Genomic DNA, 230,686 nt, shown 5'->3' on the forward strand with positions numbered 1-230,686 from the left:
TGAAGGCGTGGAACGGCTGGTCGAGGCCTGGTCCCAGATGCATGCCGAACAGGTGTACCGCTGTGATGCGCTGCATCTGGCGGGCAATGGCATCCGCTGGCTGGCCCAGTTGTCGATGGGCTGGGCGCTGCGGCGCTGGCGTCCGCGCTCGCTGCTGGACAACACGCCGCTCTCCACCCTGCTGCGAAACCTCGTGCCCATGCACCGTCTGCCGCTGATGCTGTCGCGCCGCTATCTGCACGCCGTCGGGGTGACGGCCTCCAGCTACAGCAACGGCCATCATGTGAGCTTCTATCAGAGCCGTGCGCCCATCACCCCGTGGGTGCGCATGCAGCGCATGGCCGCGCCTGCGGAGTTGGTACATGACCATCTGCTGGCTTCGTCCGCCATTCCATTCATTTTTCCGGCCACACGCCTCCAGCATGAAGGCCGGGGCGCCTGGTATGGGGACGGCTCCATGCGCCAGAGCGCCCCCCTCTCCCCGGCCATCCATCTGGGCGCCCAGCAGCTGCTGATCATCGGCGCCGGCCGCATGCATGAGCCCACGATCGGTGACATCGATGACGCGCGTTATCCCAGCCTGGCCCAGGTGGCCGGGCATGCGCTGTCCAGCATCTTCCTGGATGCCTTGGCGGTGGACATCGAACGGATGGAACGCATCAATCGCACCCTGGCCATGCTGACGCCCGAGATGCGCGAACAGCACTCCCTGCGCCCGGTCAATGCGCTGGTGATTGCCCCCAGCGAGCGGCTGGACTCCATTGCCGCCCGTCACATCGACGCCCTGCCCAAGGCGGTGCGGCTCTTGCTCAAGTCCGCCGGGGCACGCCAGGGCCATGCGGGCGGCGCGGCGCTGGCCAGCTACCTGCTGTTCGAGCCCGGCTACACCCAGGAACTGATGGACCTGGGCGAGCGCGATGCCCTGCAGCAAAAGGACAAGCTCCAGGCCTGGCTCCACCCGTCCGAGCTGGCGCAGGCACGGGACCGGCGCATGGCGTCAGGGCTGCCCGGCCCCGAAGGTATCAACGCGGCCATGCTTTGAAGCACCGCCTTCGCCTCAGTTCCCTGCACGGCAGCCGTTCCGAGGCCAGCACATGGCCGACACATGGCCGCCGAGGCCTGCGGCGTCCGCTGCCGGGCGAATCACATGCCGCGCTGCATTCAACGCGGTCGCCCGGTGTAGGGGTCGGCCGAGGCGTCGGTCATCTGGTAGCCACTCACCCCCATTTCCGACGACTGCCGCTCCACATGCATCTGGCCCTGGACCCACACTGCGTCCATTGAATGCAACGCCTTGTTGCCCCGCAACAGTTTCACCCAGATGATCTGATTGGCGGGCGGCGGCGGCATGTGGATGCACGCGCCGAAATAGGGCACCAGCAGAAACTCCTTCAACCCGTCCTTGTCGTTTTGCAGCGGGACCACATAGCCGGGAATGCGCACGGCGGCGCCGTCGAAGGTGTCGATCAGCGGGGCGTTGTCCAGGGCTTCGCGCAGCTCCAGCATCATCTGGCCCATGGCTGGACTGCTGTCACTCATCCGCCCCAGATTCATGCTGCGGAACTTCTTCATCGGGTCCCAGCCCATGGGCATCAGATTGGGCCAGGTGATGTCCCTGTAGGTTGCGGAGGGCCCTGCCTTGCTGCTGGCGCCGGATGGGCTGGCGCTGGCCGCGACCGTCGCCGGCAACGGCGGCGCCGCAGCGACCACGCCGATCAGCGTGCCGACCGCCAGGAGCCCCAGCAGCACCGGGCCGCGGGCAACGGCTTGTTGAATGGAAAAGGACCGCAGGCTCATGTCACACCTTGGGAGAAAGTCCGTCGCTCAGCGACAGGGCATAGGCCCGCAAGCCCGGCACCAGGCTGGCGAGCCAGCCACACACCACGATGGCCCCCATCAGGGCCAGTTCGGTGGCGCGGGGGGCCGCCAGCGCAACACTGATGCCAAAGCGCGCTTGCAGCCACGGACTGAACGCCGCCAGCAGCCCGCCGCACAGAACCGCCCCCAGCGCCACGCCAACCAGCGTCACCAGCATGCCCTCGGCGGCGAGCAGCAGGAAGATGTTGCCAGGGCTGGCACCAACCGCGCGCAGAATGGCCAGCTCCCGGCGCCGCTCGTTGAGACCGGCCAGGATGACGGCCACCAGCCCTCCGAGGCTGACCACCGCGACCAGGCCGGTCATCAGCAGCAGGCTGCGCTCGCCGATGGCCACCACGTCCCACAACTCGTCCAGAGCCACGCCCGGCAACACGGCCATCAGCGGTTCCTGGCGCAGGTTGGCAATCCGGCGCTGCACGGAAAACACCGCTGTGCGGCTCTTCAGCCCGACCAGGGCCGCAGTCACCTGTCGCGGTGTGAGGTCGTAACCGGCCAGCGCACCAACCGGCACCGACATCCCAGGGATCGGCGCCCCCGCAACCCAGTCCAGATGGAGGGCCTCCATGGCGGCCAGGCTGATGTGAACGGATCGGTCCACCGGCGTGCCGGTGCGCTGCAGGATGCCCACGACGTGGAAGGGCTTGTCCGCATGGTCGTTGGCGGCAATGGCACCGTCGCCGTGGCTCAACACCATCGAGTCTCCCAGCCGGTACCCGAGCGAGTCGGCCACTTCCGCGCCAATCACCGCACCAAAGAGGTCGGCTTGCGCCTGGGCGGGTGTGGCATCCAGCCGATCTTGAAAGGCCCGACCCTGTGCCAGATGCAAGGACTGGCGCTCCCCATAGTGAAAATGGCGGAAGTAATCGGTGCTGGTCGCCACCACAGGGAAGCCGCGATGCATGTCGCCCAGCGAGATCGGCACCACCCAATCCACGCCGGGCCATTGGGCGACCGTCTGGATGCTGTCCCAACTGACATTGTTGGTGGCCCCACCAATGCGAAACACCGAATACAGCAGCAACTGCACCGAGCCCGTGCGGGCCCCAACAATCAGATCGGTGCCGGAAATGGTCTGGGAGAAGTTCTGCCGCACGCTGTCGCGGAGCCGGGTCATGCCCAGCAGCAGCAGGGTGGACAGCGCAATGGACCCCACCACCAGGCCCAGCGCAAAACGTCGATTCCAGGCGCTGGCGGCCACCAGGGACACGGTCGATCGCATCACGCCCCCTGCGTCAGCTCGATCACGCGCGAAAACTGCGGTGCCAACCGTGCGTCATGGCTGACAAACAGCAAGGCGCTGCGCGCTTCGGCGCAGCTACTTTTCAACAGTGCCATGAAATCATCGCGATGCGCGTCATCCAGCGCCGAGGTCGGCTCATCGGCAATGACCAGCTCCGGGCTGCCAATGAGCGCACGGGCAGCGGCCACCCGCTGCTGCTGGCCGACGGACAGCTCATGCGCACGCCGATGCATCAGATCGCCCCGCAACCCCACACGCTCCAGCAACTCCTGTGCGCGGCGGCGCGGGTCCCGCGCGAGAGCGGCGCGCCGTTTGGAAAACACACACGGCAGCAGCACGTTGTCCAGCGCGGTGCGGTAGGGCAAAAGATTGAACTGCTGAAAGATGTAGCCCACATGGTCCGCCCGCATGCGGTCGCGCCGCGACGGTGTCAAGGCCGCCAGGTCGGTGCCCAGCAGACGGATCCAGCCTTGCTGAGGCACCAGCACACCGGCCACCAACGACAGCAACGTGCTCTTGCCCGAGCCACTGGCGCCACGCAGAAATACAGACTCTCCGGGGTTGATCTGCAATGCAGGCAGATTCACACAGTCCTGCCGGGCTTGAGGCCAGCGAAAGACGACCTGCTCAAGCGCCAGGATCGGATCGGCAGGGTTTGGTGTCATCGAGTGGCCGCTCATGACCATTCACCGTCCGGACATTCGGATCACCGAGTCGGGTCGGCGAAGCGTCTGATGGCCCTGCCCCGTCGCGACGGCCGTCTGCACCTCCACCCGCTGCAGGCGGACAAAGCTGGCAAACAAGGTGTGTGTGATGCTGGTCAATCGATCGGGTGCCGTGCATGTGAAGGTGTAGGAGGCATCCATGTCCATGTGCTCCTCGCTGGCCGCCGCTGCCGGCTGATCCAGCAAGGCGGACTCCAGGGTCGCATCCTTGAACGTGCATCCGGCGGCGACCAAGGGCTGGAACAGCCGGTCTCCCTGGCGCAATGTGCTCAGCATCTGGGCCACGGCTTGGCGCTGGGCGGCGGTCCGGGGTGGATGCTCGAAGCCCAGCACGTTGTCCAGCGGCGATTCCATCTGGATCACCAGGCTGGTGCCGTCCATGGCAACGTCAAGATGGAGCACGCCATGCTCATGGGCCCCACCATGCCCCTCAGCGGCCGGGGCCGCAATGGCGGCGATCAGTGCGGCCATTGCTGCCACCCGGCCAGCGAAGGGGGCGCGTGAGCGAGAGGTGCGAAAGATGCGAAAGAAGCGAGGGAGGCCAACGCTGCGAAGGGATTGAACAACAGAGGAAGAGGAAGAGGAAATGGAAGAAAAACGGTCGGGGTCCATGGGGCATCCTTTGGGGCTGGTCAAGCCTGGGAAGGAGACGTCTGGACGTCCCAGGCGGGCAGACGATCGGTGAATTCGCGCCAGCGGGGCGGCCCCTGGCGCGTTTCAGTGACATTGAGCAAGCAACGATTCAGCTCGGCCGTGATGGCCTCCCGGTCCAATCCCTGGCCAATGATCACCAATTGCTGCCCGCGGTCATGCAGGGGGACGCTCCAGCGGCCCACCGGGTCCAGCTGATGTGTCGTGCCGGCGCCGGACAGGCAGGCCAGCCACTCGGGACGGCTGGCCAGCCAGACATAGCCCTTGTAGCGGAGCACACCCGGCCAGGGCTCGCTCAGCAGTGCCGCCAGCCGTCCGGGATGAAAGGCGCGGTCCGCTTCGTACACAAAGCTGGAAATGCCGTACTCATCCGCCTCGGAATGAGGCTCCCCCTCCAGCGCCTGAATCCAGCGCGGCTGAGTCTCGGCCTGCTCCAGGCTGAAGCGGCCAGTGCCCAGCACCGCCTCCAGCGGCACCTGCCCCTGACGGGCTTCAAGGATGCGGGCGGCCGGATTCAGCGCATGAACCAGCGCCCGCGCCTGGGTCACCTGCTCCGGCGTGGCCACGTCAATCTTGCTGATGACCACCACATCGGCGAATTCAATCTGCTCCACCAGCAGTTCAACCAGGCGACGCGTGTCGCCTTCCCCGGCGCTCAGGCCCCGTTGCGCCAGGAAGTCTTCACTGTGGTAGTCCTTCAAGATATGCAGCGCATCCACCACGGTCACCAGGGTGTCCACATAGGCGATGTCCTTGAGCCCCTGGCCTTGTTCGTCCTCAAAGTCGAAGGTGGCTGCAATGGGCATGGGCTCGGAAATGCCAGTGGATTCAATCAGCAGGTAATCAAAGCGCCCTTCCCTGGCCAGGCGCCCCACCTCCTTCAGCAGATCCTCCCGCAAGGTGCAGCAGATGCAGCCGTTGCTCATTTCCACCATGGCCTCTTCCGTCCGCGACAGGCCCACACCGTGCCGATCCGCCTGGTCACGGACGATGTCGGCATCGATATTGATCTCACTCATGTCGTTCACGATCACGGCGACACGGAGGTCTTCTCGATTGCGCAGGATGTGGTTGAGCAAGGTGGTTTTGCCCGCGCCCAGAAAGCCGGACAACACGGTGGTGGGCAGGCGGCGCGGCGCCGGGCGGTGCTTGGGCAGGGATGCAGGGTGGGTCATCGGCGGTCTCAAGGAGCCTGAAAGCGTTGACATGCTACTGCGAATGCATTCGCAACAACAAGAGCATGACACAATCCGCAGCCGTGATCGGGTCCTCCAATCGCCCGCAGATCACTTGCCGATCACTCGCTGATCACCTGCCGATCACCTGCCCACACCCCGCCAGGCGCCCGTCTTTGACCCCATATGGAACGTTCCACCCGTCAGCGCACCGCCATCCGCAACGTCATCGAGGCTGCCGGACGCCCTTTGTCTCCACAGGAAGTGCTCGCCGCCGCCCAAGCGGACGTACCGGCCTTGTCGCTGGCCACGGTCTACCGCAACCTCAAGCAGTTGATGGAGGCGGGGGAAATTCAGTCGGTGGACCTGCCGGGTGAGAGCCCACGTTATGAGGGTGCCCACCATCACCACCACCACCACTTTCAATGCACCGGCTGCCAACGGGTGTTTGATGTACACAACTGCCCCGGCGACATGGCAGGGCTGGCACCCAAGGGCTTCAGCGTGGAGCGTCACGAACTGACGCTTTACGGGCGCTGTGATGAGTGCCAACCCGCCGCCACGGCGAAACACCAGAAAAGACCCCGGACCCCGGCCCGGCGCTAGGGCCTGTTAGCGCCACAACAAAGGGTCGCGAAGGCCCTAACCGCCCTAACCGCCCTGCTGCCCCCAGGACAAACCTGCAGAAGACGGCTCGCAAGGCACGGCTACCCACTCCCCAGGCGGGCTACTAGGGTAAGCCCTTAATGATGCCGCATGGGCGCCAGCGTTAACACCGCCGGTGACAGTTGCACCCCCCCCGAATCAGTTGAAGTCCTTGGTGAATCGCCAGGCGGCGGAGGCGGGAACAGGGTGTCGATCACTTATGATTTCAGCCACAAGGGAGATACTCTCCTAAACATCAGTTCAATATCAGGGGGCGCTATGGCAGCGTTGTGGAGACGAGGACAGTGGCGGTCCATGAGCCGCATGGCGACTGGCGTGCCGGACACATCGGCAACTGGGGGCCGTGCCATGCCCATGATCATGGCGCTGGAAGCCCGGCTGATGTTCGATGCCTCGGTCGCCGCCACCGCCGTGGCCGCCGATGTCGCTGTTCGGGACTCTAGCCACGACGCCGCCATCGATGCCCGCCCGTCCACCGTGGCGACCGCCTCTGCGACCGAATCCTCCGCAGACACCTCGTCGGCTCAGGCGTCCACCGCCACACGCCACGACATCGTTTTTGTCGACAACCACGTCAGCAACGCGCAGGAGATCATCCAGAACCTGCCCGCCGGCACCGAGGTGGTGATGCTGGACGCCAGCAAGGACGGATGGGCCCAGATGGCCACCTATCTCAACGGCCGGCATGACATCGACTCCATCTCCCTGATTTCCCACGGCGCCGACGGTGCCGTTCAGGCCGGTTCGGTCTGGCTGACCGCAGACACCCTGGCCAGCCATGCCGACCAGCTCAAGGCCATCGGCGCCGCCCTGTCGGAACAGGGCGACCTGCTGCTCTACGGCTGCAAGGTGGCCGAAGGCAGTGCCGGCCAGCAGTTGCTGAACCAGATTGCCACCCTCACCTCGGCGGATGTGGCCGGGTCCACTGACAACACTGGCGCCGCTGCACTCGGGGGCGACTGGACCCTGGAGCGCCATACCGGCGCCATCGAAGCCCCGAGCCTGGCTGGCGCTCTGGGCGCTTATGACGCCTTGCTGGCGGCCCCGACCTACGAGACCTTTGATGCGGTGACCCTGCCGGACGACGGCGGGATTCGCAGATACCTCCTGCCAGGCCAAGACTTGACCTCCAACGGCTGGACGCTGGGCATGCGCGATGTCAATGGCAATGCGGACGGAAACTCCCGGTTGGTTGTCACCAATCAGCAGGTCGACACCGTCCTGGCGGATAACGCCCAGGACAAGGCGCTCATCATGCAGGGCGACTACTCGACCTATGCGATCGTCTTGAAGTCCACCAGCGGTGACGAGTTCAACTTCCACTCCATCACGGTGGAGGACTTTGTCAGCGGTAATACGCAGTATCAGCTGGTGGGTTACCGGGATGGCGTTCAAGTCAGTGGCGCCACGCTGAACTTCAGCATGGCGTCCTACGGGACCACGGTGAACGGCCAGGTCGTGTCCGTGACAGGCACCGCCTGGCAATATGTGGATGAGGTGCGAATCGTCTACCAGAATGGGCAAGGAGGGGTGTCGGTCGCCCTCGACGACATCAACGTCTCGGCCGGCATTGCGCCCAATGCTGTCCCGGAGATTTCCAATCTCAGCGGAGATGGCATCACCTATGTGGAAGGAGCTGGCCCGGTCAAGCTCGACGCAAGCCAGAATGCCCTCGTCACAGATACCGACAGCACCGACTTCGACGGCGGCAACCTGACAGTGTCGATCATCACCAACAACGCGGTGATGCAAGACCAACTCACCATCGTCAACCAGGGCACCAACGCCGGCGAGATTGGTGTCTCGGGCAGCAATGTGACCTACGGCGGCATCACCATCGGCACCTTCTCGGGCGGCACCTTGGGCAACAGTCTGGTGATCACCTTCAACGCCAATGCGACGCCAGCCGCCGTTCAGGCGCTGGTGCGAGACATTGCCTTCAACAATATCTCCAACGACACGGTGACAGGCAACCGAACGGTGGAGTTCACGTTGAATGACGGCGATTCCGTCACCAGCAGTGCGTCCTCCAATGTCACGGTCAATGTGCAGACCGTCAACGACGCCCCCACACTGTCCGCATCCGGCAACTCCCCCACCTACACCGAGAACGGGGCTGCGGTGAGCCTGTTCAGTGGCACCTCGATCAGCACGATCGAAAGCAGCCAGAGTGTGAAGACGCTGACGATCAACGTCAGCAATGTGTCGGACGGTGCCAGTGAAGTGTTGAACATTGACGGCACCAATGTCGCTTTGTTCAATGGCAACAGCCTCACTACGTCCACGCTGGGCCTTTCGGTCACCGTGAGCGTCAGCGGCGGAGTGGCCACGGTGACCATGGACAAGACCTCCGGCATCAGCGCTGCCAATGCCCAGACTTTGGTCAATAACCTCAGCTATCGGGACACCAGCGATGCGCCCACCGCCGGGAATCGTGTGGTCACCCTGACCTCGGTGCGGGACACCGGCGGCGTGTCCAGCGGCGGATCCGACACCACCGTCCTGCTCATCAGTTCCACCGTGACCGTCGTTGCAGTGAACGATGCTCCCATTCTCACCACCTCCGGCGGCAGTGCCAGTTTCACTGCAGGCGACAACACCACCTCGACGCCCATCGCAGTGGATAGCGGACTGACGATTTCCGATGTGGACTCGACCACCCTGGCTTCAGCCACGGTGGCCATCACCGGCAACTTCCGCAGCGGCGAAGACCAACTCCTCTTCACCAACAACAACAGCACGCTGTATGGCAACATCAGCAGCAGCTACAACGCCGCCACCGGGGTGATGACGCTGTCCTCCGCCGGCAACACGGCCACCGTCGCCCAGTGGCAGGCGGCCCTGCGCTCGGTGCGCTATACCGATTCGGCGGTCACCCCGGACCCGTCCACCCGCACCATCAGCTTCGTGGTGAATGACGGCACCGACAACAGTGTGACGTCCACCCGTCTGGTGACCGTCTCCGCCACGGACCAGACCCCCATCATCAGCAACAGCGGTGGCAGCGGTCTGTTCACCGAAGGCCAGGGGCAGACCCAGGTGGATCCCGGGCTGACCGTGTCGGACCTGGACAACGCCACCCTCTCCTCCGCCACGGTGCAGATCACCGGCAACTTCCGCAGCGGCGAAGACCTGCTGCAATTCACCAACACCAGCAGTTCGGTCTACGGGAACATCCTTGGCAACTACGACTCCGCCACCGGGGTGATGACCTTGTCTTCTGCCGGCGGGACCGCCACCGTCGCCCAATGGCAAGCCGCGCTGCGCGACGTCACCTACAACAACCTCTCTGGCACCCCCGACACCAGCACCCGCACGGTGGCTTTCACCATCAGCGATGGGGTGAAGACCAGCGCTGCGGGGACGCGGACCCTGACGGTGGTGTCCGTGGACATTCCGCCGGTGTTGAGCACCTCCGGCGGCAGCGCCACCTTCACCGAAGGAAATCAGGTGGCGGGCACCCCAACGGTGGTGGATAGCGGTCTCACGCTGTCCGATGCCGACAGCCCCACCCTGGCCAGCGCCACGGTGGCCATCACCGGCAACTTCCAGGCCGGGGCGGACGTGCTGGCCTTCATCAACACAGGCTACGCGCAGTACGGCAACATCATCTCGAGCTACGACGCATCGACGGGTGTGCTGTCGCTCAGCTCGGCCGGCGCCACGGCCACGGCCGCGCAATGGCAGGCGGCCCTGCGTTCCGTCAGCTACAGGAACACGTCGGACACGCCGACCACCGCCGCGCGGACGGTCAGCTTCACCATCAGTGACGGCGGCGCCAGCAGCACCGCCGTCACCCGGGATGTGAACGTGGTGCCGGTGGACGACACCCCGGTCCTCTCCGGGGGCACTGACACGCCGGTATTCCAGGAACTCGACGGCCAGGCCGCCTCGCCCGTTGCCATCGCCCCAGGTCTCACCCTCACGGACAGCGACAGCCCGACGCTGGTGAGCGCTACGGTCGCCATCACCGGCAACCTGAACAGTACCGAGGACCTGCTGGCCTTCACCAATGCCGATGCCACGCAGTTCGGCAACATCAGCGCCAGCTACAACGCTTCGACCGGTGTGCTGACGCTGAGCTCGACCGGCGGCACCGCCACGGCCGCGCAATGGCAGGCGGCCCTGCGCTCCGTCACCTACAACAACAGCGCGGAAGCCCCCAACACCGCCAGCCGCACCGTGAGCATCACGGTGAATGACGGCAGCACCGACAGCAACACGGTCAGCCGCACGCTGACCGTGGTCAGCACCAACGACACACCGGTCAATCAGACCCCGGTGGCTGTGCAGCATGTCTTCCAGGACGGCAGCCTGGTCTTCGGCACGGCCCAGGGCAATGCCATCTCGATCAGCGACGCCGACGTCGGCACCGGCCTGGTGCAGGTCACCCTCACCGCCAGCAACGGCACCCTGAGCCTCTCCGGCACCAATGGTCTGAGCTTTGTGGTGGGCAGCGGGACCTCCGACGCCACGATGACCTTCGCCGGCAGCCTGGCCGACATCAATGCAGCGCTGCAGGGCCTGAGCTTTGCACCAACGGCCGGCTATCACGGGGCCGCCAGTCTGCAGATCACCACCGACGATCTGGGGAACAGCGGTGGGCCGGCACGCACCGACACCGATACGATCACGCTGAGCGTCGACCAGCAATTCCCGGTGATCACTGGCGTCAACACCGCCATTCCGGACGGTGGCTACAAGGTGGGTGATGTCATCACCACCACCATCACCTTCGACCAGGCGGTGATCGTGGATGCGTCTGGTGGCACCCCCAGCCTGCTGCTGGAAACCGGCGCAATCGACCGTCAGGCGGTGTATGTGTCCGGCTCCGGCTCCAACACGCTGACCTTCAGCTATGTGGTGCAGGCGGGCGACACCACGGCGCGGCTGGACTATGCCTCGTCGGCCGCCCTGGCCCTCAATGGCGGCAGCATCCGCAGTGCGACCCAGTTTGACGCGGTGCTGGGCCTGCCGACCCCGGGCGGTGGCGACTCGCTGGCCGCCCAGCATGCCATTCAGATCGACGGCGTGGCGCCCACCGTGACCGGTGTGCAGTTGCCGTCCGCTGGCACCTACGTGGCCGGCCAGACGCTGGACATCACCGTCAACTACAGTGAAGCCGTCACCGTGGCGGGCAACGGCGCGGCCCCACGCCTGGCCGTCACCCTGGATGACGGCCGCGTGGCTTATGCGGACTATGTTTCCGGCTCCGGCAGCAATGCGCTGGTGTTCCGCTTCACCGTGCAGGCGGGCCAGCAAGCCGCCAACGGTGTGACCCTGGCTGGCAGCGTGGATGCCAACGGTGCGGTGCTGCGTGATGCGGTGGGCAATGCAGCCTCCACCACCTTGACTGGCGTTGGTGCCACCAGCGGCATCCGTGTGGATGCCGTCACCCCGACCGTGTCGGCCATCACCCGCCTCGACGGCAGCGCCACCTCCGGCCAGCCGGTGCGCTACCAGGTCACGTTCTCGGAAAACGTGTCTGGCGTGGATGCGGCGGACTTCAGCCTGAGTACCACCGGCAACGCCAGCGCGGCGGTGCTGGGAGTCACGCAGGTGGACGCACGCACCTATGTGGTGGAAGTGGGCCAGATCACGGGGGCGGGTCAGGTCAGCCTGAACCTTGCAGCCGCCTCAACCGGCATTGCGGACACCGCGGGCAATGCGCTGGTGGCCAATGCCAATGGACCGGCCTATGCCGTGGCCCCGGTGGCCCCACCGCCCCTGCCAGCCGACCCTCCAGCCCCGGCGCCTGCGCCCACCGTGATTCCGGTGATCGCGCCCTATTCGCCTCCGGTCACCTTCGATGCCGGTCCATCGTTGCCGAGTGTGGAAGCGCCCCAGGCTTCGACCTTGACCGGCAGCGACACCAGTGCCTCCAACTCCCTGCCGGTGGCGCTCGGACTGAGCGTGCCCCTGCAGCCCAACGCACTGGAGCGGACGATCACCTCACCCGTCCCGGTGATGTCGGACAGCACCCCGCGTACCGACACCGCCGAGTCCGCATCTCGCAACCTGGCCGGTCTGACTGCCGCCAGAGGCTATACCGTCTCCGCCGGCGAGCCGATGCGGATTGCCCTGCCGATCGACACCCTGTCCAGCCTCGGCCGCGATGGCCCGGTCACGGTCGAGGTGCGACTGGCCAACGGACAGCCGCTGCCCGTGTGGCTGAAGTACGACCCCGTCACCAACACCCTGGTGGGACGCGCACCGGCCGGCATGACCCAGAAGCTGTCGATTGAGGTGACGGTACGTGATGCCAAGGGCCAGCGCGTCACGAATGTGGTGGATGTGGAGATCAAGGCCAATGCCGGCCCGCGCAGCGCAGCACCGGTGGAATCGCGCACGGCGGCGGTTGAGGCGACGCCGGCGCGCGAGGCACGGCTGGCCGATGCCGCACCGGCCACAACCGAACGCAACGCCAGCGAAGCCGGTGACGGGCAAGCCCCCGCCGGCCGTGCAGGCCTGGCCGCCCAATTCAACCGCCATGGCCATGCCGCCTGGCAAGCCGAGCGTCAGCAGTGGGAGCAATTCCTGGACGCCGCGCAACACACGACGGCTTGAAGCCGCGACCGTACTCAGAGGAGAAGCACAAGATGAAGATGGAAAAACTCCCCCGCCGTAGCTCACTGGCCCTGGCTGTGATGGCCGTCGTGGCTGTCGGATTGAGCGGCTGCGCCGTGGCACCGCAGGCCCTGACGGCGGAGGAACGGCAGAGCCTGATCCAGGCGGACCGCCAGATGCTGACCACCGAGCAAGAGCCCATCCAGGGCCCGATCTCGCTGGAGGAGGCGATGGCACGCGCCATCAAGTACAACCTCGACCATCGCGTCAAGCTGATGGAAGCCGCCGTGGCCCAGCGCCAGCTGGACCTCTCGCGCAGCGACCTGCTGCCCAAGCTGGCCCTGTCCGCCGGCTACAACTGGCGCGACAGCGAACTCGCGTCCTCCTCGCGCAGCGTGCTGAGCGGCCAGCAGTCCCTGGAACCTTCCACCTCCTCGGACCGTGAGCGCAATACCGCCGACCTGACCCTGAGCTGGAACGTGCTGGACTTCGGCGTCAGCTACTTTGGTGCCCGCCAGCAGGCAGACCGGGTGCTGGTGGCCGAGGAGCGCCGCCGCAAGGTGCTGCACCTGCTGATGCAGCAGACCGCACAGGCCTACTGGCAGGCGGCCGGTGCGCAGATGCTCGAAGGCAAGATCGATCCTGTACTGGAGATGTCCCGCCGTGCGCTGGAGGACTCGCGCAAGGTCGAAGTGGAAAAGCTCCGCTCACCGCTGGAAGCGCTGAACTATCAGCGCCAACTGCTGGACATCGTGCGTCAGCTGGAAGCCGTGCGGGACGAACTGGCCCAGGCCAAGCCGCGTCTGTCCGCCATCATGAATCTGGAGCCCGGCAAGAGCTTCACCGTGCAGATGCCGACGTCCATGCAGGCGCCCCGCATCACCCTGCCGGCCACCGGCATGGAAGAAGCGGCCCTGCTGCGTCGCCCGGAACTGGTTGAAGCCCAATACAACGAACGCATCGGCGTACTGGAAACCCGCAAGGCCCTGGCCCGTCTGATGCCTGGCCTGGAATTCAGCGTCGGTGGCCATTACGACAGCAACAGCTTCCTGGTGAACCGCCAGTGGGGCGATGCCGGGCTGCGAGTGAGCTGGAACCTGTTCAATGTGCTGAACGCGAGCAACATCCGTGGCATGGCCCAGGCGCAACTGGACCTGGTGCGCCAGCAACGCCTGGCCCTGAACATGGCCGTGCTGACCCAGGTGCATGTGGCCCGCCTGGACTACCAGGGCCGCCTGCGTCAGTTTGAACTGACCGAGCAGCTCAATGGTGTGGAGCAACGCATTCTGGGCTACACCCGCAATGCCGCCTCCGCCAACAGCCAGGGCAAGCTGGAAGAAATCCGTGCGTCGGCCTCCGCGATGATGTCCGAGCTGCGTCTGTACCAGACCTATGGTGCGCTGCAAGGCGCCTACAGCCAGTTGGTGGCCACGCTGGGTCTGGACCCGCTGCCGCAATCGGTGTCGGGCCATGACCTCAAGAGCCTCGGCGAAGCCGTGAAGGCTTCGGAACAGAACTGGACGAAGACCATGAATCCCGAGGGCGGCGCATGACGGTTCGCAGGGATGGCCAGGTCGGGCAGTTGGCCCTGGGCATCATTGTCACCAGCCTCATGGCGGTGACACAGCTACCCGTCCACGCACAGGCCGCGGCGCCCGCAGGCGCTGCGGCGGACAAAGAAGGTCGGATCCGCACCCAGCTCAATGCACGCAACTCAGTGACCATCGCCGCCGAGATTCCGGCGCGTGTGGCCACCTTGCGCCTGCGGGAAGGGGATGCCTTTCGCGCCGGCGACCTGCTGGTGGGGCTGGATTGCTCGCTGCATCTCAGCCAGCAGCGCAAGGCGGAAGCCGCCGTGGAGGCGGCCAGTGCCGTCGTGGCGTCCAACCAGCGGCTGGCTGAGCTCAATTCCATTGGCGCGCTGGAGGTCCAGCAGGGCCAGGCGCGGTTGAAGGAAGCGCAGGCCGAACTGGCGGGCAACCGCCTGCTGGTCAACCGCTGCAACATCACCGCACCGTTTGCCGGCCGCGTGGCCAAGCGCCATGTCGCCGCCCACCAGTTCGTCTCGCCCGGCAACCCGGTGCTGGACATCATCGACACCGGCCAGCTGGAGGTGCAGATGATCGTGCCGTCACGCTGGCTGGCGTGGCTGCGTCCGGGTGCCGCCTTCCAGGTGGATGTGGAGGAGCTGGGCAAACGGTACCCGGCCCGGGTGCAGCGCATGGGCGCGCAGATCGATCCGGTGAGCCAGACGGTCGCCGTGTTCGGTGTCATGGACGGGAACCAACCCGGGCTGCTGCCGGGCATGAGCGGCTGGGCCGTGTTCCCCGGTCATCCGTGAGGCCACAGGCATGACTGCGCCGGAGCGTTCGGCACCGCTGGTCAGCCTGCTGCAACTGCAGCGCCGGGCTCGCCAGGCCGCCACCCCGCAAGCCCTGGGCTTTGTGGCGGTGAATGAAACCCTGCAATTGGTGCCTTACAGGCAGGCGGCCTTGTGGACCGCCTCCGGGCTGGGCCAGGTCGCCGCCGTCTCCGGCCCGCCCTTGCCGGACCCTCAAGCGCCTTATGTCCAGTGGCTGGGGCAGTTGTTCCGCCATCTGATGCGCGAGCAGGCGCCGGCCGGCGAACTGCAGCCAGACACGCTCCCGGAGACGCTGTGCGCCGATTGGCGGGAGTGGCTGCCGGCCCATGTCTTGTGGTTGCCCCTGCCTGCCCACGACCGCCCCGCCGCTGCCGGCCTGCTGCTGGCGCGCGAGGCCCCATGGGCCGCCCATGAAGTGGGCCTATTGACTGAACTGGCCCATGCCTACGGCCATGCGCTTGATGCCTTGCAACCCCGTCGCCCCTGGCGCGAGGGGCTGGGCAGCTTCCTGCGCCGCGCCCGCACTCGCCGCTGGTTGGCCGTGGGGATGCTGGCGGTCTGCCTCTGCCCGGTGCGGCTGACCGCCCTGGCCCAGGCGGAGGTGGTCCCGTCCGAGCCCTTCATGGTGCGGGCGCCGCTGGATGGCGTGATCGACCGATTCGACGTGCGGCCCAATCAGGCCGTGCAAGCCGGCACGCCGCTCTTCAGCCTGGACACCACCGCCTTGCGGGCCCGCATGGAAGTGGCCCGCAAGGCGGTCGACACGGCGCAGGAGGAATACCGCCAATCCGCACAGGCGGCGGTGACCAATGACAAGACCCGCGCCGACCTGGTGCTGCGACGCGGCAAGGTCCAGGAAAAGACGGTGGAGCTGGACTACACCGCCGAACAACTGGCCCGCGTGCAGGTCAAGGCCGACCGTGCCGGCATTGCCGTGTTTGCCGACGCCAACGACTGGGTCGGCAAGGCGGTCACGCTCGGCGAGCGGGTGCTGCTGGTGGCGGACCCCGCACGGGTCGAACTGGTGGCCTGGATGCCGGCGGCCGACCGGCTGCCGGTGGCCCCTGGCGATACGCTGACGCTGCACCCCCAAGGCTCGCCGCTGCAGTCGTTTGAAGCCCAAGTGCTGACGGTGGCCTACCGCGCCGAACCCACGCGTGAAGGCTTCATGGCCTATCGCATCAAAGCTGCGTTCACACCCGGACAGACCCTGCCCCGCATCGGGCAGCTGGGCAGTGCCCGTGTGCATGGGGGGTGGGCGCCGCTGGCCTATGTGGCCCTGCGGCGGCCACTATCAACGGCGCGACAATGGCTGGGCTGGTGATGCTGCCGCCCCTGCGGGAGGATCTGGGCCTGCATCCGGGCCCGGATGCGCCGGACGGCTCCCCCACCTGGACCCTGCATGACCCGGCCAGCCACCGCTTCTTTTCCCTGAGCTGGCCCGCGTTCGAGTTGCTGTCACGCTGGCCGTTGCGCGACCCGACCCAATTGCTGGGCGCCGTAGCGCGCGAGACCACCCTGCAAGTGAGCGAGGACGACCTGCAATCGCTGCTGGACATGCTGCGCGCCAATCATCTGCTGGTGGCCAGCGATCCACGCCAGACCGATCAGCTCTCCGCCCATGCCGCCGCCACGCGGCTGTCGCCCGGCCAATGGCTGCTCAAGCATTACCTGTTTTTCCGCATCCCGGTGCTGCAACCGATGCGCTGGCTGCAACGCAGCAGCCGCTGGGTCCGCTGGGCGTTCCAGCCGACCTTCTGGATGGGTTGTCTGGCCTTGATGCTGCTGGGCCTGGTGATGGCGGGGCGCCGCTGGGATGAGTTCAGCCACACCCTCACCAGCTATGCGAGCTGGGAGGGCCTGCTCGCCATTGCGCTGGCCCTGACCGGTGCCAAGGTGCTGCATGAGCTGGGCCATGCCTTCACCGCCACACATTTCGGCTGCCGGGTGCCGACGATGGGTGTGGCTTTTCTGGTGATGTGGCCGGTGCTCTACACCGATACGAATGAAGCCTGGAAGCTCACCTCGCGCCGCCAGCGTCTCTGGGTGGGCGCGGCCGGCATGCTCAGCGAGTTGGCATTGGCCTCGGTGGCGCTGGTGGCCTGGAGCGTGCTGCCGGATACAGCGGCCTGGGCGCCGATCCGATCCGGGGCCTTTCTGCTGGCCACCACGACCTGGGTACTGACGATCGCGGTCAATGCCAGTCCGTTCATGCGCTTTGACGGCTATTTCCTGCTGGCCGATGCCATCAACATGCCCAACCTGCATGAACGTGCCTTTGCCCTGGGCCGCTGGTGGATGCGTGAAGCCTTGTTCGGCTGGGGGGACCCGCCGCCCGAGCGCTTCAGCCCTGCACGCCAGCGCGGCCTGATCGTGTTTGCCTTTGCGACCTGGCTGTATCGGCTGGTGCTGTTCTTTGGCATTGCCTTGCTGGTCTACCACGCCTTCTTCCGGGCGCTGGGACTGCTGCTGATGGCCGTGGAACTGGTGTGGTTCATTGCGCGGCCGGTGTGGCGCGAATGGAAAGCCTGGTGGCAGCAGCGCCAGCGCTGGCATTGGAACCGGGCCTCGCGCCGAACGCTGGCCGCGCTGCTGGCCCTGCTGGGGCTGCTGTGCTGGCCATGGGGCGGCTCGGTACGGGTGCCTGCTGTGCTTTCCCCCAGCGAGGTGCAGGTGGTGGCCGCCGCCTATGCCGCCCAGGTGCTTGGACCCGCGCCCCAGCAGGGGCAAGCCGTCAAGGCGGGTGAGCTGTTGCTTCAGCTGCGGTCACCGGAGTTGGAGATTCAGTGGCAGCAGGCGGTGGTGCAGGAACAGCAACTGCGCCTGCAACTGGAGCAGCAGCCCTTTGACGACCGGTTGCGGGAACTCGGGCCCGCCCTGCGCAAGCAATGGGAAGGTGCAATGGCTGAAGTTCAGGGTCTGACCGCCCAGAAGGAACGGCTGGCGGTGCGGGCGCCCTTCCCTGGCGTGGTCGTTGAGGTGTCGGACGATCTGCGCAATGGCACCTGGGTGGCCGCCGGTGAACGGCTGATCAGCCTGGCCGGCACCCAAGGCGCGAAGGTCGATGCGTATGCGGATGAGGCCGCGCTACAGGGGCTTGCCCCAGGCGCCGTGGGCACTTTTGTGCCGGCTGTGGCGGAGGAGCGGAGCGAGCGCTGTGAGCTCACCCGGATCGATCCGGTCCAACTGGCGGCTCTGGACGAACTGGCATTGGCCGACGTGCATGGTGGCCCCATCGCCGTCCAGCGGCTACAGGACGGACGTTATGCACCGCAGCGCCCCACTTTCCATTTGCGCCTGGACCGCTGCGAGCGGCAGGCCGCACCGCATCAGGAGATCCTGGGCACCGTGCATCTCTCGCAGGCGCATCACCATTCCTGGCTGGGCGACGGCCTGCGGTTCCTGGTGTCCTTGTGGCATCGGGAGGCGGTGCTGTGAGTGAAGCACATGGGGCCGTTGTTGAAGCCCGCCACGCAGTGGTGGGATGGGTTTCGACGGCGGGACCCGCCTGGCTTCAGGCCTTGAACAGCACCACCGCCGAGGCCAGCGCCTTCGTCTGACTGTTGAGGCTGTGCGCAGCTGCTGCCATGCGGCCGACCAGGACGGCATTCTGCTGTGAGTCTGCATCGGCACTGCCAACGTCATCGGTGACGCTAGCAATCTCCTGCGTCTGGCGCTGAGCCGCATCGCTGATGTCGGTGATGAGCGTGGCCAGCCGGTTGACCTGACCCACGATGTCCACAATGGCCAAACCGGCCGACGAAGCCAGCGCGCTGCCGTTGGAAACACTGGACACATTGGCATCAATCAGCGTCTTGATCTCCTTGGCCGCTTCCGCGCTGCGCTGCGCCAGCGTCCGCACCTCCGAAGCCACCACGGCAAAGCCCTTGCCATGGTTGCCGGCCCGGGCCGCTTCCACGGCGGCATTCAGCGCCAGCATGTTGGTTTGGAAGGCAATGGCTTCAATCAAGCCGACCATCTCGATCATTCGAGACGATTTGGTGGAGATATCTTCCATGGTGGACACCACCCGTGTGACCACCTCGCCGCCCCGCTGTGCAGCGGACTGGGCGGAGGTGGCCAACTGGGCAGCCTCCACCGCATGCTGCGATGTACCGCGGGCCGAGTCGGTGACCTGGCTCATGGAATTGGAGGTGTGGCGCAACTTGCTCACCTGGTTTTCAGTGCGGTCCGACAAATCCTGATTGCCAGCGGCAATCTGCGCGGCATCTTCGGCAATGGCCAGCGCGCTGGAGCGCACCTGTGTCACGATCTGGGCCAGGGAGCTTTGCATGCGCGACAGAGAGGCCACCACGCTGTGGGAGGGCGCATCCTTGACGGCGGCCTTGTGGCTGAGGTCGCCAGCAGCCAAGCGGTCGGCAATTTCGCGCAGCACGCCGGGGTCCACCCCCAGCGCGCCCAGCAGCCGGCGGAAAATGACGGCGGCCATTCCGATGGCGGCCGCCATAGCCATCAGCGCGAGCACCACGGTGGAAATGCGCTGCCTGCCGATGGTGGTGGTGGTCTCGCTCATCTGCTCACCGGTGGCAGCGGTGATGAACGAGGTGTAGGCGGAGGTGGCCTGGATGAGTTGCTTCAGCAGCGGGCGACATTCGGCGTTCATCCGGCTCACCGCCAGATCCCGTTTGCCACTGATCGCCAGCTCAACGATGCTGAGCGCGACCTTTCCATACTCGGCTTCCACCGCGTCCACCTTCTTGAAATGCTCTCGCTCAGCGGGCGAGATGGAAGGTGAATTCATGGCTTCACGCAGCCTGTCCATGCTTTGCTGTACACGGGCATGCGCGGCAACAACGGCATTGCGCTCCTCCTCCAGCCCGGCCGCGTCTTGCACCAGGATGAGGTTTCGGGCGGAGATGGCGCGAGCACTCGCCGCCGCGCGGATGTCCCGGCCCAGCATGGCACGCTTGAATTCGTCACCCACCAGGGATTGCAGCCGTTGCTCGGCGTTGCCCAATCCCTGCACGGCATACACAGTCACGATGAGAAGAAGCGTCAGTTGAAATGCAATCGATAACGACAGCAGTTGCCGCATCGACAGCCTTTGAATCCAAGCCATGGTCTCTCCTCGTCAAGCCGGCGTCTCATACATACGCGAATGGGTGGGGCGGCTCGGCGGGTCTCGCTGCGAAGCTGCGGTGGTACTGCCATCACCGGCGTGCAGGAGAGCCTTGTTGTCGGGTCCGCAGAGAAAAATATAGGCGCTTGGCCCTCGCAAATGCTTCAACTGATAAATACAACACCGACAAAACGATAGCCTTGAGAAAAACTGCGCGCTTGGATGCCACCTTCCGGACGGCAGATGGGTCAAAAGCCTGTGTATGCTTACAGTCCGAACCGCACCACCTGCCCCACCTGCCCCACCTGCCCAACCCAACGACTCACCATGATCGAACTGCTTGTGCTTGCCGCCTTGTGCACCGCTGCGTGGTGGTGGAGTTCGGTGGCGTTGTGGGTCGTGGCTGGCGTGTTTTTGCTGTGCTTCGGGCTCCGCCGCTTTCGCCACTTCGCCAACCAGGCCGTCCTCGCCACGGCGCAGCAGAGCGGCCATTGGCGCAAGGCCTGGCTGCATCATCAACAGACGTCGGGTGAATGGGAATGGCGCGTGGACGTGCAGGCCGAGCCACCGTTCAGCTTTGCTGCCCGGTCCACCGGGCACTTCCGCGATCGGCTGCCGCTGGAGGTCGAGGTGTGCGACCTCGGCGACCGTGTCTGGGCCCTGCGCCACGGCGCGGAGGCATTGTTGACCCGGCAGGTGTCCTGAGGCGAGGCGCCCCCCCTTGCTGCGGCACTGCGGCACTGCGGCTCGGTGGCTCGGTGGCTCGGTGGCTCGGTGGCTCGGTGGCTCGCCGACATCGTCAAGTCGCTGCGTCGCCGCGCCGTTGGGGTGTCTGTCACGCGGTAGCGTCGTATGGCCATAGTGCCATAGCCCCGTATCGCCATATCGCCATATCGCCGTTGCCCAGGGACGTGATGCTCCGTTCGTGCGGATGTTCAGATCTCGGCCACCACCCCAAGCGGCATCAGCACATGGAATACCGCCCCCCCACCGGGACGGTTTTCTGCATAGATACGGCCGCCCAACGCCGTCATGATCTTGCGGCAGATGGCCAAACCCAGGCCGGTGCCGCCGGCCCCGGTGCTGGTGGCGCTGGACTGCACAAAGGCTTCGAAGATGCGCTCCAGCTCCGGCTCGGGAATGCCCGGCCCACGGTCCATGATGGCCAGATGGGCATGGCCCTGCGCCTGCCGGATGGTTCTCACCGTGATCGCGGACCCTTCCGGCGAGAACCGGATGGCGTTGGCCAGCACATTCCGGATCACCTGCTGGAAGCGCAGCGGGTCCACCCGGGCCACCAGCGGCTCGGGTGCCTGGGACATGTCCAGCGCCAGACGTCGCGCCGTCATCAGCGGTTTGAGCTCGCGCAGCACGGCCGTGATGTGCGGCCGGATGTCGCAACGTTCCAGGCTGAAGGTGCCCACACCGCTTTCCAGCGCGGAGACGTCCAGCAGGTCATTCACCAGGTCCAGCATGCGGCGGCCGGAGTCGTGAATGTCCCCAAACATGGCGGAGAGCTTGGGGCAGGCTTGCTCACCACGTACCCGGCCCAGCTCTGAATAGCCGATGATGGATTGCAGGGGCGTCCGGAGTTCATGGCTCATGTTGGCGATGAACTCGGACTTGACCCGTGATGCTTCTTCGGCTGCTTCCTTGGCTTCCATCGTGGCCCGTTCGGCACGCCGGAATTCCGACACGTCGGTCAGAGTGAAGAGCACCCCGGCCGGGCCGCGGCCATCCCCGGGCACCACCACCTTGGACAGCACCACGTCGCGACAATCGTGATTGCGGTCGTAAAACTGGGTTTCATAACGCAGCAGGCTTTGGCCCTGGATGCCTTCCATCGGCACCCAGTCGGAGGTGGGCGGCTCCATGCCGCATTCCGGCAGATGCTTGTCCACCTCCTTGCCCACCACTTCTTCCCGCCGCCGCCCGGTGAAGTCTTCCCAGGCGCGGTTGACGGTGACATAGCAGCCCTCACGGTCCACCATGGAGGTGGGCTGCGGGCTGAGTTCAAGCAGAAGCGCCACCAGCTGCAGCTGATGTTGCAGCCGCGCTTCGGCCGCAAAACGCTCGGTGACGTCCACCGCCGACCCCGCAAAACCGTCGATCTGCTGGCCCGCCATCAGCGGCACCACCGCCAGCGAGAAGCGCCGATGCTCACCGGCACTGATCGGCACGGTGACCTCGGCATGGCGGACCCCCTCCTGCGCCGAGTGGGAAAAGAGCTTTTCCACGACCGCGCGGTCGGAGGGTGCGGCCAGGCTGGAGATCTTGCGGCCCAGCATGTTCTGGCTGGGCTCGCGCGTGATCAGGCTCCATCGCGCATTCACGAACACCAGCTCCCCCTGGGCATTGGTGCGGAAGATCAGTTCCTGGATGCTGCGCAGGACCAGCGCCATTTCCTGCTCGCTGGCGGACAGCCGGGCGTAGGCTTCATCCAGCACCGTCTGCGCCTGGGCCCGGGTGGAAAGCGCCCGCAAGGTGGCCACCATGCCGCCCAGGATGAGGAGCTCCATCACCAGCAGCGCCCCGGCATTCCACCAGAGGGATTCACGCCAGTCCGCCAGGAGGCGGCTGCGGTCCTGCTCCACCACCACCACCATCGGCCGCGAGCGCGAGACGCGATAGGTCAGCAGTTGCTCTCCTTCGCTGAAGCCGCGCCCCTGCCATTCGCCGATGGCCTGAGACGGCAGCGCTTCGCGGAAGAGGCGATGCGCCTGCTGCCAGCTGCCGGGTTTGAGCGGAAATTCGGTGGTGGCAGCCAGCAGCTGGCCCTGATAGCTGAACAGCGCCGCATGCCATTCCGGCTCGGCCACGCCCTGTTGGTAGTTGGCCAGGGCATCCGGATTGATCAAGGCCACCAGGAACAGCCGGCGGGTGCGCCATTCAAAGGGCAGCACCAGCGGCAGATAGGACACCTGATCGATACGCTGCGCGCGGCGCCCGTCCAGCAGGCCCCGGCCAGGCTGCAGATGCATCAGCGTGGCCTTGCCTTCGGCGGTCGGCAGCGGGCCCCATTCGGCCAGTCGCACCAGGCTGCCGGGCGGGTGGCCGGCGGAGCTGGCAATGATCTGCCCGCTTTCGCTCAGCAGTGCAGCTTCGCGCAGCGTGGGCTGGCCCAGCACGGTCTGACCCAGCATCTGCGACAGCCGGTCCGGGTCGATGGCCTGCTGGCTGCGAATGCCATCACCCACCGTGCTCAGCGCCAGCGCGGCCGCCTCGATGGTGAGCGTGGCATGGTCTTCCACCACGCGAGCCACCAGACGGCTGCGTTCCATCGCGGCATCCAGCGCCTCCGTGCGGCTCCGCCAGCCCAGAAAGCTCATGCCCACCAGGGCCGCCAACGCCAGTGCCGCACCCACCCAGCGCGCCAGTCGCAGCGGCGAGACGGAGGACAGGCGACCCGATGCCATGGTTCACCGCGCAACGATGTCGGTCAGGCCGTGGCGTCGCGCCGCCGCCGCCAGCCGTCCGTCGGCCTTGATGGCTGCCACGAAGCTGTTCACGCGGGCCAGCCAGGCGTCGTCCCCCGGGCGCACTGCATAGGCATACGGCAGGACATGAAAGGGCTTGGGCGGCGCAATCAGCCGCATCCAGTCGGCGTTCTCAAGCAGCCGGCGGCTGTAGGGATAGTCCGTCATGAATACATCCACCCGCCCGGCGGACAGCTCCGCCTCGCGGGTCTTGGGCGGACGGATGACGATCAGGCGGGCCTGCTTCAGCCGCTCCGTCATCACCGGCTCCATGAAGGTGCCGGCCTGCACCGCCACGGCCACGCCGGGCTGATCGATGTCTTCCCAGCGCCGCACCACCCGGCTGGAGCGGGTGGTGACGCCGTAGATGTCGCTCTGCAGATAGGGCGTGCTGAAGGCCAATCGTTCGCTGCGTTGCGGCGTCACACCGATGGCAAACATGGCGATATCGCATCGCACCTTGGTCACATCGTCGATCAAGGTGGAAAAGGTCGATTCCACATACCGTAAGGGGACACCGAGGTCCTTGGCCAACGCCGCCGACAGGTCGACATCGATGCCGGTGAGTTGGCCGGTGTAGGGATTGCGAAAGGTGATGCCGTAATAGTCCGGCCAGATGCAGACAGCCAGTTCGCCTTTGGCCTTGATGCGGGCCAGGGCCGGCATCTTGAGGGCATCGGCCGTGTCTGTATTCGTGCCCGTGCCCGTCGTCGGGGCGGCCGCAGTTGAGGTTGAGGTTGAGGTTGAGGTTGAGGTGGCGGTTTTGGACACCAGGGCTGGTGCGGAGGCATGCGCCGGTGTGGAAGTCGCCGTTGCAGGCGGTGTCGCCGCCCCTACGGTTGATGGCGCCGAAGCGGCGCAGAGCCCGATAACAAGACAGATCGTCGTGACAGACCCAAGCATTCCCATGGTGTCTCCCTGCGATTCAATGGCTGCCCAGCAGCTCGTCATGCGTCGGAGGTGCGGCATTGATGCGTTGCCGCAGCGCGAGCAGTTCCTCGAAATGCCGGGTGAAGATCTCCACCACACGCGGATCAAACGCCTGCCCACTCTCTGCCTGCAGCATGCCCAGCGCCACCTCGGGCGCGAATGCGGACCGGTAGCACCGGTCCATGGCCAGCGCATCGAAGAAATCGGCCACCGCCACAATGCGGGCGGAAATCGGAATCTCCTCCCCTTTCAGCCCGCGCGGATACCCCAGCCCATTCCACCTTTCATGGTGGCACAGCGCCACTTCGGCCGCCAGCACAAACAACGGGATGCTGGAGCGCCCCAGGATGTCCGCACCGATTTCCGGGTGACGGTTCATGATGACCCGTTCTGCCGCCGTCAGCGGGCCCCGCTTCTTCAGCACATCATCAGGAATACCGATCTTCCCGATGTCGTGCATGGGCGCTGCACTGCGCAGCATGCGCGAGAACTCGGCGCCTTCCCCCAGCAGCAGCGCGATCGCTTCAGCGAGATAACCAATGCGAAAGATGTGTACGCCGGTGTCGTCGTCTCTCAATTCAGCGGCGCGCGCCAGCCTGAGCAAGGCGTCGTGGTGGGCGCGCGTGACCTGCCGCAGCGCCTCATTGCGCTCGCGGTACATGATGCGCAGATCGTTGACGATGATCTCCATCTGAGCGAGGGCGTGATCGTCATACGAGTTGGTGTCCTGCAGGGTCCGTGCGTTCAAGATGCCCTCGCTCCGGCACGGCTCAGCTCCTGAATGAGCTGCAAGGGGCTGAAGGGCTTCACCAGATAGGCGCTGGCGCCGGCCTTCAGGCCTTCATCGGTGTCCTTGGCATGGCCCCGTGCGCTGAGAAACAGCACGGGAATCTCCTGCGTATGCGATTGCTGCCGGATGGTGCGGCACAGGGTGATGCCGTCCATGCCCGGCATCATCACGTCGATGAGGATGGCGTCCGGGGTCCAGCTGTCCAGTACGGCCAGGGCTTGCGGCCCATCGGCCGCCTCACGCACTTCGAAGTCCTCGAAATCCAGCGTCAGACGGATCAGGCGACGGATGTCCGCGTGGTCGTCCACAACAAGCACTTTTTTCATGATGGGCCTCTCTGAAACCGAAATGTACGCGCCGCGCCCCTTCAGAGTGATAGTTATGGCATCAACAAAACCAGCAAAAAGATAAAAACGCACAAAACGACGCAAAAGTCGTGCACGGGGATCACGCGCCCGGTCCCCGGAAATAGTTGGCATCACGAGATCCATCCTCGCTTCACCCGCGTACAAACAGGCAAGCTCCACAGGACCTTGCCGCGATGACCCACCCACTGTCTTCCCTTGCTGTTCAGATGGCCGAACGCGGTCTTCTGCCCGACATCGCACTGCGCGCCGGCATCCGGCAGCTGTTGCGACAGCGCCTGGATGAGTCACAGGCCCGGCATGCCGAGTCCGCCGCCCAGTTGACGGCGCAGTTCATTGCTTCGCTGCCACGCGCCGCCCTGGCGCTGGTGCCGGAAAAGGCCAACGAGCAGCACTACGAACTGCCCGCCCCCCTCTTCCTGAACATGCTGGGCCCACAGCTGAAGTACAGCTGCTGCTGGTGGCCCGACGGCGTGGAGACGCTGGAAGATGCGGAAGAAGCCGCCCTGCGGGAAACCGCCACCCGCGCTGGCCTGACGGATGGCCAGACCATCCTGGAGCTGGGGTGTGGTTGGGGCTCTTTGAGCTTGTGGATGGCCGCCCATTTCCCGCAGTCGCGGATCACGGCGGTGTCCAATTCCGCCTCCCAGCGGGCCTTCATTCTGGGCCGCGCCCAGGAGCGCGGCCTGAGCAACCTGCAGGTGATCACCAAGGACTTCAACCAGCTGGGCGACGACGGCCAGCTCGAGGGCCGCTTTGACCGGATCGTGTCGGTGGAGATGTTTGAGCACCTGCGCAACTGGCCGGAAGCCTTCCGCAAGGTGTCGCGCTGGTTGCGGGACGATGGCCGCTTCTTCATGCATGTGTTTGCCCATCGCGGCGCGCCCTACGCCTTTGAAGTGCGCGACGAAACCGACTGGATGAGCCAGTACTTCTTCTCCGGCGGCATGATGCCCAGCGACGACCTGGCCCTGCGCTGCCAAGGTGACCTGGCCCTGCTGCAGCATTGGCGCTGGGACGGCCGCCACTACGGACGCACGGCGGGCGCCTGGCTGGAATGCTTCGATGCCAACCGGCTGGCGGTGATGCCGGTGCTGGAATCGGTCTATGGCGCCGCCTCCGCACCGATGTGGTGGCAGCGATGGCGGTTGTTCCTGCTGTCGGTGCAGGAGTTGTTCAACTACGAGCAGGGCCAGCAGTGGTGGGTCAGCCACTACCTCTTCGCCCCGCGCCGCTGATCACACCAATCTCAGCCCTGATACCAAGGCCTCCATGGACGTTCTCACCGCCGTGCTTTCCCCCACCAACCTGCCGACCGCTGCCATCGGCGGGCTGTTGATCTGCGTGCTGATTGCACTGCCCACCTGGGGCGTGAGCCTGCCGCTGCGGGACGCCAGTGTGGCGGACCGGGTGTGGTCCGCCTTCATTGCTGCGCCGGCCGTCTGGTATGTCTGGCAATTGGGCAGCGACGCCCGCTCCGCATTCATGGTCGCCATCACCTTGCTGTGGGCGCTGCGGCTGGCACTGCACATCAGCATTCGCAACTGGGGCCATGGAGAAGACCGGCGTTATCAGGACATGCGTCAACGCAACCAACCCGGTTTTGCGCTCAAAAGTCTGTGGCTGGTCTTTTTGCTGCAGGCGGTGCTGGGGTGGCTGGTGAGCCTGCCCTTTCTGGCCGCAGCCGGTCCGGATCGCCCGGTGTGGGGCTTGCTGGATACCCTGGGGGCTGTCGTCGCCGCGGCCGGCGTACTGATGGAGAGCGTGGCAGACGCGCAATTGGCTCGTTTTCGCCGCGCCCCGCGCCAGGCTGACCGGGTGCTGGACACCGGCCTGTGGCGCTATTCCCGGCACCCCAACTACTTCGGTGAATGCTGTCTGTGGTGGGGGGTGGCGGTGATGGCGCTGTCGGCAGCGGGAGGGGCCGGCGTGTGGTGCCTGGTCTCGCCGGTGCTGATGACGGTGCTGCTGCTCAAGGTGTCCGGTGTCAGTCTGCTGGAGAAGGACATCGGCGAACGGCGGCCCGCCTACCGGGACTACGTCGCACGCACCAGCGCTTTTATTCCCTGGCCGCCCAAACGAAAAGGTGCGCAATGAGAGAGACCTTGATGCCTTTGCCACTGCATCGCAGTACCTTGTGCCGTGTGTCCGTGGCGGCGACCCTGGTGATCGGCAGTGGGCTGGCGGGTGGCCGCATGGCCCAGGCCCAGGCCCAGGCCCAGGCCCAGACGCAGACGCAGACCCAGACGCAGGCTCCAGCCGCAACACCGCCCTCGGCGGCGACGCCCTCCCCCCCGCCAACCCAGACCTGGAACTTCGACATCCGGCTCGATGGCAAGCCCATCGGCACCCACCGCTTCGAGGTGTCCGGCCCACCGGACACCCGCACCGTGACGAGCAATGCCCGCATGGATGTGAAGCTGCTGGGCCTGACGGTCTTCCGATACCGGCATCAGGTGGAGGAACGCTGGAAAGGCGACTGCCTGGATGCCCTGAAGAGCAGCACCGACGACGACGGCAAGCCCCAACGGGTGGATTGGCGTCGTGAAGCGGCTGGCAGTGCCGCCGGGACGGCTTCCCCCCCGTCGGACTGCATCATGAGTTATGCCTACTGGCATCCCGCGCTGGTGCAGCAACGCCGCCTGTTCAACCCGCAGACCGGCCAGATCGACGACGTGAAGGTCGAACGTCTGCCCGACGCCCCCATCCAGGTCTCTGGCCGCGAAGTGATGGGCGCCCGCTGGCAGCTCATCACCAAGCCGCCGACCGGCGACCCGCAGCGCCTGACCCTGTGGCTGGACCGCTCCGACCAGCGCTGGCTGGGTCTGGACGCACGGGTCCGCGGAGACCGGCTGCTGACCTACCGTTTGCCCTGACACCCCCAGGCGCTCGTCCACTCGCTGGTGCGGGTGCCCGGCGCCTTTGCCATTCCCGCCCCGCTTCCTTTCCAGGAGATCTCCGTGTCCCTTGCCCCCCATCCGCCCCATTCCCCCCATTCCTCCCATTCCTCCTTGCACACCTCGCCCACCGCGCCGCCGGCCCCAGGGTGGCGCTGGCCGCTGGCCTATGTGACGACCGCCGTGGTGTTCCTGGGCATGGACGCCGTCTGGCTGAGCCATGCCAGCCAGGCGCTGTATCAACCGGCCATCGGCCATCTGATGGCCACGTCGGTGGACTGGGTGGCAGCGGCGCTGTTTTATCCGCTCTACATCGCGGGCGTGGTGTTTTTCGGGGAAGCGCCCGCCCTGTTGCAGGGCCGCAGCCGGGTGGCGCTGTGGCGCGGTGCGCTGTTCGGGCTGATCGCCTACGGCACCTATGACCTGACCAACCAGGCCACCCTGAAGGACTGGCCGTGGTCGGTCACGATGATGGATCTGGTGTGGGGATCGTTCGCCAGCGGCGTCGCCGCCTGGGCCGGCACCGCCCTCACCCTGGCTACATGCCAACGAGCGAACCGAACCAGCGGGCGATAAACCCGTCGAAGTTCAACCGGCCATCCACGGCAGCGATGCAGATGCATTCGCTGCCGTCCTGCACCACCGGCTGGTGGTGTACGTCCCCGTCGGCCAGGTCAAAGTCACCCGGGCCGTACAAGGCCCGCCCGTCATGGAAGTGGCCGTAAATGACCTGGGTCAGCTCCGTGCCGCGATGGGTGTGCTGGGGCAGGTATTTGCCCGCGCCAATGCGCAGCAGGAACACATTGGCCTGCGGGGCATCCGGCACGGTGACACGGCTCCAGCGCATGCCCGGGCCGAGCCAGCGCCAGCGGGTGGCGCTGCAATGGGCCAGCGCCTTGGGCCACACCGCCCCCATCGGCAGCGGCGGTGGTGCCGCCACCCGGCGCACACCGGCGGAGTCGGCCCCCTCGGCCGCGTCCTGCGCATCGATACGGGCCAGGACACGCGCCAGGGCATCGTCGGCCATGGCCACCGGTGGCTGGTCTTCCAGCACCACGCCGCCCAGCGCTTCCAGCATGCTCACCCGCGCACGGCAACTGCTGCACAGCTCCAGATGGATCTGCGTCACCAGCGCAATGCCCACCGAGAGCGAGCCAGCGGCGTAAGCGAGCAGAAGATCGTCCGCCGGATGGTGGCGAATGTCGAGGGACGGTGCGGACCGTTCGATGGCAGTGATGGGGGCGGAAACAGTCATGGCAGACATTTCAGGCGTCCAGCAGTTTGCGCAGTTGCGCCACGGCCAGGCGAATGCGCGACTTCACAGTGCCCAGCGGCAGCCCAAGTTCTGCGGCAATACGGGCGTGAGGTTCGTCGTCGTAATAAGAAAGACGCAACACCTGGGCCTGCTCGGCAGGCAGCCGTCCCAGGGCATCGCGCACACGCCGGGACATGCGGTTGGCCTCGACATCGTCGGAAACCTCCCGCTGGTCGGCTTCCAGGCGGTCAAAATCAAAGTTCTCGTCGCCAGTGTCTTCCAGCCGATGCCGGCGGCTGGCATCGATCCGCAAGCGGCGGGCAATGGTGAAGATCCAGGTGGAAACAGCGGCCTGCGAAGCGTCGAACAACGCGGCCTTGCGCCAGACGGTGACCAAGGCCTCCTGGGCCAGGTCTTCCGCCGCCTGCTCACTGCTGCCGGTGCGGATGAGGTAGCTTTTGACCCGCGGGGCGAAGTGCTGGAACAGGCGCGCAAAGGCGTCCCGATCCCGAAGCTCCGCCACGCGGCGGGTGAGCATGGCCCAGTCGTCGCCAGCGGAAGCTCCGGAAGCTCCGGAAGATGCAGCATCGGGCGTTGCGGCAAGCGCAGGTGTTGCGGAAGTCGCCTCGCCGTGAAGAGAAACAATTTTCAAATGAGGGACGGCCGACGGGGGCGATGTTGGCAATGGGGGCTGGCGGGACAGCTGGGGTAAAGCCGTCACACCCGGCTCGGAAGCCGGGGGCTGTGCCAAAAAATCGCGTCGTACGGAACCCATGCGAGCTTGTACGCAGCGATTGGCATCCCGGATCATCGCTCATTGACGGCACCCCCACCATCGGGCGAGCATCGCCCCGACATATTGGCGTGACCGGCGATCCAAAGTGACGTTTCGCACGTACAAACACAAATTCTTCAGGACGAGACATGGACCGCCCCGACTTTCAAGCCCTTTCGCCGGACGCTGCCGGCCCCTCCGGTCGCCCGCTGCGCATCGCCGTGGTCGGCAGCGGGATTTCCGGGCTGTCCTGCGCCTGGTTGCTGTCGCAGCGCCATGAGGTGGAAGTGTTTGAAGCCGATGGCCGCATCGGCGGCCACAGCAACACGGTGGAGGCCCCCTGCGGCATCCGCCATGTGCCGGTGGACACCGGCTTCATCGTCTACAACGAACCCGCCTACCCCAATCTCACCGCCCTCTTCCAGCATCTGGGCGTACCCACCCGGGCCTCGGACATGTCCTTTGCCGTGAGCCTGGACAACGGCCGCCTGGAATATGCCGGCACCGACCTGAACGGCCTGTTTGCCCAACGCAGCAATCTGGTGCGCCCCCGATTCTGGGCCATGTTGCGGGAGCTGCTGCGCTTTTACCGGGAAGCCCCGGCCGATGTGGCTGCGTGCGGCGATCAGGCCCTGGACGACTACCTGGACCAGCGCGGCTACGGCCGGGCCTTTCGTGATGATCATCTCTACCCCATGGGCGCCGCCATCTGGTCGTCCAACGCGACGGACATCGGCCGTTACCCCATGGCGGCCTTTGTTCGGTTCTGCGAGAACCACGGCCTGCTGAAGGTGTCCGGCCGGCCGGTCTGGCGCACGGTGGACGGCGGCAGCCGCGAATATGTGCAACGCCTGGCCCAGCCGCTGGGGGACCGCATCCACCGCAACGAATCCGTGCTGGCGGTGCTGCGTGAAGCCGACGGCGTGCGGCTGCATACACGCAGCGGCGCGCTGACCCGCCTGTATGACCATGTGGTCATCGCCGCTCATGCCGACCAGGCCTTGCGGATGCTCCCGTCTCCGACGGATGACGAGCGCCGCTTGCTGGGCGCGCTGCCTTACTCCCGCAACCTGGCCGTGCTGCATCACGACCCGGCCTTGATGCCGCGTCGGCGCAAGGTGTGGTGCAGCTGGAACTACCTCGCTGGCAGCGGCAACACCGCAAGCAACGCGGCCAACGATGGGCCGCCGACGGTCACCTACTGGATGAACCGCCTGCAGCCCCACCTGCCCCAGGGGGAGCATGCCACCCCGCTGTTCGTGACCCTGAACCCGACCGTGGCGCCGCGGCCCGACCTGCTGGTCTCCACCGAGGTCTATGAGCATCCCCGCTTCGACGGTGCCGCCATCCAGGCGCAGCGCGAGCTGTGGAGCCTCCAGGGCCGGCACAACACCTGGTTCTGCGGGGCCTATTTCGGCTCCGGTTTCCATGAAGACGGGCTGCAGGCCGGATTGGCGGTGGCCGAAGCCCTGGGCGGCGTGCGCAGACCCTGGCAGGTGGCCAACGAGTCGTCCCGCATCCACCTGCCGCAGGTGGCCACCGCATGAGTCACCGGCAGGCCCCTTCATTCGACCCCAGCGCGTCGGCCCTCTACCGGGGCGTGGTGATGCACCAACGGCTGCGACCCATGCGGCACCAGCTGCGTTACCGGATCTTCACCCTGTGGCTGGACATGGATGAATTGCCCTCCTTGGAGCGGCGCCTGCGCTGGTTCTCCATCGGCCGGTTCAACCTCTTCAGTTTCCGCCCGTCCGATCACGGAGACGGCCAGGCCCCCACGGTCGCGGCGCTGCGGGCTCAGATGGACGCCCACCTGGCGGCTGCCGGTCTGCCGGTGGGCGGGCCGCTGCGGCTGCTCACCCTGCCCCGCCTGCTGGGTTATGCCTTCAATCCCTTGACCGTGTGGTTCTCACACGCGCCGAGCGGCGAGCTGCAGGCCATCATCTACGAGGTCAACAACACCTTCGGCCAGCGCCACAGCTATCTGGCCACGGTGGACGACCACCAGCGCGAGGCCGCGACGGTGCATCAGCGTTGCGACAAGCTGCTGTATGTCTCGCCGTTTCTCGGCATGGACTTGCACTACCGCTTTCGCATCGACCCGCCGGGCGAGCGCCTCTCGCTGGGCATTTCGGTTCACGACAATGCCGATGGCACCCCGGTGCTGAACGCGCGGCACGATGCGGAACGGGGGGTGCTGAGCGACCGTGCCCTGCTGGGGCTGTTCTTCTCCTACCCCTTGCTCACGCTCAAGGTCATTGTCGGCATCCACTGGGAGGCGTTGCGACTCTGGCTCAAGGGAGCGCGACTGCATGAACGAACCCGCGCGCCGGAAGCGCCGCTGACCGTCGTGCGGCCCGCTGCGCCTCTGCCCACCGATCTTCCCTGAACGGACCCCTCTCGTCCGTGAAGCACCGATTTCAATTCAAAGGAACGAAGCGCCATGCATAACAACAGCCGCACGCTCCCCCCAACGTCGTCCGTCAACGCCGGTACCGCCACGGTGTCTGTGGCCTCCAGCGCGTCTGCCACCGCTACGGCGATGGAGGCTTTGGCTACCCGCTCCACCCCCGCCGCCGCTGGCACAGGGAGGTCAGCACCCCATGCGCTGTTCCGACTGCCCGCCGTGCAGCGGGCGCTGGCCCGCATCCGCCATGGCCATCTGGACCTGACCCTGCCGGACGGCCGCACGATGGTGCTGGGGGCGCCCTGCCCGGCCCACGGGCTGCTCTGCATCTGCACCGGTGGCGCCCGCTGCTGCGCCTGTGCATGGAAGGCGACCTGGGCCTGGCCTTCTCTTTCCGCGATGGGGACTGGAGCACCCCGGACCTGACCGCGCTGCTGTCCTTCGGGCTGGCCAATGAGTCGGCGCTGAAGAGCCAGGGGCGCTCGCGTGGCCCGGCCCGCTGGCTGGGGCTGCTGCTGCACCGGGCCAATGCCAACACCCGCCGCCGCAGCCGCGACAACATCTCGGCGCATTACGACCTGGGCAACCGGTTCTACGAACAGTGGCTGGACCCCAGCATGCTGTACTCCAGCGCGCTGTACGGGCCCGGGGCGGCGCCGGGCATGTCCCTGGAGGCGGCCCAGCAGCAGCGGCTGGACCACATCGTCTCGCTGCTGGATGTGCGTGCGGGCCAGCGCGTGCTGGAGATTGGCTGTGGCTGGGGCACCCTGGCCGCCACCCTGGCCGCGCGCTGCGGCGCCGAGGTGGTCGGCCTGACCCTATCGACCGAACAACTGGCCTTTGCCCAGGAACGCGCACGCCAGTTCCAGGTGGCGGATCGCGTCGACCTGCGCCTGCAGGACTACCGCGATGTGGGCGACCGTTACGACCGCATCGTGTCCATTGAAATGATCGAAGCCGTGGGCGAAGCCTACTGGCCGGTCTACTTCCAGACGCTGCATGACCGGCTCCAGCCGGGGGGGGTGGCCGTGCTGCAGGCCATCACCATCAACGAGGCGCACTTCGAGGCGTATCGCGCCAGCCCGGACTTCATCCAGCGCTGCATCTTCCCGGGCGGCATGCTGCCCACGCCGGAACGCATGGCCGCCGAAGCCCAGCGCGTGGGGCTCACTTTCAAGACCGATGTGCGTTTTGGCCTCGACTATGCCCGCACCCTGGCGGAATGGCGCCACCGCTTCCTGGCGCAATGGCCCTCGATTGAAGCCTTGGGCTTCGACCTGCCCTTCAAGCGGATCTGGGAGTACTACCTCAGCTACTGCGAAGCGGGCTTCCTGGCCGGGCGGGTGGACGTGGGGCTTTACCGGCTGGAACGCCCGGCCTGACAGCACCCGAAGCATCGTCGCCTTCCGCGCACTTTGTCGCGCCCCCCCGATCCTGGGGACACGTTCCCCTGTGACGGAGGCGCCCCGGCGCCCTACCATCCGGAGGACGGGATGTCAGGGAGCAAGACGAACGACCGGGCCGATGAACAGGCTTGCAGCGTTCGCATCGTCTTCGGGCCGTGAGGCTACTGGGAGATCACCTTGGGGAATACCGCAAGTGTCGGCAGCTGGGGCGCGCGATTCAGCATCGCGCAGCAGTTCGTCCTGTTGGTGGCCATTGCGGCCGCCATTGTTCTGGGCCTCAGCGGCATCAGCCTGGTCCGTGTCAACACCCTGGGCGAGACGGTGGACCGTCTGGCCAATGAGCAGGTGGAACGACTGCAACTGGCGCAGCGTTGGCGCAGCAACATCGCCGTGAACTCCACCCGCGTGTTTGCGGTGATCATGTCCGATGGGGACGAGTTGCAGACCTACTTCAAGGACAGCATCGCCGCCACGACCAAGGACACGTCGCAGGTGCAGAAGCGTTATGTCGAACTGGAGAAAAGCCCGGAAGGCCTGGCCATCCTCGACGAACTGAACGACGCCCGCAAACCCTACCTGGAAGCCCGCGACAAGGCCCTGGCCTTGAAAAAGAGCGGCGACTTCGCCCAGGCCAAAACGCTCGCCCAGACCCGCTATGCACCGCTGATGGACAAGTACAACGCCATCGCGGACAAGATGGTGGCCTTCCAGGCGCGCCGGTCCGCCGACCAGGCCGACGAGGCGCTTGGCATGGTCAACAGCTATCGCTGGATCATCATCGTCTCGGGTGGGGCCGGCGTGCTGCTGCTGGCGTTCCTGGCCTGGCTGGTGGTGACGGGCATCCGGCGCTCGCTGGGCTTGGCCATGCGGGCGGTCACCGCCATCGGCGACGGCGACCTGTCGCAGGACATTCAGGTGGTGGGCCGTGGCGAGGTGGCCGACATGCTGAAAGCCACGCAGCACATGCAATCGTCGCTCTCCCGCATCGTCAGCTCGGTGCGCCAGGGCAGCGAGCAAATTGCCACCGGCTCCACCGAAATCGCCAACGGCAATGCCGATCTGAGCCAGCGCACCGAGGAGCAGGCGGCCAATCTTGAAGAAACCGCCGCCTCGATGGAGGAGCTCACCAGCACCGTGCGCAGCAACGCGGACACCGCGCAGGAAGCCGCCCGCCTGGCCACCGATGCGTCAGCGGCGGCCGCCCAGGGCGGCGTGGTGGTGGGGAATGTGGTGTCGACGATGGAGGAAATCGTCACGTCGTCGCGGCGCATCACCGACATCATCGGCGTGATCGACGGCATTGCCTTCCAGACCAACATCCTGGCGCTGAATGCAGCAGTGGAAGCCGCACGGGCCGGTGAGCAGGGCCGCGGGTTTGCTGTGGTGGCGGCGGAGGTGCGGACCCTGGCCCAGCGCTCCGCCGCAGCGGCCAAGGAAATCAAACTGCTGATCGACACCAGCTCGCAGAAGGTGGAAGCCGGCACACGGCTGGTGGACGAGGCTGGCCGCAGCATGACGGCCATCGTGTCGCAGGTGCAAAAGGTCAATGACCTGCTGGGCGAGATTTCCCATTCCACGTCCGAGCAGACGACCGGCATCAGCCAGGTCAGTGATGCGGTGGCGCAGCTGGATCAGGTCACCCAGCAGAATGCCGCGCTGGTGGAACAGAGCGCGGCTGCGGCCGACAGCCTGCGCCATCAGGCGGAACAGCTGGCGCAGACGGTGCGGGTGTTCAAGCTCCGGGGCTGACAGCGGGACGGTGACACAAGGCGCACCGCGCCACAGGCCTCCGGTTTACTCCCTGGCGCGCAGGTTCGACACCTCCGCCCCCTTCATTGCCAGGTGCTGGCTGGGCTCAAGGAGCTGTCCGCCGCCCTGGCACTTCCTCCTACATTTCCTCGGGCATGTCCTCCGGCATGTCCTCTTTCGCTGGGTCATCGCCCGTGTCACAGCAGGCATCACAAGGCGGCCTGCGAGGTGGGCGGCCAGGGGCTCTGCAGCGGCCTGAAGCGAAGCTCCAAGCAGTGACACGGGTTACCCCGGATGTCAGATTTGACAGTCCGATCGAGCCATCACATTCCCTACATTCGCGTTTTCGCATTCAACAACACCCATGTCTGCGCCGTCATCCGGCCAGCAAGTGGGGTGGTCGGCCTCTCCACCACAGCATTGGAGGCCGAATTTCTTCGGGAGATCCTCAACCATGATCTATCACGAACGAAAGAAGCGATATGAAGAAGGCATCCCTCCAGCGTTTCCTGCAGGCCAGCCTTGTGGCTGCAGCGGCCACCGCCGCCTGCCAAGTCCTGGCCGCGACTCGCGTCACCCTGGACGACACCGCGCCCGTCACCGTGCTCCAGCAGGCTGCCACGGCCAGCGGCCCCCAGGCCGCGGCCACGGCCCTGGGCCTGGCGGCCAATGACCTGCAGGCGGTCCGCAGCCAGGTCTATCCCAACGGCCGGGTCATCACCCGCCATCAGCAGTACTACCAAGGCGTGCCCATCTGGGGTGAAGCCGTGGTGGAGCACCGCGACCCTGGTGCCAGCGCCGCCCGCTTCTCGGGCAGCCTGGTCACCAACATCCAGCAGGACCTGAACACCATCCAGGCCAGCGTCACCCCAGCCAGCGCCCTGACGATTGCCAAAAGCACCGTCAATGCGACCCTGACCGAGAATGAGCAGGTCAAGCTCTACATCAAGCTGAATGACAGCAATGTGGCGCAGCTGTTCTACCTGGTGTCCTTTGTCCGTCACGACAGGAGCACCCCCAGCCGCCCGCACTTCATGATCGATGCCAATTCCGGCGCCGTGCTGCAGCGCTGGGAAGGCCTGAATCACCGGGATGCCACCGGCCCTGGCGGCAATGCCAAGACCGGCAAGTATGAATACGGTACGAACTATCCGGCGCTGCAGGTGACCGACACCTGCCAGATGAACACCAACAACAATGTGATCACCGTCAACCTCAATGGCGGCACAAGTGGCAGCACGCCCTTTCAGTTCACTTGCTCGCGCAATGAATACAAGCAGATCAACGGCGCGTATTCGCCGCTGAACGATGCTCACTTCTTCGGCAACGTGATCTTCAACATGTACCAGGATTGGTTCAGTCTGAGGCCGATTGCCAACACCCTCTACATGAAGGTGCATTACAGCTCCAACTACGAGAATGCCTTCTGGGACGGCACCTCCATGTACTTCGGGGACGGCGCCTCCACTTTCTACCCACTGGTCTCGCTGGATGTGTCGGCCCACGAGGTGAGCCACGGCTTCACCGAGCAGAACTCCGGCCTGGTGTATTCCGGCCAATCCGGCGGCATGAACGAAGCGTTTTCGGACATGGCCGGAGAGGCGGCCGAGTACTACGCCCGCAATGGGGTGAACGACTGGCTGGTGGGCAGCGAAATCTTCAAGAGCTCCGGCGCCCTGCGTTACTTCGCGGATCCGACCCGGGACGGCCGCTCGATTGCTGATGCCACCAAGTACACCAGCGGCCTGGATGTCCACTATTCCAGCGGCGTCTACAACAAGGCGTTCTACACGCTGGCCACCACGGCCGGCTGGAACACCCGCAAGGCGTTTGAGGTGATGGTGGACGCCAACCGGCTGTATTGGACGTCCAACAGCACCTTCAACCAGGGTGCCTGCGGCGTGGAAAAGGCGGCAACTGCTCGGGGCTACAACGCGGCGGACGTCACCAAGGCGTTTGCGGCAGTGAATGTGAGCTGCAGTGGCACCACCACCCCGACGACCACGGTGCTGACCAGTGGTGTGGCGGTGACCGGCATCTCGCTGGCCAAGAACGCCACCCGCCTGTTCAGCATTGCCGTGCCGGCCGGGCGGACCAGCCTGGTGGTGAAGCTCTCCGGCGGCACGGGCGATGGCGACATCTATGTGCGCCGTGGCTCCGCGCCGACCACCTCCACCTATGACGGCAAGTCGGACGGCAGCACCAATACCGAAAGCGTGACGCTGTCGGCCACCACGGCGGGCACCTACTACATCCTGCTGAATGCCTACTCCGCCGTGAGCGGGACATCGCTGGTGGCGACGTACTGAGCCTCTTCCCAGACGCAAGGACACCCTGACATCGTGGTGCCACGCGCCATGGCGCCCGGGTGAATCCAGGCGCTGAAACGAAACGGCCCGCGCGGACCCCCAGTCCGGCGGGCCGTTTTTTTGCAATCAACCCCTCGCGTCGAAACAGGTCACTGCGTCAGCCATGGCATCCAGCGGCAGCACCTCGTCCACAGCGCCGAGTTTGATCGCCTCCATGGGCATGCCGAACACCACGCAGCTCGCCTCGTCCTGAGCCAGGGTACGCACGCCCAGTTCATGCAGCTGCTTCATGCCGCGTGCGCCATCGTCTCCCATGCCGGTGAGCATGATGGCCAAGGCATCGCCGTTGGTGTGCTCACACAGGCTGCGAAACAGCACATCCACCGAAGGCTTGTGCCGATTCACCGGCGGACCATCCAGCACCACGGCAAAGTACTGGCCGCCCGCCTTGCGCAGCTTCATATGCTTGCCGCCGGGTGCAACGAGCACAATGCCGCGCTCCAGCCGGTCCCCGTCCCGCGCCTCGCGCACCTGCATCGCACACAGGCCGTCCAGGCGTTCGGCAAACATCGCGGTGAATCGCTCCGGCATGTGCTGCACGATGGCAATCCCCGGCGCATCGGCGGGCAGTGCCCGCAATATCTGCTCAATCGCCTGAGTGCCGCCGGTCGAGCTGCCGATGACGACGGGTTTGTTGACCGACAACGCATGCGGGCCGCGCATCGAGGGCGTACGGACGGGGAGCGTGGACAGGGGCCGCGGCTTTGGCATGCGCGGGCGTGAGAGGGCCGCGGCCTTCAGGGTGCTGATCAGTTCCCGGCGGGAATCCTCCAGAAACTGACGCAAGCCGAGTTTGGGCTTGGCAACGATGGCAACGGCACCGGCCGCCAGCGCGTCGAGGGCGATGCGGCTGCCCTCCGTGCTCAGCGATGAGCAGATCACGGTCGGGATCGGTGCCTCGGCCATCTGTTGGCGCAAGAACGTGAGCCCGTCCATGCCCGGCATTTCAATGTCCAACAGAAGGACGTCCGGACGTTTTTTTCGAATCAAGGGGGCGGCAATCAGTGGATTGGGCGCGGTGCCAGCGAGCTCGATGCCCGCATCCCCGTCCAGCATGGCCACCATGGCCTGCCGGACCACCGCCGAATCATCGATGACAAAAACGCTGCTCATGCTGGGGTCCTTCCCATTTGGGGCCATCACGGCCGACCCGGGTCTTTTCGAAAAGCTCCGGGCGCCAGCACGGTCAGCGGCGTGGCGCAGGCCACCCGACCTTCCGCCGTGCCAAGAAAGAACAGTCCTCCGGGACGCAGCCGTTCCAGCACACGATCCACCACAGCGCTTTTGGTTGGAGCGTCAAAGTAGATGAGCACGTTGCGTAGGAAGATCACATCGAAGCGGCCGATGTCACCGAGCGGCGCACACAGATTGAGCTGGCCAAATCGAACCTGTTGGCGCAGCGACTCGTGAATCTGAACCAGCCCTTCGCTCTCGCCCTCGCCGCGCAGGCAATAGCGCTTCAGCCGCTGCGGACTCACCTCCCTCAATCGGTCGGCCGGATAGATGCCTTGTACCGCGCTCTGCAGCACCCGCTCACTGATGTCGGTGCCGAGAATCGACCACTCGCTGGCGATGGTCCCATTGGATTGAAGATCGGCCAGCAGCATGGCCACGCTGTACGCCTCATCGCCGAACGAGGAGGCCGCACTCCACACCGCCAGGCGCTGCGGCCGGGTGCGTTGCAGTTCGGATTGAAGCAAGGCGAAATGGGCCGGCTCGCGGAAAAAGTAGGTCTCGTTGGTGGTGAGCAGGTCAACGGCCATCTGGAACTCGCCGCCGTCATCCGGGCTCTCCAGCAAGGCCGCGTAGTCCTCGAAGTCGCCCAGGCCCAGTTGCTGCAGGCGTCCCGCGAGCCTTGAGCTGATCAGCGGCTTCTTGCTCTCGGGAAAGGACAGGCCGACGGCATCGTGCATCAGTCCGGCGATGCGTCCAAAGCTGCGATCGCAGAGTTGCGGTTGGTTCATGGCGCGTCACTCAATCGGCCAATGCGTGCTGGCTGGCTTCACAAAGTTCCGCCATCTCGACAATGTCAAAGGCCCGCTCGGGGTCCAGCACCACCACAAAGCGTTCGCCCCGTTTCCCCATACCGGCGATGAAGTCACGCCGCGTGGCCCCGCCAAACTGCGGTGGCGGTTCGATCTGGGACGGCTCCAGGGAGATCACCTCACTGACGGCGTCCACCATCAGCCCGAGTTCGATGCGCTCGCCGTCTCGGACAGCATCAACGATGACGATGCAGGTTTTCTTGCCAATGTGGGCCGGTGCCCGCCCGAAGCGCGCCTTCAGATCAATGACGGGCACCACCGCGCCTCGCAGATTGATCACGCCCCGCACGAACGAAGGCATCAGCGGCACGGTGGTCACCGCGCCGTGCTGGATGATTTCGCGCACGGTGCGGATGTCGATGGCATAGGCCTCGCCGTCGACCGTGAAGCACAGGAACTGTTGCGTGGCATCGGCCATATCGCGATCGGAAACGCTCATGGGGTCCCCCCGGGCGAAATCAGAAGGGCCGGAAATTGCCGTGGGTGCCGGTGCCCTTCAGCGTTGGCTGCGGCGCGGTGTTGCGCATGCCACGCATGGGTGAATTCGGGGCGCGTCGTTCAACAAAGCCTGGAGGCATGCCGCGGGCTTGAGCTTGTGACTGTTGCCGACCGTTGTCACCCTCGAGATGGAAGAACGCCACCGACTGCTGGAGTTGAGCCGCCTGGCTGGACAACTCTTCCGACGTGGCGGCCAGTTCCTCCGAGGCCCCGGCATTTTGCTGTGTCGCCTTGCTGAGCTGGCCCATGGCGCCGCCAATCTGCGTCACCGAGCGGCTCTGCTCCTGGGAAGCTGCGGAGATCTCCTGCACAAGGTCACTGGTCTTCTGGATGCTTGGCACGATTTCATCCAGCAGCTTGCCTGCGCGCTCGGCCGTATTGACGCTGTTGCTGGCCAGATCGCCAATTTCCTTGGCGGCCTCCTGGCTGCGCTCTGCCAGCTTGCGCACCTCCGCGGCCACCACGGCAAAGCCCTTGCCATGTTCCCCGGCACGGGCCGCCTCGATGGCCGCGTTGAGGGCCAGCAGATTCGTCTGGTAGGCGATGTCGTCCACGATGCTGATCTTCTGGGCAATCTGCTTCATCGCCGTGACGGTCTGCGTGACCGCCACGCCACCATCGGTGGCTTCCTTGCTGGCCTTGGTGGCCATCGCGTCGGTAACACGGGCGTTGTCGCTGTTCTGCGTGATGCTGGCCGAGATCATGTCGATGGAAGACGTGGTCTCTTCCACCGATGCGGCCTGTTCACTGGCGGCCTGAGACAGGCTTTGCGCCGTGGCGCTCACCTGGCTGGCGGCACCGCTCAGCGCGTCCGCGGCGCTGCGCACTTCGTCGATGATGGAGCCCAGCTTGTCACACGTCCGATTGGCGTCATCCCGCACCTGACCAAACACACCCGAGTAGTCTCGGGTGATGCGTTGTGACAGGTCGCCCTCCGACAGGGCCGACATCACGCGGCTCACGTCTCCGAAGATCACGGTGGTGGTTTCCAGCAGCGTATTGACGCCCTCGCACAGACGCGCCACCAAACCGGACTTGCCGTCCATCGGAATGCGTTGCGACAGGTCGCCATTACGTGCCGCCCCGGCAGCGCGTTCGGCTTCCTCCACGGCCTGCTCCAGCGCACGGGCGGAGTTCACCTGCGCAGTGACATCCGTCGCAATCTTGACGATCTTCACCACACGATCCATCTCGTCCTTGACCGGTGCATAGACCGCCTGGATCCAGACCTCCTGCCCCGACTTGTGAATGCGCCGGAAGAGATCGTTCTGCGCCTGGCCCGCATTGAGGTCACGCCAGAACTGCGCGTACTCCGGTTTGGAGGTCAGCGCCGGGTCGCAGAACATGCGGTGATGACGGCCTTTGACCTCGTCCAGGCTGTAGCCCAAGGTGCGCAGGAAATTCTCATTGGCGTTCAGTACATGCCCGGTCAGATCGAACTCGATGTAGGCATAGCTGGCATCCACCGCAGCCAGGATGCCACGGGCATTCTGACGTTCAATTTCCTGCTCGGTGATGTCGTAACGCACCCCGAGGTATTTCATCGGCTTGCCGTTGTCGCCCAGGATCGGCGCGATGACCGCATCCACGTAGTAGGGCGTGCCGTCCTTGGCCCGGTTCTTCACCATGCCACGAAAGATGTCTCCGCGGCCAATGGTCGCCCACATCTGCTTGAACACCTCCTTGGGCATGTCTGGATGCCGGGTGGTGTTGTGCCCATGGCCGATCAGCTCATTGCGGCTGTATTTGGACACCTCCAGGAACTTCTCGTTGATGTTGAGAATGTCCCCTTTCTTGTCCGCCTCGGAGACGATGCTGGTGAGGTTCATGATGTCGGTGCGAACCTTGAGTTCGGTTTCGACTTCTCGCAAACGGGATTCGGCTTCGGCGCGGGCCGACTCCGCCTGATGGCGTGCCGACTCGGCGGCCTGGCATGCAGCTTCAGCGGCCTCCAGGGCCTTGCCGGCGACCAGTCGGGTGATCCAGGAGGTCTTGTTCATGGCGAATGTCCTTCTACTGAGAAATGGATGTGCGTCAATGCGCTTCAGACGGTGACGCGCTCTTGCGCGATGTCATTTCGCCGACCTCGGCCGGGCGAATCGGCCGCGAGTTGGCCCAGGGTGGGAACGTCGAAAATCAATGCGACCTCACCGTTGCCGAGAATGGAGGTGCCCGCCATGCCTCGCAGGCTGTGGAACAGACGCCCCAAGGGCTTGATGACGGTCTGGTGCTGCCCGAGCAAGACATCGACCAGCACACCGAAGCGGCAGTCGCCTGCTTCCACCACCACGATGCTGCCGCGCGAGACCGTCGGACCATCGATGGCATAGAGGGCTCGCAGGCTGACCACCGGCAGCACCTGCCCGCGCAATTCAACGACACCCCGGCCGCGGGCATCCAGCAGCGCGTCGCCCGCCCGCCCCTCGATGACCTCGACCACGGCATCCAGCGGAAAGATGAAGCGCGAGTGGCCCACCCCCACCAGGAAGCCGTCGATGATCGCCAGCGTCAGCGGCAGACGGATTTCGATGGTGGAGCCCTGCCCCTCCACACTCTTGAGCAGGACGCTGCCACGCAGGGCCTCGATGTTGCTGCGGACCACATCCATGCCCACGCCGCGCCCGCTGAGATTGGTCACGGTGTCGGCGGTGGAGAAGCCGGGTTCAAAGATGAGCCGGAGAATGGCGCTGTCCTCGGGGACCACGCCGGGTTCCAGCAAGCCGCGCGACCACGCACGCTCCAGCACCTTGCGGCGCTGGATGCCACGCCCATCGTCGGTGATGCGGATGACGATGCTTCCCGCCTCGTGATGGGCCGAGAGGATCAGCCGGCCCTGCGGCGGCTTGCCGGCAGCCGCTCGTTGGTCCGGTGTTTCCAGGCCATGGTCGAGGCCATTGCGGACCAGGTGCATGAGAGGATCTGCAATGCGTTCCACAACGCTTTTATCCAGTTCGGTGTCGCCGCCGAGGATGTCCAGTTGCACGGACTTGCCCAGATCCGAAGCCGTGTCACGCACCACCCGGCGGAATCTGGCGAAGGTTTCGCCGATTGGCACCATGCGCAACTGCAGAGTGCCATTGCGGATTTCTTCGATCAGGCGGCTGATCTGGCCATTGGCCTCCACCAGCTGGCGCTGCTGCGTCTGGCGTGCCAGCAGCTCGGCGCCGGCGCCAGCAATGACCAACTCCCCCAGCAGGTTGATGACGGCATCCAACCGGTGAGCCTGCACACGAATGAAGCGCTGATCTTCAGCACTGGCCGGACTGGCGGCCGATGCGGCAACGCTGCGGCGCTGTTCGTGGGACGGGCGCGGTGCTGTCTCGGCCGGTGTGCCAGGGAATGACGGGCATGGGGCCTCCGGGGGGCCCGCTGCGGCGTCGTCCTGGACACACGCCTGGAGCCCTGGGATCGGCACCTCGTGAATCTGCAGCTCGCAGTCGTCCAGCACAAAGCTGAATGCGCCCTCAATCTGCGACCGGCTCACCCCAGAGAGCATGCTGAACATGAAGGACAGATGACAGCTCTCCGGGTCGAGCGCCTCCAGCGTCGGCACGCCCGCCACGTGGCACATCGTGTGGGGAATGGTGCCAAGGCCGCCCACATAGTTCAGGACGGCAAGCGGATCCGAACCATTGCGGAACACCTCCCGGCCGAATGCGACCGACACATGCCAGAGCTGCAGCGGCGCGGTGCCGGCATCACCACGGTGACGTGGTTCGTTCTCGCTCATGGCGCTCGCACCGGCGGCCAACTGGAGTTCAGTGACGAGCAGGCCACGTTGAGCTTCCAGCGCTGCGTCGGCAGGTCTGCCGAGGGCTTCGGCGACCAGGGCGCGGATCTGGTCATTGCAGCGCAGCAGCAGCGTGCTCAGCGCCGGTGACAACACCACCTGCCCCTCGCGCAGACGCTGGAGCAAGGTTTCAACGTGGTGGGTAAAGGCGACGATGGCATCCAGACCGAACAACCCGGCGGAGCCCTTCACGGTGTGGGCACACCGGAACAGGGCGTTCAGCAGCTCGACGTCATCCGGCTGGTCTTCGAGCTGGAGCAGCAGGGCTTCCAGGTTCTCGATCTGCTCCTCGGCCTCGCTGATAAAGGCAGGCAAGGCTTCGGTGAGGAAGTCGGCGTCCGTGGTCATGGCGTCTCCTGACAAGGCAGGGGCTGGCGTTCATTCAGCCAGGTCGCCAGACCCAGCGCCGCGCACGCCTGTTGGAGGGGATGGCTGGGCTCGCCGATCTTCAGCATGCAGCCCCGCACGGTCAGACTGTGTTGCAGGGCCAGCAGCAACTGCACGCCGGCCGCATCCACCACATCGACCGGGCTGCCGTCCACGCACACATCACCGCCCGCCTCCGGCACCTGGCTCACCCAGGCCAGCCACTGCGGATGCAGCGAAGCGGCGGTGTAGATGCTCAATTCAGCAGGGAGGCGCAGCGTGTCCATGCAGGCTCCAGGTTCAGGGGAGGACCAGCTTGGACACGGCGTCCAGCAACTGGGGAGGGTTGAACGGCTTGACGATCCACGCCTTTGCACCTGCCTGGCGCCCTCGGTTCATGGCGTCCTGCTCCCCTTCAGTCGTCAACATCACGACCGGGATGAACCGATGCTGCGGATGCTGACGAACCTGCGTCACAAAGGTGATGCCGTCCATCTTGGGCATGTTGACGTCACACACGATCAGGTGGACTTTGGGTGCCTTGGCGAGCGCCTCCAGTGCGGCCACGCCATCACCGGCTTCAAGCACGTCGTAACCGGCGCGCGCCAGGGCCAGGCGCACCACGGTGCGCAGTGAACTCGAGTCGTCAACGATGAGAATGGTCTTGGCCATGGCGTCCTCAGAAAAATGTGGTCTCGGTGGTCTGCGCCGGAGGAGCCTGCACCGGGCCACCACGGCTCACCGCCCGTTGTTCCGCGGTGGTGTAGCCCTCCGACAGCAATTGGCTCCAGGCGGCCGGGTCCGGAGGGGTCCCCGTCACGGCGGATTGCTGCAAGGACACGCCCGCGCGCTGCATCGACTCACGCAATTGATCCAGGATCTGATGCACACGATCCTGGAACTGGAAGGACATCAGCAGCTGTTCCACCTGGGCCTTGACCCGTTCGCCCTGGGTGGTCTGCTCGACACTGCGCTGCTGGAGTTGGCCGATCGTGGCGTTCACCTGGGCCACCACGCGACTCACCGTTTCTTCGGACGCCTGAATGGCGTCGGTATCGCGCGATGCAGATTGGGCCGCCAGTTGCAGCGCCTGCTGCATGTGCTGATTGAACTCGCCGACCTGTGCGCCGATGCGCCGGCCGGTGTCGCCGGACTCGGCCGACAGCCGCCGGACCTCGCTGGCCACCACCGCAAAACCTCGCCCCGAAGGCCCCGCCCGCGCCGCTTCGATGGCTGCATTGATGGACAGGAGATTGGTGTGGCGCGCGATCTGGGAGACGTCCTCGGCCATGGTGTGAAGCCGCCCGGATGACTCACCGAGCGTGCGCACCGTCCCAAGAATTTCATTGCGCGACTGCACGAAACTGTTGAATTGGTCCAGCAGGCTGCGGAGTTGCGCGTCGCAGTCCGCCAAGGTGCCCAGCCGGTCCTGGTCGCCGGACGGGCTGCCAGGCTGGCCGACCAGGTTGTCCAACTGCTGGAGGATGTCGCTGAACGCGCCAAGCATCTCCTCGACAGCATCCCTCAGTTGAGTCTGGGCGGTGGCCACATGGGTGCCCCAGATGCGGGAGGCCTCTTCCAGACGGCTGGCAATGTCCTGGGACGCGTGGGGCGCTTGCGGTTCGCCCGACTGGATTCCACGACCTTGGACTCCCTGCCAGGCCAGTGCGGCCGCCGTGATGCCCCAGACGATCCATCCCGCCGTCAGGCCCCCGACCGCCAGGGCAACGCCGGCCAGCAGCCAGAGCCCAAGGCTCAGCAGCCCGCGTCGCCGGCGAGCCTGGCCGGCCGACGCGCCGGCTGGCAGCGCATCGGACGCGGCGGATGGAGGGGCAGAACCGTTCATCTTCAAAGTTCCCTGAAAGCCAGAAATTTCATTTTTATCAATCAACGACGTCCACAATTTGATACCCAACGTCTCATGGATATCAGTATTGACGAATTGACGCGCGTTTGACCGTCGATTTTTCATGCTCGATGCGTGAAGCCGCCACTTCTGAGGAGAAGTTGGCGACTCACGACCGCAGGGAGACACACCCCTGGTGCTAGCCTCCCGGCCCGGGGTGTTCGGCCTCGACGTCATCGCGAGGCTCGTCTCCAGGCCATCGGTAGGGCCTGGAACCGCACAAGGGCGGCGTCGGCGCTTAAAGGTCGCCGTGGTCCTCTTGGCTTCCCGGTTCCGCAGGCTCGCCCGCCGCCGAGGCCGCTTCGCCTGCGGGCACTGCCGCGTTGGGAGCTTGACCTGCGGCCCCCACTGGCGGCGCATCCGGTGCCACCCCGAAACCTGCTGCCCGCACTCGTTCGTCGATGCGTGGCTGCAGCTTGCGCGCGGCCTGCAGGTCTCGCTGGCTCGCGGCAGCGTCCTTGAGGGCCAGATTCGCCAGCCCCCGCCCATACAGCGCCCAGGCAAGGTCCGGCTTCAGCGCCACTGCGGCATCAAAGGCCTTGCGTGAGCGCTCCGCATCGCCCAAGCGCAGATAGGCCCAACCCAGGCTGTCGCGGGTCCCGGCGTCGGTCTTGTCACGCGAGACGGATTCCTTGCAGTCTTCCACCGCCAGCGGCAGGTCCACATTCATGCGGACGCGGGCCCAGCAGCGCTTGTTGAGTGCACGTGCGCTTTTGGTGTCGTTCTCGTGGGTCGGCATCCACAAGGCCCATTGCCTCAATGCGTCCGGCAGGCGGTTCAGCGCCATGAACTGATCCGCCAAGGTCAGACGCTGTTGAGCGGAGGGGGCCAATTGGGTGTCCAGCACCTGCATGTCGGCCAAGGCGTCCTCCGGGCGGCGCAGACTCAGGCGCACCGACGCGCGTTGCAGCCGGGCATCGGCCAGACCGGCGTCCAGGCGCAGCGCTTCATCCAGGTCGGCCATCGCTTCTTTGGCTTTCCTTTGGGCCCACAACACCTGTGCCCGGTCCAGATGGTAGGGGGCCACCTCCGGCGCCAGCGTGATGGCCCGGCTCAGATCCTGCAGGGCCCGCTCTGGGTCATGGTTGGCCGCAAAGGCATTGCCGCGACGGGCCAGCGCGTCCGCATTGTTCTCGTCGACCTGCTGCGGGCGGGCAGCATAGGTCTGATCAAAGCGGTTCGGGTCGCCGCCCTTCTGCCTGGCAAAGATCGGGCTGCCATTCCAGGTGGCAAAAATCTTCTGCTGCTGGCGCGACACATAAATGCGGTGGGCCAGGAAGTAGTCCAAGCCCAGCACCATGCCATCGCTGTCATCAGCATCGTTGATCTGCATCTTGCTGTGGCTGATCTTCTCGCCGCTCAGCTCGAAGGTATTGATCACCCCCACATAGGATTCGGCCTTGCCGCGACCGACGCCGCCGACATGGCCATCGGCCTGCAGCGAGTCCTTGGAGATGCCCGCAGACTTGGCCGCGTTCAGCGTCAACGCTGTTTCGGGCGCACCGGTATCCATCAGGGCGGTGGTGGCCTTGCCGTTGATGTTCACTTCCACCCGGACGGCGGTGTCCTTGCTGCCTCTGGCCCGCTCCAGCGGCGCGACGATCACCGGGGCATCGCCAGCCCAATAGGCCATGTTGGCCTTGGCACAGTCGCTGCTGGGCAAGGCCAGGCGGATGACGCCATGGGCCAGGTCGTATTCCGTGTCCGCCACGGACAGGATGTTGCGCCCCAGGATGCCCATGATGCCGGCGCCCAGTTCATTCCCGCCGACGATGAATTCCACCCGCTTCATTTCAGCGCCCCGCAGCCCGACGTGCTCCACGCGGGTGAGCTGGGCATCAATGGCGCCGGTATAGCCCTCAATGCTCATGCTGAACGGCAGATTGCGAAGTGGCAGTTGCAGTTGTGCAGCGGTGGATTCAGTCAGCATGCTGAAAAACGCACCGCTGTCCACCAGCACCGGCACTTCGGTGCCGTTCAGCACCAGCGTGGCCACCGGGCGCGAATGGATGATGCGCACCGGAATCTCCATGCTGCTGACGGTGCAGGCCGCCCAGGCGGGCGCAGATAACGCGCAAGCGCCCCCCAGCGCCCCACCCAACAGCTGATGAAACACCCGCTTCGCGACCCACGTCCTGACCGGGTCCCCTTCCGACGCCCTGCCCGAGATCGCACCCCGATGCGGACCTTGCTGGCCGGCCCTTCGCTCGATGCCGGTGTTTAATTGCGTGAATCCCTGTAACACCCCGTCCTCCCGTGACTGTGCCTGTTGCTTTTTGATTGGGGGCAGAATCATACCGTGCAGCAGCTCCCGGAGCCGGTCCCTGGCGGAGGCGCCGCCACGCACGTCTGGTTGCTTGATGAAACGGTCATGAAACGGCTGCCTGCGACAGTTCCCTTCTATTAGAGGACCGGGAGAGATCCACCTGAGCGCGTGAGCCACTCACCCCTTGGGGCGACATTGGACGGATCCAGTCATCAGGGATGGTTGTCATGCGGGTTCAGCTTCATCAATTTCGGCAATTACACGGCAGCATGGCCACGGTGACCTTCGAGTCGCCGCTGGGCTGGGGCACCGCGCAATGGGTCGGCCTTCGCCCTGAAGAAGGCGCCACCCGGCAAGTGGAGCTGGGCGTTCCGGGTGTGTTGACCTGGGGCTATGAAGTGGCCGGTACCCGGCATGAAGCATCGATCTTCGAGGAAGAAGGCCGGGTGTGCCTGGTGGGGCGGGTGCGCTGGAGCGGCGAAGACGGTGTGACCGCTGTGCAGGTGGGCAGCGACCTGGTTCTGATCCAGATCTCCAACGCCCCCAGCATCGTGCCAGCCCAGCTGATCATTCGCGCGCCGCGTCTGCAGCTGTTTGATGTGATTGCCTGTGCGGCCTGACGCGGTGGACGCACCTGACCTGCTGGCAACAACGGCGCCCCCGGGGCCGCGCCTGACACCGCGCCCGACACCAAGATAACCTCCTGCTTCCCCTAAGCAGACTTGCCCAGGCTCCGGCCTGGGTTTTTTTATATCTGCCCGGCCCCACCGCTGTGCAGGATTCCTGATTTTGATAGGCTGCCGCCTCGAACCCTCTCTTGGGCTTTTTCAGTCGCCGAGCACGGCGTCAAGGATTTGAGCGTGAGCACTGCCCCCAAGCGCCCCGGCGGCGACTGGCCTCTGGATGATGTTGTTGCCGGCCTGCGTGCCGCCCGCCAGGCCTGGCGCGATCACCATCGGCCCCATGAGCCGCGAGGCCGTGAGCTGCCGTCCACCGAGCTGCTGGATACCATCGTGCAGGGCTTGCGGGGGGTGCTGTTTCCGCTGCGACTGGGCCCGCCCACCTTGCGGCCGGAAGCGGAGGACTACTACATCGGCCACACCCTGGACACCCAGTTGCAGGCCCTGCGCCAGCAGGTGCTGCTGGAACTGAGTTCCGCCAATGGCGGCGCCTCGGAAGACCTGGCCGAACGCGCCGACCAGTTGACCGCCGACTTCGCCCGCGAGCTGCCGACGATTCGCCGTCTGCTGGACGCCGATGTGCTGGCCGCCTTCCAGGGCGACCCTGCGGCGCGCAGCGTGGATGAGGTGCTGCTGTGCTACCCCGGCATCACCGCCATGATCCACCACCGTCTGGCCCACCAGCTCTACACCCTGGGCGTGCCACTGCTGGCCCGCATCGTGGCCGAGCTGGCGCACAGCCGCACGGGGATCGACATCCACCCGGGCGCCACCATCGGCCCGGGCCTGTTCATCGACCACGGCACCGGCGTCGTGATTGGTGAAACCGCCGTGATCGGTGAACGCGTGCGGATCTATCAGGCGGTGACACTGGGCGCCCGCAGCTTCCCCACGGATGAACAGGGCCAGATCCGCAAAGGCGCACCGCGCCACCCGGTGGTGGAAGATGATGTGGTGATCTACGCCGGTGCCACCATCCTGGGCCGAATCACCCTGGGCAAGGGCGCCGTGATCGGTGGCAATGTCTGGCTGACCCGCAGTGTCGAACCGGGCAGCCATATCAGCCAGGCCAATTCGCAGAGTCAGGCGGCCGGGTTGGTCTGAGGCACACCCGGCGTTAGCACGCGCTCCAGCAGCTCCCGCACCGACGCGAGCTGTGACCCAAACGGCAACGCCCCCTTGCCGCGGAAGAACAGACCCTTGTCGACCTCCCCGCGCAGGGCAGCGGCCAGCCGTTGGTCAATGCAGAACTGCCCCCAGCCCTTGAGCCCGTCGCGCAGGCCGCATTGGGCCAGGCAGTCAAAGGCCATGGTGCAGTGCTTCTTCAGCTGCACCACCGACTGCAGCCGACTTTCCGCCCCCAGGTATTTGCGCAGCCAGGGGGTCATCACCGCACGGGCCGGCAGACCGGCCACGCTGGTGAATTCCACCAGGGCATCATCGGACGCCTCGGCCAGGACCCGCTTGAATTCGGGATGGGCATCACATTCATGGGTGGCCACAAACGGTGTGCCCATCTGAACGCCGTCCGCCCCGAGCGATTGAAGCCGCTGAATGTCTTCACACCGGCGAATGCCACCAGCCGCGATCAGGGGGACGCGGCCTTCCATGCCAGCGTCCCGGATCCATTGGCGGACGGCGGGAATGACCACCTCGAAGTCAAACCGCGCATCGCTGACATCGGCCACCTTGGCGGCGCCCAGATGGCCGCCGGCATGGCCGGGATGCTCGATGATGATGGCGTCCGGCACCCGCTTGCGGCGCTCCCATTTGCGCCACAGCAGCGACACGCCCCGGGCATCCGAGAGGATGGGCACCAGGGCGGTCTTGGGATGGTCACTGGCCAGGTCGGGCAGTTCCAGCGGGAGGCCGGCGCCGACCACCAGCGCATCAATGCCCTGCTCCAGCGCCGTGCGAACGGAGGCCGCGTAGTCGCTCACCGCGCGCATGATGTTCACCGCCAGCAAGCCGCTGTGTTTGCAGAGTTCCCGCGCGCGCTCAATCTCACGGGCCAAGGCCACCTGGTTGGCGGCCACGATGGCGTTCTTGCGGGTCTCCAGGTCGTTGCCGATGCGCTCGGGGCTGCAATCGGCCATCAGGTCCGGGTGGTGGCGGCGCAGGTCCACCGACGAGATGGTGCCCATGGCGCCCAGCGCGGCCACGCTGCCAGCCAGCCGATGGGCGGACACCCCCACGCCCATGCCCCCTTGAACAATGGGAAGCAGTTGGCGGCCAGCCAGCGACAAGGGCTGAAGCCCGGCCAGCTTGAGGCGGTCGAACAAGGACGAGGTGCTGGGCATGAAGCGGCCGATCAATCAGTCGTGAAACGACCCATCCTGCCAGTCATGCCTCCGCCTGTCCTTGCACAAAATCAAAGGCGGGAGCGGCGGCGCTCAGTAGTGAACCACTGAGCGGATCGACTTGCCTTCATGCATGAGGTCAAACGCCTCGTTGATGTCGGTCAGCGGCATGGTGTGGGTGACAAACGGCGCCAGCTGGATGTCGCCCCGCATGGCCTCTTCCACCATGCCCGGCAGCTGCGAGCGGCCCTTGACGCCGCCAAAGGCCGAGCCCTTCCAGGTGCGCCCGGTGACCAGTTGGAACGGACGGGTGGAGATTTCCTGCCCGGCCCCCGCCACACCGATGATGACCGACTGCCCCCAGCCGCGATGGGCGCATTCCAGCGCCGCGCGCATGACATTCACATTGCCGATGCATTCGAAGGAATGGTCCACGCCCCAGCCGGTCATCTCAACGATCACCTGCTGGATGGGTTTGTCGAAGTCTTTCGGGTTGACGCAGTCGGTGGCGCCAAACACACGGGCCAGGTCGAACTTGGTCGGATTGGTGTCGATGCCGATGATGCGGCCGGCCTGGGCCAGCTGGGCCCCCTGGATCACCGCCAGGCCGATGCCGCCCAGCCCGAACACGGCCACCGTGTCGCCCGGTTGCACCTTGGCCGTGTTCTTCACGGCACCGAGACCGGTGGTGACGCCGCATCCCAGCAGGCAGACCTGCTCCGGATTGGCATCCGGGTTGATCCTGGCCAGCGACACCTCGGCCACCACCGTGTACTCGCTGAATGTGGAGCAGCCCATGTAGTGATACAGCGGCTGGCCGTTGTAGGAGAAGCGGGTGGTGCCGTCCGGCATCACGCCCTTGCCCTGCGTGGCACGCACCGCCACACACAGATTGGTTTTGCCGGACTTGCAGAACAGGCATTCGCCGCATTCAGCGGTGTAGAGCGGAATGACATGGTCACCGGGCTTCACGCTGGTGACGCCCTCGCCCACTTCCACCACCACACCTGCGCCCTCATGGCCCAGCACAACCGGGAAGAGGCCTTCCGGATCATCTCCGCTCAGGGTGAAGGCGTCGGTATGGCAGACACCGGTATGGGTGATGCGCACCAGGACTTCGCCCTTTTTCGGCGGCGCCACATCGATTTCAACCACTTGCAGCGGCTTGCCAGCTTCAAACGCAACGGCGGCACGGGATTTCATGGGGAGGCCTTTCCAACTTTTCAAGCAGACGGGCGGCAGGTCGGCCCTGCCGCACCGGATTCCATCATTTGAGATAGGTGCGGACCAGCGTGGTCATGTCCTGGGCCAGCCGGGCATGGCGATCATCCGCCTCCGGCAGCGCCCCCAGTTCCTCGCGGATATGGGATTGCAGGATTTCCGACATCAGCCCGTTCACGGCGCCACGAATGGCCGCCAGTTGCACCAGGACCGGGCCACAGTCTTCCCCGGCTTCCAGGGCCCGCGCCAGCGCTTCGGTCTGGCCCTGGATGCGGCGCACCCGCAGGAGCGCCTTTCGCTTGTCTTCGGGAGCATGTGGCATGGCCGGGAGTCTATACCCCCAGGGGGTATACGCGAGGTTTTTTTTTGACCACATCCCCTCCAACGGGGACACCATCCGCCCCTCCACAAGGGCAGGCCTGCGGGCTTTGCCTTGCGGCGGTCGCAAGATGCTTCTAGGCTGGGACTCTTTGGCGCTTCTGGAGCAGTTCCGCATGGGGTCCAACACCTTTGATGCCATTGTGATCGGCGCCGGGCAGGCCGGGCCGCCCCTGGCGGAGCGCATGTCCCAGGCCGGCTGGCGGGTGGCGGTGATCGAACGCAGCCGCGTCGGAGGGACCTGCGTCAACACCGGCTGCATCCCCACCAAGGCGATGGTGGCCAGCGCCCACGCGGCGTGGGTGGTTCAGCAGGCGCATCGATGGGGCATCCGGGTGCCGGACGGTGCCGAGGTCGACCTGCCTGCCGTGCTGGCGCGCAAGGACCGGATCTCCGGGAAGTCGAGGCAGAGTGTGGAGCTGTGGTTGCGTGGCATGAAGCAGGTGGAACTGATCATGGGCCATGCGCAGTTTGAAGATCCGAACACCGTACGGGTCGGCGACCGCCGCCTGACGGCCGGGCGCATGTTCATCAACGTGGGTGGACGCCCCGCCCAGACGGGTGTGCAAGGACTGCAGGATGTGCCCTGGCTCACCAATGCCAGCATCATGCAGGTGGACCGCCTGCCCCGGCATCTGGTGGTGGTGGGCGGCAGCTACATCGGCTTGGAGTTTGCCCAGATGTTCCGACGCTTCGGCTCCGAAGTCACGGTGGTGCAGCGCGCCGCTCAACTGGTGCCGCGCGAAGATGCGGATGTGGCGCAGGCCCTGCAACGCCTGCTGGAGAACGAAGGCATCCAGATCCGCACCGGTGCGGAATGTGTGCGGCTGGCACCGGCCCGGGATGAGATTGCGGTGGAGGTGAACTGCACAGAAGGGGACCCGCGCCTGCATGGCAGCCACGTGCTGATTGCCACTGGGCGGCAGCCCAACACCCAGGATCTGGGCCTGGAGCGGGCCGGTGTGGTGCTGGATGAGCGCGGGTATGTCCAGGTCAATGACCAGCTGCAGTCGAACGTGCCCCACATCTGGGCCCTGGGCGACTGCAACGGCCGCGGGGCCTTCACCCACACGGCATGGAACGATTTCGAGGTGGTGGCGGCCAACCTGTTCGAGGCCGCCGGCCGCAGCGTGAAGGACCGGATGGTGACCTATGCGCTGTACACCGATCCGCCGCTGGCCCGCATCGGTCCGAGCGAGCAGGAGGTGCGCAAGAGCAGCCGCCCCGCCCTCATCGGCACGCGGCCGATGTCCCGGGTGGGCCGGGCGGTGGAGAAAGGCGAAGACACCGGCTTTATCAAGCTGATCGTGGATGCGCAGACCCAGGCGCTGGTCAGTGCCACCCTGCTGGGCGTTGATGGGGACGAAGCCATCCATTCATTGCTGGATGTGATGGCCGCCAAACGCCCCTACACCGACATCACGACCGGCGGCGTGCGGATCCATCCGACCGTGAGCGAACTGCTGCCCACCGTCCTGCAATCGCTCAAGCCGATGGCGACGGACGGGTGACGTCCGGCGCGACCGGGGCGACCGCGGCGGCCGGCGCGACCTGCGTCACGGCGCGAAGCCCCTCCAGCGCTGGCGCCACCACACTCATGTCAGCGCCTTCAGCAAACACGGCGTACGCCGGATACAGAAACTCCGGCGCGCCTCGGACCCGGTGCAGCCGGCCGCTATCCAGATACTTCTGCATCACCTGCAGACGGAAATAGGCGGTACCTCCCGCGGCCAGCACATATTCCCGCCCCAGCGGCCCCAGGCCCGCACTCACGCCTGCATTGACCAGATGCGGGAAGGCCAGCCCGTGCTGCGCCGCAAATTCCGGCCCCCAATCGACATAGACGTAATCTTCCGGATGCAGTGTGGCGGAGGCACGGGTGGTGACCAGCACCAGTTTCTCTTCCAGCAGCAGCTCGATGCGCAGCCCCGGCCGCAGTTGCGGTGCATAGACCACGGCCACATCCAGCGTGCCGGCCGCCACACGCTCGATCAAGTCATGGGACAGCCCGACCTCGGTTCGCAACGCGAGATGAGGCGCGGACGTGCGCATGCGCAGCAGCCAGTCCAGCAGCAGCGGATCCCAGAGGCTCAGCTCACAGCCGATGGTGATGACCGATTCACGGCCCGGCGGCAACGCCACGTGATGTCGGGCACGTTCCCACACCTGCACCAGCATCGACGCGTGCCGGGTGAACTGCTCGCCGGCATGGGTGAGCGTGGCCCCCGCCTTATTGCGCACAAAGAGCTTGGCGTCCAAGTGCTCTTCCAGCGTCCGGACCCGGGCGCTGACCGCCGTTTGGGTGATGTGCAGGTTTTCGGCCGCTCGCACAAAACTGCCCGACGCCACGATCTCAAGAAAGGTCCGGGCCAGGGTGATGTCCATGGGGCACAGGCGCTTGAATGCGCTTTGAGAATTTCAATGCATTATTTTTGCATTCAATCAACAATAAGAATCGCTTTACCAAGAGGCAAAACTTCGCCACCATGCGACCCTCAGCGATTACCCCAATTGCCAAGACGATTGATTCGTGAAACTTGTCACGAAACGTAGCCCTCGTGGATCGTCTGGCCCCACCAGCACGCCCCGATGAACCTTGCTTTTGCCCCCCGCGTCCGTCGCCTCCTCGCCCTGTTGTGCATTGCTGCTGCGCCAGCTGCCCATGCAGACATCGTCATTGGCCAGGTGGCCCCTTTCAGCGGCCCCCAGGCCGTGACCGGCAAGGCCATCCGCGCCGGCGCCAAGCTTTGGCTGGATGAGGTGAATGCAAGGGGTGGCATCAAGGGCCAGCGCCTCAAGCTGGTCACCCGCGACGATGCCCAGAAGCCGGATGAAACCGTGCGCCTGGTCAAGGAACTGATCGAACAGGACAACCCCACGGCCCTGATCGGCACCATCGGCACCTCCAACCTGGAAGCGCTGAAGCAGGACGGCATCCTGGAAAAGAGCAAGGTGTCCATGGTGGGGGCCGTCTCCGGCGCCACCAGTGTGGTCAGCGCCCGCAATATGTATCCGGTGAAAGCCACCTATCGTGAGGAAGTGGAACGCCTGTTCAAACAACTCGGCGAAATGGGCCGGACCCGCATCGGCATGGTCTATCAGGACGACGGTCTGGGGCGTGATGCCCTCGCCGGCGCGCAGGCGTCGGCCAAGGCCCATGGCCTGACGCTGGTGGCCCAGTCTGGTTATGCCCGCAACACCACGGACGTGAATGCGGCCGTGACGGAGATGGTCAAGCAGTCGCCCGACGTGATCTTCCTGGCCGCCACCACGGCTGCCGCCATCGAGTTCACCAACCGCTACCAGACGGCCGGTGGCCGTGCCGGTCTGTACGGGATGTCGATCATCGACGTGCAGGAACTGCTCGCCAAGCTGGGCCCGGAGCGTGCACGCGGCTTCGCCTTCTCGGTGGTGCTGCCGACCGACGACCGCATGGACCGTGAAGTGATGCGGGACTACCAACGCCTGCGCCAGAACGCCAAGGATCCGGACCTGTCCTCCCGCTCGGTGGAAGGTTTCATCGCGGCCCGTGCCCTGACCAAGGCACTGGAACGCACCCCCAACCTGACGGCCGCCAATCTGACCGATGTGCTGGAGCGCGGCATGGACACCGACGTGGGCGGCCTGCGCCTGAGCTTCGGCAAGGGCCAGGCGACGTCCCGCTATGTGGACTTTGCCATCCTGGGTTCGGGTGGGCGCCTGGTGCGCTGATCCACGGCTGATCCACGGCTGATCCGCTCTGATGTCCCGTCTCCCGCCAACGCGGGCGACGGGATTTTTCATTCAGGGCGTCGCGGGCAGCACCCGCTGCAGATGGCTGGCCATCATGCTGGCGGCAATCCGGGCCACCTCCTTGGGCTTGAGGGTTTCGTCGAACAGCATTTCGACGGTGGCGTAGATCAATTCCACCACGATGCGGCTGGCCAGCTTCAGCTCCGACCGCCGGGCCCCGGGCAGGGCCTTGACCAGCAACTGCGTCTGGGCCTCGGTCACCGCCGCATGGGAGGCCAGCCGGACCTCCTGAAGCGCCGGCACCGCCCGCATGGCTCGCATGATCCACACGCCGCCTTCGGTGCGGCGTGTCACCTCGTAGGTGTCCAACAACAGACCCGCCAGCGCTGCCTCCAGGGCCGGCACGCCGCCCTGGACGACCTCGACCGACATCCACCGCGCCACACACTCGTTCTGCCGCTGCATCAGCCGCTGCCCCAATTCGTGCAGCAGCGCATATTTGTTGGGAAAGTAGCGGTACAGCGCTGGCGGCGACACCCCCGCCCGCTCACAGACCAGATTGGTGGACAGCCGCTCGATGCCCACCTCGATCAAGGTCTGGGCCGCTGCTTCCAGCAGCCGTTCATAGGTTTCTGTGGCGCGTTGCTGCGCCGGCTGAAGCTTGGTCGCCAGATCCGGCGGCGGCACAGCGACAGAGGACACCGCGGCGGGAGCGGCAACACCAGTCTTGCGGCGAGAAGTGGGCATGTGGAGGGACCAGGCCAGAATCAGTGAAAACGGGACAGGCGCGGCCGCCGCCCCCTGACGGCGTTTGCAGGGATTCTCCCAGGGTTGGTGGCTGCACCATAACGATAGCCATAACTATAAGATAGTCCTCCATCATCCTGGCAGTTCCCCGCGTCGCCACGCCGCGACGCCGGCCGGGATTCACGCATCCATGGGACATGGCGATGGAGCCTTCCAGACACACCGGCCGCAGCGAAGCCGCACTGGCCATTGCAGTGGGTTCCGTGGCCCTGCTCATGCTGGGCCTGCAGCCGCTGCTGCTGGGCGCCTTGCTGGAAGCCGGACATGTGACGCTGGAAGGAGTGGGCCTCGTGGCCATGGGCGAGATCGTTGCGCTGGGCGCGGGTGTACTCATCGGAGATCTCCGACTGTCCGTGGCCCGGCTGCGGCCGATCGCCACCCTGGCCGCCGTGCTCGCTGCTGTGTTCGACCTGGCCACGACGCAGCTTCACGGCGACCTGGCCATCGGGCTGGTGCGTGCGGCGGCCGGTGTGTCCGAAGGCCTGCTGGTGTGGAGCACCACGGCAGTCATCGTGCGGTCCGCCCGGCCAGAGCGTCTGGCCGGCCTGTTTTTTGTCATTCAGACGCTGGCGCAGGCCGCCTCGGGGCTGCTGCTGGCGCACCTGGTGATCCCGGCTGCGGGTTGGCGCGGGGGATTTCAGATGCTGGCGGTGCTGGCCCTGGGCGCGGCGGCACTGACCGCCGCAGGCGCACGTCCGCTCGGGCCCTTGACGCCGACCGCCAGCCAGGCGGGTGTGGGCCTTCGATGGACCCGTCCACGGCTGGGCGCGCTGCTGGTCGTGTTCCTTCAATTGGCCACGCTGGGTGCCTTCTGGGCCTATGCCGAGCCGCTGGGCCTGCGGGCGGGCTTTTCGCCTGTCGCTGTGCAGACGCTGATTGCCGCCGGGCTGGGCATGCAAGTGCTGGGCGGGAGCGTCGGCACCTGGATGGTTCAACGGCTGCCCGTGCCACCCACGCTGCTGGGCTGCTGCCTGGTGCTGGGCCTGTGCGCATTCGCCGTGGCGCGCACGGCCCAGAACGGGCCCTGGGTGTTTGCAGGGCTGTGTGCCGTCTTCACGTTCACCTGGCTGTTCATGCTGCCGTTCCAGATGGGACTGGCCTTTCGGGTGGATGGCAGCGGGCAAGTGGCGGCGCTGGTTCCAGCGGCGCAATTGTTCGGCAGCGCATTTGGCCCGTTGGTGGCGTCGCTGATGGTCAGCGGTGATGAAGTCGCACCGGTGCCGCTCGTGGCCAGCGGGTTCGCCGGTTTGGCTGCCCTGGCGCTGGTGCTGACACAGCGCAGGCGGGCGCAAGCGTCGGGCGCACCGACCTGAACAGAGGCTGCGGAGCCCGGCCTGCGGCGCAGGGTCGGATCCCGCAGGCCTCACGCCCGCAACGCCGCAACGCCGCAAGTCCACAAGTCCACAAGTCCGCAGCTCCGCACGCGACAGGGTTTTTCCGCACCCCCAGAAATATAGCGATCGCTACCATCAACACGACGATATCAATCGCTATCGAAATCAGCCGGGATCCGATCCCTCAGGAGATCCGCGATGTGTGTTCCCCTAGCCTCCCCGCTCCGTCCCTCACTGGCCCTGCGTGGGCCGTGCCCGCCCAGCGCCAGGCGATCGCGCCGCCGCCACGCCTGTTTTGCGGGCCTGTTGGTGATGCTGCTGCAGATGCCATCGGCCTGGGCCACCACGCCGGACGATGCCAAGGGGCTTTGGCTCAGCGCCGACGGCGGTGCCGTCATCGACTTCAAGCCCTGCCCCGACAAGGCCACTGCGCTGTGTGGCCGCATCGTCTGGGACAAGGACGCCGGCAAGCCCACCGACACCTGCGGCATCCAGATCGCCCAGCTGGACAAGTTCGAGAACGACGCCTGGCGGGATGGCTGGGTCTACGACCCGCGCGACAAGAAGAAATACAAGGGTGCCTTGCGCATCAAGAACGGTGATCTGTACATCCGCGCCTTCATTGGCACCGAGATCCTCGGCCAGACGGAACAGATGCGCCGCGTCACCGAACTGCCGGCCACGCCGGTCTGCAAGTCCTGACCGTCCGCCCCCACTTCGAGAGGTCGCCCATGATGCTCCCACTCAGCTGCCGCCGTGCGCTCCAAGGCCTTGACCTGCGCTTGCGTCCGCAATCGCGTTCCGCGCCGTCTTCGAACGCTTTGCCGCCTTTCCCAGGCGCCCCGCGCTGCCATCATGCCTATGCCCATGCCCATGCCCAGCGCAGCGCCATGCCCCTTGGCCTGCTGCTACTGGCCATGCTGCCGGCCACCACTGCATGGGCGGACACCACCGGCACCGCCACCATGGCGGTGGACACCGAGGTCAAGGTGTTGTCCGACCTGCGCAACCGGGGCATTTCCGACTCCGGACGCAAACCCTCGCTGCAACTGAACCTGCAGTTGGCGCATGAAAGCGGCCTCATCGCCCTGGCCCAGCTCTCGACCGTCAGCGACAAGGCCTTCACCGATTCCGACGGTGTGAACCTGCTGCTGGGCACCGGCTACCGCTGGGGCGATCCGGACAGCTGGCATTTCGGTGTGGGGCTGGCGAAGGAGTTCTTCCCCGGCGCGCGATTTGACGCGCCCCACGGCATTGACCTGGACGCCGGCGCGCCGGTGGACTTCCGCCGCACCCGGTACGACACCGCTTATGCGGTGCTGGAACTGGGCTGGGGCAAGCTGGAGGGCCGCATTCTCAACGTCATCTCCCGCACCTACCGGGGGGCCGACACCGGGGGCGTGTGCGGGCAGATCCTGGCGGCGGCGGTGGACCCGACACCGGCCATCGAGTGCTACCTGCGCGGCGACAAGAATTCGCGCGGCAGCCTGTTGTATGACGTGAGCTACAAATACGATCTCACGCCCACCACCACGCTCAACCTGCATGCCGGCACCCAGCGCATCCGGCACTTCAAGGAGGCGGACTTCAGCGACTACAGCGTCGGTGTGACCCATCAACGCTGGGGCATGAGCTTCACCGCCGAATGGGTAACCACGCGAACGCATCGGCCGGAGCTGTTCATGATCCCGGACGGCAGCGGCTGGAAGCGCCAGGACGACGACCGGCTCGTGGTGTCGGTGGGCTACAAGTTCTGATGGCCGATTCCACCTTCGCCCCGCTGGTGCTGGCGGTGGATCTGGGCACCTCCGGCTGCAAATGCGCCTTGGTGACGCTGCACGGCGAAGTGCAAGGCTGGGCCTTCCGGCCGGTGGCCCTGCATGTGCAGGGCGTCCAGGCCGAGCAGGACCCGTTGGACTGGTGGCAGGCCCTGCTGGGCGCTGCGGACGAACTGCTGGCCGCCAATGCCGACCTGCGCCACCGCGTGGTGGCGGTGTGCTGCTCCACCCAGACCGAGGTCACGGTCTGCCTCGGAAACGATGGGCTGCCCATCGGCCGCGCGTTCAGCTGGCTGGATGCCCGCGGGGCCGAAGCCATTGCGCGACGCACGCGTGGCCGCTGGCTCAACATCGAAGGCTACGGCCCGCTCAAGCTGCTGCGCTGGCTGCGCTTGACCGGTGGTGCGCCGTCCGCCACGGGCCGGGACGCCGCCGGCCACATGGCCTATGTGCGCGACCACATGCCCGACGTGTATGAGCGCACCCATCGCTTTCTGAATGCGCTGGACTATCTGAACTTCCGGCTCTGCGGCCGGCTGTGTGCCACGCAGGACTCCATCCTCACCAGTTGGGTCACCGACAACCGGGATCCGGCCCATGTGCGTTACGACGCCAGCCTGATCCGCCTGCTGGGGCTGGACGCGGAGAAACTGCCGGAGATCGTGCAGTCCACCGATGTACTGGGGCCGCTGCTGCCGGACGTGGCCCAGCGGCTGGGGCTTTCGCCCGACACGCCGGTGGTGGCCGGTGCGGTGGACACGTCCGCCGTGGCCGTCAGCGCCGCCGTCAGCGACTTCGAGACGCATCTCTACCTGGGCACATCGTCCTGGCTGGGCGCCCACGTCCCCACCATGCGTACCGACGTGCGCCACAAGATCGCGGCGGTGCCCTGCGCCGTCCGCCATCGTTATCTGGCCCTGGCGCTGCAATCCACCGCTGGGGCCAATCTCTCCTTCCTGCGGGACCGCATCCTGTTCCATCCCGACGAACTCGCCAGTGACGAAGAGCACCCGGCCGTCTACGAGGTGCTCAACCGGATTGCCGCCCGCGTGCCGCCCGGCTCGCGAGGACTGATCTACACCCCCTGGCTGTTTGGGGAACGCACGCCGGTGGATGACCCGCTGCTGAGGGCCGGCCTGATCAATTTGTCGCTGGAGCATTCACGCGAGGACATCTTCCGGGCCTTCCTCGAAGGCGTGGCCTTGAACACACGCTGGATGATGGAGCCGTTTGCCCGCCTGCTGGGACGTTCAACCGGCACGATGGCGGCCGTGGGGGGCGGCGCGCAGAGCGATGTGTGGTGCCAGATCCTGGCGGACGTCACCGGTCAGCCCATCCGTCAACTGGCGCAGCCCATCCAGGCCAATGCCATCGGCGCGGCCTTCCTGGCCGCCATCGGCATCGGGCAACTGAAGTTGGAGGACCTGCCCGAACTGCGCCGCACCCGTCGCCTCTACGAACCTGCCGCCGCGCTGAGCCGTCTTTACGCCGACAAGTTTGAAACGTTCAAGGAGATCCGCTACCGATTGGCCCCGCTCTACCACCGGCTCAATCGCGTGGCACCCGTGGGGGTCTCCGCATGATGCACGCGGCGACACGGCAGGCGGTGGTGGCGTTGTGCCGGCGGCTGTCCGAGCGCGGCTACTTTGCCGGGACGGGGGGCAATCTCATGCTGCGCATTGATGCGTCGCTGGTGGCGGTCACGCCGTCCGCCACCGACTATCTGCTGATGGAACCGCAAGACGTGTGCCTGCTGCGCCTGGCGGACCTGCAGGTGGTGGAAGGGGACCGGGCGCCTTCGGTGGAAACCGGCCTCCATGCCCACGTCATGCGGTCGCGTCCGGAGGTGGGCTGCACCATTCACACCCATCAGCCACTGGCCAGCGCCTGCGCATTGATCGGGGAAGCGCTGCCTGTGCCCGAGGCCCTTTTTGAGCTGCTGGGCCAGGAAGTTCCGGTGGTGGGCTATGCTCCCTCGGGCACATCGTGGCTCGCAGGCAAACTCGCTGCGGCCATCCGCCCGGGGCGGCACGCCTGGTTGTTGCGCAACCATGGCATCGTCTGCTGCGGGCGGGACAGCACGGCGGCACTGGCGGCCGTGGAGCAGCTGGAAACCCTGGCGCGCACGCATCTGGCAGCGCGCATCGAACAGCACATGCAGCATCAGCCCGAGCAGCGCGCACGTCTCGGGGCGGTCCAAGCGCTGCTGACGAAGTGGAAGGAATCGGCATGATTGAAACGACGCCTCAGGCACCCACGTTGAACGGCCGCCCCGCAGGGACGCCCTTGCAGGTGCCACAGACCGGCCCCATGAGCCCTGTGAGCCCCTTGGGCACCGAGGGGCCCACCGCCCCCACCGACGCCCCCCACCACCACCGCTTTGCCGTCTCCGAATGGCCGGACACCCACGCCCTCTATGAGCGCCTGGCCGCCCTGGTCAATCAGCCGATGCGCCCCATCCGGCCCGACGCCATGCCCAAGGTGCTGCGCTGGTTCGACGAGCACTGCGCCGGCTCCAAGGCCTTGGCTGAGCGGGCCAGGCAGGTCATCCCCGGCGGGGTGCAGCACAACCTGGCGTTCAACCATCCGTTCCCCTTGGCCTTCTCCCAGGCCAACGGTGCCTGGCTGACCGACATCGACGGCAACCGCTACATCGATTTCCTGCAGGCGGGCGGTCCCACGCTGTTGGGCAGCAATCCGGCGGCGGTGCGGGAGCCGGTGCAGGCGCTGCTCCACGACTGCGGCCCGGTGACGGGTCTGCTGCATGAATACGAGGTCAAGCTGGCGGAACTGGTGTGCCGGCACATGCCCGGCGTGGAGATGATGCGCATGCTGGGCTCCGGCACCGAGGCGGTGATGGGCGCGGTGCGGCTGGCCCGCGCGCACACCCGCAAACGCTGGGTGATCAAGATTGGCGGGGCCTATCACGGCTGGAGTGATCAGTTGGTGTATGGGATGCGCCTGCCCAAGACCGGCCGCATGGAGGCCACCGGCATCCCACGCGGCGCCACCGGCAACACGCAGGAATGCCTGCCCAACGATCCGGAAGCGCTGCGCCGGCTGCTGCGCTGGAATCGCCTGCGCGGCGGCACGGCTGCGGTGATGGTGGAGCCGTTCGGCCCGGAGAGCGGCACCCGCCCGGTCCACAAGGAATTCAATGCCCAGGTAAGAGCGCTGTGTGATGAGTTCGGCGCGCTGCTGATCTTTGACGAGGTGGTCACCGGATTCCGCGCCGGCATGGGGGGCGCGCAGGCGTACTTCGGTGTGACCCCCGACCTGACCGTGCTGGGCAAATGCCTCACCGGCGGGTATCCGATGTCGGGCGCCATCGGCGGTCGCAAGGACATCATGATGTCGCTGGTGGGCGGCATCGGCACCACCTCGCGGCGTGCGTTTGTGGGGGGCACCTTGTCGGCCAACCCGCTGAGCTGCGTAGCCGGATATCACGCCCTGCTGGAGACCGAACGCACCCAGGCGCCCGTGGTCGCCGGCCGCGCCGGGGACCGGTTGCGCCAAGGGCTGGACGAGATCATCCAGCGGCGGGGCCTCCCCTATGTGGCCTACAACCTGGGCTCCATCGTCCACCTGCAAACCTCCGGTGTGCTGCTGCTGGACACCAGCAGCCTGCTGAAGTTGTTGCGGGTGAAAAACGAGGCCAAGCGGCGCAAGCACATGATGGAGGAAATGGGCGCGGCCTTCACCGCACACGGGCTGATCTCGGTGGCGGGCAGCCGGCTCTACACCAGCCTGGCCGATACGGACGAGATCATCGATGAGGCGCTTAATCGCTTCGACGATGTGTTCGCCTTGGTGTGACGGCGGACGCCACCATGTTGGATCAGTGGTTTGCCCTGCGTCTTCGGCTGGTGAGCCGTGGTCTGATGCCGCAGCCGACGGACAGCCTCTCGCTGCGCCTGCCGGCGGAGGGTGCCATGCTGTGGGGCACCGTGGGCGACGCACAGCCGCAGCGCGTGCCCCTGTCTGATCCGGGGGCGGCGATTCTTGAGCCGTCTTGTCACGGCTCGGTTCACCGAACGGTCTATGGCTGCCGGGACGATGTCTGCGCCGTGCTGTGGGGGGGCGGCCCATTCGGGCGGCAGTTGCAGGCCTTTGGCGGACAGATGCCAGCGGTCTTCGATGAACAGATCCGCCAGTTGGGACGCATGGGCGCGGCCACCCGCGAGGTGGCGGCGTTGCCGCGCAGCCTGGCCCAGGGCGGCAATGTGGTGCTGCACGACGGACAGGTGTTGACCCTGGGCATGACGGCCACCCGACTGGCCTTGAATGCGGAGCTGTTCGAGAAGTGCGCCAAGGCCTATGTGCCCGCCGTGGCCACCGGCGCGAGGGTCCACGCGCTGCCGTGGCTGGTGCGGTACGTGGCCAATGAGCGGCTGATGAAGGAAGAAGCGCGGGCCCGTATTCAGGTGCGCAGCGGCGCGGTGCCGCAGGAGACACGGGGTTATTAACGAAGGACGCTGGCCCCCTCTGTCAGGATAGATGTCATCATCATTCCCCGCGGCCAGGGGGCGATCGGCTGGTTCACCCTGTTTGCCATCCTGACCATCACGGTGCTGTTCCGCGTCAGCGGCTGGACCGTGCGACTCATCAAAGGAGCGTCGGAGCGGAATACCTCAATATCAAGATCCCCCGCGCCTTTAATGAATACATCTTTGTGCGTTATGCGCAATGTCCCGCTGATGTATCTATTTGATCGAATCCACTTGGTTTCGGTGTTTCGGATAAGCGGGGGTTTAATTGTGCCGGTTCGAAGATCTAATACTGTCTTTCGAGTGGCGGGACCATAAGCGTTCTGCAGCCCGGGTGGTTCCAAAAAAAAATTCCGAAATTGATGTCGCTAATTTGATATGGAGCTGTTAGCTGCTCCCGAGTTGCCGACACCCGCACGGAAGCCAAACCACGCTTACCAATAACAAGAAAAGTCAGAATGGAACAACTTCTTCCTCCGCCCGCCTCCGTTCCTTCATAAGAGATCAGAACGGCGGTCTTTACATTCCCTACTCTTTCGTTTATCGACGAAGACCTATCTAGTGACGCTCTGGCAAGTGCGTAGGCGTCCGATACCAATGTCACGGCGATCAAACTGCCGATCCAGATCAGAGCAGCAAGAACAAAAAGTAAAGAATAGAGCTTGGTTTTTTTCATCTTGTTAACTCCGAGGTAGCTCGTGGCTCAAGGGCCTTCTTTATTGGTTCCACGACATTTTCTTTGGCGTCAACTATGCTCTTGTTGATTTGGTCAACCGCTTTTGCCAAGACTTCCTTGAAATTGAAATAGCCACTAACTTCCATACCTCCGCTGATGCTCAACTCAGCTCCATGCCGACGATTCATGGGAAACTCAGTGGCAAGGCCACCAACGTTCGTCTTTGCACCAAAATCATATCCACCTGTTATTTTTGCGCCGGCAGAAAAAGGTCCAAGAATGCCCCCCACCTTTCCGTACGAATTTACAATCACGCCTGCTGTCGCACGCGCAGTGTCACCAGCTGAGACACTTGATGCAGTGCCATTTTCGTCGATACGTGGATCCAGGCTCACACCCGCGCCGATGCCCATTCCCATGGTCCAAGTGACCGCAACTTCGGAGATCAGGCCGCCCGCGGGCACAAAGGCGCGGTCAACGCCCATGGCCTGAGCAACCGGCGCATCGCCCTGGCGCAGGCTGAGCTGGGCGAGTACTGCCGCAAGAAGGGTCTGCATGTGGAGCAGATTGCCCAGTGGCGTACGGCCTGCATGCAGGCCATCTCTGCTGGCGGCGAGCGCGCCAATGCGATTACGCTGGCCGAAGAGCGGCGGCGCAATCGGGAGTTGGAGCGGGAGTTACGGCGCAAGGAGAAGGCGCTAGCGGAGGCTGCGGCACTGCTGGTACTTTCAAAAAAAACTCGAGGCGTTTCAGAACAGAAGAGACGAGGACGCATGACTGCGTATCTGGAACGCTAGGAGCTCGTCGAGATGATCAAGCAAGCGCACAGTGCTGGAGCTGGTTTGTGCGCGGCCTGCATCGAAGCGGGGATATCGCTGCGTGCGGACCAACTTCGCCGCCCGCATATGTTGGATTTCTTAATGCGGGTGCGTCGTCGACAAAGGCGGATGTTATAAATGCCGCAAAGGGAACAGCCGCTGATCTTCAGCGCGAAACCGCTGCGACGATCGGCAATGCCGTCAAGGTTGCTGTCGGCAACGCGATACCCGATTTGGTCAACGGCGGTGCGTCTTGGCTAGAAAGGATCTTCCACACATCGGATGGCGCCCTCGGGAGGATGAGCCCCTGGGTTGATGTCCGAAACGAAGTCGCGCAAGAGGCGGCCGGTGATCTTCGCGCCATAGTGGCTACATTTGCCCCTGGCGGCGTGGCGACCCGATTTGGTCGTTTGGCCGGCGATGCCGCAAAGGGTGGTCTGCAAGTGACCGAGAAGGGTTCGGCCCGAGTCGAAAGCCATCTTGACGCAGTGTTGAAGCACGAAGGGCTTCCTGCGTCCTTCCAAGTGGGTTAGCGAGGAATGTTAGCCCGCCTGCGTAGCGAGGAGCGGAGTGCGCAAGACGTTGAGTTTTATTTGCACGAACTCAAAGCGTCAGCAGCTTTCCGGCGGTCGGGCGATCTCAGTTCGGCACATCGAGACGCACTGCAGTGGCGTGGTGTCACTGAGAGGGATCTTTTCCACATCGATGTGATTAAAGCAAACCTGAGTGCTTTTAACTCTAGCTGGTTGAAATGAGATGAGCCTTGCACATGTTCGGTTGACGAAGATTCACGAATCGAATGACTGCGTGGCCTATTTCGTCGATACACCTGATTTCTCCGGTGGGCAACAGTGGGAAAAGCTCGGTGAGCTTGTAATTCAGCGGCGAGGAGGCGGCTACCGATTTGAGATGTCGGATCTGGCGAAAAGGCATCACGTGTTGCCACCTGAGGTTTGTTCTCTTGATGAGCTGGAGAGGCTTGCCGTGATCAACGAAATATATCCAGGTTTTGGATGGGGGGCATGGTCAATGCGTATTCATGCCTGGGCACAACAATTGGCGGCTGGGGGCGTTTTCCCTAGTAGCTTCCCGGATTTGTATCCAGGCAGGCAGGAAGGCTAAGAAAAAGGCCCTGGGCTTGCGACCAGGGCCAAATGGTTGTCCGCCCGCAGAGGGAGAAGGACGGACCATGCGAGAGAGAAGCATGAACAGCGAAGCTCGAGTTCCGCTGTCAGAATCAACTCTACGCAGGTCAGGGGCAGTGGGCACGTCGCATTCGGCGGATGCAGGCCGCTATCTTCTCCGTATCCTGATGAAGGGTTTTAACCTACAAGACACGCACGCAGGATTCAGGATGCGTTCGCGGCCTTCAGCGCCCGAGGGGCCGCCACCGCCATGAAGAGCGCAAAGGCCACCACACAGCCCAGCCCGACCGTCAGTGAACTGTGCTCGGCCACCAGGCCGATCAGCGGAGGGCCGGCCATCATCCCTAGGTAGCCCACGGCCGACACGGCGGCAATGCCATGGGCAGGCGCAACTCCAGGAATTCTGGATGCCGCGCTGAACAGCACCGGCACCACATTCGACAGCCCCAACCCGACCAGCGCAAAGCCGATGAGGCCCGCCGGGGCTGCCCGGACCAACAGCGCGAGCGACATGCCCAGCGCTGCCAGCAACCCGCTGAAGATCAGCAGCCGGATCGGCGCGACGCGGGCACGCACCCAGTCCCCGGCAAAACGCCCCATGGCCATGGCCAGACTGAAGCTGGCATAACCCAGCGCCGCCAGGCTGCTGTTGCTATGGCGCTCCTGCTTCAGGAACAGCACACTCCAGTCATACATGGCGCCCTCGGCAATCAGGCCCAGTGCGGCCAACGTACCAATCAGCGCCAGCGGGCCGCGCGGCAGGCTCAGCGGATGCGCATCTCCGGCATTCCCTGCCATCGGCAGCATGGCCCCGCAGGCCGCCCAGACCATCAGCAGCGCCAACGCGGCGGCCAAGGTCAGATGAAGTTGCGCGCCGACGCCCCAGGCCGGCAGCAGGCTGCCCGCGCCGGCCCCCACCATGCCGCCCAGGCTGAACATGGCGTGAAAGCCGCTCATCAGGGGGCGAGCCGCGCGGTGCTCGATCTCGCTGGCTTCGGCGTTGATGGACACATCAAAGAGGCTGGCAGTGCCACCGAACAGCACCATCGTGATCAACAGGCCGGCGTAGGCCGGCGTCATCAGCAGGCTGGCGACGGCGGCGCAGAGCAGCAGGCCCATCAGCGCCGCCACCAGGCGGGGTCCGAAGCGCCCCACCACGCGACCGGCATGCGCAAGCGCAACAACTGCCCCGATGCCGGAGGCCAGCATGGCCAGCGCCAGGGACTGTTCACCCAGTCCGTAATGCGCCTTGACCGTTGGCACATGCACGCCCCACGTAGCGAAGAGCGCGCCGGACACAAAGAACTGGGTGCGAAGGGCCCAGGCGGCGGCCGTGAGGGAGGCGAGTGTTGCGGTCGGGGACAGCGGGGAAGCGGACATGAAGCCTTGGGCGGTGAAAGCGGAGCTTGGGCATTGTCACGCTTCCACGTTCTCCGATAGTTCCGGCAGCCTGGGCCCAGTACCGACCAGGTACCGACCAGGTACCGAGCAAGTACCGAGCAGGCACCGACCAAGTCCCGGCCCCCCCGCGTGACGTTCTGCAAGACCCATGCCGTGCCGCCCGCTGGCGCCGTCCGCCCGTCGAGCGAGGACCGCCCAAAGACGACGCTTCCTGTCAGTCCTCCCCCTCGATCTGTCCGATTTTTGCGGCCCGAAAAAGTCACTCTTTTAGAGGGGTGTCAGCAAGATTAACAAACTGTTTCTGCGTCATTCGCCCCTTCGTCAAGACCGCCATACTCCGGCCCGCATGGCCTGCCCCACGATCCTGGGACAGCGTTGTTTGCCCCCAGGTAGCTCCGAATGAACAGTTCCAAGACTCCGCCTCGTGCCCTGATCGCCCCCCTGCCCCCGACAGGCCCCGAAGCCACCATCAACAACCGTCGCCGCTCGCTGGTCGCGGCCGCTGGTGCGGCCTTCCTGACCGCCTGCGGCGGGGGCAGCGGCGGAAGTGGCGGCAGTGACACCACGCCGGCCGCGCCGGGCCCCTCCCCGTCACCATCGCCTTCGCCGGCACCTTCGCCGTCCCCCTCTCCGGCGCCGGCCCCCTCCCCCACGCCAGCGCCGGCCCCTGTGCCCAAGCGCGGCATTGCCTACGATCTGAAGGACGCCGCCGACTTCACCGCCCTCAGCGGCCCGGTAGGCTGGTGGTACAACTGGGCGCTGCAGCCAACGTCCACCGTTCAGGCCAATCCGTCCATCGCGCAGTCCATGAGCCATGTGCCCATGCTGTGGAACGGCAACTTCGACACGGCGCAGGTCGTGGCCGCCCTGAAGGCCCGTCCGACGGTCAAGCATCTGCTGGTGCTCAACGAACCCAACCTGGTGGACCAGGCCAACCTGACGCCCGCGCAGGCGGCCGCACTGTGGCCGCGTTATGAAGAGGTCGCAGCGCAGACCGGCTTGCAGATCATCGGCCCGGCGATCACCTGGGGCACGATGAGCGGCTACAGCGACCCCGTGGTCTGGCTGGACGCGTTCTATGCGGCCTACCGCGCCAACAATGGCGGCCGAGATCCGCAAATCGATGCCCTGGCCTTCCACTGGTATGACTACGGCCTGGGCGCTCAGCTCGATCGGCTGAAGAAGTACGGCAAGCCGTTCTGGGTGACGGAAATGGCCAACTGGCACAGCCAGAACGATGGTGCACAAATCGACACCGCCGCGAAGCAGCAGGCGCAGATGGCGGACATGGTCGCCACCTGCGAATCGCGCACCGACGTGGTCCGTTATGCCTGGTTCACCGGCCGCTGGGACAACGATGTGCACTACACCAGCCTGCTGGCCGGCTCAGGGGTGCTGACCGCACTGGGCACCAGCTACCGGCAGCAACCCACGGCTTGATCGGCAGGAATCCAGATTGCTGGAATGGGAGTCCATTCCTACAAGTACGGAGTTCCCCATGAATGACGTCGTTTCTGCCCGCGCACGCCGGTCTTCGCCGATGGCCCGATGGGGCCGGGTCGCCCTGGCCGCTGCCGCGATTGGTCTGATCGCCAGCGTCCAGGCGCCGGTGGCATCGGCGCAGGCGGTGGTGCCGGGCGCCTTCTCGGCCCCCGCTGGCAAGCTCAGCCACAAGGATTCGGCATTCCTGAAGCAAGCGGCCGAGAACGGCCACGCTGAAGTGGAAAACAGCAAGCTGGCCTTGCAGAAGTCCGGCAATGCGGAAGTGAAGTCTTTCGCTCAACAGATGGTGGATGACCACACCAAAGCCGGCCAGGAACTGGCGGCACTGGCTGCCGCCAAGGGCGTGGATCTGCCCAAGGACCCGTCGGTCATGCAAAAGGGCAAGATGAAAATGCTCAGCGCCCGCGACGGCACCAGCTTTGACCGCCACTATGCGGAATCGGTGGGTGTGGAAGCGCACCGCGACACGGTGAAGCTGTTCGAAAAGGCGTCCCGCGAAGCCGATAACGCCGATGTCAAGGCCTTTGCCACAAAGACGCTGCCGACCTTGCAGCACCATTTGCAAGCCGCCGAAGCGCTGCAGAGGGCCACCCACGCGGCGGATGGCAAGAAGGCAAAGCAGTAAACCGCCGTGGCGACGATCCTCCGCGCACCGCTCTAGAGCGCACTCAGCAAGGCCTGCCGCACCCGCGTCAGGCCTTGTTCCCATCCCGGCGTGCCCGGCTCGGGCGCTGGTGCGCCCCCTTCCTCCAGTGCGCATGCCCCCAGATTGGCCAGCACCGGCACCGCCACCTGCTCCGCAATCCGCCGAACCGCCCCGGGCGGCAGATCCTGGCATTCAATGACGTCATAAAGGCGGGACAACATCCGCACCAGTCGGTCCTGCTGGGCGCCCCACGCATCCACCACGTCCGTCGCATGCAACACGGCCACCTGGGCCCCCAGGCTCTCCGCCGCTTCAATGAACAAGGCCGCAGCCGGCGCCTGCGGCGCCTTGCAAATCAGGCCGATGCGACGCCCGGCCAATGCATCCCGTGCCGGTGTCGGGCCTTCGGACGGGTGCGCATTGGCACCGGGCGAAGGCAGCGCCGCGCTCCCGGAAGACGGGCGCTGCGGTTCTCGATCGGACGGGGGGGCATGGAGCATAGCGAGCGTTGTGGTACTTCTTCGACGTGACGCACAGCCTACGTGCCCCCCAACCGGCAATAGTTGATTCTTGTCAATCAACCCACTCCTTGAAGGGAGTACAGAACAAAACGATTCTCAGGAGCCTGCAAAAACGTCAGACCGTTACCGTCGGTTCACTCAGTGTTACCCAGCGATGTTGTCGATTGCCACGCCAGTTGCGGCGGCTTTTTAGCATTCGTGTCAACACCTCAACGACCGAAACGATCATGTCCGAAGCAGCCCAACTCCTCCAGCACGACCGCTCTCATCAAATTCCGCAGCGCGAGCGCCTGTCTGCTTTTACCTCCCGCCCGGTGGCCGGCCGCCCCAGCGCGATGATGGACGACGCTTCGGACCTGCACGACAGCTTCACACCCTTCCAGGGCTTCCAGTCCCTGCAGGACCCGCAGCAACGCATGCTGGAAATGATGCGCACGGTGCGTGAGCTGGTTCAACCCGCTTCCAAGGTCGTGCGTCCCGGCGACGTGCTCTATCACTCCGGCCTGCCCTTCAACACCGTCTTCCTGATCAACTCCGGCGCCTACAAGCTGGTCAGCCGCAGCCTGGATGGCCGCGAGCAGATCGTCAGCCTGAAGTTCCGCGGCGACTGGTTGGGTTTCAGCGGCATTGCCCATGGCCGCCACGCCTGTGATGCCGTCGCCATGGATACCGGCAACGTCTCCATCATTCCTTACGCCACGCTGCTGGAGGGCTGCGTCCGCCATCCCGAACTGATGGCCGTGGTGCACGAAGCCATGAGCACGGAGATCCGCCGCGAGCGTGAGTCGCTGATGTCGGTCTGTACGCTCGCTTCGCAAGCGCGCGTGGCGGAATTCCTCTGCGCCTGGGCCCGCAGCATGGCCCAGCGTGGCCTGCGTGCGGATGAACTCACGCTGCGCATGACCCGTGCCGATCTGGGCAACTACCTGGGCATGACGCTGGAAACGGTCAGCCGCTGCCTGTCCCGCCTGAACCGGGAACAACTGATCCGCTTTGGTGAGCGCGGCCGCCGCCAGATCAGCATTCCGGACCTGGCACGGCTGGAAAAGTATGTGATCAGCGGCTCCTCCGCCCGCACGGCTCGCCTGCAGTAATCTCGGGGTGCCCGGGCACTGGGGCCCGGGTCCTGGGGCCTGCACCCGGAGGCGCTCAGTCCCGCAGTACGCGGGCGAGCGCCTCGGCCAGTTCGGCCCGGTTGTAAGGCTTGGGCAGCAGCGGCCAGGACCAATCCGACGATCCCTGCAGCAGATCGGCCGAGAAGCCGGAGGTCAGCAGCAGGCGAATCTCCGGCCAGGTGTCCCTCACCTGCCGCGCCAGCTCCGTGCCCCGCATGCCTGCCCCCAGGGCCACATCACTCAGCACACAAGCCGGCAAGGGCTCATCCCGTTCCCGCAGCTCCTGCAACCAGGCCACGGCTTCTTCGCCGCTGGCACACGCCGTGACGCCGCAGCCCAGGTCCTTCAGGAACCGTCGGGCGACCAGCCGCACTTCGGCATCATCTTCCACCAGCAACACCCGGGTGCCCGGCGCGATATCGCTCGCGGCGGGCAGATCGGCGCGCGCTTCCAGCGCTTCCACGGGCGGCTGCGGCAGCACGATGCTGAGCACCGTGCCACGGCCGGTCTCGCTGTCAATCAACACCGTCCCCTGCGACTGGCGGGCAAACCCATAGACCGTGCTCAGGCCCAGGCCGGTGCCCCGCCCCGCCTGTTTGGTGGTGAAGAAGGGTTCAAAGGCCCGTTCCTTCACCGCCTCCGGCATGCCGGTGCCGGTATCGCTGATGGCGATGCGCACGTAACCCGGCCCCTCGGCTGTCGGGTTCAGTTCGAGTTGCTCCCGCAATTCCGGCGTCAGAGTCGTCATCAGGGCAGCCGCAAAGACCAGATCGCCACCGTCCGGCATCGCATCGCGGGCATTGATGGCAATGTTGAGCACCGCCGATTCCAGCTGGCTCGCATCCGCCAGCACGTCCGGGCAGTTGGCCGCGACATCGACATGGATGCGGATGCGCTGGTCCAGGGTGCGGCGGAGCATGTCGGCCAGCGACCGCAGCAACGCCTCCACATCCACGGCGGTCGGCTGCAGCACCTGCCGGCGGGAAAACGCCAGCAACTTGCCGGTGAGGTCCGCCCCCCGGCGCGACGCGCGGGTGGCCGCCGCCACCAATTGGGGCGCCAACGCGTCGTCGGTCACGGCCGGCAGGTCCGCCAGCACTTGCAGGTTGCCCTGGATGACGGTCAGCAGGTTGTTGAAGTCGTGGGCAATCCCGCCCGTCAGTTGCCCGACCGCCTCCAGGCGTTGCGAATGGCTCAGCGCTTCTTCGGTCTGTGCCCGCTGCAGGCAGGTACCCAGCAGATTGGCCACCGATTCCATGAAACGCAGTTCGGCATCACCAAAGCGCCGGTCCAGCCCGGACCAGACGGTCAGCGCCCCCACCACTTTGCCGCGGTCCGACACCGGGACGGACAGCAGTGACAGCCGGCCCAGCCGCAAGGCTTGTTCCACCGGGAACCGGTGCTCATGGCGCAGGTCTTCCACCATCAGCGCTTGCGATCCGGTCAGTACAAGTCCTTCCGGTGAGTCGGCGCGCCATGCCGTGCTGGCCCCCAGCACTTCATCCGCCCCCAGACCCACACCCCCGGCCAGGCGCAACAGCGTGCGGCCTGGATCCAGCAGATACAGCATGGCGGTACGCAACTCCAGGGCTTCTGCCGCGATCGCGGGGGCTTGACCCAGAATTTCCTGCGGATCCCGCGAATCAACCGCCAGCTTGCCCAGTTGGGCCAGATGCTCACTGCAACGGGCGCGCTGCAGGGCCTGACGCACCCGGGGGTATTCTCCAATGCCACGCACCGAGGCCATGACATAGGGGAGCCCATGGGACTGCAGCGGGCTGAGGGCGATTTCCACCATCACCTCGGTGCCGTCCTTGCGTTTGGCCACCAACTCCATCTGGGTGCCCATGGGCCGGGCGCGCGGGGCGTGACCGTAACGCTCCCGGAATTCGGCATGGCGCGGCCGGATGCTGTCTGGCACCAGCGCTTCAATGTGCAGCCCGTTCAGCGCGCCGGACTCATAGCCCAGCAGCCGCTCGGCCGACGGACTGGCCAGCAGAATCGCCCCCTGCGCATCCACCAGCAAAATCCCGTCCGGGGAGGCCACGAACAGGGAACGGAACACCGTCGTTGCATCAATGCCGGGAGGCAGAGGGGCTGCAGCGAGCGCGTCGGAGAGAGATCCACTCATGGCTGTCCACGCGAGGTGGTGACGCGGGGGACAAACAGATAACCGGCCCCCCGAATGGATTTGATCCACCTGCTGTCATTGGGGTCGGTGCCAAGCTTGCGCCGCAAACGCCCCACCTGCACGTCGATCGTGCGGTCAAAGGGCGAAGATTCGCGGCCGCGTGTGCGTTCCAGCAGGAAATCCCGTGACAGAACCCGGCCCGGATGCTGGGCAAACGTCAGCAGCAGGTCGAATTCCCCGGTGGTCAACATCACTTCACCACCGTTCGGATCATTCAGACGGCGGGCCGCGATATCCAGGGACCAGCCTTCGAAGTGCAGCAGATCCCGGTCGACCGCGTCTTCCGCCGGTGTCGGGACCCCCGTCGTGGTGGACGTCGCCACAGCCGCCGGCCCCTGTGCCGGCTCGGCCTGCAAGCGCCTCAGTACCGCCTTGACCCGGGCCACCAGCTCACGCAGGTCAAACGGCTTGGTGACATAGTCGTCCGCACCAATTTCCAGACCCACCACCTTGTCCACGGCATCCCCACGCCCGGTGACGATCACCAGACCGCAGCGCCAATGCTCCCGCAACTGCCGGGCGATGGCAAAACCATCTTCTCCGGGCAGGCCCAGATCCAGCAGCACCAGTTGCGGCGGGTCATTGGCCATCAGCTCCATCAAGGCCCGGCCGCTGTGCAATTGAGTCGTCCGGAAGCCATGCGTGCCGAGATAGCCCGACAGCAGCAGCGTGATGTCGGGCTCATCGTCGAGAACGGCGATGTGTGTCGGCGTCGGAACACCGGTCGAAGGGGAGACGTGAAAGGAGCCAGTCAAGGACATGAGCGCAGGTGCGCAGAAGTTCAGAGGGATTCTAGGGGGGACGGGCGGAGGGTCAGGCGCTCCAGCGTCTGGATCAGCCGCTCCAGGTCGATGGGCTTGACCATGTGTTCATCAAATCCGCTGGACAGGGCCTTCTCCCGATCGGAGGACTGCCCGTAGCCGGTCAGCGCGATCAGCCAGGGGGCCCGGTCGCCCATGTGGGTGCGAATCTGGGCGGCCAGTTCATAACCGTCGATCACCGGCATGCCGATGTCCAGCACCGCCACATCAAAGTGCTGACGGCTCAGCAGCCCCGCCACTTCCTGCGGCAAGGTGGTGATCGCCACCTCGTACCCGCTGTAGCGCAGGGCCATGCCCAGGGTTTCAGCGGCATCCCGGTTGTCGTCCACCACCAGAATGCGGGCCGGCAGGCCCGGGCTCAGACGGAGACCGGTTTCCGAAGCGGTGGCAGTGCCGCTGGAGGACCGCCGCACGGCCGGCAGCCGCAGTTGGAACCGGGCCCCCTGCCCCACGCCGTCACTGAAGGCCTGGACCTGCCCACCATGCAGGTCCACCAATTGCTTGACGATGGCCAGACCGATGCCCAGGCCGCCCTTGGCCCGGTCCAGGGTGGTGGCCCCTTGTTCAAACAATTCAAAGATGCGGGGCAGCAACTCCCGGTCAATGCCGACCCCGTTGTCGCTGACCTCAATCACCACCTGGTCGGCCCCCAAGCGGTCCGGCACATCCGCCACGTCCGCCCGAATGCTGACCTGGCCATGGGCCGGCGTGTATTTGGCCGCATTGCTGAGCAGGTTCACCAGCACCTGGCGCAGGCGGCCCGGGTCGCCCATCAACTGCACGTCGGGCGGAACCGCAAAGTGGGTGTGAAGCACCTGCTGGCGCTCTTCCAGCAAAGGGCTCACCCCTTCGATGGCATCCGTCAGCAAGGCTTCGACCACCACCGGCTCGTGGATCAACTCCACCTTGCCACGGGTGATCCGGGTAATGTCCAAGAGATCGTCCACCAGCTTGGACAGATGCCCGACCTGACGTTCGATGATCTGGTGCTCGCGGCCGAGGCCGTCATTGCGCAGCTTGATCAGATGCAAAGCGGTGGAAATCGGCGCCAGCGGGTTGCGCAGCTCATGGCCGAGCATGGCCAGGAACTCGTCCTTGGCCCGGGCGGCACGCTCGCGCTCCTGATCCAGCCGGGCCGCATGCAGGCCGGTCCCGGCCAGGGTGGCTGCGGCGCGCATGAAGGCACTCTGGTGCATGGACGGAAAGTCTGCACGCGACGAACCAAACCACAGGCCACCAAATCGGCCCGCCGGGCCCAGGTGCAGCCGCACCACCCGCAGCGTGCCCAAAGGCGAGCCCAGCCCCACCGGTTCTTCCGGCCCCTCGTCGATGCGCAGGCAGGAGCGGATGAAATCATCCCAGGCCGCTTCGGCCTCCACCCGCACCCCGCCCACATACAGCAAGGTGGTCGGCTCCACGCCGGGCGCCAGCGGCGCCCGGACCAGGCAGACGGCCGTGCTGACGATGCTGTTGACCGCCTCCGTGGTCAGTTGCAGCACGGTGGACGCATCCCGCCCCACCCAGAGCGCCGGCAGCGCCAGCAACCCCATCAGATCCCTCAGGGCCTCATCCGCCGCAGACGCCGGACGGCCCGTCTCAACACGCTGTTCCCACATGTTTATCCATCACATCAACGCAAGCCGCACCGGCGGATGTGGCTCGTCGGCCAGCTTGTCCCGGCGGGCGGCCAGCTCTCGCAGCATCTGGGCCGGCGGGGTGTAGAACGGGTTTTCGCGCAGCGCCCCGCCGATGAGGGTCAGCGGATGGGTGCGCAGCAGGTCCATCATCATCGCCCCGTCCAGGGTGGCAATGTCATACACGCAGATGGCGGGCTGCTGGTGGCGGGTCAGCACCTCATTCACTTCCGCTTCATAAGCGATCACCTCGGTGCGGTCCACGGTCGGTTTGACGATCCAGTCCATCTGGCCCATCACCCGCACCCGGGCGGACCCAGGCGCACTGGCTTCCCGCGTGACCTGGTCCACCAGCGTGAGCATGCGTTGACGGTCAAAGCGGCCCGCATCGTCCAGATACGCATGATGCCAGGGCATCAGGACCAGTTGGCCGCAGGCTTCGCAGCCCGGCACGTCCATGCCCCCGGCGGTGAGATGCGCCCGGTGGGCCGACATGGAGCGCTCATCCAGGATGTGCAGGTTGCGTTCCCCCTGCAAGACCGCATCCCGGTAGAAAGGACCCAGCACCTGATGCTCTTCCTCGCGGCTGTTGAAAAAAGCGCAGACATGGAAATGGCGCAGGCGGCTGCCGGCCAATCTGAGGCGAGCCTCGTCCCCCGCGTCACTGGCGGGCGGTACGGGCTGTCGCTGATCCTGGCCTGTTGTCATCGTCACTCCATGGGAGACCCGGGCATGATGTTAGCCTTGAGACAAGGCCCCTCGTGCGAGAGGTGCAGCACCCTCTTCAAAGAACTGACAGACCGGGAGTCTTGCATGGAACCAAGTGTCCATCCCTTTGCCGAACTTTTTGACCAGCTGGGTCTGCCTTCGTCCGAAGGCGACATTCGCAACTTCATCGATCAGCACCGGCCGCTGGCCAATGAGGTCAAGATTACCGAAGCGCCCTTCTGGACGCCTTCTCAGGCCCGCCTGCTCAAGGACCTGCTGCTGGAAGATGCAGACTGGGCGGAAGTGGTCGATCAGCTCAACCTGGCTTTGCATTGATGGGGTGAGCCCCTCGCGCTGCGCGCGGGGGAGGCCGCCGACCCACGGCGGCAAGGCCCCCGCCCACGCGAGGGCGGGGGGTGCTCAGAATGTCCGGGAGGTGTCATGTCGACGGTTCCCTCTTTCAACCAGATGCCGCCGGAGGCGCAAGCGGCCCTGGACCGATTCTGGTGGGCGCCCCTGCTGGCGGCCAGCGCCCTGCTGGTCTTCATCGGCCTGATGTTGTGGAACATCACGGTGCAGTTGTCAGCCATCCGTACCATCCCGAAAGCCGAGCGCTATGAACTCCGCACCGTCCCGCCGGACGATCCGGCAGCCCTGCGGTTCAACGGCCCCCTGCTGGACAGCAGCACGGACACCCCGCTGCCCATCGTCGACCATCAGCAAGGGCCTGCCACCCTGCGCAAGGCCCGGTTGCTGATCGACCTCCAGCCGTTTCTGGATCCGACGGACAGCTACAACGAGCAGTTGGAGGGCGACCGCGAAATCAACCTCCGGGGGCCCAACAAGGCGATTCTCATCAGCCAGTCGGTCCACGGTGTGGATGTGTATTTGAATGGAGTCTGGCTGGATGGCTTCCCCCGCTCCACGGCCGACGACCGCTTCATGTGGTTTCGCCCCATCATGGTGCCGCTGCCAGCCAAGCTGCTACGCGCCAACGGGCCCAACCATCTGGTCATCGACTACACCAGCTGGGAACCTCATCTGACCTTTTCCCCCATTTATGTCGGCAATGTAGGCAACGTGGCCTTCATCACCGAGGTGCTGGACTTTGTCGGCGGCTCGCTGGCGAATGCGTCCAAAGCGTTCTGCCTGCTGGCCGGTCTGTTCATGCTGGGGGTGTGGGTGGTCAACCGCAGCGACACCACCTTCGGCCTGGTCGGCTCGGTGGCCATGTTCTGGTTCATTGTCTACACACTGTCGCTCTGGGTGCACTTACCGCCGTCCTGGCGTGACGCGTGGTTATGGGGCTTTTACGCGTGCACCGGCGCCTTGAATGCGCTGACCATCATCTTTGTGCTGCGCTTCATTAACGAACCCCTGACCCGACCCATGGCGGGGCTGGTCGCGTTGTCGTCGTCGGTCGCGGCGGTGGTGTCGCCGTTTCTGGGCAGCGAAGGCGAAGTCCACCTGGCCCATGTCTGGATCTGGCTGATGCTGCCGCCCCAGGCCTGGGCGTTGTGGCGCCTGTTGCGGTACGTACGACGTACGCGCCACCGACCGGCGATGGTGCTGCTGGTGCTGCTCGGTCTGGCCGCTCTGCTGATCTTCCACGATTTCCATGTGATGGCCCATCAGATCGGCCCACTGAGTGACGCCGCCCCCGGCTCCTTGCTGCGCCTGGTGGGCACACCGATGTACCTGACGCACCTGGCCTTGCCGCCTCTGCTGATCGTGATGGCACGGGTGCATTTGCTGAAGTATGGGGAAAGCACCCAACGGGTACGGGAGGCCAACCGCATCCTGGCGGACAGCTTGCGCAGGCGGGAGCTGGAGCTCGCCCTGGCTTATGACCGGCAGAGCGATCTCGAACGGCGTGAAGCGGCCCAGGAGGAACGGGACCGGCTCTACCGCGAGTTGCACGATGGGATCGGTTCCAGGCTGGTCACCACCTTGTTCAGCGTGCGCGACGGCCACGTGAACCCCGCGCAGCTGGAGCAAAGCCTGATGGAGCTGCTGCAGGGGGTGCGGGCCCTGGTGTCCAACAGCCCGCACCGGGAGGAACGGGAGTTCCAGAACATCCTGTTTGATTACTGTGTCAACCTGGATTCCCTGCTCAGTGGCAAGAACTTCCAACTGGAATACGACATCCCCTCCGGCCAGGAATTCGTGATGCTGGACGATGCCGCCAGAGACCTGTTGCGGGTGGTGGAAGAAACCGTGGCCAACACCCTGAAGTATGCCAATGCGTCCCGAGTGCGCATCGAGATGGAGCAGACCGACACGCAATTGACGCTCTGCATCAGCGACAACGGCCACTCCGCCTTGTCGCCTCAACTCCCGCAACGCCCAGCGTTCGGGACCTCCACCGGCATGGGCCAGGCCCACATGCGCGAGCGGATGGAGAGCCTGGGGGGACGTTATGAGTTTCAGCTCAACGAAAACGGAGCCACCACCTGGGCTGTCTTGCCGCTGGTTCAGCCCGGGGCCCCCTCCGGTGGACCAGGGGCCCCTGACGTCGATCAGGCCGGATAGCGCAAGGTCTTGAGATAGTGGGTGGGGCTGCTCAAACGCTTGAGGAACACCCAGACGGAGTCCTGCAGCGCCTCGGCATCGTCCGCATGACAACGGCTGCGCAGGGACCGCCGATAGGTCTCCACCTGGTCTCTCACCGAGTGGACCCAGTGCACGTGGTGGTCATGGCAGGCGGTGCGGCTCAGGATCTCCAGCCATGCCGCCAACACACCGGACGGCAGCGACTGAAGCAGCGCCGCCAGCGAACCGGGTTCCGGGCATCGCACCACGCCATACAGCCGATGCAGGAGTTGCAAGCGCATGACCAGCGCGGGATCCGAGGCCAGCGGCACCGCCACCGCTTCCATCGATACCCGGCTGGCCACCAGCGACCTGGCGCGTTGCAGCGCAAGTCGATCACAACCGGGAAGCGCTGGCACCACCAAGTCCATCGGAGGGCTGATGAAGGGTCCCTGCAATTGAGTCACCGCCAGCAGTTCCAGCCGCTGATAGCCCATCATGGACTGAACACCGCTGCCAATCACCTCCAGGCCGTCCGCATCGGCTCGCGCCACCAGGGCGTTGAGCCGCTCCGGCGGGGTGCCTTCCAGGTTGAGGCGGACAGACTCGGCGTAGGGCGCCAACAGCCAGCGGGGGTCGTGTTCACTGGTGATGCCGTCAATGCTGAAGCGCACACCGGACGCTCGCAACTGAGCCACACGCATCAAGACATTGGTATTGATGGGCAGATCCGGCTTCAGCAGGATCGCTCCGATGCCGGCCGTGACCGCTTCGGCCACCGAAGATCGCAAAGCGGTCTCGCCCATGGGCACGAAGAGCCGCCCGACCGGCAGGCTGTTGGCGGCATAAGCATCCAGCAGCGCATTGGCCAGCGATCCACTCACATGGTCCAGCGCCTGTCCGTCGGTGGACGGCTGGTGCATGCTGTCCAGGCGGAACAACAGGTCGCGCCCCTGCACCCGGCCATGGTCATCGGCGATGTCGTGCAGGGCAAAGCGGCGGTCGGCGCTGCGGGAGATGGGACGGCCTGTTCGAGCTTGCGGGGACGGGGTGGGGAATGTCGCTACGGCAGGTTCGACCTGAACCTGCGGGTCGTTGCCGGCCGGCGTGAGCCGCAGGACGGCAACTGGGCTGGCCGCGCCGCCCGGACGCGCGGCGGGCATCAGCGTCGAGGTGGCGAGTGAGGCGGAAGCCGAAGCGGGGGTGGGGGTGGCGTTGCCGTTGGAACGCTTCGGGGCAGATGTCAAAGGGGTGCGGATTTCGCTGAACATGAGAAGCTCCTGCATGGCGACCGTTCCCCGGAGCGAGACCACGGCCTGGATGGAATCAAAGAAGCAGAGGGAATGAGGCCAAGGTCTGGTTGGCCTCGCGGACTTTGGTGGACTTAGAGCACCTCGTGGACCGTTGGGGCCGAAAGGGCATGGGGTGTCGTTGTGTTGGCGAGCAGTTGGGCCCAGGTCGCCTCGGTGGCATCAAAGGCTTGAGTTCCCGTCAGCGGGTCTGGCACGATGAAGGCTTCCGGCGGCGACATGCCAACCGTCGTGCCCTCCGACGCCTCCACCTTCCACGCCACGATCTCCGTGGTGGCGGTATGGCCTGCGGCGTCGGTCACCACCGCACGGAAGAGATAGTCCCCGGGCGGAAGGGCGTCGGTATGCGACAAGACCGGCAGCCACTGCTGCCCCTGATCGACAGACACCTGGTACGCCACCGTCTCGACAGACTCCGCCCCTTGCCACTGCAGCTCGAGGCCGTCACCGGGATGGGCGGTCAATTGCAGGTATCCGGCCTCTGGCGGGGTGCGGTCGATGGTCACCGAGACGACCTGTCCCAGCGTGGTGTTGCCGGCCAGATCGGTGACCTCGGCCTTGAACCCATGTTCACCTTCGGCCAGGTCGCTTTGGAGGGCCGCAGTCGGGTTCCAGGTGAGCCCACCGTCGGAGGAGTGCAGGAACCGCAGCGTGGCGCCGGGTTCCAGGCTGGGCAGCGTGAGGGTGAAACTGTCATCGGCGGTGAGGCGGTCCCCCGCCAGACCGGTGTCAGTGAAGTCGGCCAACTGCAGCGGGCCTGCCTGGGGCGCCTGGCGGTCGATCGTGACAGCCACCTCTGCACCGATGGCCCGGCCGCCGCCTGCATCGATGGCCACCGGGCGGAACAGATAGCTGCCGGGTGAAAGATCCTGCTGGGTGGATGTTTCATTCCAGGTCCGGCCCCCGTCTTGAGAGACCTCGATGACCCCTGTCGCGGACCGCGCCACATCGGTGATCGACAGACTGAACTGGCCGTTTTGTGTGACACGGTCGGTGGATGACGCGCCCGTATCGTCCAGATTGAGCAGGTTGAGCGTTGGCACGCTGGGCGGTTGCGCATCCATCAGCATGTCGATGGTGCGGGTGGTGTAGACGGTGCCTTGGTCATCGGTCACCAGGGCACGGAAGCTGTAGCGTCCGTCCTGCAGATTGCTTTGACTGGCGGTGGTGTTGCGCCAGCTGGCACCGAGGTTGTTGCTGACCTGCCACTGGATGGCGCTGACGGAGCCGGCGGGTCGATGCACGAGGTCGAAGGTGCCATCCGATGTGATGCGATCCAGCGCCGAGGTACCGGTATCCAGGAAGTTGGCCAGACCAATGGAACCGGCACCGGCACGTTGGCCGTCGACCTCGATCTGGATGATGTTGGAGTAGCTGCGATTGCCGGCCGGATCCTGGAAGGTGGCCCGAACCTCATAGCGGCCGTCCAGCGCCCCGGTGACCACAGCGCCGCAAGGCAACCATTGGGTGGTGCCGTCCAGCCGCACTTCATAACTGACCCGAGCCTGGCCCGAGAAGGACGAGACCGCCAAATCGAAAGTGCCGGTGGTGGAGCGGTAGCCGGAATTGATGTTGCCGCTGCCGCCAGGTACCAATGCATTCAGAATGGCAGTGTCCGGTGGCGTGGTGTCCACAGTGAGGGAGACAGGATCCAGCACGGTCTGGTGGCCCGCAGCATCCTGAAGAATGGCACGGAAGCTGTGAAGGCCTTCCGGCAGGCCGCGGACGGTGGCGTCCACGGGGGTCCAGGTGAGACCACCGTCAGACGAGTGCTGATAGATCGCGGTGGTGTCGCCACTCAGCGTCAAGAGCAGGTTGACATCGCCGGTGCAACTGAGGGGGGAAAGGCTGCTCCACCCCTGTTCACCCACCTTGCGCAGTTGCAGCGCCTGGACTGCGGGCGCCTCGGTGTCGATGGTGAAGGTCTGGACATTCGTGATGCTTTGATTGCCGGCCAGGTCGGTCACCACGGCACGGAACAGGTAGCGCCCGTCCAGGAGGCCCGGCTGGGTGGCGCCCGTACGGAGCCAGGTGAGGCCTTGGTCCTGTGACAGCTCGTAATGAACGGTGGCGCCGGTCTCCAACGGCCCCACGGACAACTGAACGCTTCCTGGTTCGGCATTCCCCTGGACTTGCAGGTCGTGGACCGTCGGAGCCTCGCCGTCCACCGTGACGCCCACGGACGAGGTCACGGATTCACCGGCAGCGTTGCTGACCACGGCCCGCAACAGGTGGCGGCCATCTGGCAGCCACTGGAGCGTGTCGCCGCAGTCCTGCCAGGTCACCCCACCATCGGAGGAGCGTTGATAGCGGACCTCGGTCCCGGCGTCCTGGCCTTCCAGCTGGAGCGTGAGCGCACCGTCCGAGGTGATGGTGTCCAGGGCGCTGGCGCCGGTGTCGGTATGCAGACGCAGCAGCAGGCGCCCGGCGTTGGGGGGCGGCTGCACGGGGATGGACGGGGTGGTGGGTGTGGTGGGATCGGTGGTGGCGTCCGGATGCTGGGGGCCCGCGCCGGCGCCAGGCTGGTCGGGGTTGGCCGCGCCTGGAAGGCCTGCGGAAGGGTCGAGTGCAGCGATGTCTCGCACCGGTGCACCGCTGCCGCGACCCAACAAGGCAAGGCCGGTGGCACCGGTCACAGCGGCCAACCCCCATAGGAGCCCGCCGCGGTCGCGGTCGTCTTCGGTCGGGCGGGAGGCTTCCAGCGCGTCTGCAGGGGCCTGGAGAGAGGCTGGAAGCGGGGCACCAGAAGACACAGTGGCCTCCGCGGCGGCGGCAAGGGGCTCACGCGGGGGCTCGAACAATGGCTCCGGCTGTGTTTCAGCCGGAAGGTCTGTCAGGCCCGGCTGCATGGACGGGTCCGACATCGGGTCACTGTTGAGGTGATCATCCCGCACCGGGGGCGCGTCTTCCGGGAAGTTGGCGACGTCTGCGGAGGCGTCCACACCAGCGTCCACTTCCGCGTCTGACGGCTTGCGGCCACGAACGGCCTTCCGGACGGGTTTCAGGAGCGCTTCGGCGCTGAGGAGGGAGCGGAAGGTGTTGGTCATGGCGCTTGATAAGTCGAGGTGGCGGCGCGGCTACGAACCGGCGACACCGAAACATCCCGATCAGCTGAAGCAGAGCTCAAACCGCGAATAAGACGCGCATGGACATTGAATATCCAGGCGCTTCACTCGCCAATTTCAGTTCAGCGGACAAAACTACGACTGAGAATTAAGTTTGGCGATTTAATAAAAGCGCCGATCCGAATATTCAGCAGATGGGGTCGATGCGAAAATTCTATGAATCCCCACTGCAGATTTGGATAGCAGCGCTTTGCCACAAACCCGTCGGAAATACCAAAGGTTTGTTGCGTACTAGCAATTTTTTGCAGTACTGACCGAGCAACTCCCGGCCCCGGCCGGCCAACGCCTCCCTCTCTCTGGGGATGGCGGTGTTCATAGCGTCTCCTCGGAATGGAGGGTCGGGGGCGCAAACGGGGGAAGGAAGGGTTCAGGCTTCATCGGCAACCCCCATTCCATGGCAGCACACCCTCAAATGACAGGGTCTGGACTGCGATGAATGAGGGGAGATTGCAAAAACTTGCTAGTCAAAGTCGCCACCGCCCCCGCAGACACCCCATGCCTTGCTTTTAACTAGCACATCGATGCTATTGTTGCCCTGCGAACCGGCGCTCGAAACTCTCGACACACCCCAGCCAAGAGAGTTTCCAAATGGCAACCACCCGTGTGATTTCATCGAGCGTCAGCGCTACCCAAACCCCGGTTTCCAGCCGCCCCTACCGGTGGCTTCCATTTGTGCTGGCCAGCGGGCTCAGCCTGATTCCCGTGGCGATCTCGGCCACGGCCCTGCCGCCAGCGCCTGCCGAGGCCGCGAGTACACCGACCGGCCAGGAAAGTTCTGCACCCGCAGGGACGGACGCAGGTGCAACGCTCCGGCCCTGGGGCGCGGACATGGATGACTTCCTGGCAGCGGCCCTGACCTGGGACCCCACCGTCGAGCGTGCCAAGGCGCAGATCGCCGCCGCGGAAGACGGGGTCACTGCTGCCAAGTGGCAGTTCGGCCCCACCCCCAGCTTCAGCCGTGAGCCGGCGGGGTCCGGCCACTATGTGAATGTGCTGCGCCTCCAGCAGCCGCTCTACACCGGCGGGGCCCTGACGGCCAACCTCCGCGCGGCACGTATCACCGTTCAAAGCAGTCATCAGGAACTGGCCGCCGCACGGTTGCAGCTCAAGATCAATCTGGTCACCTTCTGGGCCGACTGGGTCAAGGCTCGCCAGCGGGCAGCCAGCCTGTCCTTGCTGGAGCAGCAGCATCAGGACCTGCTGGCCATGATCCAGCGCCGTGCTGCAGCCGGCGCCGCCACCACCTCGGATGCCGCTCTCGCCGCCTCCCGTCTCAGCGCCGTCAACAATGAACTGGCGCAGGCGCGGCTGGAAGCATCGCTCCAGCGGGAGCAACTGCAACGGCTGGCCCGGCGTCCGGTGCCGGACCTGCTCACCCACGCCCTGGACGGCGACCTGCCGCCCGCCCCCTCGCTGGCCCAGATCCTCGACAGCATCCAGACCTCACCGGACATGGCCATTGCGCGCGCCAATGTCGATCTGGCCCAGGAAGAACTGACCAAGTCCAAGGCCGGCCTGATGCCGTCGGTCAGCCTGCGGATGGATCATCAGTCCGGCGCCGTGCGCGACCAGCGCATCGGCGTTGTGGTGCAGGCCAGCCTGAGCGGTGGCCTCGGCAGTTTTGCCGCCCTGAACGCTGCGCGCAGTCGCATCCAGGCGGCCCAGGCCACGGTGGCGGCCACCGAGCAGGCCTTGTTCAACCGCTATCAGGTGGAGTTCACCCGCTACGCCGCAGCCAGCGCTTCGGCCCGTAATGCCATCACCACGGCGGACAACAGCGATCAGGTCCTGGCCTCCTACCGGCGCCAGTTTGCCGCCGGCAAGCGCGCCTGGCTGGACCTGCTGAACATGGTGCGCGAAAGCCATACCGCCCGGCAGTCCCGGCATGACGCCGCCATCGACGAGCGGGCCAGCCTGTACCGCCTGCAGATCCTGCTCCAGGGCAGTCGCGAATAACACGCGCCTCCCTCCGTCATCTCCCATCCGTCCCGGATCCCTTGTGGATCCCCCTCCAGAAAGGTTGCCCCATGCCCTGGTTCTTTTCCTCCCGGCCCCCGGCCACCCCGACGCCTGTGCAGGAACCCACTGCTCTGGTGCACTGTTTTCAGCAATGGATGCGGCTCAAAGGCCGTGCCGTCCCCGCAGACCGCCTCCGGCAACAGCTGGCCACCCTCCCGGGCGGGCAGACCCTGAACCTGGAGGGTGTGCGGCGCGTCGCCACCCACTTGGATGAGAGCGTCCGCTTTGTGGTGCTCACCGCCCCCCAGCAGGCGGCCCTGCCGCTGCTGGCCCAACATCCCGAAGCCGGCTGGCTGGTGGTCACCGGCCGCACCCTCGAAGGCCTGTGGCGCTGCGTGGATGCGCAGGGGCATCGGCATGAGCTGGTGATGGACCAATGCCGCTGCCTGCACACCATCGAGGACCCCTCCTTGATACAGACCGAGGTCCGCTCGGCCCGCGGACTGATGTTCAGCCAGATCCGTAGCAGTTGGCCGCTGTTCCTGGAAGCCGCCGGACTGTCGCTGGTGCTGGCTTCCATCGGCATTGCCATCAGTTTTTACACCATGCAGGTCTATGACCGGGTGATTCCCAGCCAGGGGCACCAGACGCTGTGGGTCCTGACCGCCGGGGTCGCCCTGGCCATCCTGCTGGAATGGCTGCTCAAGCTGGCCCGCACTGGCTTGCTGGAGCCGCGGCTCAAACAACTGGACGTTGGCATTTCCAAGGCGCTGATGAGCCGCCTGCAGGCCATCCGGCAGGATCAGCGGCCCGGCTCGATTGGCACGCTGGCCTCCCAGATCCAGAGCTTCGAGTCCATCCGCAGCATCCTGTCCACCTCCACCCTCTTCCTGTTGTTCGACCTGCCCATGGCCACGCTGTTTGCCGGTGTGATCGCCGTGGTCGGCGGCCCGTGGCTGGCCCTGCCTGCCCTGCTGCTGTTCATGCTCAACCTGCTCGGCGGCCTGCTGCGGGCCCGTCGCATTGCCCGGCTCAGCGCCAGCAACGTGAGCGGCGCCAATGCCAAGACCGGTCTGCTGGTGGAGTCCATCGAAGGCGCCGAAGCCATCAAGGGCATGGGCGCGGGCTGGCGCTTCGACAACCGCTGGGCGGGGCTTTCCGAATCCAACGCAGTCCAAAGCCTGGCGCTCAAGCACGAAACCGACGCCGCCGGTTACCTCGCCGCAGGCATGCAGCAGGTGAGTTACGTGGCGCTGATCTGTATTGGTGCTGTGCTGGCGATTGACGGGCACATCACCCAGGGCGCCATCGTGGCCTGTTCCATCCTGTCGGGCCGCGTGCTGTCGCCTTTGGCGTCGATCCCAGGCCTGCTGGTGCAGTTGGGCAATGCCGCAGCCTCGATGAAAGCGCTGGACGCCATCTATGCATTGGAAACCGACAACCACGACGTCGCCCGTCCGCTGGTGCCGGAACAGCCGGAAGGCGACATCGCCTTTGACCAGGTGGAGTTTGCCTATCCGGGCCAGAAGCAGCCACTGAAAATCGGCAACCTGAAGATCCGCTCCGGCGAGAAGGTGGCCATCCTCGGCACCATCGGCGCCGGCAAATCCACCCTGTTGTCCCTGGCCTGCGGCATGTCCAAGCCGACGCAGGGCACCGTTTATCTGGGCGGTGTCGACCAGCAGCAATTGCATGCCGGCTGGCGCAGCGAGCACATGGGCTACTGCCCCCAGCAGTCCTGGCTCTTCTCCGGCACGCTGCGGGACAACCTGGCATTTGGGCTGACCGATGTCAGCGATGAACAGATCATCCAGGCGGCTCAGAAGACGGGGCTCTGGCCGATCGTCTCTCAGCATCCGATGGGCCTGGACCGCAAGTTGACCGAAGGCGGCCGAGGTCTCTCAGGCGGCCAACGCCAGTTGGTGGTCCTGACCCGCCTGCTGCTGGCCCAGCGCCGCTTCTGGTTGCTGGACGAGCCGACCGCCAACATGGACGACGGACTGGAGCAATCCGCCGTGGGCCTGCTCAAGGCGGAGCTGAAGCCGGAAACCACCCTGCTGCTGGTCACCCATCGCCTCCCCCTGCTGGCACTGGTGAGCCGTGTGGTGGTGCTCACCCCGAACGGCATCTTGATGGATGGCCCGCGTGACGAGGTCCTGGCGCGGCTGCAGCAGCGGCCGACGGCGCCCGCCGCTTCGGTGCCTGCGACGGCCAAAGCTGTCCCCACCGCTGCCGCTGCCGGTAATACCGGGCGTCCCACCGTACCCGCCAAGTCGCCGCCACCCGTTCCCACCGTGACGCTGAACCCGTGCCGCAGCCCCAACGTCGTCCAGCGCCCCCTGCCCGCCCCGGCGGCGCCGCCCTCCCCGTCCGCCCAGCCCAGCGCTGTGGCCTGACCCCACTCCAGGAGAACTTCTCATGAAAGACTCTGCTTTCACCACACAGTCGCTTCACAGCATTCGCTTCACCATGATCGCGATCGTCGCGGCGCTGGGCGCCGGTGTGTTCTGGGCCAACCAGGCGAGCATTGATGAGGTGACTCGCACAACCGGAAAGGTCATGGCATCCTCCCGCACACAAGTCATCCAGGCCGCCGATGGAGGCATCGTGGAACAGATTTTTGTGCATGAAGGGGATGCGGTTGCCCAAGGCGACCTGCTGGTACAACTCAAGGACACCAAACCCAAGGCCGCGCTGGCCGAAGCCAGCCAGAAGGCCGCGGCGTTACAGGCGTCGCGGGCTCGGCTGCACGCGGAGACGCTGGACACGCCGTATCAGGGCGGCGGCCATGGGGGCTTTGACGCCATCCAGCGCCGTCTGCATGAGCGCCGCCAGACGGCGCTGAACGAAGACCTTGCCGTGCTGGAGAAGTCGGCCCGGCTGGCGGCCGAGGAAGTGCGCCTGAATGAACCCCTGTTCAAGAGCGGCGATATCAGCGCGGTGGAATTCCTTCGTCTGCAGCGCACCGCCAACGAGGCCGCCGGCCAGGTGACCGCCCGACGCAACAAATTCCTGCAAGACGCGCAGGCCGAACTGGCCAAAACCGAGGAAGACCTGGCCGGCGTGCTGCAGCAGCTGGAGGATCGCCGTGGCATGGTTGAACACACCCAGCTGCGTGCCCCGCAGGACGGTGTGGTGAACCTGATCACCCTGACCACCGTTGGCGCGGTGCTGCGGCCGGGCGACGAAATCATGCAACTGCTGCCCACCGGCGACGATCTGATCATTGAATCGCGGCTGAAGGCTTCGGACATCGGTTTTGTCCGGCCTGGCATGAAGGCCACCCTGAAGCTGGACGCGTTCGACTACAGCATCTACGGGACGCTGGAGGGCGAAGTCACCTACATCAGCCCGGACGCGCTGACGGAACGCACCCCACAAGGCACTGAGGTGCCCTACTACCGCACGCACATCCGCATCGATGCCAAGCGGTTCAAGGGTGAACTGGCGGACACCATCAAGATCCAGCCCGGGATGACCGCCACCGCCGAAATCATCACTGGCAAACACACGGTGATGGATTACTTGCTCAAACCGGTCAAGAAAACACTGTCCGAGTCTCTGGTGGAACGCTGAAGTTCATGCACATGAAGGTGGTTCTAACCACTGACACGTTTCTGATATGGGTCGCCTCGGCGACTCTCTCGCGCCCCATATGTTTACGCCAACCTCGATTCGTCAAGAGGGACACTCATGACCATTTCCGTCACCATCATTGAAGACGACGCCAACGTGCTGCAGCGCCTGATCGACGTCGTGTCGGCCAGCAGTGCCTGCCAGATCGTCGGCATCGGCCGCAACCGTGGAGAAGCGGTATCGGCCATTCTGGCCAATCGGGCGGACATCTATCTGGTGGACCTTGGCCTGCCCGACGTCGATGGCATTGACCTCATCAAGTTGATCAAGGAAAAGTGCCCGGAGTCGCACAGCATTGTGGTGAGCACCTTCGGCGACTCCAAACACGTGATGCGCAGCCTGCGGGCAGGCGCCAGCGGCTATCTGCTCAAGGAGGAGATCCAGCCGTCGCTGATCGAGAAGATCATTGCCACCCACAACGGCCACGCCCCCTTGAGCCCGGCGGTGTCGCGGCTGGTGTTGGACAAGCTGGAAAGCCTGGAAACCGGCGTCAAACCCAAGGTGGACCGGACCCAGAAGCTCAAGGAACTGGGGCTGGGGCAACGTGAATGGAGCGTGCTGAACCTGCTGATCGAAGGGCTTCCGATCGTGGACATTGGCAACCGGCTGTCGATCTCCCGCTTCACCGTGAATCAGCATTTACGCTCCATCTACCGCAAGCTCAACGTCAACTCGCGGGCGATGGCCACCAGTGTGGCGCGTATGCATGGGTTGGTGGACGACTGAACGGGCCGCCGCACCAACCGTCAACCCGCCTCTCCACAAGCCCGCTTGGCGCAATGCCAGGCGGGCTTTTTTGTGGGCGTCGGCGGCTCGCATCCACCGTGCGAAAAAAAAATGCCCGAGGAATGCCTGACAGGCACCTCTCGGGCATTTCTTGATCTGGAAGGATTAAAGCGTCTGGACCAGCGCCCGGTAGTGGGCAAACAGTCGCCGACGCCGTGCGGCCACGGACCATCCGGGCTCTGACTGCAACTGCGCACAAAAGCGCATCTGCGCCTGCTTCGCCAGCAGCACACGTTCCCGACCGCGGCCATGGACCGCCGCCACATTCATCTGCGTCAGCCAGCCCACCAGGACCGGGCGAGGCAGGCTCGCCAGCACATCCGTCATGTCCAGTGACAAGGCCACTTCACGAGGGGCATGCAGCGCCTGGAGTCTCAGCAGGCGAAGCACCAGGGCAGGATCGCTTTCGGCCAGGACCGACAGCGCCTCGACCTTCGCGCCGTCCTGCGCCTGCTCGTACAGCAGCCCCAGCAGCGGCGCCTGGCAACCGGGAAGCGCCCGCACCCGCTGGGTGACGGGGCGCTGGATGGCATAGCCCTGAAAAAGCGCCACCCCGTGGGACACAAGGCAGGCCTTTTCTTCGTCCGTCTCGACCTTTTCGGCCACCACACGCAGCCCACTGGTACGCGCCATACGGATCATCGGTTCGAGCTGATCCGCCGGAGTGGCACGGACATCGACCTTCACACTTTCCACAAACTCCGCCAGCGCCCAGCGCGGGTCATCGCTGCTTTCCACATCATCGAGCGAGAAGCGGTAGCCGCGCTGATGCAAGGCCTGCACCCGTCGCCGCACCTCGGGTGTGAGTGTCATCGTCTCCAGCAGCTCAATGACGCCAACGTCCGGGGTCAAGGCTTCGGCCATGGGGCTCAGCAGATAGCGCTCATCCATGTTCACGCACAGACTCCCCACAGGCGCATCGGGCCGGAGTTCGGTCAGCCATTGACCATCCAGCAGCGCGTTGCAGAGCGCCGTCGCTGTGGCGTAGGCGCCGAGGTGCGGCGAGACAGGGGCATCGGCGCTATTCCAGCGGAACAGCAGTTCACTGCCCGCCACCTGCCCTTGGGCATCCACGATGGTCTGGGTGGCAAACCGCAGCTCGGGGATGGTGAATTCTTCAGCCGGCGGCACAAAGACAGCGCTCGCTTGCGGCCCGGCCATGATCCGTTGAGAACGCGCCGCTGACTGCGAGGCCTTGGGAGCGGGGTCGCTCCTGGCCGCCCCGCCAGCAGACGCCCATGCCAGCGGGACCTCTGCGGGAAGCGGTGAAACAGCCGCAGCTTTGGCACGCGGTGCGGGCCCGACCGCACGATCCATTTCTTCTCTCCACATGATGTTGCCCCAGTGGCAGTTGCATTGCCCTCCATGCTAGGAATGGGCCCCGAAGCCACGAATAGCCGATGGAGGCCACCACCCCTCATGCACTAGCAACTTTGTGCAGTCTCCGTGTCCCCTTCTTCCAGCCACGGTTGACGAGCTTCGTCTGCGCAACCGTGCCGACCTTGCAATCGCACCCAGATCGTCCCACCCGAAGAGCCGGCGTTCGCCCACATCGTTCAGCGACCGGGCCTGGTTTTTGCCACTGAGCGATCCTGACCGGGGATACTCGGTCGGAGACCTTCGCCTGCGTTGAGTAGGCGGTCTCATTGAACAAGCAAGGAGATATCTACATGCGATTCACACACACCTCCCGGCGTCCCCAAGGTGCCGCATGCGCCGCTCTGCTGGTGGCCCTGCTCGCAGGCTGCGCCAACATGGATGAACGCCAACGTGGCACGGCGGGCGGCGCTGCCATCGGTGCGGTGGCGGGTGCCGTGATCAGCTCCGCCACGGGTGGACGGGCCGGCACTGGCGCGGTGGTGGGGGGCGCTCTGGGCGCCGTCGCGGGCAACATCTGGTCGCGCCGGATGGAAGAGAAGCGTCAAGCCATGGAGCAGGCCACGCAGGGCACCGGCGTGGAGGTCACCCGTACGGCCGACAACCAGCTGAAGCTGGACGTGCCCAGCGACATCTCCTTCGCTACCAACAGCGCCGCGCTGGAGCCGCGCCTGCGTCCGGTGCTGGACGGGTTTGCCCACGGTCTGGGCAGTGGCCCGGCCACCATCGTGCGGGTGATCGGTCACACCGACAACACGGGGACGGACGCCATCAACGACCCGCTGTCTTTGCGCCGCGCCGAGAGCGTTCGCAACTACCTGATCGACCGGGGTGTGCAGGGTCATCGAATCGAAGTGGCCGGCCGTGGTTCGCGTGAGCCAATGGTCTCCAACGACACAGCGGAGAACCGTGCACGCAACCGGCGTGTGGAGATCTTCCTGCGTGAACCGCAGCAAGGCTCCGGTGGTTGATCATGCGCTGATCGGCGGATGAGGGAACGCAGACCGGCGTCGGCTTCTGTCGTTGGACCTGCATCGGGGCCCATCGTTGCCCAGTGCCGCACATCGCCACCCATCGCCACCCATTGCCACCCATTGCCGTTTCCCGTCAGCTTCCCTCCTCACAGTGCCCAGCGTTCCACTGCTGGGCATTTTTTTATCTCGGCGTTTGACAGACCTGCATCAGCGCAATGGCGCAATGAAAGGGCCACCTCAGAGGGTGGCCCGCCAGCAGGGCACGCCATCGGCAGACGATCAGTGCAACCCAGACGCCGCGGCAGCCGGACCGCCGCGTGTGTCTTCAGGGATGGGAACGCTTCGAGTGGGCTCCGGACCCAGTTGGGCGCCGGTTTGATGCAATGCACCGCCCTCGCCCTCCCAGGTGGTGACCTCCTCAGGCTTTTTCCCGACAGTCTTGTGCAGCTTCTGGCTGCGGTGCTGCTGCCACTGCCACAGGGCATACCCCGCTAGTGCCAGGGGGAGGATGCGTTTCAGCATGGGTGACTCCTAGCCCGGATATTTCATGAGCATCAGGTCGGCAGCCTCGTGCCGAGGCGCGTTTTCATAGGTATCTCACCCCCTATGGAAACCGAGGACTGCCGATGCCAAAGTGTACCGATGCGACCGTTGAATTCGGACGGGTTGGAAGGCGTGTAGTCCAGGCCGCCTTCGATGGTGGTGACATCGTCAGTGACGGCGGCGTGCTGTTGCTCAAGCGGGTCGATGAGCGCCTTGGTCTGACCCGCGCGGCTGCCCTGGCGCTGGGCGACGGGCGTCGCCTCGCCAGTGTCCAGCACGACCTGCGCAGCCTGCTGGCGCAGCGCATCTACGGTCTGTGTCTGGGCTGGTCGGACGTGTGCGACCACAACGTGTTGCGCAGCGATCTGTTGATGCAAACGGCCGTGGGTCGTGCCGAGCCGCTGGCCAGCGCGCCCACGCTCAGCCGCCTGGAGACGGCGGCCACGGCCGAACATGCGGCGGTGCTGCACGACGTGCTGATGCAGCAGTTCATCGCCAGCCACGCCAAGGCGCCCAAGGAGCTGGTGCTCGATGTCGATGCCACCCATGTGCCGCTGCACGGCCAGCAAGAGCGCGGCCACTTCCACGCCTACTACGACAACTACTGCTACTTGCCGCTGTACGTCTTCGCCGGGCAGGACCTGCTGGCCTGCGTGCTGCGCCCCAGCGACCGGGACCCGGCCAGCGTTGTCAGTGCGCTGATCAAGCGCTTGCTGGTGCCGCTGCGCCGCGCGTGGCCGAAGACCAAGATCATCGTGCGGGCGGACTCGGGGTTTTGCCGCCCGCGCGTGCTGCAGCGCCTGGAGCGCTGGCGCGTGAGCTACATCATCGGGCTGCAGAAGAACTCGCGTCTGAACGATCAGGTAGCACTGGCAGAACTGGCGCTGGCCGAGCAGTTCTCTGCCAGGCGCAGCAAGCAACGGATGTTCGGCGAGTTCCAGTACGCGGCCCACACCTGGGACAAGGAGCGTCGCGTCATCGCGCGGCTGGAGCATGGCGAGCAAGGTGTCAACCCACGCTTCATCGTCACCGACCTGCCGGGATCGCCCAAGGCTCTGTACGAGCGCCGGTACTGCGCCCGTGGCGAAGCCGAGAACCGCATCAAGGAAGCGCAACTCGATCTGTTTGGCCGGCGTGCGAGTTGCCACCGCTTCCGGGCCAACCAGCTGCGGCTGCTGCTGGCGGCGCTGGCGTACACCTTGATGATCAACCTGCGCCGACTGGCGCTGCAAGGCACCGAGCTGGCCCAGGCCTGCACCGCCACCATCCGCACCAGGCTGCTGAAGATTGGCGCGGCCGTGCTGCGCAACACCCGCCGCGTGCGGGTCCTGCTGGCATCGGCTCACCCGATGAAGCATGTCTTCCTGGCCGCTGCTGGCGCCCTCAGCCCCTAGCAACTCATCCAGTGCCTGGCCCGCGCGTTGACACCAAACCGGCCCGCAACCCAAGCCGGGGAAGGGGTAATCGCGCCTGGGTGTGTGTCATCAACCAAGCTCAACGCAGCAAACGGCCACGACGCGCCTCAAATCGTCGTTCGGACAAGCAAATCAGCGCCGCGAACCCATCCAGTACGCTACTCGTGAAAGATCCGGGCTAGGGATGTCGTGCAGTTGGGAATCCGGAAGATGGTTGAGCCGTCAACGGGACGCAGCACTGGCCGGCGGAAGAGGACGCGGCGGCGCCTTCGGCCGTTCCGGCGTCATGCCTGCGGGGGGTGCTGGCGGCACAGGCGGGACGGGGGGCGGCTGAAGGGTGGGCGGATTGGGCGCTGCGCCGGCCCCGGTGGGGTTCTCTTCCACCATGCGGTCGATCCTCTTCAGGATGCCGCCGTTTTGCAGGCTGCCCTCCCGCGTGCCTTGCCCCAGCACCATGGCCCGGCAGTCCTGACGATCTTCCTCGGCCACGCGCTGGCAGCGCAGCATCGCGTTGTTCGCCAGTTCTTCTTCGCTGGCCGTCTTGAGATGGCCACGACGAGCTTCGTCCCGGGCTGCGGCCGCTTCCTTCAGGCAGGGGGTCTTGTCCTGCCCGGTACGCCCGGCCAGGCAGGCCGCCCGCTCCTTCTCGTAGGTGCTGGCGGCGGAGGACTTGCCCACTGCACTGGCGGCAAATGCAGGCGCGGCCACCATCATCACGGCGGAGATCACGGCGCCCGCCGTCACCAGCGCGGTCGTGGAGGTCTGAGTCAGCAGCTTCAGCTTCATGTTTTCTCCTGGTGCCGGCTCGGTGAGCAGCCGGTCTGATGGCCTTCCTCCCAGGGAAGGTGATGGAGGGACGGCCCGAAGGACCTTGGATGACTGAAGCCTATCCATCCCCCTCTGCGATGTCTGTCATACCTTGCCGGGCGCTGGTGTAGGACCCGTCCGGCAACCCGTCGGCCAGCCTCCTGTCCAGCCCCCTGCGTGTGGCCGCGAGACGGGCCCGGCGGCGTGCTGTCCTACAGACGGACGTGGGGCTGGCTGATGCCGTGCCCAAGGGGGTGCCCCCTACAGTGAGCCTCAGTGCCGCAACGCGGCTTCGGAGTGAAAGGACATCATCATGTTGAAGTGGGCCCTGATCTTTGCCGTCATCTCCCTGGTGGCAGGTGTGCTCGGCTTTACCGGCATCGCCGCCGGTGCGGCGGGTATTGCCAAGATCCTGTTCGGCATCTTCCTGGTCATCTTCCTGGTGCTGTTGGTGCTGGGCATCACCGGCGTCAAGGCCCTCCGCAAATAGCTCCGGCCGACCCGGCCCCGTGGCCCAACGGGCCTGAGCGCCCCTTCGCCAAGGCGCGCCGGCCTGCGGCCTTCCCAGCCACTCCCAACCCTGGAGCCAGCCAATGAAGCAGGAACAAGACAACCAGACCATGCAACTCGACGCGTCCGCACTGGAGCGCGCCCGTAGCCATCTCGACGATGGCGCGGTGACGCCCAGCTACGGCCCCTGGCGCGACCCGATCGTGAAGTTGCTGAACGACGCCCTGGCCACCGAGCTGGTCTGTGTACTGCGCTACAAGCGCCACTACTTCACCGCGCACGGTCTCTCCTCCCCGAGCATTGCCCAGGAGTTCCTCGAACATGCCAACGAGGAAAGCGCTCACGCCGACAAGCTGGCCGAGCGCATCGTGCAATTGGGCGGCGAGCCGGACTTCAACCCGGATTCCCTCACCAAGCGCAGCCATGCCGACTATGACGACTCGGACGACCTGAAGTCGATGGTCCGCGCCAATCTGGTGGCCGAACGCGTGGCCGTGGAAAGTTATCGCCAGATGATCACCCTGATCGGCGACAAGGACCCGACCACCCGCCGCATCCTGGAACAAGTCCTGGCGGATGAGGAAGAGCATGCCGACGAGCTGTTGGACATGCTGAAGGACTGAATCTTTCCATGACCTCGACATGCCCCCCCTCCCGCTCCACCCCCACGGACCGGCCCAAGCCGACACCGAAGCGGTGGTGGTCCTGGAAGCGGGGGGCCCTGTCGATCCACCCGGCAACGCTGCTGGTGAGCTTGTGCGCGGCCGTCGGCATGGCGGCCTGCGCCACGCCGGCGCCGCCAATGCAGGGCCCCCTGCCTGAGCCGCCGGCCTCCACACCGTCGGCCGCCCAGGTGGCCCGCCAGGTGGATGTGGTCGGCGCCAAGGGCGTGCTGGGCCCGCAGCGGCGGGAGCAGGTCATCCAGACTGCGGCGGCACAAGGCAGCGCCGACCTGCTCAAACGCCATCTGGCCGCGATGGCGGGTGTGGGGGACGTTGATCTGTTTGCCAACAACGATGCGCGCCTGCTGATCGACGGCCCCGCCACCTTCGAGGCGATGTTCGCCACCATCCAGAAGGCCCGACGACAGATCCTCCTGGAAAGCTACATCATCGAAGACGCCGAGGTTGCGCGAAAGCTGGCCGAACTACTGATCCAGCGACGGCAGCAAGGCGTGAAGGTCGCGGTGATCTATGACGCGATCGGCTCGCTCTCCACCCAGGAGGCGTATTTCGACCGCATGCGTCAGGCGGGCATCGCCATCTGCGCGTTCAACCCGGTCAATCCGCTCAAGAGCCGGCGCTATCACGACATCACCGAGCGGGACCACCGCAAGATCCTGGTGGTCGACAACGACGTTGGCTTCACCGGCGGCATCAACATCAGTGCGGTCTACTCCTCCGGATCGGGCTCCTTCGGCGGGGGCTCCTTCGGCGGTGGCAAGAGCCGCAAGAAACTGGCCGACGCCAGCAAGGAAGAACAACAACGCGGCTGGCGCGACACCATGATCCAGGTGCGCGGCCCCGCTGTGCAAGCCCTGCACGACATGGTGCTGCAAACCTGGAAGCAGCAGGCCTGCGAGGGCGCGCTGGAAGCACTGCCGCCCCCCCCCGGTGGGGCGGGTCAGCAGCTGATGCGCATCGTGCCGAGCACACCGCAGGACAAGGAAAACCGCATCTACACCCTACTGCTGGGCAGCATCCGTGCGGCCCAACGCAGTGTCTACCTGACCATGGCCTATTTCGCCCCCGGTCAGGACATGGTGGATGCGCTCACAGCCGCCGCCGAGCGCGGCGTGGACGTGCAGCTCATCCTGCCGTCCAAAAGCGACTTCTCACCGGTCATGCATGCCGGCCGAAGCCACTATGAGCGGCTGCTCAAGTCCGGCGTGAAGATCCATGAGCTGCAGGATGCCGTGCTTCATGCCAAGACAGCCGTGATTGACGGTGTGGTGTCCACCGTGGGCTCCAGCAACATGGATTGGCGCAGCTTTGTACACAACAACGAAGTGAATGCGGTGGTGCTGGGGGAGGACTTCGGCAGTGCCATGACGGTCATGTTCCTGAAGGACCGCAGCGCCTCACGCACCATCGACCTGGACACCTGGAAGCATCGGCCCTTGCTCCAGCGTGGCAAGGAATACTTCTCCAGCCTTCTTGAACATTGGTGGTGACAACAATGACCCCAAACCCGCCAACGTCTGCCCCAGCGGGCCCGCTGCCCCCTCGCTCTGACGGACCAGACGGCCCACACCGCCCTGACAGCTCTGAGGGCCCAGTCACCCCTCCCACCTCGAGGGCCCGTCAAGCCCGCCACCACTGGCTCACCGGCGTGGTGGTCGTGCTGGCCCTGCTGATGGGCGGCGTGGCTGTCTGTGAAGCGTTGGGCTGGCCGTTTTTACGCCGTCCGCTGGAAAACTGGCTCAGCGAGAAGCTGGACCGCATGGTCAGCTTTGATGGCTCCGGTGAAACCCGCTGGACGCTACGGTTCATTGGCGGCCTGCGCCTGCACACGGACAGCCTGCGCATCAGCGGCCCGAGCTGGAGCACCATGGGTCCGATGGTGGTGGCGCAGGACGCGCGCCTGGCGCTGCGCTACAGCGATCTGCTGGATCTGAAACGCGGCGGGCCGCTCCGCGTCAAGAGCCTGGAGGCCGGTGACCTGGCCCTGCGGCTGGAGCGAGATGTGGAAGGCCGCGCCAGCTGGCAGTTCGGCCCGCAGCCGGACAGCAGCACCCAGGTGCGGGAACGCCCCCGGCTGGACGGGGTGGGATTTGACCTGCTGAGCGTTCGCCAGGGGTCGGCGGTGGTGGATGACAAGATCCAGCAGTTGTCCCTGCTGGTGAAATTCGCCTTGCGAGAATCGTGGGACATGCCACCGCCGGATGAGCATCTGCTGGACCGGGCCGATATTCCGTTTGGATCGAATGCCACCCGCGCGAGCGCCCCCCCCCCGCCTGCGGACAAAGCCGCTGCAGCGTCCGACGCTGGCTCTGCGGCCACCGGCACAACCGTGGCCGCACGCCAGGGCGTCCTCGCCACGGCCGAAGGCCATTTCCACGACATGCCCATCAAGGCCAGGCTGCGCACCAGCTCTGCCCTGCCCTGGCTGTCCTCCGACCCCAATGCGCCCGCCGTGGAGGTGACCCTGCGGGGTGACATCGGCCGTGCCCGCCTCTCATTCGACGGCGAAGTGCGTGACCTGCTGGGCAGCCAAGGCCTGACCGGCCGCTACCAGCTCGCGGGCCCGTCCCTGGCAGCGGTCGGTGAACCGCTGGGGGTCACCCTGCCGACCACACCGCCCTTCGCGATGAAGGGCACCCTCCAGCGTGACGGCACCCATTGGTCCACCGTGGTGCAGACCGCCACCATCGGAAAGAGCAAGCTCAAGGGCCAGTTCGATTACAAGCGCCCACGCAACCAAAAGGCCCGTCTCACCGGTGAGTTGCGCGGCGGTGAACTCTGGCTGGCCGATCTGGGGCCCTCCATCGGTCTGCCCACCGACCGCAAGGCCCCCACGTCCAGCAAGCCCAATCGCGTGCTGCCGGACCGCCAGTTCGATCTACCCGCCCTGCGGGCCATGGATGCCGACGTCACCGTCAATCTGGACCGCTTTGAATCCGGCACGGCCTTTCTGCAGGCCGCTCGTCCGCTCAAGGGACGCATTGTGCTGACCGACGGTGTGCTGGAGATCCGCGACATTGACGCCCGCGTGGCCAAGGGCCAGTTCTCCGGCCGCATCGTGTTGGATGGCCGCCAGCCCAGCGCCCATTGGGAAGTGCGTCTGCGCGTGGCGGGTGTGCTCCTGGAGCAGTGGTTGCAGACCCACCGCGCGCCCAACAAGCCGCCCTATGTCACCGGGCTGATGGGGGGGCGCATTTCGCTGGATGGCCGCGGCCGGTCTGCGGCGGACCTGCTGGCCACGGCCGATGGCCGCATCGTGCTGTATTGGACACAAGGCACGGTCTCCCACCTGATCGTGGAAGCGGCCGGCATCGACCTGGCCCAGGCGGCAGGTGTGCTCATCCGCGGGGACAAGGACTTGCCGGTGCAATGCGGCATCGCGGATCTGGCGGTGAAGGACGGCCGTGTCACGCCCCAGCCCATGATTGTGGACACCCGCGACTCGCTGGTCCGCGTGGAGGGCGATATTTCGCTGGCCACTGAACGCATGGCCTTGCGGGCGAAGGTGGAACCCAAGGACGTCAGTCCGCTCACGCTCCGCACACCGCTGAAAGTGGAAGGCACATTGTCCGATCCGTCGATCAGCCTGGAGAAGGCGCCCCTGTTGCGCCGGGTGGTGCCCGCCGCCGTGCTCGGTGTGGCCGTGGGGCCGCTGGCGGCCCTGCTGCCGCTGGTGGACTTGGGCGAGGCGCCCGACGATCAGGACAAGGCAGCGCTGTCGGAATGCAACGCTGCGTTCGCGCGCCATGCCAAGCGGGGCGCCGGTTCGTGATAATCGCCCCCATGTCCGCGCCGCCTACGACCCACGCAACGCCTGGCACCCTGAGCTGCTTCCTGGTGGAAGACAGCCCGCTCATCCGCGACAACCTGGTGGCCACGCTGCAGGAAATGGTGGATTTGCAAGTGGTGGGCCAGGCCGACGATGAGGCCGGGGCGCTGCGCTGGCTGCTGGATGAAGCGGTGCCCTGTGATGTGATCATCATCGACATCTTCCTCAAGCGCGGCACGGGGCTCTCGCTGCTGCCCAAGGCCCGCAAACTGCAGCCCGAAGCCAAGATCATCATTCTGAGCAACTACGCCACGGTGGACATGCGCAACCGTTGCCAGGCCCTGGGCGCGGACCGGGTGTTTGACAAGTCCAGCGAGCTGGACGACCTCATCACCTACCTCATCGGGCTGCCCGCCCCCACGTGATCAGGCCGTGATGGCGGCAAGCGCCCGCTAATGCGCCGGTGTTCGCATCCACTGGCTGTTGAGCGTCCGTCGCAAGGTCTCGATGTCAAACGGCTTGCGCAGCACCACGGCCTCGCGGCCCAGCGCCGCATGGAAGGCGTCCGCATCGGGATGCCCGCTGGCAAACACCACCCGCAGGTCGGGTCGCAGGGCCAGCGCATGCCGGGCCAATTCAGCGCCGTCCATCTGCGGCATGGAAAAGTCCGCCAGCAACAGGTCCACCTTTTCCGTGCCCAGGATGCGCAGCGCTTCCCGCCCGCCCGAGGCGGTGACCACATCGTGGCCGAGGGAGAGGACCGCATCGGTGAGGAAGTCTCGGACGTCTGCATCGTCATCCACGACCAGCACGTAGTGGCGGCGGGCATCCTGCGGGGCCTGGGGGCCCAGGCCTGCGCATTCTTCCGGACCAGCCTCGGCGCGGTGCAGCGTCAGCGTCACCGTGGTGCCACGGCCCGGCACGCTCTGCACGTCCACCGACCCGCCCACCCGCTTGCACATGCCGTAGACCTGGCTCAAGCCCAACCCGCTGCCCTTGCCGACCGATTTGGTGGTGAAAAACGGATCAAAGCAGCGGGCCAGCACCTCGGGCGGCATGCCGGTGCCGTCGTCCGCCACCGACACCAGCACGGCGCTGCCCTGCTCCGCCACGCTGAGCACCAGATGGCCGCCGTCCGCCATGGCGTCCCGGGCATTAATCACCAGGTTCAGCAGCGCCATTTCCAGTTGCACCGCATCGGCCAACACACACACGTCCACCGTCACCGCCTCACGCGTGTAGCCGATGCGAGAACCCAAGGTGGTGCGGAACAGCGGCTCCAGATCGTTCAGCAACCGCCGCAGGCTGACCGGCTTGAGGTCAAAACTGTGCTCCCGGGAGAAGGCCAATAGCTGGGACGTCAGCTTCGTCGCCCGCGAGGAGATCAACTGACCTTTCTCGGCGCAGCGGGCCACCATCGTGGCGTCCGTTGCACGCTTGGCGATGATGTCGAAGTTGCCGCGAATGGCTTGCAGCAGGTTGTTGAAGTCATGCGCAATGCCCCCCACCAGTTGGCCGATGGCTTCCATCTTCTGGGCCTGGGCCAGGGCAGCTTCGGTGCGGGCCAGGCGCTCTTCCTTCTCGATGCGTTCGGTGACGTCGTAGACAAACTGGTAGGCACCGATGCGCCGCCCGTCGCGGTGCAGCGGGCGGAAATGCATCTCGTAGTGGCGGCTGCGCCCCTCTCTTCCGAACTCCCGCACATCGGTGAATTCTTCGCCGTCCAGCGCGCGCCGCCAAACCGCCTTCACCCCGTCCTGCTGATCCGGAAAGTCCTTCAGCGCCACCAGCATGTTGTCGCCCACCTTGGGGCGCACACCAAAGATGCGTTCGAACTCGGCGGCCGCCGCATGGTTGATGGCCATCCAATTGAAGTTGTGGTCGGACACCTGCACCATCGCATCCGTGCCCTCCACCAGATCACCAAACAGCTTGCGCTCGGCCAGGTAGAGCGACAGTTTCTGCTCCAGAGCGTCGTTGAGGTCGTGGATACGCTGCTCGTCATGCTTGCGCTGGGTGATGTCCATCACCGAGCCCACCACACGCGTCACCCGCCCATGCGCATCCAGCACCGGGATGCCGCGCGCGGCCACCCAACGAACCTGCCCGTCTTCCTTGCCGACGGTACGGTATTCCACGTCGTAGAGCTTGGCGCCATTGGGCACCGTCACGGCGGCAAAGGCCTGGGACACGGCCTCGAAATCCGCCGGATGCAGCCCTTCATAGAAGTCGCGCAGGGATACCGGCCGGTCGCTGTAGATGCCAAACATCTCCCGGGTGCGCACCGTCCAGTAGATGGAGCCGGACGCCAGGTCCACATCCCACAGGCCCACCCCTCCGCCTTCGGTGGCCTGGCGCAGTTGCTCCTCCTTGGCGGCCAGGGTGTCCTGGGCGTTGGCACGCGCCGTCACATCCGAGCCCAGCACAAACACGCCGGTCACCTGCCCCTGGTCATCCAGGATCGGCTGGCAGACAAAGTCCTCCGTCACCCAACGTGCGGTTTCGCCCGGCGGCTCCAGCCGGTAGTTCACCTCGGTGCCTTCATGCGGCCGGCCGGTGAGGTACACCCGGTTCAGAATGTCCAGATAGCCTTGCTCCCTGGCCTCGGGAAGCGCCTCCAGCACGGTCTTGCCCAGCAGCGGGCGCTGGCCGACCAGCGCCACATAGGCCGGATTGACCATGGTGAAGACATGATCCGGCCCGCTCAGCAGCGCCATGAAGGACGGTGCCTGCTCAAACAGCTTGGCGAACTGCCAATGCTCCTTGGCCAGCTCGGGGGCGACCGGATGCGGCGCGGGGGCCTCGGCAAACAACACCAGCACGCCACCGATGCCATGGGGGGAGGCGTCGTCATCGATCGGGCTGAAGGCGCAATGCCAGGAGGGGCCCTCCTGCAACGGGTCGGGCAGCAAGGGCAGCAGGGGCAGCTGACTGAGCCGATGGCCGGTCACCCTCTCGCCCCGCATCACGGCGTGGAGCTGAAGGTGGAAATGGTCCCAGGGGCGGGTCGCCGCGTCGGCAGGCCCCTCGCCCAGGCGGTCGGACGCCATCTCTGGAACCGGTCGCCCCAGCATGCCTGGCGGCGGCGCGTCCCCCAGCAGGCGCCGATAAGCGTCGTTGTAGAGGCACAGGTGTTCCGTCCCCCAAAAGATCAGGGCGGGTTGGCGGGTGGTGAGCAGCAGCCGCACCATGGCACGCAGCCCGGCGGGCCAGGTGGCCGGCGGGCCCAGAGCGGTCCGGGACCAGTCGTGGCTGCGAAATTGCCGAGCCATCTCACCATCGCCCGTCAGAAATGCGGGGGTGTCAGTCGTCCCGGCCATCGCGGTCCCTTCGTTCATGCAAGTGATGGGGCGGCACGCAGTCCGGGTCTACAGCGTGACGGAACACGAAGATCTTACGGGGAGATGGCAGACGGACAAGAGAGCCGCTCCAAGCAGGCCGTCACCCGAATCGCCCGGACAGGGGGGTATCGGCGGCAGGCTCCTGGTCTGTCAGGGCAAGGCGCCCGCCCGCCAGCGACGAAACAAGCGGTCCACCCAGACAATCGCCCCGTGCGGCGTGCCGGTTGAGCACACCCCACGGGGCGATGGGTGGGCGGCGGCGCCCCTTAGTGCGCGCCGCCAGCGTCCACCGGTGCACCCATCTTGGGCGGCCGCTGGGTGATCCACACAAAGGCGATCAAAGCGATGAACAGCACGGCCGACGCCAGGAAGATGTCGTCCGCTGCCCGGGTGAAGGCCTGTTGATCCACCAGACGATTGAGGTAAGACAAGGCCTGGTCCCCACTCATGCCGGCGGCCTGCAGTGTGTTGAGCGTCTGCCCGGCCACCGCATCGCCCAGCCCGATGTGCTCCACCAGATGGGTGTGATGCAGCGTGGCGCGGTTTTCCCACACGGTGGTGGAAATCGACGTCCCCATCGCGCCGGCGGTGATCCGCACGAAGTTCGACAAGCCCGCCGCAGCGGCAATCCGTTCCGGCGGGATGCCGGAGAGCGTCAGCGTGGTCAGCGGGATGAAGAAAAACGCCAGCGCCGCCCCCTGCAACACCGTGGGCACCATGATGATCCCCAGGCTGGTGTCGGTGGTGAACATCGAACGCATCAGCAGCACTACAAAGAACATGACAAAGGCAAAGCTGGCCATCAGACGCGGGTCCCACACCGACACCTTGCGGCCCACCACCGGCGACAGCAGGATGGCCAGCACCCCCACCGGCGCCAGCGCAAAACCGGCGGCCGTGGCGGTATAGCCCATGAACTGCTGCAGCCACAGCGGCAGCAGCACCACGTTGCCAAAGAACAGCCCGTAGGCCACCGACAGCACCGAGGCGCCGAAGAGGAAGTTGCGGCGCCCGAAGAGGCGCAGGTCCACCACCGGATGCTCGGCGGTGAGTTCCCACACCACAAACACCGCCACGCCCACCACCGCCAGCACGGCCAGGATCTGGATCTGACCGGATTCAAACCAGTCCAGTTCCTTGCCCTTGTCCAGCATGATCTGCAGCGCCCCCACCCACAACACCAGCAGGGCCAGCCCCACACTGTCGATGGGCAGCTTCTTGGTCGGCGTCTCGCGGGTGCGGTAGATGCTCCAGGTCAACCCGGCCGCAAACAGGCCCACCGGCACGTTGATGTAGAAAATCCACGGCCAGCTCATGTTGTCGGTGATCCAGCCCCCCAGCAGAGGCCCGACCACCGGGGCCACCAGGGTGGTCATCCCCCATAACGCGAGCGCCGTGCCCGCCTTGTGCTTGGGGTAGCTGGACAGCAGCAGCGTCTGGGACAACGGAATCATCGGCCCGGCCACCAGGCCCTGCAGCACCCGCGCGGCCACCAGCATCTCCAGGGAGTGGGCAAAGCCACACAGCCAGGACGCCAACACAAACAGCAGCACGCTGGTGGTGAACAGCCGCACCGCGCCGAAGCGCTGCGTCAGCCAGCCGGTCAGCGGCACGGAGATGGCGTTGGCCACGCCGAAACTCGTGATCACCCAGGTGCCCTGCGTCGCGCTGACGCCCAGATCACCGGCAATCGCCGGCAAGGACACGTTGGCAATCGACGAGTCCAGCACATTCATGAAGGTCGCGAGCGACAGTGACACGGTCCCCAGCACCAGGGCTGAACCGGACAATGGCTGCGGACCCGCCGGAGCGGCATTACTCATCTTGTTTCGCTTCTTTTGCTTGTTGTGCGCTCAACGGCGGGAGCGGCTCCGGGTATGCCCGCCGCCGCCACCGCTGCGGCTGCTCAGGCATGGGCGGCGCCGTTCCTGGCGGTGCTGGCCGGTTTGGCCGCCTTCTTGCCAAGGTTGGCCGCGATGATCTGGTTCACCTTCTCATCGGCAGCACGCTCTTGCGCGTCGAAGATGGTGGTCTGCAGCGGGGGCGTCTGGCGATCACCCTGGGCCAGCGTCCGGCCATCCTGGTTGCGGATGTCCACCTGCACGTCCATCGACAGGCCAACACGCAGCGGATGCTCCGCCACTTCCTTCGGGTCCATGGCGATCCGCACCGGCACGCGCTGCACCACCTTGATCCAGTTGCCGGTGGCGTTCTGGGCCGGCAGCAGCGCAAAAGCGGCGCCCGTTCCGGCGCCCAGGCCCTGCACCGTGCCGTGGTATTGAGTCTTCTTGCCGTAGACGTCGGCTTCCAGCGTCACCGGCTGGCCGATGCGCAATTGAGCCAGCTGGCTTTCCTTGAAGTTCGCATCCACCCAGACCTGCTGCAGGCCCACCACGGCCATCAGCGGGCTGCCGGCAGCCACGCGCTGGCCCAGTTGCACCGAGCGGCGGGCCACCCAACCATCCACCGGGGCCACGAGGTCCGCGCGCTGATAGGCCAGGAAGGCTTCCCGGAAGCGGGCGGCCGCACGCTGCACATTCGGATGCTGCTCCACATCCACCCCATCGGTCAGCGCCTGGTTGGACTGCAGTTGTTCCTGGGCCGCCAGCAGGGCGGACTGGGAGGCGGTGTAGGCGGCACGCGCGGCAGTCAGTTGGGCCTGTGTGTGGTCCAGCTCTTCCTTGCTGACGGCGCCCGTCTCCAGCAGCGGCTGGCGACGGGCCAGGTCCGCCTGCAGACGGACCATGTCACTTTGGGCCCTTTGCTGCTCGGCCTGACGCACCTGCACCTGAGCGGCCAGGCTGCTGTTGTTGGCAAACAGGGTGCGCACCTCACGCACCGTCTGGGCCAGCTGCGCCTGCGCCTGCTCCAGCGCCACGCGGGCATCGGCCGGATCCAGGCTGACCAGCTTCTGGCCGGCCTTCACATAATCGGTATCGTCGGCAAACACGGCGCGCACGGTGCCACCGACCAGCGGCGTGATCTGCACGACGTTGGCCTGCACATAGGCGTTGTCCGTCTCTTCATAACGGCTGCTCACCAGCCATTGGTAGCCGCCGTAGCCCACGCCACCAACGATGACGGCGGCCGCAATCAGGGCCAGGCCCCTCTTGCGCTGGCCGTTGCCGTTGCCGTTGCCATTACCGTTACCGCCGGCATTGGGAGCCGCTGGCGCGGCGGGTGTCGTGGACGTGTTGTTGTCGGGCTTGGCGCTCATGATGACTTTCTGACGTGTTCTTGGGTGTTGCTTGCGGCGATGACCGGGGGGCGAGCGGTGCTCGGCAATGAGGACCGGTCAGCTGCGGGAGATGGAGGTCTGGGGGGCAGAGACGGCGTTGGCGGGCGTCGCGTGGGCAGGCGTCACGTTGCGGGCGTCACGTCGGCAGGTGTCACGTTGACGCGGGTGACAGGGGCGGCTGTCGCCGCATCATGGCCGGGCTCGGCATAACCGCCGCCCAGCGCGCGGAACAGATTGACCTGCGCATCCACCGTCTGCGCCTGCAGGTCGAGCTGGGCGCGCAGTTGCGTCACGCGGGCCTGTTCGGCGTTGAGCACCGCAAGCCGATTGACCAGCCCGGCCTTGAAGCGCTGGTGAGCCAGACCGTATTGGCTGTCGGCATTGGCCAGCAGCGCATCCTGGGCGCCCTTCTGCTGGCGCAGGGACTGCAGGCTGGCGAACTGGTCGCTGGCGTCGCGCACCGCATCCAGCACCGCCGAGTTGTAGCTGGCGATGGCGGCCTCCTGCTCGGCGGCACTGCCGCGCAGGTTGGCTCGCAGATGGCCGCTGTCAAACAGCGGCAGGTTCAGGGCGGGGCCGGCACCGTACTGGCGGCTGCCCGACTTGAACAGTTCATCCAGGCCGATGGCGTTCAAACCCACAAAGGCGCTGAGCGACACGCTGGGATAGAAGCGGGTCCGTGCGGCACGCACGTCCTGCGCACTGGCTTCCACCCGCGCGCGGGCGGCAGCCAGGTCGGGCCGGCGGCCCAGCAGGTCCAGACTGGGCTCCTGTTGCCACTCCAGCACGCGCGGCAACGTGGCATTCAGGCTGGCCGTGAAGGTCGGGCCCTGGCCGGTCAAGGAGGCCATCTGGTTGCGCAGCAGCGTCTGCTGTTCCTGCAGCACCAGTTGCTGGCGCTGCAGATCCGGCAGCGGGGCCTCCGCCTGGCGCAGTTCCTGGCTGTTGTCCAGACCAGCGCTGGCGCGCTGGCGCACCAGCTCAAACCCCTGCTGGCGCAGGGCCACCAGTTCTTGCAGCAGGCGGCTTTGCGCCTGGCTGCGGGCCAGTGCCACATAGGCCTTGGTCACCGCATTGGCAACACTCAGCCGGGCCGCAGCGGCATCCGCCTCGGCGGCGCGCTGCTGGCCGAGCGCGGCCTTCAACTCGGCCTCATGGCGGCCGAAGAAGTCCCACTCGTAGCTCAGGCCGGCCTGCACATTGCCAAAGGTGCGGGTGCTGCCGGCCAGAGGCGCCGGATAGATGCCGTTTTCCGTGATGCGCTGACGGGTGAGGCTGGTGTCCAGCGCTGCGCTCGGGCGCTCGGCCGCCTCGGCGTTCTCCGCCATGGCGGCGGCATGGGCAATGCGGGCACGTGCCAGCGCCAGGGAGGGCGACTGCGCCATGGCCTGATCAACCAGGGCGTCCAATTGACGGTCCCCGAAGGACTTCCACCACTGCGGGGCGATCGGCGCGCCGGAACCGGCCTGCAGGCGGAGTTGACGGGCCGCCACCTCGCCTTCCAGCGCCTGGCCGGGCGAGTCCAGCTTCGGGATCGGCGCGCAGGCGGCAAGCACCAGCAGCAAGGCGGCGCTCATGGCCAGCGCCAGCGTGGTTCGGTGGAGGGATCGGGGCGTCATGGGGAGGGTCCTCGAAATCATCTGTTCTTGTTCTCTTCGGGAAAGAGGGTCGACATGGGGGATATAAATGGGCGCAAGGGGCGCAAGGGGCACAAGGAGCGCAATAGGCTGAGCGCTCTCTGAACGCTGACGCACCCCGGCGTCAGGTGTCGTCATCCGGGCAGCAGGTCAGCACGGAGCTTTCCGAGGCATTGCCGGCCTCACGAATCGCCTGGCCATTGGCGACGATGCGCTGCAGCATGCCGATCAGGCTGCGGAATTCCTCGTGGGTGAACCCGGCCAAATGCTCGTTGGACACCTGAGACAGCACCGCCGGCGCACGCGCCATGGAGGTCAAACCGTGTTCCGTCAGCGACACCATCACGACACGGCGGTCTTCGGTCGAGCGTTCCCGCTGAATCAGGTTCTTGGCTTCCAGCCGGTCGAGCAGCCGGGTCATGGCACCGCCGTCCATGGCCAGTTCGCGGGCCAGTGCCGCACTGGACATCGGCCCTTGAAACCGCAGACGCAACATCGGCGCCCATTGCGCATGGGTCAGGTCATGGGCGCCCAACAGCTTGTCCGCCTGGCAGATCATCGATTGCTTGATCTGACGCAGCAGCCAGCCCAGGCTGGGCTCCCGCGTGAAGCTGTCGGCGGTGTAGAAATCGGCGGGGGGCGGGCGTGTGCTCATGACTTGACCAAACTGATCACGGTGCACAATTATTGCCTAGGCAGTAATTGCCCAGCCATCTGTTTGTCCACAAAGGCCTTGAAGCACCAGGGGTATTGCCCCAACTGCCCCCATGGCCGCACCGCCGTTTGATCGGACCGTGTCATCCGTCACAGCCATCCGCCTACACTGTTTCGATGTCCGCCCAACCCGCCACTGCCTCCCCACCGGTTCCCACCTCCACCAGCGCCGCAACGCCCGCGAGCCCGCCGCTGCGCGCCATGTGGCCGGCCCTGTGGCCCTTTCTGCGCCCGTACAAGGGGCGGATTGCAGCCGCTGTGGTCTTCCTGGTGCTGGCCGCCGTGGCGACGCTGGTGTTTCCGCTGGCGCTGCGTCAGCTGATTGACCAGGGGCTGGTGTCCACCGATCCGGGCGACCGTCTGATGGCCCTGCGGGAGCATTTCCTCGGTCTGTTTGCGGTCGGTGCGGCGCTGGGGGTGTTCTCGGCCCTGCGTTTTTACGCCGTCACCTGGCTGGGCGAGCGGGTGAGCGCGGATCTGCGCAGCGCGGTATACGCCCACGTGCTGCGCCAGAGCCCGGAATTCTTTGAAACCACCCAGACCGGCGAAGTCATCAGCCGCATCACCACCGACACCACCGTCATCCAGAACATCGTGGGCTCCAGCCTTTCCATGGGCTTGCGCAACATGATCATGGGCCTGGGTGCGGTTGCGCTGCTGATTGCCACCAACCCGTGGGTGATGAGCCAGGTGATGGGCATTCTGGTGCTGGTGGTGCTGCCGGCCATGTTCTTTGGCCGCCGGGTCCGGCGCTTGTCGCGCGCCAGCCAGGACCGGGTGGCGGACACCAGCGCCATTGCGGCCGAGATGCTCAACGCCATCACCGTGGTGCAGTCCCATGCGCAGGAGGCTCGGGAAGCCGGCCGGTTCGGCGTGGCCAGCGAAGCTGCGTTTGACGTCGCCCGCAAGCGCACCAAAGTGCGCTCCCTGCTGGTGGCCTTCATCATCACGGCCACCTTTGGCGCCTTGTTGTGGGGCCTGTATCAAGGCACCCAGGCGGTGATGGCGGGCCACATCACGGCGGGCCATCTGGGCCAGACGGTGGTGTATGTGATCTTGCTGGTGTCGTCCGTGGCGGTGCTGGCGGAAGTGTGGGGCGACCTGCTGCGCGCCGCTGGCGCCACCGAGCGGCTGATGGAACTGCTGGCCGCCCGCTCCCCGGTGGCGGACCCGGCCGTGCCGCTGGCCATGACGCCAGTGGAAGGTCCGGCCCATGTGCAGTTCCGGCATGTGCGCTTCCACTATCCGTCGCGCCCGGACCGGGCCGCACTGGCCTCGTTCGATCTGGACATTGCCCCCGGAGAAACCGTGGCGCTGGTGGGCCCCAGCGGGGCGGGCAAGAGCACGGTGCTGCAGTTGCTGCAGCGCTTCTATGACGTGCAAGGTGGCGACATCCTGGTTGATGGCGTCAGCGTGGACCGGGTGCGCCTGGCCGACCTGCGGTCGCGCATGGCGCTGGTGCCGCAGCAAAGTGTCATCTTCTCGGCCACCGCGCTGGACAACATTCGCTATGGACGGCCAGAGGCCAGCCGAGACGAGGTGATCGCCGCTGCCAAGGCAGCCCATGCGCATGAGTTCATCGAACAACTGCCGCAGGGATATGACAGCTTCCTCGGCGAGCGCGGGGTGCGCCTGTCCGGTGGGCAGCGCCAGCGGATTGCCATTGCGCGGGCCATGCTGCAAAACGCCCCGCTGCTGCTGCTGGACGAAGCGACCAGCGCCCTGGATGCGGAAAGCGAACGCCTGGTGCAACAGGCCCTGGATGAAGCCATGCGGGATCGCACCACGTTGGTCATCGCCCACCGGCTGGCGACGGTGCAGCGGGCGGACCGCATCATCGTGATGGATCAGGGGCGCATCGTGGAGCAAGGCCGTCACGCGGACCTGGTGTCGGCGGGCGGGCTCTACGCGCGGCTGGCCGCGTTGCAGTTCAACCACTGACGTCGGGTCCGGCGCCCCGCCCGCTCATGCGCGGGCCGTGGCCTGAGCCCAGGCCCCTTCGGGCCGCCGGGCACCCCACTCGTGGGCTGCCCCGCAAGTCACTGCGAAAAATGCAAGCGATGGATGTTGTGCCAGAGCAAGGCGCAACCACAGCGATGCCTGTCGGCATCGCGAGGATTCGCAACGCAGCAGGGGCGCGAAAGCCTCGGCTTCATTGGCAGGAACTTGTGGGACAGCACACTAAAATGCAGCCATGACTCATGCCGCCCTGCCCCACCCACGCCCTGTGCGCCACCAATACGAAGATTTCATGCGCCATGTGTTTGAGCATGGCGTGTCCAAGGGCGACCGGACCGGCACCGGCACGCGCAGCGTCTTTGGCCATCAGATGCGGTTTGACCTGAACGAAGGTTTCCCGCTGGTGACGACCAAGAAGGTGCATTTGAAGTCCATCATCCTGGAACTGCTGTGGTTCCTGCGTGGGGACTCGAATGTGAAGTGGCTGCAGGAGCGCGGCTGCACCATCTGGGACGAATGGGCCCGTGAGGATGGCGACCTTGGGCCGGTGTATGGCGTGCAGTGGCGCAACTGGCCCAAGCCGGACGGCGGTCATATCGACCAGATCAGCCAGGTGGTGCAGCAGCTCAAGACCAACCCGGACTCGCGCCGCATCATCGTGAGCGCCTGGAACGTGGCGGACCTGGACCAGATGGCCCTGATGCCGTGTCACGCGTTTTTCCAGTTCTATGTGGCCGATGGCAAGCTGTCCTGCCAGCTGTACCAACGCAGCGCGGACATCTTCTTGGGCGTGCCCTTCAACATCGCCAGTTATGCGCTGCTGACGATGATGCTGGCCCAGCAATGTGACCTGGGGCTGGGGGACTTCATCTGGACGGGCGGTGATTGCCATATCTACTCGAATCACTTCGAGCAGGTGCAGACGCAGCTCGGCCGCGCCCCGTTTGCCTACCCCACGATGCACATCAAGCGTCGGCCAGCGTCGATCTTCGACTACGAATTCGAAGACTTTGAACTGCAGGACTATCAGCACCACGCCCCCATCAAGGCGCCGGTGGCGGTCTGATTCGGGCGCGGGCGCCACGCTGACACTTCCCCGGAAGGCCGCCCGGCGGTGACGCCTCGCGGCGGCCACTGTGCCGCCAGGCTGCACGTGCTCAGCAAGCCCGATATCGACGCACGGCCACCACTCACATCAGGGACCAGACATGCCGGTGATCGACCTGCCGATGCCATTCGTCTTGTTGATGCTGGCCATTGTGGCGGTCTGGTTGCCGGCACTAAAAACGCCCTGGGGGTGGACGCTCCCACCGTGGCTGGTCCTCTATGCGGCTGCTACGGCACTGGCGGTGGCGCAGGGGTATGTGGACGCGGTGGGCGTGCTGTCTTTGGTGGGATTGGTGCTGCTGGCCGAGGGGCTGCGGCGCAAGCCTCCCGCGCCCTTGTACCGGCCTTTGTACCGCCCTTTGCACTGGCCCTTGTTGGTGGCGCTTTCCCTGCTGGCCGTGGCGCTCAGCCTGCATGGTGTTCCCGGCTTCAGGAATCCGGTCGCGATCAACGCCGTCCGCTTCTCCGACGATGCGCGGCCCTTCACCCAATATCTGAACTTCGACAAAGGCTCGGTGGGACTGGTGCTGATGGCGTTGTTGGCGCCCCGACTGCAAAGCGGAGATCGGGTGGGGCGGGTGTTGATGCGCTCGGCCGCACTCGCGGTGGTCGTGGCCTTTTTCGCCCTGAGCCTGGCCCTGCTGCTGGGCATGGTGCGGCCGGATCCAAAGTGGCCGCCCCAGACCGTGCAGTTCCTGGTGACGAACCTCTTGCTGACCTGTGTGGCGGAAGAGGCGCTGTTTCGGGTGATGGTGCAGGACACGCTGGCGAGAGGCACCGGAGCATCCGGCTCCAGCACCGTTGGGCCATGGCGCGTGCGCGCGCTCGTGGCGCCAGGCGTGTCCGCCCTCCTCTTCGGCGCCGCCCATGCCGGTGGGGGACCGAGCATGGTGGCCGTGGCGACAGTTGCCGGCGTTGGCTACGCCGCTGCCTATCGGTGGCAACGGCGCATTGAAGCAGCCGTGCTGCTGCACTTTGCGGTGAATGCCCTTCACTTTCTGTTGTTCACGTATCCCGGGAAGGCTCCGGGAGCCTGAGGTCATTGAAGGGGTGGCGACATGGGGAGGAACAGGGTGAACGAATCACCCACACTCTCGGCATCTTGGGCCAAGCTGTGTGTTTCTCGCATCCTGCCTGCCAGGAATGCGCCCCCCAACACCAGCAGCGTCAGGATGCCCAGTCCATGGGCGATGTTGACAATGGCCGGTGCAGAACTTCCGCCGACGCGACGGCACGTTTGCATCACCTCACGGCAACCGATAAAACGGATTCGGCATCAAGAACACCCGCTCCGCGTAGCCGCCGGCCAGGTCGCTCGGCTGATCGCCGATATTGGCGATGATTGTGTAGCCCTGGCTCACCAGACGCGCCCGCTCAGTCGCCTTGAAGTTGACCGTCGACACCGATGACGGCCATTCCTTCGGCTTGGTGATCAGCTTCTCCCAGCCACCATAGCCGGCCTTGGCCAGATTCGCCTCGGTCCACGCCGCCTCCGAGTCCCGCCGCCCGGTGATGAAGAAGAAGGCCACCTTGCCCTTGAACTCCTGGTAGAGCGCCAGCGTCGCCGGGATGGCCGCCGCCCCGCCCTGCTCTTCCCAGGCTTGCGTGCCGCAAGCGGCGTCGCTCTTCGGGCCGGTCGCCTCCAGCTTGCAGTCACCGGCCCGGATGTAGCCGAAGTCGTTCACCGCCATCTGCGGCAGGTTGTCCAGCGAGGTCTCATCAATGTCCAGCACCACCGCCGGCTTGCTCACTCCGCTGGCGAGCCGGGTGCGGAGGTAGGCCCGGGCAGCCTCGGCCACACGTGTCTGGTCCGCCTGGTACTGCGTCAGGCCGCTGGGCAGCGGCGTCTTCCAATAGGCTTCCAGCTGCTTCTTCAACTCGCCCAGGTTGGACGCCGAAGCCGAAAGGGTCTCACTGCCACCGGCAAACAGTTTCGTTTCCCTGCGCAGCGGGCAACTGGCAGAAAACGCGTCATTCAGGTAGCGCGCCAAGCGCACCCCGCCCAATGCCAATTGCTGATCCACGACCGGCAGAACGCGCTGGTAGTAGGCGTCATCAATCACCATCGGTGCCGATGCCGAGACCGTCGGCCAGACCATGGCGGCAATCGCATGCGACTGCATGGCCCAGTCCTCGGGCTTTTCGTTCACCACCTTCATCTGAAAGTCGTTGCCCTTGAGCACCCGCTCTTCCAGCCGCTCGACATAGGTGCCCCAGTCATACACCGTCCAGCGGATCAGGTCACCATCCCAGAGTGAATGCAGATTCGGCGCCGAAACAGTGACTTCACATCCGGGCCGGCCACAGGTGGCGGTATGCACTTTTCCGGTGATCTTCTGGTCATTGCCGCCGCGCAGTTCACCGGCGGCGTGCAAAGGCTGGTGAAGGTCGCCCACGAAATGCACAGCGAATTTCAAGGCATCCCGCCGGGCGGCTTCATTCGTACCACAGGCCAGCACCTCACGCAGCCGCTCCAGGGCGTTCACCGTGCAGTCGCCCTCTTTCTCGTCCAGCCGGCAATCGACGGCGGGGTCGTAGACCTGACGGGCCCGCGCCATGTCCACAAAATGCCAGCGAGCGGTTTCGCGGTGGTCCGCACGATAGCCATCGGCCCAACTGGACACCGACGCCAGCGAGGTGCCGGGCCCCAGAATCTTGGCCACCGCCTCGCGGGCTTTTGCATCCAGCCGGCGCTCGCCAATCTCCGCGACGATGGAATGGCCCTCCTGTCCCCAGGCGGCGGCCCATTGCGGGAGCATCAACAGCCCCATGGCCAGACCGGCCCCAAGCAAGCGTGCAATCATGAAAACCTCCTGATGGTGGAATGCGTTGCTGACCGGTCGCTCCGCTGAGGCGCAGGAGTCTACTGAAAAGGCCCCCTGCCGCCGCACATCGAAAACCCGGCCAGGCCGGCCTTGGCGGCGAGGCTCAGGCCATCAAGCCGTGCGGAATCGCTCCATCAGCCCCACCAGTTGCTCCGAGCGGCGCCGCAGGCTTTCCGCCGCCGCGCTGGTTTCTTCCACCATTGCTGCATTCTGCTGCGTGCCATTCTCCAGCCGACGAATGGCGTCGTTCACCTGCCCCACCTCGGCGCTCTGCTGAGCGCTGGAGGCGCTGATGGCATGAATCAACCCGGACAGCTTGCCCATCGACGATTCCACCTCGCGGATGGTCACGCTGGCCCCCTGCACTTCCTGCGCCCCGGCCGACACACGGGCCGAACTGGCCAGTATCAATTCCCGGATTTCCCGTGCCGCACCAGAGCTGCGCTGCGCCAGCGAACGCACTTCGCCCGCCACGACGGCAAAGCCTCGGCCCTGCGCGCCGGCGCGGGCCGCTTCAATCGCTGCATTCAACGCCAGGATGTTGGTTTGAAAGGCAATGCCATCGATCACTTCAATGATGTTCACCACCCGTTGGGACGCGTCCTGGATGCTGCTCATGGTGCTCATCACTGCTGCAATGGCCTGGCCGCCGCGGGTGGCAATGTCGCTGGCCTGCACCGCCAGCTGATGCGCCTGCTGGGCATGAACGTCATTGCTGCGCACCCCACCGGCCAGCTCTTCCATGGAATTGACCGTGGTCAGCAAAGCGGCTGCCTGGTGTTCGGTGCGTGCCGCCAGGTCCCCATTGCCCGCAGCGATTTGAGAACTGGCGGATGCCACCTGCTCTGCATTGCCCCGCACTTCGCTGACCAAAGCGCTCAGATTGGCCTGCATGGCTGCCAGCGCACGCAGCAATTGACCGACTTCATCCGCGCGGTCGCCAGCAATCGGCTCAGCCAGATTGCCCTGCGCCACTTCGGTGGCCACATTCACGGCCTTCTGCAAAGGCCGCACCACCGCACGTGTGATCAGCCAGGCGATGAACACCCCCAGGCCGGCTGCCACCAGCATCAGGCTGAAGCTCAGCCAGATGGCCTGAGTGCCAAAAGCGTAGGCCTGGTCCGCGACCGCCCGGCTCTGCACGGCGATGGCCGTTTTCAGTTGCTGCAGCGACTCCGCCGGCTCCCGATCCACGCCCTTCACCGCCATGTCGCCCACCGACGAATCAAACCCCACCATCTGGAATTTCTCCAGACCGGATCGATAACCCGCCGCCATCTTCTGATGCTGACCCTGGAAACGCTCCAGAACCTGACGCAGCGATTCGTCCTTCAACAGGGCCTTGAGCGCCAGGCTGCGGTCCTGCACGGCCTTTTCTTCGGCCTGGAAGGCTTTCCAGTGCTTCTCGAACATCGCCGTGTCCGAGCCGCGCAGCAGCACATCTTTCCATTCCTGGATCTGCCCCTTGAAGTGGCTTTCCACCTCCGCCGCCAGACGTTCCGCAGCCGCATGGCCCTGCACGTCGTTCTGGAAGGTGTTCAAGGATTGATGGGCGGTCCATAGCCCGAACAGGCCGGCGGCCAAGGTGAGAATGAGGGCCATGGCAATGGCCAGCGGTAATTTGTGACGGAGATTCATACGGGTTCCCAAACGGCTGATGTCAGGGTTTTCTAGGGTGAAACCCTTGACCGCGCGGATTCTGCGCGGCAGGCCCGCAGGCTCGCCATCACGGCTGTGTGACAGCTTGGAAAAAAGCCCGGAAAAAGTCGTGCGAACAGCGTCAGGGGGACATCCCGGGCACGGGTTAACCTGCCGTCACGCTGGCACTGGCGTCGATAGACTGGGGCGGTCCCCACTGCGCAAGGAGTCGCCGTGACCGCTGCAAAACCGCTGGTTCTGCTGCCCTTCAAGCGTGGGGTGCCCCTGCCGTTTTCGGTGGGTGCGATGGCGCAGGCCGAGGGCGTCCCCCTACGCGCCATCTTCGATATTGCCGATGAGCAAATGGACGACGTGCAGCGCACCCGCGCTCTGGCAATTGCCCAGTCCTGCCTCAGCAACTGGCTGCGGCACGCCCACCTGGGCGACCTCGAAATCGAGCCGTCGCAGAAAGAATTCAGCGCCGTGGAGGCCCGCCGTCGCCGGGTGTTTGATGAGCTGGCGACCGCCTTGGCACAGGTGGAGGCCGCTCAGCGGCGCAACACCCAGTTGGCTTGAATACACAGCTGGCTTGAATGCCCAGTTGGCTTGAACCCCCAGTGGGCTCGAGTACCCCCCGGCCTGAACACCCTCTGACCCTGAAGAGGACCGCACCTCCCGGCACGCACTCCTCCGGACGCGCCGCCGTTCGGCGGGCCCGCGGGCCTCAGACCGGTGGGCGCTCCAGTTCCTTCAGGACCTCACCGGCCGTTCGGAAAGCATCCATCGCCGCCGGCACTCCGCAATAGATGGCGGTCTGCAACAGCACTTCCTTGATTTCGTCCTGCGTCACGCCGTTGTTCAGCGCTCCCCGCACATGCAGCTTCAGTTCATGCGGCTTGTTCAGGGCGGTCAGCATGGCCAGGTTCAGCATGGACCGGGTCTTGCGGTCCAACCCCGGCCGGTTCCAGACATCGCCCCAGCAGTATTGAGTGACCAGTTCCTGCATGTCGATGTTGAAGTCGGTGGCATTTTTCAACGCGGCCTCTACCACGTCGGCGCCGAGCACCTCGCGGCGCGTGGCAAGGCCTTCGTCAAACAACGTGGGATTTTTGGGTGCGAGCGGACGGGTCATGCGTAACTCCTGGGGTGGGCCGGCGCTTCAGGCCGATCATCCACCCGAAGTGTCTCCAACTTCCCCACCATCCGTCACAGGTCGGCCACGGCCCCGGCCCTAAAATCCTTCGTCTTTGGCTGACCCTGACTGGAGCGTTTTCCCATGCCTTCCCTGACCCTCATCGCGGCGCTGGACCGCGCAGGCGGCATCGGCCGGAACAATGAACTGCTGTGCCGTCTGCCGCCGGACATGGCGCGGTTCAAGGCGCTCACACTGGGCCACACCGTGCTGATGGGGCGCAAGACCTGGGACTCCATTCCCGCCAGGTTCCGTCCCTTGGTGGGCCGACGCAACCTGGTGCTGTCACGTCAACCGGATCTGGTGCTGGAAGGCGCGGAAGTCTTTCCCACTGTGGCAGCAGCACTGGCGGCCTGCGCGGCGGGTGAAGCGGTCTACGTGATGGGCGGCGCGCAGATCTATGCCCAGACCTTGCCCTGGGCCGACGCACTTGAACTCACCGAGATCGACCACACGTTCGAGGCCGATGCGCACTTCCCTCCCGTGGATGCGCTGCAGTTCAAGGAAGTCTCGCGGGAACGCCATCTCAGCCCGGCGGAACAGGGCCAGGGCTGGCACTTCGACTTTGTTCGATACGAGCGGGCCACCCCGCCTTGATCACTCGAATCTTCTTGAATCACCTCTCTTTCTGTATCTCTGGAGCTTGAATGTCCGGCAGTCATTTCCATGTCCACGGCCCGCATGACCACGAGCTGGAGCATGCCGCCCAGCACGAACCCAAAGGGTTGGGGGGCCAATTGGCGGTGATCACCGCCATCCTCGCCACCGTCGGTGCCTTCTTCAGCTACATGGGCGGCGCCACCCAGGCCAATGCGGGCCTCTATAAGAACAACGCGGCCATCACCAAGACCGAAGCGGCCAACCGATGGAACTATTTCCAGGCCAAAAGCAGCAAGCAGAATCTGGCGGAGCTGGCCATCGAATTGGCCCCCAATGAGGAGCAGAAGGCGAAGTACCGGGACAAGGTCGCCCGCTACGAATCCGAGAAGAACGAGATCAAGACCGAGGCCGAAAAACTCGAAGCCGAGTCCAAGGAATGGGATCACCGCAGTGACGAGCAGATGCACCTGCACCATCGCTGGGCCCAGGCCACCACCGCGCTGCAGATCGGCATTGCCCTGGCCGCCATCGCCTTGCTGACCCGGCGCCGCTGGCTGGAATTCGGCACCATCGGGGTCGGGGTGGTGGGCGTCGGCCTGGGCGTCGCGGCCTGGCTGCACCTGTGATGCACCGCTGATGCGCCCGTGATGCACCTGTGATGCACCGCTGACACGCTCTGGCGCGCGCTGGCGCCTCTCTCAAGCATTGCTGCCACCGCGAACAGCCGCTGGACGCAGGTGCCAGGCGCATTGCCACTGGCCTCACACCTTGTCAGCGCTGACACAGACACCTCCACGTCCAGGCGATTTCATCGGCCCCTTGCTGCGGATGTGTCAGCCGGGTGCATTTGAGATCCATCAGCTTCACAACTCTCGTCTCGCAGGCAACCGCGCAGCAACCCGACGCAGTTGAAATGTCCAGCCTGACCGCCCGATGTCCCGGGCGGCTGCTGCCTGCACCTCGAGACGTTGAAGAATCCTGCCTCTGAAGCCGCCCGCCTGTGTGCCCTGCCCTGGCTGCGCCGGCCGATCCCCTCCCGTCGCCTGAGCGCTTTTCGAGCGCGCCATCGTCATGCCTTGCTGCAGCCCTGTGCCGGCCATGGCAGGCGCTACGGCCTGCAAGCCTGGGCAATGGGGCCTGCCAGTGCCCTGCTGAGCGCCGTGGTGGTCCTGTGCCTCGTTGCGCAGGGCGCCCGAGCCGCCTCGGACCCCAATACCAACGGTCGTGGGCCGGCAGTGGCCGACAGAGCAAGCACGCCGCCGACGGCCCCGGCAATGCCCGGCGGACCAAGCGGACCGGGCGGACCGGGCACACCTGGAGCGCCTGGAGCGTCTGGCGCCTCCGCTTCACTCGACACGACTTCCGCCCCTGCCGCCCCCTCCAGAAGCAACAAGAAGACATCCCGCAGCGCGTCGGCCCCCTCCGGCGCGGTGAGCCCTGCCGGCACCGCTTCTGCGGCCGGGTCGGGTGAAGCGGGAACCGCCACCTGGTCCATGACCCCGGCACCGTCCGCTGCGTCCGCCACCTCCAAGGGCAAAGGCAAAGGCAAGGCCACCGCCAACCCGGCCATGAGCAGCGCGTCGCTGGCCGTTGTGAAGTTCGTGGATGCTGACGTGGATGCCGTGGCACGCGCCGTGGCCGCCATCCTGGGCCGGCCCATCCTGGTGGACCCCCGGGTGAAGGGCAAGATGACCCTGGTCAGCGATGAAGGGCTGACCCGCCCGCAGGTCTATCAATACTTTGCCGGCACGCTGCGCGGGCTGGGATATGCCGTCGTCGAGAACGCCGGTCTGCTGAAGATCGTTCCGGAGGGCGATGCCAAGGTGCAATCCGGCACGGTCATGGCCGGTCCGGATGCGCGGACGCAAGATCAGATCGTCACCCGCATCTTCCAGTTGCAGTATGAGAACGCCAGCAATCTGGTGTCCGTGCTGCGGCCGCTGATCACCGCCAACAACACCATCAACGTCAACCCGGGCAACAACTCGCTGGTCATCACCGACTATGCGGACAACCAGAACCGGCTGGCCGCGATCATCGCCGCGCTGGACACCCCCAGCGCGACCGATGTGGAAGTGATTCCGCTCAAATACGTGCAGGCGGCCACCGTCGCCCAGATCGTCTCCAAGATGGTGGAGGGTGTGCAGCGTGCGCAGAACGGCACCACGGGCGGCACGGCGGGCGCGCAGCCGGCGGGCACTGCGGCCCAGTCGGCAGCGGGCAGCGGGCCCGGCGCTCAGGTGTATGCGGACATCAGCAGCAATGCCCTGCTGGTGCGCGCCCCGAATCAGGCGCGCCTGCAGGCCATCCGTGCGCTGGTCTCGCGGCTGGACAAGCCCGGCAGCAATGGCATTGCCGGCAGCACCCTCCATGTGATCTATCTCAAGCATGCGGAGGCCACCCGCCTGGCCTCCGTACTGCGCGCAGCCTTTGCCGCCCAGGACACCAACAACGGCCTCTCCAGTTCGGATGGTGGCAGCAGCGGCGGTGGCGGGGGGGGCAAGTCGGGGGGAAGCTCCACCGCCTTTGCGTCGATGTCGGGCGGCTCCAGCAGCGGGTCGGACAGCAGCGCCAGCAGCAGCACCTCCAGCAAGCAGTCCACGGCGCCGGTGTCCGCCGCCGCCGAACCGTCCACCGGCGGCTTCATCCAGGCGGACCCGGCCACCAACGCACTGATCATCACCGCTTCCGAACCCAGGTTCCGCGAACTGAGCGCCGTGGTGGACCTGCTGGACTCCAATCGGGCGCAGGTCTATGTGGAATCGCTGATTGTGGAGGTCGATGCCAGCAAGGCGCTGGATGTGGGCATCCAATGGAAGCAGATCTTCAACATCAGCAGTTCCACCGACCTGACACTGGGTACGGTCGTCACCGCGCTGGAGTCGATGTCCGGCACCAACATCCTCTCGACCGCCAATCTGGTGACGCTGGACAACGAAGAAGCCAAGATCGTGGTAGGGCAGAACGTGCCGTTTGTGACGGGCTCCTACACCACCACCAGCAGTAGCAGCAGTTCACCGTTCCAGACCATCGAACGCAAGGACGTGGGCATCACGCTGCGCATCCGGCCGCAGATCGGCCCGAATGGCAGCATCCGGTTGACCATCTATCAGGAGTCGTCTTCGGTGTCGTCCACCACCACCCCCGGCACGACCAATGCGGGGCCGACCACCAATAAGCGCTCGGTGGAATCCACGGTGACGGTGAAGGACGGCAAGATCATCGTGCTGGGCGGGCTGATCGAGGACAGTGATACGGCAGATGCGGACCATCTGTATGGGCTGGCCCGGATCCCGCTGATCGGCGGGCTGTTCAGCAGCCGCAGCCATACGCGCAAAAAGACCAACCTGCTGGTGTTCCTGCGGCCGGTGGTCATGCTGGACGATGATGCAACGGAGCGGCTCACCATGGACCGCTACGACATGATCCGCGCCCGGCAGCAGGCGCTGCCGGAGAACGTACGCAACATTCTGCGGGACGAGCCGCCGCCGGCCTTGGTGCCAGCGCAGGAAGCGGCGGCGAAATCTCAGCCGTAAAGGATGCAAACGCCGGATGGCGCCGGTGGAGCCGCTGACGCGGCCTCACCGCGCGGTCACCGCAGCATTTCTCCGCCATCTCCGCGCTCCGTCCGCACCCTCTCGGCGCCCTCCGCGCATCCTCATCAGCGACACCGCTCAAGGTCCAGCCAAAGCCAGGATCTGCTCGCGCAGCCACCGCTGGGCCACATGCCCATGGTTGCGCTCGTGCCAGACCATACCCATCTCGAAACCTTCGATCGGCAGCGGGCACTCCATCACCTGCAGCCCCGCTGCACGCCCCTTCACCAGCCGCTCCGGCACCAGGGCGACCAGATGGGAGCGGGCCACCAGATCCGGCACGAAGAGGAACGACGCCGCCGACAGCACCACCCGCCGCTGCAGCCCATGAGCCGCCAGCACCTGGTCCACCGGTGAGCTGAACGCGCCACCTGCGGGCGACACGATCACCTGTTCCAGCCGCGCAAAACGTCTGGGGGTGAGCGGGCCCTGCAACTCCGGATGCCCTCGCCGGCCGATCAGCACATAGCGCTCATGGAACAAATGGCGCAGGCGGGCCGACGGCGGCGCCTCGCTGGGCATCAGAAGGCCGATGTCCACCTCCCCGCGGGCCAGTTGCCCATCGATCTGATGCGGGTCCATATGCCGAACGGCGATACGCACACCGGGCGCCTGCCGCAGCAGGCGCAGCACCAGCGGCTGTACCAGCGCGGTCTGCATGTAATCCGACGCGGCAATGCTGACGGTGAGGTCGGCCGTGGCGGGATCAAACTGCAGGTGCGAGGTGATGGCGGAACGAACCTGGTCGAGCGCATCACGCAGCGGCTGCACCAGGTCCAGGGCCTTGGCCGTGGGCGTCATGCCGCGCTGGGCGGGGAGCAGGAGCGGGTCGTCAAACAGGTCCCGCAGGCGGTTGAGCTGAGCGCTTACCGCAGGCTGGCTGAGATGAAGCCGGGCTGCGGCACGGGTCACATTGCGTTCCGCCAGCAGGGCTTCCAGCGTGACCAGCAAATTGAGATCGAGGCGGCTGGTATCCATGGCATCGATAGTAGGCCAAGACCATCATGATTTCACAGATGGCAGACAGGCGCCCACACTGGTGGTGAGCCATGCGCCAGTCGCCAGTCGCCAGTCGCCAGTCGCACTGAACCGCGATCCATGCGCCCGGCTCACCTGCCCCGCACTGCTCTCCAACATTCCCCGAGGTATTCACCATGAACGCAAGCCACCCCACCACGGGCGCCGCCCCATCGCACTCCCGAAACGTGCTCCTGGTTCACGCGCACCCGGAACCCAGCTCCCTGACGCGCTCCATGGTGCAGGCCGGGCGAGAAGCGTTGGAGCGCCAAGGCCATCGAGTGCTGGAGTCGGACCTCTACGCCATGCGCTGGAAGGCGGTTTATGACGAAGACGATTTTCCGCAGCGTCTCGACGCCGAACGCCTCTGCTTCGTGGCGGAATCCGGCCATGCCTATTGCAGCGGCACCCAGCCCGCCGACGTGGTGGAAGAACAGCGCAAGGTGTTGTGGGCGGACCTGGTGATCCTGCAGTTCCCGCTGTGGTGGTTCGGCATGCCCGCCATCTTGAAGGGATGGATCGACCGCGTATGGGCTCAGGGGCTGGCGTATGGATTCCGGGGCGAAGGCAACCGCTACCGTTACGGTGAAGGGGGTTTCCAGGGGCGCCGTGCCATGGTGTCAGTGACCACGGGCGGGCCGGACAAGGACTACGGCCCGCGCGGCATCAACGGCCCGCTGGACGCCCTGCTGTTCCCCATCACCCACGGCACCTTGTTCTACCCCGGCATGCAGGTGCTGCGAACCCATGCGGTGCATGGCGTTGGGCGGATGGACGATGCCGGCGTGACAGCGGCGCTGGCGGCCTGGCAAGACCGTCTCACGACGGTGTTCAATGAAGCTCCGCTGGCCTACCGACCGCAAAACGGCGGGGATTTCGACACCCGCCGTCATGAACTGCGCCCCGAGGTGGCACCGGGTATGGAAGGCATCGCCGCACATCTGGGGGCGCCGGGCGCTTGACCTGGGGACAGCACGGGACAGCACGGGACAGCACGGGACAGCGAGCAACTGCGTCGCTGTGTCGGATAGGATCGAGCGTCGCGCGCACTCCCCTGCGCGCGATTCTCTCTTTGGATGACCATGAAATTTGCCACCTGGAACGTCAACTCCCTGGCCGTGCGCCTGCCTCAACTGCTGGACTGGCTCGCCGCCAACCCGGTCGATGCCATCGTGCTGCAGGAAACCAAGCTGACGGACGACAAGTTCCCTGCCCAGGAGATTCAGGCCGCCGGTTATCAGGTGCAATGGTTCGGCCAGAAAACCTACAACGGCGTCGCGCTGATCAGCAAGGCACCCGCCACCGACATCGCCCGCAACATCCTCGGTTATGCCGATGAGCAGGCGCGGGTCATCGCCGGCACCGTGGCGGGTGTGCGGGTGATCGGTGCCTACTTCCCGAACGGGCAAGCCCCCGACAGCGAGAAGTTCGTCTACAAGATGGCCTGGCTGGATGGCCTTCGCGCCTGGGTGACCGAGGAGCTCAAGACCCACCCCAAGCTCGTGCTGATGGGCGACTTCAACATCGCGCCCGAAGACCGGGACGTCTACGACCCCGTAGCCTGGGCCGGCCAGATCCACTGCACCCCCCAGGAGCGGGAGCACTTCCAGCAGCTTCTCGGCATCGGCCTGGTGGATGCCTTCCGGCTCTTCGAGCAGCCGCCCAAGAGCTGGAGCTGGTGGGACTACCGCAACCTGGCCTTCCGCAAGAACCAGGGCCTGCGCATTGACCACATCCTCGTCAGTGAAGCGCTCAAGCCGTGCGTCACCGCCTGCGTCATCGACAAGCTGCCGCGCAAAAATGAAAGGCCGAGCGACCATGCGCCGGTCATCGTCACCCTGGACTGATACACCATGAACCCGATCGTCATCTATCACAACCCGGCCTGCGGCACCTCGCGCAACACGCTGGCGCTGATCCGCCATGCCGGCCTGGAACCCACCATCGTTGACTACCTGAAGACGCCGTTGGACAAGGAAGGCCTGCGCTCGCTGGTGAGCGCCACTGGCGAACCGGTGCGGGCGCTGCTGCGCGCCAAGGAATCCAAGGCCGCTGAATTGGGGCTGAACGACCCCGCCGTGAGTGACGAGGCCTTGCTCGAGGCGATGGCCGCCCACCCGATCCTGATGAATCGGCCGGTGGTCATCACGCCGCTCGGCACCGCCTTGTGCCGGCCGTCAGAGCGGGTGCTTGAACTGCTGCCGGTGGGTCCCCTGCCCGTCTTCACCAAAGAGGACGGTGAAGTGGTGGTGGACAGCGGCGCGCGCCGCCGCTGAACGGTCCCGCGCCGGGCCGACATCCGGTCGGTCGGCCTGTTGCAAGGCCCGGGCGTCTTGCCCGGGCTGCCCGTTTCAGCCGCGCAAGGCGCCGGCTTCCTGCGCCAGACGCGTGATGCGGGCCCAGTCGCCCGACTTCACCGCATCCCCCGGCGTCAGCCAGGACCCCCCACACACCTTCACATTGGGCAGGGCCAGGAAGTCCGGCGCCGTCTGCACGGTGATGCCGCCAGTGGGGCAGAAAGCGATGTCGGGGAACGGGCCCGCCAGCGCCTTGAGCAGATTGGTGCCGCCCACCGCCGTGGCCGGAAACAGCTTCAGGAATCGGTAACCCGCGTCCGCCGCCATCATCACTTCGCTGGCGGTGGACACCCCTGGCAGCAGCGGCAGGCCTTGCGCCTCGCAGGCACGGGCCAGTTCGGGCGTGAAACCCGGGCTGACCGCAAAACGGCTGCCTGCCTGCTTGGCTGCGGCCGCATCGGCGGCCGTGCGCAGCGTGCCCGCGCCGACGATGGCTTCCGGCACTTCCTTCGCAATCGCCGCAATGGCGTCCAGCGCCACCGGCGTGCGCAGCGTCACTTCCAGCACCTTCACGCCACCGGCCACCAGGGCCTTGGCCAGCGGCACCGCGTGCGCCAACTGGTCAATGACGATCACGGGAATCACCGGGCCATGCTGGGCCAGGCTCAGGGTATCGAGGGTCTCGCTCATGAGTTCTTGTCCTTGTTCGATTACAGCCAGGTCACGGCGCCTTCTTCGGCGCTGGACACATTGCGGCGCATGCCGGCAAACAGCTCGCGGCCCAGGCCCTCGCCGTTGTCACGAACCGCTTCCGGCGTGATCTGGGCGATGTCGCGGGCGACCCAGGTGGCATCGTCCACCAACGCGGTCAGCTCGCCGCTGTTGGCGCAGACCCGCACCCGGTCGCCGTCACGCAGCCTGGCCAGCGGCCCACCCGACAGCGCTTCCGGGCTGACATGGATCGCGGCCGGCACCTTGCCGGACGCGCCGCTCATGCGGCCATCGGTCACCAGCGCCACCTTGAAGCCCTTGCCCTGCAACACGGCCAGCGGCGGCGTCAGCTTGTGCAGTTCCGGCATGCCATTGGCCTGAGGGCCCTGGAACCGCACCACCACCACCACATCCCGCTCCAGCTCACCCGCCTTGAAGGCGGCCTGCATGGCTTCCTGGCTGTCAAAAATGCGGGCGGGCGCTTCCACCGTATGCCGGTCTTCCGGCACGGCGGACACCTTGATCACCGCACGGCCCAGATTGCCGGCCAGCAGCTTGAGGCCACCCGTGGGCGAGAACGGCGCCGCAGCGGTCCGCACCACGGTCTCGTCAGCGCTGCCTGCAGGCAGGTCGCACCAGCGCACCGAGCCATCTTCAGCCCGCTCGGGCAGCCGGGCATAGGCGCTCAGGGACTGGCCGGACACGCTGGTCAGCACATCGCCATGCAAGGCGCCTGCGCCCAGCAGTTCGCGAATCACAAAACCCGGGCCGCCCGCGGCCTGGAACTGGTTCACATCGGCGCTGCCGTTGGGGTAGACACGTGCCAGCAGTGGCACCACGGCGGAGAGGTCGGAGAAATCACTCCAGTCGATCAGGATGCCGGCCGAACGGGCCACGGCCACCCAGTGGATCAGATGGTTGGTGGAGCCGCCGGTGGCCAGCAGGGCCACCATGGCATTCACGATACAGCGCTCGTCCACCAGTCGGCCGATCGGCGTGTAGTCGCGTTGGGGGATGATGCCCAGCAACTGGCGCACCGCTTCACGGGTCAGCGCCTCGCGCAGGCCATCATGCGGATGCACAAAGGCCGCCCCCGGCACATGCAGGCCCATGGCCTCCAGCAGCATCTGGTTGCTGTTGGCGGTGCCGTAGAAGGTGCAGGTGCCGGCGCCGTGATAGGCGGCGGACTCTGCCTTGAGCAGTTCGTCGCGGCCCACCTTGCCCTGGGCATACAGCTCGCGGACCTTGGCCTTGTCGTTGTTGGACAGACCGGAACTCATCGGCCCGGCCGGGACGAACACGCAGGGCAGATGCCCGAAGTGCAGAGCCCCGATCAGCAGGCCCGGCACGATCTTGTCGCAGATGCCCAGCAGCAGTGCGCCGTCAAACACGTCATGAGACAGCGCCACGGCCGTGCCCATGGCAATCGTGTCGCGCGAGAACAGGCTCAGCTCCATGCCGGGCGTACCCTGCGTCACGCCGTCGCACATGGCCGGCACACCGCCCGCCACCTGCGCGGTCGCCCCCTGGCGATGCACTTCGTCGCGGATCAGCGCCGGGTAGCCTTCATACGGTTGATGGGCCGACAGCATGTCGTTGTAGGCGGTGACGATGCCCAGATGGGGCGCCTTCTCCGCCACGATGCGCAGCTTGTCGTTCTCCGGCAACGCGGCCACCGCGTGGGCGACATTCGCGCAGCCCATCCGCTGCACACCGCGCTGGCGGCGGGACATGCGGTCGATCAGGTCCAGATAGCGCTCGCGGCTGGCGGCGCTGCGGGCACGGATGCGAGCCGTGACCTCGAGAAGCGTCTTGTTCATGCCTGCTGCCGATGTAACTCGGCTTGGGTTGGATTGGTAACCATATTACACGCTCGGAAGCGAGCCTTCGAGGGCTTTTCCGGGTACGGGGAAGTTACGGGGCAAGTCGGTCGCCTGTGGTTTTAAGCCATAGTGCGGCCCATGTCATCGCAGCCCCCGACCCGCCCCGCCATTGAAGCGCTGTATCCCCTGCTGTTTGTGGTGTTGTGGAGCACCGGTTTCATCGGTGCGAAGTTCGGACTCCCCGATGCAGCGCCGCTGACGTTTCTGGCGTGGCGATATGCGGCCGTGATCGTGCTGATGGGGGGCCTCGTGGCGCTCACCCGCGCGCCATGGCCGAAGGCCTCCGGCGCGTGGGCCCATATTGCCGTGTCCGGTCTGCTGGTGCATGGGGTGTATTTGGGGGGTGTGTTCATCGCCATCAGCCATGGGCTGCCGGCCGGCATCACGGCCTTGGTGGTGGGCCTGCAGCCGGTGGTCACGGCGGTGGGCGCCCGTGCCTTCCTCGGTGAACAGGTGCTGCCGAAGCAGTGGGCCGGGCTGGCGCTGGGCTTTTTGGGCGTGGGACTGGTGGTGGCCGCCAAAACCTCGTCCGTGCCCACCCAGGCACTGATGACCATGCTGACGCCCGCCGTTGTGGCCTTGCTGGGCATCACCGCCGGTACGCTGTACCAAAAACGGTTCTGCCCGTCCTTTGACCTTCGCAGCGGGGCGGTGATCCAGTTCGTGCCCTGCCTGGCGCTCACAGCGGCCCTGGCCCTTGCCACGGAAGACACCACCGTGAACTGGACACCCTCCTTCCTCTTTGCGCTGGGCTGGCTGGTGCTGGTGCTGTCCATCGGGGCCGTGAGCCTGCTCAACCTGCTGATCCGACGCGGCAGTGCGGTCCATGTGGCCAGCCTGTTCTACTTGACACCCCCCACCACGGCCGTGATCGCCTGGGCGCTGTTTGGTGAGACGCTGCGCGGCCTGGCCATCGTTGGCATGGGCCTGGCGGTGTTCGGGGTGTGGCTGGCACGCGGCAAGCGCTGACCCGGCCCGCTCAGACGCCCGGGCCCGCCGTGGCCAGTGCGGGGCGCGAAACAGCCGTCACGGCATGTGTCAGCCCCGCTCCGTTTGTGACTACCCCGCGACGACGCAGCGGTGCTTGTGGCAGTATCAAACCATGTTGCATGCGCCCGCTTCCGCTGCCCAGGCCTCTCCGACGGCAGCCCCATCGCCCCCCTCCGGCTCCCCCCCTGCGGCCACGGGTCTCGCGCCCGGCGCTTGTCCGCAGAATGACCCGCTGGCGGGCGCCCGGGTGGAAGATCTGCCGGCCCACAGCCAGGACTGGCTGCAGCGTTTCCAGACCGAATGGGACCGCAGCACGGGCCTCTGGATCTTTGCCTACGGTTCGTTGATGTGGAACCCAGGCTTTGCGCCAGCCGATACCCTGGTGGCCAAGGTGCAGGGCTACCACCGGGCGCTGCGGCTGCGCTCACTGGTCAATCGCGGCAGCGCGGAACAACCCGGGTTGGTGATGACCCTGCTCTCTGGCGGCAGTTGCCGGGGCCTGGTCTATCGCATTGCCCCGGAGCGGGCAGAGGCCGAACTCCAGCGGCTGTGGCTGCGTGAAATGGTGGTGGGCACCTATGTGCCACGCTGGCTGCCCTGCTTCAGCGAGGCGGGTGAGCACCGGGCGCTGGCTTTCACCCTGTCCCGCCGCAGCCCGGGCTGGGCGGGTGACCTGTCCGAAGAACGGCTGCTTCACATCCTGCGGCATGCACGCGGCCGGTACGGCACCACGCTGGACTATCTGGAACGCGCCGTGAACTGCCTGCGGGACCATGGCATTCACGACAGGTCCCTGGAACATCAACTGGCGCTGGCGCGAGCCCACGGGCTCTGAGGGTTCATCAAGAGCCCCTTGCGGGGCCGCTCAGTCCCCCACCCCACCGCCCGCGCGCTGCAGGCGGCTGCGCGCCGAGGCCGGTGTGGGCACGGCCGGGTGGACCGACAGCACCCGCTCCAGATCCTCCACCGTGTCCACATCCACCAGCACGCCGGGATCGTCCACATCCACGGCCTGGGCGGGAAAGCGGGCCAGCAGCTTGCGGGCGCCCTCGTCGCCCTGCAGGGCGGTCAACTCCGAAAACAGCTCTGCACTGAACCCCACGGGGTGCCCCCGCTGGCCGTCATATTGCGCATAAGCAATCGGGTCGTGCTCCAGGGCCCGTGCCACCGCCATCAGGCTGCTGGCCTGCAGCAGCGGCATGTCTGCCGGGACAATCAGCCAGCCCGGCGCGTCGCCCGTGGCGGCCACACCCGCAGCAATCGAATGCCCCATGCCCACGGGTGCGGGCCGCCCTAGCCGGTCCTGCGCAGGCAGCACCAGCATGTCGCGCTCCGCCACATGGTTCCTGACCAACGGGGCCAGGCTCTCGGAGGTCACCACCACGAAACGCAATCCGGTGGCCATCGTCTGGCGCAGGGTGTGAGCCAATACCGTTTCCCCACCCACCAACTGCTCGAGCTTGTGACCTTCGCCGCGAAAGCGTTGGCCACGTCCTGCCGCGAGCACGACGACAGCCGGTCGTCGCTGATTCATGCGTACTTCCTTCAGGTTGATTCCTCGCTGCGGCTGACTCTTGGCATGGTCAGTTGTGCTGAGCATGCCTGCCCTGGGCGCATCGTCACACCCGGAGTTTCACGACTGGGAGCTTTACCTAAGGATTCGCCCCATACTTCACCCTTATGGACAAACTCGCAGACCTCCGAAAGAGCTACGAACGCGACGAGCTCGATGAAAACGCTTCGGCTTCAGAGCCCCTGGCGCAATTCCAGCAATGGCTGCGCCAGGCAATGGACGCCAAGATACCCGAACCCAATGCCATGACCCTGGCCACAGTGGGGTCGGATGGGCGACCTTCAACCCGTATCGTGCTCATCAAGGATATGGATGAGCGTGGCCTCGTCTGGTACACCAACTACAACAGCCGCAAGGGTCAGCAGCTGGCCCAGAACCCCTTTGCGGCGCTGCAGTTCCACTGGGTCGAGCTGGAACGGGTGGTGAGGATTGAAGGCCGCGTCGAGACCGTGGACGCGGCCCAGTCAGACACCTATTTCGCGTCCCGCCCCCTGGATTCGCGCCTGGGCGCCTGGGCGTCGCCGCAAAGCCAGGTGATCAGCAGCCGCGCCGTGCTGGTGGCCAATGCCGCCAAGGCAGCGGCCCAGCACGGCCTGAACCCCAGCCGGCCGCCGCACTGGGGCGGCTACCGGCTGGTGCCGGACCGGTGGGAGTTCTGGCAGGGCCGCCGGTCACGCCTGCATGACCGGCTCTGCTACCGCCTGGCCGACGGGCAGTGGCTGCGAGAGCGCCTGGCGCCTTAGAACTTCACCTGAACGCCGGTGAAGATGCTGCGGCCCGGCAGCGGGGTCAGGTCGCGGATGGTGGCCACGCTGCTGGCGCTGTACGCCAGCTTGTTGGCCAGGTTGTCCAGCTTGACGTACCACATCGCGTCATAGCTGCCCAGGTCGAAATGGCGGGCCACATTCAAGCGCAGCGTGCCGTAGCCCGCCGTCGGTGTGTCCAGTTCAGGCACGCGGTTCTGACGCGCGGCACCCCGCACTTCCGCCTGCACCAGCCACGGCCCCCGCTCCGCCTGCAGCGACAAGGTGCCATGCAGCGGGGCCAGACGCGGCAGGGGCTCCCCGGTCAGGCGATTGGTGCCGCGCACCAGATCCACCGTCGTGCCCAGGGTCAGGTCCCAGCCCGCCACCGAGGGCAGCGGCTGACGCCCTTCCAGCTCCAGACCATGCATCCGGGCCGGCACACCGCGATAGACATACACCGGGATGGACTCCGCTTGCCCCTCATCATTGGTTTCCGTCACCGTCTGACCATTGGCATCCATGGCGAGGAAGTTGGAGAAGCGGGTCTGATAGACCTGCAGGCTCCACTTCGCACCGTTCTGCTGCCAATGCAGGCCCAGGTCCACCGACTTGGCCTTTTCCATGCGCAGCGATTGGTCGCCAATCTCAAACGCACCCGAGGCCACGTGGACGCCATTGGCGAACAGCTCATAGAAGGTCGGAGCGCGCTCCGAGCTGCTGGCGCTGCTCGACAGGCTGAAGCCACTGCCCAGATCCACGGCGCCTGACAGCGAGAAGCTGTTGGGGCTGAACCGCTTGGAGGTGGGTGCACCGAAACGTTCTTCGTCACCACCCGTGGACGACACCGTCACACGCTCCGACCGGGCACCTGCCTGCAGGCTCCACGGGCCGGACTTGAAGTTCTCGATCAGGAACAACGCGCCGGTGCGGGTGGTGGTGTTGGGCACCAGCGCCTCGTCGCCCAAGGCGGAGAAATCGCTGTTTTCCCATTGCCACCCCAGCACGCCCTGCAGCGGGCCCCAGGGCGTCTGGATGGCGGCATGCTGCGCTTCAATGCGGGCATCCTTGCCGTCCGACTGGAAGGTGGTGCCGACGGCACCATCCCCTTCAATCTCCTGGTGCTTGTAACGGCTGCTGGCGAATTGCCATTGCACACGCGCCAGGCCCGGGAACACATCGCGCCATTCGCCGGCGGTGGCAATGCGCTGGCGTTGCATCTCGATGCGGGTATCCGGCTCCACGGTCACGCCGTAATTGTTGTGATAGTCCTCCACCGAGACGCCGGCATAACCGTCGGAGAAGAAGAACGATCCGCCCAGCGCGCCGCTGCGGCTGTGGCTGTCGGAGTTGCGCACATGCGTACCGGTGTTGCCCTCGCTGTCGGTGAAGCGCGGCACCCGCTGGTCATCGGCGTGGCGGTCGGCGGCATCCACATGCCAACCGAACTGCGACGTGCCCCCATCCAGCACGGCGGCGCCGCCGTATTCATTGGAAGCGCCCCCCAGGCGCACTTCGGCTGCGCCGTTGATGCCGGGCTGCGGCGCGCGGGGAATGCGGTTGTCCAGGGCGTTCACCACACCGCCAATGGCATTGCCACCGTACTGCAGGGCCGCCGCGCCGCGAAGCACTTCAATGCGGGTGAGCACCAGCGGATCCACCGGCAGCGCATGGTCGAAGCTGAGGCTCGACGCATCCACCGACGAGCCCGAATTGCTCAGCATCTTGACACGGTCCCCATCCAGGCCGCGCAGCGTCGGGCGGTTGCTGTTAGGACCGAAATAGGTCGAGCCCACGCCGGACATGTCTTCCAGCGTGTCCCCAAGGCTGGAGCCGCGCTTGAGTGTCAGCGCATCACCGCTGAGGGTCTGCACGGGAGCCACCAGGTCACGCAGGCCCAGTGGGTTGCCGGTGACAACCACCTGCTGGAGGCTCTGCTTCTGGCGGGGCTTGGTGGATGCCGTGCTGTCACCGGACGAAGCGCCTGGGCCACTGCTGCCGCCGGTGCTGGTGTTGGCGCTCGTGCTGGCGCTGGTGCTGGTGCCGTCAGCAGGAGACGAGTCTGCAGCGGCCCCAGCCCCGGGGGCTGCGGCGGCAACGGTCGACGAAGCGTTGGAAGACGAGTTGGAAGGCGCCTTGGACGACGCGTTCGAACTAGCGTTCGAAGAAACGGAAGACGAGGCGGATGCGCCAGCTGCCTCTGGCCTGGCGGCGTTGACGGGCGTGGATTGGGCCATGGCGGCGCCCCAACCCAGCGCGAGCACCAGGCTCAGGGCCTGCGCGACCGGCGACAGGTTCGGACGTGAGACGTCGCACGCCCCCAAGGAAGACAACGCGGTAGAGACCACAACCGGAGAATGCATGGACATGACTTTTTCTTTCTGGTTGGCGGCACGCGGACTCGGTCCGGCCTCATCCCTCGATGAAGATCGGAGCCAGGCAGGCATCGACCTCACACGCCCGCACATGGGCGATGGATCGACCTGAGGCGCCGCGGCGCCAAGGACACAACAGGTGGCGCTGAACGCGGCGAGGCGTGGGCCGCGCAGTGATCAGCGAAGAACAGGAGGTGTGGAGGGCGTCAGCCGCAGGCCGCTCCACCGTTGTTCACACAACGGCGGATGCAACAGGGCTGATGTCATGCCGCAGGCGGCGCGCGAGCAAGCGCGCGCCAGACTTGCGCCACGGTGGCGCTGTGCGGGTGGGGTGTGGCCACCGGATGGTCCGGCAGCAATGCAGTCCAGGCGAGCGCCTGGGAGATGGGGCCCAGCGCGGTGCTGAGCTGATCGAGCAATTGGCAATCGCCACTGCCGGGCAGATGGCCCAGGGAGGACGGCTGGATGTCGTGGGCAGGGTTGGCCCCTGCCGCCCACGAGGACGCCAACAGCAAGCGCGGCGCCACACTGCCACCGTGTAACGCCCGGTGCACCAGCCCCAAGGCCTGAAAGCCCAGCAGCGACACCACGCACACCAGCACCCACCACCGCAGCACATGCGGCAGCGCAGGCATGCCGATGCAGATGCCGTTGCGGGCATGGTGCGGAGGAGACCGATGGGCGGCTGTGGGCGGGGCGAACATGGCAGCAGATCGAAGAAGCTGCGATTGTGCCTGTGCGCGGCGGGCGCTGTCTGAAGTCACCGGCCTCCGGTTGGGGGAGCCCCCCCTTCCGGGCGGAGGCCAATGACAAGTGGCGCCACGCTGCCCAAGGGTCGGCGCGGTGGCATGCGGTTGACGTGACTCGGGCGAAAACCGCCCTCCCCTCGCCGTGAAGGGGACCATCTGTGGCGTTTGCAGTACGGGACGGCCAAAACAGAGCGGGACGGCAAAGGCAACCGCCACAGCAGCGTCTGGCGCCCCTTCCCGCGTTGCGCTCACACGCCGCCAAGCGCGCCACCAGAGCTGGTACCTCCACCGGTTGCCGTCACGGACCGGTCTTCAGCCGCCCGCCGTCAAGAAGCAGCCTCCATCAGCAGCCCTCAACAAGCAGCGCTCACCTCCGGCCCTCACGACTGGTGCTCAGGCGGAATCCGTCCGGACCAGTTCCTTGAACTTCTTCATGAACTTGTCCACCTTGGGCGCCACCACAAAAGCGCAATAGCCCTGCTCCGGATGGTTCTCGAAGTAGCGCTGGTGGTAGGCCTCGGCCGGCCAGTAGTTCTGCTCCGGCTGGACTTCCGTCACCACCTTGCCGCCATGGGCGTGATTGGCTTCATCCACCACCTGACGGATCTCACCCAGCTGGTCCCCCCGGTGGTAGTAGATGCCGGAGCGGTACTGCGTGCCCACGTCCGCGCCCTGCCGGTTCAGCGTCGTCGGGTCGTGGACGGCAAAGAACACCTGCAGCAATTCACCCAGGCTCACCACTGCCGGGTCGAAGCGCACGCGCACCACCTCGGCATGGCCCGTCTGGCCGGAACACACCTGCTCGTAATTCGGGTTCTGCAACGGGCCATTGGTGTAGCCTGATTCGACCGAGCGCACGCCCTTGACCTTCAGGAAGACGGCTTCCGTACACCAGAAGCATCCCCCTCCCAGGGTGATGACGTCCTCGGACTGGCCGGGGCCGCCGGGGGGGGGTGTCGAGCCGGGAGTGGGGGTCGCGGTGCTCATCGCATCGTCCTTTCTTGCAGTGATCCAGGCCATATGGGGATGAAAACCCACAAGCCAAGGTCATTGGGTGCTGAGGGCCAGATCCACCTTGGGCTGCCAAGCCGGGCTGTCACTCCGGGCGCCGTCCTTGCTCTCATGCAGCTTGGGGGACGCCAGGAACATCCGCGCGTTGGGCACACCCTTGGTGATCAAGGCATCCCGCACGACCACCGATCGCTGCAGAGCCAGTTCGCGCATCTGCTCGTCGGTGACCGTATAGCTGTCCAGCAACAGTTCGCGCATCTCGGCGGCCGGGATGTCCTTGGCCAGCCCCAGCAGATTTCGGGGCTTGTTGGGCAGCTTGGCGTTCTCGTAGACGACCTTCAGCAGCCGCTGCCGCTGGACGTCGTCCAGGGTGATGGCGGTAGCAGTGGTGATGGCGGTGGCGACAGCGGCACCAGCGGCGCCAGTGGCGCCACTGGCGGCATTGGGTAGAGCGACTGCAGTGGCAGAGGACGCGGCAGCTTCCGGCCCCTGCTGCCGGCGCAGCTCACGCCGCCGCTCGGCCACCATGGCCTCTTCCAGACGGACCGCCTGCGCCGCACGACGTTCACCCGCCGGATCCACCCAGCCGGTGATGCTGAGCTGCAGCGACGGTTTTTCTGCCAGCACCTTGGCCACCTGGCTCAACGCCTGATCCGTGGCTGGCGGCAGCGCCGCCGTGCCTGGGTTGAACGACAGCTCGCTCATGTCCACCCCACCGCCTCCGGACAACAGCGAAAACGGCGCCGTCAGGGCCTTGGTCAGCAGATTGGTCAGCAGCTTCACCACCACCCCACCCACGCTGAACTCGGGGTCATTGATGGAGCCGCTGACCGGCAGGTTGATGTCGATGACGCCGTTGCTGTCCTTCAGCAAGGCCACGGCCAGGCGCACCGGCAATTGGGTGGCGTCGGGGCTGTCGATGCGATCACCAAAGCTCAATTGGTTCAGAACGATCTTGTTTTCCGCCACCAGCTGGCCGCTCGGGTCAATGCGGTAGTGCACGCGGGAAGAGAGTTTTCCGCGCTCGATCGCGTAACCCGCGTACTTGCCGGCATAGGGCGACAGCGGGGCCAGCTCGATATCGGTCGCGCTGGCGGTAATGTCCAGCGCCAGCGGCGACCCACTGGGGTTGAGCTGACCGTTGATGTCCAGCAGCCCCGTCCCTGCCACCCGTCCACGCAATTGCAGCGGCGCCATGTCGGGCGAGCCGGCCGAGAAGCTGCCAAGCGTACCCGTCAGCTCGGTCAGCTGGGCGGTGTAGTTGGGTTTGACAAATCGGTCGGTGAAGTCGACCCGGCCGGCATTGACCTGGGTTTCGCGGATGCTGAGACGCAGCGGAGGTGAGGCGGCGCCAGCAACCGCTCGAGCATTTGTGGCGGGCGCCGAACTGGCCGCCGCCACCAGCGGGGCCACCGGCGCCGAGGCCGCATGCGTTCCCGCCACGGCCTGCCCTTGTGAGGTCTGGCGCAGGTCGCGCAGGTTCAGCCGCCCCTGCTCGCTGATGATCAGCCGGGCATAGAACTCATCCAGGCTGGCCTGGCGGATGGCGATGTCCGGCACACCAGCCGGGGCCATCTGCAGCTTGAACCCGGACAGGCGCAAGGCCTGCCAACTCAACAGGTCTTCGGCCGATCGACGCCGACCTTCCTGCAAGCGCGCCTGACGTAGCCGCAGATCAGACAACTGCAGATCGCCGCCCGCCTGCAATTGCGGCCCGGCGGGGAGCAGCGCCAGGCTCACATCGCCTTTGAAACTCCCCTCGGCCCGCTGCAGGTGGATGCCGATGGAGGGATCCAGATAGGGGTCGGCCCAATGCAAGGGCAGGTGTTCCGCCTGCAAGCGGCCATTGAGGCGCACCGGGGCCAGGGCCACCTGGCCGTCCCACTGCAGCCGCGCGGCTTCGCGCAGATTGCGGCGCCTGGAATCGGGCCGGCGAGCCACCAGTGACACACGCACCGGTACGGCCTGGCGCAGTTGGCGGCCATCCCAGTCCAGGTGGGCCAGGCGCACCGAGAGGTCCTGAACACCGATGGGGCGCACCGGTTCATCGTCCAGAACATGCGTCAACTGGTCCATCAATTGGACCTGGCCGCCCTCCACGACCAACTCGGCCAGCCGGGCTCGCCAGGGAGCCGAGGCGGTGACCGGCGTTGGCGTTGGCGTTGGCGTTGGCGATGCTGCCTTGGGGCGCGACTCCATCGGATCGGTCAGCCTCAGCACAGGGCGCCCGGGGGGTTCTGGCCGAGCGCTTGCGCTGCCCGGCGTGGCGCTCACGGTCCAGTTGGCCCAGTTCCAGCGCCCGGCGCCATCCCGTGCCAGTTGCACCTGAGGCTGCTTCACCGTCAGGCGACCCAGCGTGATGTCCTGGCTGGCGGGCACCACGTCGACCTTGTCCAGGCTGGCATCAGCCAGGCTGACCACCGGATTGCGGCCTTCGCGCAGTTCCAGCGAGCTCAGCCGCAAGTCGCGCAGCCGCAGCTGGAGCTGCTCACCCTGCGGGCTGGCTTTCACCTGGCCCTGCACGGCCAACTGCCCACTCAGGTCCAGCGGCGTCACGGTGTGGAGATAAGGGGCCAGCCAGGCCAGCGACAGTCGGTCCAGTTGCCAGTCCAGTGTCACACCTGCCGGACCGACCTGGCCCTTGGCCTTGATGTTGGCGGACTGCGGGGCGGCGGCTCGGGCCCCTGCTGCGGGCGTCGCCGTGGCCGCATTCCTGCTGGTGGCTGGCTTCAAGCCAAGGGGCGCAGGTGTGCCTGTTGCTGCAGCCGATGGTGTGGATGGCAGGCCCGCCGCCTGAAGCGTGGCCGACAGCTCCACCGGTGCGGCCTGCCGGGCCAGGGGCCAGTTGAGACCGTTGCCCTTGACATGGAGCCCGTCCAGCCGCCACTGGGCCGCAGGCGACACGGCGGCATCGTGGAGGGACACCTGCCCTTGCATCAGTTCCAGCCGCCGCAGTCCGAAGCGCCAAGCTGCGGGGGCGGACGACACGGCAGTTGTGGCACGAGCGGCCCCTGCCGAGTCCGCCGTTGATCCCGCCGTTGATGGGTTGCGGCCTCCACCCCCTTCCGGCATCGGCCACCCCAACCGACCTTGCGCATCCCGCGTCAAGCGCAACGCCGGTCCCTGCACCGTCAGCGCGTCCAGCAGCACCTGATGCTTGAGCGGCTGCACATCCGCCAGACCCACGGTCAGGCGCTTCCAACGCAGCCAGTCCTCCCAGCCGGCGTCTTGTCCCGTCTTTGCAGCCCCGGCACTACCGGGCGCCACCGCCTGACCGCCCTCATCCCGCCGCTGCAGCGCCAGGTCACGCAGCTCCGCCTCGCCACTGATCTTCAGCTCCGGCCCCTGTTCAAGCGGCTGCCGGAAATCCACCACCAGGTGAGCATCCAGCCATCCCGAAGCCAGACGCATCGGCAAGGCCTTTGGCCAGTAAGCGCGGTAGGTGGACAGATCCATCGCGTCCAGCTTGAATTCCAGGCGCGCGGTGCGGGTCCTGGCAAACGGCTGGGCCTGGGCTTGGGTGCTGAAAGCCACCCCATTGAGCTGCCCGGCCAGGTGCGGCTGCACCGTCACTTCCACATCCGTATCCAGGGTGGAGAGGAATGGCACGCCCAGTTGCAGGCCACTGAGGCGATGCGCCATGCCGGCCTGTCGGTCGTCGACCTGCACGTCGCCCTGCGTCAACTCGATGTTGTAGAGGGCCAGCGGCGGCTCCTTGTCAGACGCCTCCTGCGTGGGCGTGGAGGAACCCCGCAACCTCGCCAGGATGTCATCGACATTCGTGCGCCCCTCCCCCAACACAGCCAAGCGCACCTCCGGCCGGGTGATCCGCAGCGCAGAGAGGATCGGCGCGAAGTGCCACACCGAGCGCGGTGACAGCACCACCTCCACCTGTTGAACGGCCAGCAGCGCAGGCGCTTGGGCGTCCGGCCCTGCGATCCGCACGCCGTCCAAGGTCAGCGCCAGCCGCCAGGGGCTGAAGTGCGCCGCCTCCAGCGACACGGTCCGGCCCAGTTGCTCGCTGGCCCACTTCCCCCCCTGGCGTTCAATCCAGAAGGGCAATGCTGCCCAGGTCAGCAGGAGCACCACCGCCAGGATCAGCACCAGCCCCAGCACAGCGCGAATCAGGCGCCGGGGCCATGTGGGTAAAGCAGCGAACAGCACGTGACAGCCGATGGAGTCGTTGAAGGCCCGATTATGCTGGTGTGCTCAACACCGGACACCGATGAACGAACTCATCCATAGCCTCGCTGCCTGGCTGCTCCCTCCCATGGGTGCGGTCCCCCTGCTTCTGATGGCCTGGTGGTGGCGGGTCCGGCGCGCCCGACTGGCCACCGGCCTGTTCATACTGGCCCTGGTGGGCTTGTGGGTGGGCAGCAGTGACATGGGCGCGCAATGGTTGCAGGACCGCCTGCTGGGTCGTTATGAGCCGCTGGCGCTGGAACGCCTGACACAGCGCCCGCCCGAGCAGACCGCCATCGTGGTGTTGGGAGCCGGCGGGCGGCTGATGGTGCCTGAATATCACTCCGCCCAGCTCAAGCCCCTGTCGATTGAAAGGCTGCGCTACGGCATCTGGCTGGCCCGCCAGTGCCACTGCCCCTTGCTATTTACCGGTGGCACGGGCCGCGCCGCCAAGCCGGGCCAGCCCAGCGAAGCCGCCTTGGCCGACCGACTGGCCCGCGAGCAGTTCGGATTCGAGCCCCGCTGGCTCGAAGACCGGGCCTTTGACACGCGGGAGAACGCGCTCTATAGCGCTCAGATGCTGCAGGGGACCGGCGTACGCCGGGTCCTCCTGGTCACCCATGACCTGCACATGCGGCGATCGCTGCGGGCCTTCCGGGCGGCGCTTCCGCCCGACATCGAGCTGATTCCGGCACCCATCGGCCTGAGCGGCGAAGGCCTGGAATGGCGCGATGCCCTGCCCTCGGCGGATGGGATCGCCCGTGCGCGTTATCTGGGCTATGAATGGCTCGGCTGGATCGCCGGCCACTGAATTCGCATCTCTATATAGAGTCCACAAAGAGAAACCCCCTCCAGGCCGGAGATTCCGGACCAGGAAGGGGTGGGCGGACCAGCCGCCTTTGGGGCTCCGCAGCCATCTGCCGCAGGGCTCCTGGCGCGCAGTGACTGCGCCAGAGGAAATGCCTCGAAAGGCCCTACAAGCTTAGGTGGGGGCCTCCCCGCTTTCAAGGCGGCGGCGCCTGCCACCCCCGCAAATCAGCCCCCGAACAAACGCTTATATAAATCTTGCGCGCGGGCTTTTTGCTCGGCCGGCATCTCGATCACCCGCCCCCATTCGCGGGACGTCTCACCGGCCCACTTGTTGGTGGCATCCAGACCCATCTTGCCGCCCAGGCCGCTGACCGGGGATGCAAAGTCGAGGTAGTCGATCGGGGTGGACTCCACCAGCGTGGTATCCCGCGCCGGATCCATGCGGGTGGTGATGGCCCAGATCACGTCCTGCCAGCTGCGGATGTCCACATCCTCGTCCACGATGACAATGAACTTCGTGTACATGAACTGGCGCAGATAGCTCCACAGGCCGAACATCAGCCGTTTCGCATGGCCGGGATACGCCTTGCGGATGGAGATGACCGCCATCCGGTAGCTGCAGCCCTCCGGCGGCAGATAGAAGTCAACGATCTCCGGGAACTGCTTTTGCAGGATGGGCACGAACACCTCGTTCAGCGCCACCCCCAGCACGGCGGGCTCATCGGGCGGCTTGCCGGTGTAGGTGGAGTGATAGATGGCGCCCTCCCGCTGTGTGATGCGGTTCACTTCGAAGACCGGGAACCAATCCTGTTCGTTGTAATAACCCGTGTGGTCGCCAAACGGCCCTTCCAGCGCATGCAGGTAGCCGCCCTTTTCCTTGAGCGGCACGCCGTCTTCGCTGTGACCGGTAAAGCCTGGCTCCGCAGGCGGAATGCAGCCTTCCAGCACAAATTCAGCGCTGGCGGGCACCTGCAGCATGCGGCCGGCCTCCCCCACCTGGGTGTCCGCCAGTTCGGTGCGGGAGCCGCGCAGCAGGCCGGCAAACTGGTATTCGGACAGGGTGTCCGGCACCGGCGTGACGGCCCCCAGAATGGTGGCGGGGTCCGCCCCAAGCGCCACCACGATGGGGAACGCTTGTCCCGGATTTGCCAGTGCGAAGTCCCGGAAATCCAGGGCGCCGCCCCGGTGGGCCAGCCAGCGCATGATGAGCTGGCGCCGGCCAATGAGTTGCTGGCGATAAATCCCCAGGTTCTGGCGCAGCCGCGGTTGGGCGATCGACTGCGGCCCCCGGGTGACCACCAGCCCCCAGGTCAGCAGCGGGCCGATGTCTCCTGGCCAGCAGGTCTGGATCGGCAGGCGCTTGAGATCCACGTCCGGCCCCTCCACCACCTGCTCCTGGCAGGGGGGACGGCGCACGACCGAGGGTTTCATGTCCCACAAGGCCTTGGCCATCTGGGCCAGGCGCCCCACGTCCTTCAATCCCCGAGGCGGTTCCGGCTCTTTGAGGCTGGCCAGCAGTTGTCCGACCTCCCTCAATTGAGTGGTCGACGCCGCGCCCATGCCCAAGGCCACCCGACGTGGGGTTCCAAACAGGTTGGCCAGCACCTTTGTGCGATAACCGCTCGGTTGTTCGAACAGCAGCGCGGGCCCTTCTGCCTTGAGCACCATGTCGCTGAGGGCCGTCATCTCCAGCACCGGAGACACCGGCTCGCCGACGCGACGCAGCTCTCCCATGCCTTCCAAAGCGCCGATAAAGTCACGCAAATCTCGATACTTCATAACTAAAAGAAATTTAGAAGAGCCCCCATCAGCTTGACGGGTTATTTTTGGTCCCTAGAATCGCGCCCTGCCCTGCTTTCAGGGTAATCCCGGCCTTCGCTTTTGGGACAGCAAGGTCGGCCCGCTGCCAATGGACGCCGGAAGTCCAGTTGCCTCGTCTCTCTGCAGAGACGGATGAGGCTCAGGTCTGATCCGGCCCATTATCGCCACCCCTCGTGGGGGCCTCGTTGAGGGGCCTTTGCTGGGATGTCGGAGAAAGGAGTCGCATGACAGCGCGTTCGCATGTTCTTTCCCTCTCGCTCCAGGCGCGTTCTGCCCTGGTCTTGTTTGTCAAGGATATTGGCCAGGGTCTTCTGGTCGTCAGTCACAACACGCTCGCCCTGCTTGGATTTGCCGTTCTGGCCATCGGCATCGTGTTCGCCAGCCAGGCAGATCTCCGCCAGGACACCGAAAGCAAGGTGCTGGGCTGGCTGAATGCCCGCCATGAAGCCCGTGTGGAAGCCTCCGGTGATGTACTGGCCCTCATGGCCGAGCCGGACGCCATCAGCCGAGCCACTGCGGTAGACCCGAAGCAGCTCACCCACCAGCAGGCGGCGGTGGCGCAATATCTGGCGCGCCGCTACCGCGTGGCGCCGGAGCCGGTGAGCCGCCTGGTGAAGGAAGCCTGGGAGGTCGGGCAGCGCGCCCGCGTGGACCCCACGCTGATCCTGTCCATCATGGCCATTGAGTCGGGGTTCAACCCCTTCGCCCAAAGCTCGGTGGGCGCCCAGGGTCTGATGCAGGTGCTGACGCGCGTGCATGACGACAAGTACGAAGCCTTCGGCGGCAATCTGGCCGCGTTCGACCCCATCACCAACCTGCGGGTCGGCGTGCAGGTGCTGAAGGAGTGCATTCAGCGCGCGGGCAGCATCGAAGAAGGTCTGCGCCGTTATGTGGGCGCCGCCAATCTGCCGGACGACACCGGTTATGCCGCACGCGTGCTGGCTGAGCAGGACCTGCTGAAGATGGTGGTGGCCGGCCGCAATGTGTCGCCCAACGCACCTCGTCCGGCCCGCGAGCCGTCGTCGGCACCGCAACCCAGCCCTCCGAATGGAGAGCAGGTTGCCATGGTGAGCCACCCCACTCCCTGAGCCCCGTGCGTGCCAGGCCCCTCGCCACAGTTGCGGCGGAGGTACACTTGGCGCTCGCGCAACTGGCGATGAGGCCGGGCAGCTACGCCGGGCCAAGGTGGGTCACCACCGGGGAGCGCGAACGACGTTGAATCCGTGACGGCCATGGCCGGGCGGGTTCTTCGTTGTCAGTGCCGTTCGCCTGGGCCGCCACTCGCAGTTGCGCACGTCCGTCTGTTGTTTCCGACCTTGTTCCTGACGGGCGCTGCAGCCACTGCCACGCGGCGCCAACCCTTGAGCCGACACCATCATGTTTGACCGCAATCAACACACCCTCGCCAACGTGGACGCGGAAGTCTTTGCCGCGATCCAGCAGGAAACCCAGCGCCAGGAAGATCACATCGAGCTGATCGCTTCCGAGAACTACACCTCCCCGGCGGTGATGCAGGCGCAAGGCAGCCAGCTCACCAACAAGTACGCCGAAGGGTATCCGGGCAAGCGTTACTACGGCGGCTGCGAATATGTGGACATCGTCGAGCAGCTCGCCATCGACCGTCTGAAGCAATTGTTTGGTGCCGAATACGCCAACGTGCAACCCAATTCCGGCTCCCAGGCCAACCAGGGCGTGTTCTTCGCGCTGCTGCAGCCCGGCGACACCATCATGGGCATGAGCCTCGCCGAAGGCGGCCACCTGACCCACGGCATGCCGCTGAACATGAGCGGCAAGTGGTTCAACGTCATCAGCTACGGTCTCAACGACAAGGAAGAGATCGACTATGACGCGATGGAAGCCCTGGCCCGCGAGAAGAAGCCCAAGCTGATCATTGCTGGCGCCTCCGCCTATGCCCTGCGCATCGACTTCGAGCGCTTCTCCCGCATCGCCAAGGAAATCGGCGCCTACTTCATGGTGGACATGGCCCACTATGCCGGCCTGATCGCCGCAGGTGTCTACCCCAACCCGCTGCCTTTTGCGGACGTGGTCACCTCCACCACGCACAAGAGCCTGCGTGGCCCTCGTGGCGGCATCATCCTGATGAACGACGAGGCGATTGCCAAGAAGATCAACTCGGCCATCTTCCCCGGCATCCAGGGCGGCCCGTTGATGCATGTCATCGCCGGCAAGGCGGTGGCCTTCAAGGAAGCGCTGACGCCTGAATTCAAGGCCTACCAGCAACAAGTGGTGGCCAATGCCAAGGTGCTGGCCGAAACCCTGATCGAACGTGGCCTGCGCATCGTCTCCGGCCGGACCGAAAGCCATGTGATGCTGGTGGACCTGCGTCCCAAGGGCCTGACCGGCAAGGAAGCCGAGGCCATCTTGGGCGCCGCCCACATGACCTGCAACAAGAACGGCATCCCGAACGACCCGCAGAAGCCGATGGTCACCAGCGGCATCCGTCTGGGCACTCCGGCCATGACCACGCGTGGTTTCAAGGAAGAACAGGCCCGCCAGACCGCCCACCTGATTGCCGACGTGCTGGACAACCCGCACGACGAGGCCAATCTGGCCAAGGTCCGCGCCCAAGTGGCCGAACTGGCTCGCCAGTTCCCGGTCTACCGCTGAGGCCGCGCGCATGCGTTGCCCGTTCTGTGGCCATGGCGACACCCAGGTGTCGGAAACCCGTGAGTCCGACGAGGGTGACGTTGTGCGTCGGCGCCGCCGGTGCCACTCCTGCGACAAGCGCTTCACCACCTACGAGCGGGCCGACATCGCCCTTCCGATGGTGGTGAAGAAGGACGGCACACGGGCGGATTTTGATGCCTCCAAGCTGCGCGCATCGATGTCCCTGGCCCTGCGCAAGCGGCCGGTGAGCATCGAGCAGATCGACGCCGCGCTGGAGCGCATCCAGGAGAAGCTGCTCACCAGCGGTGCGCGGGAAGTGGCCTCCACCAAGCTGGGCGAGCACGTGATGCGTGAACTCAAGAAGATCGACAAGGTGGCGTATGTGCGCTTCGCGTCGGTCTATCGCAGCTTTGAGGACGTGGATGAGTTCCGACAGTTGATTCGGGACATCTGAACGGCCTCGCGGCCTGCGCTTCTCTCCCTCCATCTGCAACAACGGGCCTTCGGGCCCGTTTCGTTTTTGTGGGTGCGGGTGGTGGGTGCGGATGGGCACACGCCCCCGCTTCATGGGGCCCCCTGCCCCACCCTCAGGGCGAAGCGCGATGGCTGCCTGAATCCTAGAGTGAGGTCTGTGCCGCAGTGCCATCCGGCGGCGGCGTCCCCATTTCGAAAGGGCAGACCGATGACCCCTCCGCACACGACCCTGCTCCGGCGCTGTAACACCCGCCCAACATGCCACGGCTTCACGCTGCTGGAAACCCTGGTGGTGGTGGCGCTGCTCGCGGCGCTGCTGGCCTTTGTGCTGCCGGCCGGCATCCAGTGGCAGCAGCGGCAGCGGCTCTGGCATGCTGCCGAGCAGGTGCTTAGCGACCTGTACCTGGCGCGTGGCGAGGCGCTGCACGGCGCCCGCAACATCATCTTTCGCATCATCCCTTCGGCCGCCGGCAGTTGCTATGTGGTCTTCAGCGGGCCGGTGAACGGCTGCAGCTGCAGTGTGGAAGGTCCCCCCAGTTGCGGCGGTGATGCACGACCGCTGAAAACCGCTCAATGGCCCCACCGTTCAGGTTTTCCGATGCTGATCACCAATGTGCCGTCGATGCTCTTCAGTGGCCGGCAGGGCACCGTGGCCCTCGCGGCCACGCTGCGCATCAGCATCGAGGACGTGGGGGAAGTGCGGCATGTCGTGGGCATCACGGGGCGCATTCGCAGTTGCTCTGCCGGGAAGTCTTTCATGCGCTGGGCCGCTTGCGAAGGAGCGGGGTCATGACACGCGCCTTGCATCCCATCCCGATCGGATTCACCTTGCTGGAACTGATGCTGGCGCTGCTGCTGCTGGGCCTCCTCACCAGCGTGGCCCTGCCGGGCTACCGCAACCATTGGCTGAAAGCCCATCGGGCGGAAGCTGTGGAGGCACTGAACACCCTGCATCTGGCGCAAGAAGCGTTCCGGACCCAACAGACCCGTTATGCCCAGAGCCTGACCGAGCTGATGGCGTCCGAGCTGTCCGCGCAGCAACGCTACCGGCTGCGTGTGCTCCAGGCGTCGGCGGAGGGCTACACGCTGGAAGCCGAGGCCTTGGGAGACCAGGTACAGGACCAGCACTGCCAGCGATTCAGGCTGGTTCAACAGCAGGGGCAGGTCAGCGTCTACGGGCTGGGTGCCGGGCAGACCCTGTCGCCGAGTTGTTGGCCGCAGTGAGGAGGGGATGTCGATGTTCAACTCCCCCTCGCACCAGGACTGCGCAGCCCGTGCGCGAAGCTGGCAGAGTGCGCCACGCGCGAAGCCACCACTGGCGGCCCGAATCTCCGCCTCTGCCGGCTTCACCCTCATCGAATTCATGGTCGGGCTCACCATCGGCTTGGTGGTGGTGGCGGGCGCCTTGAGCTGGGCCGGCCAGAGTCTCGCGGCTCAGGTCCGCCAGCGCCGAAGCTGGCAACTGCATCAGGAGTTGCGGGCCATCGCCTCGCAATTGCAGATGGAATTGCGGCGTGCCGGCGCGCACGGGCGCCCCTCTCAGTTGGTGTGGCGCGCGGACAGGGGGGCCAGTGCCAATCCATTCACAGAGATCAGCGCAAGCGGTGGTGGGTGGAGCGGTGCATCCAGCGGCACCAGTAGCAGCGCTGGAAGCAGCGGGGGTAACCTCGGTAGCAGCGGCACGCTTCGTTTGAACCGGGCCCTGGACCGCGACATCACGCAGCCCGATGCCAGCACCGAGGTCACGTTTCGCTGGCTGGATGGCCGCCTGGACCAGACCATCGGCGGCCGCTTCCAACCGTGGACCGACCCGGCGCTGATGCAGATCAGCGGATTCTCTGCCTCGGTACACAGGGTGCCTCATCCCTTGGGGCCGCCCTGCGCACCCGCTGTGGAGACACGCACGGTGCAGGTTCTGCTGCAAGGGCAGTCCACACAAGACCCAAAGATTCAGCAGCAGTTGGGGCTGTCCGTCCATGTGCGCAACGACCCTGCGCCCATCGCCTCCCCCGACCCCGCGCTTGCAGGAGGCTGCCCATGACCCGCCAGCCCCAACGCGGCGCTTCCACCCTGCTGCTATGCAGCCTCCTGCTCATGGTGCTGGGGCTGGCCGGCCTGTGGAGTGCACGCCATCTGGGCGCGGCGCAGCGCATGGCCGCCACCGACCAACGAGCGGCAATGGCCGTTCAGGCGGCGGATGCCGGGCTGGCCTGGGCCAGCGCCATGCTCAATACCGGCCGCATCGACAACACCTGCCGACCGACCTTCAACAGCGGACAGGATTTGCGTGAACGCGCCCTGCGCACTGATGCGAATGGACACCTCCTGCCCGCGCCGGGGCGCCCAGCCGTCGCGACCTGCATCAACATCGGTGCCCAGCGATGGGATTGCCGCTGCGACGGGCGCCTCCCCGACTCATCACCCTCACCCTTACCCTCATCCTCACCGTCTCAATCGCCCTCGCCCACCCCGGCGCCGCCCCGTGCCCCACAGCCCAGCTTTGCCATCCGCTTCACGGATACCGACACCCCTGGCCAACTGAGCCTCATCTCACGCGGGTGCAGCGAGCCCTCACCCGCCTGCGCCGATCCGGACCTTCCCCCGCCCGACAGCACCGGCCTTGCGGAACACAGCCAGCATCTCGCCCTGCTGAGTGCCCTGCGCCGGCCGCCCGCCAGCCCCCTGGTGGAGGGCAACAACGCCTTTGTTCGGGTCTTTGGCTACCCTTCCAGCCAATACCGCCTTCAACCCGCTCTGACGCGCCTGCGTTGCGGCGCCGACTGCGGACCGGAGTTGCGGCAGGCCTTTGCCCGGGGTCGCCGACTGATCTGGATCGACGGCAGCGTGACCCTTCGGGAAGCGCCGCCGATGCCCGCCTCCCAGGAGCCGGTGGTCCTGCTCGTGGATGGTCAACTGAACATCCAGACCGCCATGGACTTCTCCGGCGTTCTCTACGCCCGCAGCGGTATCCATTGGCAGCCACCTGTTGGCAGCCGTTCCCTGCTGAGAGGCGCAGTCATCACCGAGGGGCAACTCATCCGTCCAGCCGCACCAACGACCATCACACTGGAATGGGATGCCGACCTGCTCAACCGCATCAGTCGGCAGATGGGCAGCTATCTGCCGGTGCCGGGTGGCTGGAGTACACGCCGATGAACCCCATGCACCGCCAAGTCAGCCGCCCCCGCGCCTCTCAAGGGATCGCCCTCCTCGAAGCCCTGATCGCCGCCGCCTTGCTCGCCACCGGGGCGGCAGGTCTCGCCCGCCTGCACACCCGCCTGGCCTCGGCCAGCGATGAAGTCCGTCATCACAGTGAAGCCCTCTGGCTGGCGCAACAGGCGCTGGAGCAGGCACGAGGCCAGGCCTGGGAACTCACTCAGCATTCCGCTGCTCGCTGGACAGGCGCTTCGGCCACGTTCGACATCCAGCGTCAAACCACGCCGGCAGCCCCCGACGGACAGCCCGCCCCTCAGTTGGACGACCCCTTCCCCTTGAACACCACCCAGGTCAGCGTCACCTGGACGGATCGCGCCGGCCAACGCCACATCCTGGAGCTGGAGACCCTGATCTCCTCGAACAGCCCCTCCCTCATCACCTGGCTCACCCAGGCCGAAGGCTAGACTTCCACCATGCATTCCGATTCCTCCCCCACCGACCTCCCACTGTCCCCGCAGGACCTGGACCTTCTCGCGGGCGCCCTGGCGCTGGCCGAGCAGGCCATCGGCCTGACCGACCCCAACCCTCGTGTCGGCTGCATCATCACCAACGCCCAGGGGAACGTCCTGGGCTCGGGTCACACCCAGGCCGCCGGCCAGGCCCATGCGGAGGTCATGGCGCTGCGGGACGTGCAGGCCCGCGGCCATGACGCCCGTGGCGCCACGGCCTACGTCACGCTGGAACCTTGCGCCCATCACGGCCGCACGCCGCCCTGCTGCGACGCCCTGGTGGCGGCCGGCATTGCCCGTGTGGTGGTGGCGCTTCGCGACCCCAACCCGCTCGTTGGAGGCCACGGCCTGGGCCGGCTTCGCGCAGCCGGTGTGCAGACCCATCTGCTGCCAGTCGATCACCCGGTGGCCGTGGCGGCCCGGGAATTGAACATCGGATTTCTCTCCCGCATGGAGCGCGGTCGTCCGTTCGTGCGGATGAAAATCGCCGCTTCGCTGGACGGTCGCACCGCCCTGCACAACGGCGTCAGCCAGTGGATCACCGGCCCCGAGGCCCGTGCGGACGGCCATGCCTGGCGTCGCCGTGCGGGTGCCGTCCTCACCGGCATCGGCACGGCCAAGGAAGACAACCCTCGCCTGGATGTGCGGGAAGTCCCCACCCACCTGCAACCTCAACGGGTGCTGGTCGATTCACGCCTGACCCTGTTCCCGGAGGCCCGCCTGCTGGACGCACCCGGCCACCTGTGGGTCTACCATGCACAGCCTGACGCAGGTGCGCTGGGCCAGGCGCTGATGGCGCGCGGCGCAGCGTTGATCTCGCTGCCCGACCCGCATGGCAAGGTTGACCTGACGGCGATGATCCAGGACCTGGGCCGGCGTGGCATCAATGAATTGCATCTGGAAGCCGGCAACAAACTCAACGGCTCGCTGCTGCGCACCGGGTTGGTCGATGAGCTTCTGGTGTATCTCGCGCCCATGCTGTTGGGGGATGGCCGGGGCATGGTGGATCTGGGCCACCTGACCGCCCTGGACCAGGCGCCTCGTTACACCGTGGTCGATATGCGCCCAGTCGGGCAGGATATTCGCCTGCGTTTGCGCCCGGCTCCGCCGCAGACGCTGCAGCGGTAGCCCCACCCCCGCCCAGTCCTGTCACGCCCGCCTACAATTGCGCCATGCCTATTTCTCCGATTCCTGAGCTGGTGGCCGAACTGGCAGCCGGCCGCATGGTCATCCTGGTCGACGAAGAAGACCGTGAAAACGAGGGTGACCTTGTCCTTGCGGCCGACCATGTCACGCCCGAAGCCATCAACTTCATGGCCAAGTACGGCCGCGGCCTGATCTGCCTCACGCTCACCCGCGAGCGCTGCGAGCAGTTGCAGCTGCCGCCCATGGCCACCCGCAACGGCACCAAGCACGGCACCGCCTTCACCGTGTCGATCGAAGCGGCCACCGGCGTCACCACCGGCATCTCGGCGGCGGACCGCGCTCGTACCGTGCAGGCGGCCGTGGCCCGCAACGCCGTGCCGGCCGACCTGGTGCAGCCCGGCCACATCTTCCCGCTGCAGGCGCAAGATGGCGGCGTGCTGATGCGCGCGGGTCACACCGAAGCCGGTTGCGACCTCTCGCGCATGGCCGGCCTGACCCCTGCCGGCGTGATCTGCGAGATCATGAACGACGACGGCACCATGGCCCGCCTGCCGGATCTGGAAGTGTTCGCCGCGCAGCATGGTCTCAAGATCGGCACCATCGCCGACCTGATCGAATACCGCAGCCGCAATGAATCGCTGGTGCAACGCGTCACCCAGCGGGTGATGGACACCCGCCAGGGCGCATTCAACTGCCACGTCTTCCGCGACCGCACCGGCGGGGTCCACATGGCCCTGGTGACGGGCGAATGGAAGCCGGAAGACGAGGTGCTGGTGCGCGTGCATGAACCCTTCTCCGCCCTGGATCTGCTGGAAGCCGGCCGCTGCGGCCACTCCTGGCCGCTGCCGGAAGCCCTGGCAGCCATCCAGTCGCAAGGGCGCGGCGTGGCCGTGCTGCTGAACTGTGGTGAAGAACCGGACGGTCTGCTGGGCCGCCTGCAAGCGCCGCTGGGCGAAGAGGTCCGCCCTGCGGTGGACCTTCGCACCTACGGCGTCGGCGCGCAGATCCTGCGTGAGCTGGGCGTTCAGCGCATGAAGCTGCTGGGCAGCCCCCGCCGCATGCCCAGCATGACTGGCTATGGGCTGGAAGTGACCGGCTTCCAGGCCGCACAGAACTGCTGAGACGAGGTTTGCATGCAAGGATCTGACAAGGGTCACACGACCACTCTGAACGGCCAGGGCCTGCGCGTGGGCATCGTGCAGGCGCGGTTCAATGACACGCTCACCACCGCGCTGGCCAAAGCCTGCCTGAGCTCGCTCAAGCAGCACGGCGTGGCCGATGCCGACATCCGCCACGTCACGGTGCCGGGCGCACTGGAAGTGCCGGTGGCACTGCAAGCCATGGCCCGCAGCGGACGCTTCGACGCCCTGGTGGCGCTGGGCTGCATCATCCGTGGTGAAACCTACCACTTCGAATTGGTGGCCAATGAAAGCGGCGCTGGCGTCACCCGCCTGACGCTCGATCATGGCCTGCCCATTGCCAATGCCATCCTGACCGTCGAGAACGAAGCCCAGGCCTGGGCGCGTACCGAGGAAAAGGGCCGCGATGCCGGCACCGTCGCGGTCGAAATGGCTCTGCTGCTGAAAGAACTCCAGTGACCTCCAAGGACAACCTCTCCAAACCCGCCCCCAAGCCGGGCGCCAAGCGTCCGGCCGTCAAGTCGGCCCGTCGCCGTGCGCGTGAGCATGCATTGCAAAGCGTCTACCAGTGGCTGCTGACGGGTGACGACCTGGGCGTCATTGATGCCCACACCCGCGAGCAGGAAGGCTTCGACAAGAGCGACCGGGGCCACTACGACAAGCTGTTCACCGGCGCCGTCGAAGAAGCCGCCTCGCTGGACGAAGTGCTGGCCCGCCATGCGGACCGCAAGACCACCGAGCTGTCGCCCATCGAACACGCCATCCTGATGCTGGGGGCCTACGAGCTCAAGCACTGCATCGACATCCCCTACAAGGTGGCCATCAATGAGGCGGTCGAGCTGGCCAAGTCGTTTGGCGGCACCGACGGCCACAAGTACGTCAACGGCGTGCTGGACCGTGCCGCAGAAGACCTGCGCCCGGTCGAGGTGAAGGCCGCACGCGGCTGAACCACCAGCACCACCTGCCCCACCCATCGGAACGGGGCAGGAAGCGGCTGCGGAAGGCCCGCAGCGTCTTGCTCGCCTTATGATGCCTCCACGCTCATACCCCATGAGCCCGCATCGTCAGCGCGACTCCTGCTTGGACGATGTGGAGATGAGATCACCGCCGCCATGTCGCACGCCATCCACCTTGCCAGCCGCGTAGACCGCATCCAGCCCTTCTACGTCATGGAATGCGCCAAGCGCGCCGACGAGATTGCACGCTCCGCCGTCTGCGACCCGGGCCAGGGTGGCCGGCACATGATCTATCTGAACATCGGCGAACCGGACTTCGGTGCCAGTGCCGCTGTCCGCGAGGCGGCATCGCGCTTCACCGCCGCCGGTCAGGTGCCCTACACCCAGGCCACCGGCCTCGTGGCCCTGCGCCAGCGCCTGTCCGACTGGTACCGCAACACCCAGAACCTCAACATCGCGCCGGAGCGCATCGTGATCACCGCCGGGGCGTCGGCGGCGTTGCAGCTCGCCTGCCTCGCCCTCTTCGAGCGTGGGGATGAAGTGCTCATGCCGGACCCCAGCTATCCGTGCAACCGGCATTTCGTTGCTGCGGTGGATGCCACCCCGGTCCTGCTGCCGGCGGGCGCCGATCAACGCTTCCAGCTGAACCTGGCCCAGGTGCAGCAGCACTGGACCGACCAGAGCCGCGGTGTGCTGCTGGCCTCGCCCAGCAACCCGACCGGCACTTCCATCGCCCCGGACGAACTCGCCCGCATCCATGCCTTTGTGCGCGAGCGCGGCGGCGTCACCGTGGTGGACGAGATCTACCAGGCCCTGAGTTATGACGACCGCTACCGCCGCAGCGCCCTGGCGCTGGGCGATGACGTGGTGTCCATCAACAGTTTCTCCAAATATTTCGGGATGACCGGCTGGCGTCTGGGCTGGCTGGTGCTGCCCGACAGCATGGTCTATCCGGTGGAGAAACTGGCCCAGAACCTCTACATCTGCCCGTCCACCATCGCCCAGAAGGCCGCGCTGGCCAACTTCGAGCCAGCATCACTGACCGAATTTGAACGCCGCCGCGACGAACTGCGCCGCCGTCGCGACATGGTTGTGCCCGCTCTGAACGCCATGGGCCTGCCCGTCCCGGTCCTGCCGGATGGCGCCTTTTATGCCTGGGCCGACGCTTCCGGCACCGGCCTGGGCAGTTGGGACCTCTGCATGGACCTCATGCAGCATGCCCAGGTGGCCCTCACCCCGGGCCGTGACTTTGGCCCGGCCTTCGGCGAGCGCTTCCTGCGCCTCTCGTTTGCCAGCAGCATGGACGATCTGCGTGAGGCCCTGGAGCGCATCCGTGTGCGCCTGGGCCAATTGACCTCCTCATGACCAGCACTGCCCTCCTCGACCTGAATCTCACCAGCCAGATCCCGCACCTGCCGGCCTTCCAGCATGAGCTGCGCATCTACTGGGAAGACACCGACGCCGGTGGCGTGGTCTTTTATGCCAACTACCTGAAATTCATGGAGCGCGCCCGCACCGAATGGCTGCGCGCCCTGGGCTTTGAGCAGGAAGTGATGCGCCGTGATGAAGGGCTGATGTTTGTGGTCAGCGACACCGCCTTGCGCTACCTCGCACCCGCACGGCTGGACGACTGGCTGCGCGTCACCGTCCACCCCACCGAGATCGGCCGGGTCAGCCTCACCATCGACCAGCAGGTCTGGCGCGGTGAGACCCTGCTTACCGTCGGCCGTATCCGCATCGGCTGTGTGGATGCCGCCAGCCTCAAGCCGGCCAGGATCCCGGCACGTATCCTGCAATGCCTGCAGCGCTGAAAGGGTTCAGCCAACATCCGGACACAGTACCGGTCGCATTTCGAGCAAAAATTACCCGTTTACAGACAGCCACCAGCGCCGACCTGGCGTCGGCCCCTTGTTGACCTCACGCTGACTTCATGAACCAAGACCTTTCCATCATCTCCCTGATCATGCATGCCAGCCTGACGGTGCAGCTGGTCATTGCCGCGCTGCTGCTGGTGTCGCTGGCCAGCTGGAGCGTCATCTTCAGCAAGCTGATCTCGCTGTCTCGCGTGAAGGCCCGCAACGAGGGCTTCGAGCATGAATTCTGGTCGGGCAAGAACCTCAACGACCTCTACAACAGCGTCTCCAACCACCAGGACGGGGCGCCGCTGGAGCGCATCTTCGCTTCCGGCATGCGCGAATTCCTGAAGCTGCGTGAACGCCGCGTGGTGGAGCCGACCGCCCTGCTGGACGGCGCCCGCCGCGCCATGCGAGCCAGCTTCCAGCGTGAACTGGATGCGATGGAATCCCACCTCTCCTTCCTGGCTTCGGTGGGTTCGGTCTCCCCGTATGTGGGCCTGTTCGGCACCATCTGGGGGATCATGCATGCCTTCGTCGGCCTGTCCAACCTGACCCAGGTCACGCTGGCCACCGTGGCCCCCGGCATTGCGGAAGCGCTGGTCGCTACCGCCATCGGCCTGTTTGCCGCCATCCCGGCCGTGCTGGCCTACAACCGTTTTGCCCGTCAGATCGACCGCAACGCCATCACGCTGGAAACCTTTATCGAAGAGTTCTCCAACATCCTGCAGCGCAATGCCGGCCAGCCGGCACCCGCCGCCGCCCGCTGAAGCTGACGCACGGAACACACCGCCATGCCCGCGATGTCCTCCCGCAGCGGCTCCCGCCGCCGCACCATGAATGAAATCAACATGGTGCCCTTCATCGACGTGATGCTGGTCCTGCTCATCATCTTCATGGTGAGTGCGCCGCTGATCACCACCGGCGTGGTGGACCTGCCCAGCGTCGGCACCAGCAAACAGCAGCCCGCCCATGTGATCCAGGTGGTCGTTGGCAAAGACGAGCAGTTGAAGATCAAGCTCGACGGCGACCAGGACCCGCAGCCCGTCCCCCTGAAGGCCCTCGCTGCCCGGGTCAAGGATGCCCAGGCGGGGGATGCCAACACCCCGGTGGTGATCTCGGCCGACCGCAACGTGAAATACGAAGCGGTGGTCAAGACCATGGATGTGCTGCAACGCGCCGGCATCCAGCGTGTGGGTCTGTCGGTCAAGAACGGTCCGTCGGACAACTGATCGCCCATGAGCAGTCTTGTTTCCCGTTTCCCGATGGACCGCGACCCGCTGCGGCCGCCGCCCGCCCCCGGGCTGGGCCGCGGCGTGGTCTTTGCCCTGATCGCCCATGGGCTGCTGGTGCTGGCCCTGAGCCTGGGGGTGAGCTGGCGCTCGGCGCCGATCCCGGCGGCGGAGGCCGAGCTGTGGGCGTCGGTGCCGGTGGCCGCCGCGCCCAAGGAGCAATTGCCGCCCGAGGAAAGCCCGCCGCCCAGGCCCGAACCCCAGCCCGAGCCCGAGCCGCCCAAGCCTCAGCAGCCGACGCCGGAAGAGGTGCAGGCCCAGCGTGACGCGGAAATCGCCATCGCCAAGGCCAAGGAGCGCAAGCTGAAGGAAGAGCAGGAGCAGCGCGAGGCCGAGGACAAAAAGCGCAAGCTCGAACAGCAGAAGAAGGACGAGGCCGAGAAGCAGGACAAGCTGGAGCGCGACCGCAAGGAAAAGGAAGCCCAGGCCAAGAAGGACAAGGCTGAGCAGGCGGACAAGGCCAAGGCGGAGAAGGCTCGCAAGGACGCCGAGGCCCGGGCCGAGCAGGCGCGCCAGGAGAACCTGAAGCGCATCATGGGCATGGCCGGCGCGACCGGCGCGCCCAACGCCACGGGCACGGCGCAGAAGAGCGCGGGCCCGTCGGCCAACTACGCTGGCCGGATCAAGGCGCGGGTGAAGCCCAACATCGTCTATGCGGACCCCGGCGGCGCCGCCAATCCGGAAGCGGAGGTGGAAGTACGCTGCAGCCCGGACGGCACCATCATCGCCCGGCGCATCGTGAAGTCCAGCGGCCTGCCGGACTATGACGCGGCCGTGCTGCGTGCGCTGGACAAGACGGAAGTGCTGCCCCGCGACACGGACGGCACCGTGCCCCGCCTGATGGTGATCACGTTCCGCCCCCGCGAGTAGGCGGGCTCAGTCCAACTGCCCCGCCCCCATCCGGATTTCCTGGCCGGTCAGCGCGGTGGCCAGGGCCAGCCGGGTGGCGGCCACCAGCGTCTCCAGCGGCAGGCTGGCAGCCCCGGGGTGATGGGCTGCCTGCTGCGGCAGATAGGGGATGTGCATGAAGCCGCTGGGCACGCCCTGCCCCACCAGCCGGTGCTGCAAGCCGTAAAAGACGTGGTTGCAGACAAAGGTCCCGGCCGTCTGCGACACCGACGCCGGGTAACCGGCCGCCCGCAGGGCCGCCACCATGGCCTTGATCGGCAGCGTGCTGAAATAGGCGGCCGGGCCTTGCACCACCACCGGCTCGTCCACCGGCTGAGCGCCGGCATTGTCCGGAATGCGCGCATCGTCCACATTGATGGCCACGCGCTCCAGGGACAGGTCACACCGCCCGCCCGCCTGGCCCACGGCCAGCACCACGGTCGGCCGGACCCGCACCAGCGCCTCGTCCAGCCGCTCCAGGGCCCTGCCAAACACACAAGGCAGCTGCACCGCCACCACCCGCGCATCGGCGATCACCTCGCCGTTGAGGGCCTGGGCCAATTCCCAGGACGGATTGAGGACCTCGCCACCAAACGGTTCGAAGCCAGTGATCAGGATGTTCTTCACGGAACACAGTCTAGCGGGCCCTCCCAATACTTTTCCTCGTGATGCAAGCCCCACAAACGGGTTAGGCTTAGGCCTGAGGCGTCCCTTTGCCTTGTCAAGAACACCTGCGGAGACCGCTACATGTCCCACCCGTCCGTGCCACTGCAATGGCCCCACACCGAGCCGGGAGCGCTGCCCGAAGCCGATCAGCCGGCTTCCGTCGCGCCTGCATCGGTGGGCCGCGGGGCTGTGCGTCGCAGTGCGGACAACGAGTTTGAATGGCCCACCCCGCCGTTCGCCGCCTACCCCCGCCCCAAGGCCCAGCTCGATCCGCTGGCCTGCGAAATCCTCGGCCTGAACGGTAGCCGCACGGTCGGCAAGGTCATCCTGATGGTGCCGCAGGAGCGGCTGGCGCAGGTGCTGGTGCCGCCGGCTCGCAACGCCATGCCCTTGAAGTTTTCGCAGTTCAAGGCGCTCAAGCTGCTGCATGCCATCGAGGTTCCGCCCCGTGACCCGTCGTCCTCGGTCAACGACCCACTGTCGCTGGATCAGCGCCCGCGCAGCGAGTTCCGGCTGGTGTATCAAGGCGGTGAAGAATTCAAAGGCACCACCATCGGCCATGTGGAATCCGATCTGGGCCTCTTCCTGTTCCCACCCGTCAGCGAAACCAGCGACTGGGTCCGCTGCATGTTTGTCCCGCGGGAGGTGCTGACCAGCTACGAGGTCGGTGACCGCATCGGCGACCTGCTGGTGCGGGAGCAGGTGGCCACGCTGGATCAGGTGGAAGAAGCCGTGCAGGAACAGAAAGACCTGCGCGACCGCCGCGTGGGCGACATCCTGGTGGCCCAGCAGATTGTCAGCAGCGAACAGCTGATGCAGGCCATCGAACAACAGGCCAGGATGCCGATGGTGCGCATCGGCGAAGCGCTGCTGGCGCTGGAACTGGTCACGCAGGCTCAGCTGGACGAGGCGCTGGCCCAGCAGAAGAACGACCGTTCCGTGCCGCTGGGCGAACTGCTGGTGCGCAAAGGTGTGGTCACCCGCGCCCAATTGCAGTCGGCCCTGGCCCGCAAGATGGGCTATCCGCTGGTGGATGTGGATCATTTCGCCATGGAGCCGGATGCGGTGCGCAAGCTGCCGCTGTCGGTGGCGCGGCGGCTGGAGGTGCTACCGCTGGTGCTGCGCGACGGGCGCCTGATCGTCGCGATGGAAGATCCCACCCGGCGTGACTGCATCGACGAAGTGGAATTCATCACCCAGCTCAAGGTGGTGCCGGCGCTGGCGCGGGTGGGTTCACTGCAGTTTGCACTGCCCACGGCCTATGACCGCTTTGGCAACCAGGGCCCCGCCGGTCGAGACGCCGGCCTGCCGCCCCTGGGCATGGACTTCGAGCTGGACAGCTCGGACAAGCTGATCGAAACCCTGGAGCGCGAAGGCCAGGAGCAGGTGGCCCGGGAGGCCGCCCGCGAGGAAGAGCGCCCCATCGAACAGAGCGACAACTCGCTGGTCCGGCTGATCAACAGCATGATCATCGACGCGCAGGCGCAGCATGTGTCGGACATCCACATCGAAACCTATCCTGGCAAGGAGAAGGTTCGCATCCGCTTCCGCAAGGACGGCGTGCTCCAGTCCCACCTGGAATTGCCGCACACCTACCGCAGCGCGCTGATTGCCCGGATCAAGATCATGTGCGACCTCGACATCTCCGAGCGCCGCAAACCGCAGGACGGCAAGATCAACTTTGCGCGCTTCTCCCCTCAGCATCCCATCGAGCTGCGGGTGGCCACCATTCCGACCAACAATGGCCTGGAAGACGTGGTGATGCGGATCCTGGCCTCGGCCAAGCCGATCCCGATGGAGAAGCTGGGCCTGTCGGACTACAACTTCGAGCAGCTCAAGGTGGCTTCGAGCCGCCCCTACGGCATGGTGCTGTGCGTGGGCCCGACCGGTTCCGGCAAAACCACGACGCTGCATTCGGTGCTGGCGCAGATCAACACGCCGGACCGCAAGGTCTGGACGGCCGAGGACCCGGTCGAAATCACGCAGGCCGGGCTGCGGCAGGTGCAGGTCAACCCCAAGATCGACTGGACCTTCGCCAAGGCGCTGAGAGCGTTCCTGCGGGCGGACCCGGACGTGATCATGGTGGGTGAAATCCGGGATGAAGAAACCGCCGAGATTGCGGTGGAAGCCTCCCTCACCGGTCACCTGGTGCTGTCCACCCTGCACACCAACAGCGCACCGGAAACCGTGACCCGTCTGCTGGACATGGGCATGGACCCCTTCAACTTCGCCGACTCGCTGCTGGCGGTGCTGGCCCAGCGGCTGGTACGCCGCCTCTGCCCAGCCTGCCGCAAGGCCGAGCCCATGCCGGAGGCCACGCTGAACGAGTTGCTGGACGACTATCTGCATGTGTTCTCCCCGGAGAACCGCCCGGCCCGCGAATCGGTGCTGGCCCAGTGGCAAGGCACCTATGGTCAGCCGGGTCTGCTGCACTATCACAGCCCGGGATGCGCCAAGTGTGACAACACCGGCTACAAGGGCCGCGCGGGTCTGCATGAGTTGCTGGTGGTTTCCCGCACCCTGCGCCGCCTGATCCAGACCGGGTCACGGGCCGAAGAACTGATGCATCAGGGCATGGCCGAAGGCATGCGGACCTTGCGCCAGGACGGGATTGCCAAGGTGCTGCAGGGGGTCACCACGCTGAGCGAGGTGCGGGCGACAAGCAATCAGTAAGGGGCTGGAGGGTTCGGCGGCCTGTCAGACCGGGGACGGCTGCACGGAGCCCTGCGGTGAAGCCGTCAGGTGGAACATCAGGTCGCCGGGGTCGTAGCTGTACAGTAAAGGCGCCTCCGCTTGCACCTGACGGTAGCCGGACCGAAGCAGCAGCGCCTGGCATCTTGTGTTGGCAGGAAGCGTCGTGGCCCAGAAGCTGCCCACGGCATGGGTGTTCTGAATCTCACGATGGAGCCAGGCCAGTGCCTCATTGGCATGGCCTTTGCCCCAGTGCTTCGGGCCCAACAAAAAAGCCACCTCGGCGATCGAGTCATGGAGCGTCGCCTCCAGGCGCCCGAGCATTTCATGGGTGGCTCCGTCACGCACGAGGAAATTCAGCCAATGTTCATTTGGGGCTGTCGGGCCTGGGCCCCGCAAGGCCCTCTCCCGGTCCCGAACGAAGTCTTCCCGCGACGGCAGCCCGCCGATGTGCTCGTAAACCTGCGGATGGCGAAGGCAAGCGGCAAGCTCAGAGAGATGATCTGCACGGAGTGGTTCGATGAGCAGGCGAGCCTTCATGGTCGTTCCTGTGTGCAGCGCACAATGATCCTGGCTTGATGGCAGCTGATGAACCGCTGGCGCTACTCGCCTCGGCCTTGAAGTGGGTCGAGGTGGCGGCGCCAATCATCGAACGACACGAAAGATTCCTCGTGTTCATCGTCGAAGTGGATCCAACCTCCACACGCGGTGCTCAACTCGGTCAGCCGGTTCAAGTGGTCGGAGGTCAGCGCCAGACGGCCGTAGGTGAAAGGCTTGTCCGGCAGCGCTTGCCAGAGCGCCACTTCCAATCCCTCCATCCAGCCCGCTGAAAAAGCGCTCTCAGACAGTTCCGACATGTAGTCCGCGAGTCTTTGCTGCGCTGGGGTCAGGCGTGTTGTCATGGACAGCCTCAGCGCATCAACCCGAGAATTCGCTCAGCCATTCGCCCTGCGGCTCCGCGATGCGCGGTCGCGAACTGCGTGGCCGCCATGGCCATACCTTCACGCCGCATGGGCCCGTCCAGCAGATCCAACGCTGTCTGCACCCCATGCTTCAGGTTATCCACCCGCAGCGCCGCTCCCGCCGCCAGAGACAAGGTCGCCGCCTCCGCAAAGTTGAAGGTGTGCGGCCCCATCAGCAGCGGCACCCCGCAGGCCGCCGCTTCGATCAGGTTCTGCCCGCCCAGCGGCTCGAAGCTGCCGCCCAGCAGCGCCACGTCCGCGAGCCCGTAATAAAGCGCCATCTCCCGCATTGAATCACCCAGCCAGACGTCGGCGGCTTGGTCCTGCGCGCTGGGGCCCTGCGCCCCGAAGGCACTGCGGCGCACCAACTGCAGACCGGCCTCTCGCGCCAGGCCCGCGACTTCGTCGAAACGTTGCGGATGCCGAGGCACGATCAGCAGCAGGGGCCGGAGCTCGTGCGATATCGGGGCCATCTGCGCATCCGCTCGACACACCGCTTGAGCCGCCAGTTGCGCCCGCCACTGCGCCAGCAGCGCTGCCTCTTCCCCCTCGCGGGAGACCGCCAGGAGCACAACCGGTCGGCCCAGGGCCGCACGCCAGGCACGTCCGCGCGACAGCAGCGCCTCGTCCGGCTGCAAATCGAACTTCAGGTTGCCACAGACCCGCACCTCCGGCACGCCAGCCTCGGTCAATCGCTCGCCATCTTCCCGGGTCTGTGCCAGCGCCAATCGCAGCGTACGCGCCGCCGGTGCCAGCAGCGCCTTGAATCGCTTGCCACGCCGCAGGCTGCGGGCCGACAGCCGGGCATTGGCCAACACCATCGGCACGCCCGCCTCCGCCGCAGCATGCTGCAGATTGGGCCAGATCTCCGTTTCCATCAGCACGCCCACCGCAGGCCGGGTGGCCCGCAAAAAACGCCGGACGGCGCCGGGTGTGTCGAAGGGCAACCAGCGTTGCGTGTCCCCCGGGCGCAGCAGCGACTGGCCCGCCTCGCGGCCCGTGGCGGTGGTGTGGGTCAGCAGCAAGCGCAGGCCTGGTCGTTCCTGCCGCAGCCGCTCGATCAGCGGCGCCGCCGCGCGGGTCTCCCCCAGCGACACGGCATGCACCCACACCGACCCAGGCGGAAGGTCCGGACCGAAGCCGAAACGCTCCGGCAGATGGGCGCGGTAAAGCGGTTCGGCACGCCCCCGCCGCATCAGCCGCAGCAGATACAGCGGCGTCCCCAGCCGCAACACCGTACTGAAAAAACCGCGAGCCAGCCGCTCAGGCCAGGAATCACCAGGAGGCAGGGTCATGAGAGGCGGCTCAGTGGCCCGCCGTGAAGGTGATGTCCGGCTTCACCCGCTTGAGCTGGGCCAGCACTTCCTTCTGGATGCGCTCCAGCGCTTCCTGGGTGTGACCCTCGAAACGCAGGACCAGCACCGGGGTGGTGTTGGACGCGCGCACCAGGCCGAAGCCGTCGTCGTATTCCACGCGAATACCGTCGATGGTGATCACCTCCTTGGCATTCGGGAACTCGGCGATTTCCTTGAGCTTGGCCACCACGTCATGGTGCTCGCCCTCGGCGCACGGCACGTTCAGCTCCGGCGTGTTGACGCTGTTGGGCAGGTCGTTCAGCACCTTGCTGGGGTCTGCGCTGCGCGAGAGGATTTCCAGCATGCGGGCCGCCGTGTACATGGCGTCGTCGAAACCGTACCAGCGCTCGGCAAAGAAGATATGGCCGGACAGCTCTCCGGCCAGCGGCGCGCCGGTTTCCTTCAGCTTGGCCTTGGCCAGCGAGTGGCCGGTCATCCACATCAGCGGCTTGCCGCCGTGCTCTTCGATCCACGGGCCCAGGCGCTGCGAGCACTTCACGTCAAAGATGATTTCCGAGCCGGGCTTGCGTTTCAGGATGTCGGCGGCCAGCAGCATGATCTGGCGGTCCGGCATGATCATCGTGCCTTCCTTGGTGACAATGCCCAGGCGGTCCCCGTCACCGTCAAATGCCAGGCCCAGTTCGGCATCGGTGGCATGCACGATGCGCTTGAGGTCTTCCAGGTTCTCGGGCCGAGACGGGTCCGGATGGTGGTTGGGGAAGTCACCGTCCACCTTGGAGAAGATGTCCACCACCTCGCAGCCCAGGGCGCGCAGGATGGCCGGCGCCGTCGCGCCGGGGATGCCGTTGCCGCTGTCCACCACGATCTTCATCGGGCGGGCCAGCTTGGCATCGGTGACGATGCGGTGGGTGTACTCGGCCACGATGTCCATCTGGCCGACTCGGCCCTGGCCGGTCTCATAGTCTTCGGCTTCGATGCGGCGCTTCAGGCCCTGAATCTGTTCCCCGTACACGGCGGCACCCTTGAGCACCATCTTGAAGCCGTTGTAATCCTTCGGGTTGTGGCTGCCCGTGACCTGGATGCCGGAATGGCAGCCATGTTTGCCACGGGTGGCGGCCACGTAATAGAGCATCGGGGTGGTGACCGCACCAATGTCCACCACATCCAGGCCGGTGGAGGTGAGGCCGCGGATCAGCGCTTCCACCAGCCCCGGGCCGGAGAGGCGGCCGTCACGGCCAACGGCCACAGCGGTTTCACCGGCGAGCTTGGCCTCGGTGCCGAAGGCGCGGCCGAGGTGCTCGGCCAGTTCTTCGTTCAGGGTCTGACCCACCACACCGCGAATGTCATAGGCCTTGAAGATGGAAGCATGAACTTGCATGAACGTCCCTGTAGAAATGGTGATCGGACAACAAAACTGGGGCGGATTGTAGGCAGGAGAAATGAGCCTTCCGTGTAACCCGGGGTGATGAATCGCGTCCTCGGATCTCAAACCCGGCTGCAGCGGGGGCAAGAAGCGGGCCCGCCCCGCCACCGAGGCAGGCGAAGCCAACTGCCATGGGCTGTCAGGGACGTGTCCGAAAACGGCCAGCGTCGGGACGGGCGCCTCCCTATGATGCAGTCCATGGCTTCCCCTCTCGACCCCCACCACTGCTACCCGGCCCTTCTGGCACGGGATGCGCGTTTTGACGGTCAGTGGTTCGTGGCGGTCAAGACCACCGGCATCTATTGCCGGCCGATCTGCCGGGTGCGGGCGCCCAAGATGGAAAACTGCCTGTTCTTCCCAACCGCCAGCCTGGCGGAGGCGGCGCGGTTCCGGCCCTGCCTGAAATGCCGCCCTGAATTGGCGCCTGCCGCCCGCCCATGGAGCGCCATGGATGCCAGCGAGGTGCTGGCGCGGGAGGCCGCCCGCTGGCTGGATGAATGCCGCCCGGAGGACGCCACCCTCCCCGCCCTGGCGGCCCATCTGGGCGTCAGCGAGCGGCACGTGCGGCGGGTGTTTACCGCCGTGCACGGGGTGGCGCCACTGCAATATCTGCAGACGCGCCGGTTGCTGCTGGCCAAACAGTTGCTCACCGACACCCGCTTGCCCATGGCCCAGGTGGCCCTGGCGGCCGGCTTTTCCAGCCTGCGGCGCTTCAATGCCGCTTTTGCCGACCACTATCGCCTCAGCCCAACGGCCCTGCGCGAAGGTCGCAGCGTGCGCCGGAGCAGCAACGACGGCGCAGACGCCTCCAACGTCCATGAATTGCGCCTGGAACTGCGCCCGCCCTATCAAACCACGGCCCTGCTGCAATTCCTGGCCGCCCGGGCCATCCCCGGCGTGGAGCAGGTGGATCTGGAGGCCCGAACCGTGGGCCGCAGTCTGCGCCTTTGCCAGACGGGTCAGGCCGATGTGCTGGGCTGGGTGGCGGTGCAGTTTCCGCTGGATGACGCCGAGCGTCCCCAGGTACGGCTGCAGCTGAGCGCATCGCTGTGGCCCCAGGTGGCTGCCCTCATGCCACGGCTGCGCCGCTGGCTGGATCTGGATGCCGACCCGCATGCGATTGCAGCGGCCTTGGGGGACAGCCTCGGCCCGTCGGCCCTGGGCCTGCGCCTGCCCGGCACGTTGGATCGCTTTGAACTGGCTGTCCGTGCGGTGCTGGGTCAGCAGGTGACCGTGGCCGCAGCGCGCACCCTGGCCACCCGGCTCATGGCCCGCTTCGGGGAGCCCCTGCCGACTGAACTGGACGCGCCGGAAGGGGTCACCCATGCATTTCCTGCGGCGGCAACGCTGGCACACGCCGCTGTGGACGACATCGCTGGCCTGGGCATGCCAGGCCGCCGGGCCCAGGCGCTGATCCACCTGGCCCACCAATGGCCGGTGCTTGCATTTGCGCAGGGTCGCGGCGATGTGCAGGACACCCTTCAGGAACTGGCTGCGCTGCCGGGCCTGGGTCCCTGGACTGCCCACTACATGCTGATGCGCGGCTGGAGTTGGCCGGATGCCTTCCTGCCGGGAGACGTCATCCTGCGGCAACGGCTGGAAAGCCGGGCCGGCGCACCGCTTCGTCCAGCCGCCCTGGCGCAGGCTGCAGCGGTGTATGCCCCTTATCGCAGTTATGCGGTGCTCCAGCTCTGGCGAGAGGCATCCGTCCTGGGGCGGCCGAACCGCCCCCCTGCGCTCACCCCCACCAAGCTTCTCGCCCCCGTTCAGGAAGGATCCCCGTGATGTCCGCTGACACCTCCGCCTGCCAGACCGAGACCGACACCCCGCTGGGCCGCATGCTCTTTGCGCGCAATGGCCAGGGCCTGTGCGGCTTGTGGTTTGAAGGCCAGAAATATCACCCGGGCGCGCTGGCCGTGCCGCGCAGGGATCAGGACCCACTGCTGCGGCAGGCGGTCGCTGCGGTTCAGGCCTATTTCGCCGGACAACCGTTTGTGCCGCCGCCGCTGTCAGTGGCAGGGACGCCTTTCCAGCAGGCGGTCTGGTCGGCCCTGCTTCAGATCCCCACCGGCGTGACCTGCAGCTATGGGGACCTGGCCACCCGTCTGGGCCGACCGGAAGCGGTGCGGGCGGTGGCCGCAGCAGTGGGGCGAAATCCCTTGTCCTTGCTGGTGCCGTGCCACCGGGTGATGGGCGCCAATGGCCAGTTGACCGGTTACGCCGGGGGGCTGGAGCGCAAGCGGGCCTTGCTGGCGCTGGAGGCTCGCCTCAAGGCCACCGCCTTCACGCTGAGTTCCCCATCGCCCGCGGCTGCCGTTCCGCCAGCCACTGCGCTCGCAACAACCCGTGGTGCGGCCAAGCCCGCGCCGGACACCTCCCGTCGCCCCGTTGGCGCTACGGACTTGGCGACATCGCCGCTGCAAGGAGCAGGCGCTTGAAACAACGTGACCTGGTTGAATTGATTGTTCTGGCGGCCATCTGGGGCGCTTCCTTCCTGTTCATGCGCATCGCCGCCCCGGAGTTCGGACCGATTGCCACCGCATTTGTGCGGGTGGCCGGTGCCTCACTGCTGCTCGTGCCTCTGCTCACGCTGCGAGAAGGGCTCCAGGACCTGCGCCGTCACTGGCCAGGCCTGCTGCTGGTGGGCCTGCTCAACGGCGCCCTGCCCTTTGCACTGTTCAGTTTTGCGGCACTGTCCATCAATGCCGGCATGTCCAGCATCCTGAACGCCACCACGCCCATGTGGGGAGCGCTGGTGGCCTGGGTGTGGTTCGGGCAGCGACTGGATGGTTCCCGGCTGGTCGGGCTGGCGCTGGGTTTCGCCGGGGTCGTGCTGCTGGCCTGGGACAAAGCCTCGTTCAAACCTGGCGGCGGTGGCTTTGCCATTCTGGCCGTGCTGCTGGCGACCTTCAGCTACGGCATTGCCGCCAATGCGAGCAAACGCTACCTCAGCCAGGCCACCCCGCTGGCGGTCGCCACCGGTAGTCAACTGGCGGCCGCGCTGCTGCTGGCCCTGCCCGCCTGGAGCCAGCAGCCGGTCCAACTGCCCTCCCTGCGTGCCTGGGGCGCGGTGGCTTTGCTGGCCCTGCTGTGCACCAGCCTGGCCTACATCCTGTTCTTCCGGCTGATGAAGCGGGTGGGCCCCACCAACACCATCGCAGTGACCTTCCTGATCCCGGTCTTTGCACTGCTGTGGGGCTTCCTGTTCCTGCACGAGACGCTCACCGCGTCGATGGCGATGGGGTGCCTGGTGGTGCTGCTGGGCACAGGGTTGGCGGTCGGCGTGCTGCGGCTGCCGATGCCACCGGTGACACGCCCGGCGAAGTGACGCTGGAGGGCGCGGTGAGGCCGGAGGGCGCAGGTCGGCGTCTTGTCGCCCCCTGCCGCACCGGCCTGCCGCAGCGCCGCGCCGGCCTGCCGGCGTGCCCCAGCATCAGCCCTTGAGCAGTTCGTGCAGCCCCGCCTCGTCGACAACGGCCACCCCGAGCTCCCGCGCCTTGTCCAGCTTGGAGCCTGCTTCCTCACCGGCCACCACATAGCTGGTCTTCTTGGAGACGGACCCGCTCACCTTGCCACCCGCCGCCTCGATCAAGGCCTTGGCCTCGTCACGTGACAGCGTGGGCAGCGTGCCGGTCAGCACCAGCGTCTTGCCCGCCAGCGGCTGCGGCCCTTGGGGCTCGGCGGCGGCGCCATCGGTCTTGGGATAGTCCACTCCCGCAGCGATCAGTTGCTCCACGACCTCGCGGTTGTGCGGCTCGGCAAAAAACGCGGCAATGCTGGAGGCCACCACCGGCCCGACATCCTTCACTGCCAGCAGCTGTTCCTCGGTGGCCGCCATGAGGGCGTCCATGTTGCCAAAGTGTTTGGCCAGGTCCTTGGCGGTGGTCTCACCCACGTGGCGGATGCCCAAGGCATACAGAAAACGCGCCAGGGTGGTGGTCTTGCTCTTCTGCAAGGCATCAAACAGGTTCTGCGCGCTCTTCTCGCCCATGCGCTCCAGCGCCGACAGCTTGGCCACGCCCAGCTTGTAGAGGCCCGGCAGGCTGGTCACGATGCCGCCGTCCACCAGCTGATCCACCAGCTTGTCGCCCAGGCCTTCGATGTCCATGGCGCGCCGTCCGGCGAAGTGCAGCAGGGCCTGCTTGCGTTGCGCGGGGCAGAAGATGCCGCCGCTGCAGCGGTGATCGATGCCGCCCTTTTCCCTCCGCACGTCGCTCCCACAAATCGGGCAGTGACGCGGCATGTGGAAGTTGGGCACATAGCCGTCGCGGTGGGTGTCGACCTTGCCCACGATTTCGGGGATCACATCGCCGGCCCGTCGCACGATGACCTGATCTCCCACCCGGACGCGTTTGCGGCGCAGTTCGAACACGTTGTGAAGGGTCGCATTGCTGACCGTGGTGCCGCCCACAAACACCGGCTCCAGCTTGGCCACGGGCGTCAGCTTGCCGGTCCGCCCCACCTGGATGTCAATGGCGTTCAAACGAGTGATCTGCTCCTGGGCCGGATACTTGTGTGCAACAGCCCAGCGCGGTTCGCGTGACACAAAGCCCAGCCGCCGCTGCAACTCTCGGCTATTGACCTTGTAGACCACGCCGTCGATGTCGAATGGCAGGTCATCGCGCTTGGCCCCCATGTCGCGGTGAAACCGCACCAGGCCTTCCGCCCCCCGCACCACCGCGCGATCGTCGGACACGGGCAGGCCGAAGGACTTCAGTGCATCCAGCAGACCCGAATGGGTGGATGGGATGTCCCAGCCTTGCACATCGCCAAGGCCATAGGCAAAAAAACTGAGGGGCCGCTGCCGCACCAGATTCGGATCGAGCTGACGAATGGCGCCCGCCGCCGTATTGCGCGGGTTGACGAAGGTCTTTTCATGGGCGGCGCGCTGGCGCTCGTTGAGCGCTTCAAAGTCGTCGCGCCGCATGTAGACCTCACCGCGCACCTCCAGGACCGCCGCCTTGGCCCCGGCGCCAGACAGCCGGAGCGGGATCTGACCGATGGTGCGGACATTCTGGGTGACGTCCTCGCCGGTCTCGCCGTTGCCCCGCGTCGCGGCCTGCACAAGCACGCCGTGCTCGTAACGAAGATGGATGGCAAGACCATCAAATTTGAGTTCAGCCGCATATTCCACCGGCGCCGCACCGGCTTCCAGATCCAGCTCGCGGCGCACGCGCGCATCAAAGTTCTCCGCACCACTGGCCTGCGTGTCTGTCTCCGTGCGGATCGACAGCATCGGCACGGTGTGGCGCACCGGCACAAAACCGTCCAGCACCTTGCCACCGACCCGCTGTGTGGGCGAATCAGGTGTCAGAAGGCTGGAATGGCGCGCCTCCAGGGCCTGGAGTTCCTGGAACAGCTGGTCATAGGCCGCATCCGGCAGCGCGGGAGCGTCCAGCACGTAATACAGATGGGCATGGTGGTGCAACTGCTCACGCAGTTCGGCGGCCCGGGCGGCCACGTCGGCGGGGACATCAACGGCAAGAGCGTCAGAGGAACGTTCGGAATTCATTCCCGGATTGTGGCTCAGGGCCACTGACGCTTGAGACGTGCAGGGGGCTTCCGGATGCGCGGCCGGACAGGGGCTCTGGTTGAGAGGTGTCCCCCGATCTCTTAGCCTAAGTGGGCGATCGTTTCTATCATTTTATGGAAGTTTCTTTTATCACTTCGGGCCCTACGATTTATCCCCATGTCGTCACTGATGTCGGCATCGGTTCGCCACCCATCCCTACACAGCCAACGTGGCGGGCTGTGATTTCAATTTCTAGGACCACCATGAAACGAAACGCTTTTCCCCGTTCCCTGAAGGCCGAGGCATCCCGGCAAAAGGGCTACTCGCTGATCGAACTCTCGATTGCGCTGGCCATCATCTCCGTCGTCATCGTCGGCTCCCTGGTGGGGGTGCAACGCATCCTGGCCAACAACCGTGCCAACAACCTGCTGGCGGAAATTCCGCGCATCAATGCGGCATTGGTGGGCGCAGCGGTCAACAGCGGCGACTTCAGCCAGATCAACACCTTGCGGGCGGCCGCGCTGGGGGCGTTCTCGCCCACCACGGTCAAGTGGGATGCTTCCAACACGAAGGTTGACGTCAGCAACGCCTTCGGCGGCAAGTTGTACATCCAGGGCAGCACGGCCAATTTTGATGGTGTCGATGGTGAAGACCGCGGCTACATCGTGGTGGCCACCGGCATCCCGAACGACATGTGCGCCACCGTGGTGAATGGTCTGGCCCCGCTGGCTCAAGTCATGTGGGTGACACCTGGCACCGCGAGCACCGGGTCAGGCTCGGGCGCAAGCACCAACTACGACACTCCGACGAACAACGCCAATCCAGGTGGCTTGGTCAAGGGTCCGTTGGCCAACGCCAGTGTTGACCTGACGAAACTGGCCGAAGAATGCCGCTCGGGCACGAGCAGCTCGCGCGAGATCCACGCCTTCGTCGCCATCTAAGCCCCACCCAATGCCCGGGCCCGCATTGCGCGGCTCGGGCCTTGTTCCGTCTTTAACGGCTTCCTCTACGGCTCGTCATGAAAACACTCAGGCTGCTTCCGCTGTTCGTCCTGGGCCTGGTGGCCGGTGCCCAGGCCACAGCTGCGTCGCCCCCAACGGGCGCCTCACGCGCCGCCATGTCGTCTCCACCCACCGCGCCCGATCCCACGGCCAAAGTTTCGCGCCCCCCCATCTCCCCCCCTCCATCGGGCGGCGAGGTGTCCGGCTATGGTGAAGTCGAATGGGTCCGCACGCCCCGGGCTCAACCGCTGCCTGCACGCCCCGAGGGTGCCGATCAGGACAGCGTCCTGGCGAGCATGAGAGGCGAAGCCTCCTCTGAATGGACCGTGGAACTGTCCGACCACAGCTTCCGCCAGACCCTGCTGCGCTGGACCCGCATCGCCAACTGGCAACTGGTGTGGGAGGTGGATCGCGACTTCGCCATCGACGCGCAGGTCACCCTGAACGGCAACTTTCTGCAGGCCCTGGACCAGGCCATGACTTCACTGCGGGATACCGACTATCCGGTGCAAGCCCGCGTCAATCCTGACACCCGCGTGGTACGCGTGGTGCGCTACATGCTCGACGGAGAACGGCGTTGATCCGACCCCAACACACTGCCACAGCAGCCCCCCGAGTCCCTGCCATCATCCCGCGCGCCCTGGCCGGTGGGCCCGGGCGTCTGGCGCTGGCCCTGGGCTGCGTCCTTGCTTCGGGATGTGCGGTGCAGTCCGCCCACGTGGCCCAGCGAGACTACAGCAGCAACAAAGACCGTGCCGGCCAGTTCCAGGCGCAGGCACGTGAAGCTCAGCGCCTCCCCCCCATGGTGCAGGCCGACACCGTGCCCCGTTTCGCGCGGCACTCCATTCCCTTGCAACGCGCCGCCACCTTACCCACCCACATCGGGCAGGTGACGCTGCGTTATCCCGGGCGTCACCCGCTGCCTACGGTGGCAGAGCTGATTTCCCGGTTGATTGACATTCCGGTCATCATGACGCCGGACGCGCTTTCAAACGCGGCGGACTACGCGCCCGGCGGCCTGGTGACCGCAGACGCCCCCTCCACCAGCGGCGCGACTTCCTCCCCATCCCACCAGGCCATGGCCCAGCAGGCAGAGGCTGCCGGCGCGCTGGCCCTCGCCGTGCACCCCCGGGATCTGCAAAACACCCTGGAGCTGGACTATTCCGGCCCCTTGTCAGGCCTTTTGAATCAGGTGGCCACCCGGGCGGGTCTGCAGTGGGAATACAACGGCGGCAAGATCGTCTTCAGCCGCCTGGTCACCCGTTCCATCCTCGTCAAGGCCCTGCCCAACGGGCTCAAGACCAACGGCAGCTTCGACGTGTTCGGCGGCAGCAACAGCTCCGGTGCGGGTGGCGGCGCTGGCAGTTCCGGCGGATCCGGCAGCACGAGCAACGGCACCTTGACCATCGATTTCCAGACCGAAAGCGATTATTGGAGCGGTCTCAGGGAATCGCTCAAGGGCATGCTGTCTGCGCGCGCCAATTTGCAGGTGGACGCCCGGTCCGGCCTGGTCACCGTGACCGATGCCTTGAACAATGTCGAGCGGGTGGAAGCCTTCCTGCAAGAAGTCAACACCAGCCTGCTGCGCCAGGTGGTGCTGGAGGTGGAGGTGCTGCAGGTCAACCTCACCGACCAATTCAGCAATGGCATCAATTGGGAGGCCGTGCTCGGTAAGGTCAATGGCAACTCGCTGACCCTCACCAGCCCCCAAGGGCCCGGGGCGCTGTCGGGCAATACGCCCGGCTCCTTGTCCTTCCTGCTGGCCCCTTCCGCGTCGCGGCAATCCGCCAGCAAGCTGGTGGCCGACTCGCTGCAGGAATATGGCAAGGTGTCCACCGCGTATTCCAGCGTGGTCACCACCACCAACCGCATGCCGGTGCCGGTGGGATCTTTGCAGACGCAGTCCTACGTTCGCCAGAGTACGGCGGCGGTCGTGAATGGCACCACCGGCGCCTCCACCGGGGGGTCGCTGGTACCCGGCTCGATCTCGACTGGCCTGGGTCTGATGATTCTCCCGGTCATCCTCGACTCCAACCGCGTGCTGCTGCAGACCGCCATGCAGGTCAGTGAACTGCGAGAAATCAAGGCATTTACCAGCGGCAGTGGCGCGACCGCGCAGTCCATCCAGTTGCCCAACACGGTGAGCTTCTCGTCACTGCAACGCATCAGCGTCCCGGCGGGCCAAACCCTGGTGCTGGTGGGCTACGAACGCGAACAGGCACAACTGGACGACACCGATGTCATCCGCGGTCTGCTGCCCATCTCCAGGCGCGGGGGTCGGACCAAGCAGGGCACTGTCATCCTGATCACGCCCCGTCTCACCGATCGCTGAAGGGGAAGTTGTCATGTCATCCATCCCTGGTTCCGGCTCCGCTGGCGCCTTCGGCCCCGGTGGCGGCCTCGACTTCTCCAGTGGCGACGCCTCGGGAGGCGCTCCCAACGCCGTGGCCAAAAGCTGCGTCATTGCGGGCACCCGTGTGATCTTTGAGCTGGAGTGGAGCCCCATCCAGGATCGGAGCGCGCCAGAAGCGGAATTCCAACGTGCCCGCAAGCTGGGTTACACCTTTGCCACGATGCTCCCGGACAAGAGCCTGGTGGGGCTGGCGCGTGGCTTGCAGCCGGGCCCTGGCCGCCCACATGCCGCCGTGGTCATGCTGATCGAACGCTTCTCCTCCGGTGGGGCAGAAGCCATCCTGCTCTCCGCCGGCAACCGGGTGGCGTTCATCGGTCTGATGGACCGTCGCCCGGTGCCGGGCTTTGACCGGCTGGTCAACGGGCTGGAAGCCGCCCTGGCCTTGCTCAAGGAGTTTCGGGACATTCACATCGACCAGGATGTGCGGGTGGCCACCGACCTGCGTGATGTGATTCCCAACGGGGAAATGCTGCAGGTGCAAACCATCTTCGACATGCCAGAAAGCGGTTCGCTGGTACGTCCGTTGGTCAATCGCACGCTGCGTCGAACCGTTGTGGCGGGAGGACTCACCGCGCTACTGGTGGGATCGTCACTGGGCTACTTCCTCTGGGAGCAACACCAGACCCGGAAGGCCGCCGAGGAAGCAGCGCGGCTGGCTGCAGAAAACGATCCGAACCGGCTCTATGAAAAGGCCATTGCGCACATGCTGGCTCAGGCGGGCGTCCCCGGCAATGCGGTGCTGGACCGCTGGCGCACCTTGCTGAACCGCCTCCCGCTCAGCCGCGAAGGGTGGGCGTTGCAGCGCTTTCAATGCAGTCAGAACACGCGCGACTGCCAGGCCACCTGGAGCCGAAACTTCGGCAATTTCCACGACTTTCTCACCGAGCCCCCCACCGACAGTCGCTTTCCAAGGGTCACTCCCACCCCCAACAACGACCTGCTGGGTGCCGCCATCACCACCCACCATCCCTGGGATGAACCAGAGCTGGACGGTCATGCAGCGGCTTCGTCATCAGCAGCGGCTTCCGCACCGCCAGCCGCACGCTTGGCCACCTTGTCGCGGCGGGCCTTGCCGCTGGCCGATACGGCGACGCAGCAATGGGGAAGCCGATTGCAGGATGTGGCGCTGGTGGCGGGCAATGCCCAGGCCACCTCGCTCAAACCTTCCCGGCTCTTTGGCCCCTCCACAGTCACCGACTTGCAGGCGCTGAAGCAGCCCGTCGTCCAACTCGAGTGGCAGGTGACGGATGGTCTGTGGTCCCTGCCCTCGATCGACCTGCCGCCCTCGGCTGTTCCTGAATCGCTGACGGTGCAACTCAACGCCAGCCAGATCACCTACACCCTTACCGGACGCGTTTATGCAAAAGGCAAACTTTATTGAAATTCCGCATGGCCAGCCTTCGTTTCACGCCCACGTGGGCTGCGGCAACGGTGGCATGAGTGGCAGCAGGAGTCGCCGTACGGACGGCCGCATCACCCATGCCGCGCCTCGCGGCGCGATCGCCAGCCTGCTGGGCAGGCGCCGGGTGTGCAGCGTCGCCTCTTTCGCCGTCGCCGCCTCTTTCACAGTCGCCGCCTCGTTCGCCGTCTCTGTAGCCGCCGTCACCCCCGCCTGGGCCGCCGAGGATGACCACAGTGCAGCCGCATCGTCCATGCAACAGATCATCGAGGCCGCACGGCGCAAAAAGGCGCAAGAGTTGGACACCGCCGCCCGCCGGCTGCTGGGCACGGACGCCATCCCCGCCGCGCCCAGCCCGGTGCCGCTCCCGCAGATGCCGCCCCCTTCGGCCCACGAATCCAAAACCGAAGAGATCCCACGGGTGTGGTCCCTCACCGGCGTGGGCCAACGGCTGGAAGCGGAGCTCTATTACCAAGGCCGCATCCACCGGGTGTCACTGTCGTCCGCCCCCTCGCCGCAAGTCGGCCCCTGGCGAGTACGGTCCATCACCCCCACCGGTGTCACGGTCCAGCTCAACACCTCTGCACAGGGCAAGGGGCGGGCGCCTGCCTCCATGGTGCTCCCTCCCCCTGCCCGAGGCAGCACCCTCTCCGGCTACCCATTTCAACCAGGCGCCCCAGGGGCCGTTGGCGGGCCCTTGAGTCTTTCGCCGGGAAGTTCCGCCCTGCCGCCTTCCGCGTTCCGCGCCAGCCAATTGCCGCTGGAGGCGCCCGTCGCCCTGGCATCCCAACAAGGGCGGTGACATGACAACGCCGGTGTCCGATTCGGATGCACTTCCGCGGGCAGTACCGCTGGTGCCGCAAGTCCCGCGCGTACCGCAAGTGCCGCACGTACCGCGCGGAGACTCAGCTCCTGCTCCGCCTGCCACCGCAAGCGCACCACCATCCGACGTCCCGACCGCCACGGCCGCCGCATCCATTGGCGCGGCCGGCAGCGCATTGCCTGCGGCAGGCCCGTCCCGCCACATCACCGACTACGCCCAGTTGCCGCCTTACGACCGGGTGCTGTCGGTGGTGTCTGACAACGTCATGGCCGGCAGGGAGGAGCGCCAGGTGCGCGTCTCCCGCGACAAGGAAAGCCGCCTGATGGCACTGGCCCTGCCCGCCCAGCGCTTTCTTGTGCTCTCCACTGAAGAGGAACTCCGCAGCCCGGACTGGTACCACGTGGTGCAGGCCGGCAAGCGGCTCGGTTTCGAATTCACCGGCTTCTACACCGCCCCGCCGGAGATCTTCGAGCTGATTTCCTACCGCACCCAGCGGCGGGACGTCGGTGGCGAGACCGAGAGCGAAAGCGCCCGGGCCATCGAGACCATGGTGGCCAACTCATCGCCGCTGGAGTGGTTTCGCACCATCGTCCACCGCTGCGTGATTGCCGGCGCAAGTGATCTGCACCTGGAACTGCGCGGGGATATCGGCCGGGCGCGGGTTCGGCTGGACGGCCTGATGCGCACCCTCGGCAGCTTCCCGGCCCGTATCGTGATGGATGGCATCTCTGCCGCCTACACCGTGCTGGCCGAGGAAAACTCTCGCAGCGAAGTGGCCTTCAACGGCGGCGTTCCGCAGGGTGCCATGATCCCGCTGGACCTGCCGGACATGCGGCTGACCCTGCGTTATCAGAGCCATCCGGCCGTTGGTGGCATGGACGTGGTGATGCGCATCCTGCGCTCCAACAATGCCGCCCATCTGCAGCAACTGACCCTGGACCGTCTGGGTTACACCCCCTGGCAGGTGGAGCGACTGCATGACGCCCTGAGTTCCTCCTGGGGCGGGATCTTCGTTGCCGGCATCACCGGCTCCGGCAAGACCACCACGCTCAACACCATGCTGGCCTACCTGGCTCGCGAAGGCACACGCAAGCTGATCACCATCGAAGACCCGGTGGAGTACGAGTTGGCCGGCGCATCCCATCTCTCCATCCAGCGGGGTTCGCTGATGCCAGAAGCCGGTGCCAACCCCTTCCACGGCGCCATGCTGTCCTTTCTGCGCATGGACCCGGACGTGGGCCTGTTCGGCGAGATCCGCGATTCGCTGTCCGCCAACATGGCCCAGGTCGCCATCCAGACCGGGCACAAAATCCTCTCGACCGTGCATGCGACCTCTGCCCTGGGCGTGATCAGCCGCTTGAATTCCCACATCGTGGGCCTTCAGCGGGACGACCTCTGCAGCCCGGAGTTCATTTCCGCCTTGGTCTATCAGGTCCTGGTGCCCCTCAATTGTGAGCACTGCAAGGTGGCGGCCCGTGAGGTGATGTCGGCGGAAGCACTGGCGGTGTACCAGCAAGGTTTCGGGATCGCGCCCGACCAGATTTTTTGCGCCAGCGACACCGGCTGCCCGCACTGCCGCAAACCGCTCATCGACTACAGCACCGGCCAACGCAACGGTACCCGCGGCATGAAGGTGGGTGCAGAGGTCATCGTGCCCGACCTGCGCTTGCTGGAACTGCTGCACCAACGGCGAGACCTTGACGCCAAGCGCTACTGGCGCAGCCGGCAGGTGACTCCCTTTACCGACCCCGACATGGACGGCAAGGAAGCCTGGGGGCATGTGCTCTATGACATTTCTCAAGGCCGCGTCGATCCCTTCTATTTCGAACGAACCTTTGGCCGGGCATCCCTACTGGCCAAGTCCTTGCTCCAAGATCATTGATCGCCTCCATGCAGATACTCGACTGGATCCTCTTCCACACGGCAGCTCGCCGCCTGAAGCAACGGCGCGCCGACTTCTATTACGACCTGGCGAGCGCACTGGAAGACAAGGTGCCTCTGTTCACCATCCTGCGCAAATACGAAGCGCGCAGCCGCGGCCGCTCGCGGGGGGACGCCCTGCTTTTCCGGCACATGCTGCGTGAGGCCATGGGCGGTTCGCTGTCGCAGGCCTTGATCGGTGTGGTGCCCACGACGGAGCTGATCCTCATCGATGCCATCCAGGGCAGCGGAGACGCCGGCTTGTCACGGGGCTTGTACTTCCTCTCCGAAACGGTGGAGAAGGTCGACCGCATGTTCCGCACGGTCCGCAAGGCGGTGGTGTACCCCATCATCCTGATGGTCTTGTTTGCAGGCCTGTTGACGGGCTTCTCGCTATTTGCCGTGCCCATCCTGGCGGACCTGCTCCCGCCGGAGCGATGGCCAGCGCTGGGCAAGGTGCTGTATGCAGTTTCCTACGCCGTGAGTCACTACGGCATCCTGATGGCGCTGGCGCTCGTGGCCGGCCTGGTGGCGTTCGCACTCTCACTCTCCCGTTGGCAGGGGCATGTGCGGCGACGGCTGGACAAATGGGCCCCCTACAGTCTTTACCGGGACTTCGCAGGGGCCATGTTGATCGTCTCAATCTCCTCACTGATGCGCGCCGGGGTGTCCTTGCGCTCCTCGTTGGAACGGGCCGCGCGCTTCAGTTCCCCCTGGATGCGCTGGCACCTGCGCGAGATCCTGGCCCGCTTGTCGTCAGAGCAGTCCACCCAGTTCGGTCAGGCCTTCTCCACCGGTGTGCTGAACGGCTCGCTGGAAGACCGCGTACAGGATGCATCGGAACGACGGGACCCGATTGCGGCCTTCGTCAAGATTGGTGTGGGCTCGATCGACCGCATTGAGCGCAGCATTCAGGAATCCGCCAGCCGCATGAATACCACGCTGATGGCCATGGCTGGCATTACGCTGGCCGGCATGATGGCCGGCTTTTTTGCCACCGCGTTCGAGATGCAGACCGGCATCCAGGCCCCGCCCACGGTGCAGTCACCATGAAGGCCCGTCGACACGGCCAGGTGCGGGTCACTCTGCGAGGGGCAGCGCAGGTCATGACCCGCCGGCGGACTGCGCGCTTGCCCTGGCTGATCAACGTGCTGTTCACCGGCATGGGAACACTGGCATCCCAAGGGGTGATGGCGGCCCCTGAGACGCTCGTTGCGCGCTGGCCCTTGGCGACAACAGGGGCAACAGGGGTGACAGGCGCGACAGGGGCAACAGGAACGGCCGGAACGGCCGGAGCGACTGGGGTGGCCCGGCACGCACGTCCCTCAGGAACGCCCCAGACCGCCCGGGCTGCTGGCCGTTCCAGAACGGGCCCCACGCCAGGCACCTTGGTGTCCTCCCATCCCCCGGCTGCCCTGATCACCCCCACCATGTCCCACTGCTTCGAGTGGGCCTCTCAACGCTACGGCATGTCCGCGCTGTTGCTCCAGGCCATTGCCCAGCAGGAATCCGGACTGAATCCCAAGGCCCTCAACCGGAATAGCAATGGCTCGACCGATGTGGGGCTGATGCAGATCAACACGAGCTGGCTACCCACCTTGGCCCGGCATGGCATCCGTCCTGCCGATCTCTGGGACCCTTGCACCAACATCATGGTGGGCGCCTGGATCCTCGGCAGCAATCTGGTGCGGATGGGCCCCACGGTGGCCGCCCTGGGGGCTTACAACGCCCGTGACCCGGTCAAACGGGAGCGTTATGCCCGTCAGGTGCTGCAACGCTTGGGCCGGTTTGACCCCTCGCTGCGCCCCCCCCCGCAGCCCCCCTACAGCCGTTGAATTCCCTCCCTTCTGCTCACCACTCCATGCTCATTCACGCTGAAGACTTGCGGTCCAGCCACTGGCTCGGGCCAGTCGTGACCTTGTGTCACGAGCACGTGCTGGTCATTGCCAATCGTTCCCATTGGGACTCCCAGGCGGCGTTATGCCGGGGCGCGTTCTGTTTCATGACTGAGAGCCTGCAGCGCAGCCTCCCACACACCGTGGACCACCCTCCCACGCCTGACAGCGTGCATGCCGACCGTCTGCTGCTGTTGCGGCTGCTGGATTTCCCGGCCTGGCCAGACCCTGGCACCGCCCAGCGCGACCGCATCCAGGCCCTGCTGAGCCTGCCTCCCTCGGCACAGGACCCGCAGAGCCAGGTGATGCTGATCCGCTTCTCACTCCTGGGCAGCTACCACCTGGAGCCCTCGGACGACCCCGCCGTGAAGCCCTCCCCACGCTTCTCCGGCGAGCCCGGGCACCTGTTGCACGCGGACCGTTACGGGGCCTTCGCCCCGACGCCGCGCATGCAGGATTTCCTGATCAACGGCACGGTCACGCCACGGCATCGCATCCGATTCGGGCTGCTGCGCCATGACGAATCTCAGGTCTATCGAGACAACGGCGTCACGAGTTCCCTGTCAATGCTGGACATCCGGGGCCGCCGCACTGCCATGTTCGGCAAGACCCGGCTTGGCAAATCCAATGTGGTGAAGCTGCTGGTGCAGGGCATGCTGGACGTCACGGCACAGAAGCGGGACGTCGGCCAGCTCATCTTTGATGTCAACGGCGAATATGCCAACAGCAACCCGCAGGATGGGGTCGCCAACATCGGCGCGGTGTATGCCGACCGCTGCACCTTGTATTACCTCTCCGAAGCCAAGGCGGGCAGCCCCAACAGCAAGCTGCTGCGCTTCAACTTCCATGAGCGGCCAGAAGACGCCCTGAGCACCTTGCGGGAGCTGCTGCCCGCCGAAGTGGCAGACACCGACTATGTGCGCCCGCTGCTGTCCTGCCGACTGCCGACGCTGCGTTTTGCGCCCGAAGAGCCCCCGGAAGTTGTGCAGCGCCGGCTGCGCAAGCTGATGACCTACTGGACCGTCCTGCACCATGCAGGCTTTGAACATGATGAAGCGCGGCTGTCCGGGGTGCTCGCGTCCCTGGGTTACTCCCACCCGTTCACGCCAGGCTTTAATCAGCAACTGCGCCTGTCGGCCTATCAGGCGGTGAACGGCACCACCGCGCCATCGCAGCCACGAACCTTCAATGAGATGGTGTCCGAGATCTCGCTCATGCTGCGTTTCAGCCTGAGTTACCCCAACGATCCGGCCCTGCGTAAACAGGGCAGTTATCTCTTTGATTCGGACGAAGAGATCATGGCTCATTTCCTCTATCCACACGCCGGCGCGGGCCCCTATGTACTGCGCCCGGCCACGCCGTTTCATTCGCCGCGCGTGGACAACTTCATCACCGAAGTCCTGGCCACCATCGACCAGGGCGGGACGGTGATCGTGGATCTGGGCAGCGCCAACGAACGCATCATTCGCTATTTTGCGAAGACCTTATCGGTCGCGGTGTTCCTGCAGCAGGAGGGCAAATTCGTGCGTAATGAAATGGACGGCCGTTATGTACAGATCTATTTCGAAGAAGCCCACATGATCTTCCCGCCCAATGCCGGCAACGTCATCGACGTGTATTCACGGTTTGCCAAGGAAGGCGCCAAGTTCAACATCGGCATCGTCTACTCGACGCAGTCACCGTCCACCATCAATCACGACCTGCTCGCCCAGACCGAGAACTTCTTCATCGGCCATCTGTCCAGCCAGCAGGAGGCTGCCATCCTCAGCACGGTGCAATATGCCTTCAAGGGCATGGAGCAGGACATCATGCGCACTCGCACCCCGGGTTACATGCGCGCCCTCACCGCTTCGCACCGCTATCCGATCCCGGTCCAGGCCGCACGTTACGACGGCACGAGCCTGCTGATGGACTGAGGCTCAGTCCCGCTGGCTGGCGGGGCCCCGGTCTTTGTCTTTGTCTTTCTCTTTCGGCGACTGCACCCGGGCGATCATCACCTGGTCCACCCGGTGGCTGTCCACGTCCACCACCTCAAAGCGCCAGCCTTCCCACTCCACCACATCGGTACGTTTGGGAATGCGGCGCAACATCACCATCAGGAAACCGGCCAGCGTGTCGTATTGGCCCGGATGCGGGAAGTCGTCCAGGCCCAGCGAGCGCTGCACATCAGGGATCGGTGTGATGCCATCAGCCAGGAAGCTGCCATCATCCCGACGGATGATCTGCTGTTCTTCCTCATCGGTATGCACCAGGCTGCCCATGACGGTGGACATCACATCATTCAGCGTGATCACCCCCACCACCAGGCTGTATTCGTTCACGATGACCGCAAAGTCCTCATGCGCCTGGCGGAACTGGGTCAGCACCTCCGCCAGCGTCAGCCGATCAGGCACGATCAGCACCTTCTTGACCAGCGCCGGCTCCGCCCGCAGGCTGATGACCTCACCAAGCAGCACCCGCTGGAACAGGTCGGTGGCGTCCACATAACCGACCACCTGGTCGATGTCGTGCTCACAGACCAGATAGGTGGAGTGCGGGGAGTCCGCAATCCGCGTTCGCACCAGTGCCTCGTCATCGTCCAGCGCAAAGTAGACGATCCGCTCGCGGGAGGTCATGGCCGACTCCACCGTGCGGGTGTCCAGCTCAAAGATGTTTTCGATGACCTGCTGTTCCGCATCCGCCACCACACCCGCCTGATGCCCGGCTTCCGCCAGTGCCAGGATGTCCGCATGGGTGATGGTGTTGTCCGGCTTCATCGGGCGGCCCAGCAGGCGGAGCAAGACATCCGTCAACGCATTCAGGGCCCAGGCCACTGGCCGCAGCACCAGCGTCAGGAACAGCATGGGGCCGACCAGCACCATCGCCACCCGCTCCGGCTCGTTCATCGACAGGCGCTTGGGCAGCAGGTCGGCGAGCACCACGAACATCATGGTGACGCAGCCAAAGGACAAGGCGAACGCCAGCCGCTGGGCGTTGTTGATCTCCATCCAAGGCCCCAGCACGGTTTCAAAGTGCGGCGTTAATGCACCTTCCCCCACCACACCGGCCAGGATGGCCAGCGTATTCACACCGATCTGCACCACGGTGAAGTAGTAGCCCGGATGTTCCTGGACCTTCAGCACCTGCCCCGCCCGGGCATCGCCCTCATCGGCCAGTTGTCGCAGCCGCAAACGGCGCGACGCAGCCAGGGACAACTCCGCCATCGAAAAAAAGGCGCTGGCGGCAATCAGCACGAAGATCAACAGGAGGCTGGAACTCAAGGCGGCTTTCGATGTATGAACACCGCCAGTGTAGCGGGCGCCTTACTGCGCGCCATGCCACAAGCAGGCAGACCTCCCCGAGATTCACATCAGTTCGGGCGACTTGACTGCCCGAACCACCACGCCTGGGCGGTCGTGGCGCAGGTGCTCGCAGCGGATCCACCACAGGCCCGCCTTGTGGACACGCCAGGGCATGGCCTGCGCCAGCGGGATGCCGCCCACCAGATGCGCCAGCACCATGCCAAGCGTGGGTTGATGCCCCACCACCACCACGGTCTGATCCGCATGCGGCCATCCGGCGGCATCGATCAGCGCCTGGGCGCCCTTTCGGGGGGCCAGGTCTTCCGCCAACTGGATGTGTCGGCGCAAGTCCTGCACCGTTTGCCGGGTACGCACCGCCGGGCTGACCAGCACCTTCACGTCCTGCGGGAGGTGCTGGTTCAACCAGTCGGCCATCCGCCCGGCCTGTCGTTCACCCTCGCGTGTCAACACCCGTGCCATGTCATCCATGCCCGGGCCGGGATCAACGGCTTGCGCGTGTCGCCACAAGATCAGATCCATTCAAACGCCCTTTTTGTCTCCCGACGGGTCTCCCGACCGACCACAGGCAATCCGCGCTCCTGCCCTCAGGGCCTGCGTCCCGCCCGAGCCCGCCGCCGCACGGGTCACCGTGATGGGAGGTGGCAGAACCCATCACCGCTTGTAGACTGCCCCAACAGCGATCCAGAAGGGAACCTGGCCGCATGACCCCCCGCACCATCTCTTCGGCCCCCCCTCAGGTGCTCGTGCCCGTGCCCGCGCCCTCGCCAGCACCCTCACCCTCGTTGTGGTCCTCCAGTGCAGGCTCGACGTCGTCGTTGGCCTCCGCCTCCCCCCATGGGATGCCGCCCACGTCAACGGCGGCCTGTTCCACCGACGGCGGCCCTCCTCCGGCCCCCGGCTTTTTGCGCGGTGGCGGCGAGATGGGCGCGCGCATGCGGGCGCACGACTGGTCGTGCTCCCCGCTGGGCCCTCCGGCTGGCTGGCCGCAATCCCTCAAGACCCTGATTCGGGTGATGCTCGACTCGCGCTACGCCATGTGGATGGCCTGGTCGAGCGACATGACCTTTTTCTGCAATGACGCCTACCTGCCCACCTTGGGCCTCAAGCGGGACTGGGCCCTGGGCGCGCGCGCCGACAAGGTCTGGGAAGAAATCTGGCCGGACATCGGCCCCCGTATCCAACATGTTCTGACCCAGGCAGAAGCGACATGGGATGAAGGCCTGTTGCTCTATCTGGAACGCAGCGGCTTCAAGGAGGAGAGTTATCACACCTTCTCCTACAGCCCGGTTTTTGACGACCACGACCGGGTGGCCGGCATGCTGTGTGTGGTCACCGAAGTCACCGAGCGGGTGATCGGTGAACGGCGCCTGCGGGTGCTGCGGGACCTGGCCGCCGGTGCCACGGGGTCCGAAGATGTTCGCCACTGCTGCCAGCGGGCTCGTGAAGTACTGGCGGACTATCCGCTGGATGCGCCCCTGGCAGCGGTTTACCTGACCGACACCGACCAGCCGGTGGCCCGCCGTGTGGTGTCCACCGACCCGGCCATGGCCGCCCAGATCCCGGAGCAGTTTGCGCTGGATGCCCCACCCGGCGGCTGGCCGCTGGAGGCCTTGTACCAGGAGCAGTCCCCGCAGGACCTGCCCGCCCTGGGCGCCTTGTCCATCCATCTGACCATGGAACCCTGGCCCGAACCGGTGCAGCAGGCGCTGCTGTTGCCGATCAAGGGCGCAGGCCCGGACCTCACCGGGTTCCTGGTGGTGGCCTGCAGCCCCCGTCGGCCGCTGGACGAGGGATACCGCAGCTTCCTGAATCTGGTGGCGGGGCAGTTGGCTGCCGCGCTGGCTGATGCGCAGGCCTATGAAGATGAACGCCGCCGCGCCGAAGCGCTGGCGGCCTTGGACCAGGCCAAGACGCACTTCTTCTCGAATGTCAGCCATGAGTTCCGCACCCCGCTGACCTTGATGCTGGGTCCGCTGGAGGAACTGGTGGGCGGCCAGGGGCTGACCGAGACGCAGCGGCACCGGCTGGAACTGATTCACCGCAATGCCCACCGGCTGCAGCGGCTGGTCAATGCCCTGCTGGACTTTTCCCGATTGGAAGCCGGGCGCGCACAAGCGCATTTTGAGCCGGTGGATCTGGCGGTTTTGACCCGGGACATCGCCAGCACGTTCCGCTCCGCCATGGATCGGGCCGGGCTGGCATTCGAGGTCGACTGCCCACCGCTGGACCAGCCGGCGCACGTCGACCGGGACATGTGGGAGAAGATTCTTCTGAACCTTCTCTCCAACGCCTTCAAGTTCACGCTCAGCGGCAGCGTCTGTGTCCGCATGGGGCAGGAGGACCGGCAGGCGTGGCTGGAGGTGGCTGACACCGGCGTGGGCATCGCTCCTGACGAATTGCCCCGCCTGTTCGAGCGTTTCCATCGCATCGCCGGGGTGGAAGGACGCACCCATGAAGGATCGGGGATCGGACTGGCACTGGTGCAGGAATTGGTGAAGTTGCATGGCGGGCAGATTGAAGCCACCAGCCAGCCAGGTGCCGGCACCACCTTCCGCATCGAACTGCCTCTGGGGGACGCTCATGTGCCGCCGGACCAGCGCAGGTCTGCGCCGCTGCCTGCACGGCCACAGACCCACGCCTCCGCCGCTCGGGCCTTTGTGGAAGAGGCCATGCGATGGTTGCCGGAGCCAACAGCCAAGCGCGAGCTGTCGGGACGCCGGGGCATTGGGAACAGGGAGGCAGCGTCTGCGACAGCACCCACCGCTGCAGCCCCAGCCGCGCCAACCGCCGGCATGGAAGCCGGGCTCACACGCCAAAGGCGCACACCCTCCGGGTCCACGCCAGCCGATGTCACCGAGGCGGGTGTCAGAGACGCTGGCGCCAGCCCGCTGTCCCCGCAATCCCCGGAATCACCGCTGTCCCTGCAAACCCCGCTGTCCCTGCTGGACCCTCTGGACCTGCCGGTGACCGACCGTCGATTCGCCCCAACGTTCGGATCCCGCATCCTCCTGGCCGATGACAACGCCGACATGCGGGCTTATCTGCATGACCTGCTGGCCCCCTATTACGAGGTGGAGACGGTGCCGGACGGCCAGGCCGCCCTGGCGTCGGTCCGGCGAGAACCACCGGACCTGATCGTCAGCGACGTGATGATGCCGCGCCTGGACGGCATGGGTTTGCTGGCCGCCATTCGAGCGGACTCGGCCCTGCGAGCCACGCCTGTGGTGCTGCTCTCGGCCCGGGCCGGCGAAGAGGCCCGCATTGAAGGGCTGGATGCCGGTGCGGACGACTATCTGATCAAGCCGTTCTCCGCCCGGGAACTGCTGGCACGTTTGGGGGCGCTTCTGGAACTGCGGCACATGCGGCGGGAGGCCGAGGCCCTCTCGAAGCGCCGGACGGCCCAGTTTGAAACGCTGCTCAATGCCGCGCCGATCGGCGTCTTCCTGGTGCATGAGGTACAGGGACGGCTTCATCTTCGCGACGCCAATCCAACCGCCCGGGCCACCTTCGGCCATCCGGACGATGACGTGGGCCGAGATTTCGAAGCCATGCTGAAACGCCAGTGGGGGCCCTCGCTGGGCGGCGACATCATTCGCAACTTCTGGTCCACATTAACCACCGGCGAGAGCTACCACGCCCCGGAATTCATTGCGGAGCGCAACGATCGGGGCGGCCTGGAAGCCTATGAATGGGAAACCCACCGCATTCCGCTCCCGGAAGGCGGCCTGGGGGTGGTGTGTTATTTCCGGGAGATTTCCTCCCATGTCCAGGCCCGCCGGCGGCTGGAAGCAGCGGACCGCCAGAAAGACCAGTTCCTGGCGATGCTGGCGCACGAGCTGCGCAACCCCCTGGCACCCATCCGCAGCGCGGCCGATGTCCTGACCCGACTGGCGCTGCCGGATGCGCGCGGGCAACGCATGGTGGAGATCGTCCGGCGCCAGGTGGCCACGCTCACACGGCTGGTGGATGATCTGCTGGATGTCTCCCGAATCACGCAGGGCCGGGTGCAACTGGAATACCAGCCGGTGGCCTTGATGGATGTGATGGCCCATGCGGTGGAAACGGTGGAACCACTCATGCGGGAACGCCAGCACCAGTTCAGCCTGTCCAGCGGACGACCGTTGCGGGTGCTGGGCGACCAGGCCCGCCTGGTGCAATGTGTGGCAAACCTGCTGACCAATGCCGGGAAGTACACCGACCCGGGGGGGCAGATTCAACTGGCCCTGGAGGAAGACCAGGGGCGACGCGAAGCGCTCATTTCCGTCACCGACAACGGCATCGGCATTGCGCCGGAGTTGAAATCCCAGATGTTCGACCTGTTTGTTCAGGGGGACCGCACACTGGACCGCTCCCAGGGTGGGCTTGGCATTGGCCTGTCGCTGGTCCGCCGGCTGGTGGAAATGCATCACGGCTCGGTGGCGGCCTTCAGCGATGGGCCAGGGCGGGGGGCGCGGTTCGAGCTGCGCCTGCCTCTGCTGGACCGGGACCTGGAGACCGATGCGGCACCGTCTGCAGCTCGGACCGCTCCCCGACGCATCCTGGTGGTGGACGACAACCAGGATGCTGCGGCCTCACTGGCAATGATGCTGGTGATGGAAGGCCATCAGGTCCATCAGGTGCATGGCGGTGTGGACGCCCTGCAGCATCTCGCCCGCCATCCGGTGGATGTCGCCCTGCTGGATATCGGATTGCCTGGCATGAGCGGTTATGAACTGGCCCGACGCATCCGTGCGGAACCTGCCTGGGCCGGCCTGCGCCTGATCGCCTTGACCGGTTATGGGCGCCAGGAGGACCGGGCGGCGGCCACTGAAGCGGGGTTTGATGCACATGTGGTGAAGCCGGCGGACCCTGCCGTGCTGTTCGCGACCATTGCCGGCGCCGCAGGCAAGCACAGCGCCCTGTGATGCACGTTCTTGGGCGCCCCCCGGCCCGCCATCACCGGCCTTTCCCTAACTGCAAGCTCTTACAGTAGCTCGCCGGTACCGGTATCCCCACAATGGGCTGGCCCAGGGAGACATCGCCAGATACAACGCTGACAACAAGGGCACGCGGACTGTACGACGGTCTGCAACAGTCATTGACGTCATTCCCCCTGCTCGCCCCCCTGCGCGGGACGATGCAGCGGCACCCCGCTCCTTCAATCGGACAGGTTGGTCCTGACGGCCACCCGCGATTCAGGCGATAAGCGCCCGCTACGGCGGATTGCTCCAGCCACGCTCCCCGGGTGATCTTCTCCATCATCACTGGAAGGTATCCAAATGAACCGATTGATTGAACGACTGTCGTTCGGCGTGCTGCTGCATGCCGTGTTCGCCCTCGCGGCACTGTTCATGGCCGCCCAGGCCCAGGCCGCCCCGGGGGTGCGGACGGTGCCGAGCTGTACCAAGGTGAATGTCAGCGCCACCATCGAAGTGGCCGCCGGCGCCACCTGGGACGGCACGGCCGTCTATGGCAAATGGGTCTGCCTGGTGGGCACGGCCTCCAACATGAAAGGCACCCAGAGCGAAGGCCAGATTCCGATGTTCAAGCTGAACAACGGTGCCACCGTGAAAAACGTCGTCATCGGCGACGGATCGCTGGGCACGGGCACCAATCTGGCGGCCGGCGGGGCGGACGGTGTGCACTGCTACGGCGTTTGCAACATCACCAACGTCTACTGGGCCGACGTGGGCGAAGATGCCGCCACCGCCATCAAGCTCAGCGGCGTCACCAGCAAGCTGACCATCTCCGGCGGCGCAGCCTTCAAGGCGTCGGACAAGGTGTTCCAGCACAACGGCGACGGCACCTTGGTCATCTCCGACTTCTATGCCGACAACGTGGGCAAGCTCTACCGCTCCTGCGGCAACTGCTCCACCCAGTACGCCCGCAAGGTCACCGTCTCCGGCGTGCGCCTGGGCACGATCAATTCGTCCGTGGTGGGGGTGAACAGCAGCTATGACAGCAAGTCCGGCATTTCCGGCCAGTACGACGTGGCCACCATCTCTGACCTGGTGTATTCAGGCTCCAAGACCAAGTGCGACACCTACGTCGGCACTGGCAAGGGCAGCGAGCCCGGCAAGGACACCAGCAGCAGCAACATCGCTCGCAGCTGCATCCTGAAGTGACGTGATGAAGCCCCCACGCGTGGCCCGGTCATGGCCTCCACCGCCCATGCCCATCGGCGAGAGCCGGTGGCAGCGCCGGGCCCGCATGGGGGCGTCCCCCAAACGCTGGCAGCGCCCCACGGCCCTGGCGGGACTCACAGGGCTAACGGCCGTGGCCCTGGCCCTCCTGGCTGGCGCTGCCTGGCTGGCTTGGGACGGTTTCCTGTCAGAAGCCCCTGTCCGACTGCACCCCGACGCGGTCGGCCCGTCGAATCGCAGCCCCTGGGCGCAGGCGGCCACCGCCACGGCCGTCGCGGAAGCTTCCGCCGACCGCCCGCCGCCCACGGACACCACCACCTTGGCGCAGTGGCAGGCGCTATTGGCAGCCGAATGGGTGCGAGATGCTCAGCAGGCGTGGCGTCACGCCCTTCAGCTCGCCGCGCTGCGGCCAGCGTGGGCCGAGGCGCTCGTGCAACCGCTGCTGGAGCCTTTGTGGCAGCGGCGGGAGTTTGAAGGCATGCTCAACAGCCTCGACCAGACGCCAGGCCTTCCCGCCCAGTGGCGGGACACCTGGGCCTCCGCCACGCTCAGCCAGTGGACCCATTTTGCGCCGGCGCAAGCCGCCGCCTGGGCGTCCGCCCGCGCTCAGCGCGCCATGCCCGGTGCGGCCGAGGCGCTGGTGGCGGTCAATGATCGCTGGGCCCATCAGGATGCACGGTCAGCCACGATGTTTGCCAGCACCCTGCCCGGTATCACGGGTCAGGCGCTTCTGACCGAATCGCTGAGCCGCTGGCTGGCGCTGGATGGCACTGCCGCCCGATCATGGATCCGGACCCAAGGCACCAACGGAAGTCTGGATGCAGCCATTGCGCTGCATGCCACACAGGATGAATTGGCCCGTCAATCCCCGCAGGAAGCCATCGAGCTGGTCCGGCACATTGCGGACCCAGCGCGGCGCCAGCAGGCGCAATGGGCCCTGGCGCAGACCTTGCGGGACATCGATCCCAACCGGCAGGACCTGCTGGATCAGGCGCTGCAGGGCGCAGGGCCGACGCCGATGGAGCCCCTGCCCTGAGTCTGACCCACTGCGCCCCCCACTGCGCCCCCCACTGCGCGAATCCAATGGCGGGGCCCGTTGCCGTCAGAAGGAGGCCCCCGCCGTGTGCGGGTCAGGCGCTCAGCTGAACAGCCGCCGTGCCACCGGCGACCCAGCCGCCAGGTCGCGCGCGGCCAGCGCCTTGTAGAGCGTTGCCAGCTCCTGGCCGATGGCCTGGAAGGCATGCAGGTTCAACACCTGCCCACGGTCATCACAGATATCGGCTTCGAAATCCCGCGCCAGTTGACGGGCGGATTCCTGCCAGACGGCAAACGGCTCCTGCGCCTCCGGCGTCTGCAGCACGTCCAGCGCCAGCGTCAGCTCGCGCAGCGACGAGGTGTGCGGGTCATCCGCCAACGCGGCCTGCGCATTGAACTGCAGGGCCAGCACCGGCGGAGCGCCCTCTTCCGGCGCCGGCAGCACCAGACGGCCGGGAATCGACCCGGGCACGAACCCATGGCGCAAGGCGCCCTGCTGCACAAAACCCAAGGTCCAGGCCGCGCCCTTGGCCCGCAGCTGCACCGCCAGCTGGGCGTCATGGCTGGCCGCAAACTGATCCAGCTCGCGGGCGCGGGCCACCACATCCAGCATGTCCGGGAACTCGACCATGGCGCCCAGGCCATCGGCAAAGCCCTGCACCTTCTGGATGAACTCCGAATATTCGATCTCGTTGAGCGCACCGCTGCGGTTGGCCATCTGCAACCCGGCCTGGAATTCCGAATACCGTTGGCCCGGCTGCGGAAGTTCCCAGTCGCCAGTGGCGGCATTCAAACCTTCGATCTGGAACGGCTTGGTCCCCGCCCTGCGGCTGCCCGGCAGATGCGACAAGGCCATCTCCCCGCTGACCGGTGTTTCCGGTGTGACGGTGGCCAGCGCGTCGATCAAGGCATCGATGCGGGTGGAGGTCTTGCGGGCGCGGGCCACGGCGGGCACGGTTTCATCCAGCGTGCGCAGGTCCGGCAGCGCGTCCGGCGAACTGCCATCCGCGTTGGCGGCGCCTGCGGCCAGGCTGGGCTCCTGCCGGTCCGCAGGCACAGGCGCAGGGGCTGCCCGGCGCGGGCCGGCGCGCCGGGCGCTCCACCAGCCCTGGGCCAGCACGCCCACCAGCACCACGCCCCCCAGGGCCGCCAGCAAGGCGGTAAGGCTCCAGTCGGTCGTCATTGGGTGATTGTCTCCGTCTCCCGAGCACCCGATGGCCTTGCTTCATCAGAAACTTCCAGGCTGGCCATTCGGGTCATCAGGTTCATCGCTCTCACTGCTCGGCCATTGCCAGCGCAGACTCCATGTCCACCGCCACGATCCGGGACACGCCCTGCTCCTGCATCGTCACGCCGATGAGTTGCTTGGCCATCTCCATGGCAATCTTGTTGTGGGAGATGAACAGGAACTGCGTCACCTTGCTCATCTCCGCCACCAGACGGGCATAACGCTCGGTGTTGGCGTCGTCCAGCGGAGCGTCCACTTCGTCCAGCAGACAGAACGGGGCCGGATTGAGCTGGAAAATGGCAAACACCAGTGCAATCGCGGTGAGCGCTTTTTCGCCGCCGGAGAGCAGGTGGATGGTGCTGTTCTTCTTGCCTGGCGGCTGGGCCATGACCTGCACGCCGGCATCCAGGATCTCGTCGCCGGTCATCACCAGCTTGGCCTGTCCCCCCCCGAACAGGCTGGGGAACATCCGCCCGAAATGCTCGTTGACCTGCTGGAAGGTGGTGCCCAGCAGATCGCGGGTTTCCAGGTCAATCTTGTGGATGGCGTCTTCCAGCGTGGTGATGGCGTTGGTCAGGTCCCCGTATTGGGAATCCAGAAAGGTCTTGCGCTCACGGGCGGCGCCCAGTTCGTCCAGCGCGGCCAGGTTGACGGCCCCCAGCGCGGCAATGTCGCGGTTGATGCGGTCGATCTCGCCCTGCAGCCCATAGAGCTTCACGCTGCCGTCTTCAAGGGTCTTGGCCAGGGCTTCCAGGTCCACCTGGGCCGCCACCAACTGCTCCATGAACTGCTGACCGCCGAGGGCGGCCGCCTGTTCATCCAGCTGCAGCCGGGTGATGCGCTCGCGCATCGGCTCCAGTGCCCGTTCAATGGTCAGGCGCTGTTCTTCGCCACGCTTAAGGCGCAGGCTCAGGTCGTCATAAGCCGCCCGCACCGTGGCCAGCGCAGCTTCACGTTCCATCTTCAGCGCCAGCGCATCTTGCAGGCCCGCCTGGGCAGCGGCGTCGTCCAGCTCCTCGCGCTCACGGCCCATGTTCTGGATGGTCTGCTCATTGACCTGCACCTGCTGGCGCGAGGTTTCGATGCTGCGTTGCAGTTCCCCGCGCTTGGCCGCCAGCGCACGGGCACTGAACACGGCTTCCTGGGCGCGGCGCTCCAGCACCCGCTGATGTTCGCGGGCTTCCGTCACCTTGCGCTCGGCCTGGATGACCGCTTCGTCCAGCTCGGCATGGCGCTCCTGCGTGGTCGCCAGTTGCAGGTCCAGCTCTTCAAAGCGCGCTTCGCCTTCCATGCGGCGCTCCAGCAGGCCTTCCTGCTGGGCATCGATGTCGGCCAGTTCTTCATCCAGCTGGGTACGGCGGGCAACGGCGGCTTCGGTCTGCTGCGCCAAGCGCAGCAGTTCCACCTGCAGTTGATGCGCGCGGGCTTGCGTCTCGCTGGCCTCGCGGCGCAGCACGGCCAGGCGCTGGGCGGCCTCGGTGTAGGCCGCCTCGGCGCGGATGGCCTGGGCGCGGGCTTCGTCGCTGATCAGCGTCTGGGCGCGCTGCTCCAGCGAGAGTTGTTCGATCTCCTGCGCGCGGGCCAGCAGGCCGGCGGTCTCGCTGTCGGGGGCATAGAAGCTGACGGCGAACTGGCTGACCGCATGGCCTTCACGGGTCATGATGACTTCACCGTGCGTCAGCTTGGGACGGTCGGCCAGGGCCTGGGCGATGGACTCGGCGGTGTAGATGCCTTCCAGCCAATCGTTCATCAGGGCGCGCAGGCCGGCCGACTCCAGCTTGAGCAGATCGGTCAGCGGGGACAGCGCCCGGTGGGTGTTGCTGATCTCCGCCTGCGGCGCCGCATAAAACGCCAAGCGGGCGGGCGGCGGGTCCTGTACAAAGGCCTGCACCGTCTCCAGACGCCCCACCAACAAGGCGCCCATGCGCTCCCGCAAGGCTGCTTCCAGGGCGTTTTCCCAACCTTGGGTGATGTGCAGCTGCGTCCATAGCCCCTGCAGATCCTGCAGGCCGTGACGGGCCAGCCAGGGCTTGAGCTTGCCTTCGGTCTGCACCTTCTCCTGCAGCGCACGCAGTGCGGCGAGACGGGCGGCGATATCGGTCAGCCGGGCCGCCTGGCTCTGTGCTTCCTGCTGGGCGGCCTGGCGCTGTTCATCCGCCTGCGGCACGGCTTCGGCCAGTTCTGCGAGACGGGCGTCGGCCACGGCCTGCTGCTCGTCGGCGGCGGCGCTGAGGCGTTTGACCTCGTCCAGCTTGTCATGCTGGGGGGCGGCCAGCCCCTGACGCTCCTGGGCCAGGCGGTCGCGCCGGCTGCGCAGGCCCCGCAGCTGTTCATCGACGCTGCGGCTTTCGGCGGCCAGCACCTGGATCTGCTGCTGCACCTGGGCGACCTGGCCGCGTTGTTCGTTGGCGCGCGCCTGGGCCGCGCGCAACTGGTCTTCGACCTCGGGCAGCTTCATGGCCTGGTCTTCCGCCTGCGCGGCCAGAATTTCGCTCTGCTCCTCGGCCTGCGCCATCTGGCCAGCCACGTCATCCAGCTCGGCCTGCGCCTGCTCGGCCCGTTCCTGCCACTGCTGGTTCTGGGTCTGCAGCTCCACCAGACGCTGCTCCAGGCGTTGGCGCCCTTCCACCACATAGCGAATGCGCTCTTCCAGCCGGCTTACCTCCAGCTGCGCGTCGGCCATGCGGCCCTGCGCGGCATGCAGGTCGTCACCGGCCGCGTAGTGGGCCTGGCGGATGGTTTCCAGCTCGGTTTCCAGATGGCGCAGTTCCGCCATGCGGGCTTCCAGCGCATTCACCGCCTCGGCATGTTCGGTCTTCACCCGCGTGGCTTCACCGGAGGCGTCCCGGTGCTTGAGGAACCACAGCTGATGCAGCTTGAGCGTGCCCTGGTCCTGCAGCGAGCGGTAGCTGGCGGCGATCTCCGCCTGACGCTCCAGCTTTTCCAGATTGGTGTTGAGCTCGCGGAGGATGTCCTCCACCCGGGTCATGTTCTCGCGGGTGTCCTTGAGCCGGTGCTCCGTCTCACGGCGACGTTCCTTGTATTTGGAGACACCAGCGGCCTCCTCCAGGAACATGCGCAGTTCCTCGGGCTTGGACTCGATGATGCGGCTGATGGTGCCCTGGCCGATGATGGCGTAGGCGCGCGGGCCCAGGCCGGTGCCCAGGAACACATCCTGCACATCCCGCCGGCGCACCGGCTGGTTGTTGATGAAGTAGCTGCTGGTGCCGTCACGCGTCAGCACCCGCTTGACCGCGATTTCGGTGAACTGGTTCCACTGGCCGCCCGCACGGGCGCTGGTGTTGTCGAACACCAGCTCCACACTGGAGCGGCTGGCCGGTTTGCGATTGCCGGACCCATTAAAGATCACATCCTGCATGGACTCGCCACGCAGTTCGCTGGCTTTGCTTTCGCCCAGCACCCAGCGCACGGCATCCATGATGTTGGACTTGCCGCATCCATTGGGGCCGACCACACCCACCAACTGCCCGGGCAACTGGAAGTTGGTCGGGTCGGCAAAGGACTTGAAGCCCGAGAGCTTGATCGAGTTCAGTCGCATCGGGTCACAAAGTTCCCTAAGCCTTTGATTTGATTGCGGAAACGCCCCTTGACGGGGCGCTTGATTTGCGGCGGATGATACCATCGCGTCTTATGCATGACGGCTCACTCCGTGAGCCGCGTTTCTCCAGACAAAGACCCATGGCCAAGACCTCCTCCGCCAAGCCGCTGGCAGCCGCTGCCGCCAAGCCCGCTCCATCCCGGACCTCCGCGAAAGCCGAAAAACCCGAGAAAGCCCCAAAAGCCGACAAAGCCACCCAGCGCAAGCCGGCCGCCCAGCCCAAGATGCGCGAGATGCCGCCCAACCCGCCCAGCCAGCCGAGCAAGGACATTCATGTGTTCCCCAACCCGGCCCCCGAGCGCGACTATGTCATCCAGTTCCAGGTGCCGGAGTTCACCTGCCACTGCCCGCTGACCGGCCAGCCCGATTTCGCCCACTTCACGATCGACATGATCGCGGACCAGTACTGCGTTGAGCTCAAGAGCCTGAAGATGTACTTCTGGAGCTACCGCAATGAAGGGGCGTTCCATGAGAAGGTGACCAACACCATCCTGGACGACATCGTGAAGGTCACCCACCCCCGCTACATCCGTATCACCGCCAAGTGGTACGTGCGGGGCGGCATCTACACGAACGTGGTGGCGGAACACCGCAAGAAGGGTTGGATGCCGCTGCCGGCCGTGGACATCCCGTCACACAGCTTCGAATCCGGCCTGCTGCGTTAATCGTGGTGCCCGTCGCGATGCCCGTCGCGATGCCTGCACGGGTGATCCACGTGATTCACCGGCGCTCCACGGCATGGAGGTCGCATGGCCCTGCGCTTTGATCCTCTCCACACCGAGGTGGCGGTGGCACTCAGGCGCAGCCGGATCGACGGCTATGGGGTGTTTGCGCAGCAGCCGATTGCCGCCGGCCAGCGGCTGGGCCAGCTCACCGGTGAGTCCATCACCGTGGCCGAGGCGCGGCGCCGCGCCCAGGCTGGCGGCCGCCTGATGCTGGTGGAGCTGTCACCGGCCCGCGCCATCGACGCCAGCCGCTCACAGGACGCCCTGCGGTTCACCAACCACAGCTGTGAGCCCAATGCCCGCATTCTGGTGGACGATGGGGAGGTGCGCTTTGTCGCATTGCGCCCCATCCCGCCTGGCGAAGAGCTGACGGTCGATTACGGCATCACCCACCACGAAGGCCGGTTGGCCTGCCACTGCGGAGCGGCAGGCTGTCGGCACTGGCTCTGATGCTGATCAATAGGGCCAGGCCGGCACGCTTGTTTCCACATCCAGCCATTGCCCCGTGGCCAGCTGATTGTGCTTGCCTGCCGGTAGCGCATAGAAGCTGCGCGGAGCCATCGGCAAGCTCAGGTCAGCCACCGAGCCCAGGGCCGTGTCGCTCAACGGCAGCCCATACATCCAGAACACCTTGCGCAAATCCTGGCCGATGATCTTGGAGCTGAGCACATACAGCAGGTCGTGGTTGGTGATGCCGTTGGTGGTGTAGCGCCCCATCCCATAGCTGCTGGCGGTGGCCGCGCTGAAGGCTTTGCTCACCAGACGGTCGCCCTTGGTCAGCAGGCTGAAATAGTCCAGCGTGCTGTCCAGTGTGGGTTGCGCCACACCGCTGCGATATTTGCTGAACAGGAAGGCCAGCTGGAAATGCACCGAACGCATGATGTCCTGGTGGCTGTTGTTCCAGATGCGGGTGGTCTGGTCCGCCAACAGAGCGTCGCCACTCAGGCCGGTGGCCCGATTGGTCTTCAGGGCGGCATACAGACCGGCATGGTCCAGCGGATGGTCACCGCTGAACTCCATCCCCCACAGCGCATAGGCCCGCAAGGCGGTGGCGCTGGCCAGCAGGTTGTTGTCGCATTCGGTGCTGCAGCCGGTGGTGCCCTCCGGCACCATGCGCATCACCCGTTGCACGGTGTTGTGGCCCAGCTCATGGGCATAGCCCCAACCCAGGCCGATGCCGGCATAACCATCGATCGGGTTGCCGGAACACAGGTAACCGCAGGTGGCGATCCAGCCGACGAAGTGCTGCACGGACGGCGTGTCGTGCAGGCTGCCGGTGCAGGTCCAGCCGAAGCTGGCACACAGGCTGGTGACCTTGGCGCTCATGCCGGCATCGTTGTAGCCGTTGGTGAGATGGTTGCTCATGAAGAGCCCATCACGGATGTGCGTGTTGGCATAGACCGACGGTGACAGGCTGCCGATGGTGCTCTTGGCATAGGCCATGATCTGCTGCACTTCACCGCCCACCACCTTGGTCGTCTGCCAGCCGTAGGTGCCCGCATTCAGCGCGGCGACCGCATCGGCCACATCGGCATCGCTCATCGGATTGGCATAGTCGAAGTGGGCATAGCGCGTCACGCCCTTGATCCGCAGGGTCACCACCGTATTGGGCGTGGCCCCGCTGTAGCTCAGCATCAGCGGCCCGCCGTTGGGCGACACAAAGGCCGTGGGGCCGGTGGTGCTCAGCGGGATGTTGAACGAGTGCGGACGCAACGGGCGGGCATAGGTGTCCTCGTCGTCGTTGAGCGGGTTGCCCCAGCTACGCAGCAGGCTGGTTTGCAGGCCCAACGTAGCACCCGCAGCCTCCACCACCTCCACCTGCACGCCGCTCGCCGGCAATGCGCCTCGGCCGATCAATGTCGTGCCGCTGGCCTGCGGCAGCGTGATGCGCAGCTCTTCAGCGGTGGTGCTGGGGGTGAGGGTCTGGGCGCTGGCCGGCATGTAGTCGCCCTGCCCGGCCGTGGCGGCCTTGGTGGCGCTGCGGGCAAACCACACAAAAGCGTCGGTGGCGTAGGTGCGGACAAAGTTCACCGCATCGCTGCGGCTGAGCTTGCCATAGACCAGGGTGGGACGCTGCTGGTCGGCCCAGAGCACCAGCAAGCGGTGCAGCAGGAAGCGGCTGTCGTCATTAAACAGCGCCACACCGCTGCTTTGCAGGTTGCCCAGTTCGGCCAGCATGGCGCTGAACGGCGCCAGCGCGCTGGTATCGGCCTGGAGGTCGAGCGAGAGGCTGCTGGCCTGCAGCAGCTTCAGCGCCGCCGGCAGTTCGCTCAGCGTGGTCTTGGCATTGAGCACATCGGCCACCGTGCGGCTGGCAGAAACAGACACCCCGGCCGCAGCAGCGAAGTAGTTGCCCGGATAGCCCCCCAGCTTCATGCCCAGGCCCGCCAGCACCTGCGACCCACCGGCCGATTGGCCCCAGTTGGGATGCATGTAGATCACCGCCTTGCCCGCCGCGAGATAGCTGCGGATCAGCGCGGTCAAGCCCGAACTGGCGGTCACACTGCCGCCCATCACCACCAGGTCCACGGTGTTCCAGCAGGTGTTGGCCGGGTCGGCCACGGCGCAGTCCACCGCCTCTCCGGTGGTGCCGGCGCGGGTGAGAAAGTTCTTGACGGTGCTGGCGTTGTAGCCCGCAGTGGCGAACTTCAGGCTGGAAGGCAACGTGCCGCTACCGCTGCCGGTCAGCAACCATTTGAAGCTGCTCAGGAACTGCGGATAGTGCTGCTGTTCCTTGGCGCTGGCGGACATCCACTGCAGCACGTCGGCGCCATAGGCCAGACCCCGGCCCTTGCCGTCCACCGTGACGGCGGCCAGGCCATTGCCGTTGTCGGACTGGATGAGCGCCACTGCAGTGGTGGAACTCAGCGGCGTGATGCTGGCGCTGTTGGTGCCGATGTTGAGCGACAGGTCCAGGGAACTCTTGCCATCCCCATACACCGCCGACAGGACGGCGCTTTCGGCCTGGCGGCGGCTGGTGGCCTCCGCAATCGCCCGTTCCAGGAGGGTGGCGGTGTCGGTGCTGGCCAGGCCCGTGGGGTCACCGGAGGCCAGCGCGGCCGCCAGACGCACGTCAGAGGCATTGCCGGTGCCGCTTCCGTTGCCACCGTCAGGACCGGTGTTTCCGGAGTTCCCATTGCCGGAACCACCGCCACAGCCCGCCAAGGTCGCCATTGCTGCCGCAGCCAACAGGCTGGCCACCCGCAGGGCTTGTCTGAGTGTTGTCATCGTTGGAGGGGCGCGCCGGAGCACTCGCCCAGATCAGTTAGAAGAACACCGGGACTGTGGACGAGCGCCGTTTCATGTCCGTTTCATGAAGTCCGGCAACCCACGGTTGCCGATTCAAGTAAGCCGCCGCCACCCGCCGCACCTGCGGGGCGCTGCCGGGGCACCTGCGGCCCACTATGATTCCGCCATGACTGCCACCCCAGCCGCAACGTCGACCACCACCCCGGTCAACCCCCGCCTGGCGCTCCTGAACCCCTACCCGTTCGAACGCCTGCGCGCACTGACGCAAGACATCGTCCCCAACCCGGACCTGCGCCCTATCTCCCTTGGCCTGGGCGAGCCCCGCCATCCCGCCCCCAAGCTGGTGGAGGAAGCGCTGATCGCCCACCTCAAGGGGCTGTCCAACTACCCCAGCACGGCGGGCACGCCCGCACTGCGCGAGGCCATCGCCGGATGGATCCAGCGCCGTTACGGCCTGTCGGTGAGCGCCGCCACGCAGATCCTGCCGGTGATCGGTTCCCGCGAGGCGCTGTTCTCGCTGGCACAGGTGGTGATCGACCCCACCCGGGCGGGCGCCACGGTGGTCTGCCCCAACCCGTTCTATCAGATCTACGAAGGCGCCGCCCTGCTGGCAGGCGCCACACCGGCCTTTGCCAATTCCGACCCGAAGCGCAACTTCGCCGCCGACTGGTCGCAGATCAACGACGCCACCTGGGCCCGCACCCAGCTGCTGTATGTGTGCTCTCCCGGCAACCCGACGGGCGCGGTGATGCCGCTGTCGGAGTGGAAGACACTGTTTGAGCTCAGCGACCGCTTCGGTTTTGTGATCGCCTCGGACGAGTGCTACTCCGAGATCTATTTCCGTGAAGGGCCCGAGGCGGCGCCGCTGTCCGGCCTGCAGGCGGCGGTTCAGCTGGGCCGCCCGGACTTCCGCAATCTGATCGCCTTGAGCAGTTTGTCCAAACGCTCCAACGTGCCGGGCATGCGATCCGGTTTTGTGGCGGGTGATGCCGCCTGGATCCAGCGTTTCCTGCTCTACCGCACCTACCACGGCAGCGCCATGAGCCCGATGGTGCAGGCCGCCAGCATCGCCGCCTGGAACGACGAACAGCATGTGGTGGAGAACCGCGCCCAGTACCGGGCCAAGTTTGCCGCCGTCACCCCGCTGCTGGCCGAGGTGCTGGATGTGGCCCTGCCCGACGCCGGTTTCTACCTCTGGGCGGGCGTTCCGGACGGCGACGACATCGGCTTCGCCCAGGGGCTGCTGGCTCAATACAATGTGGGCGTTCTGCCCGGCAGCCTGCTGGCGCGGGAGGCGCACGGCGTCAACCCGGGCGCGGGCCGTGTGCGCCTGGCACTGGTGGCGGAGCAGGCGGAATGCCTGGAAGCAGCCCAGCGCATCGTGGCCTACACCCGGGAACGCTTCCCTGACGCCCGCGGCCCCGGAGCGCCCGCCGGCCAGACCGCCACGACCTGAATGCCTGACCCCGATCGACTGATCACTTCCGACCACCGAACCGCCGGTACTGCTGCAACACCGCCCAGGCCTCGCCGGGCGCCCCTTCAGCCGCACCGACCCACTCACACTCATCGAGCAACGCCATGACGCAAGACCTGCAATCCATCATCGACCTGGCCTGGGAAAGCCGTGCCAACCTCAACCCCGCCAATGCCCCGGACGTGCGCAAGGCCGTGGACGACGTGCTGGCCGCCCTGGACGCCGGCACCCTGCGGGTGGCCGAGCGCAAGAGCGTGGGGGACTGGACGGTGCACCAATGGGTGAAGAAGGCCGTGCTGCTGTCCTTCCGCCTGAATGACAACCGCCAGATGGGCGCCGGCGACCTGACCTTCTTTGACAAGGTGCCCACCAAGTTTGGCGGCATGAGCGACGAGCAGTTGCGCGCCACCGGCGTGCGGGTGGTCCCCCCGGCGGTGGCCCGCCGCGGCAGCTACATGGCCCGCAACGTGGTGCTGATGCCCTCCTACGTCAACATCGGCGCCTATGTCGATGAGGGCACGATGGTGGACACCTGGGCCACCGTCGGGTCCTGCGCCCAGATCGGCAAGAACGTTCACCTGAGTGGCGGCGTGGGCATCGGCGGTGTGCTGGAACCGCTGCAGGCCAACCCGACCATCATCGAAGACAACTGCTTCATCGGCGCCCGTTCCGAGATCGTGGAAGGCGTGATCGTGGAAGAGAATTCGGTGATCTCGATGGGCGTCTACATCGGCCAGAGCACTCCCATCTACGACCGTGAGACCGACACCGTCAGCTATGGCCGTGTGCCGGCCGGCTCGGTGGTCATCAGCGGCTCGCTGCCCAAGAACGACGGCAAGTACAGCCTCTACGCCGCCATCATCGTGAAGAAGGTCGACGCCGGCACCCGCGCCAAGACCAGCATCAACGAGCTGCTGCGCCCCTGAGGCCAAAAATTACCTCCTCTTGCAATCCAGACCCCGGCGGCCAGTGATACAAATTCGATAATGGATGATTGGGCCACTGGCCAGATGGGAAGGGACTCATGAGCACGGGAAACATGGAGCGGATCCTCCGCCTGATGGCTGAAAAAGGCGCGTCGGACACCTATCTGTCGGCCAACATGCCGGTCTTGATCAAGATCAACGGCCAGATGGTCCAGGTGTCTGACCAGTTGCTGACCCCCACCCAGCCCAAGCAGCTGATCGCTGAAGTCATCGACCCGCAGCACCTGGCCGAGCTGGACCAGACCGGTGAACTGAACCTCGCGGTCTCCATCCCCAAAGTCGGCAGCTTCCGGCTCTCCGGCTTCCGCCAGCGCGGCTCCATTGCCGCCGTGTTCCGCCACATCCCGCACGTCATTCCCTCGCTGGAGAGCCTCGGCCTCCCAACCATCCTGGGCAAGCTGGTGACCGAAAAGCGGGGCCTGATCCTGATGGTGGGCGCCACCGGCACCGGCAAGAGCACCACACTGGCCTCGATGCTGGAGCATCGCAACCAGACCATGACCGGCCACATCCTCACCATCGAGGACCCGGTGGAATACCTGTTTGCCAACAAGCGCTCGCTGGTGAACCAGCGGGAAGTGGGGCGGGACACCGCCACCCTGCAAGTGGCCCTGAAAAACGCGCTGCGCCAGGCGCCGGACTGCATCCTGATCGGCGAAATCCGGGACCGCGACACCATGACCGCGGCCATCTCCTACGCGCTGTCCGGCCACCTGGTGCTGGCCACCCTGCACGGCAACAACAGCTACCACGCCCTGAACCGGATCATGTCCTTCTACACGCCGGAATCCCGCCCGGCGATGCTGAACGACCTGGGCGCCGGCCTCAAGGCGGTGGTGTCGCAGCGCCTGCTGCGCTCCACCCAGGGCGGCCGTGTGCCGGCCATCGAAATCCTGCTCAACACCAAGCTGATTTCCGAGCTGATCGAGCAGGGCGACTTCGCAGGCGTGAAGGAAGCGATGGAAAAATCCATCGCCGAAGGCTCGCAGAGCTTTGAGGAACACTTCGCCCAGCTCATCAACACCGGCGTCATCACCCGCGAAGAAGGCCTGGCCTTCGCCGACTCCCCCACCAACCTGTTGTGGCGTCTGCAAAACGACATGACCGGCGGCAAGCAGCAAGCCGGCAACAAGAAGGAAGAGCCGGCCGCCGACGAAGCCAGCTTCACTTCCATTACGCTGGACGTGCAGCCAGGGTGACCAACCTGGGCGACAATCCACCCGGTGAGCTCCACCCCAACTTCTCATCCTTCATCTCCGCGTCCATCCCCGCATTCATCTCCGCAGCCCGCAGACCGCTCCCCCCACACAGAGGACCGCGCCCTGACGCTGCTGGAGCAGTTGATCGCGCGTCCGTCGGTAACGCCGAATGACGCCGGCTGCCTGGCCCTGATCGGTGATCGGCTGGCGGCGCTGGGCTTCACGCTGGAGCGGATGGACAGCGGCCCGGCCGACTTCCATGTCCACAACCTGTGGGCGGTGAAAAACGGCCGCCAGCCGGACGGCCCGCGACTGGTGTTTGCCGGCCACACCGATGTGGTGCCCACGGGCGAACTGGCCCGCTGGACCAGCGACCCCTTCGTGCCTACCGTGCGGGACGGCCGCCTGTATGGCCGCGGCGCCGCCGACATGAAAACCTCGCTGGCCGCCATGGTGGTGGCCGCCGAGGACTTCGTGGCGGCGCATCCGGACCATGCCGGCAGCATCGCCTTCCTGCTCACCAGTGACGAAGAAGGCCCTGCCCGCGATGGCACCGTGGTCTGCGTAGAGCGGCTGCGTGAACGGGGCGAACGGCTGGATTTCTGCATCGTGGGTGAACCGACGTCGGTGGAACAGCTGGGCGATACCGTCAAGAACGGCCGCCGGGGCTCCTTGTCCGGGCGCCTGCGGGTGATCGGCATCCAGGGCCATGTGGCTTATCCGCACTTGGCCCGCAACCCCGTCCATCAGGCCGCCCCGGCCCTGGCCGCGCTGGCCGGCATGACCTGGGATGCCGGCAATGCCTACTTCCCGCCCACCACCTTCCAGATGTCCAATATCCAGGCCGGCACCGGTGCCGGCAATGTGATCCCTGGTGAGATGGTGGTGGATTTCAATTTCCGCTTCTCCACCGAGTCCACCCCGCAGGGTCTGCGTGACCGCGTGCATGCCCTGCTGGACGACCACGGCCTGGAGTACCAGCTCGACTGGACCTTGTCCGGCGAGCCTTTCCTGACCCCCGTGGGCAGCCTTTCGGCTGCCATCAGCGCCGCCATCACCGAGGAAACTGGCGTCACCACGGAACTCTCCACCACCGGCGGCACCTCGGATGGCCGCTTCATTGCGCGCGTCTGCCCGCAGGTGGTGGAATTCGGACCGCTCAATGCGAGCATCCACAAGATCAACGAATATGTGCCGCTGGATCAGATCGCCCCGTTGGCGCGCATCTACCGCCGCACCCTGGAGCATTTGCTGCTGTGACGCTGCTGGAATTGATTGAGGCCCAGGCCGCCCGCCTCCACGAGGCGGGCGTTTCATTTGGGCATGGCACCACCAACGCCTTTGACGAGGCCGCGTGGCTGGTGATGTGGAAACTGGAGATCCCGCTGGAGACCCTGGACGACCATGCGGAAGATCCGGTGGATGACATCGGCATTGAAGCGGTGCAAGCACTGGTGCAGGAACGGATCGTCAGCCGCAAGCCGGCCGCGTATCTGACCCGCGAAGCCTGGCTGCAGGGCGTGCCGTTCTACGTGGATGAACGCGCCATCGTGCCGCGCAGCTTCATTGCCGAACTGATCGCCGATGCCACCATCGATGCGTGGTTGTCCGACCAGACCGTGCGTGTGCTGGACCTGTGCACCGGCAACGGCAGCCTGGCCGTGCTGGCAGCCATGGCCTGGCCGGACGTGCAGGTGGATGCCATCGACCTGAGCGAGGACGCGCTGGCCGTGGCCCGCATCAATGTCGGCCGGCATGCCTTGAGCGACCGCATCCGGCTGCTGCAGGGCGACGGACTGGCCCCCGCCGACGGCGCCTATGACCTCATCCTGTGCAACCCGCCCTATGTGAACAGCGCCTCGATGCAGGCCCTGCCACCGGAATATCAGGCCGAGCCTGCGCTGGCCTTGGCCGGCGGCACCGACGGCATGGACTTCATCCGCCAGTTGCTGGCGCGTGCGCCCGAGCACCTGACCGAGCACGGCGTACTGGTGCTGGAAATCGGCAACGAGCGCGAGTTCTTCGAAGCGGCCTTCCCCACCCTGGCTGCGGCCTGGCTGGACACCTCCGCAGGCGAGGACCAGGTGCTGCTGCTCACCCGTGACGCACTGGTGGCCGCCCGATGATCACACTTCGCAACATCACGCTGCGCCGCGGCACGAAGGTCGTGCTGGACGACGCCAGCGTCACCCTGCAACCCGGCGAAAAGGTCGGCCTGGTGGGACGCAACGGGGCAGGCAAGTCCAGCCTGTTTGCCTTGCTGACCGACCGTCTGCACAGCGACAAGGGCGACGTCGAAATCCCCCGCCAGTGGGCCGTGGGTGAAGTGGCCCAGAACATGCCGGAAACCGACATGCCGGCCACCGAATTCGTGCTGGAGGGCGACACCCGCCTGATGGCCGCACGCGCGGCCTTGCAGAAGGCTGAAGACGAGGACGATGGCCACGCCATTGCCGAAGCCCATGGCCTGCTGATGGATGCCGGCGCCTTTGACGCCCCCGCCCGTGCGCAGGCCCTGCTGATGGGCCTGGGCTTCAAGGGGGCGCAGGTGGATGCGCCGGTGAACAGCTTCTCGGGCGGCTGGCGCATGCGCCTGCAACTGGCCCGTGCGCTGATGTGCCCGGCCGACCTGATGCTGCTGGACGAGCCGACCAACCACTTGGACCTGGACGCCCTGGTCTGGTTGGAAGCCTGGCTGCAGCGGTATGACGGCACGCTGATCGTCATCAGCCACGACCGCGAATTCCTGGACGCGATCACCAAGGTCACGCTGCATCTGGACGAAGCCAAGCTGCATCGGTACGGTGGCAACTACACCGCCTTCGAAGCGATGCGGGCCGAGCGGATGGTGCTGCAGCAGGCAGCGTTCGAGAAGCAGCAGGACCGCATGGCCCATCTGCAGAAATTCATCGATCGCTTCAAGGCCAAGGCCAGCAAGGCCAAGCAGGCCCAGAGCCGGGTGAAGGCGCTGGAGCGCATGGAACGTCTCGCGCCGGTGCTGACGTCGGCGGATTTCAGCTTCTCGTTCCGCGAGCCGCTCAGCCTGCCCAACCCGATGCTGATGTTTGATCAGGTCGCCGTGGGCTATCTCACGCCCGGCGCGCCGGAAGGTGACCAGAAAGTCATCGTGCGGGGTGTGGACCGGTCGGTGCTGGCCGGCCAGCGTTTCGGCATCCTGGGCGCCAACGGTCAGGGCAAGTCGACGCTGGTGAAGACCATCGCGCGCATGCAGCCCTCGCTGGGCGGCACCATCACCGAAGGCAAGGGCCTTTCCATCGGCTACTTCGCCCAGCAGGAAATGGATGTGCTGCGGCCCGACGAAGGTCCGCTGCAGCACATGGTGCGTCTGGCCAAGGAGGTGAGCCCGTCGGCACGGGAGCAGGAGCTGCGCGACTTCCTGGGGCAGTTCCGCTTTGTCGGGGACATGGTCAACCAGGCGGTGGGCAGTCTTTCCGGCGGGGAAAAAGCGCGCCTGGTGCTGGCCATGCTGGTGTGGCAACGCCCCAATCTGCTGCTGCTGGACGAACCGACCAACCATTTGGATCTCCAGACCCGTGAAGCGCTGTCGATGGCGCTCAACGAGTTCGAAGGCACGGTGATGCTGGTCAGCCATGACCGCGCGCTGCTGCGCGAGGTCTGCGACGAGTTCTGGCTGGTGGCCGACGGCAAGGTCGCGCCATTTGACGGCGATCTGGACGACTATCAGCGGTGGCTGCTCGAGCAGTCCAAGGAAGCCGCCCGGCAGGCGAAGGAACTGGCCAAGCGGGACAAGGCGTCGGCAGGGCTCTCGACCTCGTCGGGCTCCGGCGGCGCTGCAACGGCGGCGACGGCGTCGGCTGTTGCGGCCTCCGCTGCCTCGGCTCCGGCCCCCGTGGCTGCGCCCGCACCTGTGGCGGCTGCGCCCGCCCCCATCGCTTCCCGCGAGGACCGCAAGGCCGCCGGGCAGGCCCGGCAGCGCGTGGCGGAACAGACCCGGCCATTGCGCAAGGAAATGGAGCAGATCGACACCCGGCTCCAGGCACTGCATGGAGAACGCAATCGGCTGGAAGCGGAACTGGCAACGGGGACCCTGTCTCCCATGCAGATCGCCGATGCCGGCAAACGTCTCAAAGCGATTGGTGACGAGGTCGAGGACAAGGAAATGCGCTGGCTGGAATTGAGCGAACAGGTGGACGCGCTGCAGTCAGCGAGTTGACCGTTTGATCGGTGACGCACCAGGGGCGGCCCCGCAGGGAGTCCGCCCTTTTAAAAACCACTTTGATTGTGTGCAATTGAATTGCGTACTACAGTAGCACCCATGTCGAACGCAGCCCATCCCAGCAACCCGTCCCTCACGGGCAGCCCAGCCGCTGAGGCTGCGGCCACGGATTGGCTGCGGCTGGACCAGCAACTCTGCTTTGCGCTCTACGCCAGCTCCCTGGCGATGACCAAGCTCTACAAGCCCTTGCTGTCCCCGCTGGGGCTGACCTATCCCCAATACCTGGTCATGCTGGTGTTGTGGGAGTCGGATGGCCTGGCCGTATCCGCCCTTGGGGAACGACTGGGCCTGGATTCCGGCACGCTCACGCCGCTGCTCAAGCGTCTGCAAACCCAGGGCCTGGTGGAACGCCGCCGCAGCGACAAGGACGAACGGCGGGTGGATATCCACCTGTCGGAGGCAGGCCGTTCCCTGCGTGCGCAGGCGGTCGGCATCCCTGAACAACTGGCTTGTGCCAGTGCCTGCAGCCTGGATGAGCTACAGACGCTGACACGGCAATTGCAAGATTTGCGGTCCAGTGTCCTGCACCATCTGGAGCAGGCCGACCGCACCCGTCCCCCGGGCTGAGCCCGGGCCTCTTCCACCCTCGTTTTTTTCAACCCCAATCAAGGAGCGCCACATGGCCATCGAGAAAGCCCTCTACACCGCCACCGCCACTGCCACCGGAGGCCGCGCCGGTACCGCCCAGTCGTCGGACGGCGCGCTGAAGCTGGACCTGTCCACGCCCAAGGAACTGGGTGGCGCGGGCGGCAACGGCACCAATCCGGAACAGCTGTTTGCAGCCGGTTATTCGGCCTGCTTCATCGGCGCGATGAAGGCCGTGTCGGCCCGCAACAAGGTGGCCCTGCCGGCCGAAGTCTCCATCACCAGCGACGTCTCCATCGGCCCGCACGCCAACAAGCCGGGTGCTTTTGGCATCGCCGTGGCCATGAAGATCTCGGTGCCGGGCATGGACCGCGCCGCGCTCGAAACCCTGGTGGCTCAAGCCCACGAGGTGTGCCCGTACTCGAACGCCACGCGTGGCAACATCGACGTCACCCTGACGGTGGTCTGATGAACGGGCGCGTGGCCGGTGCCGCCCTGGCGCACCGGCCACGCGACTGACAACGGGGCTGGCAACGGCTAGCGCCCTTCGGTGGATGGCTGTGGCCGCCAGCACCTGGCAGGACCTGGCAGGACCTGGCATTGCCTGGCAATGTCAGAGATTACCTGGCAGTGTCAGAGATTGCAGGGCGGTGACTGGCAGTGTCTGAGAGCGCCTGGCGGTGACCGCGATCGCCGATGAGCGTGCACCAGTCGCGTCCACCAGTCGCCACCAACACTAGCGACGCTGGAGCAATTCCAGCGTCAGCTCAATGCGGGCGGCCCACGGTGTGAGGGCGGCCCCTTTTTCTTCTGGGGCGCCCACGATGCGCCCCTGGGCACATCGGGTGGTGCGCCACACCGGCACCCCAGCCTGACGGAGTGCCTGGACGGGCCCATTCAGCGCCTGATGCACCGTGCCATTGCCGGTACAGGCCAGCACCACCCCCTGCACGCCGGCCTGATGCCAGGCCTCCAGGGCACGCGCCTGCGCGCCTGCATGACTGGCCAGCACTTCCACCCAGGGCCAGTCCGAAGCGTCTTGCGGCAAGGTCGAAGCGCCCAGGGCCACCCCTTGCGGCCAGTCCCGAAAGCGGCGCACGGCGCCCTCTTCCACCACGGCCAGCAGCCCGCTGTCGGGGCCGGGTTCGAAGGCATCGAGCCGGTAGGTGTGCGTCTTGCGCAGTTCGAGACCGTGCAAGACCTGACCCGCCACCACCGCCACCACCCCGCAGGCCCCCTCGGACTTGGCGACAGCAACGGCATCCAGCAAATTCTGCGGGCCATCCGCCTGCAAGGCCGTGGCGGGCCGCATGGCGGCGGTCAGCACCACCGGCTTTTGCGGAGACAACACCCGTTGCAGCAGATAGGCAGTTTCTTCCAGCGTGTCGGTGCCATGGGTGATCACGATGCCCCGCACCTCCGGCCGGTCCAGGTGGGCCTGGACCCGACGCGCCAGGCGCGCCCAGGTGCTCACATCCATGTCCTTGCTATCGAGCTGAGCCAGTTGCTCAGCTTCCAGCGATTCGGCCCTGAGCGCCGGCACGGCCGCCACCAGCGAGTCCACCGAGAGCTGCCCGGCCTTGTAGCCCACGTTGTCCGTGGCCGAAGCCGCGGCACCGGCGATGGTCCCGCCGGTACCGATGATGACAATTCGCTCAATGCGGCTTTGCAATTTGGCTTCTCCTGGATAAAAATACAGAGCACTGGATGGATACTCAGGTCAACCGTGAACACACCACCAAAACTCACCGCCCGCCAACAACAGATCTTTGACCTGGTCCGGCGCAGCATCGAGCGCACCGGCTCGCCACCCACCCGCGCGGAAATCGCACAGCAGCTGGGCTTTCGCTCGGCCAACGCGGCGGAAGAACATCTTCAGGCGCTGGCCCGCAAGGGCGTCATCGAACTGGTTGGCGGCACGGCTCGTGGCATTCGTCTGCCCTCGCCCGCCCTGAAGCAGGTCAATCAGGCGCGTGAACACAGCCAGTTCGCACTCCCCCTGGCCAGCCTCGCGCAGTTGACGCTTCCGCTGGTCGGCCGGGTGGCAGCAGGCGCGCCCATCCTGGCGGAGGAACATGTCGAGCAGCACTATAGCGTCGATCCCTCCACCTTCTCCCGCATGCCGGACTACCTGCTGCGTGTACGCGGCATGAGCATGAAAGACATTGGCATCATGGATGGCGACCTGCTTGCCGTGCAAAAGGCCAGTGAAGCCCGCAATGGTCAGATCGTGGTGGCCCGGTTGGGCGACGAGGTCACGGTGAAGCGCTTCCAGCGCCACGCGGGTGGTGTGCGTCTGCTGCCGGAGAACACAGAGTTTGAGCCCATCGAAGTCGCGGCGGGGGACGAGTCCTTTGCGCTGGAGGGCTTGGCGGTGGGCTTGATTCGGGCGCAGTTCAACTGAGTTCCCGGTGAGCTTTTGCCGACGTGATGCACTGAACGAATATCGCCCACGCATGTAGGCCTACACACCCTAAGGATGGCAGCGCTTCTGATAGCAGCGCTTCTAATGGCGGCCTTTCTGAGGGTGGCCCTGTGGACGGGCGGCATTGCGGATGGTGGCCTTGCGGAGGTGGCCGTACGCACGGTGGCCGTGCGGATGGCTTGCACACGGTCAGCTCCCTGGCGGCCAACTACCCCGACGCCAGCGAATTCGGCGGGCGTGCGATACGCACCTACAACACCCGGGTTCAACCGTGGATGGCGCGCCCGGCACAATAAAAAAGCACTTTGCGAACAAGCTTCGCGAAGTGCTTTTTTTGTTTTTGGAAACCAAGAGCGGGTGCCCACCTTGAGTATCGATCGTTGCCGTGGAGTGGCTTACGCGGGCGGGCGTGGTTTGCTCATCTTGCATCCATCAGTGCGCTGAAATGGGTAAGCGCCACACGGAGCCACCGAGGTATAGCAGCGCAGCTGCTTTGCAGAGGTGATTCCGACCCGCGCACCTTGAATGCTCAATATGCCGTGAGCATCGCTGCCGAAGCAAAAGCCGAGACCGCAACCGAAGCCAAAGCCAAATCGTGGTGAATCTCGCCCCCGGTATGCGATTCATGTCGGCCATTCAACTCCATCTGACATCGGTTATTCAGGTCCCCATTCAGTTCCCCAATCATATCCACCATCCATATCCACCATCCATATGCCCCATCCATATGCCCCATCGAGGTCGGTCCTCCATTTCCAACTCCGTCCATCCGGCCGTCGTAGAGATCCACTGACGCTCACGCAACGTCGGGAAACCTGAACGGGCGAAACCCAGCGTCCGTGGCAACCTTCCGCAACGCTGAATGCGATTGGACTCGCGAGGAGGCAACCGGTGAAGCTCCCTGGGTGATTCCAGCCCCTCTCTCGGAACCAGTTGTGGAGAGAGCGGTCCAAGAGAACCGGCCGAGCGGAACAGGCTCAGGACAAGAGGCCGACGGAGAGGGGCGACGGAGAGGGGCGACGAAAAGGGGTTGAGGAAAGAGGTATAGAAACGGTGTATAGAAAAAGGGAAAAAGGGGTTGGGGAAAGGAGTTGACGAAAGGAGTGTAGGAAAGGGTTTGAGGAAAGGGGCTGAGGAAGAGGCGGGACCAGGACGCAAGGCGAGCAAGAGCCGTCACGAAAATCGGACACGCCACCAGCGAGTCGCGCACGGTCGCGCAAAGTGGCACAAAACTGGCCGCAGAAAAACAAAAACCCCGCCAACTTGCGTTAGCGGGGTTTCAAATATTGGCGGAGTGGACGGGGCTCGAACCCGCGACCCCCGGCGTGACAGGCCGGTATTCTAACCAACTGAACTACCACTCCAGATTCAAGGCCGCTTATGGTGCCGTTCAGCACTGTTCTGTTGCCTCAATCCTTCGGACAAGTTGCGCCGCGAATGCAAAGACGCTCTGCGTCTTCACTTCACGAGCCAAGCCTTGTCAAACTTGGCGTCCCCTAGGGGATTCGAACCCCTGTTACAACCGTGAAAGGGTCGTGTCCTAGGCCTCTAGACGAAGGGGACTTAACTCTTTCTGTGCTACCGCTCTCGCGTCAGCCACCAAGAAAACTTGGTGGAGGTAAGCGGGATCGAACCGCTGACCTCTTGCATGCCATGCAAGCGCTCTCCCAGCTGAGCTATACCCCCAAATGCTTTCTCACAGTGCTTGCGCCCTGCTTCGCATCCGTGGACCAACTCGAGCCCAGTAGCAAAGATCAATTGTTGGCGGAGTGGACGGGGCTCGAACCCGCGACCCCCGGCGTGACAGGCCGGTATTCTAACCAACTGAACTACCACTCCAGATACGCCGATGATTTGTTTGCACTCATCATCATTGCATCAATTACTTCATACTACTTTCGCGGTACTTCGTAATATCTCTTCAACTCACTGCATTGCAATCGCACTGCAGTCAATTTCGACGTTTTCGTTACTATACCAGAGTTTTTGTTTGATTCTTTCGAACTATCGAATTCATCAGCAAATTCTTTGGTCAATAACCAAGCACATCAACTTGGCGTCCCCTAGGGGATTCGAACCCCTGTTACAACCGTGAAAGGGTCGTGTCCTAGGCCTCTAGACGAAGGGGACTAAACCTTCTTCTCTTGAACCGCGCGCCACCTAGAATTTGGTGGAGGTAAGCGGGATCGAACCGCTGACCTCTTGCATGCCATGCAAGCGCTCTCCCAGCTGAGCTATACCCCCTTTTGAGAACCTGAAGCACCAACAAACTGATGCTTCAAACTCCTAAACTCGGGCAACTCCATCAGAAACTTGATAATGGCGCCTCATGAAGACGCCACCGTATCGGGCCTAGATTCTATACTGAATTTTGCACTGCTTTTGAAAGCAGCATTCAGTTTTGAATCTCGCATCCGGGCTCATCCGGGCTACTTGTTTGTTGCTTGGCCTGCTTGGTTTTTGGCTTGTTTGACTGTTAGTAAAGTACTAGCTTGGCTAGACACTGAACTACCACTCAACACAACCGCTTTCCAAACATCCCCTCAACATACCCCGAACACATCAATCAGTTGTTTCTGATTTCGTTTCGCGCTGTTCAAGCGAGAACGAGAGTATAGAACGAGTTTTAAACGGAACGCAAGCGGTTCACCAAAATTTCTTTGTTGAAGAGTTCCAACACCGCATCGACTGACGGCGTCTGTGCACGACCGCACGCCAGTACACGCACTGGAATGGCCAGCTGCGGCATCTTCACGCCATGCGCCGTAATGGTTTCCTTGATGGCTGCGCTGATGGCGGCCTTGGTCCAATCCGCCTCCCCCAGCGCGTCCAGCTTGTCCGCCAGCGTGTGAATGGCGGGTTTGATCGCATCAGTGAGATGCGCGGCCTTGTCTTCTTCCGAAGGGGTCACCGGGGCCACATACATGGCCAACCAATCGGCCAGCGCCACGGTGGTGCTGCAACGGTCCTTGAACAGCGCGCACATGGCCGTCAGGCGGTCCGGCGCGGGCAAACCGCGCTTGGCCAGTTGGGCCGTCACCAGTTCGGCCAGACGAGCGTCATCGGCCTGCTTGATGTAATGGGCATTCACCCATTCCAGCTTGGCCGGGTCCCACTGGGCCGGGCTCTTGGAGATGTGCGTGCCGTCAAACCACTGCACCAGCTGGTCGCGGCTGAAGAGTTCGTCGTCGCCGTGGCTCCAGCCCAGGCGGGCCAGATAGTTCAGCATCGCTTCCGGCAGATAGCCATTTTCTTCATAGGCGGTGACGCTCACCGCGCCACGGCGCTTGGACAGCTTCAGGCCGTCATCACCCAGAATCACCGGGATGTGCCCGAATTGAGGCAGCGGCGCCCCCAGCGCGCGGAAGATGTTGATCTGCCACGGGGTGTTGTTGATGTGCTCATCACCACGGAAGACATGGGTGATCTTCATGTCCCAGTCGTCCACCACCACCGCAAAGTTGTAGGTGGGCACACCCAGGGCACCGGCACCCGCCTCTTCACCGGCCGGACGCATGATGATGAGGTCATCGATCTCGCGGTTGTTGATGGTGATCGGGCCCTTGACCAGGTCGTCCCAGGTCACATCACCGTCCAGCGGATTCTTGAAGCGCACCACCGGCTTCACACCGGCGGGCACTGCGGGCAAGGTCTTGCCCGGCTCCGGACGCCAACGGCCGTCGTAGCGAGTCTTTTCGCCACGGGCCTTCTGCGCTTCGCGCATCTCGTTCAGCTCCTCCGGCGTGCAGTAGCAGTAATACGCCGTACCCGCCTCCATCATCTGCTGCACCACCGCGTGGTAGCGCTCCAGGCGCTGCATTTGATAGATGGGGCCTTCGTCATAGCCCAGGCCCAGCCACTGCATCGAGGCCAGGATCTGCTCCACCGAGTCCTGCGTGGAACGGGCCACATCGGTGTCCTCGATGCGCAGCACAAACTGACCACCGTGATGGCGGGCATAGGCCCAGGAGAACAAGGCGGTCCGGGCAGTGCCCAGATGCAGGAAGCCCGTCGGCGACGGCGCGATGCGGGTGCGGATCACAGTGGATGTCATAGGGAATTCAGGCCTCGTGCCAGATCGGCCTTCAGGTCTTCAATGTCTTCCAGGCCGACCGCCACGCGGATCAGGCCTTGGGTAATGCCCGCCGACTGGCGCTGTCCCTCGGTGAGGCGACCATGCGAGGTGCTGGCGGGATGGGTGATGGTGGTTTTGGTGTCGCCCAAGTTGGCGGTGATGGAGCAGATGCGCGTGTGGTCAATGACGTGGAAGGCGGCCGCGCGGCCGCCGTCGTCGGCGCCCGGCTGGCTGCGCACCACAAACGACACCACTGCCCCGCCCTGCCCGCCTTGCTGGCGCATGGCCAGTTCATGCTGCGGATGGGACTTGAGCCCGGGGTAATACACCCGTTCCACACCCGGATGCGCCTCCAGCCAGCTGGCCAGTTGGGCCGCGCTGTCCGTCTGGGCCTTCATGCGGATGCCCAGGGTCTCCATGCCCTTCAGCACCACCCAGGCGTTGAACGGCGACAGGGACATGCCCACGCTGCGCATGACCGGTGTGAACACGTTGTCGATGTAATGCGCACTGGCGCAGATGGCGCCGGCAATCACCCGCCCCTGACCGTCCAGATATTTGGTGCCGGAATGGATGATGAAGTCCGCGCCCAGCCGCGCCGGTTGTTGCAGCGCGGGGGAAGCAAAGCAGTTGTCCACGGCCAGCAAGGCGCCATGGCCGTGCGCCAGTTCCGCCAGTGCCGCCACATCGCAGACTTCAGTCAGCGGATTGGTGGGCGTTTCAGCAAACAACAGCTGGGTGTTGGGTTGCAACGCGGCCTTCCATTCGGCGAGGTCGGTCTGCGACACAAAACTCACCTGCACCCCGAACTTGCCGAACTCACCCTGCAGCAGCTTGATGGTCGAGCCAAACACCGAGCGGGAACACACCACGTGGTCCCCGGCCTTGAGCAAGCCCATCACCAGCAGCATGATGGCCGCCATGCCCGACGCGGTGCCGATGCAGGCTTCCGTGCCCTCCAGCGCCGCCAGGCGGCGCTCCATCATCATGACGGTGGGATTGGAGAAGCGGCTGTAGACAAATGCCTCTTCCTCGTTGGCAAAACGACGGGCCGCCGTGGCGGCATCCGGATGCACAAACGAGCTGGTCAGGAACAAGGCTTCGGAGTTTTCACCCCAGGGCGTGGGTGGCAGGCCCTCGCGCACGGCCAGCGTGGCCAGCCGGGCATCTTCGGGCAGCGCCACGCGGGGGATGCCGCCCTTCTTCTGGTCCTTGGCTTCGCCGCTCACTGATCGCCCCCGCTTTGCAGCGCCAGACGGCTGCGGGCCGGCAGGTCATCTTCCTCGGCCTGCGACTTGCGCTGCGCCTGCATGGTGGCGAAGTCCTCCGCCGACACATCGCCGGTGATGTAGCGGCCGTCGAAGCAGGATGCCTCAAAGCCCTGCAGGCCCGGGCGCAGTTGCGCCACCACCCGCTTCATCGCGTCCACATCCTGATAGATCAGAGCATCAGCCCCGATGAACTGGCGAATCTCCTCGATCGAACGGCCATGGGCAATCAGCTCTTCCTTGGTCGGCATGTCAATGCCATACACATTGGGGAAGCGCACCGGCGGCGCAGCCGAAGCCAGGTAGACCTTGCGGGCACCGGCCTCGCGGGCCATCTGGACAATTTCCTTGGAGGTCGTGCCCCGCACGATGGAGTCATCCACCAACAGCACATTGCGGCCCTTGAATTCCAGGCCGATGGCGTTGAGCTTCTGGCGCACCGACTTCTTGCGGGTGGACTGCCCCGGCATGATGAAGGTCCGGCCCACATAGCGGTTCTTGACGAAGCCTTCACGATAGGGCTTGCCGATGCGGTGGGCCAGCTGCATGGCCGAAGGTCGGCTGGATTCCGGAATCGGGATCACCACATCGATTTCGGTCGGCGGGATGGTGGAGATCAGGCGCTGGGCCAGGGTCTCACCCATGTTCAGGCGGGCCTGGTACACCGAAATGCCGTCCATGACCGAGTCGGGACGTGCGAGATACACGAACTCGAACATGCAAGGGTTGAGCGTCGGGTTCTCGGCGCACTGCTGCGTGTGGATGGTGCCGTGGGTGTCGATGAACAGCGCTTCGCCGGGGGCGACATCGCGGGTCAGCTGATGGCCGGTGCCTTCCAGTGCCACGCTTTCGCTGGACACCATCACTTCGCCGTCGGCCGACTGGCCAAAACACAGCGGACGAATGCCGTAGGGGTCCCGGAAGGCCAGCAGGCCGTGGCCGGCGATCAGTGCGATCACGGCGTACGAGCCCTTGATGCGCTTGTGAACCGCGCTCACCGCCTTGAACACCGAGTCCGGTGTCAGCGGCAGTTCGCGGCCCGCCATCTCCAGCTCATGGGCCAGCACGTTGATCAACACCTCGGTATCACTCTCGGTGTTGATGTGGCGGCGGTCCACCTCAAAGAGTTGGTCCTTCAACGCATGGGCATTGGTCAGGTTGCCGTTGTGTACCAGCACGATGCCGTAGGGCGCATTGACGTAGAAGGGTTGGGCCTCTTCTTCGCTGTAGGCATTGCCGGCCGTGGGGTAACGAACCTGCCCCAGCCCCACATTGCCCGGCAGCCCGCGCATGTTGCGGGTGCGGAACACGTCCCGCACCATGCCGCGCGCCTTGTGCATGAAGCACTTCTTGCCCTGCATGGTGACGATGCCGGCCGCATCCTGCCCACGGTGCTGCAACAGCAGCAGCGCGTCATAAATGAGCTGGTTGACCGGCGCCTTGGAAATCACACCGACGATGCCACACATGCCTGATCCTTCAAATCACAGAGAACAATGGGGCCTGACCACTTGTGATGGTCAGGCCGGAATGGGAATGTAGTCATGCAGGGCCTGCGGCAACAGTGGCCGGACCTGCATCAAAGTGCCTTGCAGCCAGGGCGCAAGGCGGGATTCTGTCCAGGCCGGCGACCGAGCTGCCGGCGTCATACCCACGATGACGGCCACCAGCAGCCCCAGCAGCAGGCCTCGCACCACACCGAAGGCCGCGCCCCCGAGACGGTCCACGATGCTCAGCGGCGTGGCCTGGATGATGGCCCGCACCAGCTTGGCCCCCAGCCCCCACACCAGCAGCACCAGCAAAAACGCCAGCACCAGGCCCAACGCATGCAGCAAGGCCGGGGTCCATTTGTCCTGCGGCAGCAGATGCTCGATCCACGGCGCCACAAACGGGGCCGCCAGCCAGGCCACCAGCCAGCCCACGATGGTCATCACCTCAAACACCAGGCCGCGCCACACGCCCAACAGCACAGAGATGACCAGCATGGTCAGCAGTGCGAGGTCAACCCAGCCTGTCATCTTGATCAGAGCGTCAGCACGGCCGAGCTGAGGCCACCACCACGAACCTTGGCCGCGACCTTGTCCGCCTCATCGCGGGTGCCGAAGGGGCCCACCCGTACGCGGATGCGTTTGCCGTCCGGCGTTTCCACCGCCTGCGTATAGGTCTTCAGCCCCATGCGCTCGACCTTGGCGCGTGCGTCCTGGGCCGCCTTGGCATCGGCATATGCGCCGACTTGCACGATGAAGCGGGCACCGCTGGTGGCGGCGTCGGCAGCCTTGCGGTCATTGTTGCGCTCGTTGGCATGGCCTTCCAGCAGCGCCTGCACACGCGCCGATTCATTGCCGGTGGCGGGGCGGCGGTCGGCTTTGGCGTCCGGCTTGGGTTCCACGCGGGTGTCCGGCTTCGCAGCCACCTTGGTGTCGGCCGGTCGCGTGTCCGAAGGCTTGGGGCGGGGGTCCGCATGTGCCGGCTCGGCGATGCGCGCCCTGGCATCGGGTTTGACGTCGGTCCGGGCGGCCGGGTCGGGGGACCCCTCACGTGTCACTTCACGTGTCACTTCACGTGTTGCCTCACGTGTCACTTCACGCGGTACGTCCCGAGTGGTGTCCCGTGTCTCCGGGGGCGGCACCGCACGGTCGGCTGCTGCCTGTTCGGCGGTCTCGGTGATGATGGCGGCGCGGCCCGCTTCCTTGGGGTCCACGGTGTCGTCGGTCCGGGCCACCTTGGGCGCCGGCACGTTCAGCGGTGCGGCACCATCTTTTTTCGGGATGTCGATCGGCAGGTCGACCGGAATGGGGCGAGGCTGCGTCTCGAACAGCAGCGGGAACACAATCACCGCCACCCCCACCAGCACGGCTGCGCCAATGAGGCGACGGCGAGCCCGCAGACGCAGTTGCTGCACATCATCGACCGCATCGACCGAGGCACGGGTGTTCTTGGCTGGTTTGGCCGCCTTACCGCCGTCTTCAGCTTCACCGCGCTTCAGGAAGGACAACAGACCCATGGAGCTTCAATGCCTATGCTGGCGTTAAGGACGGACCGACGTTTGAGTCAAGGCGCATGCTCATCCTCAGGCTGCACGCCAGCGCCCAGGCGCGGCAGCCCATGCTTGAGCACACCCCCAACGGTGTAGAAAGAACCAAAGACCAAAATTCTATCAGCGGGGTCTGCGCCAGCCGCGGCCGCCGCCAGTGCCGCTGCGGGATCTTCATGCAGGCTGACACCCACGCCTGCCGGGGCTTTGAGCAGCCCTTGCGTCCGCGCCTCCTCAAATCGCTGGGTCAACGCCTGGGCGGTCGCCGCACGAGGCAGCGGCAGATCACAGAAATGCCAATGGTCGATCAGCGGGGCAATGCGCGAGAGGATGTTGGCCAGGTCCTTGTCCGCCATGGCGCCAAAGACGGCGCGGGTGCGGGGGTAGAAGCCCATCTGGTCCAGGTTCTGCGCCAGCGCGGCCACCGCATGCGGGTTGTGCGCCACGTCCAGCACCAGCATCGGGGAGCCAGGCACGACCTGGAACCGACCCGGCAACTCCACCAGGGCCAGCCCGGCCCGCACCGCCTGGGCGCTGATCGGAAGACGCTCATACAGCGCTTCAAACACGGCCAGCACACCCGCCGCATTCAGCAACTGGTTCACGCCGCGCAGCGCGGGGTAGGACATGCCGCTGTAGCGACGGTTCCGCCCTGCCCACTGCCACTGCTGCCGGTCACCGCTGTACGTGAAATCGCGGCCCAATTGCCGCAGATCGGCGCCGATCGCCTCCGCATGAGCGGCGATGCTGGCGGGAGGCATGGGGTCGGACACCACCACCGGCTTGCCCGGCCGCATGATGTGGGCCTTCTCCCGGCCCACCGATTCGCGGTCCGGGCCGAGGTATTCGGTGTGATCCAGGTCGATGCTGGTGATGACGCTGCAGTCCGCATCGATCACATTGACCGCATCCAGCCGCCCGCCCAGGCCCACTTCCAGAATGACCAGATCCAGCGGCTCGGCCGCCAGACGATGCAGGATGGCCAAGGTGGTGAACTCGAAATAGGTCAGGGCCAGATCGCCCCGCGCGGCTTCCACCGCTTCAAAATGCTTCACCAGCGACGCCGCGTCCACCGGCCGCCCGTCCACACGGCAGCGTTCCTGGAAATGCACCAGATGCGGCTTGATGTAGAGGCCCACGCGGTAACCCGCCTGCAGCGCCACGCTTTCCAGCATCGCGCAGGTGGACCCTTTGCCGTTGGTGCCGGCCACCATCACCACCGGAGTGTCACCAAAGCCCAGCCCCAGGGCGTCCCGCACCTGGGACACCCGGGCCAGGGTCATGTCGATGTCCTTGGGATGCAGCCGTTCACAGTGGGCCAGCCACTGCTCCAGCGCCTGCTGGGGATCTGCCGAAAAGCCAGAAGTTGTCATGCGAATCAAGGCCCAAAACAAACACGGCCAGACCGCTTCCGGCCTGGCCATTCACCTGTCCACGCGCCCGGGAGGGTCCCGGGCGGACACCACATCTCTTTGGCGACTGACTGCTGCGCCGGGTGATCGTCACCGACCCCCGCAGCGCAGCCGCGCCGCCGCCCGTTGATCAGGCGACCGCGTCCGCGCTCTGGCGCTGCAGCATCGCCAGACTACGGGCGATGGTGTCGCGCAGCTTGCGGCGGTCGACGATCATGTCCACAGCGCCCTTTTCGAGCAGGAACTCGGCGCGCTGGAAGCCCGGTGGGAGCTTTTCACGCACGGTGTTCTCGATCACGCGCGGGCCGGCAAAGCCGATCAGGGCCTTGGGTTCGGCGATGACGATGTCACCCACAAACGCGAAGCTGGCCGACACACCGCCCATGGTGGGGTCGGTCAACACACTGATGTAGGGGAGCTTGGCCTTGGCCAGACGCGTGAGGGCCGCATTGGACTTGGCCATCTGCATCAGCGAGAGCAGACCTTCCTGCATGCGGGCGCCACCGGTGGCGGTAAAGCAGATGAACGGGGTCTTCTGCTCGATGGCGGTTTCCACGCCCCGTGCAAAACGTTCCCCCACCACCGAACCCATGGAGCCGCCCATGAAGTCGAACTCGAAACAAGCGGCCACGACAGGGACGCTCATCACGGCACCACCCATGACCACCAGCGCATCGGTTTCGCCGGTCGATTCCAGGGCTTCCTTGAGCCGGTCCGGATACTTCTTGCTGTCCTTGAACTTCAAGGCGTCCACCGGCAGGACTTCCTGGCCGACTTCATAACGGCCTTCGCCGTCCAGGAAGGCGTCCAGGCGCGCACGCGCCCCGATGCGGTGGTGGTGCGAGCACTTGGGGCAGACATTGACGTTTTGCTCCAGGTCCGTCTTGTACAGAACGGTTTCGCAGGACGGGCACTTGATCCACAGGCCTTCCGGCACCGTACGGCGCTGGTCCGGATCGGTCTGTTGAATCTTGGGCGGTAGCAGTTTCTCAAGCCAACTCATGGCGGGCTCCTTGGTGGACGCCAGGCAACCGATCAGGGATCAGCTGTCCAGCGCTTGGCGGATTTCTCGGATGAAGGCCGCAGCCTGGTTGGCGACATTATCGCGTGTCTGGACCTCGATCAGTTGGACGAGGGCCGAACCGATCACCACAGCGTCCGACACGCGCGCAACGGCGGCGGCGGTTTGACCGTCCCGGATGCCAAAACCCACGCCGAGGGGGATCTTCACATGGGCACGCAGTCGCGGCATGGCGTCCGCCACGGCGCTGGTATCCAGATGGCCGGCCCCGGTGACGCCCTTGAGCGACACGTAATAGACGTAACCGCTGGCCAATTCACCAATGCGGCGCACCCGGTCATCGGTGGAGGTGGGGGCCAACAGGAAGATGGGGTCCAGCCCCGCAGCCTTCAGGGCACCGGCAAAGGCATCGCTTTCTTCGGGCGGATAGTCCACCACCAGCACACCATCCACCCCCGCGGCCTTGGCTTCGCTGACGAAGTTCTGCGGGCCCATGCGCTCGATCGGGTTGGCATAGCCCATCAGCACGATGGGGGTGTTGGCGTCCTGGGTGCGAAATTCCCGCACCATGGCAAGCACATGCCGCAGGGAAATCCCCTTGGCCAAGGCCCGCTCGCTGGCGCGCTGAATCACCGGGCCATCGGCCATCGGGTCGGAGAACGGAATACCCAGTTCAATGACATCAGCACCGGCGCGCGCCAGCGCCAGCATCAGTTCCACCGTGACATCCGCATACGGGTCGCCGGCGGTGATGTAGGGAATCAGGGCCTTGCGGCCTTGCGCACGCAGGCGCTCGAAGGTGGACTGGATGCGGCTCATTGCGCACCTCCCTGAACAGCAGCGCCGGACAGCTCTGCCCCACCCTTCACCGCATGCCCCCCCATGGAGGGGCGGTCGAAGTAGGTGGCACCGGAGAGGTCGGCCACCGTACCGATGTCCTTGTCGCCCCGACCGGAGAGGTTGATCAGCAGATGCTGGTCGGGCCGCATCGTCGGCGCCAGCTTGAGCGCATGGGCCAACGCATGGCTGGATTCCAGCGCCGGGATGATGCCTTCGGTGCGGCACAGGCGGTGGAAAGCCGCCAGTGCTTCCGCATCGGTGGCCCCCACATATTCGGCGCGGCCGATGTCCTTCAGATAGGCATGCTCCGGCCCGACGCCGGGATAGTCCAGGCCGGCGGAAATCGAATGGGTTTCGATGATCTGGCCGGCCTCGTCCTGCAGCAGATAGGTCCGGTTGCCATGCAGCACACCGGGCGAACCGGCGCTCAGCGTGGCGGCATGCTTGGGCGTATCCACCCCCTGCCCCGCCGCTTCCACGCCGATCAAGCGCACATTGGCGTGCGGAATATAGGGATAGAAGATGCCGATGGCATTGCTGCCACCGCCCACGCAGGCAATGACGGCATCGGGCTGGCGGCCGATCATCTCCGGCATCTGAACCAGGCATTCATCGCCGATGATGCGCTGGAAGTCCCGCACCATCATCGGATAGGGATGCGGGCCGGCCACGGTGCCGATGATGTAGAAGGTGTTCTCGATGTTGGTGACCCAGTCCCGCATCGCCTCGTTCAGCGCATCCTTCAGGGTGCGGGAGCCGGATTCCACAGGCACCACCTTGGCGCCCAGCAGATGCATGCGATAGACGTTGGGCGACTGGCGCTTCACATCCTCGGCGCCCATGTAGACCACACACTCCATCCCGTAGCGGGCACAGATGGTGGCCGTGGCCACCCCATGCTGGCCGGCCCCGGTTTCGGCAATCACCCGCTTCTTGCCCATGCGCCGGGCCAGCAGGGCCTGGCCGATGGTGTTGTTCACCTTGTGGGCGCCGGTGTGGTTGAGGTCTTCCCGCTTCAGGAAGATCTGGGCACCCCCCAGCTCTTCGCTCAGCCGACGGGCGTGATAGATGGGGCTGGGGCGGCCCACGAAGTGCGCCAGTTCGTACTGGAATTCGCGGATGAACTCCGGGTCCTTGCTGTAGCGGTCGTAAGCGGCATTCAGCTCATCCAGGGCGTGGATCAGCGTTTCGGCGACAAAACGTCCGCCGTAGTAGCCGTTGGAGGCCGGGGTCTGAACAGGGCCAAAACGGCCGGCGGCATCCGGCTGGGCATACCCCTGCAGCGGGGCGGTGAGGGAAACGGGGATCTCGGAATCCAGGTCCGACGATCGGGCAGCAAATGCGGAAGACATGATGCGTCCTCAGGTGAGGGCAAGGCTCAGCGGCGAGTTGCCAATTTGGCGCTTTCCAGCTCGGCTTGAATCTTGAGCTGGTCGGCTTCGCGCACGGCGTTGCAGAAATGGCGGATCTTGTCGGCGTCCTTGAGGCCCTTGGCGACCTCGACACCGGAACTGACGTCAACGGCCCAGGGCCGTACCTTCAGCACGCCATCGATCACGTTGGCTGCACTCAACCCACCAGACAAAACGACCGGAGAGGGAACGCTTGGAGGCAGCAGTGACCAATCAAACACCTTTCCACCCCCGCCATACCCCTCGACGAATGCATCGAGCAGGACAGCCTGGGCGCTGGAGAAACGATGTGCGAAGTCTACCAAATCAAAGCCGGGCGCCATGCGAGCCGCACGCAGATAAGGGCGATTCCAGCGGTCACAGTCCTGAGGACTCTCATCCCCGTGGAACTGAAGCGTGAGGGTGGGCAGCGCCTGCAGAGCGTCCTGGATGAGGCTCGCGTCCGCGTTCACGAACAGCCCCACCGGCGTGACAAAGGGCGGCAGGTGCCGCACCAGCTCGGCGGCACGCGCCACGGTCACGGCACGCGGGCTTTTGTCGTAGAAGACCAGGCCGATCGCATCCGCCCCCGCCTCGACGGCAGCGTCCACATCGGCCTCGCGGGTGAGGCCACAAATCTTGATTCGGGTTCGGCTCATTGGAAGCTCACTGGACACCATCGGTCGCTCATCGGAGGGCCGCCCGCTCAGGGCAGCCAGTCCATGGCCGCCGTGCGCTCGGGCAGTTGCAGGTGGGCATCGTAATAGGGACCCACAAAATACAGGCCATCGGGGGCAAACGTCGGCGCCGCCGCATCGCGGGACCGCGCCGCCAGCACCTCATCCATCCAGCTCGCCGGGCGGTTGCCCGTCCCCACCGCCACGAGGCAGCCCATCAGATTGCGCACCATGTGATGCAGGAAAGCGCTGGCGTCGAACTCGAACCGCCAGTAGGCACCGCGCCGATGGATGTCGATGCGCCGGAGCTGCTTGATGGGGGATGCGGCCTGGCATTCCGCCGACCGAAAGGAGCTGAAGTCATGCTCTCCGATCAGGCGGGCGGCGGCGTCGCGCATGGCGTCCCCGTCCAGCGGGCGGAAGGTCCAGCCCACCGCGCCGTGCTCGATGGCGGGCCGAACATTGGATTCCAGCAGCAAATAGCAGTAGCGGCGCCCCCGCGCCCAGTTGCGGGCGTGGAAGTCATCCCCGGGGAAGGCACACCACTGGACCGCAATGTCGGGCGGCAGGTAACGGTTGGTGCCGCGCACCCAGGAGAAAGACTCCCGGTCCACCGGCGAGTCGAAATGCACCACCTGGTTGAGGCCATGCACCCCTGTGTCGGTGCGTCCGGCACAGAGGGTGCGGATCGGCTGCGCAGCGAACTGGCCCAGGGCAGCCTCCAGCGTGTCCTGCACCGTCCCGCCGCCCGGTTGGCTCTGCCAGCCCTTGTAAGCCCCACCGCGATAACTCACACCCAGCGCAACGCGCATGCCCTGCCCTCACCTGTCCAGCATCCGTCGGTGCGCCGGCACGGCGCAGCCAAAAACAAAAAGGCGCCCGGCTTGGCCGAGCGCCCTTGATCGAGTGTATCCGCTGCCCGAAGGCGGCGTTGGCTCGGTGTCCGCCTTCGCGTTCGCGTCAGCGCAGCTGGTTCAGCATCGCCTGGGCACGATCCCGCAGCGAGCCGGAGGCCTTGGCCACCAGTTCCTGCAGCACATCCCGTGCGCCTTCGGTGTCGCCGATCTGGCGGAATTCCTCAGCCAGTTCCAGCTGACGTTGCAGCGCTTCGTCGTCGTTGGGGTCCACGCTGTCCAGATCCACACCCAGATCATCCAGGCTCAGCGTGTCGGCCGAAGGGGTCGGTGCGGGAGCCGGGACATCCAGGTCGGGCAGATCCAGCGAAGCCACGTCCAGGTGATGACCCGGTGCGGGGCTCGGCGAAGCCGGCAGATCCAGATCGATGCCACCCAGGTCGAAGTCCAGGGATTCCGGCGCCTGGGCCGGTGCCGACTTCGGCGCGGCGCGGGGCGTGCTGTCCAGATCACCCAGATCGAACTGCAGGTCGTTACGGGTGGCCGACGCTGCGGGCGGCGTGCTCAGGTCCAGATCCATGCCGAGGTCCGGCTGGCTCACAGCGCTGGGCAGCGCCTGCGTCGCGGCCATGGCGGGCGCCGGGGCCGGTGTCGAACCCAGATCCAAATCCAGGTCCAGGTCCATCAGGCTGGACGGACCGGCATCGCGCGGCGCAGCCACGGCGGCGGCAGCTGCAGCAGCCGCTGCTGCGGGGGCAGCGCGCGGGGCGGCAGGCGGCGGCACCAGGCCGGCGGCCGGCAGCGTGCTGGCATTCATCGGCTCGGGACGGTCCTCATCATCACCGCCCAGCATGATGGGCGCGCCACCCGGCTGATACAGCGGATTCTCAGGATCGACCTGGCGGCCCAGTTCCTGCACCTTGGCCCAGTCTTCACCTTGACCGCGGGTTTCGGCATACAGCTGAACCGCAAGTTGTTCAAAGCCCTTGATGTCACGACGCTTGCCGTAGACCTCCAGCAGCTTCAGGCGGATGGCCAGGCGGTCCGGATTGGCACGCAGGGCTTCCTTCAGGATTTCCTCGGCCTGCAGATCGCGTCCGTAGGCGAGGTAGACGTCGGCTTCGGCCACGGGGTCCACATCACCAATGGCATCCAGCTGGCTCAGCGAATAGCTCATGGACGACTGCCCACTCGCCGCACCGTCACGGGTGTCGACGCGCTGGCCGCCGCTATGGCCGAAAAAAGAGTCTGGTGCCAGGCGGCTTTCCGCAAAAGCGGTCTCGCCGCGGTTGGCCGCGTCCTTCCTGGCCTTCCAGGTGCGGTAGCCGATGCCACCCACGATGACCAGCAGGGCCGCGCCGATGGCGGGCAAATAGTCCATCAGCGAGTCCAGCAGGCTGGGCTCCTGGGGTTCGGGCTGGGGAATCGGACGGGCAACGACCGGTGCAGACGCTGCCACCGGGGGCGATGCGGCTTCCGCCACCGGCGCCACCGAGGCGGCTTGGGAAGCGGCTTCCGGTGCGGTACCCGCGACGGTCACGGCGGGCACCGACGGTGCAGCCACCGGAGCGGGAGCCGGGGCCGGCGCGGGGGCCGGAGCCGGCGACGCCGCCGGCGCGGTGGCCGAGGCCGGCTTGGCCGCTGCGCTGAGCTTCTTCAGCTCTTCGACGTTGCGGGTCAGCTCGGCCACACGAGCGGCCGAATCCTTCTTCTCGGTGTCCTTGGAGACCTTGGCTTCCGCCTTGTCGGCCGCCGCCCCCTTGCTCAGGGTCAGCTTGTCCGGGGTCGGAGCCGCAGCACTCTTGCGCTCTTCCACGGCGGCCTGCACCTGGCCCTTGGCCTGGCGCTCGCTGTCGGTGGGCTTGAGCGTCGGCGCGGCTTCGGCCAGACGGGCACGATAGCCACCGAAGTCGCTGCTCTGCGCCTGGATGACCTGACGGGCTTCCTGCGGCGAAATGCCGTTGAGCGCGTCGCTGCCGGGCACCTGCAACACGGCACCGGACTTGAGCCGGTTCATGTTGTTATTGATGAACGCGTCCGGATTGTTGCGGTAGAGACCCACCAGCATCTGGTCCAGGGACACACCCGAGGGTTGCGTCTTGGAGGCAATACGCGAGAGCGTGTCCCCCTGCTTGACCGTGTATTCGCTGGCGCCCGTTGCTGCAGCGGGCGCCTGGGCGGCCGGGGCAGGCGCATTCGCCTTGGGACGCGCGGTGACCGCAGGTGCCGGCGGCATGGGCGCTGCCGAAGCCGCACGGCCATTGGAACCGGCCACTGCCGAGCTGCCGGACGAACCGCCACCTTGCGGGGGGCTGGCGGGTGCGGAGATCACCGGCGAGGTGGCGGTCTCATTGCGGGCCACGTTGTTCGACGGCGGGTCGAACAGCAGCGTGAATTCGCGGGTCAACCGGCCGTTGGACCAGTTCAGCTCCAGGATCACGTCCACAAACGGTTCCTGCACCGCACGGTCACTGGTGACCCGCAGATACGGACGACCGTCGGCTCGACGCGCCAGTTGCACCTGGGCGCTGGTCAGCACGGCGTTGTAATCCAGCCCGCTGGCACGGTAGGTGTCGGGGGGAGCAACCTTCAGCTTCAACGAAGCCGCTTCCTCCGGAGTCAGGCTGGTGACGTCGATTTCGGCGCGCAGGGTTTCACCCAGCGCCGATTGCACCGTCAACTTGCCCAGTCCCAAACCCCAGGCCGAACCTGCCGCCAGACCCAGAGCGGTAACCGCAGCTACCTGACTCAGGGCGAATCGCGCATAAGCGCTCGAATGTTTTTTCAAGGCGTCCCCCAAAGCAACAAAGCGGCCCCTAAAACTTGGACCGCCTGTCATGACGTATTGTTGTTGTGCGACGCGAGCGTTTGGCAGTGCCCGCTCCGTTCCCGCGGTAGAAAATCACAACGGTGGCAAGCATATACGCTCCGTTGCTGAGAAAGCTCCTGAATAGCATCGATGAACTAGCCATGGTTCACAGCCGGTTACCAGCTTGTCGCGTACGGGCAACGCGAGAAGCCCTACAAAGCCATACAGCCCGACCGCCCGTCTGCCAGAGACCACCGTCAGAAGGACAAACGCCCCGGGCACGCCCCACAAACAGGGCACGCCAGGGGCGGCTTTGGTCACAGCCGGCGACCGGTGTTACCCGGCCACGGCGCATCCCTCAACGGTCCAGCAAGATGCGCAGCATGCGGCGCAGCGGTTCGGCCGCGCCCCACAACAACTGATCGCCCACGGTAAAGGCACCCAGATACTCCGGCCCCATCGCCAGCTTGCGCAGGCGGCCCACCGGGATGGTCATGGTGCCGGTGACGGCCACGGGCGTCAGGTCACGGATGGTGGCCTCGCGGGTGTTGGGAACCACCTTCACCCACTCGTTGTCCGCAGCGATCATGGCTTCGATATCGGCCAGCGGCACGTCCTTCTTGAGCTTGAAGGTCAGCGCCTGGCTGTGGCAGCGCATGGCGCCGATGCGCACGCAGAAACCATCCACCGGCACGGCGGCGGTGCCGAAGCCTTCGCCCTGGCCGAGGATCTTGTTGGTCTCGGCCATGCCCTTCCACTCTTCCTTGGATTGGCCGTCGCCCAGGTCCTTGTCGATCCATGGAATCAACGAGCCCCCCAGCGGCACACCGAAGTTGGCGGTTTCTTCCGACGACAGCGAGCGCTGCTTCTGGATGATCTTGCGATCGATTTCCAAAATGGCGCTCTTGGGGTCGTCCAGCAAGGCCCGGACCTCGGCATTCAAGCTGCCGTATTGGGTCAGCAGTTCGCGCATGTGTTGCGCACCGCCGCCGGAAGCGGCCTGGTAGGTCTGGGTGGACATCCACTCCACCAGGCCCGCCTTGTACAGCGCGCCGACGCCCATCAGCATGCAGCTGACGGTGCAGTTGCCGCCGATCCAGTCCCGGCCGCCCTGGGTCAGGGATTGCTGGATGACCGGCATGTTCACCGGGTCCAGCACGATCACCGCATCGCTGGCCATGCGCAGCGTGGAGGCGGCGTCGATCCAGTGGCCGGCCCAGCCGGCGGCGCGCAGCTTCGGATAGACCTCGCTGGTGTAGTCGCCGCCCTGGCAGGTGATGATGATCTCGCAGCGCTTGAGCTGCTCCAGATCAAACGCGTTTTGCAGCTGGGTTTCGTTCTTGGCAAACGCCGGGGCGGTGCCCCCTGCGTTCGAGGTGCTGAAAAACAGCGGCTCGATCAGATCGAAGTCGCGCTCCTGGGCCATGCGGTCCATCAGCACCGAGCCGACCATGCCGCGCCAGCCCACCAGTCCTACCAATGTCGTCATCTTGCGTTCCTTTTTCGCTTGATTTCGTCGCTTGAATTCATCCACTGAATTCGTCGCTTACGTTCACCGACCACACAAACCCCGGGAGGTCCTGCCCGGCTCGCTTCGCCGGGTTTGTGCAGGGGCGAGACGAACCGGAGCGAACTAGCTCTTGATGGTTTTGGTGGTGGTGGTTGCGGAGGCGCCAGCTTTCTCAGCTTGAACAGCGGCAACAACAGCATCACCCATCTCGCGGGTGCTCACCTTCTGGGTGCCCTCGCTCCAGATGTCTGCGGTGCGCAGACCCTGGGCCAGCACGGCTTGAACCGCCCGCTCGATACGAGCAGCGGCTTCGGGCTGGTGGAGGGAGAACTTGAGCATCATGGCAGCGGAAAGGATTGTAGCCAGAGGATTGGCGATTCCCTTGCCGGCGATGTCCGGAGCACTGCCGTGGCTGGGCTCATACAGGCCCTTGTTGTTCTTGTCCAACGACGCCGACGGCAGCATGCCGATGGAGCCGGTGAGCATGGCGGCCTCGTCCGAGAGGATGTCGCCAAACATGTTGCCGGTGACGACCACGTCGAACTTCTTGGGCGCCTT

General features: G+C 65.7%; 187 protein-coding genes, 6 tRNA genes and 1 riboswitch (2 of these 194 running past the window's edge). Of the genes, 105 read left to right on the top strand and 88 right to left on the bottom strand.

The window, feature by feature from the left end:
* Positions 1 to 1,042, top strand: partial view of a patatin-like phospholipase family protein gene (locus tag OU995_RS19305; protein WP_267831659.1) — the 3' portion only. 212 nt of this gene lie to the left of the window's left edge; the window shows 1,042 of its 1,254 coding nt (coding positions 213–1,254); its start codon lies off the left edge, out of view; its stop codon occupies positions 1,040 to 1,042.
* A gap of 119 nt (positions 1,043 to 1,161) precedes the next feature.
* Here the strand turns inward: OU995_RS19305 and OU995_RS19310 are convergent, their stop codons facing one another.
* The 5 genes from OU995_RS19310 to OU995_RS19330 all read right to left on the bottom strand — a co-directional run bounded on the left by OU995_RS19310 (position 1,162) and on the right by OU995_RS19330 (position 5,669).
* Complete coding sequence (locus OU995_RS19310) at positions 1,162 to 1,797, bottom strand: DUF3299 domain-containing protein (RefSeq protein ID WP_267831660.1); 636 nt, start codon at positions 1,795 to 1,797, stop codon at positions 1,162 to 1,164.
* A gap of 1 nt (position 1,798) precedes the next feature.
* Positions 1,799 to 3,097, bottom strand: coding sequence for an ABC transporter permease (locus tag OU995_RS19315; RefSeq protein WP_267831661.1), 1,299 nt, complete (start codon positions 3,095 to 3,097; stop codon positions 1,799 to 1,801).
* Positions 3,097 to 3,783, bottom strand: a complete 687-nt coding sequence (locus tag OU995_RS19320; protein ID WP_267831662.1) for an ABC transporter ATP-binding protein — start codon at positions 3,781 to 3,783, stop codon at positions 3,097 to 3,099. Before OU995_RS19320 ends, OU995_RS19315 begins: the two co-directional genes overlap by 1 nt.
* Before the next feature lie 21 nt (positions 3,784 to 3,804).
* Positions 3,805 to 4,314 carry a DUF2796 domain-containing protein gene (locus tag OU995_RS19325; RefSeq protein ID WP_267831664.1) on the bottom strand — a complete coding sequence of 170 codons (510 nt, stop codon included), beginning with the start codon at positions 4,312 to 4,314 and terminating at the stop codon, positions 3,805 to 3,807.
* Between the two features lie 161 nt (positions 4,315 to 4,475).
* Positions 4,476 to 5,669, bottom strand: coding sequence for a GTP-binding protein (locus OU995_RS19330; protein ID WP_267831665.1), 1,194 nt, complete (start codon positions 5,667 to 5,669; stop codon positions 4,476 to 4,478).
* Positions 5,670 to 5,855: 186 nt separating this feature from the next.
* Here OU995_RS19330 and OU995_RS19335 point away from each other — a divergent pair, with 186 nt between their 5' ends.
* From OU995_RS19335 to OU995_RS19360, 6 genes are all read left to right on the top strand, one after another.
* Positions 5,856 to 6,275, top strand: coding sequence for a Fur family transcriptional regulator (locus OU995_RS19335; protein WP_267831667.1), 420 nt, complete (start codon positions 5,856 to 5,858; stop codon positions 6,273 to 6,275).
* 354 nt (positions 6,276 to 6,629) lie between these two features.
* Positions 6,630 to 12,902, top strand: a complete 6,273-nt coding sequence (locus tag OU995_RS19340) for a DUF4347 domain-containing protein (protein WP_267831668.1) — start codon at positions 6,630 to 6,632, stop codon at positions 12,900 to 12,902.
* Between the two features lie 38 nt (positions 12,903 to 12,940).
* Positions 12,941 to 14,455, top strand: a complete 1,515-nt coding sequence (locus OU995_RS19345; protein WP_267831669.1) for a TolC family protein — start codon at positions 12,941 to 12,943, stop codon at positions 14,453 to 14,455.
* The gene (locus tag OU995_RS19350) at positions 14,452 to 15,243 is read left to right on the top strand and encodes an efflux RND transporter periplasmic adaptor subunit (RefSeq protein ID WP_267831670.1); all 792 of its coding nucleotides are present in this window, start codon (positions 14,452 to 14,454) and stop codon (positions 15,241 to 15,243) included. The genes OU995_RS19345 and OU995_RS19350 overlap by 4 nt, the downstream gene beginning before the upstream one ends.
* Before the next feature lie 10 nt (positions 15,244 to 15,253).
* Positions 15,254 to 16,588, top strand: a complete 1,335-nt coding sequence (locus OU995_RS19355; protein WP_267831671.1) for an efflux RND transporter periplasmic adaptor subunit — start codon at positions 15,254 to 15,256, stop codon at positions 16,586 to 16,588.
* Positions 16,588 to 18,702: an HlyD family efflux transporter periplasmic adaptor subunit gene (locus OU995_RS19360; protein WP_267831672.1), complete on the top strand. Its 2,115-nt coding sequence runs from the start codon at positions 16,588 to 16,590 to the stop codon at positions 18,700 to 18,702. Before OU995_RS19355 ends, OU995_RS19360 begins: the two co-directional genes overlap by 1 nt.
* Before the next feature lie 76 nt (positions 18,703 to 18,778).
* On the opposite strand, the gene OU995_RS19365 is transcribed toward OU995_RS19360, so the two are convergent.
* A complete protein-coding gene (locus OU995_RS19365; RefSeq protein ID WP_267831673.1) occupies positions 18,779 to 20,344 on the bottom strand; it encodes a methyl-accepting chemotaxis protein in 1,566 nt (521 codons plus the stop codon).
* A 327-nt stretch (positions 20,345 to 20,671) separates the two neighbouring features.
* Here OU995_RS19365 and OU995_RS19370 point away from each other — a divergent pair, with 327 nt between their 5' ends.
* The gene (locus OU995_RS19370) at positions 20,672 to 21,049 is read left to right on the top strand and encodes a hypothetical protein (protein WP_267831674.1); all 378 of its coding nucleotides are present in this window, start codon (positions 20,672 to 20,674) and stop codon (positions 21,047 to 21,049) included.
* 230 nt (positions 21,050 to 21,279) lie between these two features.
* Here the strand turns inward: OU995_RS19370 and OU995_RS19375 are convergent, their stop codons facing one another.
* From OU995_RS19375 to OU995_RS19390, 4 genes are all read right to left on the bottom strand, one after another.
* The gene (locus tag OU995_RS19375; RefSeq protein WP_267831675.1) at positions 21,280 to 23,760 is read right to left on the bottom strand and encodes an ATP-binding protein; all 2,481 of its coding nucleotides are present in this window, start codon (positions 23,758 to 23,760) and stop codon (positions 21,280 to 21,282) included.
* Between the two features lie 3 nt (positions 23,761 to 23,763).
* Positions 23,764 to 24,486, bottom strand: coding sequence for an ABC transporter substrate-binding protein (locus tag OU995_RS19380; protein ID WP_267831676.1), 723 nt, complete (start codon positions 24,484 to 24,486; stop codon positions 23,764 to 23,766).
* A gap of 259 nt (positions 24,487 to 24,745) precedes the next feature.
* Complete coding sequence (locus tag OU995_RS19385; RefSeq protein WP_267836306.1) at positions 24,746 to 25,441, bottom strand: HD-GYP domain-containing protein; 696 nt, start codon at positions 25,439 to 25,441, stop codon at positions 24,746 to 24,748.
* A gap of 53 nt (positions 25,442 to 25,494) precedes the next feature.
* Entirely contained in the window at positions 25,495 to 25,866 is a 372-nt protein-coding gene (locus OU995_RS19390; protein WP_267831677.1) for a response regulator transcription factor, read from the bottom strand.
* A gap of 215 nt (positions 25,867 to 26,081) precedes the next feature.
* On the opposite strand from OU995_RS19390, the gene OU995_RS19395 reads away from it, so the two are divergent.
* The 4 genes from OU995_RS19395 (at position 26,082) to OU995_RS19410 (ending at position 29,378) form a co-directional block, all read left to right on the top strand.
* Positions 26,082 to 27,143 (top strand): SAM-dependent methyltransferase, encoded by a 1,062-nt coding sequence (locus OU995_RS19395; protein WP_267831678.1) that lies wholly within the window; start codon positions 26,082 to 26,084, stop codon positions 27,141 to 27,143.
* A gap of 34 nt (positions 27,144 to 27,177) precedes the next feature.
* The gene (locus OU995_RS19400) at positions 27,178 to 28,002 is read left to right on the top strand and encodes a DUF1295 domain-containing protein (protein ID WP_267831679.1); all 825 of its coding nucleotides are present in this window, start codon (positions 27,178 to 27,180) and stop codon (positions 28,000 to 28,002) included.
* A gap of 11 nt (positions 28,003 to 28,013) precedes the next feature.
* A complete protein-coding gene (locus OU995_RS19405; protein WP_267831681.1) occupies positions 28,014 to 28,781 on the top strand; it encodes a DUF6134 family protein in 768 nt (255 codons plus the stop codon).
* Between the two features lie 84 nt (positions 28,782 to 28,865).
* Positions 28,866 to 29,378 (top strand): DUF2177 family protein, encoded by a 513-nt coding sequence (locus tag OU995_RS19410; RefSeq protein ID WP_267831682.1) that lies wholly within the window; start codon positions 28,866 to 28,868, stop codon positions 29,376 to 29,378.
* On the opposite strand, the gene OU995_RS19415 is transcribed toward OU995_RS19410, so the two are convergent.
* Together OU995_RS19415 and OU995_RS19420 are read right to left on the bottom strand one after the other, a co-directional pair.
* Positions 29,341 to 30,057 (bottom strand): ChrR family anti-sigma-E factor, encoded by a 717-nt coding sequence (locus tag OU995_RS19415; protein ID WP_267831683.1) that lies wholly within the window; start codon positions 30,055 to 30,057, stop codon positions 29,341 to 29,343. The two genes, OU995_RS19410 and OU995_RS19415, sit on opposite strands and share 38 nt — an antisense overlap.
* A 10-nt stretch (positions 30,058 to 30,067) precedes the next feature.
* Positions 30,068 to 30,595 (bottom strand): sigma-70 family RNA polymerase sigma factor, encoded by a 528-nt coding sequence (locus OU995_RS19420; protein WP_267831684.1) that lies wholly within the window; start codon positions 30,593 to 30,595, stop codon positions 30,068 to 30,070.
* A gap of 386 nt (positions 30,596 to 30,981) precedes the next feature.
* Here OU995_RS19420 and OU995_RS19425 point away from each other — a divergent pair, with 386 nt between their 5' ends.
* The 6 genes from OU995_RS19425 to OU995_RS19450 all read left to right on the top strand — a co-directional run bounded on the left by OU995_RS19425 (position 30,982) and on the right by OU995_RS19450 (position 38,703).
* Entirely contained in the window at positions 30,982 to 32,379 is a 1,398-nt protein-coding gene (locus OU995_RS19425) for an NAD(P)/FAD-dependent oxidoreductase (protein ID WP_267831685.1), read from the top strand.
* The gene (locus OU995_RS19430) at positions 32,376 to 33,221 is read left to right on the top strand and encodes a DUF1365 domain-containing protein (RefSeq protein WP_267831686.1); all 846 of its coding nucleotides are present in this window, start codon (positions 32,376 to 32,378) and stop codon (positions 33,219 to 33,221) included. Before OU995_RS19425 ends, OU995_RS19430 begins: the two co-directional genes overlap by 4 nt.
* Before the next feature lie 54 nt (positions 33,222 to 33,275).
* Positions 33,276 to 33,665 (top strand): hypothetical protein, encoded by a 390-nt coding sequence (locus OU995_RS19435; RefSeq protein ID WP_267831688.1) that lies wholly within the window; start codon positions 33,276 to 33,278, stop codon positions 33,663 to 33,665.
* A complete protein-coding gene (locus OU995_RS19440) occupies positions 33,602 to 34,621 on the top strand; it encodes an SAM-dependent methyltransferase (protein WP_267831689.1) in 1,020 nt (339 codons plus the stop codon). The genes OU995_RS19435 and OU995_RS19440 overlap by 64 nt, the downstream gene beginning before the upstream one ends.
* A 201-nt stretch (positions 34,622 to 34,822) precedes the next feature.
* Complete coding sequence (locus tag OU995_RS19445; protein ID WP_267831691.1) at positions 34,823 to 36,394, top strand: methyl-accepting chemotaxis protein; 1,572 nt, start codon at positions 34,823 to 34,825, stop codon at positions 36,392 to 36,394.
* Between the two features lie 482 nt (positions 36,395 to 36,876).
* Positions 36,877 to 38,703, top strand: a complete 1,827-nt coding sequence (locus OU995_RS19450; protein WP_267831692.1) for a M4 family metallopeptidase — start codon at positions 36,877 to 36,879, stop codon at positions 38,701 to 38,703.
* 126 nt (positions 38,704 to 38,829) lie between these two features.
* On the opposite strand, the gene OU995_RS19455 is transcribed toward OU995_RS19450, so the two are convergent.
* The 9 genes from OU995_RS19455 to OU995_RS19495 all read right to left on the bottom strand — a co-directional run bounded on the left by OU995_RS19455 (position 38,830) and on the right by OU995_RS19495 (position 49,388).
* Entirely contained in the window at positions 38,830 to 39,876 is a 1,047-nt protein-coding gene (locus OU995_RS19455; RefSeq protein WP_267831693.1) for a protein-glutamate methylesterase/protein-glutamine glutaminase, read from the bottom strand.
* 26 nt (positions 39,877 to 39,902) lie between these two features.
* Positions 39,903 to 40,727 (bottom strand): CheR family methyltransferase, encoded by an 825-nt coding sequence (locus tag OU995_RS19460; protein WP_267831694.1) that lies wholly within the window; start codon positions 40,725 to 40,727, stop codon positions 39,903 to 39,905.
* 10 nt (positions 40,728 to 40,737) lie between these two features.
* Entirely contained in the window at positions 40,738 to 41,247 is a 510-nt protein-coding gene (locus OU995_RS19465; RefSeq protein ID WP_267831695.1) for a chemotaxis protein CheW, read from the bottom strand.
* A gap of 19 nt (positions 41,248 to 41,266) precedes the next feature.
* Positions 41,267 to 43,306, bottom strand: coding sequence for a methyl-accepting chemotaxis protein (locus OU995_RS19470; protein WP_267831696.1), 2,040 nt, complete (start codon positions 43,304 to 43,306; stop codon positions 41,267 to 41,269).
* Between the two features lie 44 nt (positions 43,307 to 43,350).
* On the bottom strand, positions 43,351 to 45,444 hold the full coding sequence (locus OU995_RS19475; protein WP_267831697.1) for a chemotaxis protein CheA: 2,094 nt from the start codon (positions 45,442 to 45,444) through the stop codon (positions 43,351 to 43,353).
* Positions 45,441 to 45,749, bottom strand: a complete 309-nt coding sequence (locus tag OU995_RS19480; RefSeq protein WP_267831698.1) for an STAS domain-containing protein — start codon at positions 45,747 to 45,749, stop codon at positions 45,441 to 45,443. The genes OU995_RS19475 and OU995_RS19480 overlap by 4 nt, the downstream gene beginning before the upstream one ends.
* Before the next feature lie 13 nt (positions 45,750 to 45,762).
* On the bottom strand, positions 45,763 to 46,134 hold the full coding sequence (locus OU995_RS19485; protein WP_267831699.1) for a response regulator: 372 nt from the start codon (positions 46,132 to 46,134) through the stop codon (positions 45,763 to 45,765).
* A gap of 7 nt (positions 46,135 to 46,141) precedes the next feature.
* Entirely contained in the window at positions 46,142 to 47,308 is a 1,167-nt protein-coding gene (locus OU995_RS19490; RefSeq protein ID WP_267831700.1) for a methyl-accepting chemotaxis protein, read from the bottom strand.
* A 298-nt stretch (positions 47,309 to 47,606) separates the two neighbouring features.
* Positions 47,607 to 49,388, bottom strand: a complete 1,782-nt coding sequence (locus tag OU995_RS19495; RefSeq protein WP_267831701.1) for an aspartyl protease family protein — start codon at positions 49,386 to 49,388, stop codon at positions 47,607 to 47,609.
* Positions 49,389 to 49,903: 515 nt separating this feature from the next.
* Here OU995_RS19495 and OU995_RS19500 point away from each other — a divergent pair.
* Both OU995_RS19500 and epsC read left to right on the top strand, forming a co-directional pair.
* Positions 49,904 to 50,254, top strand: coding sequence for a hypothetical protein (locus OU995_RS19500; RefSeq protein ID WP_267831702.1), 351 nt, complete (start codon positions 49,904 to 49,906; stop codon positions 50,252 to 50,254).
* Positions 50,255 to 50,494: 240 nt separating this feature from the next.
* Positions 50,495 to 51,418 (top strand): serine O-acetyltransferase EpsC, encoded by a 924-nt coding sequence (gene epsC / locus OU995_RS19505; protein WP_267831704.1) that lies wholly within the window; start codon positions 50,495 to 50,497, stop codon positions 51,416 to 51,418.
* Here epsC and OU995_RS19510 read toward each other — a convergent pair.
* The 3 genes from OU995_RS19510 to OU995_RS19520 form a co-directional block, all read right to left on the bottom strand.
* A complete protein-coding gene (locus OU995_RS19510; protein ID WP_267831705.1) occupies positions 51,397 to 52,614 on the bottom strand; it encodes an NAD(P)H-dependent flavin oxidoreductase in 1,218 nt (405 codons plus the stop codon). The two genes, epsC and OU995_RS19510, sit on opposite strands and share 22 nt — an antisense overlap.
* A 93-nt stretch (positions 52,615 to 52,707) precedes the next feature.
* Positions 52,708 to 53,817, bottom strand: coding sequence for an S-(hydroxymethyl)glutathione dehydrogenase/class III alcohol dehydrogenase (locus OU995_RS19515; protein WP_267831706.1), 1,110 nt, complete (start codon positions 53,815 to 53,817; stop codon positions 52,708 to 52,710).
* A 64-nt stretch (positions 53,818 to 53,881) separates the two neighbouring features.
* The gene (locus OU995_RS19520) at positions 53,882 to 54,157 is read right to left on the bottom strand and encodes a metal/formaldehyde-sensitive transcriptional repressor (protein ID WP_267831707.1); all 276 of its coding nucleotides are present in this window, start codon (positions 54,155 to 54,157) and stop codon (positions 53,882 to 53,884) included.
* A gap of 172 nt (positions 54,158 to 54,329) precedes the next feature.
* On the opposite strand from OU995_RS19520, the gene OU995_RS19525 reads away from it, so the two are divergent.
* Positions 54,330 to 55,724: an FAD-containing oxidoreductase gene (locus OU995_RS19525; protein WP_267831708.1), complete on the top strand. Its 1,395-nt coding sequence runs from the start codon at positions 54,330 to 54,332 to the stop codon at positions 55,722 to 55,724.
* Here OU995_RS19525 and OU995_RS19530 read toward each other — a convergent pair.
* Positions 55,699 to 56,598, bottom strand: a complete 900-nt coding sequence (locus OU995_RS19530; protein WP_267831709.1) for a LysR family transcriptional regulator — start codon at positions 56,596 to 56,598, stop codon at positions 55,699 to 55,701. The genes OU995_RS19525 and OU995_RS19530 overlap by 26 nt on opposite strands.
* A 204-nt stretch (positions 56,599 to 56,802) precedes the next feature.
* On the opposite strand from OU995_RS19530, the gene OU995_RS19535 reads away from it, so the two are divergent.
* The gene (locus OU995_RS19535) at positions 56,803 to 57,924 is read left to right on the top strand and encodes an ABC transporter substrate-binding protein (protein WP_267831710.1); all 1,122 of its coding nucleotides are present in this window, start codon (positions 56,803 to 56,805) and stop codon (positions 57,922 to 57,924) included.
* A gap of 72 nt (positions 57,925 to 57,996) precedes the next feature.
* On the opposite strand, the gene OU995_RS19540 is transcribed toward OU995_RS19535, so the two are convergent.
* Positions 57,997 to 58,692, bottom strand: a complete 696-nt coding sequence (locus tag OU995_RS19540; RefSeq protein WP_267831712.1) for a TetR/AcrR family transcriptional regulator — start codon at positions 58,690 to 58,692, stop codon at positions 57,997 to 57,999.
* Between the two features lie 203 nt (positions 58,693 to 58,895).
* Here OU995_RS19540 and OU995_RS19545 point away from each other — a divergent pair, with 203 nt between their 5' ends.
* From OU995_RS19545 to OU995_RS19575, 7 genes are all read left to right on the top strand, one after another.
* On the top strand, positions 58,896 to 60,065 hold the full coding sequence (locus tag OU995_RS19545; protein WP_267831714.1) for an MFS transporter: 1,170 nt from the start codon (positions 58,896 to 58,898) through the stop codon (positions 60,063 to 60,065).
* Positions 60,066 to 60,284: 219 nt separating this feature from the next.
* On the top strand, positions 60,285 to 60,788 hold the full coding sequence (locus tag OU995_RS19550; protein ID WP_267831715.1) for a DUF2147 domain-containing protein: 504 nt from the start codon (positions 60,285 to 60,287) through the stop codon (positions 60,786 to 60,788).
* Positions 60,789 to 60,817: 29 nt separating this feature from the next.
* Positions 60,818 to 61,843: a TorF family putative porin gene (locus OU995_RS19555; protein WP_267831717.1), complete on the top strand. Its 1,026-nt coding sequence runs from the start codon at positions 60,818 to 60,820 to the stop codon at positions 61,841 to 61,843.
* Positions 61,843 to 63,447 carry a xylulokinase gene (locus tag OU995_RS19560; RefSeq protein WP_267831718.1) on the top strand — a complete coding sequence of 535 codons (1,605 nt, stop codon included), beginning with the start codon at positions 61,843 to 61,845 and terminating at the stop codon, positions 63,445 to 63,447. Before OU995_RS19555 ends, OU995_RS19560 begins: the two co-directional genes overlap by 1 nt.
* Positions 63,444 to 64,097: a class II aldolase/adducin family protein gene (locus tag OU995_RS19565; protein WP_267831719.1), complete on the top strand. Its 654-nt coding sequence runs from the start codon at positions 63,444 to 63,446 to the stop codon at positions 64,095 to 64,097. Before OU995_RS19560 ends, OU995_RS19565 begins: the two co-directional genes overlap by 4 nt.
* Entirely contained in the window at positions 64,094 to 65,680 is a 1,587-nt protein-coding gene (locus tag OU995_RS19570; protein ID WP_267831720.1) for an aspartate aminotransferase family protein, read from the top strand. Before OU995_RS19565 ends, OU995_RS19570 begins: the two co-directional genes overlap by 4 nt.
* A gap of 14 nt (positions 65,681 to 65,694) precedes the next feature.
* Positions 65,695 to 66,330 carry a hypothetical protein gene (locus tag OU995_RS19575; RefSeq protein WP_267831721.1) on the top strand — a complete coding sequence of 212 codons (636 nt, stop codon included), beginning with the start codon at positions 65,695 to 65,697 and terminating at the stop codon, positions 66,328 to 66,330.
* Between the two features lie 307 nt (positions 66,331 to 66,637).
* On the opposite strand, the gene OU995_RS19580 is transcribed toward OU995_RS19575, so the two are convergent.
* Positions 66,638 to 67,027 carry a hypothetical protein gene (locus tag OU995_RS19580; protein WP_267831722.1) on the bottom strand — a complete coding sequence of 130 codons (390 nt, stop codon included), beginning with the start codon at positions 67,025 to 67,027 and terminating at the stop codon, positions 66,638 to 66,640.
* The gene (locus OU995_RS19585; protein ID WP_267831724.1) at positions 67,024 to 67,584 is read right to left on the bottom strand and encodes a hypothetical protein; all 561 of its coding nucleotides are present in this window, start codon (positions 67,582 to 67,584) and stop codon (positions 67,024 to 67,026) included. The genes OU995_RS19580 and OU995_RS19585 overlap by 4 nt, the downstream gene beginning before the upstream one ends.
* Between OU995_RS19585 and OU995_RS19590 the strand changes: the two genes are divergently transcribed.
* The gene (locus tag OU995_RS19590; protein ID WP_267831725.1) at positions 67,585 to 67,824 is read left to right on the top strand and encodes a hypothetical protein; all 240 of its coding nucleotides are present in this window, start codon (positions 67,585 to 67,587) and stop codon (positions 67,822 to 67,824) included.
* A 777-nt stretch (positions 67,825 to 68,601) separates the two neighbouring features.
* Positions 68,602 to 68,967, top strand: a complete 366-nt coding sequence (locus OU995_RS19595) for a hypothetical protein (RefSeq protein ID WP_267831726.1) — start codon at positions 68,602 to 68,604, stop codon at positions 68,965 to 68,967.
* A gap of 227 nt (positions 68,968 to 69,194) precedes the next feature.
* Here OU995_RS19595 and OU995_RS19600 read toward each other — a convergent pair whose 3' ends face one another.
* A complete protein-coding gene (locus OU995_RS19600) occupies positions 69,195 to 70,370 on the bottom strand; it encodes an MFS transporter (protein ID WP_267831728.1) in 1,176 nt (391 codons plus the stop codon).
* Positions 70,371 to 70,790: 420 nt separating this feature from the next.
* Between OU995_RS19600 and OU995_RS19605 the strand changes: the two genes are divergently transcribed.
* Positions 70,791 to 71,831 carry a glycosyl hydrolase gene (locus OU995_RS19605; RefSeq protein WP_267831729.1) on the top strand — a complete coding sequence of 347 codons (1,041 nt, stop codon included), beginning with the start codon at positions 70,791 to 70,793 and terminating at the stop codon, positions 71,829 to 71,831.
* Between the two features lie 58 nt (positions 71,832 to 71,889).
* Positions 71,890 to 72,519, top strand: a complete 630-nt coding sequence (locus OU995_RS19610) for a DUF4142 domain-containing protein (RefSeq protein WP_267831730.1) — start codon at positions 71,890 to 71,892, stop codon at positions 72,517 to 72,519.
* A gap of 32 nt (positions 72,520 to 72,551) precedes the next feature.
* Here OU995_RS19610 and OU995_RS19615 read toward each other — a convergent pair whose 3' ends face one another.
* Complete coding sequence (locus tag OU995_RS19615) at positions 72,552 to 73,040, bottom strand: hypothetical protein (protein WP_267831731.1); 489 nt, start codon at positions 73,038 to 73,040, stop codon at positions 72,552 to 72,554.
* 248 nt (positions 73,041 to 73,288) lie between these two features.
* Here OU995_RS19615 and OU995_RS19620 point away from each other — a divergent pair, with 248 nt between their 5' ends.
* Positions 73,289 to 74,155 (top strand): Crp/Fnr family transcriptional regulator, encoded by an 867-nt coding sequence (locus tag OU995_RS19620; protein ID WP_267831732.1) that lies wholly within the window; start codon positions 73,289 to 73,291, stop codon positions 74,153 to 74,155.
* Positions 74,156 to 74,210: 55 nt separating this feature from the next.
* On the opposite strand, the gene OU995_RS19625 is transcribed toward OU995_RS19620, so the two are convergent.
* From OU995_RS19625 to OU995_RS19640, 4 genes are read right to left on the bottom strand one after another with little or no spacing between them, the layout of a single operon-like run.
* Positions 74,211 to 76,307 (bottom strand): PAS domain S-box protein, encoded by a 2,097-nt coding sequence (locus OU995_RS19625; protein WP_267831733.1) that lies wholly within the window; start codon positions 76,305 to 76,307, stop codon positions 74,211 to 74,213.
* Positions 76,304 to 77,128: a winged helix-turn-helix domain-containing protein gene (locus tag OU995_RS19630; protein ID WP_267831735.1), complete on the bottom strand. Its 825-nt coding sequence runs from the start codon at positions 77,126 to 77,128 to the stop codon at positions 76,304 to 76,306. Before OU995_RS19630 ends, OU995_RS19625 begins: the two co-directional genes overlap by 4 nt.
* A gap of 20 nt (positions 77,129 to 77,148) precedes the next feature.
* A complete protein-coding gene (locus OU995_RS19635; RefSeq protein WP_267831736.1) occupies positions 77,149 to 78,804 on the bottom strand; it encodes a hybrid sensor histidine kinase/response regulator in 1,656 nt (551 codons plus the stop codon).
* 9 nt (positions 78,805 to 78,813) lie between these two features.
* Positions 78,814 to 79,530 (bottom strand): MEDS domain-containing protein, encoded by a 717-nt coding sequence (locus OU995_RS19640; protein WP_267831737.1) that lies wholly within the window; start codon positions 79,528 to 79,530, stop codon positions 78,814 to 78,816.
* 105 nt (positions 79,531 to 79,635) lie between these two features.
* Here OU995_RS19640 and OU995_RS19645 point away from each other — a divergent pair, with 105 nt between their 5' ends.
* A complete protein-coding gene (locus OU995_RS19645) occupies positions 79,636 to 79,866 on the top strand; it encodes a DUF2789 domain-containing protein (protein ID WP_267831739.1) in 231 nt (76 codons plus the stop codon).
* A gap of 105 nt (positions 79,867 to 79,971) precedes the next feature.
* Positions 79,972 to 82,062 (top strand): sensor histidine kinase, encoded by a 2,091-nt coding sequence (locus tag OU995_RS19650; protein ID WP_267831740.1) that lies wholly within the window; start codon positions 79,972 to 79,974, stop codon positions 82,060 to 82,062.
* On the opposite strand, the gene OU995_RS19655 is transcribed toward OU995_RS19650, so the two are convergent.
* A complete protein-coding gene (locus OU995_RS19655; RefSeq protein ID WP_267831741.1) occupies positions 82,050 to 83,333 on the bottom strand; it encodes a hypothetical protein in 1,284 nt (427 codons plus the stop codon). The two genes, OU995_RS19650 and OU995_RS19655, sit on opposite strands and share 13 nt — an antisense overlap.
* A gap of 113 nt (positions 83,334 to 83,446) precedes the next feature.
* Positions 83,447 to 86,419, bottom strand: coding sequence for an Ig-like domain repeat protein (locus OU995_RS19660; protein ID WP_267831742.1), 2,973 nt, complete (start codon positions 86,417 to 86,419; stop codon positions 83,447 to 83,449).
* Between the two features lie 666 nt (positions 86,420 to 87,085).
* Here OU995_RS19660 and OU995_RS19665 point away from each other — a divergent pair.
* From OU995_RS19665 to OU995_RS19680, 4 genes are all read left to right on the top strand, one after another.
* Positions 87,086 to 88,453, top strand: coding sequence for a TolC family protein (locus OU995_RS19665; protein WP_267831743.1), 1,368 nt, complete (start codon positions 87,086 to 87,088; stop codon positions 88,451 to 88,453).
* A gap of 71 nt (positions 88,454 to 88,524) precedes the next feature.
* Positions 88,525 to 90,852, top strand: coding sequence for an ATP-binding cassette domain-containing protein (locus OU995_RS19670; protein ID WP_267831744.1), 2,328 nt, complete (start codon positions 88,525 to 88,527; stop codon positions 90,850 to 90,852).
* A gap of 22 nt (positions 90,853 to 90,874) precedes the next feature.
* On the top strand, positions 90,875 to 92,032 hold the full coding sequence (locus OU995_RS19675; protein ID WP_267831746.1) for an HlyD family efflux transporter periplasmic adaptor subunit: 1,158 nt from the start codon (positions 90,875 to 90,877) through the stop codon (positions 92,030 to 92,032).
* 117 nt (positions 92,033 to 92,149) lie between these two features.
* Positions 92,150 to 92,818 (top strand): response regulator, encoded by a 669-nt coding sequence (locus tag OU995_RS19680; protein ID WP_267831748.1) that lies wholly within the window; start codon positions 92,150 to 92,152, stop codon positions 92,816 to 92,818.
* 165 nt (positions 92,819 to 92,983) lie between these two features.
* On the opposite strand, the gene OU995_RS19685 is transcribed toward OU995_RS19680, so the two are convergent.
* Positions 92,984 to 94,039 (bottom strand): EAL and HDOD domain-containing protein, encoded by a 1,056-nt coding sequence (locus tag OU995_RS19685; RefSeq protein WP_267831749.1) that lies wholly within the window; start codon positions 94,037 to 94,039, stop codon positions 92,984 to 92,986.
* A gap of 509 nt (positions 94,040 to 94,548) precedes the next feature.
* Between OU995_RS19685 and OU995_RS19690 the strand changes: the two genes are divergently transcribed.
* Positions 94,549 to 95,226 carry an OmpA family protein gene (locus tag OU995_RS19690; RefSeq protein ID WP_267831750.1) on the top strand — a complete coding sequence of 226 codons (678 nt, stop codon included), beginning with the start codon at positions 94,549 to 94,551 and terminating at the stop codon, positions 95,224 to 95,226.
* Between the two features lie 282 nt (positions 95,227 to 95,508).
* Here the strand turns inward: OU995_RS19690 and OU995_RS19695 are convergent, their stop codons facing one another.
* A complete protein-coding gene (locus tag OU995_RS19695) occupies positions 95,509 to 95,751 on the bottom strand; it encodes a hypothetical protein (RefSeq protein ID WP_267831751.1) in 243 nt (80 codons plus the stop codon).
* A gap of 104 nt (positions 95,752 to 95,855) precedes the next feature.
* On the opposite strand from OU995_RS19695, the gene OU995_RS19700 reads away from it, so the two are divergent.
* Entirely contained in the window at positions 95,856 to 97,166 is a 1,311-nt protein-coding gene (locus OU995_RS19700; RefSeq protein ID WP_267831753.1) for an IS1380 family transposase, read from the top strand.
* Between the two features lie 243 nt (positions 97,167 to 97,409).
* Here OU995_RS19700 and OU995_RS19705 read toward each other — a convergent pair whose 3' ends face one another.
* Positions 97,410 to 97,973, bottom strand: a complete 564-nt coding sequence (locus OU995_RS19705) for a hypothetical protein (RefSeq protein ID WP_267831755.1) — start codon at positions 97,971 to 97,973, stop codon at positions 97,410 to 97,412.
* A gap of 334 nt (positions 97,974 to 98,307) precedes the next feature.
* On the opposite strand from OU995_RS19705, the gene OU995_RS19710 reads away from it, so the two are divergent.
* The 5 genes from OU995_RS19710 to OU995_RS19730 all read left to right on the top strand — a co-directional run bounded on the left by OU995_RS19710 (position 98,308) and on the right by OU995_RS19730 (position 103,381).
* Positions 98,308 to 98,484, top strand: coding sequence for a DUF1328 family protein (locus OU995_RS19710; RefSeq protein ID WP_267831756.1), 177 nt, complete (start codon positions 98,308 to 98,310; stop codon positions 98,482 to 98,484).
* 130 nt (positions 98,485 to 98,614) lie between these two features.
* The gene (locus tag OU995_RS19715) at positions 98,615 to 99,127 is read left to right on the top strand and encodes a ferritin-like domain-containing protein (protein ID WP_267836307.1); all 513 of its coding nucleotides are present in this window, start codon (positions 98,615 to 98,617) and stop codon (positions 99,125 to 99,127) included.
* Positions 99,128 to 99,135: 8 nt separating this feature from the next.
* A complete protein-coding gene (locus OU995_RS19720) occupies positions 99,136 to 100,677 on the top strand; it encodes a phospholipase D-like domain-containing protein (protein ID WP_267831757.1) in 1,542 nt (513 codons plus the stop codon).
* A 158-nt stretch (positions 100,678 to 100,835) separates the two neighbouring features.
* Positions 100,836 to 102,959, top strand: a complete 2,124-nt coding sequence (locus OU995_RS19725; RefSeq protein ID WP_267831758.1) for an AsmA family protein — start codon at positions 100,836 to 100,838, stop codon at positions 102,957 to 102,959.
* An 11-nt stretch (positions 102,960 to 102,970) separates the two neighbouring features.
* Positions 102,971 to 103,381, top strand: a complete 411-nt coding sequence (locus tag OU995_RS19730) for a response regulator (protein ID WP_267831759.1) — start codon at positions 102,971 to 102,973, stop codon at positions 103,379 to 103,381.
* A gap of 27 nt (positions 103,382 to 103,408) precedes the next feature.
* Here the strand turns inward: OU995_RS19730 and OU995_RS19735 are convergent, their stop codons facing one another.
* From OU995_RS19735 to OU995_RS19755, 5 genes are all read right to left on the bottom strand, one after another.
* Positions 103,409 to 106,294 (bottom strand): PAS domain-containing protein, encoded by a 2,886-nt coding sequence (locus tag OU995_RS19735; RefSeq protein WP_267831760.1) that lies wholly within the window; start codon positions 106,292 to 106,294, stop codon positions 103,409 to 103,411.
* Between the two features lie 269 nt (positions 106,295 to 106,563).
* A complete protein-coding gene (locus OU995_RS19740) occupies positions 106,564 to 108,120 on the bottom strand; it encodes a DHA2 family efflux MFS transporter permease subunit (protein WP_267831763.1) in 1,557 nt (518 codons plus the stop codon).
* Positions 108,121 to 108,203: 83 nt separating this feature from the next.
* The gene (locus OU995_RS19745; protein WP_267831766.1) at positions 108,204 to 109,514 is read right to left on the bottom strand and encodes an efflux RND transporter periplasmic adaptor subunit; all 1,311 of its coding nucleotides are present in this window, start codon (positions 109,512 to 109,514) and stop codon (positions 108,204 to 108,206) included.
* A gap of 143 nt (positions 109,515 to 109,657) precedes the next feature.
* Positions 109,658 to 111,154: an efflux transporter outer membrane subunit gene (locus OU995_RS19750; RefSeq protein ID WP_267831769.1), complete on the bottom strand. Its 1,497-nt coding sequence runs from the start codon at positions 111,152 to 111,154 to the stop codon at positions 109,658 to 109,660.
* Between the two features lie 142 nt (positions 111,155 to 111,296).
* On the bottom strand, positions 111,297 to 111,827 hold the full coding sequence (locus OU995_RS19755) for a MarR family winged helix-turn-helix transcriptional regulator (RefSeq protein ID WP_267831770.1): 531 nt from the start codon (positions 111,825 to 111,827) through the stop codon (positions 111,297 to 111,299).
* Positions 111,828 to 112,003: 176 nt separating this feature from the next.
* On the opposite strand from OU995_RS19755, the gene OU995_RS19760 reads away from it, so the two are divergent.
* From OU995_RS19760 to OU995_RS19770, 3 genes are all read left to right on the top strand, one after another.
* A complete protein-coding gene (locus OU995_RS19760; protein ID WP_420714745.1) occupies positions 112,004 to 113,827 on the top strand; it encodes an ABC transporter transmembrane domain-containing protein in 1,824 nt (607 codons plus the stop codon).
* A 253-nt stretch (positions 113,828 to 114,080) separates the two neighbouring features.
* Positions 114,081 to 114,911 carry a thymidylate synthase gene (locus tag OU995_RS19765; protein ID WP_267831772.1) on the top strand — a complete coding sequence of 277 codons (831 nt, stop codon included), beginning with the start codon at positions 114,081 to 114,083 and terminating at the stop codon, positions 114,909 to 114,911.
* A gap of 142 nt (positions 114,912 to 115,053) precedes the next feature.
* Complete coding sequence (locus OU995_RS19770) at positions 115,054 to 115,989, top strand: CPBP family intramembrane glutamic endopeptidase (protein WP_267831774.1); 936 nt, start codon at positions 115,054 to 115,056, stop codon at positions 115,987 to 115,989.
* 210 nt (positions 115,990 to 116,199) lie between these two features.
* Here OU995_RS19770 and OU995_RS19775 read toward each other — a convergent pair whose 3' ends face one another.
* A complete protein-coding gene (locus OU995_RS19775; protein WP_267831775.1) occupies positions 116,200 to 117,756 on the bottom strand; it encodes a S1/P1 nuclease in 1,557 nt (518 codons plus the stop codon).
* Between the two features lie 132 nt (positions 117,757 to 117,888).
* Positions 117,889 to 119,415: a methyl-accepting chemotaxis protein gene (locus OU995_RS19780; protein ID WP_267831776.1), complete on the bottom strand. Its 1,527-nt coding sequence runs from the start codon at positions 119,413 to 119,415 to the stop codon at positions 117,889 to 117,891.
* Between the two features lie 234 nt (positions 119,416 to 119,649).
* On the opposite strand from OU995_RS19780, the gene OU995_RS19785 reads away from it, so the two are divergent.
* Positions 119,650 to 119,991 (top strand): hypothetical protein, encoded by a 342-nt coding sequence (locus OU995_RS19785; protein ID WP_267831778.1) that lies wholly within the window; start codon positions 119,650 to 119,652, stop codon positions 119,989 to 119,991.
* 148 nt (positions 119,992 to 120,139) lie between these two features.
* Here the strand turns inward: OU995_RS19785 and OU995_RS19790 are convergent, their stop codons facing one another.
* Entirely contained in the window at positions 120,140 to 120,547 is a 408-nt protein-coding gene (locus tag OU995_RS19790) for a carboxymuconolactone decarboxylase family protein (protein ID WP_267831779.1), read from the bottom strand.
* Between the two features lie 144 nt (positions 120,548 to 120,691).
* Here OU995_RS19790 and OU995_RS19795 point away from each other — a divergent pair, with 144 nt between their 5' ends.
* From OU995_RS19795 to OU995_RS19805, 3 genes are all read left to right on the top strand, one after another.
* On the top strand, positions 120,692 to 121,204 hold the full coding sequence (locus OU995_RS19795; protein ID WP_267831781.1) for a dihydrofolate reductase: 513 nt from the start codon (positions 120,692 to 120,694) through the stop codon (positions 121,202 to 121,204).
* A gap of 50 nt (positions 121,205 to 121,254) precedes the next feature.
* The gene (locus OU995_RS19800) at positions 121,255 to 121,833 is read left to right on the top strand and encodes a DUF4337 domain-containing protein (RefSeq protein ID WP_267831783.1); all 579 of its coding nucleotides are present in this window, start codon (positions 121,255 to 121,257) and stop codon (positions 121,831 to 121,833) included.
* 867 nt (positions 121,834 to 122,700) lie between these two features.
* Positions 122,701 to 124,743 (top strand): secretin N-terminal domain-containing protein, encoded by a 2,043-nt coding sequence (locus OU995_RS19805; RefSeq protein WP_267831784.1) that lies wholly within the window; start codon positions 122,701 to 122,703, stop codon positions 124,741 to 124,743.
* A 138-nt stretch (positions 124,744 to 124,881) separates the two neighbouring features.
* Here OU995_RS19805 and OU995_RS19810 read toward each other — a convergent pair whose 3' ends face one another.
* On the bottom strand, positions 124,882 to 125,781 hold the full coding sequence (locus OU995_RS19810) for a LysR family transcriptional regulator (protein ID WP_267831785.1): 900 nt from the start codon (positions 125,779 to 125,781) through the stop codon (positions 124,882 to 124,884).
* A 176-nt stretch (positions 125,782 to 125,957) separates the two neighbouring features.
* Here OU995_RS19810 and OU995_RS19815 point away from each other — a divergent pair, with 176 nt between their 5' ends.
* From OU995_RS19815 to arsC, 3 genes are all read left to right on the top strand, one after another.
* Entirely contained in the window at positions 125,958 to 126,782 is an 825-nt protein-coding gene (locus OU995_RS19815; protein WP_267831786.1) for an NAD(P)H-dependent oxidoreductase, read from the top strand.
* Positions 126,783 to 126,902: 120 nt separating this feature from the next.
* The gene (xth, locus tag OU995_RS19820; protein WP_267831788.1) at positions 126,903 to 127,667 is read left to right on the top strand and encodes an exodeoxyribonuclease III; all 765 of its coding nucleotides are present in this window, start codon (positions 126,903 to 126,905) and stop codon (positions 127,665 to 127,667) included.
* Between the two features lie 6 nt (positions 127,668 to 127,673).
* On the top strand, positions 127,674 to 128,096 hold the full coding sequence (arsC, locus tag OU995_RS19825; RefSeq protein ID WP_267831790.1) for an arsenate reductase (glutaredoxin): 423 nt from the start codon (positions 127,674 to 127,676) through the stop codon (positions 128,094 to 128,096).
* Positions 128,097 to 128,171: 75 nt separating this feature from the next.
* Here the strand turns inward: arsC and OU995_RS19830 are convergent, their stop codons facing one another.
* On the bottom strand, positions 128,172 to 128,807 hold the full coding sequence (locus OU995_RS19830) for a bifunctional 4-hydroxy-2-oxoglutarate aldolase/2-dehydro-3-deoxy-phosphogluconate aldolase (protein ID WP_267831792.1): 636 nt from the start codon (positions 128,805 to 128,807) through the stop codon (positions 128,172 to 128,174).
* A gap of 20 nt (positions 128,808 to 128,827) precedes the next feature.
* Positions 128,828 to 130,648, bottom strand: a complete 1,821-nt coding sequence (gene edd, locus OU995_RS19835) for a phosphogluconate dehydratase (protein WP_267831793.1) — start codon at positions 130,646 to 130,648, stop codon at positions 128,828 to 128,830.
* A 141-nt stretch (positions 130,649 to 130,789) separates the two neighbouring features.
* On the opposite strand from edd, the gene OU995_RS19840 reads away from it, so the two are divergent.
* Both OU995_RS19840 and OU995_RS19845 read left to right on the top strand, forming a co-directional pair.
* Positions 130,790 to 131,680: a DMT family transporter gene (locus OU995_RS19840; protein ID WP_267831795.1), complete on the top strand. Its 891-nt coding sequence runs from the start codon at positions 130,790 to 130,792 to the stop codon at positions 131,678 to 131,680.
* Positions 131,681 to 131,813: 133 nt separating this feature from the next.
* The gene (locus tag OU995_RS19845) at positions 131,814 to 132,536 is read left to right on the top strand and encodes a gamma-glutamylcyclotransferase (RefSeq protein ID WP_267831798.1); all 723 of its coding nucleotides are present in this window, start codon (positions 131,814 to 131,816) and stop codon (positions 132,534 to 132,536) included.
* Positions 132,537 to 132,566: 30 nt separating this feature from the next.
* Here the strand turns inward: OU995_RS19845 and OU995_RS19850 are convergent, their stop codons facing one another.
* The gene (locus OU995_RS19850) at positions 132,567 to 133,235 is read right to left on the bottom strand and encodes a nucleotidyltransferase family protein (RefSeq protein WP_267831800.1); all 669 of its coding nucleotides are present in this window, start codon (positions 133,233 to 133,235) and stop codon (positions 132,567 to 132,569) included.
* A gap of 146 nt (positions 133,236 to 133,381) precedes the next feature.
* Here OU995_RS19850 and pdxH point away from each other — a divergent pair, with 146 nt between their 5' ends.
* On the top strand, positions 133,382 to 134,017 hold the full coding sequence (gene pdxH, locus OU995_RS19855) for a pyridoxamine 5'-phosphate oxidase (RefSeq protein ID WP_267831802.1): 636 nt from the start codon (positions 133,382 to 133,384) through the stop codon (positions 134,015 to 134,017).
* Here pdxH and OU995_RS19860 read toward each other — a convergent pair.
* The 4 genes from OU995_RS19860 to OU995_RS19875 all read right to left on the bottom strand — a co-directional run bounded on the left by OU995_RS19860 (position 134,014) and on the right by OU995_RS19875 (position 142,316).
* Complete coding sequence (locus OU995_RS19860; RefSeq protein ID WP_267831804.1) at positions 134,014 to 136,386, bottom strand: TonB-dependent receptor; 2,373 nt, start codon at positions 136,384 to 136,386, stop codon at positions 134,014 to 134,016. The two genes, pdxH and OU995_RS19860, sit on opposite strands and share 4 nt — an antisense overlap.
* A gap of 269 nt (positions 136,387 to 136,655) precedes the next feature.
* Positions 136,656 to 137,096, bottom strand: coding sequence for a hypothetical protein (locus tag OU995_RS19865; RefSeq protein WP_267831806.1), 441 nt, complete (start codon positions 137,094 to 137,096; stop codon positions 136,656 to 136,658).
* Between the two features lie 438 nt (positions 137,097 to 137,534).
* On the bottom strand, positions 137,535 to 138,128 hold the full coding sequence (gene msrA / locus OU995_RS19870) for a peptide-methionine (S)-S-oxide reductase MsrA (protein WP_267831807.1): 594 nt from the start codon (positions 138,126 to 138,128) through the stop codon (positions 137,535 to 137,537).
* Positions 138,129 to 138,188: 60 nt separating this feature from the next.
* Positions 138,189 to 142,316, bottom strand: a complete 4,128-nt coding sequence (locus OU995_RS19875; RefSeq protein ID WP_267831808.1) for a DUF748 domain-containing protein — start codon at positions 142,314 to 142,316, stop codon at positions 138,189 to 138,191.
* Positions 142,317 to 142,377: 61 nt separating this feature from the next.
* Between OU995_RS19875 and OU995_RS19880 the strand changes: the two genes are divergently transcribed.
* Entirely contained in the window at positions 142,378 to 143,145 is a 768-nt protein-coding gene (locus OU995_RS19880) for a YdcF family protein (protein WP_267831809.1), read from the top strand.
* Positions 143,146 to 143,369: 224 nt separating this feature from the next.
* On the opposite strand, the gene OU995_RS19885 is transcribed toward OU995_RS19880, so the two are convergent.
* Complete coding sequence (locus OU995_RS19885; RefSeq protein ID WP_267831810.1) at positions 143,370 to 144,923, bottom strand: UbiD family decarboxylase domain-containing protein; 1,554 nt, start codon at positions 144,921 to 144,923, stop codon at positions 143,370 to 143,372.
* A gap of 266 nt (positions 144,924 to 145,189) precedes the next feature.
* Between OU995_RS19885 and OU995_RS19890 the strand changes: the two genes are divergently transcribed.
* The 17 genes from OU995_RS19890 to tolA all read left to right on the top strand — a co-directional run bounded on the left by OU995_RS19890 (position 145,190) and on the right by tolA (position 158,988).
* Positions 145,190 to 146,053, top strand: a complete 864-nt coding sequence (locus OU995_RS19890) for a lytic transglycosylase domain-containing protein (protein WP_267831811.1) — start codon at positions 145,190 to 145,192, stop codon at positions 146,051 to 146,053.
* Positions 146,054 to 146,101: 48 nt separating this feature from the next.
* A riboswitch (ZMP/ZTP riboswitch) is annotated at positions 146,102 to 146,247 on the top strand.
* Positions 146,248 to 146,342: 95 nt separating this feature from the next.
* Positions 146,343 to 147,593 (top strand): serine hydroxymethyltransferase, encoded by a 1,251-nt coding sequence (glyA, locus tag OU995_RS19895; protein WP_267831813.1) that lies wholly within the window; start codon positions 146,343 to 146,345, stop codon positions 147,591 to 147,593.
* Positions 147,594 to 147,603: 10 nt separating this feature from the next.
* Complete coding sequence (nrdR, locus tag OU995_RS19900) at positions 147,604 to 148,047, top strand: transcriptional regulator NrdR (RefSeq protein WP_267831814.1); 444 nt, start codon at positions 147,604 to 147,606, stop codon at positions 148,045 to 148,047.
* Positions 148,048 to 148,275: 228 nt separating this feature from the next.
* On the top strand, positions 148,276 to 148,860 hold the full coding sequence (locus OU995_RS19905) for a prepilin-type N-terminal cleavage/methylation domain-containing protein (protein WP_267831816.1): 585 nt from the start codon (positions 148,276 to 148,278) through the stop codon (positions 148,858 to 148,860).
* On the top strand, positions 148,857 to 149,291 hold the full coding sequence (locus OU995_RS19910; RefSeq protein WP_267831818.1) for a type IV pilin protein: 435 nt from the start codon (positions 148,857 to 148,859) through the stop codon (positions 149,289 to 149,291). Before OU995_RS19905 ends, OU995_RS19910 begins: the two co-directional genes overlap by 4 nt.
* 13 nt (positions 149,292 to 149,304) lie before the next feature.
* On the top strand, positions 149,305 to 150,108 hold the full coding sequence (locus tag OU995_RS19915) for a PilW family protein (protein WP_267831820.1): 804 nt from the start codon (positions 149,305 to 149,307) through the stop codon (positions 150,106 to 150,108).
* The gene (locus OU995_RS19920) at positions 150,105 to 151,223 is read left to right on the top strand and encodes a hypothetical protein (protein WP_267831821.1); all 1,119 of its coding nucleotides are present in this window, start codon (positions 150,105 to 150,107) and stop codon (positions 151,221 to 151,223) included. The genes OU995_RS19915 and OU995_RS19920 overlap by 4 nt, the downstream gene beginning before the upstream one ends.
* Positions 151,220 to 151,687, top strand: coding sequence for a hypothetical protein (locus OU995_RS19925; protein WP_267831822.1), 468 nt, complete (start codon positions 151,220 to 151,222; stop codon positions 151,685 to 151,687). The genes OU995_RS19920 and OU995_RS19925 overlap by 4 nt, the downstream gene beginning before the upstream one ends.
* Positions 151,688 to 151,696: 9 nt before the next feature.
* Positions 151,697 to 152,860, top strand: a complete 1,164-nt coding sequence (ribD, locus tag OU995_RS19930) for a bifunctional diaminohydroxyphosphoribosylaminopyrimidine deaminase/5-amino-6-(5-phosphoribosylamino)uracil reductase RibD (protein ID WP_267831823.1) — start codon at positions 151,697 to 151,699, stop codon at positions 152,858 to 152,860.
* Between the two features lie 44 nt (positions 152,861 to 152,904).
* On the top strand, positions 152,905 to 153,999 hold the full coding sequence (gene ribBA, locus OU995_RS19935; protein WP_267831824.1) for a bifunctional 3,4-dihydroxy-2-butanone-4-phosphate synthase/GTP cyclohydrolase II: 1,095 nt from the start codon (positions 152,905 to 152,907) through the stop codon (positions 153,997 to 153,999).
* Positions 154,000 to 154,011: 12 nt separating this feature from the next.
* Positions 154,012 to 154,476, top strand: a complete 465-nt coding sequence (gene ribH, locus OU995_RS19940) for a 6,7-dimethyl-8-ribityllumazine synthase (RefSeq protein ID WP_267831826.1) — start codon at positions 154,012 to 154,014, stop codon at positions 154,474 to 154,476.
* Positions 154,473 to 154,964, top strand: a complete 492-nt coding sequence (gene nusB, locus OU995_RS19945; RefSeq protein WP_267831827.1) for a transcription antitermination factor NusB — start codon at positions 154,473 to 154,475, stop codon at positions 154,962 to 154,964. Before ribH ends, nusB begins: the two co-directional genes overlap by 4 nt.
* A gap of 177 nt (positions 154,965 to 155,141) precedes the next feature.
* Positions 155,142 to 156,338, top strand: a complete 1,197-nt coding sequence (locus OU995_RS19950) for a pyridoxal phosphate-dependent aminotransferase (protein ID WP_267836310.1) — start codon at positions 155,142 to 155,144, stop codon at positions 156,336 to 156,338.
* Positions 156,335 to 156,784, top strand: coding sequence for a tol-pal system-associated acyl-CoA thioesterase (gene ybgC / locus OU995_RS19955; protein WP_267831829.1), 450 nt, complete (start codon positions 156,335 to 156,337; stop codon positions 156,782 to 156,784). The genes OU995_RS19950 and ybgC overlap by 4 nt, the downstream gene beginning before the upstream one ends.
* Before the next feature lie 119 nt (positions 156,785 to 156,903).
* Positions 156,904 to 157,596, top strand: coding sequence for a protein TolQ (tolQ, locus tag OU995_RS19960; protein WP_267831831.1), 693 nt, complete (start codon positions 156,904 to 156,906; stop codon positions 157,594 to 157,596).
* A gap of 24 nt (positions 157,597 to 157,620) precedes the next feature.
* On the top strand, positions 157,621 to 158,058 hold the full coding sequence (gene tolR / locus OU995_RS19965; protein ID WP_267831833.1) for a protein TolR: 438 nt from the start codon (positions 157,621 to 157,623) through the stop codon (positions 158,056 to 158,058).
* 6 nt (positions 158,059 to 158,064) lie between these two features.
* Positions 158,065 to 158,988 (top strand): cell envelope integrity protein TolA, encoded by a 924-nt coding sequence (tolA, locus tag OU995_RS19970; protein ID WP_267831835.1) that lies wholly within the window; start codon positions 158,065 to 158,067, stop codon positions 158,986 to 158,988.
* A 6-nt stretch (positions 158,989 to 158,994) separates the two neighbouring features.
* Here tolA and pcp read toward each other — a convergent pair whose 3' ends face one another.
* Complete coding sequence (gene pcp, locus OU995_RS19975; protein WP_267831836.1) at positions 158,995 to 159,633, bottom strand: pyroglutamyl-peptidase I; 639 nt, start codon at positions 159,631 to 159,633, stop codon at positions 158,995 to 158,997.
* Positions 159,634 to 160,449: 816 nt separating this feature from the next.
* On the opposite strand from pcp, the gene OU995_RS19980 reads away from it, so the two are divergent.
* On the top strand, positions 160,450 to 162,345 hold the full coding sequence (locus OU995_RS19980; protein ID WP_267836311.1) for a GspE/PulE family protein: 1,896 nt from the start codon (positions 160,450 to 160,452) through the stop codon (positions 162,343 to 162,345).
* 24 nt (positions 162,346 to 162,369) lie between these two features.
* Here OU995_RS19980 and OU995_RS19985 read toward each other — a convergent pair whose 3' ends face one another.
* The 4 genes from OU995_RS19985 to OU995_RS20000 form a co-directional block, all read right to left on the bottom strand.
* On the bottom strand, positions 162,370 to 162,903 hold the full coding sequence (locus OU995_RS19985; protein WP_267831838.1) for a GNAT family N-acetyltransferase: 534 nt from the start codon (positions 162,901 to 162,903) through the stop codon (positions 162,370 to 162,372).
* A 62-nt stretch (positions 162,904 to 162,965) separates the two neighbouring features.
* On the bottom strand, positions 162,966 to 163,265 hold the full coding sequence (locus OU995_RS19990; protein ID WP_267831839.1) for a hypothetical protein: 300 nt from the start codon (positions 163,263 to 163,265) through the stop codon (positions 162,966 to 162,968).
* A gap of 8 nt (positions 163,266 to 163,273) precedes the next feature.
* Positions 163,274 to 164,620, bottom strand: coding sequence for a 3-deoxy-D-manno-octulosonic acid transferase (locus OU995_RS19995; protein WP_267831840.1), 1,347 nt, complete (start codon positions 164,618 to 164,620; stop codon positions 163,274 to 163,276).
* Positions 164,621 to 164,630: 10 nt separating this feature from the next.
* Positions 164,631 to 166,019: a phosphomannomutase/phosphoglucomutase gene (locus OU995_RS20000; RefSeq protein WP_267831841.1), complete on the bottom strand. Its 1,389-nt coding sequence runs from the start codon at positions 166,017 to 166,019 to the stop codon at positions 164,631 to 164,633.
* Positions 166,020 to 166,262: 243 nt separating this feature from the next.
* On the opposite strand from OU995_RS20000, the gene OU995_RS20005 reads away from it, so the two are divergent.
* The 3 genes from OU995_RS20005 to OU995_RS20015 are packed head-to-tail and all read left to right on the top strand — an operon-like array spanning position 166,263 to position 169,392.
* Positions 166,263 to 167,849 carry a DNA-3-methyladenine glycosylase 2 family protein gene (locus OU995_RS20005; protein ID WP_267831842.1) on the top strand — a complete coding sequence of 529 codons (1,587 nt, stop codon included), beginning with the start codon at positions 166,263 to 166,265 and terminating at the stop codon, positions 167,847 to 167,849.
* Positions 167,849 to 168,502, top strand: a complete 654-nt coding sequence (locus tag OU995_RS20010) for a methylated-DNA--[protein]-cysteine S-methyltransferase (protein WP_324288621.1) — start codon at positions 167,849 to 167,851, stop codon at positions 168,500 to 168,502. Before OU995_RS20005 ends, OU995_RS20010 begins: the two co-directional genes overlap by 1 nt.
* Positions 168,499 to 169,392, top strand: coding sequence for a DMT family transporter (locus OU995_RS20015; RefSeq protein ID WP_267831844.1), 894 nt, complete (start codon positions 168,499 to 168,501; stop codon positions 169,390 to 169,392). The genes OU995_RS20010 and OU995_RS20015 overlap by 4 nt, the downstream gene beginning before the upstream one ends.
* Positions 169,393 to 169,497: 105 nt before the next feature.
* On the opposite strand, the gene ligA is transcribed toward OU995_RS20015, so the two are convergent.
* Complete coding sequence (gene ligA, locus OU995_RS20020) at positions 169,498 to 171,576, bottom strand: NAD-dependent DNA ligase LigA (RefSeq protein WP_267831846.1); 2,079 nt, start codon at positions 171,574 to 171,576, stop codon at positions 169,498 to 169,500.
* Positions 171,577 to 171,839: 263 nt separating this feature from the next.
* Between ligA and OU995_RS20025 the strand changes: the two genes are divergently transcribed.
* The 9 genes from OU995_RS20025 to OU995_RS20065 all read left to right on the top strand — a co-directional run bounded on the left by OU995_RS20025 (position 171,840) and on the right by OU995_RS20065 (position 182,943).
* Positions 171,840 to 172,517: a type II secretion system protein gene (locus tag OU995_RS20025; RefSeq protein ID WP_267831847.1), complete on the top strand. Its 678-nt coding sequence runs from the start codon at positions 171,840 to 171,842 to the stop codon at positions 172,515 to 172,517.
* A gap of 77 nt (positions 172,518 to 172,594) precedes the next feature.
* On the top strand, positions 172,595 to 173,158 hold the full coding sequence (locus OU995_RS20030) for a toxin co-regulated pilus biosynthesis Q family protein (protein ID WP_267831849.1): 564 nt from the start codon (positions 172,595 to 172,597) through the stop codon (positions 173,156 to 173,158).
* A complete protein-coding gene (locus OU995_RS20035) occupies positions 173,155 to 174,909 on the top strand; it encodes a secretin N-terminal domain-containing protein (RefSeq protein ID WP_267831850.1) in 1,755 nt (584 codons plus the stop codon). The genes OU995_RS20030 and OU995_RS20035 overlap by 4 nt, the downstream gene beginning before the upstream one ends.
* Before the next feature lie 13 nt (positions 174,910 to 174,922).
* The gene (locus OU995_RS20040; RefSeq protein ID WP_267831851.1) at positions 174,923 to 176,371 is read left to right on the top strand and encodes a type 4b pilus protein PilO2; all 1,449 of its coding nucleotides are present in this window, start codon (positions 174,923 to 174,925) and stop codon (positions 176,369 to 176,371) included.
* Complete coding sequence (locus OU995_RS20045) at positions 176,349 to 177,191, top strand: hypothetical protein (RefSeq protein WP_267831853.1); 843 nt, start codon at positions 176,349 to 176,351, stop codon at positions 177,189 to 177,191. Before OU995_RS20040 ends, OU995_RS20045 begins: the two co-directional genes overlap by 23 nt.
* A 1-nt stretch (position 177,192) precedes the next feature.
* On the top strand, positions 177,193 to 179,094 hold the full coding sequence (locus OU995_RS20050) for a GspE/PulE family protein (protein ID WP_267831855.1): 1,902 nt from the start codon (positions 177,193 to 177,195) through the stop codon (positions 179,092 to 179,094).
* A gap of 8 nt (positions 179,095 to 179,102) precedes the next feature.
* Positions 179,103 to 180,185, top strand: coding sequence for a hypothetical protein (locus OU995_RS20055; protein ID WP_267831856.1), 1,083 nt, complete (start codon positions 179,103 to 179,105; stop codon positions 180,183 to 180,185).
* 338 nt (positions 180,186 to 180,523) lie between these two features.
* Positions 180,524 to 180,967: a lytic transglycosylase domain-containing protein gene (locus OU995_RS20060; protein ID WP_267831858.1), complete on the top strand. Its 444-nt coding sequence runs from the start codon at positions 180,524 to 180,526 to the stop codon at positions 180,965 to 180,967.
* Positions 180,968 to 181,134: 167 nt separating this feature from the next.
* Positions 181,135 to 182,943, top strand: coding sequence for a helicase HerA domain-containing protein (locus OU995_RS20065; RefSeq protein WP_267831859.1), 1,809 nt, complete (start codon positions 181,135 to 181,137; stop codon positions 182,941 to 182,943).
* A 3-nt stretch (positions 182,944 to 182,946) separates the two neighbouring features.
* On the opposite strand, the gene OU995_RS20070 is transcribed toward OU995_RS20065, so the two are convergent.
* Together OU995_RS20070 and OU995_RS20075 are read right to left on the bottom strand one after the other, a co-directional pair.
* Positions 182,947 to 184,287: a hemolysin family protein gene (locus tag OU995_RS20070; protein WP_267831860.1), complete on the bottom strand. Its 1,341-nt coding sequence runs from the start codon at positions 184,285 to 184,287 to the stop codon at positions 182,947 to 182,949.
* 84 nt (positions 184,288 to 184,371) lie between these two features.
* Positions 184,372 to 184,848, bottom strand: coding sequence for a SixA phosphatase family protein (locus OU995_RS20075; protein WP_267831862.1), 477 nt, complete (start codon positions 184,846 to 184,848; stop codon positions 184,372 to 184,374).
* A 494-nt stretch (positions 184,849 to 185,342) separates the two neighbouring features.
* On the opposite strand from OU995_RS20075, the gene OU995_RS20080 reads away from it, so the two are divergent.
* From OU995_RS20080 to OU995_RS20090, 3 genes are all read left to right on the top strand, one after another.
* The gene (locus OU995_RS20080) at positions 185,343 to 189,233 is read left to right on the top strand and encodes an ATP-binding protein (protein ID WP_267831864.1); all 3,891 of its coding nucleotides are present in this window, start codon (positions 185,343 to 185,345) and stop codon (positions 189,231 to 189,233) included.
* 354 nt (positions 189,234 to 189,587) lie between these two features.
* Entirely contained in the window at positions 189,588 to 190,433 is an 846-nt protein-coding gene (locus tag OU995_RS20085) for a pectate lyase (RefSeq protein WP_267831866.1), read from the top strand.
* Positions 190,434 to 190,437: 4 nt separating this feature from the next.
* The gene (locus OU995_RS20090) at positions 190,438 to 191,487 is read left to right on the top strand and encodes a hypothetical protein (RefSeq protein ID WP_267831868.1); all 1,050 of its coding nucleotides are present in this window, start codon (positions 190,438 to 190,440) and stop codon (positions 191,485 to 191,487) included.
* 102 nt (positions 191,488 to 191,589) lie between these two features.
* Here the strand turns inward: OU995_RS20090 and OU995_RS20095 are convergent, their stop codons facing one another.
* Entirely contained in the window at positions 191,590 to 192,669 is a 1,080-nt protein-coding gene (locus OU995_RS20095; RefSeq protein WP_267831869.1) for a cell division protein FtsZ, read from the bottom strand.
* A 91-nt stretch (positions 192,670 to 192,760) separates the two neighbouring features.
* On the bottom strand, positions 192,761 to 196,273 hold the full coding sequence (smc, locus tag OU995_RS20100; RefSeq protein WP_267831871.1) for a chromosome segregation protein SMC: 3,513 nt from the start codon (positions 196,271 to 196,273) through the stop codon (positions 192,761 to 192,763).
* 293 nt (positions 196,274 to 196,566) lie between these two features.
* Here smc and queF point away from each other — a divergent pair, with 293 nt between their 5' ends.
* On the top strand, positions 196,567 to 196,998 hold the full coding sequence (gene queF / locus OU995_RS20105; RefSeq protein ID WP_267836312.1) for a preQ(1) synthase: 432 nt from the start codon (positions 196,567 to 196,569) through the stop codon (positions 196,996 to 196,998).
* Between the two features lie 84 nt (positions 196,999 to 197,082).
* The gene (locus OU995_RS20110) at positions 197,083 to 197,508 is read left to right on the top strand and encodes an SET domain-containing protein (RefSeq protein ID WP_267831872.1); all 426 of its coding nucleotides are present in this window, start codon (positions 197,083 to 197,085) and stop codon (positions 197,506 to 197,508) included.
* A 6-nt stretch (positions 197,509 to 197,514) separates the two neighbouring features.
* On the opposite strand, the gene OU995_RS20115 is transcribed toward OU995_RS20110, so the two are convergent.
* Positions 197,515 to 200,286, bottom strand: a complete 2,772-nt coding sequence (locus tag OU995_RS20115; RefSeq protein ID WP_267831873.1) for an ImpA family metalloprotease — start codon at positions 200,284 to 200,286, stop codon at positions 197,515 to 197,517.
* Positions 200,287 to 200,473: 187 nt separating this feature from the next.
* On the opposite strand from OU995_RS20115, the gene dapC reads away from it, so the two are divergent.
* The 8 genes from dapC to OU995_RS20155 all read left to right on the top strand — a co-directional run bounded on the left by dapC (position 200,474) and on the right by OU995_RS20155 (position 209,281).
* Positions 200,474 to 201,763 (top strand): succinyldiaminopimelate transaminase, encoded by a 1,290-nt coding sequence (dapC, locus tag OU995_RS20120; RefSeq protein ID WP_267831874.1) that lies wholly within the window; start codon positions 200,474 to 200,476, stop codon positions 201,761 to 201,763.
* A 125-nt stretch (positions 201,764 to 201,888) separates the two neighbouring features.
* Entirely contained in the window at positions 201,889 to 202,710 is an 822-nt protein-coding gene (gene dapD, locus OU995_RS20125; RefSeq protein WP_267831875.1) for a 2,3,4,5-tetrahydropyridine-2,6-dicarboxylate N-succinyltransferase, read from the top strand.
* A 98-nt stretch (positions 202,711 to 202,808) separates the two neighbouring features.
* The gene (locus tag OU995_RS20130) at positions 202,809 to 203,969 is read left to right on the top strand and encodes a PilT/PilU family type 4a pilus ATPase (protein WP_267831876.1); all 1,161 of its coding nucleotides are present in this window, start codon (positions 202,809 to 202,811) and stop codon (positions 203,967 to 203,969) included.
* 123 nt (positions 203,970 to 204,092) lie between these two features.
* Positions 204,093 to 205,229: a succinyl-diaminopimelate desuccinylase gene (gene dapE / locus OU995_RS20135; RefSeq protein WP_267836313.1), complete on the top strand. Its 1,137-nt coding sequence runs from the start codon at positions 204,093 to 204,095 to the stop codon at positions 205,227 to 205,229.
* Complete coding sequence (gene prmB, locus OU995_RS20140; protein WP_267831879.1) at positions 205,226 to 206,095, top strand: 50S ribosomal protein L3 N(5)-glutamine methyltransferase; 870 nt, start codon at positions 205,226 to 205,228, stop codon at positions 206,093 to 206,095. The genes dapE and prmB overlap by 4 nt, the downstream gene beginning before the upstream one ends.
* Positions 206,092 to 208,164, top strand: coding sequence for an ABC-F family ATP-binding cassette domain-containing protein (locus OU995_RS20145; protein WP_267831881.1), 2,073 nt, complete (start codon positions 206,092 to 206,094; stop codon positions 208,162 to 208,164). The genes prmB and OU995_RS20145 overlap by 4 nt, the downstream gene beginning before the upstream one ends.
* Positions 208,165 to 208,266: 102 nt before the next feature.
* Positions 208,267 to 208,794, top strand: a complete 528-nt coding sequence (locus OU995_RS20150; RefSeq protein WP_267831884.1) for a MarR family winged helix-turn-helix transcriptional regulator — start codon at positions 208,267 to 208,269, stop codon at positions 208,792 to 208,794.
* A gap of 52 nt (positions 208,795 to 208,846) precedes the next feature.
* Positions 208,847 to 209,281, top strand: coding sequence for an organic hydroperoxide resistance protein (locus OU995_RS20155; protein ID WP_267831885.1), 435 nt, complete (start codon positions 208,847 to 208,849; stop codon positions 209,279 to 209,281).
* 267 nt (positions 209,282 to 209,548) lie between these two features.
* Here the strand turns inward: OU995_RS20155 and OU995_RS20160 are convergent, their stop codons facing one another.
* Positions 209,549 to 210,484, bottom strand: coding sequence for an asparaginase (locus OU995_RS20160; protein ID WP_267831887.1), 936 nt, complete (start codon positions 210,482 to 210,484; stop codon positions 209,549 to 209,551).
* A gap of 54 nt (positions 210,485 to 210,538) precedes the next feature.
* On the opposite strand from OU995_RS20160, the gene lexA reads away from it, so the two are divergent.
* Complete coding sequence (gene lexA, locus OU995_RS20165; protein ID WP_267831890.1) at positions 210,539 to 211,216, top strand: transcriptional repressor LexA; 678 nt, start codon at positions 210,539 to 210,541, stop codon at positions 211,214 to 211,216.
* A gap of 1,308 nt (positions 211,217 to 212,524) precedes the next feature.
* Here the strand turns inward: lexA and OU995_RS20170 are convergent.
* From OU995_RS20170 to leuB, 20 genes are all read right to left on the bottom strand, one after another.
* Positions 212,525 to 212,601: transfer RNA gene (locus OU995_RS20170), tRNA-Asp, on the bottom strand.
* Between the two features lie 123 nt (positions 212,602 to 212,724).
* A tRNA-Glu gene (locus tag OU995_RS20175) sits at positions 212,725 to 212,800 on the bottom strand.
* A 47-nt stretch (positions 212,801 to 212,847) separates the two neighbouring features.
* A tRNA-Ala gene (locus OU995_RS20180) sits at positions 212,848 to 212,923 on the bottom strand.
* Between the two features lie 76 nt (positions 212,924 to 212,999).
* Positions 213,000 to 213,076, bottom strand: a tRNA-Asp gene (locus tag OU995_RS20185).
* A gap of 215 nt (positions 213,077 to 213,291) precedes the next feature.
* Positions 213,292 to 213,367: transfer RNA gene (locus OU995_RS20190), tRNA-Glu, on the bottom strand.
* Between the two features lie 38 nt (positions 213,368 to 213,405).
* A tRNA-Ala gene (locus OU995_RS20195) sits at positions 213,406 to 213,481 on the bottom strand.
* Between the two features lie 382 nt (positions 213,482 to 213,863).
* Positions 213,864 to 215,291: a glutamate--tRNA ligase gene (gltX, locus tag OU995_RS20200; RefSeq protein ID WP_267831891.1), complete on the bottom strand. Its 1,428-nt coding sequence runs from the start codon at positions 215,289 to 215,291 to the stop codon at positions 213,864 to 213,866.
* Complete coding sequence (locus OU995_RS20205; RefSeq protein WP_420714746.1) at positions 215,288 to 216,541, bottom strand: O-succinylhomoserine sulfhydrylase; 1,254 nt, start codon at positions 216,539 to 216,541, stop codon at positions 215,288 to 215,290. Before OU995_RS20205 ends, gltX begins: the two co-directional genes overlap by 4 nt.
* On the bottom strand, positions 216,538 to 218,049 hold the full coding sequence (purF, locus tag OU995_RS20210; protein ID WP_267831892.1) for an amidophosphoribosyltransferase: 1,512 nt from the start codon (positions 218,047 to 218,049) through the stop codon (positions 216,538 to 216,540). Before purF ends, OU995_RS20205 begins: the two co-directional genes overlap by 4 nt.
* Before the next feature lie 51 nt (positions 218,050 to 218,100).
* Complete coding sequence (locus OU995_RS20215; RefSeq protein ID WP_267831894.1) at positions 218,101 to 218,598, bottom strand: CvpA family protein; 498 nt, start codon at positions 218,596 to 218,598, stop codon at positions 218,101 to 218,103.
* A gap of 5 nt (positions 218,599 to 218,603) precedes the next feature.
* On the bottom strand, positions 218,604 to 219,584 hold the full coding sequence (locus OU995_RS20220; RefSeq protein ID WP_267831896.1) for an SPOR domain-containing protein: 981 nt from the start codon (positions 219,582 to 219,584) through the stop codon (positions 218,604 to 218,606).
* A 47-nt stretch (positions 219,585 to 219,631) separates the two neighbouring features.
* Positions 219,632 to 220,987: a bifunctional tetrahydrofolate synthase/dihydrofolate synthase gene (folC, locus tag OU995_RS20225; protein ID WP_267831897.1), complete on the bottom strand. Its 1,356-nt coding sequence runs from the start codon at positions 220,985 to 220,987 to the stop codon at positions 219,632 to 219,634.
* 169 nt (positions 220,988 to 221,156) lie between these two features.
* Positions 221,157 to 222,029 (bottom strand): acetyl-CoA carboxylase, carboxyltransferase subunit beta, encoded by an 873-nt coding sequence (gene accD, locus OU995_RS20230; protein WP_267831899.1) that lies wholly within the window; start codon positions 222,027 to 222,029, stop codon positions 221,157 to 221,159.
* A gap of 39 nt (positions 222,030 to 222,068) precedes the next feature.
* Positions 222,069 to 222,866 (bottom strand): tryptophan synthase subunit alpha, encoded by a 798-nt coding sequence (trpA, locus tag OU995_RS20235; protein ID WP_267831900.1) that lies wholly within the window; start codon positions 222,864 to 222,866, stop codon positions 222,069 to 222,071.
* The gene (gene trpB, locus OU995_RS20240) at positions 222,863 to 224,170 is read right to left on the bottom strand and encodes a tryptophan synthase subunit beta (RefSeq protein ID WP_420714894.1); all 1,308 of its coding nucleotides are present in this window, start codon (positions 224,168 to 224,170) and stop codon (positions 222,863 to 222,865) included. The genes trpA and trpB overlap by 4 nt, the downstream gene beginning before the upstream one ends.
* Before the next feature lie 95 nt (positions 224,171 to 224,265).
* Positions 224,266 to 224,937, bottom strand: a complete 672-nt coding sequence (locus OU995_RS20245) for a phosphoribosylanthranilate isomerase (RefSeq protein ID WP_267831903.1) — start codon at positions 224,935 to 224,937, stop codon at positions 224,266 to 224,268.
* Between the two features lie 47 nt (positions 224,938 to 224,984).
* Entirely contained in the window at positions 224,985 to 225,767 is a 783-nt protein-coding gene (gene truA / locus OU995_RS20250) for a tRNA pseudouridine(38-40) synthase TruA (RefSeq protein WP_267831904.1), read from the bottom strand.
* Between the two features lie 148 nt (positions 225,768 to 225,915).
* Entirely contained in the window at positions 225,916 to 228,597 is a 2,682-nt protein-coding gene (locus tag OU995_RS20255; RefSeq protein WP_324288626.1) for a FimV/HubP family polar landmark protein, read from the bottom strand.
* Positions 228,598 to 228,976: 379 nt separating this feature from the next.
* Entirely contained in the window at positions 228,977 to 230,107 is a 1,131-nt protein-coding gene (gene asd, locus OU995_RS20260) for an aspartate-semialdehyde dehydrogenase (protein WP_267831908.1), read from the bottom strand.
* 144 nt (positions 230,108 to 230,251) lie between these two features.
* Positions 230,252 to 230,686 carry the 3' end of a 3-isopropylmalate dehydrogenase gene (gene leuB, locus OU995_RS20265; RefSeq protein ID WP_267831910.1) on the bottom strand. The gene runs 690 nt beyond the window's last position, so only the last 435 of its 1,125 coding nucleotides appear in the window; its start codon lies off the right edge, out of view; it ends in the stop codon at positions 230,252 to 230,254.

It is taken from the genome of Roseateles sp. SL47, assembly GCF_026625885.1.
GTDB lineage: Bacteria > Pseudomonadota > Gammaproteobacteria > Burkholderiales > Burkholderiaceae_C > Roseateles.

What these genes read in the sequence shown, in the direction of transcription:
- OU995_RS19310 (WP_267831660.1), bottom strand. Translation starts at nt 1,797, where the DNA reads ATGAGCCTGCGGTCCTTTTCCATTCAACAAGCCGTTGCCCGCGGCCCG.
- OU995_RS19315 (WP_267831661.1), bottom strand. Translation starts at nt 3,097, where the DNA reads ATGCGATCGACCGTGTCCCTGGTGGCCGCCAGCGCCTGGAATCGACGT.
- OU995_RS19320 (WP_267831662.1), bottom strand. Translation starts at nt 3,783, where the DNA reads ATGACACCAAACCCTGCCGATCCGATCCTGGCGCTTGAGCAGGTCGTC.
- OU995_RS19325 (WP_267831664.1), bottom strand. Translation starts at nt 4,314, where the DNA reads ATGGCCGCACTGATCGCCGCCATTGCGGCCCCGGCCGCTGAGGGGCAT.
- OU995_RS19330 (WP_267831665.1), bottom strand. Translation starts at nt 5,669, where the DNA reads ATGACCCACCCTGCATCCCTGCCCAAGCACCGCCCGGCGCCGCGCCGC.
- OU995_RS19335 (WP_267831667.1), top strand. Translation starts at nt 5,856, where the DNA reads ATGGAACGTTCCACCCGTCAGCGCACCGCCATCCGCAACGTCATCGAG.
- OU995_RS19340 (WP_267831668.1), top strand. Translation starts at nt 6,630, where the DNA reads ATGAGCCGCATGGCGACTGGCGTGCCGGACACATCGGCAACTGGGGGC.
- OU995_RS19345 (WP_267831669.1), top strand. Translation starts at nt 12,941, where the DNA reads ATGGAAAAACTCCCCCGCCGTAGCTCACTGGCCCTGGCTGTGATGGCC.
- OU995_RS19350 (WP_267831670.1), top strand. Translation starts at nt 14,452, where the DNA reads ATGACGGTTCGCAGGGATGGCCAGGTCGGGCAGTTGGCCCTGGGCATC.
- OU995_RS19355 (WP_267831671.1), top strand. Translation starts at nt 15,254, where the DNA reads ATGACTGCGCCGGAGCGTTCGGCACCGCTGGTCAGCCTGCTGCAACTG.
- OU995_RS19360 (WP_267831672.1), top strand. Translation starts at nt 16,588, where the DNA reads ATGCTGCCGCCCCTGCGGGAGGATCTGGGCCTGCATCCGGGCCCGGAT.
- OU995_RS19365 (WP_267831673.1), bottom strand. Translation starts at nt 20,344, where the DNA reads ATGGCTTGGATTCAAAGGCTGTCGATGCGGCAACTGCTGTCGTTATCG.
- OU995_RS19370 (WP_267831674.1), top strand. Translation starts at nt 20,672, where the DNA reads ATGATCGAACTGCTTGTGCTTGCCGCCTTGTGCACCGCTGCGTGGTGG.
- OU995_RS19375 (WP_267831675.1), bottom strand. Translation starts at nt 23,760, where the DNA reads ATGGCATCGGGTCGCCTGTCCTCCGTCTCGCCGCTGCGACTGGCGCGC.
- OU995_RS19380 (WP_267831676.1), bottom strand. Translation starts at nt 24,486, where the DNA reads ATGCCGGCCCTGGCCCGCATCAAGGCCAAAGGCGAACTGGCTGTCTGC.
- OU995_RS19385 (WP_267836306.1), bottom strand. Translation starts at nt 25,441, where the DNA reads ATGGAGATCATCGTCAACGATCTGCGCATCATGTACCGCGAGCGCAAT.
- OU995_RS19390 (WP_267831677.1), bottom strand. Translation starts at nt 25,866, where the DNA reads ATGAAAAAAGTGCTTGTTGTGGACGACCACGCGGACATCCGTCGCCTG.
- OU995_RS19395 (WP_267831678.1), top strand. Translation starts at nt 26,082, where the DNA reads ATGACCCACCCACTGTCTTCCCTTGCTGTTCAGATGGCCGAACGCGGT.
- OU995_RS19400 (WP_267831679.1), top strand. Translation starts at nt 27,178, where the DNA reads ATGGACGTTCTCACCGCCGTGCTTTCCCCCACCAACCTGCCGACCGCT.
- OU995_RS19405 (WP_267831681.1), top strand. Translation starts at nt 28,014, where the DNA reads ATGCCTTTGCCACTGCATCGCAGTACCTTGTGCCGTGTGTCCGTGGCG.
- OU995_RS19415 (WP_267831683.1), bottom strand. Translation starts at nt 30,057, where the DNA reads ATGACTGTTTCCGCCCCCATCACTGCCATCGAACGGTCCGCACCGTCC.
- OU995_RS19420 (WP_267831684.1), bottom strand. Translation starts at nt 30,595, where the DNA reads ATGCTCACCCGCCGCGTGGCGGAGCTTCGGGATCGGGACGCCTTTGCG.
- OU995_RS19425 (WP_267831685.1), top strand. Translation starts at nt 30,982, where the DNA reads ATGGACCGCCCCGACTTTCAAGCCCTTTCGCCGGACGCTGCCGGCCCC.
- OU995_RS19430 (WP_267831686.1), top strand. Translation starts at nt 32,376, where the DNA reads ATGAGTCACCGGCAGGCCCCTTCATTCGACCCCAGCGCGTCGGCCCTC.
- OU995_RS19435 (WP_267831688.1), top strand. Translation starts at nt 33,276, where the DNA reads ATGCATAACAACAGCCGCACGCTCCCCCCAACGTCGTCCGTCAACGCC.
- OU995_RS19440 (WP_267831689.1), top strand. Translation starts at nt 33,602, where the DNA reads ATGGAAGGCGACCTGGGCCTGGCCTTCTCTTTCCGCGATGGGGACTGG.
- OU995_RS19450 (WP_267831692.1), top strand. Translation starts at nt 36,877, where the DNA reads ATGAAGAAGGCATCCCTCCAGCGTTTCCTGCAGGCCAGCCTTGTGGCT.
- OU995_RS19455 (WP_267831693.1), bottom strand. Translation starts at nt 39,876, where the DNA reads ATGAGCAGCGTTTTTGTCATCGATGATTCGGCGGTGGTCCGGCAGGCC.
- OU995_RS19460 (WP_267831694.1), bottom strand. Translation starts at nt 40,727, where the DNA reads ATGAACCAACCGCAACTCTGCGATCGCAGCTTTGGACGCATCGCCGGA.
- OU995_RS19465 (WP_267831695.1), bottom strand. Translation starts at nt 41,247, where the DNA reads ATGAGCGTTTCCGATCGCGATATGGCCGATGCCACGCAACAGTTCCTG.
- OU995_RS19470 (WP_267831696.1), bottom strand. Translation starts at nt 43,306, where the DNA reads ATGAACAAGACCTCCTGGATCACCCGACTGGTCGCCGGCAAGGCCCTG.
- OU995_RS19475 (WP_267831697.1), bottom strand. Translation starts at nt 45,444, where the DNA reads ATGACCACGGACGCCGACTTCCTCACCGAAGCCTTGCCTGCCTTTATC.
- OU995_RS19480 (WP_267831698.1), bottom strand. Translation starts at nt 45,749, where the DNA reads ATGGACACGCTGCGCCTCCCTGCTGAATTGAGCATCTACACCGCCGCT.
- OU995_RS19485 (WP_267831699.1), bottom strand. Translation starts at nt 46,134, where the DNA reads ATGGCCAAGACCATTCTCATCGTTGACGACTCGAGTTCACTGCGCACC.
- OU995_RS19490 (WP_267831700.1), bottom strand. Translation starts at nt 47,308, where the DNA reads ATGAACGGTTCTGCCCCTCCATCCGCCGCGTCCGATGCGCTGCCAGCC.
- OU995_RS19500 (WP_267831702.1), top strand. Translation starts at nt 49,904, where the DNA reads ATGGCCACGGTGACCTTCGAGTCGCCGCTGGGCTGGGGCACCGCGCAA.
- OU995_RS19510 (WP_267831705.1), bottom strand. Translation starts at nt 52,614, where the DNA reads ATGCCCAGCACCTCGTCCTTGTTCGACCGCCTCAAGCTGGCCGGGCTT.
- OU995_RS19515 (WP_267831706.1), bottom strand. Translation starts at nt 53,817, where the DNA reads ATGAAATCCCGTGCCGCCGTTGCGTTTGAAGCTGGCAAGCCGCTGCAA.
- OU995_RS19520 (WP_267831707.1), bottom strand. Translation starts at nt 54,157, where the DNA reads ATGCCACATGCTCCCGAAGACAAGCGAAAGGCGCTCCTGCGGGTGCGC.
- OU995_RS19525 (WP_267831708.1), top strand. Translation starts at nt 54,330, where the DNA reads ATGGGGTCCAACACCTTTGATGCCATTGTGATCGGCGCCGGGCAGGCC.
- OU995_RS19530 (WP_267831709.1), bottom strand. Translation starts at nt 56,598, where the DNA reads ATGGACATCACCCTGGCCCGGACCTTTCTTGAGATCGTGGCGTCGGGC.
- OU995_RS19535 (WP_267831710.1), top strand. Translation starts at nt 56,803, where the DNA reads ATGAACCTTGCTTTTGCCCCCCGCGTCCGTCGCCTCCTCGCCCTGTTG.
- OU995_RS19540 (WP_267831712.1), bottom strand. Translation starts at nt 58,692, where the DNA reads ATGCCCACTTCTCGCCGCAAGACTGGTGTTGCCGCTCCCGCCGCGGTG.
- OU995_RS19545 (WP_267831714.1), top strand. Translation starts at nt 58,896, where the DNA reads ATGGAGCCTTCCAGACACACCGGCCGCAGCGAAGCCGCACTGGCCATT.
- OU995_RS19550 (WP_267831715.1), top strand. Translation starts at nt 60,285, where the DNA reads ATGTGTGTTCCCCTAGCCTCCCCGCTCCGTCCCTCACTGGCCCTGCGT.
- OU995_RS19555 (WP_267831717.1), top strand. Translation starts at nt 60,818, where the DNA reads ATGATGCTCCCACTCAGCTGCCGCCGTGCGCTCCAAGGCCTTGACCTG.
- OU995_RS19560 (WP_267831718.1), top strand. Translation starts at nt 61,843, where the DNA reads ATGGCCGATTCCACCTTCGCCCCGCTGGTGCTGGCGGTGGATCTGGGC.
- OU995_RS19565 (WP_267831719.1), top strand. Translation starts at nt 63,444, where the DNA reads ATGATGCACGCGGCGACACGGCAGGCGGTGGTGGCGTTGTGCCGGCGG.
- OU995_RS19570 (WP_267831720.1), top strand. Translation starts at nt 64,094, where the DNA reads ATGATTGAAACGACGCCTCAGGCACCCACGTTGAACGGCCGCCCCGCA.
- OU995_RS19575 (WP_267831721.1), top strand. Translation starts at nt 65,695, where the DNA reads ATGTTGGATCAGTGGTTTGCCCTGCGTCTTCGGCTGGTGAGCCGTGGT.
- OU995_RS19580 (WP_267831722.1), bottom strand. Translation starts at nt 67,027, where the DNA reads ATGAAAAAAACCAAGCTCTATTCTTTACTTTTTGTTCTTGCTGCTCTG.
- OU995_RS19585 (WP_267831724.1), bottom strand. Translation starts at nt 67,584, where the DNA reads ATGCAGACCCTTCTTGCGGCAGTACTCGCCCAGCTCAGCCTGCGCCAG.
- OU995_RS19595 (WP_267831726.1), top strand. Translation starts at nt 68,602, where the DNA reads ATGAGCCTTGCACATGTTCGGTTGACGAAGATTCACGAATCGAATGAC.
- OU995_RS19600 (WP_267831728.1), bottom strand. Translation starts at nt 70,370, where the DNA reads ATGTCCGCTTCCCCGCTGTCCCCGACCGCAACACTCGCCTCCCTCACG.
- OU995_RS19605 (WP_267831729.1), top strand. Translation starts at nt 70,791, where the DNA reads ATGAACAGTTCCAAGACTCCGCCTCGTGCCCTGATCGCCCCCCTGCCC.
- OU995_RS19610 (WP_267831730.1), top strand. Translation starts at nt 71,890, where the DNA reads ATGAATGACGTCGTTTCTGCCCGCGCACGCCGGTCTTCGCCGATGGCC.
- OU995_RS19615 (WP_267831731.1), bottom strand. Translation starts at nt 73,040, where the DNA reads ATGCTCCATGCCCCCCCGTCCGATCGAGAACCGCAGCGCCCGTCTTCC.
- OU995_RS19620 (WP_267831732.1), top strand. Translation starts at nt 73,289, where the DNA reads ATGTCCGAAGCAGCCCAACTCCTCCAGCACGACCGCTCTCATCAAATT.
- OU995_RS19625 (WP_267831733.1), bottom strand. Translation starts at nt 76,307, where the DNA reads ATGAGTGGATCTCTCTCCGACGCGCTCGCTGCAGCCCCTCTGCCTCCC.
- OU995_RS19630 (WP_267831735.1), bottom strand. Translation starts at nt 77,128, where the DNA reads ATGTCCTTGACTGGCTCCTTTCACGTCTCCCCTTCGACCGGTGTTCCG.
- OU995_RS19635 (WP_267831736.1), bottom strand. Translation starts at nt 78,804, where the DNA reads ATGTGGGAACAGCGTGTTGAGACGGGCCGTCCGGCGTCTGCGGCGGAT.
- OU995_RS19640 (WP_267831737.1), bottom strand. Translation starts at nt 79,530, where the DNA reads ATGACAACAGGCCAGGATCAGCGACAGCCCGTACCGCCCGCCAGTGAC.
- OU995_RS19645 (WP_267831739.1), top strand. Translation starts at nt 79,636, where the DNA reads ATGGAACCAAGTGTCCATCCCTTTGCCGAACTTTTTGACCAGCTGGGT.
- OU995_RS19650 (WP_267831740.1), top strand. Translation starts at nt 79,972, where the DNA reads ATGTCGACGGTTCCCTCTTTCAACCAGATGCCGCCGGAGGCGCAAGCG.
- OU995_RS19655 (WP_267831741.1), bottom strand. Translation starts at nt 83,333, where the DNA reads ATGTTCAGCGAAATCCGCACCCCTTTGACATCTGCCCCGAAGCGTTCC.
- OU995_RS19660 (WP_267831742.1), bottom strand. Translation starts at nt 86,419, where the DNA reads ATGACCAACACCTTCCGCTCCCTCCTCAGCGCCGAAGCGCTCCTGAAA.
- OU995_RS19665 (WP_267831743.1), top strand. Translation starts at nt 87,086, where the DNA reads ATGGCAACCACCCGTGTGATTTCATCGAGCGTCAGCGCTACCCAAACC.
- OU995_RS19670 (WP_267831744.1), top strand. Translation starts at nt 88,525, where the DNA reads ATGCCCTGGTTCTTTTCCTCCCGGCCCCCGGCCACCCCGACGCCTGTG.
- OU995_RS19675 (WP_267831746.1), top strand. Translation starts at nt 90,875, where the DNA reads ATGAAAGACTCTGCTTTCACCACACAGTCGCTTCACAGCATTCGCTTC.
- OU995_RS19680 (WP_267831748.1), top strand. Translation starts at nt 92,150, where the DNA reads ATGACCATTTCCGTCACCATCATTGAAGACGACGCCAACGTGCTGCAG.
- OU995_RS19685 (WP_267831749.1), bottom strand. Translation starts at nt 94,039, where the DNA reads ATGGCCGGGCCGCAAGCGAGCGCTGTCTTTGTGCCGCCGGCTGAAGAA.
- OU995_RS19690 (WP_267831750.1), top strand. Translation starts at nt 94,549, where the DNA reads ATGCGATTCACACACACCTCCCGGCGTCCCCAAGGTGCCGCATGCGCC.
- OU995_RS19695 (WP_267831751.1), bottom strand. Translation starts at nt 95,751, where the DNA reads ATGCTGAAACGCATCCTCCCCCTGGCACTAGCGGGGTATGCCCTGTGG.
- OU995_RS19700 (WP_267831753.1), top strand. Translation starts at nt 95,856, where the DNA reads ATGCCAAAGTGTACCGATGCGACCGTTGAATTCGGACGGGTTGGAAGG.
- OU995_RS19705 (WP_267831755.1), bottom strand. Translation starts at nt 97,973, where the DNA reads ATGAAGCTGAAGCTGCTGACTCAGACCTCCACGACCGCGCTGGTGACG.
- OU995_RS19710 (WP_267831756.1), top strand. Translation starts at nt 98,308, where the DNA reads ATGTTGAAGTGGGCCCTGATCTTTGCCGTCATCTCCCTGGTGGCAGGT.
- OU995_RS19715 (WP_267836307.1), top strand. Translation starts at nt 98,615, where the DNA reads ATGCAACTCGACGCGTCCGCACTGGAGCGCGCCCGTAGCCATCTCGAC.
- OU995_RS19720 (WP_267831757.1), top strand. Translation starts at nt 99,136, where the DNA reads ATGACCTCGACATGCCCCCCCTCCCGCTCCACCCCCACGGACCGGCCC.
- OU995_RS19730 (WP_267831759.1), top strand. Translation starts at nt 102,971, where the DNA reads ATGTCCGCGCCGCCTACGACCCACGCAACGCCTGGCACCCTGAGCTGC.
- OU995_RS19735 (WP_267831760.1), bottom strand. Translation starts at nt 106,294, where the DNA reads ATGAACGAAGGGACCGCGATGGCCGGGACGACTGACACCCCCGCATTT.
- OU995_RS19740 (WP_267831763.1), bottom strand. Translation starts at nt 108,120, where the DNA reads ATGAGTAATGCCGCTCCGGCGGGTCCGCAGCCATTGTCCGGTTCAGCC.
- OU995_RS19745 (WP_267831766.1), bottom strand. Translation starts at nt 109,514, where the DNA reads ATGAGCGCCAAGCCCGACAACAACACGTCCACGACACCCGCCGCGCCA.
- OU995_RS19750 (WP_267831769.1), bottom strand. Translation starts at nt 111,154, where the DNA reads ATGACGCCCCGATCCCTCCACCGAACCACGCTGGCGCTGGCCATGAGC.
- OU995_RS19755 (WP_267831770.1), bottom strand. Translation starts at nt 111,827, where the DNA reads ATGAGCACACGCCCGCCCCCCGCCGATTTCTACACCGCCGACAGCTTC.
- OU995_RS19760 (WP_420714745.1), top strand. Translation starts at nt 112,004, where the DNA reads ATGTCCGCCCAACCCGCCACTGCCTCCCCACCGGTTCCCACCTCCACC.
- OU995_RS19765 (WP_267831772.1), top strand. Translation starts at nt 114,081, where the DNA reads ATGACTCATGCCGCCCTGCCCCACCCACGCCCTGTGCGCCACCAATAC.
- OU995_RS19770 (WP_267831774.1), top strand. Translation starts at nt 115,054, where the DNA reads ATGCCGGTGATCGACCTGCCGATGCCATTCGTCTTGTTGATGCTGGCC.
- OU995_RS19775 (WP_267831775.1), bottom strand. Translation starts at nt 117,756, where the DNA reads ATGATTGCACGCTTGCTTGGGGCCGGTCTGGCCATGGGGCTGTTGATG.
- OU995_RS19780 (WP_267831776.1), bottom strand. Translation starts at nt 119,415, where the DNA reads ATGAATCTCCGTCACAAATTACCGCTGGCCATTGCCATGGCCCTCATT.
- OU995_RS19790 (WP_267831779.1), bottom strand. Translation starts at nt 120,547, where the DNA reads ATGACCCGTCCGCTCGCACCCAAAAATCCCACGTTGTTTGACGAAGGC.
- OU995_RS19795 (WP_267831781.1), top strand. Translation starts at nt 120,692, where the DNA reads ATGCCTTCCCTGACCCTCATCGCGGCGCTGGACCGCGCAGGCGGCATC.
- OU995_RS19800 (WP_267831783.1), top strand. Translation starts at nt 121,255, where the DNA reads ATGTCCGGCAGTCATTTCCATGTCCACGGCCCGCATGACCACGAGCTG.
- OU995_RS19805 (WP_267831784.1), top strand. Translation starts at nt 122,701, where the DNA reads ATGACCCCGGCACCGTCCGCTGCGTCCGCCACCTCCAAGGGCAAAGGC.
- OU995_RS19810 (WP_267831785.1), bottom strand. Translation starts at nt 125,781, where the DNA reads ATGGATACCAGCCGCCTCGATCTCAATTTGCTGGTCACGCTGGAAGCC.
- OU995_RS19815 (WP_267831786.1), top strand. Translation starts at nt 125,958, where the DNA reads ATGAACGCAAGCCACCCCACCACGGGCGCCGCCCCATCGCACTCCCGA.
- xth (WP_267831788.1), top strand. Translation starts at nt 126,903, where the DNA reads ATGAAATTTGCCACCTGGAACGTCAACTCCCTGGCCGTGCGCCTGCCT.
- arsC (WP_267831790.1), top strand. Translation starts at nt 127,674, where the DNA reads ATGAACCCGATCGTCATCTATCACAACCCGGCCTGCGGCACCTCGCGC.
- OU995_RS19830 (WP_267831792.1), bottom strand. Translation starts at nt 128,807, where the DNA reads ATGAGCGAGACCCTCGATACCCTGAGCCTGGCCCAGCATGGCCCGGTG.
- edd (WP_267831793.1), bottom strand. Translation starts at nt 130,648, where the DNA reads ATGAACAAGACGCTTCTCGAGGTCACGGCTCGCATCCGTGCCCGCAGC.
- OU995_RS19840 (WP_267831795.1), top strand. Translation starts at nt 130,790, where the DNA reads ATGTCATCGCAGCCCCCGACCCGCCCCGCCATTGAAGCGCTGTATCCC.
- OU995_RS19845 (WP_267831798.1), top strand. Translation starts at nt 131,814, where the DNA reads ATGTTGCATGCGCCCGCTTCCGCTGCCCAGGCCTCTCCGACGGCAGCC.
- OU995_RS19850 (WP_267831800.1), bottom strand. Translation starts at nt 133,235, where the DNA reads ATGAATCAGCGACGACCGGCTGTCGTCGTGCTCGCGGCAGGACGTGGC.
- pdxH (WP_267831802.1), top strand. Translation starts at nt 133,382, where the DNA reads ATGGACAAACTCGCAGACCTCCGAAAGAGCTACGAACGCGACGAGCTC.
- OU995_RS19860 (WP_267831804.1), bottom strand. Translation starts at nt 136,386, where the DNA reads ATGTCCATGCATTCTCCGGTTGTGGTCTCTACCGCGTTGTCTTCCTTG.
- OU995_RS19865 (WP_267831806.1), bottom strand. Translation starts at nt 137,096, where the DNA reads ATGTTCGCCCCGCCCACAGCCGCCCATCGGTCTCCTCCGCACCATGCC.
- msrA (WP_267831807.1), bottom strand. Translation starts at nt 138,128, where the DNA reads ATGAGCACCGCGACCCCCACTCCCGGCTCGACACCCCCCCCCGGCGGC.
- OU995_RS19880 (WP_267831809.1), top strand. Translation starts at nt 142,378, where the DNA reads ATGAACGAACTCATCCATAGCCTCGCTGCCTGGCTGCTCCCTCCCATG.
- OU995_RS19885 (WP_267831810.1), bottom strand. Translation starts at nt 144,923, where the DNA reads ATGAAGTATCGAGATTTGCGTGACTTTATCGGCGCTTTGGAAGGCATG.
- OU995_RS19890 (WP_267831811.1), top strand. Translation starts at nt 145,190, where the DNA reads ATGACAGCGCGTTCGCATGTTCTTTCCCTCTCGCTCCAGGCGCGTTCT.
- glyA (WP_267831813.1), top strand. Translation starts at nt 146,343, where the DNA reads ATGTTTGACCGCAATCAACACACCCTCGCCAACGTGGACGCGGAAGTC.
- nrdR (WP_267831814.1), top strand. Translation starts at nt 147,604, where the DNA reads ATGCGTTGCCCGTTCTGTGGCCATGGCGACACCCAGGTGTCGGAAACC.
- OU995_RS19905 (WP_267831816.1), top strand. Translation starts at nt 148,276, where the DNA reads ATGACCCCTCCGCACACGACCCTGCTCCGGCGCTGTAACACCCGCCCA.
- OU995_RS19910 (WP_267831818.1), top strand. Translation starts at nt 148,857, where the DNA reads ATGACACGCGCCTTGCATCCCATCCCGATCGGATTCACCTTGCTGGAA.
- OU995_RS19915 (WP_267831820.1), top strand. Translation starts at nt 149,305, where the DNA reads ATGTTCAACTCCCCCTCGCACCAGGACTGCGCAGCCCGTGCGCGAAGC.
- OU995_RS19920 (WP_267831821.1), top strand. Translation starts at nt 150,105, where the DNA reads ATGACCCGCCAGCCCCAACGCGGCGCTTCCACCCTGCTGCTATGCAGC.
- OU995_RS19925 (WP_267831822.1), top strand. Translation starts at nt 151,220, where the DNA reads ATGAACCCCATGCACCGCCAAGTCAGCCGCCCCCGCGCCTCTCAAGGG.
- ribD (WP_267831823.1), top strand. Translation starts at nt 151,697, where the DNA reads ATGCATTCCGATTCCTCCCCCACCGACCTCCCACTGTCCCCGCAGGAC.
- ribBA (WP_267831824.1), top strand. Translation starts at nt 152,905, where the DNA reads ATGCCTATTTCTCCGATTCCTGAGCTGGTGGCCGAACTGGCAGCCGGC.
- ribH (WP_267831826.1), top strand. Translation starts at nt 154,012, where the DNA reads ATGCAAGGATCTGACAAGGGTCACACGACCACTCTGAACGGCCAGGGC.
- ybgC (WP_267831829.1), top strand. Translation starts at nt 156,335, where the DNA reads ATGACCAGCACTGCCCTCCTCGACCTGAATCTCACCAGCCAGATCCCG.
- tolQ (WP_267831831.1), top strand. Translation starts at nt 156,904, where the DNA reads ATGAACCAAGACCTTTCCATCATCTCCCTGATCATGCATGCCAGCCTG.
- tolR (WP_267831833.1), top strand. Translation starts at nt 157,621, where the DNA reads ATGCCCGCGATGTCCTCCCGCAGCGGCTCCCGCCGCCGCACCATGAAT.
- tolA (WP_267831835.1), top strand. Translation starts at nt 158,065, where the DNA reads ATGAGCAGTCTTGTTTCCCGTTTCCCGATGGACCGCGACCCGCTGCGG.
- OU995_RS19985 (WP_267831838.1), bottom strand. Translation starts at nt 162,903, where the DNA reads ATGAAGGCTCGCCTGCTCATCGAACCACTCCGTGCAGATCATCTCTCT.
- OU995_RS19990 (WP_267831839.1), bottom strand. Translation starts at nt 163,265, where the DNA reads ATGACAACACGCCTGACCCCAGCGCAGCAAAGACTCGCGGACTACATG.
- OU995_RS19995 (WP_267831840.1), bottom strand. Translation starts at nt 164,620, where the DNA reads ATGACCCTGCCTCCTGGTGATTCCTGGCCTGAGCGGCTGGCTCGCGGT.
- OU995_RS20000 (WP_267831841.1), bottom strand. Translation starts at nt 166,019, where the DNA reads ATGCAAGTTCATGCTTCCATCTTCAAGGCCTATGACATTCGCGGTGTG.
- OU995_RS20005 (WP_267831842.1), top strand. Translation starts at nt 166,263, where the DNA reads ATGGCTTCCCCTCTCGACCCCCACCACTGCTACCCGGCCCTTCTGGCA.
- OU995_RS20010 (WP_324288621.1), top strand. Translation starts at nt 167,849, where the DNA reads ATGTCCGCTGACACCTCCGCCTGCCAGACCGAGACCGACACCCCGCTG.
- ligA (WP_267831846.1), bottom strand. Translation starts at nt 171,576, where the DNA reads ATGAATTCCGAACGTTCCTCTGACGCTCTTGCCGTTGATGTCCCCGCC.
- OU995_RS20025 (WP_267831847.1), top strand. Translation starts at nt 171,840, where the DNA reads ATGAAACGAAACGCTTTTCCCCGTTCCCTGAAGGCCGAGGCATCCCGG.
- OU995_RS20030 (WP_267831849.1), top strand. Translation starts at nt 172,595, where the DNA reads ATGAAAACACTCAGGCTGCTTCCGCTGTTCGTCCTGGGCCTGGTGGCC.
- OU995_RS20040 (WP_267831851.1), top strand. Translation starts at nt 174,923, where the DNA reads ATGTCATCCATCCCTGGTTCCGGCTCCGCTGGCGCCTTCGGCCCCGGT.
- OU995_RS20045 (WP_267831853.1), top strand. Translation starts at nt 176,349, where the DNA reads ATGCAAAAGGCAAACTTTATTGAAATTCCGCATGGCCAGCCTTCGTTT.
- OU995_RS20050 (WP_267831855.1), top strand. Translation starts at nt 177,193, where the DNA reads ATGACAACGCCGGTGTCCGATTCGGATGCACTTCCGCGGGCAGTACCG.
- OU995_RS20055 (WP_267831856.1), top strand. Translation starts at nt 179,103, where the DNA reads ATGCAGATACTCGACTGGATCCTCTTCCACACGGCAGCTCGCCGCCTG.
- OU995_RS20065 (WP_267831859.1), top strand. Translation starts at nt 181,135, where the DNA reads ATGACTGAGAGCCTGCAGCGCAGCCTCCCACACACCGTGGACCACCCT.
- OU995_RS20075 (WP_267831862.1), bottom strand. Translation starts at nt 184,848, where the DNA reads ATGGATCTGATCTTGTGGCGACACGCGCAAGCCGTTGATCCCGGCCCG.
- OU995_RS20080 (WP_267831864.1), top strand. Translation starts at nt 185,343, where the DNA reads ATGCTCGACTCGCGCTACGCCATGTGGATGGCCTGGTCGAGCGACATG.
- OU995_RS20085 (WP_267831866.1), top strand. Translation starts at nt 189,588, where the DNA reads ATGAACCGATTGATTGAACGACTGTCGTTCGGCGTGCTGCTGCATGCC.
- OU995_RS20090 (WP_267831868.1), top strand. Translation starts at nt 190,438, where the DNA reads ATGAAGCCCCCACGCGTGGCCCGGTCATGGCCTCCACCGCCCATGCCC.
- OU995_RS20095 (WP_267831869.1), bottom strand. Translation starts at nt 192,669, where the DNA reads ATGACGACCGACTGGAGCCTTACCGCCTTGCTGGCGGCCCTGGGGGGC.
- smc (WP_267831871.1), bottom strand. Translation starts at nt 196,273, where the DNA reads ATGCGACTGAACTCGATCAAGCTCTCGGGCTTCAAGTCCTTTGCCGAC.
- queF (WP_267836312.1), top strand. Translation starts at nt 196,567, where the DNA reads ATGCCGCCCAACCCGCCCAGCCAGCCGAGCAAGGACATTCATGTGTTC.
- OU995_RS20110 (WP_267831872.1), top strand. Translation starts at nt 197,083, where the DNA reads ATGGCCCTGCGCTTTGATCCTCTCCACACCGAGGTGGCGGTGGCACTC.
- OU995_RS20115 (WP_267831873.1), bottom strand. Translation starts at nt 200,286, where the DNA reads ATGACAACACTCAGACAAGCCCTGCGGGTGGCCAGCCTGTTGGCTGCG.
- dapC (WP_267831874.1), top strand. Translation starts at nt 200,474, where the DNA reads ATGACTGCCACCCCAGCCGCAACGTCGACCACCACCCCGGTCAACCCC.
- dapD (WP_267831875.1), top strand. Translation starts at nt 201,889, where the DNA reads ATGACGCAAGACCTGCAATCCATCATCGACCTGGCCTGGGAAAGCCGT.
- OU995_RS20130 (WP_267831876.1), top strand. Translation starts at nt 202,809, where the DNA reads ATGAGCACGGGAAACATGGAGCGGATCCTCCGCCTGATGGCTGAAAAA.
- OU995_RS20145 (WP_267831881.1), top strand. Translation starts at nt 206,092, where the DNA reads ATGATCACACTTCGCAACATCACGCTGCGCCGCGGCACGAAGGTCGTG.
- OU995_RS20150 (WP_267831884.1), top strand. Translation starts at nt 208,267, where the DNA reads ATGTCGAACGCAGCCCATCCCAGCAACCCGTCCCTCACGGGCAGCCCA.
- OU995_RS20155 (WP_267831885.1), top strand. Translation starts at nt 208,847, where the DNA reads ATGGCCATCGAGAAAGCCCTCTACACCGCCACCGCCACTGCCACCGGA.
- gltX (WP_267831891.1), bottom strand. Translation starts at nt 215,291, where the DNA reads ATGACATCCACTGTGATCCGCACCCGCATCGCGCCGTCGCCGACGGGC.
- purF (WP_267831892.1), bottom strand. Translation starts at nt 218,049, where the DNA reads ATGTGTGGCATCGTCGGTGTGATTTCCAAGGCGCCGGTCAACCAGCTC.
- OU995_RS20215 (WP_267831894.1), bottom strand. Translation starts at nt 218,598, where the DNA reads ATGACAGGCTGGGTTGACCTCGCACTGCTGACCATGCTGGTCATCTCT.
- OU995_RS20220 (WP_267831896.1), bottom strand. Translation starts at nt 219,584, where the DNA reads ATGGGTCTGTTGTCCTTCCTGAAGCGCGGTGAAGCTGAAGACGGCGGT.
- folC (WP_267831897.1), bottom strand. Translation starts at nt 220,987, where the DNA reads ATGACAACTTCTGGCTTTTCGGCAGATCCCCAGCAGGCGCTGGAGCAG.
- accD (WP_267831899.1), bottom strand. Translation starts at nt 222,029, where the DNA reads ATGAGTTGGCTTGAGAAACTGCTACCGCCCAAGATTCAACAGACCGAT.
- trpA (WP_267831900.1), bottom strand. Translation starts at nt 222,866, where the DNA reads ATGAGCCGCATCCAGTCCACCTTCGAGCGCCTGCGTGCGCAAGGCCGC.
- OU995_RS20245 (WP_267831903.1), bottom strand. Translation starts at nt 224,937, where the DNA reads ATGAGCCGAACCCGAATCAAGATTTGTGGCCTCACCCGCGAGGCCGAT.
- truA (WP_267831904.1), bottom strand. Translation starts at nt 225,767, where the DNA reads ATGCGCGTTGCGCTGGGTGTGAGTTATCGCGGTGGGGCTTACAAGGGC.
- asd (WP_267831908.1), bottom strand. Translation starts at nt 230,107, where the DNA reads ATGACGACATTGGTAGGACTGGTGGGCTGGCGCGGCATGGTCGGCTCG.